Source organism: Veillonella parvula (genome assembly GCF_002005185.1).
Lineage (GTDB): Bacteria > Bacillota > Negativicutes > Veillonellales > Veillonellaceae > Veillonella > Veillonella parvula_M.
Genome location: NZ_CP019721.1, coordinates 1,921,714 through 2,152,399, shown reverse-complemented (window position 1 = coordinate 2,152,399; position 230,686 = coordinate 1,921,714). Strand labels below are relative to the sequence as shown.

Annotated in this window: 201 protein-coding genes, 3 tRNA genes, 2 other RNA genes, 1 pseudogene, 1 riboswitch and 1 other annotated feature (1 of these 209 cut by a window edge); of the genes and pseudogenes, 191 read left to right on the top strand and 16 right to left on the bottom strand. The window is 38.5% G+C overall.

Features of this window, described 5'->3' with window-relative positions:
- The 16 genes from B1A77_RS09960 to darG all read left to right on the top strand — a co-directional run.
- Window positions 1–66 carry the 3' portion of a helix-turn-helix transcriptional regulator gene (locus tag B1A77_RS09960; protein ID WP_077708623.1) on the top strand. The gene continues 825 nt to the left of window position 1, outside the view, so the window shows 66 of its 891 coding nt (coding positions 826–891); its start codon lies beyond the left edge, outside the window; the stop codon is at window positions 64–66.
- 232 nt (window positions 67–298) lie between these two features.
- Window positions 299–5,320 (top strand): TonB-dependent receptor plug domain-containing protein, encoded by a 5,022-nt coding sequence (locus B1A77_RS09955; protein ID WP_187658823.1) that lies wholly within the window; start codon window positions 299–301, stop codon window positions 5,318–5,320.
- Window positions 5,321–5,506: 186 nt separating this feature from the next.
- Window positions 5,507–10,585, top strand: coding sequence for a TonB-dependent receptor plug domain-containing protein (locus B1A77_RS09950; RefSeq protein ID WP_077708621.1), 5,079 nt, complete (start codon window positions 5,507–5,509; stop codon window positions 10,583–10,585).
- A 35-nt stretch (window positions 10,586–10,620) separates the two neighbouring features.
- Window positions 10,621–11,238, top strand: coding sequence for a MotA/TolQ/ExbB proton channel family protein (locus tag B1A77_RS09945; protein WP_004696674.1), 618 nt, complete (start codon window positions 10,621–10,623; stop codon window positions 11,236–11,238).
- Between the two features lie 2 nt (window positions 11,239–11,240).
- Entirely contained in the window at window positions 11,241–11,648 is a 408-nt protein-coding gene (locus tag B1A77_RS09940) for an ExbD/TolR family protein (protein ID WP_004698605.1), read from the top strand.
- A gap of 2 nt (window positions 11,649–11,650) precedes the next feature.
- Window positions 11,651–12,454 carry an energy transducer TonB gene (locus B1A77_RS09935; RefSeq protein WP_012864670.1) on the top strand — a complete coding sequence of 268 codons (804 nt, stop codon included), beginning with the start codon at window positions 11,651–11,653 and terminating at the stop codon, window positions 12,452–12,454.
- Between the two features lie 28 nt (window positions 12,455–12,482).
- Complete coding sequence (locus B1A77_RS09930; protein WP_008601576.1) at window positions 12,483–13,001, top strand: flavodoxin family protein; 519 nt, start codon at window positions 12,483–12,485, stop codon at window positions 12,999–13,001.
- A 21-nt stretch (window positions 13,002–13,022) separates the two neighbouring features.
- A complete protein-coding gene (gene hutW, locus B1A77_RS09925; RefSeq protein ID WP_008714421.1) occupies window positions 13,023–14,663 on the top strand; it encodes a heme anaerobic degradation radical SAM methyltransferase ChuW/HutW in 1,641 nt (546 codons plus the stop codon).
- A gap of 339 nt (window positions 14,664–15,002) precedes the next feature.
- Window positions 15,003–16,007 (top strand): carbohydrate kinase family protein, encoded by a 1,005-nt coding sequence (locus B1A77_RS09920; protein ID WP_008714419.1) that lies wholly within the window; start codon window positions 15,003–15,005, stop codon window positions 16,005–16,007.
- A gap of 6 nt (window positions 16,008–16,013) precedes the next feature.
- A complete protein-coding gene (locus B1A77_RS09915) occupies window positions 16,014–17,375 on the top strand; it encodes a TrkH family potassium uptake protein (protein WP_008601570.1) in 1,362 nt (453 codons plus the stop codon).
- Window positions 17,376–17,410: 35 nt separating this feature from the next.
- Complete coding sequence (locus B1A77_RS09910; protein WP_008714417.1) at window positions 17,411–18,061, top strand: potassium channel family protein; 651 nt, start codon at window positions 17,411–17,413, stop codon at window positions 18,059–18,061.
- Window positions 18,062–18,173: 112 nt separating this feature from the next.
- Window positions 18,174–18,980, top strand: a complete 807-nt coding sequence (locus B1A77_RS09905; protein ID WP_008714415.1) for a hypothetical protein — start codon at window positions 18,174–18,176, stop codon at window positions 18,978–18,980.
- Window positions 18,981–18,992: 12 nt separating this feature from the next.
- Window positions 18,993–20,093, top strand: coding sequence for an AAA family ATPase (locus B1A77_RS09900; protein ID WP_077708620.1), 1,101 nt, complete (start codon window positions 18,993–18,995; stop codon window positions 20,091–20,093).
- A 135-nt stretch (window positions 20,094–20,228) separates the two neighbouring features.
- Complete coding sequence (locus B1A77_RS09895) at window positions 20,229–21,872, top strand: vWA domain-containing protein (RefSeq protein WP_077708619.1); 1,644 nt, start codon at window positions 20,229–20,231, stop codon at window positions 21,870–21,872.
- 119 nt (window positions 21,873–21,991) lie between these two features.
- Window positions 21,992–22,579, top strand: a complete 588-nt coding sequence (locus B1A77_RS09890) for a DarT ssDNA thymidine ADP-ribosyltransferase family protein (protein ID WP_024062849.1) — start codon at window positions 21,992–21,994, stop codon at window positions 22,577–22,579.
- A 30-nt stretch (window positions 22,580–22,609) separates the two neighbouring features.
- Window positions 22,610–23,638, top strand: a complete 1,029-nt coding sequence (darG, locus tag B1A77_RS09885; protein ID WP_024062848.1) for a type II toxin-antitoxin system antitoxin DNA ADP-ribosyl glycohydrolase DarG — start codon at window positions 22,610–22,612, stop codon at window positions 23,636–23,638.
- 73 nt (window positions 23,639–23,711) lie between these two features.
- Here darG and B1A77_RS09880 read toward each other — a convergent pair whose 3' ends face one another.
- Window positions 23,712–24,389 carry a metal-dependent hydrolase gene (locus tag B1A77_RS09880; protein ID WP_077708618.1) on the bottom strand — a complete coding sequence of 226 codons (678 nt, stop codon included), beginning with the start codon at window positions 24,387–24,389 and terminating at the stop codon, window positions 23,712–23,714.
- A gap of 108 nt (window positions 24,390–24,497) precedes the next feature.
- Between B1A77_RS09880 and moaC the strand changes: the two genes are divergently transcribed.
- From moaC to B1A77_RS09815, 13 genes are all read left to right on the top strand, one after another.
- On the top strand, window positions 24,498–25,010 hold the full coding sequence (gene moaC / locus B1A77_RS09875; protein WP_012864663.1) for a cyclic pyranopterin monophosphate synthase MoaC: 513 nt from the start codon (window positions 24,498–24,500) through the stop codon (window positions 25,008–25,010).
- 28 nt (window positions 25,011–25,038) lie between these two features.
- Window positions 25,039–25,524, top strand: a complete 486-nt coding sequence (gene trmL / locus B1A77_RS09870; protein WP_077708617.1) for a tRNA (uridine(34)/cytosine(34)/5-carboxymethylaminomethyluridine(34)-2'-O)-methyltransferase TrmL — start codon at window positions 25,039–25,041, stop codon at window positions 25,522–25,524.
- A 105-nt stretch (window positions 25,525–25,629) separates the two neighbouring features.
- Complete coding sequence (locus tag B1A77_RS09865) at window positions 25,630–25,995, top strand: YlbF/YmcA family competence regulator (RefSeq protein WP_008714407.1); 366 nt, start codon at window positions 25,630–25,632, stop codon at window positions 25,993–25,995.
- Window positions 25,970–26,899 (top strand): UDP-N-acetylmuramate dehydrogenase, encoded by a 930-nt coding sequence (gene murB / locus B1A77_RS09860; RefSeq protein WP_077708616.1) that lies wholly within the window; start codon window positions 25,970–25,972, stop codon window positions 26,897–26,899. Before B1A77_RS09865 ends, murB begins: the two co-directional genes overlap by 26 nt.
- A gap of 138 nt (window positions 26,900–27,037) precedes the next feature.
- Window positions 27,038–27,985, top strand: a complete 948-nt coding sequence (locus tag B1A77_RS09855; RefSeq protein ID WP_024062568.1) for an epoxyqueuosine reductase — start codon at window positions 27,038–27,040, stop codon at window positions 27,983–27,985.
- Between the two features lie 197 nt (window positions 27,986–28,182).
- The gene (gene typA / locus B1A77_RS09850; RefSeq protein ID WP_004698751.1) at window positions 28,183–29,994 is read left to right on the top strand and encodes a translational GTPase TypA; all 1,812 of its coding nucleotides are present in this window, start codon (window positions 28,183–28,185) and stop codon (window positions 29,992–29,994) included.
- A gap of 265 nt (window positions 29,995–30,259) precedes the next feature.
- Window positions 30,260–30,979 (top strand): DUF4198 domain-containing protein, encoded by a 720-nt coding sequence (locus tag B1A77_RS09845; RefSeq protein WP_004696641.1) that lies wholly within the window; start codon window positions 30,260–30,262, stop codon window positions 30,977–30,979.
- 145 nt (window positions 30,980–31,124) lie between these two features.
- Window positions 31,125–33,368 (top strand): autotransporter family protein, encoded by a 2,244-nt coding sequence (locus B1A77_RS09840; RefSeq protein ID WP_077708615.1) that lies wholly within the window; start codon window positions 31,125–31,127, stop codon window positions 33,366–33,368.
- Between the two features lie 98 nt (window positions 33,369–33,466).
- Entirely contained in the window at window positions 33,467–33,925 is a 459-nt protein-coding gene (locus tag B1A77_RS09835; protein ID WP_021148410.1) for a low molecular weight protein-tyrosine-phosphatase, read from the top strand.
- Between the two features lie 140 nt (window positions 33,926–34,065).
- Window positions 34,066–34,140, top strand: a tRNA-Arg gene (locus tag B1A77_RS09830).
- Between the two features lie 371 nt (window positions 34,141–34,511).
- Window positions 34,512–35,327 (top strand): class I SAM-dependent methyltransferase, encoded by an 816-nt coding sequence (locus tag B1A77_RS09825; protein ID WP_021148409.1) that lies wholly within the window; start codon window positions 34,512–34,514, stop codon window positions 35,325–35,327.
- A gap of 9 nt (window positions 35,328–35,336) precedes the next feature.
- Entirely contained in the window at window positions 35,337–35,684 is a 348-nt protein-coding gene (locus B1A77_RS09820) for a nitrous oxide-stimulated promoter family protein (RefSeq protein ID WP_008601536.1), read from the top strand.
- Window positions 35,674–36,174, top strand: coding sequence for a folate family ECF transporter S component (locus B1A77_RS09815; protein ID WP_021148408.1), 501 nt, complete (start codon window positions 35,674–35,676; stop codon window positions 36,172–36,174). The genes B1A77_RS09820 and B1A77_RS09815 overlap by 11 nt, the downstream gene beginning before the upstream one ends.
- Before the next feature lie 77 nt (window positions 36,175–36,251).
- Here B1A77_RS09815 and B1A77_RS09810 read toward each other — a convergent pair whose 3' ends face one another.
- Window positions 36,252–36,530, bottom strand: a complete 279-nt coding sequence (locus B1A77_RS09810; protein ID WP_008601532.1) for a hypothetical protein — start codon at window positions 36,528–36,530, stop codon at window positions 36,252–36,254.
- 192 nt (window positions 36,531–36,722) lie between these two features.
- Between B1A77_RS09810 and ilvB the strand changes: the two genes are divergently transcribed.
- The 15 genes from ilvB (at window position 36,723) to B1A77_RS09735 (ending at window position 52,859) form a co-directional block, all read left to right on the top strand.
- The gene (ilvB, locus tag B1A77_RS09805) at window positions 36,723–38,450 is read left to right on the top strand and encodes a biosynthetic-type acetolactate synthase large subunit (protein ID WP_077708614.1); all 1,728 of its coding nucleotides are present in this window, start codon (window positions 36,723–36,725) and stop codon (window positions 38,448–38,450) included.
- Window positions 38,451–38,458: 8 nt separating this feature from the next.
- Entirely contained in the window at window positions 38,459–38,971 is a 513-nt protein-coding gene (gene ilvN / locus B1A77_RS09800; RefSeq protein WP_042986452.1) for an acetolactate synthase small subunit, read from the top strand.
- Between the two features lie 187 nt (window positions 38,972–39,158).
- Complete coding sequence (locus B1A77_RS09795) at window positions 39,159–39,746, top strand: beta-class carbonic anhydrase (RefSeq protein ID WP_021148405.1); 588 nt, start codon at window positions 39,159–39,161, stop codon at window positions 39,744–39,746.
- 31 nt (window positions 39,747–39,777) lie between these two features.
- A complete protein-coding gene (locus B1A77_RS09790) occupies window positions 39,778–40,236 on the top strand; it encodes a hypothetical protein (RefSeq protein WP_021148404.1) in 459 nt (152 codons plus the stop codon).
- Window positions 40,237–40,328: 92 nt separating this feature from the next.
- Window positions 40,329–41,651, top strand: a complete 1,323-nt coding sequence (locus B1A77_RS09785) for a metallophosphoesterase (protein WP_004696616.1) — start codon at window positions 40,329–40,331, stop codon at window positions 41,649–41,651.
- A 217-nt stretch (window positions 41,652–41,868) separates the two neighbouring features.
- On the top strand, window positions 41,869–43,053 hold the full coding sequence (locus B1A77_RS09780; protein WP_004696614.1) for a M20 metallopeptidase family protein: 1,185 nt from the start codon (window positions 41,869–41,871) through the stop codon (window positions 43,051–43,053).
- Between the two features lie 31 nt (window positions 43,054–43,084).
- A complete protein-coding gene (gene argF, locus B1A77_RS09775) occupies window positions 43,085–44,095 on the top strand; it encodes an ornithine carbamoyltransferase (protein WP_077708613.1) in 1,011 nt (336 codons plus the stop codon).
- 110 nt (window positions 44,096–44,205) lie between these two features.
- Window positions 44,206–45,156, top strand: coding sequence for an N-acetyl-gamma-glutamyl-phosphate reductase (argC, locus tag B1A77_RS09770; protein WP_077708612.1), 951 nt, complete (start codon window positions 44,206–44,208; stop codon window positions 45,154–45,156).
- Window positions 45,157–45,166: 10 nt separating this feature from the next.
- Window positions 45,167–46,024, top strand: coding sequence for an acetylglutamate kinase (argB, locus tag B1A77_RS09765; RefSeq protein ID WP_077708611.1), 858 nt, complete (start codon window positions 45,167–45,169; stop codon window positions 46,022–46,024).
- 85 nt (window positions 46,025–46,109) lie between these two features.
- Complete coding sequence (locus tag B1A77_RS09760; protein WP_077708610.1) at window positions 46,110–47,297, top strand: aspartate aminotransferase family protein; 1,188 nt, start codon at window positions 46,110–46,112, stop codon at window positions 47,295–47,297.
- 137 nt (window positions 47,298–47,434) lie between these two features.
- On the top strand, window positions 47,435–47,617 hold the full coding sequence (locus B1A77_RS09755; RefSeq protein WP_004696604.1) for a hypothetical protein: 183 nt from the start codon (window positions 47,435–47,437) through the stop codon (window positions 47,615–47,617).
- Between the two features lie 190 nt (window positions 47,618–47,807).
- Entirely contained in the window at window positions 47,808–48,986 is a 1,179-nt protein-coding gene (locus B1A77_RS09750) for a M20 metallopeptidase family protein (RefSeq protein WP_077708609.1), read from the top strand.
- Between the two features lie 21 nt (window positions 48,987–49,007).
- The gene (gene dcuC / locus B1A77_RS09745; protein WP_077708608.1) at window positions 49,008–50,363 is read left to right on the top strand and encodes a C4-dicarboxylate transporter DcuC; all 1,356 of its coding nucleotides are present in this window, start codon (window positions 49,008–49,010) and stop codon (window positions 50,361–50,363) included.
- 94 nt (window positions 50,364–50,457) lie between these two features.
- Window positions 50,458–51,486, top strand: a complete 1,029-nt coding sequence (locus B1A77_RS09740; RefSeq protein WP_187658822.1) for a DUF805 domain-containing protein — start codon at window positions 50,458–50,460, stop codon at window positions 51,484–51,486.
- 179 nt (window positions 51,487–51,665) lie between these two features.
- A complete protein-coding gene (locus B1A77_RS09735; RefSeq protein ID WP_077708606.1) occupies window positions 51,666–52,859 on the top strand; it encodes an MFS transporter in 1,194 nt (397 codons plus the stop codon).
- Window positions 52,860–52,996: 137 nt separating this feature from the next.
- Here the strand turns inward: B1A77_RS09735 and B1A77_RS09730 are convergent, their stop codons facing one another.
- The gene (locus B1A77_RS09730) at window positions 52,997–53,983 is read right to left on the bottom strand and encodes a GMP reductase (RefSeq protein WP_004696596.1); all 987 of its coding nucleotides are present in this window, start codon (window positions 53,981–53,983) and stop codon (window positions 52,997–52,999) included.
- Window positions 53,984–54,166: 183 nt separating this feature from the next.
- On the opposite strand from B1A77_RS09730, the pseudogene thiT reads away from it, so the two are divergent.
- The 66 genes and pseudogenes from thiT (at window position 54,167) to pyrR (ending at window position 126,054) form a co-directional block, all read left to right on the top strand.
- Window positions 54,167–54,696 (top strand): annotated as a pseudogene (gene thiT, locus B1A77_RS09725) (energy-coupled thiamine transporter ThiT).
- The gene (gene mobB, locus B1A77_RS09720) at window positions 54,689–55,813 is read left to right on the top strand and encodes a molybdopterin-guanine dinucleotide biosynthesis protein B (RefSeq protein WP_077708605.1); all 1,125 of its coding nucleotides are present in this window, start codon (window positions 54,689–54,691) and stop codon (window positions 55,811–55,813) included. The pseudogene thiT and the gene mobB overlap by 8 nt, the downstream one beginning before the upstream one ends.
- Window positions 55,794–57,029, top strand: coding sequence for a molybdopterin molybdotransferase MoeA (locus B1A77_RS09715; RefSeq protein WP_077708604.1), 1,236 nt, complete (start codon window positions 55,794–55,796; stop codon window positions 57,027–57,029). Before mobB ends, B1A77_RS09715 begins: the two co-directional genes overlap by 20 nt.
- A 356-nt stretch (window positions 57,030–57,385) precedes the next feature.
- Entirely contained in the window at window positions 57,386–57,721 is a 336-nt protein-coding gene (locus tag B1A77_RS09710) for a cupin domain-containing protein (RefSeq protein WP_008714361.1), read from the top strand.
- Between the two features lie 102 nt (window positions 57,722–57,823).
- Window positions 57,824–58,852: an AraC family transcriptional regulator gene (locus B1A77_RS09705; RefSeq protein WP_077708603.1), complete on the top strand. Its 1,029-nt coding sequence runs from the start codon at window positions 57,824–57,826 to the stop codon at window positions 58,850–58,852.
- Window positions 58,853–59,234: 382 nt separating this feature from the next.
- Window positions 59,235–60,137: a L(+)-tartrate dehydratase subunit alpha gene (gene ttdA, locus B1A77_RS09700; RefSeq protein ID WP_077708602.1), complete on the top strand. Its 903-nt coding sequence runs from the start codon at window positions 59,235–59,237 to the stop codon at window positions 60,135–60,137.
- Entirely contained in the window at window positions 60,137–60,748 is a 612-nt protein-coding gene (gene ttdB, locus B1A77_RS09695; RefSeq protein WP_077708601.1) for a L(+)-tartrate dehydratase subunit beta, read from the top strand. The genes ttdA and ttdB overlap by 1 nt, the downstream gene beginning before the upstream one ends.
- A 157-nt stretch (window positions 60,749–60,905) precedes the next feature.
- Window positions 60,906–62,180 carry an SLC13 family permease gene (locus B1A77_RS09690; RefSeq protein ID WP_077708600.1) on the top strand — a complete coding sequence of 425 codons (1,275 nt, stop codon included), beginning with the start codon at window positions 60,906–60,908 and terminating at the stop codon, window positions 62,178–62,180.
- Window positions 62,181–62,572: 392 nt separating this feature from the next.
- Window positions 62,573–64,243 carry a formate--tetrahydrofolate ligase gene (locus tag B1A77_RS09685; protein WP_077708599.1) on the top strand — a complete coding sequence of 557 codons (1,671 nt, stop codon included), beginning with the start codon at window positions 62,573–62,575 and terminating at the stop codon, window positions 64,241–64,243.
- A 158-nt stretch (window positions 64,244–64,401) separates the two neighbouring features.
- On the top strand, window positions 64,402–65,019 hold the full coding sequence (locus tag B1A77_RS09680; protein ID WP_077708598.1) for a cyclodeaminase/cyclohydrolase family protein: 618 nt from the start codon (window positions 64,402–64,404) through the stop codon (window positions 65,017–65,019).
- Window positions 65,020–65,199: 180 nt separating this feature from the next.
- The gene (locus tag B1A77_RS09675) at window positions 65,200–66,528 is read left to right on the top strand and encodes a nucleobase:cation symporter-2 family protein (RefSeq protein WP_077708597.1); all 1,329 of its coding nucleotides are present in this window, start codon (window positions 65,200–65,202) and stop codon (window positions 66,526–66,528) included.
- A 214-nt stretch (window positions 66,529–66,742) separates the two neighbouring features.
- Window positions 66,743–67,183: an MOSC domain-containing protein gene (locus B1A77_RS09670; protein WP_024062021.1), complete on the top strand. Its 441-nt coding sequence runs from the start codon at window positions 66,743–66,745 to the stop codon at window positions 67,181–67,183.
- Window positions 67,184–67,209: 26 nt separating this feature from the next.
- Window positions 67,210–68,175, top strand: coding sequence for a GTP 3',8-cyclase MoaA (gene moaA, locus B1A77_RS09665; RefSeq protein ID WP_077708596.1), 966 nt, complete (start codon window positions 67,210–67,212; stop codon window positions 68,173–68,175).
- A 1-nt stretch (window position 68,176) separates the two neighbouring features.
- The gene (locus tag B1A77_RS09660; protein WP_008601476.1) at window positions 68,177–68,479 is read left to right on the top strand and encodes a hypothetical protein; all 303 of its coding nucleotides are present in this window, start codon (window positions 68,177–68,179) and stop codon (window positions 68,477–68,479) included.
- Between the two features lie 83 nt (window positions 68,480–68,562).
- Window positions 68,563–68,638 (top strand) — tRNA-Lys (locus B1A77_RS09655).
- 282 nt (window positions 68,639–68,920) lie between these two features.
- A complete protein-coding gene (locus B1A77_RS09650; RefSeq protein WP_008601474.1) occupies window positions 68,921–69,862 on the top strand; it encodes a Dyp-type peroxidase in 942 nt (313 codons plus the stop codon).
- 184 nt (window positions 69,863–70,046) lie between these two features.
- The gene (gene thrC, locus B1A77_RS09645; RefSeq protein ID WP_012864628.1) at window positions 70,047–71,546 is read left to right on the top strand and encodes a threonine synthase; all 1,500 of its coding nucleotides are present in this window, start codon (window positions 70,047–70,049) and stop codon (window positions 71,544–71,546) included.
- Window positions 71,547–71,758: 212 nt separating this feature from the next.
- Window positions 71,759–72,646, top strand: a complete 888-nt coding sequence (locus B1A77_RS09640) for a DMT family transporter (protein WP_008601469.1) — start codon at window positions 71,759–71,761, stop codon at window positions 72,644–72,646.
- A 172-nt stretch (window positions 72,647–72,818) separates the two neighbouring features.
- On the top strand, window positions 72,819–74,486 hold the full coding sequence (locus tag B1A77_RS09635) for an ATP-dependent nuclease (protein WP_077708595.1): 1,668 nt from the start codon (window positions 72,819–72,821) through the stop codon (window positions 74,484–74,486).
- A gap of 284 nt (window positions 74,487–74,770) precedes the next feature.
- On the top strand, window positions 74,771–75,238 hold the full coding sequence (gene mscL, locus B1A77_RS09630) for a large conductance mechanosensitive channel protein MscL (RefSeq protein WP_012864626.1): 468 nt from the start codon (window positions 74,771–74,773) through the stop codon (window positions 75,236–75,238).
- Between the two features lie 123 nt (window positions 75,239–75,361).
- Entirely contained in the window at window positions 75,362–76,411 is a 1,050-nt protein-coding gene (locus B1A77_RS09625) for a 2-hydroxyacid dehydrogenase (protein WP_077708594.1), read from the top strand.
- 82 nt (window positions 76,412–76,493) lie between these two features.
- Window positions 76,494–78,182: a glutamine--tRNA ligase/YqeY domain fusion protein gene (locus B1A77_RS09620; RefSeq protein WP_077708593.1), complete on the top strand. Its 1,689-nt coding sequence runs from the start codon at window positions 76,494–76,496 to the stop codon at window positions 78,180–78,182.
- A gap of 37 nt (window positions 78,183–78,219) precedes the next feature.
- Window positions 78,220–78,852, top strand: a complete 633-nt coding sequence (locus B1A77_RS09615; protein WP_077708592.1) for a hypothetical protein — start codon at window positions 78,220–78,222, stop codon at window positions 78,850–78,852.
- A 104-nt stretch (window positions 78,853–78,956) separates the two neighbouring features.
- Window positions 78,957–79,544, top strand: a complete 588-nt coding sequence (locus B1A77_RS09610) for a DUF3793 family protein (protein ID WP_008714331.1) — start codon at window positions 78,957–78,959, stop codon at window positions 79,542–79,544.
- A gap of 10 nt (window positions 79,545–79,554) precedes the next feature.
- Window positions 79,555–79,974 carry a flavodoxin gene (locus B1A77_RS09605; protein WP_004696544.1) on the top strand — a complete coding sequence of 140 codons (420 nt, stop codon included), beginning with the start codon at window positions 79,555–79,557 and terminating at the stop codon, window positions 79,972–79,974.
- Between the two features lie 398 nt (window positions 79,975–80,372).
- Complete coding sequence (locus tag B1A77_RS09600) at window positions 80,373–81,005, top strand: helix-turn-helix transcriptional regulator (RefSeq protein WP_077708591.1); 633 nt, start codon at window positions 80,373–80,375, stop codon at window positions 81,003–81,005.
- A 9-nt stretch (window positions 81,006–81,014) separates the two neighbouring features.
- Window positions 81,015–82,226, top strand: coding sequence for a diaminopropionate ammonia-lyase (gene dpaL, locus B1A77_RS10110; protein WP_004698734.1), 1,212 nt, complete (start codon window positions 81,015–81,017; stop codon window positions 82,224–82,226).
- Window positions 82,227–82,238: 12 nt separating this feature from the next.
- Window positions 82,239–83,549: a YgeY family selenium metabolism-linked hydrolase gene (locus B1A77_RS10105; protein WP_004698551.1), complete on the top strand. Its 1,311-nt coding sequence runs from the start codon at window positions 82,239–82,241 to the stop codon at window positions 83,547–83,549.
- Window positions 83,550–83,701: 152 nt separating this feature from the next.
- The gene (gene ygeW, locus B1A77_RS09590; RefSeq protein WP_004698646.1) at window positions 83,702–84,895 is read left to right on the top strand and encodes a knotted carbamoyltransferase YgeW; all 1,194 of its coding nucleotides are present in this window, start codon (window positions 83,702–83,704) and stop codon (window positions 84,893–84,895) included.
- Between the two features lie 68 nt (window positions 84,896–84,963).
- Window positions 84,964–85,899, top strand: coding sequence for a carbamate kinase (gene arcC, locus B1A77_RS09585; RefSeq protein ID WP_004696535.1), 936 nt, complete (start codon window positions 84,964–84,966; stop codon window positions 85,897–85,899).
- 54 nt (window positions 85,900–85,953) lie between these two features.
- Window positions 85,954–87,282 (top strand): putative aminohydrolase SsnA, encoded by a 1,329-nt coding sequence (gene ssnA / locus B1A77_RS09580; RefSeq protein WP_077708590.1) that lies wholly within the window; start codon window positions 85,954–85,956, stop codon window positions 87,280–87,282.
- 28 nt (window positions 87,283–87,310) lie between these two features.
- Window positions 87,311–89,002: a selenate reductase gene (locus B1A77_RS09575; protein WP_077708589.1), complete on the top strand. Its 1,692-nt coding sequence runs from the start codon at window positions 87,311–87,313 to the stop codon at window positions 89,000–89,002.
- Window positions 88,999–90,348, top strand: coding sequence for a dihydropyrimidinase (gene hydA / locus B1A77_RS09570; RefSeq protein WP_077708588.1), 1,350 nt, complete (start codon window positions 88,999–89,001; stop codon window positions 90,346–90,348). The genes B1A77_RS09575 and hydA overlap by 4 nt, the downstream gene beginning before the upstream one ends.
- Before the next feature lie 17 nt (window positions 90,349–90,365).
- Complete coding sequence (gene xdh, locus B1A77_RS09565; RefSeq protein ID WP_004696528.1) at window positions 90,366–92,915, top strand: selenium-dependent xanthine dehydrogenase; 2,550 nt, start codon at window positions 90,366–90,368, stop codon at window positions 92,913–92,915.
- A gap of 145 nt (window positions 92,916–93,060) precedes the next feature.
- A complete protein-coding gene (locus B1A77_RS09560; protein ID WP_021148373.1) occupies window positions 93,061–94,446 on the top strand; it encodes a nucleobase:cation symporter-2 family protein in 1,386 nt (461 codons plus the stop codon).
- Between the two features lie 204 nt (window positions 94,447–94,650).
- Window positions 94,651–95,838 (top strand): RuBisCO large subunit C-terminal-like domain-containing protein, encoded by a 1,188-nt coding sequence (locus B1A77_RS09555; protein WP_077708587.1) that lies wholly within the window; start codon window positions 94,651–94,653, stop codon window positions 95,836–95,838.
- Between the two features lie 105 nt (window positions 95,839–95,943).
- On the top strand, window positions 95,944–96,750 hold the full coding sequence (locus B1A77_RS09550) for an MBL fold metallo-hydrolase (RefSeq protein ID WP_008714316.1): 807 nt from the start codon (window positions 95,944–95,946) through the stop codon (window positions 96,748–96,750).
- Window positions 96,751–96,752: 2 nt separating this feature from the next.
- Complete coding sequence (rlmH, locus tag B1A77_RS09545) at window positions 96,753–97,232, top strand: 23S rRNA (pseudouridine(1915)-N(3))-methyltransferase RlmH (protein WP_077708586.1); 480 nt, start codon at window positions 96,753–96,755, stop codon at window positions 97,230–97,232.
- A gap of 111 nt (window positions 97,233–97,343) precedes the next feature.
- Window positions 97,344–97,799, top strand: a complete 456-nt coding sequence (locus tag B1A77_RS09540) for a CBS domain-containing protein (RefSeq protein ID WP_004696521.1) — start codon at window positions 97,344–97,346, stop codon at window positions 97,797–97,799.
- A 163-nt stretch (window positions 97,800–97,962) separates the two neighbouring features.
- Entirely contained in the window at window positions 97,963–99,267 is a 1,305-nt protein-coding gene (tig, locus tag B1A77_RS09535; protein ID WP_008601449.1) for a trigger factor, read from the top strand.
- 36 nt (window positions 99,268–99,303) lie between these two features.
- Entirely contained in the window at window positions 99,304–99,897 is a 594-nt protein-coding gene (clpP, locus tag B1A77_RS09530) for an ATP-dependent Clp endopeptidase proteolytic subunit ClpP (protein WP_004696517.1), read from the top strand.
- Window positions 99,898–99,909: 12 nt separating this feature from the next.
- Complete coding sequence (clpX, locus tag B1A77_RS09525; RefSeq protein WP_008601448.1) at window positions 99,910–101,163, top strand: ATP-dependent protease ATP-binding subunit ClpX; 1,254 nt, start codon at window positions 99,910–99,912, stop codon at window positions 101,161–101,163.
- 65 nt (window positions 101,164–101,228) lie between these two features.
- Window positions 101,229–103,538, top strand: a complete 2,310-nt coding sequence (gene lon, locus B1A77_RS09520; protein ID WP_004696511.1) for an endopeptidase La — start codon at window positions 101,229–101,231, stop codon at window positions 103,536–103,538.
- A complete protein-coding gene (gene yihA / locus B1A77_RS09515) occupies window positions 103,538–104,236 on the top strand; it encodes a ribosome biogenesis GTP-binding protein YihA/YsxC (protein WP_008601447.1) in 699 nt (232 codons plus the stop codon). Before lon ends, yihA begins: the two co-directional genes overlap by 1 nt.
- Window positions 104,233–105,204 carry a polyprenyl synthetase family protein gene (locus B1A77_RS09510; protein WP_021148372.1) on the top strand — a complete coding sequence of 324 codons (972 nt, stop codon included), beginning with the start codon at window positions 104,233–104,235 and terminating at the stop codon, window positions 105,202–105,204. The genes yihA and B1A77_RS09510 overlap by 4 nt, the downstream gene beginning before the upstream one ends.
- Window position 105,205: 1 nt before the next feature.
- Window positions 105,206–106,096 carry a twin-arginine translocase subunit TatC gene (gene tatC / locus B1A77_RS09505; protein ID WP_021148371.1) on the top strand — a complete coding sequence of 297 codons (891 nt, stop codon included), beginning with the start codon at window positions 105,206–105,208 and terminating at the stop codon, window positions 106,094–106,096.
- Between the two features lie 20 nt (window positions 106,097–106,116).
- Window positions 106,117–108,774, top strand: a complete 2,658-nt coding sequence (locus B1A77_RS09500) for a valine--tRNA ligase (RefSeq protein WP_077708585.1) — start codon at window positions 106,117–106,119, stop codon at window positions 108,772–108,774.
- 12 nt (window positions 108,775–108,786) lie between these two features.
- A complete protein-coding gene (locus tag B1A77_RS09495; RefSeq protein ID WP_077708584.1) occupies window positions 108,787–110,094 on the top strand; it encodes a bifunctional folylpolyglutamate synthase/dihydrofolate synthase in 1,308 nt (435 codons plus the stop codon).
- Window positions 110,095–110,103: 9 nt separating this feature from the next.
- Complete coding sequence (locus B1A77_RS09490) at window positions 110,104–111,342, top strand: O-antigen ligase family protein (protein WP_077708583.1); 1,239 nt, start codon at window positions 110,104–110,106, stop codon at window positions 111,340–111,342.
- Window positions 111,343–111,866: 524 nt separating this feature from the next.
- Complete coding sequence (locus B1A77_RS09485; RefSeq protein WP_004696497.1) at window positions 111,867–113,372, top strand: acetyl-CoA hydrolase/transferase family protein; 1,506 nt, start codon at window positions 111,867–111,869, stop codon at window positions 113,370–113,372.
- A 28-nt stretch (window positions 113,373–113,400) separates the two neighbouring features.
- The gene (locus B1A77_RS09480) at window positions 113,401–115,047 is read left to right on the top strand and encodes an acyl-CoA mutase large subunit family protein (protein ID WP_004696495.1); all 1,647 of its coding nucleotides are present in this window, start codon (window positions 113,401–113,403) and stop codon (window positions 115,045–115,047) included.
- Window positions 115,048–115,075: 28 nt separating this feature from the next.
- Entirely contained in the window at window positions 115,076–115,471 is a 396-nt protein-coding gene (locus B1A77_RS09475) for a cobalamin B12-binding domain-containing protein (RefSeq protein WP_004696492.1), read from the top strand.
- A gap of 79 nt (window positions 115,472–115,550) precedes the next feature.
- Complete coding sequence (meaB, locus tag B1A77_RS09470) at window positions 115,551–116,489, top strand: methylmalonyl Co-A mutase-associated GTPase MeaB (RefSeq protein WP_077708582.1); 939 nt, start codon at window positions 115,551–115,553, stop codon at window positions 116,487–116,489.
- 52 nt (window positions 116,490–116,541) lie between these two features.
- Window positions 116,542–116,964, top strand: a complete 423-nt coding sequence (gene mce, locus B1A77_RS09465) for a methylmalonyl-CoA epimerase (protein ID WP_060923997.1) — start codon at window positions 116,542–116,544, stop codon at window positions 116,962–116,964.
- Between the two features lie 150 nt (window positions 116,965–117,114).
- Window positions 117,115–118,644 (top strand): methylmalonyl-CoA decarboxylase subunit alpha, encoded by a 1,530-nt coding sequence (gene mmdA, locus B1A77_RS09460; RefSeq protein ID WP_004696486.1) that lies wholly within the window; start codon window positions 117,115–117,117, stop codon window positions 118,642–118,644.
- A 73-nt stretch (window positions 118,645–118,717) separates the two neighbouring features.
- Window positions 118,718–119,062: a methylmalonyl-CoA decarboxylase subunit delta gene (gene mmdD, locus B1A77_RS09455; RefSeq protein WP_021148364.1), complete on the top strand. Its 345-nt coding sequence runs from the start codon at window positions 118,718–118,720 to the stop codon at window positions 119,060–119,062.
- Window positions 119,063–119,085: 23 nt separating this feature from the next.
- Window positions 119,086–119,253, top strand: coding sequence for a methylmalonyl-CoA decarboxylase subunit epsilon (gene mmdE, locus B1A77_RS10175; RefSeq protein ID WP_004696483.1), 168 nt, complete (start codon window positions 119,086–119,088; stop codon window positions 119,251–119,253).
- Window positions 119,254–119,354: 101 nt separating this feature from the next.
- Window positions 119,355–119,738 carry a methylmalonyl-CoA decarboxylase subunit gamma gene (gene mmdC, locus B1A77_RS09450; RefSeq protein ID WP_008601436.1) on the top strand — a complete coding sequence of 128 codons (384 nt, stop codon included), beginning with the start codon at window positions 119,355–119,357 and terminating at the stop codon, window positions 119,736–119,738.
- Between the two features lie 70 nt (window positions 119,739–119,808).
- A complete protein-coding gene (gene mmdB / locus B1A77_RS09445) occupies window positions 119,809–120,930 on the top strand; it encodes a methylmalonyl-CoA decarboxylase subunit beta (RefSeq protein ID WP_008601435.1) in 1,122 nt (373 codons plus the stop codon).
- Between the two features lie 194 nt (window positions 120,931–121,124).
- Window positions 121,125–121,382, top strand: coding sequence for a hypothetical protein (locus B1A77_RS09440; protein ID WP_008601433.1), 258 nt, complete (start codon window positions 121,125–121,127; stop codon window positions 121,380–121,382).
- Window positions 121,383–121,420: 38 nt separating this feature from the next.
- On the top strand, window positions 121,421–122,722 hold the full coding sequence (locus tag B1A77_RS09435; protein ID WP_021148363.1) for an SLC13 family permease: 1,302 nt from the start codon (window positions 121,421–121,423) through the stop codon (window positions 122,720–122,722).
- A 239-nt stretch (window positions 122,723–122,961) separates the two neighbouring features.
- Window positions 122,962–123,225 carry a SemiSWEET family transporter gene (locus B1A77_RS09430; RefSeq protein ID WP_004696474.1) on the top strand — a complete coding sequence of 88 codons (264 nt, stop codon included), beginning with the start codon at window positions 122,962–122,964 and terminating at the stop codon, window positions 123,223–123,225.
- A 490-nt stretch (window positions 123,226–123,715) separates the two neighbouring features.
- Complete coding sequence (locus B1A77_RS09425; protein ID WP_004696472.1) at window positions 123,716–123,880, top strand: DUF362 domain-containing protein; 165 nt, start codon at window positions 123,716–123,718, stop codon at window positions 123,878–123,880.
- A 108-nt stretch (window positions 123,881–123,988) separates the two neighbouring features.
- Complete coding sequence (lspA, locus tag B1A77_RS09420) at window positions 123,989–124,429, top strand: signal peptidase II (protein WP_077708581.1); 441 nt, start codon at window positions 123,989–123,991, stop codon at window positions 124,427–124,429.
- Between the two features lie 86 nt (window positions 124,430–124,515).
- Window positions 124,516–125,439: an RluA family pseudouridine synthase gene (locus B1A77_RS09415; RefSeq protein WP_077708580.1), complete on the top strand. Its 924-nt coding sequence runs from the start codon at window positions 124,516–124,518 to the stop codon at window positions 125,437–125,439.
- Between the two features lie 93 nt (window positions 125,440–125,532).
- Window positions 125,533–126,054: a bifunctional pyr operon transcriptional regulator/uracil phosphoribosyltransferase PyrR gene (gene pyrR / locus B1A77_RS09410; RefSeq protein ID WP_004696466.1), complete on the top strand. Its 522-nt coding sequence runs from the start codon at window positions 125,533–125,535 to the stop codon at window positions 126,052–126,054.
- A gap of 122 nt (window positions 126,055–126,176) precedes the next feature.
- Here the strand turns inward: pyrR and B1A77_RS09405 are convergent, their stop codons facing one another.
- Window positions 126,177–127,490 (bottom strand): tRNA(Met) cytidine acetate ligase, encoded by a 1,314-nt coding sequence (locus B1A77_RS09405; RefSeq protein ID WP_077708579.1) that lies wholly within the window; start codon window positions 127,488–127,490, stop codon window positions 126,177–126,179.
- A 186-nt stretch (window positions 127,491–127,676) separates the two neighbouring features.
- Between B1A77_RS09405 and B1A77_RS09400 the strand changes: the two genes are divergently transcribed.
- From B1A77_RS09400 to B1A77_RS09075, 65 genes are all read left to right on the top strand, one after another.
- On the top strand, window positions 127,677–128,240 hold the full coding sequence (locus B1A77_RS09400) for a hypothetical protein (protein ID WP_077708578.1): 564 nt from the start codon (window positions 127,677–127,679) through the stop codon (window positions 128,238–128,240).
- A 3-nt stretch (window positions 128,241–128,243) separates the two neighbouring features.
- On the top strand, window positions 128,244–129,449 hold the full coding sequence (locus B1A77_RS09395) for an acetate/propionate family kinase (protein ID WP_004696461.1): 1,206 nt from the start codon (window positions 128,244–128,246) through the stop codon (window positions 129,447–129,449).
- Window positions 129,450–129,601: 152 nt separating this feature from the next.
- Window positions 129,602–130,222 (top strand): hypothetical protein, encoded by a 621-nt coding sequence (locus B1A77_RS09390; protein WP_004696459.1) that lies wholly within the window; start codon window positions 129,602–129,604, stop codon window positions 130,220–130,222.
- Between the two features lie 86 nt (window positions 130,223–130,308).
- On the top strand, window positions 130,309–130,875 hold the full coding sequence (locus B1A77_RS09385) for a Maf family protein (RefSeq protein ID WP_077708577.1): 567 nt from the start codon (window positions 130,309–130,311) through the stop codon (window positions 130,873–130,875).
- Between the two features lie 202 nt (window positions 130,876–131,077).
- Entirely contained in the window at window positions 131,078–131,776 is a 699-nt protein-coding gene (gene radC / locus B1A77_RS09375) for a RadC family protein (protein WP_004696456.1), read from the top strand.
- Window positions 131,777–132,055: 279 nt separating this feature from the next.
- Window positions 132,056–133,093, top strand: a complete 1,038-nt coding sequence (mreB, locus tag B1A77_RS09370) for a rod shape-determining protein (RefSeq protein WP_004698656.1) — start codon at window positions 132,056–132,058, stop codon at window positions 133,091–133,093.
- Window position 133,094: 1 nt separating this feature from the next.
- On the top strand, window positions 133,095–134,012 hold the full coding sequence (gene mreC, locus B1A77_RS09365) for a rod shape-determining protein MreC (protein WP_004698531.1): 918 nt from the start codon (window positions 133,095–133,097) through the stop codon (window positions 134,010–134,012).
- Window positions 134,009–134,503, top strand: a complete 495-nt coding sequence (gene mreD, locus B1A77_RS09360) for a rod shape-determining protein MreD (protein WP_008714280.1) — start codon at window positions 134,009–134,011, stop codon at window positions 134,501–134,503. The genes mreC and mreD overlap by 4 nt, the downstream gene beginning before the upstream one ends.
- 19 nt (window positions 134,504–134,522) lie before the next feature.
- Complete coding sequence (gene mrdA, locus B1A77_RS09355) at window positions 134,523–136,445, top strand: penicillin-binding protein 2 (protein WP_008714278.1); 1,923 nt, start codon at window positions 134,523–134,525, stop codon at window positions 136,443–136,445.
- 1 nt (window position 136,446) lies between these two features.
- Window positions 136,447–137,370, top strand: a complete 924-nt coding sequence (locus B1A77_RS09350) for a P-loop NTPase (RefSeq protein WP_077708576.1) — start codon at window positions 136,447–136,449, stop codon at window positions 137,368–137,370.
- A gap of 8 nt (window positions 137,371–137,378) precedes the next feature.
- Window positions 137,379–138,482, top strand: coding sequence for a rod shape-determining protein RodA (gene rodA / locus B1A77_RS09345; RefSeq protein ID WP_077708575.1), 1,104 nt, complete (start codon window positions 137,379–137,381; stop codon window positions 138,480–138,482).
- A 55-nt stretch (window positions 138,483–138,537) separates the two neighbouring features.
- Window positions 138,538–140,421, top strand: coding sequence for a TIGR03960 family B12-binding radical SAM protein (locus tag B1A77_RS09340; protein ID WP_077708574.1), 1,884 nt, complete (start codon window positions 138,538–138,540; stop codon window positions 140,419–140,421).
- Window positions 140,393–141,088, top strand: a complete 696-nt coding sequence (locus tag B1A77_RS09335) for a TIGR03936 family radical SAM-associated protein (protein WP_077708573.1) — start codon at window positions 140,393–140,395, stop codon at window positions 141,086–141,088. The genes B1A77_RS09340 and B1A77_RS09335 overlap by 29 nt, the downstream gene beginning before the upstream one ends.
- A 32-nt stretch (window positions 141,089–141,120) precedes the next feature.
- Window positions 141,121–142,548 carry an Rne/Rng family ribonuclease gene (locus tag B1A77_RS09330; protein WP_077708572.1) on the top strand — a complete coding sequence of 476 codons (1,428 nt, stop codon included), beginning with the start codon at window positions 141,121–141,123 and terminating at the stop codon, window positions 142,546–142,548.
- A 27-nt stretch (window positions 142,549–142,575) separates the two neighbouring features.
- Window positions 142,576–143,151, top strand: coding sequence for a manganese efflux pump MntP (locus B1A77_RS09325; RefSeq protein WP_077708571.1), 576 nt, complete (start codon window positions 142,576–142,578; stop codon window positions 143,149–143,151).
- A 202-nt stretch (window positions 143,152–143,353) separates the two neighbouring features.
- Window positions 143,354–143,665, top strand: a complete 312-nt coding sequence (rplU, locus tag B1A77_RS09320; RefSeq protein ID WP_004696434.1) for a 50S ribosomal protein L21 — start codon at window positions 143,354–143,356, stop codon at window positions 143,663–143,665.
- 2 nt (window positions 143,666–143,667) lie between these two features.
- Window positions 143,668–143,982, top strand: a complete 315-nt coding sequence (locus tag B1A77_RS09315; RefSeq protein WP_008601403.1) for a ribosomal-processing cysteine protease Prp — start codon at window positions 143,668–143,670, stop codon at window positions 143,980–143,982.
- 12 nt (window positions 143,983–143,994) lie between these two features.
- On the top strand, window positions 143,995–144,279 hold the full coding sequence (gene rpmA / locus B1A77_RS09310) for a 50S ribosomal protein L27 (protein WP_004696430.1): 285 nt from the start codon (window positions 143,995–143,997) through the stop codon (window positions 144,277–144,279).
- Between the two features lie 325 nt (window positions 144,280–144,604).
- Window positions 144,605–146,023 (top strand): [FeFe] hydrogenase H-cluster radical SAM maturase HydG, encoded by a 1,419-nt coding sequence (gene hydG, locus B1A77_RS09305; protein WP_077708570.1) that lies wholly within the window; start codon window positions 144,605–144,607, stop codon window positions 146,021–146,023.
- A 194-nt stretch (window positions 146,024–146,217) separates the two neighbouring features.
- Complete coding sequence (gene recJ / locus B1A77_RS09300) at window positions 146,218–148,200, top strand: single-stranded-DNA-specific exonuclease RecJ (protein ID WP_077708569.1); 1,983 nt, start codon at window positions 146,218–146,220, stop codon at window positions 148,198–148,200.
- Between the two features lie 11 nt (window positions 148,201–148,211).
- Window positions 148,212–150,452: a RelA/SpoT family protein gene (locus B1A77_RS09295; protein ID WP_004696424.1), complete on the top strand. Its 2,241-nt coding sequence runs from the start codon at window positions 148,212–148,214 to the stop codon at window positions 150,450–150,452.
- Window positions 150,452–151,087 (top strand): MBL fold metallo-hydrolase, encoded by a 636-nt coding sequence (locus B1A77_RS09290; protein ID WP_004696422.1) that lies wholly within the window; start codon window positions 150,452–150,454, stop codon window positions 151,085–151,087. The genes B1A77_RS09295 and B1A77_RS09290 overlap by 1 nt, the downstream gene beginning before the upstream one ends.
- Window positions 151,088–151,128: 41 nt before the next feature.
- Window positions 151,129–151,617, top strand: a complete 489-nt coding sequence (locus tag B1A77_RS09285; RefSeq protein WP_004696420.1) for a Fur family transcriptional regulator — start codon at window positions 151,129–151,131, stop codon at window positions 151,615–151,617.
- On the top strand, window positions 151,610–153,037 hold the full coding sequence (gene hemZ, locus B1A77_RS09280) for a coproporphyrinogen dehydrogenase HemZ (protein WP_077708568.1): 1,428 nt from the start codon (window positions 151,610–151,612) through the stop codon (window positions 153,035–153,037). The genes B1A77_RS09285 and hemZ overlap by 8 nt, the downstream gene beginning before the upstream one ends.
- A complete protein-coding gene (hisS, locus tag B1A77_RS09275) occupies window positions 153,037–154,308 on the top strand; it encodes a histidine--tRNA ligase (protein ID WP_004696417.1) in 1,272 nt (423 codons plus the stop codon). Before hemZ ends, hisS begins: the two co-directional genes overlap by 1 nt.
- An 8-nt stretch (window positions 154,309–154,316) precedes the next feature.
- On the top strand, window positions 154,317–156,122 hold the full coding sequence (gene aspS / locus B1A77_RS09270; protein WP_077708567.1) for an aspartate--tRNA ligase: 1,806 nt from the start codon (window positions 154,317–154,319) through the stop codon (window positions 156,120–156,122).
- An 80-nt stretch (window positions 156,123–156,202) separates the two neighbouring features.
- Window positions 156,203–156,374, top strand: a non-coding RNA gene (gene ssrS / locus B1A77_RS09265) — 6S RNA.
- A gap of 244 nt (window positions 156,375–156,618) precedes the next feature.
- Window positions 156,619–157,920, top strand: a complete 1,302-nt coding sequence (locus B1A77_RS09260) for a replication-associated recombination protein A (protein ID WP_077708566.1) — start codon at window positions 156,619–156,621, stop codon at window positions 157,918–157,920.
- Window positions 157,921–158,002: 82 nt separating this feature from the next.
- Entirely contained in the window at window positions 158,003–160,747 is a 2,745-nt protein-coding gene (locus B1A77_RS09255) for an FtsK/SpoIIIE family DNA translocase (RefSeq protein ID WP_077708565.1), read from the top strand.
- A 48-nt stretch (window positions 160,748–160,795) separates the two neighbouring features.
- Window positions 160,796–161,248, top strand: coding sequence for a helix-turn-helix domain-containing protein (locus B1A77_RS09250; protein ID WP_004698676.1), 453 nt, complete (start codon window positions 160,796–160,798; stop codon window positions 161,246–161,248).
- Window positions 161,249–161,287: 39 nt separating this feature from the next.
- Entirely contained in the window at window positions 161,288–163,228 is a 1,941-nt protein-coding gene (locus B1A77_RS09245) for a YgiQ family radical SAM protein (RefSeq protein WP_077708564.1), read from the top strand.
- 62 nt (window positions 163,229–163,290) lie between these two features.
- A complete protein-coding gene (locus B1A77_RS09240) occupies window positions 163,291–164,328 on the top strand; it encodes an ABC transporter substrate-binding protein (protein WP_077708563.1) in 1,038 nt (345 codons plus the stop codon).
- A 56-nt stretch (window positions 164,329–164,384) separates the two neighbouring features.
- Window positions 164,385–165,731 carry a 30S ribosomal protein S12 methylthiotransferase RimO gene (rimO, locus tag B1A77_RS09235; RefSeq protein ID WP_077708562.1) on the top strand — a complete coding sequence of 449 codons (1,347 nt, stop codon included), beginning with the start codon at window positions 164,385–164,387 and terminating at the stop codon, window positions 165,729–165,731.
- A 37-nt stretch (window positions 165,732–165,768) separates the two neighbouring features.
- Window positions 165,769–167,016 carry a competence/damage-inducible protein A gene (locus tag B1A77_RS09230; protein ID WP_077708561.1) on the top strand — a complete coding sequence of 416 codons (1,248 nt, stop codon included), beginning with the start codon at window positions 165,769–165,771 and terminating at the stop codon, window positions 167,014–167,016.
- Between the two features lie 4 nt (window positions 167,017–167,020).
- Window positions 167,021–168,061 carry a recombinase RecA gene (recA, locus tag B1A77_RS09225; RefSeq protein ID WP_008601363.1) on the top strand — a complete coding sequence of 347 codons (1,041 nt, stop codon included), beginning with the start codon at window positions 167,021–167,023 and terminating at the stop codon, window positions 168,059–168,061.
- A 2-nt stretch (window positions 168,062–168,063) separates the two neighbouring features.
- Window positions 168,064–168,507: a regulatory protein RecX gene (locus tag B1A77_RS09220; RefSeq protein ID WP_039965037.1), complete on the top strand. Its 444-nt coding sequence runs from the start codon at window positions 168,064–168,066 to the stop codon at window positions 168,505–168,507.
- Window positions 168,508–168,720: 213 nt separating this feature from the next.
- Entirely contained in the window at window positions 168,721–170,226 is a 1,506-nt protein-coding gene (rny, locus tag B1A77_RS09215) for a ribonuclease Y (RefSeq protein ID WP_038125528.1), read from the top strand.
- A 256-nt stretch (window positions 170,227–170,482) separates the two neighbouring features.
- Window positions 170,483–172,255: a DNA primase gene (dnaG, locus tag B1A77_RS09210; RefSeq protein ID WP_077708560.1), complete on the top strand. Its 1,773-nt coding sequence runs from the start codon at window positions 170,483–170,485 to the stop codon at window positions 172,253–172,255.
- 28 nt (window positions 172,256–172,283) lie between these two features.
- Entirely contained in the window at window positions 172,284–173,444 is a 1,161-nt protein-coding gene (rpoD, locus tag B1A77_RS09205; protein WP_077708559.1) for an RNA polymerase sigma factor RpoD, read from the top strand.
- Between the two features lie 205 nt (window positions 173,445–173,649).
- Window positions 173,650–173,988 carry a 6-carboxytetrahydropterin synthase QueD gene (gene queD / locus B1A77_RS09200; RefSeq protein WP_021148329.1) on the top strand — a complete coding sequence of 113 codons (339 nt, stop codon included), beginning with the start codon at window positions 173,650–173,652 and terminating at the stop codon, window positions 173,986–173,988.
- A complete protein-coding gene (locus B1A77_RS09195) occupies window positions 173,975–174,718 on the top strand; it encodes a 4Fe-4S cluster-binding domain-containing protein (protein ID WP_042986446.1) in 744 nt (247 codons plus the stop codon). The genes queD and B1A77_RS09195 overlap by 14 nt, the downstream gene beginning before the upstream one ends.
- 86 nt (window positions 174,719–174,804) lie before the next feature.
- Window positions 174,805–175,368 carry a GTP cyclohydrolase I gene (gene folE / locus B1A77_RS09190; RefSeq protein WP_021148327.1) on the top strand — a complete coding sequence of 188 codons (564 nt, stop codon included), beginning with the start codon at window positions 174,805–174,807 and terminating at the stop codon, window positions 175,366–175,368.
- A gap of 65 nt (window positions 175,369–175,433) precedes the next feature.
- A tRNA-Ile gene (locus tag B1A77_RS09185) sits at window positions 175,434–175,508 on the top strand.
- A 192-nt stretch (window positions 175,509–175,700) separates the two neighbouring features.
- Window positions 175,701–176,432: a tRNA (adenine(22)-N(1))-methyltransferase gene (locus B1A77_RS09180; RefSeq protein ID WP_077708558.1), complete on the top strand. Its 732-nt coding sequence runs from the start codon at window positions 175,701–175,703 to the stop codon at window positions 176,430–176,432.
- Between the two features lie 15 nt (window positions 176,433–176,447).
- Window positions 176,448–177,551, top strand: coding sequence for a Nif3-like dinuclear metal center hexameric protein (locus B1A77_RS09175; RefSeq protein ID WP_077708557.1), 1,104 nt, complete (start codon window positions 176,448–176,450; stop codon window positions 177,549–177,551).
- Between the two features lie 49 nt (window positions 177,552–177,600).
- An RNA gene (gene rnpB, locus B1A77_RS09170) (RNase P RNA component class A) lies at window positions 177,601–177,951 on the top strand.
- A 57-nt stretch (window positions 177,952–178,008) separates the two neighbouring features.
- The gene (locus B1A77_RS09165) at window positions 178,009–178,338 is read left to right on the top strand and encodes a thioredoxin family protein (RefSeq protein WP_004698670.1); all 330 of its coding nucleotides are present in this window, start codon (window positions 178,009–178,011) and stop codon (window positions 178,336–178,338) included.
- 273 nt (window positions 178,339–178,611) lie between these two features.
- Complete coding sequence (locus B1A77_RS09160) at window positions 178,612–179,751, top strand: hydrogenase small subunit (RefSeq protein WP_004696383.1); 1,140 nt, start codon at window positions 178,612–178,614, stop codon at window positions 179,749–179,751.
- Window positions 179,751–181,652: a nickel-dependent hydrogenase large subunit gene (locus B1A77_RS09155; protein WP_077708556.1), complete on the top strand. Its 1,902-nt coding sequence runs from the start codon at window positions 179,751–179,753 to the stop codon at window positions 181,650–181,652. The genes B1A77_RS09160 and B1A77_RS09155 overlap by 1 nt, the downstream gene beginning before the upstream one ends.
- A 14-nt stretch (window positions 181,653–181,666) precedes the next feature.
- Complete coding sequence (cybH, locus tag B1A77_RS09150; protein WP_077708555.1) at window positions 181,667–182,476, top strand: Ni/Fe-hydrogenase, b-type cytochrome subunit; 810 nt, start codon at window positions 181,667–181,669, stop codon at window positions 182,474–182,476.
- Complete coding sequence (locus B1A77_RS09145; protein WP_077708554.1) at window positions 182,469–183,065, top strand: HyaD/HybD family hydrogenase maturation endopeptidase; 597 nt, start codon at window positions 182,469–182,471, stop codon at window positions 183,063–183,065. Before cybH ends, B1A77_RS09145 begins: the two co-directional genes overlap by 8 nt.
- Before the next feature lie 50 nt (window positions 183,066–183,115).
- Window positions 183,116–183,493: a hydrogenase expression/formation C-terminal domain-containing protein gene (locus B1A77_RS09140; RefSeq protein ID WP_008714244.1), complete on the top strand. Its 378-nt coding sequence runs from the start codon at window positions 183,116–183,118 to the stop codon at window positions 183,491–183,493.
- Window positions 183,494–183,869: 376 nt separating this feature from the next.
- A complete protein-coding gene (locus B1A77_RS09135) occupies window positions 183,870–184,880 on the top strand; it encodes a glycosyltransferase family 2 protein (RefSeq protein WP_004696372.1) in 1,011 nt (336 codons plus the stop codon).
- 84 nt (window positions 184,881–184,964) lie between these two features.
- On the top strand, window positions 184,965–185,777 hold the full coding sequence (locus tag B1A77_RS09130) for a C40 family peptidase (protein ID WP_008714242.1): 813 nt from the start codon (window positions 184,965–184,967) through the stop codon (window positions 185,775–185,777).
- Window positions 185,778–186,054: 277 nt separating this feature from the next.
- Complete coding sequence (gene alaS / locus B1A77_RS09125) at window positions 186,055–188,670, top strand: alanine--tRNA ligase (RefSeq protein WP_077708553.1); 2,616 nt, start codon at window positions 186,055–186,057, stop codon at window positions 188,668–188,670.
- Window positions 188,671–188,824: 154 nt separating this feature from the next.
- Window positions 188,825–189,085: an IreB family regulatory phosphoprotein gene (locus B1A77_RS09120; RefSeq protein WP_004696366.1), complete on the top strand. Its 261-nt coding sequence runs from the start codon at window positions 188,825–188,827 to the stop codon at window positions 189,083–189,085.
- Window positions 189,085–189,504: a Holliday junction resolvase RuvX gene (gene ruvX / locus B1A77_RS09115; protein ID WP_004696363.1), complete on the top strand. Its 420-nt coding sequence runs from the start codon at window positions 189,085–189,087 to the stop codon at window positions 189,502–189,504. Before B1A77_RS09120 ends, ruvX begins: the two co-directional genes overlap by 1 nt.
- Window positions 189,505–189,529: 25 nt before the next feature.
- A complete protein-coding gene (locus B1A77_RS09110; RefSeq protein WP_008601328.1) occupies window positions 189,530–189,826 on the top strand; it encodes a DUF1292 domain-containing protein in 297 nt (98 codons plus the stop codon).
- 243 nt (window positions 189,827–190,069) lie between these two features.
- The gene (gene mltG, locus B1A77_RS09105) at window positions 190,070–191,503 is read left to right on the top strand and encodes an endolytic transglycosylase MltG (RefSeq protein WP_021148317.1); all 1,434 of its coding nucleotides are present in this window, start codon (window positions 190,070–190,072) and stop codon (window positions 191,501–191,503) included.
- 23 nt (window positions 191,504–191,526) lie between these two features.
- Entirely contained in the window at window positions 191,527–192,135 is a 609-nt protein-coding gene (locus tag B1A77_RS09100; protein WP_077708552.1) for an O-methyltransferase, read from the top strand.
- Window positions 192,135–193,379, top strand: coding sequence for a peptidase U32 family protein (locus B1A77_RS09095; RefSeq protein ID WP_077708551.1), 1,245 nt, complete (start codon window positions 192,135–192,137; stop codon window positions 193,377–193,379). Before B1A77_RS09100 ends, B1A77_RS09095 begins: the two co-directional genes overlap by 1 nt.
- A gap of 3 nt (window positions 193,380–193,382) precedes the next feature.
- A complete protein-coding gene (locus tag B1A77_RS09090) occupies window positions 193,383–193,658 on the top strand; it encodes a DUF4911 domain-containing protein (RefSeq protein WP_077708550.1) in 276 nt (91 codons plus the stop codon).
- A 101-nt stretch (window positions 193,659–193,759) separates the two neighbouring features.
- A complete protein-coding gene (locus B1A77_RS09085) occupies window positions 193,760–194,749 on the top strand; it encodes a hypothetical protein (protein ID WP_077708549.1) in 990 nt (329 codons plus the stop codon).
- A gap of 239 nt (window positions 194,750–194,988) precedes the next feature.
- Window positions 194,989–195,221, top strand: a binding site (T-box leader).
- Window positions 195,222–195,362: 141 nt separating this feature from the next.
- Window positions 195,363–197,273, top strand: a complete 1,911-nt coding sequence (gene thrS / locus B1A77_RS09080) for a threonine--tRNA ligase (protein ID WP_077708548.1) — start codon at window positions 195,363–195,365, stop codon at window positions 197,271–197,273.
- 155 nt (window positions 197,274–197,428) lie between these two features.
- On the top strand, window positions 197,429–198,634 hold the full coding sequence (locus tag B1A77_RS09075) for an MFS transporter (RefSeq protein WP_118091340.1): 1,206 nt from the start codon (window positions 197,429–197,431) through the stop codon (window positions 198,632–198,634).
- 164 nt (window positions 198,635–198,798) lie between these two features.
- Here the strand turns inward: B1A77_RS09075 and B1A77_RS09070 are convergent, their stop codons facing one another.
- Window positions 198,799–200,292 carry a DASS family sodium-coupled anion symporter gene (locus tag B1A77_RS09070; protein ID WP_077708546.1) on the bottom strand — a complete coding sequence of 498 codons (1,494 nt, stop codon included), beginning with the start codon at window positions 200,290–200,292 and terminating at the stop codon, window positions 198,799–198,801.
- Between the two features lie 494 nt (window positions 200,293–200,786).
- On the opposite strand from B1A77_RS09070, the gene infC reads away from it, so the two are divergent.
- From infC to B1A77_RS09045, 5 genes are all read left to right on the top strand, one after another.
- Entirely contained in the window at window positions 200,787–201,305 is a 519-nt protein-coding gene (infC, locus tag B1A77_RS09065; RefSeq protein ID WP_077708658.1) for a translation initiation factor IF-3, read from the top strand.
- 20 nt (window positions 201,306–201,325) lie between these two features.
- Window positions 201,326–201,523 carry a 50S ribosomal protein L35 gene (rpmI, locus tag B1A77_RS09060; protein WP_004696338.1) on the top strand — a complete coding sequence of 66 codons (198 nt, stop codon included), beginning with the start codon at window positions 201,326–201,328 and terminating at the stop codon, window positions 201,521–201,523.
- Between the two features lie 46 nt (window positions 201,524–201,569).
- A complete protein-coding gene (gene rplT, locus B1A77_RS09055) occupies window positions 201,570–201,920 on the top strand; it encodes a 50S ribosomal protein L20 (protein ID WP_004696335.1) in 351 nt (116 codons plus the stop codon).
- Window positions 201,921–202,067: 147 nt separating this feature from the next.
- Entirely contained in the window at window positions 202,068–202,622 is a 555-nt protein-coding gene (locus B1A77_RS09050; protein ID WP_077708545.1) for a hypothetical protein, read from the top strand.
- Window positions 202,623–202,889: 267 nt separating this feature from the next.
- Window positions 202,890–203,531 carry a PdaC/SigV domain-containing protein gene (locus tag B1A77_RS09045; RefSeq protein WP_077708544.1) on the top strand — a complete coding sequence of 214 codons (642 nt, stop codon included), beginning with the start codon at window positions 202,890–202,892 and terminating at the stop codon, window positions 203,529–203,531.
- Between the two features lie 125 nt (window positions 203,532–203,656).
- On the opposite strand, the gene B1A77_RS09040 is transcribed toward B1A77_RS09045, so the two are convergent.
- Window positions 203,657–203,926: a hypothetical protein gene (locus B1A77_RS09040; protein WP_024061940.1), complete on the bottom strand. Its 270-nt coding sequence runs from the start codon at window positions 203,924–203,926 to the stop codon at window positions 203,657–203,659.
- 116 nt (window positions 203,927–204,042) lie between these two features.
- On the opposite strand from B1A77_RS09040, the gene B1A77_RS09035 reads away from it, so the two are divergent.
- Entirely contained in the window at window positions 204,043–205,374 is a 1,332-nt protein-coding gene (locus B1A77_RS09035; protein ID WP_077708543.1) for a hypothetical protein, read from the top strand.
- A 98-nt stretch (window positions 205,375–205,472) separates the two neighbouring features.
- Here B1A77_RS09035 and B1A77_RS09030 read toward each other — a convergent pair whose 3' ends face one another.
- Window positions 205,473–207,431, bottom strand: coding sequence for a DUF2075 domain-containing protein (locus B1A77_RS09030; RefSeq protein ID WP_077708542.1), 1,959 nt, complete (start codon window positions 207,429–207,431; stop codon window positions 205,473–205,475).
- Window positions 207,432–207,691: 260 nt separating this feature from the next.
- On the opposite strand from B1A77_RS09030, the gene B1A77_RS09025 reads away from it, so the two are divergent.
- The 6 genes from B1A77_RS09025 to B1A77_RS09000 all read left to right on the top strand — a co-directional run bounded on the left by B1A77_RS09025 (window position 207,692) and on the right by B1A77_RS09000 (window position 216,387).
- A complete protein-coding gene (locus tag B1A77_RS09025; RefSeq protein ID WP_077708541.1) occupies window positions 207,692–208,747 on the top strand; it encodes a DNA cytosine methyltransferase in 1,056 nt (351 codons plus the stop codon).
- Window positions 208,747–209,799 (top strand): DNA cytosine methyltransferase, encoded by a 1,053-nt coding sequence (locus B1A77_RS09020; protein WP_077708540.1) that lies wholly within the window; start codon window positions 208,747–208,749, stop codon window positions 209,797–209,799. The genes B1A77_RS09025 and B1A77_RS09020 overlap by 1 nt, the downstream gene beginning before the upstream one ends.
- Window positions 209,800–209,807: 8 nt before the next feature.
- Window positions 209,808–211,382 carry an McrB family protein gene (locus B1A77_RS09015; RefSeq protein WP_077708539.1) on the top strand — a complete coding sequence of 525 codons (1,575 nt, stop codon included), beginning with the start codon at window positions 209,808–209,810 and terminating at the stop codon, window positions 211,380–211,382.
- Window positions 211,372–212,784: an LlaJI family restriction endonuclease gene (locus B1A77_RS09010; protein ID WP_077708538.1), complete on the top strand. Its 1,413-nt coding sequence runs from the start codon at window positions 211,372–211,374 to the stop codon at window positions 212,782–212,784. Before B1A77_RS09015 ends, B1A77_RS09010 begins: the two co-directional genes overlap by 11 nt.
- Window positions 212,785–213,329: 545 nt before the next feature.
- Window positions 213,330–215,144 (top strand): AAA family ATPase, encoded by a 1,815-nt coding sequence (locus tag B1A77_RS09005; RefSeq protein WP_077708537.1) that lies wholly within the window; start codon window positions 213,330–213,332, stop codon window positions 215,142–215,144.
- Window position 215,145: 1 nt separating this feature from the next.
- The gene (locus B1A77_RS09000; RefSeq protein ID WP_187658821.1) at window positions 215,146–216,387 is read left to right on the top strand and encodes an LlaJI family restriction endonuclease; all 1,242 of its coding nucleotides are present in this window, start codon (window positions 215,146–215,148) and stop codon (window positions 216,385–216,387) included.
- Between the two features lie 92 nt (window positions 216,388–216,479).
- On the opposite strand, the gene B1A77_RS08995 is transcribed toward B1A77_RS09000, so the two are convergent.
- Both B1A77_RS08995 and B1A77_RS10315 read right to left on the bottom strand, forming a co-directional pair.
- On the bottom strand, window positions 216,480–217,691 hold the full coding sequence (locus B1A77_RS08995; protein WP_077708535.1) for an L-lactate MFS transporter: 1,212 nt from the start codon (window positions 217,689–217,691) through the stop codon (window positions 216,480–216,482).
- An 88-nt stretch (window positions 217,692–217,779) separates the two neighbouring features.
- A riboswitch (ZMP/ZTP riboswitch) is annotated at window positions 217,780–217,867 on the bottom strand.
- A 259-nt stretch (window positions 217,868–218,126) separates the two neighbouring features.
- Window positions 218,127–218,261 (bottom strand): hypothetical protein, encoded by a 135-nt coding sequence (locus B1A77_RS10315; protein WP_021148298.1) that lies wholly within the window; start codon window positions 218,259–218,261, stop codon window positions 218,127–218,129.
- 176 nt (window positions 218,262–218,437) lie between these two features.
- Here B1A77_RS10315 and B1A77_RS08990 point away from each other — a divergent pair, with 176 nt between their 5' ends.
- Window positions 218,438–219,034: a hypothetical protein gene (locus tag B1A77_RS08990; RefSeq protein WP_077708534.1), complete on the top strand. Its 597-nt coding sequence runs from the start codon at window positions 218,438–218,440 to the stop codon at window positions 219,032–219,034.
- Between the two features lie 171 nt (window positions 219,035–219,205).
- Here the strand turns inward: B1A77_RS08990 and B1A77_RS08985 are convergent, their stop codons facing one another.
- Together B1A77_RS08985 and B1A77_RS08980 are read right to left on the bottom strand one after the other, a co-directional pair.
- The gene (locus B1A77_RS08985; RefSeq protein WP_077708533.1) at window positions 219,206–219,817 is read right to left on the bottom strand and encodes an acetate uptake transporter; all 612 of its coding nucleotides are present in this window, start codon (window positions 219,815–219,817) and stop codon (window positions 219,206–219,208) included.
- Between the two features lie 429 nt (window positions 219,818–220,246).
- Window positions 220,247–220,906 (bottom strand): HAD family hydrolase, encoded by a 660-nt coding sequence (locus B1A77_RS08980; protein WP_077708532.1) that lies wholly within the window; start codon window positions 220,904–220,906, stop codon window positions 220,247–220,249.
- A 124-nt stretch (window positions 220,907–221,030) separates the two neighbouring features.
- On the opposite strand from B1A77_RS08980, the gene B1A77_RS08975 reads away from it, so the two are divergent.
- Window positions 221,031–222,374, top strand: coding sequence for a hypothetical protein (locus B1A77_RS08975; RefSeq protein ID WP_077708531.1), 1,344 nt, complete (start codon window positions 221,031–221,033; stop codon window positions 222,372–222,374).
- 1 nt (window position 222,375) lies between these two features.
- Entirely contained in the window at window positions 222,376–223,215 is an 840-nt protein-coding gene (locus B1A77_RS08970; RefSeq protein ID WP_077708530.1) for a hypothetical protein, read from the top strand.
- Between the two features lie 150 nt (window positions 223,216–223,365).
- Here the strand turns inward: B1A77_RS08970 and B1A77_RS08965 are convergent, their stop codons facing one another.
- Both B1A77_RS08965 and B1A77_RS08960 read right to left on the bottom strand, forming a co-directional pair.
- Window positions 223,366–224,673 (bottom strand): APC family permease, encoded by a 1,308-nt coding sequence (locus B1A77_RS08965; RefSeq protein WP_077708529.1) that lies wholly within the window; start codon window positions 224,671–224,673, stop codon window positions 223,366–223,368.
- Between the two features lie 15 nt (window positions 224,674–224,688).
- Entirely contained in the window at window positions 224,689–225,429 is a 741-nt protein-coding gene (locus B1A77_RS08960) for a gamma-glutamyl-gamma-aminobutyrate hydrolase family protein (protein WP_077708528.1), read from the bottom strand.
- Between the two features lie 221 nt (window positions 225,430–225,650).
- Between B1A77_RS08960 and B1A77_RS08955 the strand changes: the two genes are divergently transcribed.
- Complete coding sequence (locus tag B1A77_RS08955) at window positions 225,651–226,694, top strand: AEC family transporter (protein WP_060918796.1); 1,044 nt, start codon at window positions 225,651–225,653, stop codon at window positions 226,692–226,694.
- Between the two features lie 96 nt (window positions 226,695–226,790).
- Here B1A77_RS08955 and B1A77_RS08950 read toward each other — a convergent pair whose 3' ends face one another.
- From B1A77_RS08950 to B1A77_RS08940, 3 genes are all read right to left on the bottom strand, one after another.
- Entirely contained in the window at window positions 226,791–228,347 is a 1,557-nt protein-coding gene (locus B1A77_RS08950) for a putative polysaccharide biosynthesis protein (protein ID WP_077708527.1), read from the bottom strand.
- A 3-nt stretch (window positions 228,348–228,350) separates the two neighbouring features.
- Window positions 228,351–229,280, bottom strand: a complete 930-nt coding sequence (gene fba / locus B1A77_RS08945) for a class II fructose-1,6-bisphosphate aldolase (protein WP_077708526.1) — start codon at window positions 229,278–229,280, stop codon at window positions 228,351–228,353.
- 248 nt (window positions 229,281–229,528) lie between these two features.
- Window positions 229,529–230,494, bottom strand: coding sequence for an RluA family pseudouridine synthase (locus B1A77_RS08940; protein ID WP_077708525.1), 966 nt, complete (start codon window positions 230,492–230,494; stop codon window positions 229,529–229,531).
- Between the last annotated feature and the right edge of the window lie 192 nt (window positions 230,495–230,686).

Below are 230,686 nucleotides of genomic sequence, written 5' to 3'. Positions count from 1 at the left end.
AGTAAATTTACTAGTGCATTCAAAGAGGCTACTGGTGTAACGCCAAGTGCTTATCGTAAGGTCTAAATAATTTGGACCTTATATTATCCTAGCTAAAAATTTTTGTGCTTTAGGCTAAGTTTGATAGTCTATGAAAATTAAATATTGTCCTAAACGTATATTTTTGGTCTATTCGGAGTAGATATGTATAATACACTTTGCTACTATTAAACCTGTAAATGATTTTCAATGTCATTTGGTTATAGTGGTAAAGTGTATTTTTATATGCATGGTTAAATATATGTGTGGAGGAAATTTAATGAATAGGAGTTGGGTGCGGGCAAGGAGATATGTCATACTATCCTGCGCAGTAGCGTGCTGGTTGCAAATGCCGGTGGTTATGGCGGACAATGCGACTGTAACAACCGATGTGGTTCATGTTCGCGGTACATGGGCTGAAGAGCAGGCAAAACAAGAGTCTCAACAGACGACGATTATCACGAAGAAGGATATTGTCAAAAAGCAGGCAAAATCCGTAGAAGATATTGTATTTTCCGAAACTGGCGTATCTAGAACCGTCGATTCGATGGGGCGCGTCGGCGTATCTATCCGTGGAGCGGATCCTCGTCATACCTTGATTCTTGTGGATGGACAGCCTGTGATGGGCGACCTTGCCAAATATCAAGGTGCTGGTGATGAATTACAACGTCTCGGTACAGAAAATGTGGAACGTATAGAAATTATCCAAGGTGCAGCCAGTGCTAAATACGGATCCGATGCCATCGGTGGTGTTATCAATGTTATTACCAATAAACCGCGTAAGACCGCTGGCCTTCAGTTTAATGGGGAAGGTCGTAGAACTAAAGGCGACGGTGATATCGTACCGTTTTCCAATTTCTTTATGCGCGCTGATTCCGGCTCATTAGGTAAGTTAAAAGTTAATATTCACGGTAGTAAACGTGATATTATGCCTATTTATGCTAGCGAGCGGCGTCGTATCAGCGCTATGACCAATGATGAAGATCACGGGTTTTTAAAGAATTCCCTACGATATTACGGTACAAATTCCAATATAGGTTTGGCCGCTACGTATGATATTAATGATAAACAGTCTTTGGGAGTCCGTATCGATAGGTATAATGAAGACTTGGAACGATATGTAAAGCGCAGTACTTCTTATTTGGAACCTCAGGTTCATTACAAACGGGATTTAGATAGGAACAATCTTAATTTGACGTATACTGGTCAGGACAATAAGAGTTCGTGGAAAGCGGAGCTGAATTATACTCGGACCAAAGAAGATGATGTAACATTAACCAGTGACTACGGGAACAGTACCTATGAAGGGAAAAATACATTAAACTATGTGGATAATGTAGATCATCGTCAATGGAGCGTAACACTCGGGGCAGATACGCAAGTCAATAAGAAACATCTCTTGTCTTATGGTATTGGGTTTATACGGGAGACAGGCGAAGGTAGCAGACTTAAAAATGCGCCTCATACCTATAAACGGCATATCGACCCCTGGGATTATGATAAAAGTCTGGCAGTAAAAAACGGTGTTCCCTCATCCACAATTTATGACCATTCTTTCAGAAAAAACGAGGCCGGTGTAGAGCAGTGGAATAAGGAGAAAGAATGGTATAACGGAGATAAAAGCAAGCCAAATACATTGCCGGAATTTACTTATGAAGAATATCTTCAATATTTGGATCCCCAGGCGGGGATTGATTCAGCGGCCGCAATGGGGCTTGTGGACGGCCCCGTGACGGAGCGTACGCTGAAAAAACGGAATCCTGAAGCTTATGCGCGATATCAGCAGTTTGCTAAACGTTTATTAGCGGAGAATAAAGAATTTATTGAAGACTATCATTTTAATAAGGAGGGCCGAAAAGATGAAAACGGTAAGTATTATCCAGCACTTTATGATGCCTATTTACCGAGCTTTTACTATGGCGCCGTACCGGATTTTGATTCTACGAAGTTGAAATTAAACGGAGCTTATTTTAAAGAAGAGTATTTAAAACGCGTTAATCAACAGACCGCAGGACGTGCAGAGATCAAGAAACAGAATTTCTTTATTCAGGATACGTGGCAGGTTAATAAAAATACTACTTTATCACCAATTATAAGACTGGATCATAGTGATTTATTTGGCTCCAACTGGTCGTTTAATTTCGGTATGACTCATAATGTACATGGAAATGTACACCGCAGATTAAAGGCTAATGTGGGTACCAGTTATACGGAACCTGGTATGGGCGAGCTGTATTATAACTGGGAAATGTATGGCCCAAATATTACAAATGCCACAATCGGTGGCGGTGAAGCCCGATTAGGTTGGTATTGGGTCGGAAATCCGAACCTTAAACCAGAGAAATCCATGAATTTCGACCTCTCTTTGGAAGGGGAAAATAAAAATACCTATGGTAAAGTAACCGTATTCCATAATAATATTCGGAATTATATGTCGATTTACAATACGGGATATTTGATGGATTTTTATCCTCAGTATGATGAATCTACCACATATGGAGCGGCGAAATTTGCTCATGCACCAGATATGATTTACAGTTTCCGTAATATCGGCAAGGCCCAAATTACGGGACTTCAATTTGAAGTTAAACAAACTTTGAATAAACACTGGAAGGCCCGTTTGGGATATACGTATTTACGAGCGCTTAATAAGAGCGATAAAGATATGCCTCGTGAATTACTGGATAAACCTCGTCATAAAGTGGATATCGGTGTGGATTTTGAGGATAAGGCTAGCGGATGGAGCGGTAGTCTGTGGGGAGATTATTATATTCATATGCTGGATAGTAACTCCTTGTCTGGTGGCGGTAATTATATGGTATCTTATATTGATCCTAATAATTCCGATCGTTCCGTTATCAGATATAATTTGAATAATAGAAAAACCGCCGATATGTATGAACATAAAACTTATGGCATATGGAATTTGATGATTCAAAAGAAGATTGATAAGGATTCACGAATCTATTTCGGTATTGATAATCTCTTTAATCATCGTGATGATGATCGGGCTTTATCGGCTCGAGTATATCGTATCGGATTAAATATGAAATTCGGTTTCGGTTCAGGTGAAAGTAAAACGAAACTTACGAAGGAGCAGTTTGAATCGTTACCTCCGGTTATGCTGCAGGATTTTATTACGCGTCCTTTCGATACAGACAGAAAACGAGGTATGGAACTTGTAGGTGATTATCGTGTACGTAATGACAGTCATCTTGGATCTGATCGTCCTGCTACGCGGGTGACTGCTACAAGTTACGTATCCGACGAGGCCGCAAAGAATCTGGCGGACCGCAAGGAACATGGCTTGAATCAACGTATACGTGTCGGTGTCGATGCTCGTATTAACGATAATACGAATGTACGTGTTGTGGGTAGTGCTTCTGGCCAAGCTGGTGTAGATAGCAGTCATGAAACAGAAGGCTCTAAAGGTTTTAATCATCAACGTCTCGAAGAACTAGATGTAACACATCACGGTTCTAAATGGGATCATAGTGTTGGTCGTATTACTGAATCTATGGGGGTTACAGGTTATTGGTTTAATAAAGAATATGACGGCCTTCGTAGTGTTTGGACGAATAAGAATACTCAAGTCCGTATCGGTGTGGGGACCTTTAAACATAGTACGGGAATTAGCGACAGTGCTTATACTCATGCTATTTATACGCATTTTAAACGGGTTCCAACGGTAGAGGAATTCTTAGGTGTTACTATGGATTCGGACGGTGCCAATAAGGAACTCATCGTACCAAACGCAGGGAATACTATTAATTTCTACCAGCAATTAAAAGCCTTGCGCGATAAGGAAGGCATCTTAGATGCGGAGGTAGGTACATTAAAGAAGAAAATCGACGATATGACTTCCGATATCTGGTCTAAAGAATTTATTGACGGCATGTCCGCGGATCAACTGGCTCCATTAAAAGCGGAGTTGGCAAAGTTGGAAGCATCTTTGCCGGATGTGGAAGCTCGTGTGGCGAAAGAACGGGAACCGTTGCGAGCTGCGCAGTTTGATGTGTTGCGCCGGATGCAGGAGATCGCGGTGAAAGCTTATGGTGTGGATGCGGCTAAACAGACTGTATCGATTAAGATGCCTGATGTGTCAGTAACGTATTCTTATAAATCGCGATACTATGATGAAGATGATGAACAATGGTATGAAGACGAACGTACTTTCACTCAGAAAATAGCACCGGGAACGATTGGGCTTGATAAGAAAAACCCATTGTTTGAAATGAAGTTGAGTGATACCACTGTTCTTTCCAATGGTGGAAAAACGTTTATTTCAAATTGGTACAATCAGAATAAGGCGGCTATCGTGGAGGCGTATCGTGCCAAGGCGAAAGATATAGCAACCTATAGCTTTGGCAATAATCCGTACATGATGAAATTTGAAGATAATGCCTTTGACGGGCTGGACAAGTCTATTTATAAGGCGAATGTCGTTGATATTAACGACTCCGGCACGTCTGGTCTTATTAACGTAAAAGGAAGTGCCTATTATCCTTCTATGATAGCTTCGTACTTTAATAGCTTGGCCCGAATGCTTGAAAAAGCGGACGGCAACAGTCGTTTGCCGAGAGAGGCGCTAGGCAAATATACAGGTGCTGTTATTCCTTCAATAGGTGTCGTATTGGAGCGGGATACAATTCCACCAATTGAAAAGGCTACCTATGTTCAAGTTAAACATATGGTAACACCTAGACTTGGCTTAGCTGCGTGGTACTTACGCTCCTTTGGCGGTAGTGACTATCGCTTCTATACGGCGAATGGTAATGCTACAGAAGCGCATGAATTCAACAATATGGCTAATGTTTTCGGCGTTGGAGCTAAGTATCAATTAAATCATAATGTAAGTGTTTCCTTCGACTATGGACAAAACCGTAGTGACTTTGGTCGCTTCATGAATGGCAATACTCATTATGACCATAAGGCTGGATCCTCTCAATTCGATATCAAGGGCCGTGACGTAGGTGGTGTACCTCATTTTTGGGCATTGCGCTTTGATGTTGGTCGTGCCGATATGAATAAACCTGGTTCTTGGAATGCCTATGTAGACTATAAATACTTTGCCCATGGTTCCTTCTTTGGTGGCAATGGTACAGAGGCTGTTCCTGACCGTTACTTAGATGGTATTAAGAGCTTTACCTTTGGTGGTGGCTATGTGCCAACTAAAGATCTTCTTTTACAAGCATTCTATACATTTGATGCAAAAGGGATCAATAAACGAGATACCTTATATGGATCTGAAAACTTTAAACTTGGGAATTATACTCGTTTCCAAATGACGTATAAATTCTAAAAATTTATATCCGATTTGTCCGAAACGTATATTTTTGGTCTATTCGGAGTAGATATGCAAGATACACTTTGCTAACATTAAAATGTGAATGATATTCAATGTCATTAATGTTGGTGAAGTGTATCTTTTTAATTTTTGTGTGGGAGATACAAGACATATGTTTAGTTATAAGTTTAGGAGGGCATAATGAACCGGTGGGGACATACAAAGCGTACCATAATCCTGTCTAGTGCAGTTGCCTTGTGGCTTAGCGCACCTCTAGTGGTTTGGGCAGATAATGCGACTGTCACTACAGATGTTGTTAATGTGAAAGGCACATGGGCAGAAGAAGAAGCAAAATTGAACTCACAGCAAGTGCAAATCATTACCAAGAAAGAGATTGAAAAGAAACAGGCGAAGTCCGTTGAAGACATTATTTTTACGCAAACAGGCGTATCTAGAACAGTTGATGCTATGGGGCGTGTGGGCGTGTCCATTCGCGGTGCAGAAGCGCGTCACACTCTTATCCTCGTAGATGGTCAACCAGTGCTAGGTGATTTTGATAAGTACTCTGGTGCGGCCGATGAAGTACAACGTTTGGGTACAGAGAACGTAGAGAGAATTGAAGTTATTCAAGGTGCGGCTAGTGCTAAATACGGATCTGATGCAGTAGGTGGTGTAGTTAATATCATCACTAAAAAAGCACAAAAGAAACCATCCGTACAATTTAATGCTGAAGGCTTGCGTCGCAAGAGCGATGGCGATGTATTTCCGTTCCAAAACTTCTTCATTCGTGCCGATTCTGGTCAAATGGGCAAGTTAAAGGTTGGTTTATCAGGTAGTAAACGAGATCTTATGCCTGTTCTAGCATCTGTTAAACGTCGTGCCTCTGGGATGGCCTTTGATTACGCAAAACATAACTTCAAGCCAAATGTACTTCGTTACTATGGTGATGCGGCAGATATCGGTCTTGTAGCGACCTACGAGGCAAATGATAAAAATAAGGTGGAATTGCGACTTAATCGTTACACGGAAGATCTTGTGCGCGATGTTAAGCACTCCGACTCCGACTTAGAGCCACAGCAACACTTCAAACGTACCGCAGATCGTAATACAGCTAATCTGCAATGGTCCTCTAGAGCTGGAAAGAGTGACTGGACTGTAGAAACTAATTACTCTCGTATTAAAGAAAATGACGTAGCGCTCATTAACTATACAGGTCGTTCCGCTTATGAAGGCTCTAATGAGTTGCGTTATATTGATAACATCGATCATCGTCAATTAGATATTCGAGTAAATGCTAATACGCAAGTCAATAAAAATCATTTGCTAAGCTATGGTGTTAGCTATGCTCGTGAAGAAGGTTCTGGTAGTCGCTTAAAGAGTTCTCCTAATACAAGTACGATGTACATTGATCCATGGGATTACGATAAAAGCTTGTTAGTAGACCGCCTTGATCGTCTCGTGCGACGTAAAGGCGATAATAGTGTTAAAGTTTACTCTCACATCCATGACTATAAATTCATTAATTCCGGTGGCGGCATGCCGCAATGGGATATGGATTATGAATACTATGGGGCTGAAACAAAGGCACAAAAGCCGGGCATTACGTACGATGATTATGTGAATTATGGTTTATCGGAAAGCAGACTCAGTGAATGGTCAAGCACATCACCGAATAATCAGCCCGTAACGGATGAATTTAAGAAGCGATATTATGCTTTAGAAAATCGGTTGAAATCGGAAAATCCTGAAATGGCGGCGCATCGTGCAAATATCGTAGGCGACTATTTTAAATATGGTGAGTCTAACGATCCAGAAATGCGTAAGAAAGCGCCTAAGCTAAATGGTAAGGCTTTCTTGGAAGAGTACCGTAATCGCGACCAACGCTTGACTACTGGTAGTGGTACGATTCGTAAAATAAACGCTTACATTTCTGATACATGGCAAGTCAATAAGAATTTAACATTGTCTCCAATTGTGCGTTTTGATAATAGTAGCTTGTTTGGTTCTAACGTATCTGCATCCTTGGGTATGACATATAACGTTAACGGTAATACACATCGCAGATTTAAAGCCAATGTAGGTACTGGTTATACAGAACCTGGTATGGGCGAATTGTGGTATAACTGGGAAATGTATGCTTCTAACCCTGTAGGGATTGGGGTAGCAAAACTCGGTTGGTATTGGGCTGGCAATCCTAATTTGAAACCAGAAAAATCAGTCAATTTCGACATGAGCTTGGAAGGTGAAAATAAAAATACATATGCACGCGTAGGTGTATTCCATAACCGTATTAAGAACTATATGTCTGTATACTTCACTGGTGATTTTATGGACTTCGCACCATATCTCAAAGGTGATGCGAAATACCAACGTGCACCGGATATGATTTATAGCTTTAAAAATATTGGTAAAGCTGAAATTACAGGGTTGCAAGCGGAAGTACAACAAAAATTCGGCAAATATTGGTCTGGTAAATTAGGTTATACATATTTACACGCCATCAACAAAAGCGATCCATCCATGCCACGTCAATTATTGGATAAACCAATGCACAAAGTTGATATTGGCATTACTTATGATAACCCTAAATCCGGTTGGAATGGCTCCATCTGGGGTGATTACTATATCAATATGCTTGATAGTAATACTCTTAATAATGGTGGTAACTACTGGCCAGATATCTTGTCTGGTGATGCAGGCGTTTATAAGAAACAAATGTATGAAAAGAAAACATTTGGCATTTGGAATGTAATGATTCAAAAACGTTTCAATAAAAATGCCATGATGTATTTCGGTATCAACAATATCTTTAACCATCGCGATGATGATCGTGCCACACAAGAACGCGTATACCGCATGGGTGTTAACCTTAAATTTGGTGGTGGCGATGGTAGTAAAACTACGGCCATCGGCAAAACTAAGAATGGTGCAAACGTTAATGCTACAGGTGCTAATATAGCTAATGGTGAAGTGGTAAATTCTGAATCTGGTGTACAAAATGTAGCTGATGTAGTTCGTTTAACTGACTTTATTCGTTCTGATTTTGATACTACTAAAGAACGTGGTATTACAATGGTTGGCGACTATAGAGCGCGTTGGATGGCACATGATGGTTCTAATAGACCGCAATCTCCATTTAGAGCAAACTCTGCCATCGGTTCTGCAAAAGCCAATATGTACGATGCTAATCGTCATAGTTTTGAACAACGCTTACGCCTTGGCTTTGATGCTCGACTCAATGAGTTCACTAACCTCAAAGTTATCGGTAGCATGAGTGGCATGAGTGGAGTAGATACAAGCTGGACAAAATCTGATTCCAAAGGTCTCAACCATCAACGACTCGATACAGTTGATCTTACAAGACGCGTTAAGAAATGGGACGTATCCGTAGGGCGTTTAACTGAGCCTATGGGCGTTAGTGGCTACTGGTTTGGTCAATCATATGATGGCGTTCGTGCTGTTTGGAATGGCCATGATTCTCAAGTTCGTATTGGTGTTGGTACTTTCAAACATAGTACAGGTATCACTGATTCTGCATATACACATGCAGTGCATAAAGTTATCTTTAGACCACCAACAGCAGCTGAATTGATTGGTATCAATCGCGATGATTATCCATACGATATTGAGAGTGCTACTAAAACCGGTTCTGATGGTGAGAAGAAGACCTCAACAGATCCGGCAGCTCCAGATAGTCCAACTGGTATTTATAACTCCACTTACAAAGGTAAGACAGATAGCCTCTATTTCTATCAACAGCTCAAAGACTTGCAAGCTGAATACGAAGCTTATAAAGAAAGCTTAGACTTAAGATGGAGTAATCCGAACCGTGATCAAGAAATTGAAAAGGCTAATGCTAAATTAGCTGAAACTCAGAAAAAACAAGCTCAAATTATGGGTCGATTACAAGATATTCTTACAAAAGCATATCCTACAGATATGGCAGGGACTAAATTCTCCCTTGATATCCCATCTGGTGGGTATGCAATGTATGAAATCACCAATAAGAAAACAGGGGAAAAACTGTATAAAACAGGCGACATTATGTATAACGTAAATTCCCCATTGTACCCTGAATCTATGAAAGAAAAGGCAAAAGGTCTTATCGTATCCTCTGATAATAAAGAAGCCTTGCTAAATCCTAAAGAGTATGTTGATAAACATGCAGCTGAGATTAATCAATCGATTACAGAAATTGCCAAATATAATGCAAAAGATAACTGGAGTAATTATAACAATAGTGGGCTTGACGAAGTTTGGGTGAAACAAGCTGATGGTACATTTAAGAGATCTTATGATTACTATGGTCAACCGTCAAGTGATTATGAATTCACTGGCTTCTTAGGTGCAAAGACTTACAAATACGATAGTGGTAAATACGTATTTAGTGATTATGATGCTAAAGATGCCATTTACAAAAAGAACTTCACCATGTCCTCTGGTGATTATGGCGAAGGTGGTTCTTACTATGGTTGGGGTATGCCTAATGCATTGTTTAACTATATGTATAATCTTGAAAAAGTTGTACATGACGCAGAGTCTGAAAATAAATTACCACGCGAAGCAATCGGTAAGGTCATTGGCAACTTGATCAGAACAGAAGGTGTAGTTCTTGAAAAAGATACTGTACCAGCCATCGATAAGGCCGCATTTATTCAATACAAGAAACAAATTGGTGCTCGTCTTGGTTTACAAGCTTGGTACTTACGTTCCTTTGGCGGTAAAACACATACATATTTAAATGCTAATGGAAACAGTAATGATGAATACAGCTTCTCCAATGTAGCTCATGTATTTGGTATCGGTGCTAAGTATCAACTTGGTGCTAATGCAGCTGTTACGGTTGATTACGGTCAAAATCGTTCTAACTTAGGACGTTACCTCAATGGTAATACCGTATATCAACATGAACGTGGCACAGCAGACTTTACTCTAAAAGGTCATCAAATGGGCGGCACACCACACTTCTGGATGGCTCGTCTAGATATTGGGCGTGCTGATTTAGATGTTCCGAAATCTTGGAATGCGTTCATCGATTACAAATACTTTGAACATGGCTCCTTCTTCGGTGGTAATGGTACGGGTGCAGTACCTGATCGTTACTTAGATGGTGTTCGTAGCTTTACATTTGGTGCCGGCTATGTACCGCGCAAGGATTTGCTCCTTGAAGCATTCTATACATTTGATGCGAAGGGCACTAATAAACGAGACACTTTATATGGTAGTGAAAGCTTTAAGTTAGGCGATTATACAAGAATTCAAGGGACCTACAGGTTCTAATGTTCAGTCTGTAAACAGGCAGAAAGGTTACAAATATGGAAAATTTAAATTATGTCATTCACTTATTTCATAGTGGCGGGTATGTAATGTATCCATTGTTACTCTTGTCTTTCATGGTTATCGCTATAGCTGCAGAACGTGCTTTCTTCTATCGTAAGTATGCAGGTAAAACATTTGTTGTAACTCATGCCGTAAATGAATTCGCAAAATTACAACGTTGGGATGAAATTGATAAAGTAATTAAAGAGAACCCTTCTATTGCAAGTCGTATTGCGGAAGCAGGTTTAAAAAATGATTCTAGCGAAGAAGCAATGAAGACAGCCTTTGCTGATCAAATGGGGGTTGATGCAGTTGGTTTCCGAAAATATATGGACTACTTAAGTGCAACAGTTACAATTTCTCCATTATTGGGCTTGCTTGGTACAGTAACAGGTATGATTGGCTCTTTCAGTATCCTTGACTCCGGTGCGGGTGCATCTGCCATTACTGGTGGTGTAGGTGAGGCTCTTATCGCGACAGCATCTGGCTTATGTGTGGCCATAATGGCATTTATCGTTTACACAATTTTTAGTCATCGTTTGGACTCCATTATTAACCAAATTGAAAATATGTGTGTAAATATAGTTACAGCTAAACGAGAAGGGTGGAAATAGTTATGAACTTGCAAAGCTTTCGTATGAAAACTAAGCCGGAATTCATGATCATTCCAATGATTGATATCATTTTCTTCTTGTTGGTATTCTTCATGATGAACAGCTTGCAAACAGTGGCTCAAAAAGCCTTGTCTGTACAATTACCACAGGCTACTAGTGCTTCTGCACCAGCTCAATTACCAGTGGTTTTAACATTAGATGCGGAGGGTCATATTACGATTGATAACAAGCCAATGAGCATTGACGATGCTGAGGCAATGGTAAAACAACGTATCCAAGAAAACCCTAATGCTAGTGTTATCTTACAAGCCGATAAACGAGCGGCTCATGGTCAAGTAGTAGCGATTATGGACATGTTAAAACAATCTGGCGTTAAACGCTTAGCTATTGCAGCTGAACAGAAAGGATAACTATGGGACTAGGCATATCATGGAAAAAAGCAGCCATTATATCCGCCGTAGTTCATCTTATTGCTCTCTTTATTGCTGTAATCTTTTTTGTAGTGGTTCCAGCCATTCAAGAAATGGATACCTATGAAATCGACCTCACACAAAGTGTGCTCGATGATGGTGGCAGTGGACATGCTGGTGGTGGCGGAGGTAACAGAGCAGATCTGTTCCCAAAACCATTGTCAGCAGATGAAGTAGCGGCAAGAACAAAGGCTGTTGTAGCAAATGTTGAACCATCTACAGCAACAGATATCCCTGATGCAGTAGATGTGGCAGCTAAAGCAAGTGAAAATAAAGGCAATACATCCGGTGATAATTCCGCTGTTGGTGGCACAGGCCCTGGATCAGGTGGTGGTTCTGGCGGTGGTCATGGTACTGGTGAAGGCACTGGAATTGGTGATGGTAGAGGCCATGGTACTGGTACAGGTGATGGTACCGGTGAAGGTGATGGTCACGGTACAGGTAAAGCCGCGTTCAATGTAGAGGGCTTTTATGCAGCCGTAGATAGCCAAAAACAAATTCCTTATGCGGCTATTAAACGTAAAATGAACGTAGATGTTACAATTAATGTAATGGCTAAATTAGATACTAATGGTAATTTAATAGACGTATATCCAACTAGTGGTGGCGATGAGATATTTGTAGAAGCGGCTCTTGATGCAGTGCGACGAGCGACTCCGTATCCAAACGAAACAGGGGATATACAACCAGTAGAAGTTCCTGTACACTTTGTAGTACAGGCCGATGGCGAAGATGAAGAAGAATAAATATATCTAAGTAATAAAGGAGATAAATATGAAATCTATTATTTTATATTCTTCCCTTACGGGAAATACTAAAAGTGTAGCGGAAGCAATGGCTTCCGTTATGCCTGAAGGTACACCTTGCGTTCCTGTAAAAGATGCACCTGAAAATTTAGCTGATTATGATACAGTATTCGTAGGTTTCTGGGTGGATCGAGGTACAGCGAATAAAGAAGCGGCAAAATTGATTGAAACTTTAAAGAATCCTAATGTGGTATTCTTTGCCACACTAGGGATGTATGCTGATTCTGATCATGCTCGTGAAAGTATCGAAAAAGCATCTGAATTATTGCCTAACAAAGAAGCTCTTGTAGACGGCTTCGTATGCCAAGGTAAAATCGATCCTAAAGTAATCGAAATGATGTATAAAATGTTCCCCCCTGGATCAGCACATGGGCAAAGCCCAGAACGCGATGCATTACATAAAGCGGCGGAAACTCATCCAGATGAACAAGACTTTGCAAATGCAAAAGAATTTACAAAATCTGTACTTGCAAAGTTGCAAGCCTAATTTCTGAAAGGGGATTGGAGTATGAGTTTAGCAAGTTTCTTTGAATCCATTCCGGAGAAACAACGCAATCTACAACTAGGTTTAGAATGCGATAATCCGATGAGTGGTGCATTTCCTCATAAACGTGTTGTACATGCAGGTCTCAATGGTACGCTCGTTTCTCCAAAAGAAACACAAGCCGTTTGGGATTCGTTAATGAATGGCACTCCTAAAAAGGGCGAAATGCAATGCGCTTACATTCATATTCCGTTTTGTAAGACAAAATGCACATATTGTGGCTTCTTCCAAAACGGTACGAGTCAAAGTGTTGAAGACCAATATATTGATGGTCTTATCAGTGAATTAAAGCTCGCTAGTGAGCGTTCGAGATTAAAAGATGGTTTGATCCATGCCGTATTTATCGGCGGTGGCACACCAACATCTTTATCACCTACAAATTCTGAAAGATTGCTCAAAGCAATTAAAGCGTACTTGCCGTTGGCAAACGATTATGAGCTTACCTTAGAAGGTCGTATTCACGATTTGATTCCTGAAAATCTTGAAGTTTGGATGGCAAACGGCGTCAATCGTATGTCCATTGGCGTGCAATCTTTCAATACAGAAGTACGTCAAATGGTAGGCCGTTTAGATACGAAAGAAACCGTATTAGAACGACTAGCTGCTTTGAAAGCTTATGGTCAATGTTCTGTTGTTATTGACTTGATCTATGGTTTACCTGGTCAAACTATGGAGGTGTGGGAACAAGATTTAGCAGATTTGGTAAGCTCTGGCGTAGATGGTGCGGACTTATATCAATTAAATGTATTTGATGGTAGTGATCTCAATAAAGACATTACAAACGGCAAAGTTCCAGCTGCAGCCACAACAGCGATGCAAGGGGATATGTTTGAATTTGGTCGTAAATACCTTGATGAACGTTCCTATCGTCGATTGAGTGCCGCTCACTGGAGTGCTAATAACCGTGAACGTAGCTTGTATAACACTTTAGCTAAATCGGGCGTTCCAATGTTCCCATTTGGTAGTGGTGCAGGTGGTAACGTCGACGGTTATGGGATGATGTTACATCGTGCATTAAAACCATACGAAGATATGGTTACCCGCGGTGAAAAACCATTTATGGCCCTTATGAAACAAAGTGATTTACAACCTATCGTAAACCGAGTAGTAAGTCAATTAGAACAAGGATTCCTCAATATTATGAGCTTAGTAAAAATGGATTCCAGATTAGATGAATTGAACTGGCTCTATAAATTATGGGAAAAACGAGGTCTTGTTGCCTATAATGGATTGCTTTATAAATTGACTGATGCAGGTGAATTCTGGACTGTAAACCTTACGCAAAGTACATTAGAAGCTGTTGAATATATCATGACTGGTAAGAATTCCTTCGCTATAGAAGCAGTAGCAGCACAAGATACAAAAACAACTTCTAAAGAAAATCCTAACCAAGAGGTACGTGGCATTGGCCAGGGTAAAGCCAATATCTCTGTACCAACTGACGAAGATTCCGAAGCACAACGTAAAGAGGCTCTTATTACTAAGGCTAAAGCTGAAATTGCTAAGAGCGGTGCTTCTGGCGAAGCAGCAGAACGAATGGTACAAGCTATGTACAATTTAAGTGCTGATGAGATTGAATATATGATGGAACGTATGATGTCTTAAACTGTTATGTTACACCTTAATTCTAACAACCTCTCCCAATAACCAACATATAATATACAAGACATATTACGTGACATATACGTGCTCTCTGTAGTACAAAGTAGCCCCAGACTGTAGTCTGGGGTTTACTTTTTATAGAGCGAAAGGTATTCTGTAGGTATAAGACTTAAATGACTTTAAAAAGCATAGCAATAGATGTATAGGAATAGATGTATAAGTCTATAAGGACAATAAAAATCTAATTGCTGTTAAAATCATAAAACAATAAGTGAGATAGTAAATCTATAAGATGTGAAGTGATATTGCTTGTATAGCTGATAAAAGGCTTAGGAGGTTAGTATGAGTACATGTCCTCAAAAAGAAATAGATATATTAGGTATTGGGGCTAGCACATTAGACCGCTTCATCGTTGTGGATCATTACCCAACGGGACGTGAGGTACAACAAGTTGTATCTTCTACCACCGATGGTGGAGGACCTGTAGCTACAGCATTAGCCGTTGCAGGTAAATATGGTGCACGTACGGCCATGATTGACAGTATCGGTGACGATATGGTGGGGCGTCATATTTTAGATGATTTCAAAAAATATAATGTTAATACTGATGCTATCCACATTGAAAAGGGGGAAAAGAGTGGCGTTGCTACAATCCTAGTAAAGCATAGCACTGGCGAGCGTGCCGTATTTTTTGAACGCTCTACTGCGCCAGAGCCAGTATTTTTAGATACTCATAAGCAATTAATTAAAGAAGCTTTCATTTTACATGTTAACGGACGGCATCGACAATTCATGTGTTCTGCCATGGCGTTAGCACAAAAGGCAGGTACTATTATCTCCCTCGATGGAGGTGCACAGCGCTACGATGAAGAGATGAAATCTATTACAGAGTCAAGTCATATTACTATTGTTGCTCGTGATTATGCTGAAAAATATACGGGCACTACTAATTTAGAAGAAGCTTGTCGTATCATTCATGACCGTGGTGCTCTTATTGCGGGGGTTACGGATGGCGCTAATGGTAGTTATTTTGTATGGCCTGATGGAACTTTCTATCGTTGTCAGGCATTCCCTCAAGAATATGTAGTTGATACAACGGGGGCCGGAGATAGTTTTCATGGTGCATTTCTTTCAAAGCTTGTTACATTATTGAGAGAGTTAGCCCCAGTAGAAGGGTTAAAGACCTCTACATATGGTATAGATTTATTACAATATTGTGGACATTCTGATCTAGAAAGGGCTGCTATTTTTGCGTCCGCTGTAGCAGCTTTAAATACGCAAGGGATTGGTGGCCGTAGCCCTTTACCAAGTTTACAAGTTGTACATAAATTAATGGGATTGGAGTAAATCAGTATGTGGCACGATATTTCCCATTCTCATGTACAACGGTACATGCAACAAAATCCCTATCGATTATTAGCGTTTAGCTTTCTAGGCGTCATGATTATAGGTACCATATTGCTTATGTTACCGATGGCGAGTGCTCAGGGGCAAACGACGGCTCTTGTAGATGCCGCTTTTACAGCCGTATCTTGTGTTTCGGTAACAGGGCTGGCCACTGTAGATACTTATTATCATTGGTCTTTATTTGGTAAGATTGTAATGGTTATCCTTATTCAGTTAGGTGGGTTAGGAATTGTATCTTTCACAACCATAATTGCTTTGCTTCTAGGTAAACGAGTAGGCCTTAAAAATCGTGTGCTTTTGTCCGAGGATGTCGGACAGGATGGTATGACTGGATTACTACATATTACGAAAAAGTTAACGCTTTATACCTTTGCTATTGAAATTGTAGGAGGCATAATCTATACGATTCAGCTATATCCTTATATTGGACAGGCTGCATTATATACAGGTATCATGCAAGCTATTTCCACCTTTTGTAACGCTGGATTTGTATTTTTTGATAATGATCTACCGTATGCCATGGTAGGGGACATATTATTTAATATCAATACGGCCGTGCTAATTGTGATCGGTGGTTTTGGCTATTTAGCGGCCTTTGACATATGGTCACACCGTAAGGTGAGACGATTTGTTGACTTAAAACTTCACACTAAGATTATGTTAGTAGGCACAGCGATTCTTATCTTATTAGGAACTATCATTTTTTTAGGTGTGGAATGGTCAAATCCAAAAACCTTTGGGTCATTACCGATTTGGAATAAAATAATGGCCTCTTTATTTCAAGCGATTACGCCGCGTACAGCGGGGATTGCAACGGTTGACTATAATGCATTACATCCAATTACCTTGTTTGTTACTATTATTCTCATGTTTATTGGTGCTGGCCCAAACTCTACCGGTGGAGGCGTTAAAATTAGCACCGTAGCAGTAACCATACTTGCATCGCGTACCTTGTTTAATAACCGTCCAGATACAGAGATTTTTGAACGTCGTATTTCATTAGTAACCGTGCTTAAAGCCAATGGGATTATATTTTTATCGCTTCTTCTCATTTTAATAGCCACATGTTATCTGGCTTGGGATGAGCCTTATGATTTTATTCGATTGCTATTTGAGGTTACGTCTGCCTTTGGGACTGTAGGCCTTACAACGGGAATTACGCCCGATTTATCTGAAAGCAGTAAATGGGTGCTGATGCTTGTTATGTTTACAGGTCGTGTGGGTGTTATGACCGTTATTGGTACATGGGCTCTTAGGACGTCACCAACGAAGCCAATTGGGTATGCAGAAGAGAATGTATTGTTGTAATTGAGTAGAATAGTTAGCCTATCAGGAGATATAGCATGAAATATAAAACAATAGCTGTCATTGGTCTTGGACAATTTGGTACGACCATCGCCAAGATGTTAGCCTCTATGAATCATGAGGTTTTGGGTGTAGATATTAATCCAGAAATTGTACAAAAGGTTTCCCCCTATGTCACACATGCTATCGTAGCAGATACTACTGATGAAGAGGCTATTAAAGCCTTAGCTTTGAGCCAATTTGATATAGTTATTGTTGCTATTGGGGATAATATCCAGGCAAATCTTATGACTTCGATGTTATTGAAAGAAATGAAAATGCCTCATGTGGTTTCGAAAGCTGAAAATGCACTCCAAGGTAAGATGCTCAAGAAGATGGGGGTAGATATGGTTATCTATCCAGAATACGATGTGGCACAACGATTAGCTCAATCGTTGACACGAGAACATGTAATGGATTACCTACAGCTATCTAAAAGTATTAGCCTTATTGAAGTAGATATGCCAAAATTTTTGGTAGGCACTTGCTTGAAAGATTCTAATCTGCGTGAGAAATATAATCTTAATGCTGTAGGAATCAGGCGTGGGGAGGATTTAGAAGTCCCTCCTAATCCGTTTACGATTCTTTCAGCAGAGGATAAACTATTAATCATAGGAAATAATTCTGATTTAGATGCATTAACAGTGTAGTAAGTATACGAAAGAGATATAAATATATCGAAAAAATATGATATAATAAGATAGAATTCAGTATAGGCCATACGTATTCGTATGGCCTTTTAATATAGAAATGAAGGTTATTATGACAGAGGAACAATATATAACGGCGCTGACCAATAACCCACATGGGATTCGAAATATTCCAAATCCTACAGAAGCTATGCAACTTACATGTGTGGGACAAAACGGCATGTTGTTACAATATATTAAAGAACCTACTCAAAAGGTTATTGAAACGGCGCTTTCACAAGCACCACGAGCTATACAATTCGTTGAAAATCCTACAGAAGAATTGTTAAAAGCCTTAGTGGAAAAAGATTGGGCGGTTTTAGAATATATCGACAATCCGTCTGATACATTAATTCAAAGTGCATTAGCTCAATCAGGCTGGGCTATTCGCTATATTGCAAACCCATCTGAAGAATTGCAATTAGAAGCGGTGAAGGCGAATTATGATGCCCTACAATATATTAATACTCCAAGTGAGGCGGTGCAGTTACAAGCCGTGCAAGAAAGTTACTTAGCCTTGCGCTACATTGATGAGCCTAGCGTAACTGTTCTAGAAGCAGCAGTAAAGCAAGATCCACAGGCAATGCGTCAGATTACAAACCTCACTAAGGACTTGGCCTTGCATCTATTTAAGGTAAGTGCGGCTATTGTCGGTTATATACCTAATACATTGGGTGTTACAGTAGACGAAATCAAAGCTATAATTGTAGATGCTATTTCCGGCGATACAGTTGATGAAGACTATATACGCGAGTTAATCAACAATAAAGCTATCGGTGGACGTCAATCTAAATGGCCCATCGATTTGTTGTCACTTATAGATGCTTATGGCACCAAAATAGTTAAGAAAATTGCAGTAGGCGAATATTTGAAATATTAGAACGGAGATACGATGAACTTTATAGATACAATGGCAAGCGTTGAATTAGTGCTTGCTGCAAATCAAGTGCCTTTGCTCGTTGGTGAGACTGGCATTGGTAAAACCTCTCTTGCAGCGCGCGTTGCAGAGGTACATAATTGGGAATTAGTAACTATCGATGGAAACCTTTTAAAAGAAGGTGAAATCGGTGGTTTGCCTACCGTAGAAACGGTGACTCATACGGATGGTCATGGCAATACACGAGATGTGAAAACTACAGTATACGCTGTGCATCATACATTGGAACATGTGGCACAAGCCGTAGATAAAGGGCGTCAAGTATTGTTGTTTATCGACGAAATTAACCGCGCAGAACATGCAGTTCAACAAGAGTTGATGAACCTTATTCTAAACCGTGAAATTAATGGCTTTTCTTTAAGTGATCAAGTGCGCATCATCGCCGCTATGAACCCTGAAGATTCCTTTGATTACCAAACCATCGATATGGATCCGGCACAACAAAACCGTTTTGTATGGCTTTATATGAATGCTGATTATATGCAATGGATTGACTGGGCTATTGGTGCTGGTATTGAAGAAAAGGTTATTGAATTTATTTCTTCCTATCCAGAATATTTAAATCAACGTCACGAAGACGATATCGATGCCACACCTCGTTCCTTTGAACGCGTGTCCGGTCTATATAGAATTTATAAGAATCAAGAGGGCACAAGTTATAGTCGCGACGTATTTATGAATGTTATTCGTGGTAACGTAGGTAAACTCATTGCGGAGGCTTTTGTAAACTTTATCGAGTCCGATCAAGAACCTCTTATTACCTTTGATGATGTATTGGCAGCGGTTCAAAAACCAGGTGCTATTATGTCTATGGCTGAGCAGGTTAAAGGTGAAAGCCCAACTCGCCTTTATGTAGCAGCAAAAAATATGTTGCATCGTTTAAATCGCAATAGCAATGCGCAGGAAGTACATCACTTTGTGGAGTTTTTAACCTTGTATCCAGGGGATTTGCGCGTAGCGGTTATGAAAGATCTTCGTAACACGTATGAGCGCGTTTATGCTTATGCTATTGAAGATGACCTCTTTGTAGATACTTTCTTTGAAGCGCAAAAATAATTCTATGTGTGTAGTTAACCAAATCAAAGCTATATATAGATAATCGACTTTAGTAAATTATTAATTATTATGCTAATTGATATATGGCATATGACATATATTAAATTTGTTTTCTAAAGAAAAGGAGGTGTAAATATGCAACGAAACTTAGATAAGGACGATATACGTGATGCGTCGGATTTACTGACTCATATCGATGGCTGGGAAAAAACGGGTTCTTATGATGCGAAGGCTATCGAGGCTCTTGATCGATGGCATGCGAAACGAGAGCGCATACATCGCGAAGCAGAGGCTTTGTATACGCAAATATACGCATCTTATGAGGCCTATGTAGATAGCTATGAAGAACAACATCATAGCATGGCGCCTGAACGTATAGCGGCTGATCTTATGAACCATAATATGTCGGATAGCCATATAGGTACTATCGGTCGTGCTCTTGAAGACGTACAAGTGGAGGGGACAGACCTTTCCGTTATGCAGCAAGCGGTAATGACACCTGCCTATGAGCAACGGTTGTGGAATATATTGCATGACGTAAACAGCTTGCTCCTTGAAGAGGACCAATTCTTTGGTTACTTTTACTTACAAATGACTCATCGCATTCGCTTTGATATGTCCAGTGCTTTTGGTATTAATCTTAAACAGGGCGGATATGTATTATATGTAAATCCCTTTATCTTGTTACGCCAATCGCCTGATGTGATGAAGGATGGTATTAAGCGTGAAGTTCTTCATATCATTTCTGCTCATTTGATGCGGGTAAAAGCACTGAGCCAAGGCTTTCACAAAACAGCAGTCCATATGGCTATGGACATGGTCGTAAATGATTACCTTGAACATGTAGACCGTGATGCCGTAACGGTAGCCAATGTAAATGCGCGCTTTGGTTTGTTATTAAAGCGTTTTCGTACCATTGAATACTATGCGAAGGCTATTGATAAGGTCATGAAAGAAAAACCAGATCTCTTTGTGCCCATCGATAATGCAGATACAGCGGTTGCTATGGAGTTTGATCCTCAAACTAGCCATGATATTTGGGATGAATCTGATTCTATTGATACAGATACGATGGACCAAATCACGGAGCGCTATATCAACGAAGCATCAAAGGGGGATATGGAAGGCTATGTGAAAAGTCTTATCGATACATTCCAAAAAACGCGACGCGCTTTGCCGTGGTATTTTTATCTCAAAAAGCTGATGGGCAAGGTAGCGAGTGGATACAAAAAAACGACGATGCGTCGTAATCGTCGTCAGCCTGAGCGTTTGGAATTGTCTGGTACATTGCGCCAACATAAGGCAAATGTATGGGTAGCTCTCGACATGAGTGGTAGTATAACTGATGTAGAGTTTACGAATGCCTTAGAGCAAGTGTTACAAATCGTGCATGCTTATAACCATCGCATTACCGTTGTAGAATGTGATAATGAGGTGCGCCGCACCTATTCGATGGAATCCGTGAAGGATGTGAAGCCGCGCCTTGATGTGCGTGGTGCAACAGCCTTTACCCCTGTATTCTCTCTGGCTAATCAAAACCGTGTAGATTTACTTGTATACTTTACAGATGGCAAAGGGGAAGAGCGACTACGAGAGGCGCCAAGAGGCTATAAGGTGCTGTGGGTGTTGACCGGTGAGAACCCACAACTATCTTTGCATACCCCATACGGCCTGGTTCGTGAACTCGGCTATGTTGGTGTTGATGAAACTCAAGATATTGATGAGTTTGTACGCATGGCTAACCGTGGGGGCTTTTCTATGGCAAACCAGGAGTTTTAGAGCATAGCATTCTTTTGATAATTACATGATAACTATTAATGGTTATTTCTTATGATATAATTAATTTATGGTTGTGTAAGGTGTTTTAGCTGATATTCATTTGTAATGGGAGAAGAATAATGACAGCTATAAGAAAACGAAAATGTATTTACCACTTGACTGCTTTAGAAAACTTAGAAAGTATTATTGAGAATGGTTTGTTATCAAGAAAAACTTTAGCGGAGTTAGGTCCAAAATTTATTGATGTAGCAGATCCTGAAATAATAGAGAAACGTAATACTCTAAATATAGCTGATTGTGTGCCGTTTCATTTTCATACATATACGGATTTTGATGTCTGTGTTCAGCATAGTCATGATAAAATATTTATTTATCTTGCTATTTACAGAAATATAGCTAGAGATAAAAAATTTTTAATTATACCGAAACATCCATTATCGTGTGAATCAAATCAAATTTTTGATTATGATAAAGGGCTTGAGCAAATTAATTGGGATATAATGGAGCTAACAAGCTCTCAAACAGGATATGACTCTAGTATAAGAATGGCAGAATGTTTATCCAATCATTGTGATTTATGTATTACGGATATAGATGTAATTTTTGTTTCTAGATCTGACGTTGAACAATCTGTAAATGATACTTTAAAGCGCTATGATATTAACAGTATAAAAGTAATCAAAAATGAAAAACTATTTGTTCAGTAAGTGCCTTTAAGGCGAAAGGAGATTTTTGAAATGATTCATTTTGTAACTGATGATATCTTTTTGTCTCCTGCAGAAGCGTTGGTAAATACAGTTAATTGTGAAGGGTACATGGGAAAAGGACTAGCTTATCAATTTAAATTAAAATACCCTGATAATAATATTGACTATATTAAGGCCTGTAAAACTGGAGAGCTGACTATTGGGCATCTACATTTTTATAAAGAATCTGAAAAGTTGATTATCAATTTTCCAACAAAAGATAAGTGGAGAGAACCCTCAAAATTAGAATATATTAATAAAGGATTAGATGATTTAAGACGCATTATTATTGATCAACGTATAAATTCTATTGCAATACCTCCGTTAGGTAGTGGTAATGGAGGCTTGAATTGGTTAGAAGTTAAAGCTATTGTTGTGGAGAAATTATCATCATTAACTAATGTAGATATTTATATCCATGAACCAGGGGTAACTTCAAAGCTAGCTCCAAAATCTAAACCTAAATTATCATTAGCTGCTTTAATTTTGGTATATATAAAAATGTATTTAAACAGTAAAATTTTTAATCCCTTAGTACTACAAAAAACTGCTTTTTTTATGGATGTTAAATTATCAAATCCATATTTTAGATTTAAAGCTTATAAAAATGGACCATATGATAATTCAATTCGTATTATTTCAAGGAATATACTTGAGTACAAAAACTTTTATAATATTAAGTCAACTAAAAAACTATATGATAGTATATATTTTGAAATAACAAGTGAAAAAACTACAAAAAAATATGAAGAATTAAAACCAGCATTAGATAAAGCCATATTTTTTATGAATAACTTATCTGATACGCATCAAATAGAATGTGTGTCTACAATTTTATATATTGTACAAAATCAACCTAATGTTACAGAAAGAGAAATAATTGAAGGTTTTGCAAAGTGGTCTGTTGCTAAGAGCAACAGATTCTCAGTTACAGATATTTTAGAGGGGATTGAGAATTTAATTGAGGCAGACTATCTTGAAGAAACTTTATGGGGATACTCTTGCAAAGGTGTTTTTTAGTAATTAAATATTAAAAGTAGCAGTAATTTGTCAAAGTTTAAATTACTGCTACTTTTTTAATAAATATATTAGATTAGCTATTGAGCTCGATAGAGGAACCGGGCTCGATAATGAGAGCAGTTTGGTTGTATTTGCCTTCAACTAAACTTGTGAATACACCCGGTTCACGGTCGATAACAGGCCATGTTTTGTAGTGGATTGGAATGGAGATGCGCGCTCTTACATAGGAAGCGGCAAGGGCTGCATCTTCAACACCCATCGTGAAATTATCACCGATAGGAAGAAGGGCGTAATCGATTTCGCCAAAGCGATTTAATAATTTCATATCACTAAAGAGTGCAGTATCGCCAGCGAAGTAAATAATGTCGCCATAGAAGTCTACAAGACATCCTGCGGCATGACCGCCAGGGATGCCAGCGCCATGGAAGGCAGGAACCATTCGAACAGAACCGAATTCAAAGTCGAACTTGCCACCTAAATGCATGGCGTGTGTACGACAACCGGCAGCTGCTGCTTTACCCGCTACCTCAGCCGTAGAGATAACGAGGGCGTCATTTGCTTTGGCAATAAAATCTGTGTCTCCATAGTGATCATCATGGCCATGACTGACAAAGATATATTGGCATTTGATATCTTCTTTTTTAGCGATATCCCATGTATTACCGGTCAAGAATGGGTCGAAAATCATGGATACATCGCCACGTGTGAGCATAAAGCAAGCGTGACCAAAATAAGTTAGTTTTGTTTTCATAGGAACACTTCCTTCCTTGTACATACAATTCTTAATTCTATTGTATAATATAATAAATGAAAATAAAACTATTGGTGATAATTTATACATAATTAGTAAGGATATATTATGGATTTAACACATTTTGATCAAGATGGTAATGCTTGGATGGTAGATGTATCAGATAAGGATATTACAACTCGTACTGCTGTGGCAGAAGGCTTTATTACTATTAATGATGCAATTTATGAACGCATTGCAGCGGGAACAATAAAAAAAGGGGATGTTCTTAGTGTGGCTCAATTGGCAGCTATTATGGGGGCGAAACAGACGAGTAATCTCATTCCCCTTTGTCATCCGTTAGCATTAACTAAGGTTGAGGTGCATTGTACTCTTGTTGATGGTGAAAGTCCAGCCTGTACGGATTCTACACATAATAGAGCTGTTAAAGTTCATGCTACCGTAAAAACGACAGGAAAGACAGGTGTTGAAATGGAGGCACTTACGGCGGTTCAAGTAGGACTTTTAACAGTCTACGATATGTGTAAAGCTATTGATAAGGGGATGATTATAGGCCCTACATATCTTGTAGAAAAAGAAGGCGGGAAAAGTGGACATTTTGTCCGTTCCTTTGTAGAATAATATAGATATAAAGAATAGGGGATTGAAAATGGAAATAGTACTTTATGAGCCTGAAATTCCAGGCAATACAGGAAATATAGCGCGTTTATGCGCCGCCAATCATATGACCTTACATCTCATCAAACCCCTTGGCTTTTCTATTGATGACAAGCACGTAAAACGTGCTGGCCTTGATTACTGGCACTTGGTAGATGTACAGGTACATGAAAATATTCAAGAATTATATGAGAAATATCCTGATCGTAGATATTTCTATGCCACTACCAAAGCAAAGCATACTCATTCCGAGGTGAAATATGAAATCGGTGATATGCTCGTTTTTGGCCCTGAAACAAGAGGATTGCCTGAAAGTTTATTAGAGGGGAAAGAGGATACATGCATTCGTATACCCATGGTAGATGAAGCACGCTCTCTAAACTTATCTAATGCGGTGGCAATCATAGCTTATGAAGGTATGCGTCAACTTGATTATCCAGACCTTAAGGCTGAAGGCAATTGGATTCAATCAAAATAAATAGACTTTTACAATTGAGGAATATATTATACGTATGTGTTAGAAGATCTACCAAATCTATATGACCGGTAGCGATTTTAACGGTGTTGTTTGGAGGAGGATATTATGAACTACGATAAAGCTCATGATTTAGCTCACGCAATGCGTGAATCTGAAGAGTACAAAGAGTTAATGGCTGCTCAGGAAGCAGTGAAAGCAGATGCAGTAGCAACGGGTTTGGTTCGCACATTTATGGCTCAACAAATGCAATGGGAATATGCTAAGTTGTCTGGTGCTCCAGAAGCGGATGAGTTGCAAAAGAAACAAGAGGAATTGATGCCTCAAATTCAAGAAAATGCTGCAGCGGCTGCTTATTTGCAAGCGCAAATGCGTTGGAGCCAGATTTCTAATGATATTTATAAAATCATTAGCGAACCAATCACTGAGGGGATGAAAGTGTTAGATCATGGCGAACAACAACCAAAACATTAAGGTATTACAAACAGCTTTATTAGAAAAATTACCAAGTACACGTGTACGAGAGCAGGAGCTTCTTTGTCATCATACGACATTCAAAATTGGAGGACCTGCGGACTTATTTATTGAACCTACTACGATGGCAGAACTTAGTTTTACACTTCGTACTATTCACGAATTAGATGTGCCTGTAACTATTATTGGTTGTGGATCTAATATTTTAGTGAAAGACGGAGGTATCCGTGGCGCTGTCGTATCAGTTCGACATATGACCCAAATCATGGATTGTAACGAAAATACATTGTGTATTGGTTCCGGGTATATGTTAAAGGATGCTTCTGAATTTGCTTGGGAGAATAGTTTATCTGGTCTTGAATTTGCCATTGGTATTCCAGGCACACTTGGTGGTGCCGTATTTATGAATGCAGGTGCTTATGATGGGGAAATGAGCCATGTAGTTACTGCAGTGAGAGCCGTAGATTTCCAAGGAAATATTAAAGAGTATGATGGATCTCACTTGGACTTTGCTTATCGTCATAGTGTATTCCACGATAATCATGAAGTTATTGGGGAAGTCATTATGACACTCAAACCAGGCGACAAGGATGTCATCAAGGCGCGTATGGATGAGTTAACAGAAAAACGTGAATCAAAGCAACCTTTGGAATATGCCAGTGCAGGTTCAACCTTTAAGCGCCCACCAGGGTACTTTGCAGGTACATTGATTGAACAAACAGGCCTAAAAGGTTTGTCTGTAGGTGATGCGCAAGTATCTCATAAGCATGCTGGCTTCGTAATCAATACAGGTAGTGCAAGTGCGAAGGATGTACTTGACCTGATTAGTGAGGTACAACGTCGTGTGTATGATCAACATGGTGTACATCTCGAACCAGAAGTACGCATGATTGGTGAAGATTAATACAAATTAAATACTAATATAAGATTTCTTATGTAATGTTACTCTTTTAAGGATGACGGATTCATAAGAAATCTTTTTTTATAGTTTTTAAAAGAGTATGATAGGTTTATAGTTAGTTCATATTTGGGAGGCGATGATATGAATACTTTGTTGGCCCAGGAGATTTATGATAAAGCGCTAGCGTGTGGGTATGACAGTTGTGGTATAGTGCCTCTTGATGCACTTGATTTTTATAAAGAACGGTTGATAAAGCGTTTAGAAGATGTACCTGAAAGTAAAGAGGTATATGCGCATAGTAAAGATTTTTTAGCATTAAAAGAAAAGTATCCTTGGGCACAATCCATAGTGGTTTGTACTGAATATTTTGGTGATTATAAGTTTCCTGTATCTCTTCGAAACCGATATGCAAAAGGGTTGTTATTATCTTTGTCAAATATTCCTCACAGTGATGAGTTTAAACGACGGCAATCTTTTGAAGTCTGGCTTGGTGAAAATGGAATACGATATATTGGCGGTGAAACGGCGAAACCTGCCGGAATTATTCCTTTGCGGCCAGCTTCGGTAGCAGCTGGTTTAGGCATTTATCGAAAAAATAATTTTTTTTATGGACCTAAAGGTTCTAGCTATGAACTGGTAGGCTATTTAATTGATGAGTCCTGTGAGTATATTCAACAGTTAGAGATACCACCATGTCTGGATTCTTGTAATTTATGTCAGCAAGGGTGTAGGACAAAATCCTTATCTGCACCGTTTACTATGAATCCGTTAACCTGTGTATCTTTTATTAATACATTCGGTGATGGTAAGTTACCGGATGGTGTCGCAGACGATATGCTGGAGGCGTGGATATTAGGTTGTGATAACTGCCAGGATGCATGCCCTTTTAATGCAGATCATGACTGGAGCATAGGGCTGGATTATCCCGGACTTGATGAATTAGAGCCGTTGCTACAGCCAGAATATATTTTGAAAGCCTCTGATGAGGAGATTATAAAAAAGCTGATTCCTAAATTCTGTTTCCATTTAACAGATAAACAAATTCCGTTGTTGCGTAAATCTGCTAAGCGGGCGATAGCGCGTAAATAGGTTTTTGTCCTAAGATGAGTCAAAAGTATAATCGAATGTTGAAATTGCCATGATTAGAATAGGTGTACTATTTTGACTTTTTTCTATAGACTGCGTTATAATTAACTGTTGCCATTTTTGGAAAATATACCTACATAGCTACTTTCACAGAGGCTATGTGATATAGAATATACTGAAAGAATTAAAGGGAGGATCTTATGATTCGCGAAAATCTTCGTAATGTAGCGATTATCGCCCACGTTGACCATGGTAAAACTACTTTGGTGGACGCATTATTAAAACAAAGCCATGTGTTCCGTGAGAATGAAAAGGTAGCAGAACGCGTAATGGACTCAAACGACTTGGAACGTGAACGCGGTATTACTATTTTGTCTAAAAACACTGCTGTTATGCATGATGGCATCAAAATCAACATCGTTGATACTCCAGGCCATGCTGATTTCGGCGGCGAAGTGGAACGCGTACTTAACATGGTTGACGGCGTATTGCTTCTCGTAGATGCTTACGAAGGTCCAATGCCTCAAACTAAATACGTTTTGCGTAAAGCATTAGAGCAAAAATTGAAACCAATCGTAGTTATCAATAAAATCGACCGTCCTGACCAACGTGTTAAAGAGGTTGAGGATGAAGTCCTTGAATTGTTTATGGAACTTGAAGCTGACGATGATCAACTCGATTTCCCTGTAGTTTACGCATCTGCCCGTTCCGGTGTTTCCAAAACCAATTGGGATGACGAAGCTGTAAATATGGAACCGTTATTCAAGACATTGATCGACGAAATTCCTGCACCACAAGGTGATATGGAAGGCCCTCTTCAATTCATGGTAACTACACTTGATTACGATAACTTCATCGGTAAAATCGCCGTAGGTCGTATCGTACGTGGTAAAATGAAAACTAACCAACAGGTTGCCATCATGAACGGTGAAAGCACTCGTAAAGCGAAAATCGGTCGCGTATATACATATAATGGTTTGAACCGTGTTGAAACTGACGAAGCTGAAATGGGTGATATCATCGCCTTTGCAGGTATCGATGATATCAATATCGGTGAAACAGTAGCGGATGCTGAAAATCCTGAAGCATTGCCATCCATTTCCATCGACGAACCGACATTGTCCATGGTGTTCTCCGTAAATAACTCTCCATTCGCAGGCCGCGAAGGTGAATTTGTTACATCCCGTCACTTGCGTGATCGTTTGTTCCGCGAAGTAGAAACTAACGTATCCATGAAAGTGGAAGAAACTGATTCTGCAGATGCGTTCAAAGTATCCGGCCGTGGCGAATTGCATTTGGCTGTATTGATTGAAACTATGCGTCGTGAAGGCTATGAATTACAAGTGGGAAAACCTCGTGTAATTTTCAGAACTATTAACGATCAATTGTGTGAACCGCTCGAAGCGTTGACCATCGATGTACCTCAGGAGTTTATGGGGACTGTAATGGAAAATCTTGGTCAACGTAAAGCTGAGTTGACTAACATGGTTGAATTGGCCGGTTATCTTCGCATGGAATTCGTAGTTCCGGCTCGTGGCCTGATCGGTTTCCGTGCACAATTCTTAACAGCTACAAAAGGTAATGGTATCATGAACCATGTATTTCATGGCTATGCACCATATAAAGGTGAAATTCCTTCCCGTACACGTGGTGCTTTGGTAGCATTCGAAAATGGTGAAACCACACCATATGGTTTGAACTCCGTTCAAGATCGTGGTACATTGTTCGTTGGCCCTAACCAAGACGTGTATGCAGGCCAAGTTATCGGTGAAAATACACGTGAACTTGATATGGATGTTAACCCATGTAAGAAAAAACATGTTACCAACATGCGTTCCAGTTCCTCTGATGAAGCGGTACGCTTGACTCCACCTCGTATCTTCTCCTTGGAACAAGCTCTTGAGTGGATTAACGATGATGAACTTGTTGAAGTAACACCAGAAAGCATTCGTATGCGTAAAACAATCCTTGATCGTAACGCACGTGCGAAAGCAGCGAAGAATAAAAAATAATATCTCATGCGGATATAATGGCGCTCCTTAAGGAGCGCCTTTTTTATCTAATCTATAAGTATTTATCTAACATATTCTTACAAGTCATATCTTCATGAAAATAGGTGATAATTTTATCATTTATGATTATTGGGTATAAAAATAAGTTAATATACTAAATGCGCATAATAACTTGCTGATAGGGGTATTGGTATATACGAAATATTTGTAACGCTGTATAATAATAACAAGTTTATTGAAAAAGTTATTGATTATGGAGGTTCTTATGAATAAGAAAATCTTAGCTTCTTTATTTGCAGTAGGTTTAGCTGCAGGTTGTGTGTGCTCTTCCGTTGATGCGCATGGCGTATTCTTTGCTAACCGCTTAGATGAAAAAGCGCTAGTACTTGGCGAAGGCCCTGTTGATGATGCGTATAGCCCAGAAATGGTAAAAAGCATCATTGGCTTAGATAACAATGGCATGGTAATTCCTGTACAAGTTATTAAACATGAAAAAAATGTAGTGGTTGTACCAAATGATAAATTGGGTATTACAGTAACTGACTTTGACTATGGTTATTGGACAAAAGACAAAGATGGTAAAACTGTTCATAAACCAATCTCTGAAGTACCAGGTGCTCAAAAAAGTACACATGCCATTAAATATGACGTTCACTACTGGAATGCAGAAGCAAAACCTTTCAATAATAAAGATGCTTTCATTCAAATCATTCCATCTGTTAATCCATTAACTCTTAGAAAAGGTGATACATATGAAATCCAAGTCTTGAAAGACGGTAAACCATATGCAAATGCACCTCTTATTAAAGACGTAATTAATGATCTTACTAATGAAAGCCAAGCAGATGCTAATGGTAAAGCAACTGTTACTGTAAGTGCTAACGGCCTTAACGTAGTAGGCGTTGAAGTGGGCTTCCCAACTCAAACTAAAGGTGAGCAAAATAAATACTTCAGTGCATTGTCCTTCATCATCAATCCTGAATAATATAGGATATACTATTTACTAAGTGTGTGAAATAAACAAGACCTCCTAAGTTGGATTTAGGGGGTCTTTTTATAATTTTAGGGTGTACGTATAAATGCGTTCTGTGAGAGCCTCGTATTAAGCGAGGTAAGAAAGAGAGATTTTTATGAAATTACAACGAAATGTATCAGCTGTGATGGCTGCATTGGTATTAACTGGAATGACCTGCTCTGCATTTGCTACAGAAATTAATGCCACAAGCGATAAAGCGGAGGAATTGCTTGGCTTAACAATGGGGTCACCGGTACAAACACAACCAGAAGTTAAGCATATAGAAGATACCTTGACGGTTAATGTGCATGGTAAAAGCTTAACAGATACAGGTAAAACTAAAAATGTATCAGGTATTTATAATGGATTTGGATCACAATTGACGGTGGATAAAGATTTGATTGTACGCCTTAAAAATGATGCACCAGCCTCAAAAAGGGAACTCGGTCATTACTATATGAGCGCTGTGTATGCTGGTTACGGTGGTAAAGTGCCAAGACTCAGCAAGGACAATCCTGATAGAGATTATGGAGATACTAATATTCACGTCAAAGGCAATGTAGATATCGATGCTATCGGTGTCGGTTTACAAGCTAATCAACGTGGTCATATTATTGTTGATGGTGGTGGACGTATCATCACGCATCCTTTAGAAACTTCTGATACTTACTCTGTGGTGGCAGAAGAGGGTGATGTATATGTTAATACTGGCTCTGATGGTAAACATCCGGGGTCTAAAGAATTGGTCGCTGTTGGGAATGTAGGGTTAATTAATAAGGATTATGGACGTGATCCAAATCATAACGAAATGCCAACGAATATAGCATTAGCTTTTACAACACCTAATTCTAAACTTACGGGCGCTGTATTAAATGAATATGCTGAAAGCAATAAGAACCCTCATAATTCTGGTGCTGATATTTACTTACAAAATGGAGGGACTTGGAATAATGAATGGATTGGTATGGAGCGGCCTACCCCTAAAAGAGAACGTCCATCTGGGGATAATGCAGCATATCTATACAAGGGCAGTAAGGTTCGTAATCTCGTAGGTGGATCAAATCCAGCGGCAGCCGGTATCCTTCATCCTATCGATGCACGGCCTATTACAATTCAAAATTATAGCGGCTATGTGAATGCTGTTTATAAGGCCGGTGTTCCAGCTAGTGAAAAAGGAAAGGGGAATATTGTTGTTGAACATGCTGCAGATAATAGCCATATTACCTTGCAAGGCGATGGAGCTAATTTGACTAATGATGATAGCTACCGAAAGGAAATACAAGCCTTAGCTGATAAATTACAATATACTGGCAATGATAAAAAACTGAGCACAACAGTTCAAATCAATGAAGGGATTACTCGTCCAGGTGCTGTTGCAGAACTAGGTGCAGATCATTTTGACTCGCAGGGGCGTCTTGTTGTAAATGATACAACAAAGATTAATCGTGCTAATGAATCATCCTTAGTGAGTGATTCAAAATCTGCTCTTACATCGACTGCTATGGCATGGAAGAGTAATACCAATGATTTACAACGCCGTTTAGGAGATCTTCGTTTAGCTAATACAAACCAAGGTGTATGGGCAAAATATATAGGCGGTAAATCTAAAATCACAGACGGTGCTGATGCACATATGACGTATAATGGGGTACAAGTCGGCTACGATCATAAGGCTTCTAATGGTTGGATTTTTGGCGGCGCTATTGATTACAGTACATCTAGTAATTCATATGCCAACGGTAGTGGTGATGGCAAACTTGGCGGCATCGCCTTGTATGGCACAAAACAACATGATGATGGTCGTTATTTAGATATCATTGCACGTGGTAATAGATTATCCAATGATTATAAGCTCTACTCCGTAGGTGGACAACGTGTGAACGGTGATTACCATACATATGGCACATCCTTAAGCGCTGAATATGGTAAACGTATTAAGAAGGAAAATGGCTTCTACATCGATCCTAGTGTAGAATTTATTGTAGGCCGTTTGAATGGTGTATCCTATGATGCTTCTGTTGTCGGTGGTGGTTCTATGCATGTGAAAGCTGATGCTGTGAACTCTGCTGTAGGCAGACTTGGTATTGGCATTGGGAAAGAAACAGAAAAATCCAATATCTTCGCTAAATTAGCATTAGCGCATGAATTCTCTGGTAAGGTAAATACAACATATTCCGCACCAGGCAATCCAACAGTACAAACAACAGTAGATTTGAAGGATACATGGCTCGATGCTGAAATTGGTGGGTCTTGGAGTGTCCGTCCTAGTACATATCTATATGGTACATTCACTAAAAACTTTGGTGCTACTGTAGAAAATACATGGCGCATTGACGCTGGGATACGGCATAATTTTTAATTGAATATTGCATTAATGGTCCTTATAGCGTATGCTGTAAGGACCATTAGTATATAAGGAGTTTTTTATGATTAAGTTTCTATTCATTAGGAGTTATAATGGTTAATATTTTATTCATCTGTCATGGCAATATTTGCCGTTCTACGATGGCAGAATTTTATATGAAGCATATCGTTGAGCAGGCTGGACTAAGTGATTCTATTTATATTGAGTCTGCAGCTACATCTCGTGAGGAGATAGGGAACGACACTCATTATGGGACTAAAGATAAATTAGATGAAATGGGTATTCCCTATACTCGTCGCAAGGCACGACAAGTGACGATGGAAGATTATTACAACTTTGATTATCTCATCATTATGGATGAAAATAATGCGCGTAATTTAAAGCGTATTATTGGGGATGACGTAGATTTTAAGGTTTACAAGGCAATGTCGTTCATTGGTGAAAGCCGTGATGTAAAGGATCCTTGGTATACGGGAAACTTTGACGAAACCTATGATGATGTCAGTCGTAGCTGTGATGCTCTACTAGCAGTGCTTAAAGAGAAATTTTAAGCGGAAGATATATACTGATGGGTCCTCAATGGTAGCTGAAATTTTAATCTACATTGAGGGCTTTTCTATAAGCCTATCTGCCTCATATACTTTATACTATCGAACCATAGCGTAATATGGTATAATTTTTAGGTATTCATGTGCCTATAGCTCAGGGGATAGAGCGCCGGTCTCCGGAACCGGGTGCGCAGGTTCGAATCCTGCTAGGCGCACCAAATAAAAGGCTTCTCGAAATTTCGAGAGGCCTTTTTTGTATGTATTAATGGGAGAGAAATACATGGCGATATATGCATGAATTAGTTAGAGATAGATAAATACATGAGCTGAGGTGCTGATAAGATTTCGATATAGAGTTTTATATTTAATAATATCGAAATAACATAATAAATGTGATTTGGGTAACACATTTTGTTTTGAGAATGATGTACAATAAGGATAGCTATATGAAAATCTGAACATCCTAGCCGGAACACTAGGACATATAGGGGAGCGTTAAATTACGTAGTGAATTTAACTAAGTGAATATTACTTATATATGTATCAATAGCCCATCCATTTAGGTATGGGGCTATTTAGAGGGGATAATATGACAAATAAAATACAAGAGCTTACCGTCAACGAAGTTTGGCGTGATGAGCAAGACGCATGGAACCATCGTTCCGAGTACTTTGTAGAAATGCACAATCGCGAGGATCGCAAGGCTCAGGTCACTGATTTTTTAGCCTTCTTAAAGGATGAAAATTTATTACCTGCAGCGAATGGTCGTACACTTGATGTAGGCTGTGGTGTTTGTGATTATGCATTGGGCTTAGCTCGTGAAGGCTATAAAGCGACTGGTATTGATTTATCTGATGGTATGATTCGTGGTGCTAAACAATTGGCAGAGGCAGAAGGTTTAGATCTTAGCTTATATATTGGACCTTGGTCTGATGAAACTCGTCGAGAACTCGGTTGGGATAAAAGCTTTGACCTGGCATATAGTATCTTCTGCCCAATTATGTTTGATGTAGAAAATATTCGCGCTATGCATGATGCAAGTAAGGATAAATGCTTGTGGATTGCTTTCAGCGAACGCAGTGACGAAATGGTAGATATGCTATCTGAACATTTCTTTGGTCGTGATTCTTTCCCATGGGATGGCAAGATGAAAGAGTGTTTAGATGCAATCTATGAGATGGGGCATAATGTGAAAGTAACTTATAAAACAGTTCCTGAAACAGAGGTTATGTCTCTTGAAAAGGCAGTTAATTATTTTACCATGCGACTTCATAATAATGGATGGGGAGACATGGAAGACATGAAAGAAGAGATTAGAAATCTCATTGAACCACTAGCTATTGATGGAGAAATTCATAATAAGACTGTTGATAAGGTGGCATGGGTTTCATGGTCTGTGAAATAGGAGAGAACCATGACAGTTGATGAAAAACGTAAGTTAGAACTAAAAACTATGTACCAAATTATTGGCATCTATTGTCATAATAAGCACCACACTCCTAAAGGGCAACTTTGTGAGGAGTGTCAGAAAGTTTGGCAATATGCAGAACATCGTATAGATGTATGTCCTCATATGGAAAGCAAAACCTTCTGTAGCGTATGTAAAACGCATTGCTATGCTCCTACGTATCGTGAGAAAATACGTGAAATCATGCGCTATGGTGGACCTAGAATGTTATTTGTATCACCCATTCAAGTTGTTCGTCATATGTATTTAGAGTGGAAGGATAGAAAAAGGAACCGTACATCTTATGAAAACTGATATGATTGTAAAGACAGGAATATTTGTAGCCTTGACGGTCTTACTATCTTATATATTTGCTATTCATACTACATTTATACATATTACCTTTGGATTCTTATCAACCGCTATATTTGGCATTCTTTATGGGCCTATGGCAGCAGGTATAATGGCTGCTATTGCCTGTTTTATAGGTATGTCCCTATTTGGGCAAGGGGTATTCTTTCCCGGCTTTATCGTATCTGAATTTCTTGTAGGCTATGTGTATGGATATTTTTTACACGGTCGTAATGTTACATTTAAACAATTACTTTTACCGGAAACGATTGTTACTGTATGCATACATCTGATATTGAATACAATGTGGCTTACAATATTTTATAACAAAGCAGTATCTGCTATATTTATTGGACGTCTTATTAAAAATATCATTTGTTTCCCTTTAGAAATTGCACTGATTTTAATAGTGTATAAGGCAGTCAGCAAGTTTATGGTACAAAAAAAGCTATAATCTTACAGTATACTAAAATGCACCCCTAACATTAGATTATATGTTAGGGGTGCATTTTTATTTGTAAATATAGCCTTTTACGCGAGTGCTTTGTCCAATACAGCTTTGATTAAAGATTTTGTTTGGTCATAGCTTTCACCAGGTTGCGCCTCGTATTGTTTGTCGAGGTCGAACCACAAGTTTGGATAGTATTCATATGGGTGAGTTTTGAAGAGCTCATGAGCATCTTGATCTTCAACCCAGTTGATGTGAATATCTGCGTATGCAGGATTTTCTGCAACGAGTTCATCGATAGCACGGAATGCATTGGCGCAATAAGGGCAACCGTTTAAATGGAAACCTAAGATTTCTTTCATGATATTCAGTCCTTTCAAAATAGAATCTACATATATTTCTATAATTTGAGATTTTATACATATTCATGTACCACAACATATGGTACACTACTGAGTATAACATATCTAGATAAGATATTCAATTTTTTAGATATATCTGATGTGAATATTGAGAATTCGATATGCATGCATTATATAAATAAGGAGATACCTATGATTTCAGGCGCACAGTATTTGGTAAAAGCCCTTCAAGAGGAGCAGGTAGAGTTTTTATTTAACTATCCTGGGGCCGCAACCATCGATATCATGGATGAATTATATAAGCAAGATAAGGTAAAAGTGATTTTGCCTCGTCATGAACAAGCCTTAGCTCATGCTGCAGATGGCTATGCTCGGAGTACTGGTAAAGTAGGGGTGTGTATGGTAACCTCCGGTCCAGGTGCTACAAATCTTGTGACTGGTATTGCCACAGCGTATGCAGATAGTGTGCCCCTCGTTTGTATTACTGGACAAGTTGATTTAGGCCTCATGGGCAATGATGCTTTTCAAGAGGTAGATACTGTTGGTATCGTCCGCAATATTTGTAAATATGCCGTTACTGTTCGCGACCGTAAAGATTTAGGTCGTATTTTGAAAGAGGCCTTTTACATTGCTCGCACAGGTCGTCCAGGCCCTGTTGTAGTAGATATTCCTAAGAATATTCAGAAGGCTATGGGGTCAGATGAATATCCAACAGAGATTAATATTCGCGGTTACAAACCAAATACCACTGTTCACGTAGGTCAAGTTAAAAAGGCCTGTTCTATTATTAGTAAAGCTAAAAGGCCTCTATTCCTATTAGGCGGTGGGGTAAGTATTAGTGGGGCCAACGACCTTATGATGGAGTTGGTTGAAAAAACAGGGATTCCTGTTGTAACAACCTTGATGGGAAAAGGTGCTATTGATAGCCGTCATCCATTGTATCTTGGTAATGTAGGGATTCACGGTGGCTATGCCCCTAATGTGGCTATAACTGACTGTGACGTGATGATTTCTATTGGTACGCGCTTTAATGATCGTATTACCGGTAAACTAAGTACCTTTGCACAAAATTGTAAGATTATCCATATTGATGTAGATGCGGCATCTATTTCTAAAAATATTAAGGTTGATATTCCAATCGTAGCAGATGCTAAATTGGCTATTGAAAAAATCTTAGAATATATTGAACCTCACGACCTTGGCGAATGGCCAAAACAATTACAGCAACTTAAGGCAGATCGTCCTGTCACTCAAGCTGACGAAGAGGGGTTAACACCTCAAACTGTTATCGAGTACATCAATCATCATTATGAACATCCTATCGTTACAACCGATGTGGGTCAAAATCAATTGTGGACTACCCAGTTCCTTGATGTGAAAGGTCAATATCAAATGTTGACGTCTGGTGGCTTAGGGACTATGGGCTATGGTTTCCCTGCTGCATTAGGGGCGCAAATGGGAAATCCAGATAAGCGTGTATTTGCCATCTGTGGTGATGGTGGCGTGCAAATGAATATCCAAGAGTTTGCCACTGCTATGCACTACCGTTTGCCTGTGACGTTAATTATTTTAAATAATGGCTTCCTCGGAAATGTACGCCAATGGCAGCAATTATTTTACGATAAACGTTACGCTTGTACGAACTTGATGATGGATGAAAGTGCCATTGTTACGCGAGACATAATCGACAATGATGAGTTTGAGTATGTACCGGATTTTGTGAAATTGGCGGAAGCTTATGGCGCAAAGGCAATGCGTATTACTAAGGTAGAGGACATCGAAAAAGGGTTCCAATTGGCAGATACTTTCAAAAATGGTCCAACCCTACTCGAGTTCATCATTCCAACGGAGCTCAATGTGTTGCCAATGGTACCAGCAGGTAAGTCTTTAAGTGATATGTTGTTGAAGGATAAAAAATAGGAGGGGCTATGGAAGTACAAATGAAAAAACGCTGTATTTCAGCGTATGTAGAAAACCAAATCGGTGTACTAGCTAAGATTTCAGGCCTCTTTGCAGGCAAAAATTATAATCTTGATACATTGACGGTAGGGGAAACTGAAGACCCTACCATGTCTCGCATGACTATTGATCTTACTTGTGATGATTTGACGTACGAACAAATTATTAAGCAACTAAATCGCAGTGTGGAGATTATTAAAGTTATCGACTTTACTGACATGCGAATTACGAAAAAAGAATTACTATTTATCAAGGTCAATAGCTGTAAAGAAGCGGACAAACAAGAAATTTTCCGCATTGCCCAAACCTTTGATTTGTTAGTTGTGGATTATAATCGTAAATCTGTACTTGTTCAATGTGTAAAAACTGTATCTAAAAATAATGATATGATTGCCTTATTTAAAGATATGTTTGTGAACCGTATTGAAGTCGTGCGCGGTGGTAGCGTTGCCATTGAAGCCTTATCCACACCTGATAGATAAGGTGTGTATTTTAAGTGTACTTTAAAAGTGTTTTAGGTCTATTCAAATATATAATATATGTATTTGAATAGGCCTATTTTTTGTAGTTAAAAGCGTGTACAACTTAATATGATATAATATGTATATCGACCATTATTGATATAGAGAGCTTGGTTGTATGCCGAGACCTTTAACTATAGGAGGTATCATGAGTTTATTAGATGATATTTTAGCCCACAATAGAGAATATGTAGAAGATCAAAATACAGGTTATGTAGATACAGATACAAAGTGTAGTAAAATGCCAAGTCGCGAGATGGCCATTGTTACATGTATGGATACACGTCTTGTTAACTTCTTAGAAGATTCCATGGATATTGGACGCGGTGAAGCGAAAATCGTAAAGACTGCAGGTAACTGTATTACAGGTCCCTTTGATGGCGTTGTACGTAGTTTACTTGTTTGTATTTATGAGCTAGGCGTTAACGAAATCTTTATCATTGGTCATCACGAATGTGGTATGGCAAAAACTACAGCAAAAGATCTAACAGAAAAAATGTTGGCTCGTGGTATTGCACCAGAAGCGATTCATATGGTCCGTAAAGAAATGGAACGCTGGGCTGATGGCTTTACACATCCTGCAGAGAATGTGGAAGAAACAGTGGACGAATTGCGTATGAACCCTTTAATTCCTAAAGACGTGCCAATTCATGGTCTTATCTTTCATCCTAGAACGGGTGAAATCGAAGTCATTGTTAATGGCTATACACAAATGAAACAATATTACGAAAAATAATAGGTAAATTCTTTAATAGAGGTATTGTGAATTGAGCAATATAGATAGATTAGATACATTTGAGGTAGCATGTAAACATTTTCTTACGGATCTTTCAAATTTTAAAAATCTCATTTCCACTCAAGTTCAATCATTAGATAGTCTAGAATGGGCTTTTGATAAAGGTTCCACTAAGGTTTGTAGTGCTGACGAAACGGGCTTAAAAAAACGCTGTAAGGTTGGCGTAAAATATAGATTACAGGTTGAGTTATCTCAAGTTGATGCGGAAACTATATGGGAGGAATTTAGTCGGTTTTGGGGTGACACTACTTTAAATCAAATTGAAAGAGTAGGTAGCAATGAGGAACTAGGTCGCTATCAATTTATAGCCAATAACTCTTTAGGGGATGAGCTTACCTGTGATATCTATTTACCTAATGAATGGAATATACCGCAATTAAATATGTTGGGATTTATTTCTGCTAGATATAGAAACGTAGATGTTGAATAAGTATAGAAAAATCTTATTTGATTTAAAGTTAAGTTTAAGTTTTATAATGTGTTCATATTAGTACTTAATAGATATTTACATAAAGGAACTATATGAATAAAAGTAAACTGTTAAAAACAATTATAGCCATTTTTGTTTTGGCTGTATTAATTATAGGTGGATATGTCCATAAGGATGCCATACAGAGTCGCATAGCTAGAACTGCCGCCGTTGTAAGTGGACAAGAAATTAAGCCACTCCTCGATTCCGAAAGTCGTTATATTCGGCAAATTGTAGCTCAAGATAATAGCATGAGTCGTACTATTATGTGGCAATCAGATAGCAGCGAAGCTGATGCGGTAATAGAGTATCGTCTTGTTGGATCCGATACGACTCAAACGATAAGAGCTACAGACAAAGCTTTTACCGATGATGGCAGTACCACCTATATCCATGAGGGTACAGTAACTGGTTTGACGCCTAATACTAAATACGAATATCGCGTTGGTTATGGCAATGATCGTCGCAGTGATTGGTATTCGTTGGAAACTGCTGGCTCCAGTGTGTATGATGTTCTTATCTATCCAGATTCTCAATCTGGTGATTATTCTGCGTGGGAGCAGATTGTTAAGGATTCCGCACATCGCAATCCAAGGACAGCCCTGTATATTAGCATGGGGGACCTTGTAGATAATGGGGAACAAGACTATCAATGGCGCACTTGGTTGAATTCCATCAGACCATTGAGTGCTAATGTGCCGTTAGCAACGACCTTAGGCAATCATGAGATGTATACATTAGATTGGAAAATGCGCGAGCCTTATGCATATTTGAATTACTTCGCAGTACCGCCTAATGGGAATGAAATATTTAATCGCCGTTATTATTCCTATGATTTTGGCGATGTGCATTACGTTGTATTAGATACGATGTTGTATGAAAGTAATCATGAGGATAATCATGATACTCATCATCCTGATTTGTACGATGTAGAGGTTCAGTGGCTACGTCAAGATTTAGCAGCTAATACTAAAAAGTGGACTGTAGTCCTCATGCATCGTGATCCATTCCGATATGCCTTTGACCGACCAGGTGCAAGTCGCGATGTAGGTTTCGATGATGAGGGCGTATTATTTATGCCTATCTTCGATGAGTTTAATGTAGACTTAGTTTTATCTGCTCATTTACATACATACCGCAACCGTGGCCATGTACGAAACTTTGATCGAGACCCATCTGGTCCACTATATATCCTTACAGGTATAGCTGGTGATGCACGACGTCCTAAGTGGAAGCAACATCCCTTAGATGTATATGTAGCACCTCAGCCTGAAACGAATAATTATATGTCTATGACCGTAACACCAAATAAGCTGATTGTAAAATCATTTTTACCTGATGGTACTCAGCTTGACGAATCAGTCATTGAAAAATAAGAGAAAGACACCTCCTTTGGGAGGTGTCTTTTTTGTCTAATAAAAAGCATTAAGCATTTATGAGTAAAGTTAATGTACAATATAACAAATAAAAATACGAAAAATACGTATAAAAACTTGCTTATTATAAAATGTAGTATTATAATACGTACATAGATTATAAAAATACGCTAAATATGTATAAATTATGCATATAGTGTATAAAGGAGATAGAGTAATGAATGCATTACAAGACTTAATAAAAACTTATGCCTCCCAATATAAAGAACAAGTTGTGGAATGGCGTCGACATATTCACAGTCATCCAGAATTGTCGGGTGAAGAAAAAAATACATCTTTATTTATTCAAAAGGTGCTTGGTGAACTAGAAATTCCCTTTGTAAACGATGTTTCCGATTATGCTGTTATCGGTAAGATAGAAGGTGCTCATACAGGCCCTGTTATTGCATTGCGTGCCGATATGGATGCATTACCCATACATGAAATAACAGGCTTGCCCTTTGCTTCACAAAATGAAGGCGTTATGCATGCTTGTGGTCATGATAGCCACATGGCAATCTTGCTTGGTGCAGCAGCGATTTTACAGTCTATTAAAGATCAATTGCACGGCACTGTAAAACTTGTATTCCAGCCTTCCGAAGAGGAAGCATTATTCCCAGGAGCACAAGGTATTGTAGATAGCGGTATCCTTGATGACGTAGATGAAATATATGGACTTCATGTATGGCCACAATTACCCGTTGGCACTGTAGGTCTAAAAAAAGGTAATTTGATGGCTGCATCAGATCACTTCCTTGTACATATTAAGGGCAAATCAACCCATGGTGCGGAGCCTCACAATGGGGTTGATGCTATTGTAGCCGCAGCGAACTGGATTGTAAATGTGGAGTCTATGGTAGCTCGTGAAACGAATCCTATGGAAAATCTTGTATGTACCATAGGTGTTATAAATGGCGGTGATCGATACAATGTAGGCTGTGGCGATGTATATCTAGAAGGTACATGTCGTACCTATGAACCAGAGAAACGTGATTATATTGAGCGACGATTAGGTGAAAGTTTACAGGCCCTCGATGTGATGTTTAAAACGGAAAGCACTTTGGATTATAAAAGGGGACATGGTGCAACTATCAATAATCCAGAGGCCATTGATTATGCCACATCCATTGTAGAGAAATATCTTGGTAAAGACGCAGTGGTACATCCTGAGTTCCCATCTATGGCAGCAGAAGACTTCTCCGCCTATCTTCATAAAATCAAAGGTGCGTTCCTTTGGTTAGGCACTGGCTTTGAAGGCAATCCGGCTTTGCATAATGCAGCTTTCACCATCGATGAAAGCATCCTCGAACCTAGTATAACAATGATGGCAGCTATTGCCGCCGAATATTTACAAGAAAAGTAGTTAAACACATAGTTTGAAATAAGAGGTTATCATGAAAAGTTTACAACATACATCATTTAAAACAATGCTTCAATATACACCAGAGGAAATTAAATACTTTTTAGATTTAGCAGCTAAATTAAAAGCAGATAAAAAAGCGGGTAAGGAAATTAAAACATTAGAAGGTAAAAACTTTGTTCTAATTTTTGAAAAAGACTCAACGCGGACCCGCTGTGCTTTTGAGGTAGGGGCAGCTGACCAAGGTGCTTTTACAACATATCTTGGTCCTACAGGTTCTCAAATGAATAAGAAAGAATCCTTAAAAGATACAGCTCGTGTTCTAGGATCTATGTATGATGCTATCGAGTTTAGAGGTTTTGATCAAGCCGATGTAGATACATTAGCTGATTATTCTGGCGTACCTGTTTGGAATGGGCTTACCGATATGGATCATCCTACACAAACATTAGCAAATTTCTTAACCATACAAGAAAATATCGATAAACCGTTGAATAAAATTTCCTTTGCTTATGTTGGACACGGTCAATCAAATATGTGCAATGCCTTGATGAGTGGTGCCGTTAAAATGGGGATGGATTTCAGACTCATTGGCCCTAAACAATACTGGCCAGCTGGTCCATTCTACGAAGAGTGCTTAAAAGTGGCTAAAGAAACGGGTGCTACTATTACTTGCACAGATGATGTAGCTGAAGGCGTTAAAGGCTTAGATGTTATTTACACTGGTGTGTGGGTAACGATGGGTGATACTTACGATATGTGGGAGGAACGTATCAATACCTTTAAACCATTCCAAGTAAATGCAGAAATGATGGCATTAACTGGCAATCCAAATACTAAGTTCTGCCATTGTTTACCTGCGTTCCACAACACAGAAACACAAGTGGGTAAAGATATTTATGAACGGTTTGGCATGAATGGCATTGAGGTAACCGAAGAGGTATTCGAAGGTTCAAACTCTTTAGCGTTTCAAGAAGCAGAAAATCGTCTCCACACGATTAAGGCAGTTATGGTTGCCACCTTTGGAGATTATCCATTGAAATAAATTCATCCTCCTAAATGGTGATGAATCGTATAGTTTGTTTTCTATTTATATTGGATAAAGGGCTATATAAATAGGTGTGAGTCACCAATAGGTGAGAATTGAGGTTTATTATGACACCCCATAGAGTATTTATTGTTGGTCATGAAGGCACAACTGGTCTTAGAATTCATGAACGATTATCCGATCGAAAAGATATAGAACTCTTAGCGACTGCTGATGAGGATCGCAAAAATGTAGAGGCCATTAAAGTGGTTGCAAAAAAAGCGGATCTTGTATTTCTATGTTTACCTGATGTGGCATCTAAGGAAATTATGGCCGCTATTGGTGATTTTTCATGTAAGGTTATTGATACTTCTACAGCGTTTAGAACTACAGCTGGTTGGGCATATGGGTTCCCAGAACTTGGTGAAAGCTACAAAACAGATATTGCAACTAAAAAACATATTGCAAATCCTGGCTGTCATGCGAGCGGTATGATTGCTTGTATAGCGCCTCTTGTAAAAGCAGGGCTCGTGCCAGCGGATTATCCTTTCATCATTACATCCTTAACAGGCTATAGCGGTGGTGGTAAAAAGATGATTGGCCAATATGAAAGCAATCCAAAAGACTATTTCCTTTATGCTCCTCGTCAATATGGGCTTGGTCAAGAACATAAACATTTACCTGAAGTACAACATGTATGCGGCATTAGTGAAGCGCCAATTTTTATACCAATCGTTGATGACTACTACTCTGGAATGGAGGTTACCGTAGGTATTCATAGTCGTTTGTGTCATAAACCTGTTTGCATTGATAAGGTGCAACAAGTATTAGAAGACTTTTATAAATATAGTACGATTATTACGGTTGCACCATTTACTGAAAATAGTAATAGCGGTATGTTAAACGCTAATCAATTGAGCAATACGGACAGCATGAAAATCTATGTCACTGGTAACGATGAACGCATCATGGTTCATGCCATTTTCGATAATTTAGGTAAAGGTGCATCGGGTGCCGCCGTTCAATGTATGAATATTGCATTGGGTTTACCAGAGGATACTGGTTTAGTATTAGGTTAGAGAGGAATCTATGAAGAATGTAACAAATGCAATGCGGGCGCATATCTTAACGGCGGCCGTTCCATATATAAAACAATACACAGATCAGTACGTTGTCGTTAAATACGGTGGCAATGCCATGGTGGATGAAGAGTTAAAGAAATCTGTTATGAAGGATTTACTATTACTTCAATTAGTGGGGGTCAAAGTAGTCCTTGTTCATGGTGGTGGTCCAGCTATTAATAGCACCTTAGAGGCGATGCAAATTAAATCACATTTTGCTAATGGTCTACGAGTTACCGATGAAGCAACAATGGATGTTGTACAAATGGTGCTAGCCGGCAAGGTGAATAAAGGGCTCGTGGCGGATTTAACGGATCTTGGTGGCAAAGCTGTTGGCCTCTGTGGCGTAGATGGCAACATGATTCAAGTTCATAAACAAAACGAAGAACTTGGTTATGTAGGTTATATTGATACTATTGATACGAGCATTATCCATGACGTAATTAGCCGTGGCTATATTCCGGTTATTTCTTCTATCGGTATGGGTGCCGATGGTAATACTTACAATATTAATGCTGATACCGTAGCCGCAAAGATTGCAGGCGCTCTCAAGGCGGAAACAATGGTGGCTATGACCAATATTGATGGTGTATTACGAGATGTACATAATCCTAAATCTTTAATCTCTAAAATCACTATGGCAGAGGCGAATCAATTAAAAGTAGATGGTATTATCGCCGGTGGTATGATCCCAAAAGTGGATTGCTGCTTAGAGGCTATTAAGTCAGGGGCTCAAAAAGTATTTATCATTAATGGTGAAATCCCACATGCTATTCTTATCGAGTTATTAACCGATGAAGGTCTTGGCACAATGTTTGTTGCGTAATATAGTAGATATAATGCTGGTAATCATCTATAGGTTATCTTTTATATAGATAGACGACGGCAAGGCCGTACGTTTGGAGGGTATAATGAATAATACAATCGATTTCGAACAACAAGATAAAGAATATATAGCCAATACGTATGGTCGGTTCAACGTATGCTTTCAAAAAGGGAAGGGTTCTCTCTTGTGGGATGTAGAGGGTAAAGAATACATTGACCTTGGCTCTGGTATTGGTGTAACGGCTTTTGGTGTTGACGATGATGAGTGGACTGACGCTGTTACTAAGCAGTCTCATGCGTTGAATCATATTTCTAATTTATACTATTCTTTGCCACAAATTGAACTAGCGAAACAGCTCTGCGCGAAAACGGGGATGAAAAAGGTGTTTTTCTCTAACTCTGGTGCGGAGTCTAACGAATGTGCTATTAAGGCAGCGCGTAAATACAGTCATGACAAATACGGCGAAGGTCGTCATGTAATCGTTACCTTGGTCAATAGTTTCCACGGTCGTACTATTACCACCTTGTCTGCTACAGGACAAGATGTATTCCATCAACATTTCTTCCCATTTACTGAGGGCTTTATTCACACCCCGGCCAATGATATTGATGCGGCGTTGAAAGTCCTTGCTAATCCAGCTGTTTGTGCCATCATGATGGAGCCTATCCAAGGTGAAGGTGGTGTTATGCCCTTAGATAAGGAGTTTGTCCAAGCGGTAACAAAATATGCGCATGAACACGATCAACTGGTACTCATCGATGAGGTACAAACTGGTAATGGTCGGACTGGTAGTCTATATGCATACCAACAATTTGGCATCGAACCAGATGTGGTATCTACTGCAAAAGGCTTGGCCGGAGGTCTACCAATGGGGGCTACTTTGTTTAATGAAAAGATGCAGTACGTTTTAAATGCTGGTGCCCACGCTACTACCTTTGGGGGAAATCCAATCTGTGCGGCTGCAGGGAACACTATTATTAGTCGGTTAACTCCTGAATTTCTCGATTCTGTAAAAGTAAAAGGGGAATACGTAAAATCTACCTTAACTGGTAAACATGGTGTCATTGGTGTTAGTGGTATGGGGCTCATGCTCGGTATTGAGACTACAGTAGATGCAAAAGCTGTCATTGCAAAATGTTTAGAAAAGGGTGTAGTATGCTTATCTGCTAAAAATAAGGTACGACTTTTACCAGCCCTTAATATTCCACAAGAACAATTAGAAAAGGCGATACGTATTTTGGCTGAAGTGATTGAAGAATTAGCTGCAAAATAAGAATTCGTCTAGCTTTCATAAATATCGTTTACTATAGTTATGTAACATTGAACTATGGAAATAAACCGATGATTATATAGACTTTAGTCCGTATTCGTGTTACCCTAGAAGAAACAGTCTATATTGGAGGAGTAAATATGAATACAGAATCCTTACGTAATGAAGTATTGGTTCCGGCGGTAGCAAAAACGTTGGACATTGCTGCAAAAGCAAAACCTACAAAAGAAGAAATTATCACAACGGCGAAAATCACCGCTGCTGTGACAGTTGCAACAGCTGTTGTATCCTTAGCGGTACAAGCAGTATTGCGCAACCGATAAGAAACTGGGAAAACGACATGGCGCTGCATGTCGTTTTCTTTTACATTTATCCTGTTATTCCCCTAAATAAGGGGCTTTTCTTGGTACAAGTAGGTTGTGTATTTATAAATTCGTAGACTGTATAATCGTTATATATTAGCGATGCATATTGATATGTAAGTGATATACTGATATTAGAGGAGGCGATACGATGCATAGTCGCGATTTAATAGAGCAATATAAAGGCTACGTTCAAGATTGGCGTAGATATTTTCATAAACATCCAGAGCTCAGCAACGAAGAGTTTGAAACGACAAAGACACTCGCTAAAGAATTAGGATCGATGGGCGTAGAGGTTCATGTAGACACAGAACGTGGTATAGGCTTAATCGGTATTATCCATGGTGCTAAGCCTGGAAAGGCTATTGCATTGCGCGCCGACATCGATGCACTGCCTGTTCATGAACATAATACAGTGGACTATAAATCTGAAGTAGAGGGTAAAATGCATGCTTGCGGTCATGATGGACATATGGCTATTTTATTAGGTGCGGCTAAGATGCTAATGTCTATGAAAGACCGTATTGAAGGCGATGTGTATTTAGCATTCCAACCTGCGGAAGAAACTGGCGCAGGGGCTCCGGATTTCATTAAGTTTGGCGATTGGTATGATAAGGTAGATGCTATCTTTGGAGGGCATGTGTGGATCGATTTGCCAGCGGGTCTTGTGTCTGTTGAGGAAGGTCCTCGTATGGCTGCAAGTAGCCAAATTACTATTAACGTAAAAGGCAAACAAGGTCATGGTGCGCAGCCACACCAAGCGGTCGATGCTATCGTGGTGGCTAGTGCCATCGTTATGAATTTGCAAACTGTGGTTTCTCGTAATGTGAGTGCCCTTGATTCCGTCGTTGTTACGATTGGCAATATTCACTCTGGCTCAGAATGGAATGTCATTCCTGGGGAAGCTTCCATGGGCGGTACGGTTCGTTTCTTTGATCCAAACCAAGAACAATACATTGTCGATACTATTCGCCGCATTGTGAAACACACTGCAGAAGCCTATGGAGCGACTGCTACATTAGAATATATAAAAAAAGTGCCTCCTACTATTAATGATCCTGAATCCAGTGAACTTGCAGAACGTGTCGTTATTGATACATTAGGTGAGGACAAGCTTTTTAAGATGCGTAAAGTAATGCCTGGAGAAGATTTTGCATGGTATTTACAAGATAAACCGGGATGCTTTGCCTTTATTGGTATTCAAAATCCAGAAGTAGAGGCTACCTACGATCATCATAATAATAGATTTAATATGGATGATACCGTACTATCTGCAGCATCTGCGGTGTATACTGAATATGCAATTCAGTGGTTAAAAGAACATAACTAAAATTCTATGTAAGAGGTTCTTATGAATATAGTTATATGTCTCATTATTATTGCTATAACAGGCATATTATTGATGAAGCGCTATCAACCACAGCCTATTTTGATTGGCATGGGAATCCTCATGATGTTCATCGCTTATGAGGGAAAATGGATTGATGCCATATTAGTTGATGGTCAATCTACAGGGGTTCTTATATTTGATGCCATGGATATCGTAAGGATAACGACATCTAATAATATAGTTAATCTGGGCCTTATGATTATGACTTGTGCAGGCTATGCAAAATATATGGAATATATTGGGGCAGGAACGCGACTCGCAGATACTTTTATCCGCCCTTTATATCGCCTTAATCGACCATATATTGTGTTAGCCCTTATGTTTTTACTCAATATGGGATTAGCTATTTGTGTTCCCAATCCTTTGAGTCTTGCTCTCCTCATGATGGTCACAATGTATCCTGTTTTAGTTCGATTAGGTGTAAGTCCTGTAGGGGCGGCTGCAGTTATTGCTACGGGACACCTTATGGATGTAGGACCTGGGGCGGTGTCTACTTTATTGATTGCAAAGGTATTAAATATTCCTGTGCCAAACTATTTTGTAGGCTATCAGTTGAGGATTTATTTCTTAGTTGCTATTGTGACTGCCATAGCGCACTTCTGGTGGCAGAGATATCGAGATCGAATTGATGGCCCTATGGATGTAAATGATCTTGAAAGCATTCCTAAAGCGCCTATTGGTCCCAAGCTATATATGATATTCCCATTATTACCATTGTGTTTTATCTTAGGCTTTAGCCAGTATGGTTTTTCTGGTGTAAAGATGAATGTTACTCTTGCCATGATGCTTGCCTTTGGCATTGCTCTAATGACAGAATTAATTCGTCATCGAAATCTGAGAACTGTACTTAAGAGCACCACAGTTTTCTTTGAAGGTATGGGGAATCAGTTCTCTTATGCAGTGACTCTTATTATAGGGGGGCAAATCTTTGCACAAGGTTTGGTTAGCCTAGGCCTTATTGATTCGTTAGTTAGTACACTTCAAACACTATCCTTAAACTCTATTGGACTTACCTCTGTTCTTGGAGGGGGTATGCTAGGACTTAGTATGGTTACAGGTAGTAACGTAGCACCATTATTCACATTAGTTCCACTAGTACCTGATATTGTATCTAATCTTAGCCTAGATCCAATTACAACCATGTTAGGGATGCAAAATGGTGCAAGCTTAGGTTTGTTCCTTAGCCCTATTAGTCCAGTAATGGTTGGCGTAGCTGGTGTAGCTCATATTAAATCGGTAGATTTACTCAGACGCACGGCTGTGCCAGTTTTTGTGGCATTACTTACAAGCTGTGTAGGGATATGGATACTGTATTAAATTTAGATATATACTAAAGTCTGTTTAATATGGCATGGTACTAGTTAGTATTGTTGTTAATACTTTATTTAGATATATGAAATACGGAGTTTTAATGATTAACTTTAACTTCCTTGATGAATGGCTATTGTTAAAGTCTAATGTTAAGAATCTTTTTCTTAACCAAAGGCTAACTAGATTTCCATACTTAGTAGGTGTAGCATTTCTTTTTTTAGAAGTCTATTTTGGTAATTTAATTAACTTTCTTGGGATTATAGGATCCCTAAAATTTAATTTTAATGAAGCCTTTCAAGAGTATTTTGATAATGTAATTTTCACTTCTAATTACATGATTGATAAACCAATTTTTTTTATTATGACAATTATCATTAATATTTTAGGGGCTTTTATTCTATCGGAATTAGTTAAAAGACGACTAAATGATTTTAGTGGTGGTACTCTTGGAAGGTATATACAATATGTTATCTTAATTCTTAATATATTACTTCTAGGCTATTGGGGATATAATCAAAGTATTACTAATATAGATGTTAAAGTGACTTTAGACTTTTATATTTATCTTTTCTATGAGTATATAGTGCTCTTATTGCTAATATTTATGCCTTCTAATAAAGTTGCTAATCAATATGGTTTGCCAAATGGAAAGCAGCGGAGTGGAGAATATATTATCACATATGAACCGATATATAGTTCTAGCGATGATAAAAAGAGGGAAGATTATTGGGATAGAATTGGTTTATCTCATTCCATAGATTCCTTTAGAAGCATGTTTATCAATAAGCTGTTTGATTATCGAACTAGAGCTAAAAGGCAAGAGTTATACTGGGGTGTATTTATGTTCCAGATTATGACGAGTGCGCTTAATTCTGTTTTATTTTTCTTCTATGAAAATATATTTAACCTAGAAATTGCTATTGTTGCTAGTATAGTTATCTATTGGATCTTTTGGTTATGGTATATATTAGCTAATATCAGTTGTACTGTTAGAAGATTACATGATACAGGTCTTAGCGGTTATTGGTTAGTGACAATGTTTATTCCTATTATTAATATCTACACTTTGTATATGACTGTATTTAAACCATCCATACATAGTGTTGAACTAAATTCCCTTAACGAATAAAACTGACATTGAATTCTACTAAATAAACCCCTTTACTTTTTTCGTAAAGGAGTTTATTATATTCCAATAATAAATCATATGTAATTAAAATGGTTTCCTGTAATGACGCATATTTTAGCGCTTTGCGGATAAAAAGGACCTTTCTTCGCCGGACGGTTCTAGAAGCCAGAAAGGATGTAATGAACGATCAAGTTTCTATTTCAACAGCAAATATTCGTGGTGCTTTTGGGGCATTTTTTATCCCCGGTATGTACACAGCTTTATGGGCTGGTTTCGTGCCATATTTAAAAGCAAAGCTTAGTATTGGTGAAGATGTATTAGGTTCCATGATTTTGTTGCTCGGTGTAGGTTCTTGTTTATCCATGGCTATAGCAGGTAAGCTTGTAGAAAGCTTTGGGTGTAAGAGAGTCGTTTTGTTAGCTAGCTTTATTGGTATGGTATCTCTTGCCATCGTTACTATGTGTCCTACTATTGCTACAACAACAGTAGCCCTGTTCTTTTTTGGTATTGGTGTAGGCCTTAGTGGTGCTTCTGCTAATTTACAAGCTATCCTAACAGAAAAGGTGAGCAAAAAACATTTAATGGGCGCCTATCACGGTGGCTGGAGCTTAGGTGGTTTTGCTGGTGCCGGTGTTTTGCTCGTGCTTTTAAAAATCTTATCGCTGCCTGTTAATCAAAGTATTTGGGGACTTCTCATCGTACTATTTATTGCGATGGTCATAGTTAGCCAATTTATGTTGACCTTTGGTAGTGATCCAAATGCAAAGGTTACTAAAAAATCTAAAAGCCCATTGTCCTTTCATCCAATCGCTCTTATTTTTGGTTTATTGTCCTTTGTTTCTTACTTGGTAGAAGGTGCTGTAGGGGATTGGAGTGCATTATATTTATTTGAAGATAAAGGGATTGTTATCGAAGAGGCTGTCATGGGTGTAATGCTCTTTAATGGTACTATGTGTATAGGCCGTTTGCTTGGTAATAGATTAGGTAAACACTTAACATCAAAGCAAGTTGTTGTTGGTGGCTACTTACTTGGCTCTATTGCGATGGGGCTTATCGTGTTCTTGCCAGGTCATGCATCCATGTATATTTACTTATTATTGGGTATTTCATTAGCTATGATAGTACCAAACCTATTCTCTGCAATGGGGGAACAAAATGTCATTCCTATGACACAAGCGGTCGCAACATCCACAATGCTCGGTTATATGGGTATTTTGATGGGACCTGCCTTAATTGGTTTCATTGCGCACGGTACAAGTCTTACAGTAGCATTTATCGTATTGACTACATTGCTTGTTGTAAGTGCAGGTATTGGTAAATACGCATACCATTTAATGAGTAAAGACTGTGGTCTTAGTGAAGAACAAATTTAATAGCCTATAATTAAGGAGCTACGATTCTCGTATCGTAGCTCCTTTTTCATATTTTTATATTTTATGTATTTCACGCATTAAAAAGCCACAGGTCTAGAACCTGTGGCTTTTAGAACTATCATTATATATTGATTAGATTAGCGATCGCCATTGAAGATGGAGTTTTTAACAAGTACATAGTCTACTTTGCGAATGGCTTGTAGAGTCGTACCGCCAGCGTAAGAAATAGCGGATTGTAAATCTTGTTCCATTTCAGTTAATGTATCGAAGATAGAACCTTTGGAATCGATGAAAATCTTTTTGCCTTCTACGTTTTTGCGTTCCCCTTTTTGGAACTCAGAAGCAGAACCAAAGTATTCTTTTACAGCTTTACCGTCAACGATTTTTTCTTCCCCTGGAGATTCTTCATGACCAGCAAATAGGGAGCCAATCATAACCATGGTAGCACCAAAGCGAATGGATTTTGCGATGTCACCATGGTCACGAATACCGCCGTCAGCGATGATAGGTTTAGTAGCTGCTTTTGCGCACCAGCGAACAGCAGCCAATTGCCAACCACCAGTACCAAAGCCGGTTTTCAATTTTGTGATACATACTTTACCAGGACCGATGCCTACTTTAGTCGCATCAGCACCAGCATTTTCTAGTTCACGAACTGCTTCTGGAGTGCCTACATTACCAGCGATAATGAAGGTTTCAGGTAAGTTCTTTTTTATGTATTGGATCATTTCGATGACCGCATTGGAATGACCATGTGCAATATCAATAGTGATATATTCTGGGGTTAAGTTTGCTTTCTTAAATTCATCAACTAAAGCAAATTCTTCAGCTTTTACGCCGATAGAAATAGAAGAATATAGGTTAAGGTCGTGCATGCGTTTTACAAAGTCCATACGACGTTCTGGTTGGAAACGATGCATGATATAGAAATACCCTTCACGAGCTAATTTTTCAGCCAACTCTTCGTCGATAATAGTTTGCATATTAGCAGGTACTACTGGCAAGCGGAATGTGCGTTTACCTAATTTTACATGTGTATCACATTCGCTACGACTGGAGACAATACATTTGTTAGGAATCAATTGCACGTCTTCATAATCAAAGATGTTAGTTGTATTAATCATAGTTTCTATATCTCCTTCGAGTATTACATATTGAACCTGTACCATTATACAAGAGACTCATAAAATTTTCAATACGTTCCGAATATTTTGTTTGGTGTAAGGGATAAACTGTAGTACAATACAAGTAGATTGTATAAATAATATATTCATTTATAGATATATGGTAAAAGGAGGTTGATTAATGTGGAACAGTCTAAAACCCGTATGCTTGCTGAAGCTGGCGTAGCAATTGCCATTGCTCAAGTGTTGTCATTTATTACGATTTTTCATATGCCACAGGGGGCTCTATTAAGGCGGCAGCTTTGGTACCACTCATGATTTACGCATATCGTTGGGGCGGAACACGAGGTATTTTCGCAGGTGTTGTATATGGTATATTACACTTTATTTTAGGCTTTAAATCATCTGTTCATTATTTAAGTATTATATTAGACTACCTGGTTGCTTACGGTGCTATTGGCGTTTGTGGTTATTTTAAAGATTCTCTTTCTGGACTTATCACTGGATCCATCGTAGGTATTGTATTGCGTTGGGGAGCATCTGTTACGAGCGGTGCTGTAGTCTTTGCTAGCTATGCTCCACAAGGGCAGAATCCTTGGGTTTATTCCATGATTTATAATGCATCCTATATGGTACCAGATGGCCTTTTAAATATTGCAGTTTTACTATTCATCTACCAAGGTGTCAAACGAGGTTTACAACGTCGTGGATAAATTAGGTTTAATTATTTTGGCTGGAGGACTCAGTACTAGAATGGGGCAACCTAAAGCTTTGTTGCCTTGGATTAATGGTGAAAGTCTTATATCTCATGCCCTTCGTAAGGGATTAGATGCAGATGTTCAAGATATTCTTATCTCTATAGGTGATGACGAGCAATTAGGACTTGCTATCCAGACTCATATTATAGATACATTGTCGAACGATGAGAAAAATAAGGTTTCTATTGTTCGAGATTCTGTTGGGCGATGCGGACCTTTAGGAGGGCTGTATAGTACTCTAGCGGTTGGTACTAGTTCTGCTTATGCGGTAATGGCAGTAGATATGCCATTCATGGAAATGGATTTGTATTATGATTGGCTCTATCAAGTAGAGCATAATGATTGGAATGCCATTGTCCCATATAGTGAAAGTGGAAAATCTGAGCCGATGGCCGGTATTTATAGGCCATATATTGCGTCCTTAATTCAATCTATTCTTGTTGGCGAAAATGTATCCTTGCATCATGCTCTTGACGTCATTGGGCATATTGAGTCCATTGATGCTACTGACTATAGCTGGGAATTAAGTAATATTAATCGCTTTGAAGATTATCAATGGGCGCGAGCTTTGGCGGAAAATGAATTTCGCCGTGTACCTTTAATTAGTGTGGTCGCATCAAAACGTAAAACAGGTAAGACAACTGTTGTAACGCGTCTTGTGTCTGAGTTACAAAATATCGGTTTATCGGTTGGTGTAGTAAAAAGCGATAAGCATGGCTTTCAGATGGATCATGAAGGAACAGATACAGACCTTGTCTATAAAGCTGGAGCTGATGCGGTTGCAATTGCAGGGCCTACTGAAACAGCGATTCGTATACGCACGAAAGAACAATCCAACTTGTATGAAATATCACAGTTTATGCCTGTAGATATAGTTATACTAGAAACGAGATCCCAAGGGATTGCCCCAATTATAGAGGTTACTCAAGAGGGATATACGGAAGAGCTAATCTCGGATCCGATGGACCGAGTGGCGACGATAGAAATTGGCAAATTGGATCAAGACGTACCTGAATTGGTACGTCACATACAGGAAATGATGAGGAGTTTAAATGGCCGTCGTTACTGTTGAGAAGGCGCTCCAATTGTGGGATGAAGCCTTACAAACGCAAGTTCATAAAGTTGAAACAATAGATGTTAAGGCTGCGAAGGGGTACGTGTTAGCAGAGGACATTATTGCACCCACAGACGTACCTGCATTCCCAAAATCAGCTATGGATGGTTATGCCATCGCCTACGAAGAAGGTCGTAATGAATATATCGTTGACGGTATTATTGGTGCTGGTGTTGTATGGGAACATCCCGTAGACGTTGGTCATGCGGTGCGTATTATGACTGGTGCACCGGTACCAGACACATGTGATACTGTCATTATGCAAGAACAAGTGGTTGGCACTGGTGAACCACAAACTACAATTACGATTCAAGGCAAATATCATTGTGGTGATCATATTATTCCACAAGGTGAGGAGTGTGTTGCCGGCACCATTGTGATTCCACGTGGTACAGAGGTAACATCTACAGTACAAACCATTTTGACGGGACTTGGCATTATTGAGATCTCTGTTAATGCCATGCCTCGTGTATTAGTTCTTACCTCTGGTCATGAGGTTATTGAACCTGGTGAAAGTTTAAAACCTGGTAAAATTTACAACTCTAATCGAGCTATGATTTGTGGGCTCTTGGAGGATTTAGGGTTTCACAAGATAACACACTATCATGTAAGTGATGCTCCGGAGGAGCTAGATTCTGAAATCAATCATGTTTTGAAACTTAGTGAAGAAGCAGATATTATTATCAGTTCTGGTGGTGTATCGGTAGGTCTTTTTGATACGATGCCTCTTATTTATGAAAAACTAGGAGCAAAATCTATCTATGCCCGTATTCAAATGCGACCGGGTGCAGCATCTTATGGTGCGGTTACCCCAAAAGGTCAGATTATCTTTGGTTTGTCCGGTAATCCAGGGGCTGCCTTTAATGGATGGCATTTAATTGTAGCGCCTACCTTGAAGCGTTACAAAGGGTTGGCTAATTGGACGACTCCAGTGGTGGCTTGCGTAATGGATACAGAAATCTTCAAACGTAATGTTTTTGATCGCTATGTACAAGGAAAAGTGGTGTTCGGCGGTGGTGTGCCACGGTTTGTGGCTAATCGTCACTTTAATAGTAGTAGCATGTTAGGGCTATATACTGTGAATGCGTTGGCATGTATTCCACGAGGAACTCATGAAGTACATCCTGGTGATACATTTAATGTGTATCTATTAGGCTTGCTGCCTGCAGTTTAGACCCTTTTGATTTTTAGATTCTTACTTTAAGGCGTTAGATTTTTTAGAGTTATAGAGTTTTAGAGTTATAGATACAAATATACTAGTTAAGAAACTATAATATTTATAGCTAATCATAATGTAAAAAGACGAGGTTTCTTAGGAGGCCTCGTCTTTGCGTTTATTCAAAACATTTCGTTTATCCAAAAATTATTTTAATTTTGTTACCAAAAATACTGAAATTAAATCTCAATTAAATTATAATAAAATTAAGGGAAGGATATTTTTTTAGTTATATCAATTGGTTTTGATAAAATTGTTTTAATCTACTTTTTATTTACTTTTACTATTATATAGCTATATAAGGAGTGATTTCTATGAGTAAGACTTTCACAAAAAATATCCCAGTAAACGAAATTTTACATCTAGGTGAGCACCTAGAGTATAAAGAGGGACAAGTGATTAGTATTACAATTGCTCAAAATGAGCGACTCAGCATTACACTATTTGCGCTGCCTAAGGGGGAAGAAATCTCTACGCATGTAACAGTAGGCGATGCGATTGTGCAAATCCTTGATGGTGAGGCGCACATCGTTGTTGGTGATGTGGAACATACTGTGAAAGCTGGTGAAACCTTGATTATGCCATCGGAAGTACCTCATAGCCTAGATGCAAGAGAAAGCTTTAAGATGCTGTTGACCGTAGTTAAATAAATATATCATAATAAATGCATCCCTTTGATTAATAAGGGGTGCATTTTTTATGTAAATAATTGAGAGGTATTTGTTTGATTTTATGAGGGGTGTTACGTTATTATGGATTACTTTCACTATACCTATAAACACAATCATATAGATTTCAATAGTGATATATATAAGGTTAGTACATATCATTACAACTGGCACAGTGGCGTTGAAGTCTTGATCTTGTTAAAGGGCAGAATCGACATGAGTTGTAATAGTGAGGTTTTTACAATGGAACCTCTTGATACCATTATTATTTCCCCTCAAGTAGGTCATGCTACGTTGGCCTTAGAGGAGGATACAACAGCTCTTGTTATTCATGTGAGTAAAGAGTTTTTTCAATACTTTGATCCTAACTTCGGTATGTATCAATTTGTATTGCGCTCAGATAAAACTAACCGGGATAATGAATTCTTTATGTCCTTACGTCATCGTGCCGCACAAATGATGTTATTAATGGTAAATAGTGAAAGTCCTAATCGTCAATTATGCTTGGAGAGTTACTTTTTAGCCATGACTAGTGATATAAATCGTGAAATTGATGCGGTTAAGACTATCCCTGTACATACAAAGCCTGCTGATATGACTGTAGCTACCTTTGATAAAATGATTGCCTATATTGATGAAAACTATAAGCAGAAGATAGAGTTAGAAGATATTGCTAAAATAGGCGGTTATAATGTGAACTATACATCTCAATTTTTTAAACGCCAATTAGGGGTTTCCTTTTTAGAGTATTTGTTGCGGTTGAGATTACGAGAGGCTACAGTTCGTTTAGCTAACTCTGAAGATGGAGTAGCACATATTGCGAGTAGTTGTGGCTTTGCAGATATTAAAGCCTTTAATGTGGCCTTCAAGAAACATTTCCATACAACACCATCTGAATATAGAAAGCAAGCAAAAGAGATGGGGCGTAAGACAAAATTACATGATTGGAAGGAAATTATTTCTACTCAGGAAGAAGATATTATAGACATTTTACAAACTTACTTACCATATCAAGATGTCTCTATCGATAAGAATAGATTAGATGAGGCTAATCAAAAGTTACAGGATGTTAGAGACCAACTTGAGATGGTTGTAAAAAGATTACAATCATAATTTTCATTCTTATAATAACTTGTAATTAGCTATAATTTCATGATTTTGAAAATTAAATTAGGTGGATATACAATCATTAGGTATAGGTGATTTTGTATATTTGTTAATCCTATTAAAATATATGGTGAAAGAGCATTACGTTCTGATGGTAGTGCTCTTTTTTTATAATCATATAGGTGAAATTGTATATTTTTAATGGATTAAAAGAAAATAATTAAGGAAATTTTGTATGTGTTTGACAGACTTTCACCAATAAAAATCAACTTGTAAATTGGATAGTTATATACTGAAAAAAGAGTAGAATAGAATCATCGAAAGGAGCTAAGGTTCCGAAACAGAAATAATCACGTCTTAAATATTGAAGTCTTTTTGGAGGTTTGCGATGAGTACGAAGGAACAACAAGTACAAGAAATGACAGATAAGATAGCTAATTTCATTTCTTATATGGCAAAGGTATTGCCTGATGATGTACAAGAAAAAATTCATGAATTGGCACAGGATGAAAAAAATCCTATGGCCAAATCTATTTATGAAACAATGCAACATAATATGGATTTAGCAGCTCAGCTTAATCGTCCTTCTTGTCAAGATACTGGTGTATTACAATTTTGGGTAAAGGTTGGATCTAATTATCCCTTACTAGGAGAATTAGAAGATATTCTAAGAGAAGCAACTTATAAGGCTACACAAGAGGCTCCATTACGATTGAACTGTGTAGAAACTTTTGATGAGTTTAATACTGGTAAAAATATTGGCCTCACTGCACCTTATATTCACTGGGATATCATTCCTGGTTGCGATGATGTAGAAATCTTCCCTTATATGGCTGGTGGCGGGTGTTCCTTGCCAGGGTCAGGTAAAACATTGATGCCAGGCGAAGGCTATGAAGGTGTTGCTAAGTTTGTTCTTGATTTGATGACAAGCTATGGATTGAATGCGTGTCCTCCACTATTGGTAGGTGTAGGGATTGCTACAACTATTGATACCGCTGCTGGATTATCTAAAAAAGCATTAATGCGCCCTGTATCTTCAAAAGCACCTAATGAAAAAGCGGCTTATATGGAACAATTGTTAGAAGATGGAATTAATAAGATTGGTATTGGACCTCAAGGTATGGGTGGGGATAAAACTGTTTTAGGTGTGAACATTGAACATGGTACACGTCATCCATCTGTTATTTCTTGTGCTGTTAGTGTAGGTTGTTGGAATCATCGTCGCGGCGATCTCGTATTTGACAAGGATGGTAATTGCACAGTTAAATCTCATAAAGGAGTGACATTATAATGGCTAAGAAAATATTAACTACACCTATTCAACAATCTGATTTAGCAGGCATTAAGCCAGGCGATGTGATTTATTTGACTGGGCATATTACAACCTGTCGTGATATGGGGCATCGTCGTGTGGTAGAAGAAGGTAAAACGTTACCGGTTGATGTTAAAGATGGGGCTATACTTCATGCAGGTCCAATTATTCGTACTATAAGCGATAATGAATTTGAAGTTGTATCTGTAGGACCTACTACATCTATGAGGATGGAAAAATTCGAATATGAATTTGTTAAAAAGACAGGTGTACGTCTCATTGTAGGTAAAGGTGGCATGGGTCCTGAAACAGCACGTGCCTGCAAAGACTTTGGTGCACTACACTGTGTGTTCCCTGCAGGTAATGCGGTTCTTGCTGCTACAGAAGTCGAAAAAGTAGAATCTGCTAATTGGCGTGAATTAGGTATGTGTGAGACTTTGTGGACTTTTAAGGTTAAAGAATTTGGTCCGCTTATCGTATCCATTGATGCAGACGGTAATAACTACTTTGAAGAAAAGAAAATAGAATATAATAAGAAAAAAGATGAAATATTAGACGAAATATATAAACACGTAGGTTTCATCAAATAATAAGATAAGAATAGCGATTTCTTTATATTATGAATAACTTCATAACTTGTAAATATATCTATATGAGAAATAATTATTAATAATATTGTTTTGTGATTTACAGCGTATCTTCATATAGATATACTATAAGAGTATGACTACCATGAAAGGAATTCTCATGGATTATAGTATTGCTATTACACTGGGATTTCTTGTATTTGCAATCGTAATGTTTGCATTGGAGAAAATTCCATTGTCTATTACGGCTATGATTGTGGCCGTTGGATTACATCTTTCTGGTGTATTAACTGCAGCGGAAGCTTTTAAAGGTTTCGTTGACTCTAATGTTATTTTGTTTATTGCTATGTTTATTATCGGCGCTGCTTTCTTTGAAACAGGTGTAGCTGTTGATGTTGGTAACGTTGTTAATAAATTTGCTAAAAATGAAACTATCCTTATTATTGCTATTATGATGCTTACAGGTATTATGTCTGGCTTCTTATCTAATACAGGTACTGCAGCGGTTATGATTCCTGTTGTTATTGGTATTTGCAAAAAGGGTGGTTTTAACCAAACTAAATTCTTAATGCCAATCGTATTTGCCGCTGCTATGGGGGGAAATATTTCTATGATTGGCTCTCCTGGTAATATGATTGCAAATTCTAATTTGCAAGAAGCCGGCCTTGGATCCTTTAGTTTCTTTGCTTATGGTGAAGTAGGTTTACCTATGCTTATCGTAGGTACTTTATTCTATGCATTCATTGGTAAAAGATTCTTACCTGAGGTTCCAACACGTGAACCTGATCCAAACTATCAAAAAAATGCTGATTTTAGTCATGTTCCAGTTTGGAAAAAATGGGTAGCTGGTTTGGTATTGGTGTTGACTATCGCTGCTATGATTTTTGAAAAACAAATTGGCGTATCCTTAGCGGTTAGTGCTTGGGTAGGTGCACTTGTTATCGTAGCGACAGGAGTTATTACCGAAAACGAAGCAGTTAAGTCTATCGATATGAAGACAATTCTACTATTTGTAGGTTCCTTAGCTCTTGGTACAGCAATGGTAAAATCTGGGGCAGGTGCATATATTGCAAATCTTATTGTTGATGCTTTGGGGGATACACCTAATCCATTGGCATTATTAGCGGTACTTTTCTTCCTATCTGTATTTATGACAAACTTTATGTCCAATACAGCAGATGTTGCATTGCTAGCTCCAATCGGATTGTCTTTAGCATCTCAATTAGGTTTTGATCCTAAGGCAATTCTTGTTGCAATCGTAATTTCTAGCTCTCTTGCGTATGGTACACCTATAGGGATGCCTGCGAATACTATGGTATATAATGTAGCTGGGTATAGTTTTAAGGACTATGTGAAAGCCGGCGTACCGTTGATTGTAGTATCTGCAATTGTATCTTTAGTATTGTTACCGATTTTGTTCCCATTTAACCCATAATTATATTAAGGTTAGTCATACAAGGGGCTGTAACAGGATGTGGTTGTACCACATTCTAGTTGCAGTCCCTTTATAATATAAAAAATACCAAGAAAATTAAGTTTGTAACATCCTAGGTTTTCTTGGTATTTTTTGTTTTTAGACGCACTTAGAGTTGTTTTGTTACAGCCCCTTATTTCTTATTTGGAGAAAATATTTTGGTAATAAGTTAATATAATATAGAGATAGGCAAGAATTGATTAGACATATGGTCTACTTTCATATATAATAGATTACTGTAGTTGCACAAATATACACCTACAGTAGACAGTTAATATTAAATATTGAATATTAGAGAGTAAGGTTATAGTTGTTATATAGTTTATAGATGGCCTTAGTGCCGAGGAGGCTTTATGTTAAGCGATATTGAGATTGCCCAACAGAATAGAATGGAGAAGATTCAGGTTATTGCCAATAAATGTGGTTTAACACCTGATGACATTGAACAATATGGTCATTATAAAGCTAAAATTTCTTTTGATGCTATTCGTCGTTTAGAATCTAAGCCAGATGGTAAGTTAGTGCTAGTCACAGCGATTACGCCAACACCAGCAGGGGAAGGTAAGTCTACAACGAGCATTGGTCTCGTACAAGGGCTACAAAAAATCGGTAAAGATGCAATTGCTACATTACGTGAGCCATCCTTAGGACCTGTTTTTGGGATTAAAGGTGGTGCAGCAGGTGGTGGTTATGCTCAAGTTGTACCTATGGATGACATCAATCTTCACTTTACAGGTGATATGCATGCTATTACAGCGGCTAACAATTTATTATCCGCTATGATCGATAACCATATCCATCAAGGAAATGAATTGCAAATCGATTTGCGTCAACTATCTTGGACACGTGTTCTAGATATGAATGATCGTGCTCTTCGCAATGTGACAGTTGCACTTGGTGGCAAAGTATGTGGATTTCCTCGGGAAGATCATTTTATGATTACCGTTGCTTCTGAAATCATGGCTATTCTTTGCTTAGCTAAGGATTTAGAAGATTTGAAAGAACGTTTTGGTCGCATCGTTATCGGTTGTAACTTAGCAGGTGATCCTGTTTATGTTCATCAACTTGGTTGCCAAGGGGCAATGGCGCTTCTCATGAAAGATGCTATCAAGCCAAATCTCGTACAAACATTGGAACATACACCAGCTATTGTTCACGGTGGTCCCTTTGCAAATATCGCTCATGGTTGTAACTCCATTGTAGCTACAAAACTAGGACTTAAGCTTGGTGATATCGTAGTTACGGAAGCCGGCTTTGGTGCTGACTTGGGTGCTGAAAAGTTCCTTGATATCAAATGCCGATACGGCGATATTTTCCCAGATACAATCGTCATCGTAGCTACATTACGAGCTCTTAAAATGCATGGTGGTGTACCGAAACAAGAGTTGAATACAGAAAATATTGAAGCCATAACTAAAGGTTTCAGTAACTTGCAAAAAGCGATTGAAAACATGCGTTACTTTAATGTGCCTGTATTAGTGGCAATCAATAAATTTGCTAGCGATACTGACGCAGAAGTTGCAGAGTTGACTCGCTTGTGTGATGAGTTTGGCGTGCCTGTAGAGCTTAATGAATGCTGGGAAAAGGGCGGCGAAGGCGGCACTGATATGGCGAAAAAAGTCGTAGAGTTACTTGAAGGTCCTAAGCCAACACCTAAATTCGTATATGATTTGGAAGATAGTTTAGAGGATAAAGTTAATAAAATCGTTAAAACTATTTATGGTGGCGATGGAGTTATTTTTACGGACAAAGCCAAAAAGCAAATTAAACAATTAGCAGATTGGGGACTGGATCGTTTGCCTGTATGTATGGCGAAAACGCAATATTCCTTATCTGATAATCCAGCATTATTAGGGGCTCCAACAGGATTCACTATTACTGTATCCGATATTCGCGTTGCCAATGGGGCAGGCTTTATTGTATGTCGTACAGGTGATGTAATGGTAATGCCAGGCCTTCCTAAACGTCCTACTGCTCTTAATATGGATATTGAAGCAGACGGCACAATTAAAGGCTTATTTTAATAGATATTGTTTATAGTAGAACGTTTCTTAACTGGAGATTTATAATGTCTGCTATAATTAGTTATATTTTTATTGTGTTTAATATTTGTAGATTTTTATAGTAATTACAAAGCGATAACAAGGGATATCTTGTTATCGCTTTTACATGAGGCCTTGTTATGAAATTAGTGGAACAACGAGTGATAGATTTTGTGGCTGCTACTGCATCGAAAGAGCCAACACCAGGTGGTGGTGCTATTGCAGCACTAACTGCCGCAACAGGTGCGGCTTTAGCAGAAATGGTAGCAAACCTTACATTTGGTAAAAAAGATTATGAAGCGGTTCAGACCGAAATGGAGGAGCTTCAAGCTAAAGCAGAAGAGATTCGCAATCGTATGCTCGAATTATCTCAAGCTGATGCGGATGTGTTTAACATCTTTATGAAGGCATTAGGTTTGCCAAAGAACACAAATGAGGAAAAAGCTATACGTACAGCGGCTATTCAGCAAGCTTACAAAGATGCGGCTATGGTACCTTTTGAGATTGGAGAATTAGCGAATCAAATATTTGATTTAGCAGAACTAGCCTCTCGTAAGGGTAATCAAAATCTTATTACAGATGGTATTATTGCTGCTATTAATGCGCGTGCTGCGGTGAAATCGGCTTTTTTGAATGTGCGTATTAATTTATCTGGTATTAAAGATGAAAGTTTTGTAGCAGAACTAACATCTAAGATGTATGCCATTGAAAAAGATCTTGATGTTAAAGAGTCGTCTATCATAGGGTTATATGAATAATAAGAGATTATAATATAAATCGAATAATATAACCAAGCAAACTATAAAAGTTCGGGAAATAATATAAAGAGAGCCTATTAATACATATAAAATAATAGACTCTCTTTTTTGTATTGTTAAAATCCGAACGATAGTGTAAAATAAACGGGGGATATTTCGAGATTTTATGTAGGAGACATTATGACAGATCAAAAACAAATGAATACGGTCGATAGCATGCTGCCCATACCACAGCTCTTTGCCTTTGGTTTACAGCATGTACTTGCTATGTATGCTGGAGCTGTTGCGGTACCGATTATTGTGGCACAGGCGATGAATTTACCGGTAGAGGATTTGATTCGCCTTATTACAGCCGACTTGTTTACCTGTGGCATTGCGACCTTAATCCAAACATTAGGCTTTGGTAATATAGGTGGGCGTATCCCTATGATTCAAGGTGTTACCTTTGCATCTGTCGGACCTATGATTATGATTGGGGCACAGCATGGTATGACTGCCATTTACGGTGCCATTATTGTAGCAGGTCTATTTACTTTTATAGTAGCTCCATTCTTTAGCCGTCTAATTCGACTGTTCCCACCGGTTGTAACGGGAACAATAATTACTCTTATTGGGATTAATTTGATGCCAGTTGCCATTAATTGGATGGGGGGCGGTGTAGGAAATCCAGAATTTGGAAGCTATACAAACATAGGACTTGGGTTTCTTACGTTCTTAATTGTTGTATTTGTATACAAGTTTGCTAAAGGTTTCTTAAGTAATCTTTCTGTATTAATCGGTTTGATCGCAGGCACAGCAATTGCCTTTGCAATGGGGGTTGCTAATTTTGATGAAGTTGGTCGATCTCAATGGGTTGCTTTCATTGAACCATTCTATTTTGGTTTGCCAACCTTTGACTGGGCTTCTGTACTATCTATGATTATCGTCATGCTCGTTGTCATGGTAGAGACGACAGGTGATAGTATTGCTATTGGTGAAATTGTGGATAAGCCAATAGGTCGAAAAGAATTGGCTTCTGTTATTCGTGCCGATGGTATTTCTACTTTAATAGGGGGAATTCTTAATAGTTTCCCATATACAGCCTTTGCTCAAAATGTAGGACTTATTGCGGTTACAGGTGTTAAAAGTCGCTTTGTAGTAGCTGCATCTGGAGTAATCTTAATTTTGTTAGGTTTATTCCCTAAATTAGCCGCTATTGTTGCTAGTATACCAAATGCAGTACTCGGTGGTGCTGGCATTGCTATGTTTGGCATGATTGTTGCTAGCGGTATTCGCTCTCTTGGCAAGGTTAGCTTTGATGGTAATCATAACTTGATGCTTGTGGCGATTAGTATTGGTGTGGCTATGATCCCTATTGCGGCGCCGAACTTTTATGCTAATTTCCCTGATTGGGCACAAATTATATTAAAATCTGGCATTACCTTTGGTAGTATTACGGCAATCTTGCTTAACTTATTACTCAATGGTGTTAATCATGGCGATGAAATTCAAGAAATGGGTCGTCGCTAAATAATACATACGAGAACTCTATTCCTATAGAATAGAGTTCTTTTTAGTGATTAAATTCACAGGGAAAATGTATGAATACTATGCTATAATATATAGATAATTGTAGAACTATTTTGTGATACTTTCATAAAATAGGAATACAGTCTGGATTTACAATTAAGTGTTTATAAAAAGTTATGTATATGGAATGTTCCCATAAGAAGGGAAGGGGCACGTGGCAGACGGAAAGATTATTGCTATCTCCATTAGTGAGAAAAAAGGGCAAAAAAAACATAATATTGAATCCGCCAATCTCATTGTAGATCATGGGATGGAAGGCGATGCACATGCAGGCAATTGGCACCGCCAAATCAGCTTACTTGGTATCGCTAGTATTGAACATATGCGGGCGCAAGGTGCAGATGTTAAACCTGGTGATTTCGCTGAAAACATTACAGTAGAAGGTATGATTCTTTATGAATTAGCTGTAGGGACTCACTTACAAGTAGGTGATGATGTGATTCTTGAAATTACTCAAATTGGCAAGGAATGCCATCATGGTTGCGAAATCATGAAACAAGTTGGTTCTTGCATTATGCCTACACAAGGTATCTTTGGTAAGGTTCTTAAAAACGGTACGATTCGCGTAGGTGATGAAGTATCTATTATTAAATAATTTTGAGTTGGTAAACGAGGTGTATTATGAAAGACGCATGGGGCCGTACAATTGAATATGTACGTCTGTCGCTGACAGATGCGTGTAATTTTTGTTGTCCCTACTGCCGGCCTGCAGAAATTACGCCTCAAAGTCAAACGCAACTATTGTCTGTTGATGAATGGATGACCATTTTAGGAGCTTTCCATCATATTGGTGTGAAAGCAGTACGCCTCACAGGTGGTGAGCCTTTGCTCTATCCACATATTGAAGAACTACTAGGTCGCATTAAAGAATCAGGTTGGTTTGAAGATATCTCTATGACTACCAATGGTAGTTTATTAGCTTCACGAGCGCAACGGTTAAAAAAATTTGGCTTGAATCGTGTGAATATTAGTTTGGACTCTCTTGAAACTGAAGCTTTTGCTACCTGTGTTGGTAAAACGGGACAGTTGGAGTCTGTTCTCGACGGTATACGTAGTGCTATTAATGCTAACTTTAAATCCGTTAAGATTAATACGGTTTTATCTCGTTATTGGTCCGATGATGAAGTTAAATCTTTATTACAATATGTTGAAAAATGGCCTGTTGTTTGGCGGTTTATTGAATACATGCCGTTCCAAGGTGATGCCTTTCATGGGCCTACCTTTGATGAATGGAAGGAACAATTAGAACGCGCTAGTGGCGGATCTCTCACAGAGGTTCATTCTGTTTATGGCTTTGGTCCAGCTACATATTTGGCACTGCCTAGTGGTAAGGCAGTAGGCTTTATATTCTCTATGTCTCATAGCTATTGTGATACCTGCAATCGTGTGCGCCTTACATCTGATGGTCAAATGCGATTGTGCTTGTTGCGAGATGATGAGGCTGACCTTGTATCGCTCGTGCGCAATGGTGCCTCAGAAGAGGCTTTAGCCAAGCATATCGAACGTGCTTTGCAACGAAAACAAGAACGACATGATGGTATAGGCATGGAGCAACCAGAACGACCAATGTGGCGAATCGGAGGGTAGTATGGGATTTTTTGATTTTTTAAAGCCTAGATCAAAGGAAAATATTGAATCATGCTGGCCTGGAGGCAAGATGCTTCAAGTCCATATAGAATACGATACACAAGAGTCTGTTTTTACCTATTTTGGTCGTTATGGGTTACAGTTTAGCGTTCCTAAGTCTAATTTAACGAATATTATTGTTAAAGAAGTAAGCCGCACTCATAGTGTGCTTCAACTATATAGTGGTGAAAACTGCGTAGGGACTAGTGATTTACTCCCTACTGAGGCCTGTAATATTATGAAGGATTGGGTATTACAATATTAATAATATGAATGTTGATATTTTATAGGAGTGTAATAAATTTTCTTTACATTCCTATAAAATAAGCATATAATTATTCATGTCATGGACCACTAGCTCAGCTGGCAGAGCACCTGACTCTTAATCAGGGTGTCCAGGGTTCGAACCCCTGGTGGTCCACCAGAGTAAAGAACTCACATTTTGTGTGAGTTCTTTTTTTGTGTAAATATTTTTCTTTTAGCTTTTTAGATATCTTTTTAGCCTTTATATAGTTATTTACATGGTTAAAATACGTTGTGGTTTAATCCTATTTTTCTCAAACAAGTAGTCATTGATTCAATTAAGTTTATAAACTTTAACATTAATGGAATATAGTATTGATACAATATAATATATTTTATAGACAGTAAAACTATAATAGCTTATGATGGTTTTATAATAGTTTTTCTCATTAGGAGGTACCAAATGGCAGTAGATGTTTCTAGAACACAAGATGTGTATAAAGATGCTGGCCAAAGTGTCAACTTCACCACTTTGTTATTAAACCGTAAAGATCATGAGGCAGAGCTTGAAGTGATTCAAGATATGGCAGATCGTATTCAAGCCATTAAACGTTCTGTTAGTATTCGCGCTAATGGGGAAGGTTTGGGCATTGCCTTTGGCTTTAGCCGTAAGGCATGGGATTATTTGTTCCCTAATGCACCGGTACCAAAAGAGTTAGAAGACTTCCAAGGCATAAAAGGTGATAAACAAGATGTACCAGCTGTAGCAGCTGACTTATTTTTGCATGTCCGCTCTAATGATGAATCTGTTACGTATACTGTAGTAGATCAAATTATGGAGTTCTTACGCCCTATTACATCTGTTGTAGATGAAACCCATGGCTTCCACTACGAACAAGGTCGTGCGATTATTGATTTCGTTGATGGTACGGAAAACCCTGTTGGCCAAGAGGCTGTAGAGTGGGGCGTTATTGGAGATGAAGATCCTGAATTTACTAATGGCTCTTATGCATTTGCACAGAAATATGAACATGATCTTGATGCATGGCGTGCACTTCCTACAGAAATGCAAGAAAAATTCATTGGTCGTCGCAAATTTAGTGATATCGAATTGGAGGATGATGAAAAAGATCCGGCAGCTCACAATGTAGTGGCTCAAGATAATCGTGATGATGAAGAACACAAAATCGTTCGTATGAATGTTCCATTTGCCCAACCAGGACATGGCGTACGTGGTACATATTTCATCGGTTATGCTCGTTACTGGGATGTAACTAAAACTATGCTTACCAATATGTTTACGCAAAACGATAAATTGCTTGATTACTCCAAACCTATTACTGGCATGTTATTCTTCATCCCATCTCTTGATACATTGGATGCTATTGCGGAAGGTGAACTATAACCGAATTCTGATTAATATTGGAAAGCTGTATATTCACTTAATTAGTTAGTAATATTTGGTTTTATTTACTAGATTAAAAATTTATTATATAATTCTATAGAAAGCGCCCCAAGTGGGCGCTTTTATGCTATAATAAATCTATTAAACTCGTAAAAATCCATTGTAGTTATGAATGAGGTATTCCATGAATTATACTAGCACCCGAGGTACCGTTGCGGTAAATGAAACATATGCATTGTTGCACGGCTTAGCAGAGGATGGTGGCCTATATGTACCATCTTTATTTCCTACAAACTGCTTAACTTACAATGATGTGAAAGATAAAAACTACCAAGAAGTAGCAGCCGTTGTTTTAGCAAAGTTGTTTCCATGCTTTTCCGAAGCTCATTTAAATGAAATGATTAATTCTGCTTACTGCGATGCTAATTTCAGCACCCGCGATATTGCACCATTACACTCTTTATTGGAAAAGGTTTCCGTATTGGAACTATTCCATGGCCGCACACAAGCTTTCAAAGATATGGCATTATCCTTATTTCCATACCTTTTAGTAGCTGCTAAGGAGGCTGAGGGCGAGAAAAAAGAAGTACTTATCTTAACTGCTACCTCTGGTGATACTGGTAAAGCGGCTCTTGAAGGCTTCAAGGATGTACCGGGAACTCATATTCAAGTATTCTATCCAACTGATGGCGTTAGTCCTATGCAAGCGGAACAAATGCAAAAACAAGAAGGGGAGAATGTTAATGTTACGGCTATTCATGGTAACTTTGACGATGCTCAGCAATTCTTGAAGCGCCTCTTTGTTGATAAAGCGACTGCTGAAGAGGTTGCTGAAAAAGGGGTTATGTTCTCCAGTGCGAACTCTATCAATATTGGTCGTTTAGCTCCACAAGTAGTTTACTATGTAAATGCCTATGCTGAACTGGTTGCACAAGGTGCGATCCATGAAGATGAAGCTTTCAACGTTGTAGTTCCAACAGGTAACTTCGGTAATATCTTGGCTGCTTACTATGCTAAAAAAATGGGGATTCCTATTGGCAAATTGATTTGTGCATCTAATCAAAATAACGTACTTACTGACTTCTTTGAAAACGGTACCTACGATATGAACCGCCCATTCTATACGACGATTTCTCCATCTATGGATATTCTTGAATCCTCTAACTTTGAACGATTCTTATATTATATTTCTGGTGAAGATAGCGAACGTACAGTAGGATGGATGAAAGATCTTAAAACAACAGGCAAATTAACTGTTAATGAAGAAGAGTTCAAACGTGTTAAGACTGATTTTGCTGGTGCCTATGTAGATGATGAAGAAACGAAAGCAATCATTGAACAAGTATACAATTCTTACGGTTATGTAATGGATCCTCACACGGCAGTTGCTATGGGGGCGTATATGAAGGAGTTGGAGAAGCATCCTGAAGATGGCGCTCGTCATACAGTAATTGCATCTACAGCACATCCATTTAAATTTCCTACACCAATCTGTGAGGCATTGGATATCAAGGTGGGCGAGACTCCTTATGAAAGCTTAGATAATATCTCTGCTGTAACGGGTGTTGCCTTCCCTAAACAATTGGAAGCCTTACAATCCAAACCATTGCGCTTTACAAAAGCAATCGACAAAGAGAATATGAAACAAGAAATCTTAGATTTTGTAGATACATTCTCTAAATAATACAATGCCGCCTTTCCTTAGAAGGGCGGCATATCTATATGTTTTTTATTGAGTAATCATTTTTTATTGATTAACCAATTAAATTCATTTTCTCATTAAATTAACATTCATCATATATGATATGGAATTTTGTTAGTATGTATTGATGTATTCATTATTTATAGAAATATGGGTTTATAATTATATAGAGAAATATAATTATAGGAGGGGCTATGGCTAAAAAGGGCCTTATATATGCATTGTTATCCGCACTTTTATTTAGTACGATGAATGTATTTGTAAAACTGTTAGGGACAAATATTCCACCTGGGGAGATCGCTTTTGCCCGTGGGTTCTTTGGGACTGTTGCGGTGCTCATTATTATGTATGTGAAGGGCATCCGTTTTTCAAAAGAGGATCGGGGGCTCCTCGTCATGCGTGGCTTATACGGCGGTTTTGGTATGGTATGTAATTTCATAGCATTGGTACACATAAAATTATCTGATGCAACAATTCTATTTCAGACGACAGGAATATTTGTTTTTATCTTTAGTGCTCTGTTTCTGAAGGAATCGATACCTAAAGGGGCTGGCAAATGGCTTGGAGTCATTTTGATTGCTGTCTTAGTAATGGTAAATCCTTTTAGTTATGAATCATTTTCTTGGTATGCATTGGTAGCAATTTTAGGTGCTGCTTTAGCTGCAGCGGCCTATACGACGATACGAACTATTAGTAAACGCGGAAAACATAGTAATTTTGAAATCATGGCCTATTTCATGATTACTGGCATGATTGCGGGCCTCGTCACTACTGATAAGCTCGTTATGCCTCAAGGTACAGATTGGCTTATTATCTTCGCTATCGGTGGTATTAGTGTAGTGGCTCAGTTTTTCTTGACTGGCGCCTTTGTTACGACCAATGCTGTAGTGGCTCAATTCTTGCAATACGTTGGCGTATTTATTAGTTCCTTCTATGGGTTCTTAATCTTTGGTGAAAGCTTATCCATAGCAACAGTAGGAGCTGGTATTGCTATGTTTATATCCTCTGTCATGTTGGCGCGTCTTAAAGAACAGAGTGGTCCATTAAGAGAGGGCAAGGTTATAGAGGATAAAATTAAATAAATGTCGAATATATACAGTATCAGACTGTATATGACAGTGGGGGTGCTGATTACATTCGTGATTGGCACCTTTTTACATAAAAGATAAAATACAGGGGTATTAGTTAGTGATTTATTGTAATGAAATATACTAGAGCTTTTTCATTTTGAAAGTAGCTACAGACGGAGGAGCTATGTATATAAAATGGATGCATATTGAAAACTATAGGAACTTAGCGGATGTAACGCTAAGCTTTCACAATGATATTAATTATTTTGTCGGTGAAAATGCGGTAGGTAAGTCTAATTTTTTAGATCTCTTAGAAATTATCATGGAGTGCCATGGTTTTATTGAAAGTGATTTTACGGATGTAAATAAGCCTATCCGCATTGATTTTAAAATATCTTTAGGTGAGTTAAATTATAAAAGCATGTATACTGCTGATGAAGGCCCCACCTACCGTTTACGACTTGAACAAGTTGTACAAGAGGTATATCCACGATTATACAGAGTCACTGATGCAGGGATTGAACCTATGGCGTTATCTATGATTCGTCATGCCTTATATGTGTGTCATCGCGATACATCAGAGCAAGAGCTATTTTCTATACCCTCTGCTGTATATGTTGAATTAGGACATCTCTTACAAGCTTATGTATCTCGATTAGAAATGGCGACTGATGATTTGCAGCGTGAAATTGTCAGTTTACGCAAGGATTTAGATCCCTATTGTATGCTCAATATTCAACACCTTATAGAGGTGTTGTCTACATCTTCTGCTATAGAACGCAAGTATTCTGCTGATAATGTGCGTTTAATAATGGCTGTGGCTCTTAAAATTTTAGCTCAAATTTATATGAAGGTGAGTAGTGCGACTACAAATCTAGAAGCTTTACTTGTATATGATGGAAAAGGTCGCAAGTTTTTACCAATCTTTATCAGTGTGGATGAGCCAGAGTTACATTTAAGCCCTTATTTGCAACGCGCTGTGCTCAATTATTACCGCCAAATTGCAACTAATGAAAATGAAGAGTTTTTAGCGTTGTTGCGAGATGTATTTAAAATTGATGGATTGTTAGGACAACTTTTTGTAGTTACACATAGTACAGATGCGCTTGTTGATGATTATCGGCACATTATTCGCCTTTATCGGGATGAAAATAATATGGTCTGTGCTGCCTGTGGGGTCACGTTTAACTTCCCTAAAGAGGTAGAGAAACATTTGATTATGCATTTTCCAGAGGCTAAGGAGGCGCTCTACGCTCGGTGTATTATCATTGTAGAAGGAGAGACAGAGTACGGTAGCTTTGCAGGTTTTGGTAAACGATTGGGTGTAGATTTTGATTACTTTGGCATCTGTCTTATCAATGCCCGAGGAGAGTCTTCTATCAGTAAATTGCAAAAATTGTTTAATAGATTCTCTATTCCTACAGTAGCTCTCTATGATCGCGATGTAGAGGGAAAATATGCAAAAGCACATAGCAATATATTCTATACGGAGGAAATTTGTTTTGAAATGGATTTTGTATCGTATCTACTTGCGATGCACAAGCGTTCCATAATGGATGCCATCATCAAGGACATTATTGATGACGCTCGTCCAATGGTAACAAAGGATATGGCGCGGCGTGGTTATGCTAAATTAGGTATTACTAAAAGCCAAATTGTACAACGTTGTTTACCGAATATTTCGGATCGTAAGTTAGATGATTTACATATCTATTACTTCTCTTGGTTCTTTGCTAATAAAGGAGTAATTGTAGGGCGACGTATTAGTCAATTTTTAGATGCTTCTATGATACCACCTGCATTTATAGCAGTAATAGAGCGTGCTAAACTTCTTTCGCTAGGTTTAGGTTAATGGAGTAATACATTACTACTTCTAATTAATAGAGTCTGACCAAAGTTTGGTTAGACTCTATTTTTTCGAAGATAACATAGCGTTTTAGAGTGTAGGCATAGGAAATATGGTGTAAAAAATACGCATAATAAGCGATTTATTACAATAATAGATAGAATTATGAAAAACTATATTAACTAAATTTTAAAAACTACATCGAAATTTCTTGACATCTTTTTATCTTTATTTTATGATTAGTACTGTTATTAATGCATTCTCAATTAAACGTATCTAGGAGTATGAAAATGAAAGACTTTTTAAACGACTTTAAAGCATTTGCTTTCAAAGGCAATATGATGGACCTAGCTATTGGTATGATTATTGGTGCTGCTTTCACAGCATTGGTTAATTCTGTTGTAAACAACCTATTCATGCCTGTTCTCAGTGTATTCACAGGTGGTATTGATTTTAGTAATTTGTACTTGCCATTGAGCACAGGTTCTAAAGATGCATTCATGGCTGGTGCTGATATTGCTACAGCTCGTGCAGCTGGATCTGTATTGCCATATGGTACATTTATTACTGATTTGATTCAATTCTTGATTTTGGCATTTGTTGTATTCTTGATGGTTCGTGGTTTGGCTAAAATGATGAAATCTGCGAAAGAAGAGGAAGTTGCAGAAGCACCTGCAACGAAAGAATGTCAATTCTGTAAATCTGAAATCAATATCAATGCAGTTAAATGTCCTAACTGTACTGCAGATTTGAACTAGTTCAAATTTAAATTATACATAAAAGGAGTGAGGTTTTGACCTTACTCCTTTTTGTTGTATTACGTTAGCTTTCTAGTATAAAATATAATTATAATATATAGAATTTTTTAGGGAGGGATATACATGGAAAAGAAACCTCTAGTAGTAGTAAATGGACTGGTTCGCAAAGATGCGATTGCATATTTAAAAGAGCATGTAGATGTGCGCCAATGGACTGAAAAAACAGTGATGCCTCGTGAGGTACTGAAGGAATGGCTCATTGATGCGGATGGTTTGTGGTGTGTACGACCTTTAGATGTAGATGGTGATCTTGTAAAGAATGCGCCAAATTTAAAGGTTATAGCACAAGCGGCCGTAGGTTATGATAATGTAAATATTGATGAACTAACAGCGGCAGGTATTCCTTATGGCAATACGCCAGGTGTTCTCAATGAAACGGTAGCAGAACTTGCATTTACGTTGATTGCCACGGCTAGTCGTCGTATTATAGAAAATGCTAACTTTGTAAAAGACGGTCGTTGGGCTCAAAGACCTTCTAATATTAAAGGTTTTGATTTAAGTCGTCGCACTCTTGGTATCATTGGCATGGGGGCTATCGGCGTATCCATTTCTCGACGTGCCCGTGCGTTTGGTATGACTGTTGTGTATCATAATCGTAATCAACGTTTGGATGATAAGATTCATAAGACTACTTATATGGAGTTAGATGATTTATTAGCCATTAGTGATGTAGTATGCGTTATGGCTCCATTGACAGATGAAACATATCATATGTGTGACGAGGCATTTTTCAAGAAAATGAAGAATACCGCTTTATTTGTTAATGTTGGTCGTGGACCTATAGTAGATACTGATGCACTTATCAATGCCCTTAAAACGGGTGAAATCGATTATGCTGCACTTGATGTAACGGATCCGGAACCATTACCAGCGGATCATCCATTGTTAGATGTAGAAAATTGCCTTATTGTACCGCATATTGGTTCTTACACAGATAGAACTCGTTATGACATGTCTATTTTGACAGCGGATAATATTATTGCCGGCGTTCATAAGAAACCTTTAAAAACATGTGTAAATGAAGAAGTAAATTATAAGAAACCTCAAATGGATGTAGAGTCTGCGCTAGAAGAGCTTAAAAAGGCTGGCGTTGATTTAACTGATTTCGACTAAAAGTGGAAGACATTAAAAGATATGCGGTTTTATACAAAATCTGGTAAAATAAAAGAATATTTTTCCTATGGAGGTAAGAACGTTGGAACATAAAGACATTGAAAAAGATGTAGCTCCTGAAGAAGTTGTATCTGTTAACTTTATTGAAGCTATTATCAACAAAGATAACGAAACTGGCAAATACGGTGGGCGTGTATTGACTCGTTTTCCACCAGAACCAAATGGTTACTTGCATATTGGACATGCTAAATCTATTTGCCTAAACTTTGGTATTGGTAAACAATACAATGGTTTAACAAATCTTCGCTTTGATGATACAAATCCTGTAAAAGAAGATGTCGAATATGTAAACTCCATCATGGAAGACGTTAAATGGCTTGGATTTGAATGGAATGAACAACCACGCTATGCATCTGATTATTTTGGCCAAATGTATGAGTATGCTAAGAAATTAATCACGCTTGGCAAGGCTTATGTAGATGATCAAACTGCAGATGAAATTAAACAAAATCGTGGCGATTTCTCTACTCCTGGTGTCAATAGTCCATACCGTGATCGTAGTGTAGAAGAAAATTTGATGCTCTTCGAAGAAATGAAAGCTGGTAAATATAAAGATGGGGAAAAGGTATTGCGTGCAAAAATCGATATGGCGCATCCTAATATCGTAATGCGTGACCCTGTTATTTATCGTATTGTAAATACAGAGCATCATAATACGGGTGATGAGTGGAAAATTTATCCTATGTATGATTTTGCCCATCCTATTGAAGATGCTATTGAACGTATTACGCATTCTATTTGTACATTAGAATTTGAAGTTCACCGACCATTATATGATTGGGTGTTAGAGGAATGGGATGATACTGAAATTCCACAACAAATTGAGTTTGCTCGCTTGAATGTAACTAAAATGGTTATGTCCAAACGTAAATTGCGTGCTCTTGTTGAAGCTGGACTTGTATCTGGTTGGGATGATCCTCGTATGCCGACAATCTCAGGTTTACGCCGCCGTGGTTATACACCGGAATCTATTCGCGATTTCTGTGAGCGCATTGGTGTAGCGAAGGCGGATAGCATTGTAGATATTGCGTTGCTTGAGTTCTGTATTCGAGAGGACTTGAAACTTAAAGCTAAACGCCCTATGGTTGTGGTAGATCCTGTAAAGGTTATTATTACAAATTATCCAGAAGGCAAAACAGAACTTTGTACAGTTGAAAATAATCCTGAAAATGAAGAACTTGGTAATCGTGAAGTTGTATTTGGCCGTGAAATCTATATCGAACGCAGTGACTTTATGGAAGAACCAGTTAAGAAATTTTTCCGCTTAGCACCAGGCAAAGAAGTACGCTTGAAAGGAGCTTATTTCATTACATGCACTGATGTTATTAAAGATGAAAATGGTAATATTACAGAAATTCACTGTACATATGATCCTGAAACTAAGAGCGGTAGCGGTTGTACACGTAAGGTTAAGGGCACATTACATTGGGTTGAAGCGTCTACTGCAGTAGATATTGAATCCCGCTTGTACGATTACTTGCTAAAAGAAGATTCTGATGGTAAGGACTTCTTAGGTGATTTTAATCATGAGTCCTTACAAGTATTCAAGAGTAAAGGGGAAGCATGCCTTGCTACAACTGTACCAGGGGATCGTTTCCAATTCTTGCGTCAAGGTTACTTTGTTACTGATAAAGATAGTACTTCAGACCATATTGTAGTGAACCGTATTGTTGGTTTACGCGATAGTTGGGCTAAGGCACAAAAAAAATAGCATAACGCATTATATTAATGCTTTCATGAGGAGAAAAATGAAAAAAATAGTACTACTTGCTACGGTAGCGGCTGTGTTGGTATCTATGCCTGCTATGGGTTCCGCAGCGAACATAAAGTCCATTTTAAATAGAAGTCAAACTGTAACATATCAAGGTGTTAAATTGCCTGAAGGCGTTACTATGTATCAAAATAATCCTAAAGCGTTGTTTGCTGGGGAGGGCAAAAAAGATATTAAGTCTGTACTTCTTGAGGCGGGCGCGTCTTCTGCAGATGTATATACATTAAATATTAAAAACGAGAATGAAATGCAATATGCTGTTTATGCTAATGTTGTGTTAGGAAAACAATTATCTAGTCGTATGAGTGAAGCAAAGCATATGAATACAGATTCTTCATCTCTTGGAGCATTAGCAGCTGCTATTAACAATGGCGATAGCCCTGTACTTGGTACTTTCACGGTAATAAATCCATTAGCAAAACAAGGCAATGCCTATAAAGGCACATTGAAATATAAAAGTATAGCTAATAATAATTCTTATAATGAGATATTACATATTAGTATTTCTGAAGATAAATATACAGGACCAAATGCTCATTTAATTGCTGTTGACGAAGCTAATGATAGTGTTGTATTCCCTAAAGTTAAAGGTTTATTACATACCAAATAATTAATAATTATTGAAAATATATATCAATTATTCTTGACAATTTTTCTCATCAAGAGTACTATGAGCCTATAGGAATTATTCTCATTAGAGGAAATTCTAACGATGTGCAACAGGCAGGTACTATTATGATGAATTCAATTGACCATATCATTGGATATCATTGTGCACCGGCAATTCGAGGTATTAAGCTATCGAACTTGGTTTCTATTCCACGGGACATGAATGAACAAATCCAATTTGTATTGATAGAGTATAATAAAGCGTTCAATGAAAAAGGATTGTTCTTCTTTGAATTATGTCGTTGTAAAGCGCGAAGACTATTATTGGTATTCCGTGAGAAGCAATTAAGAGACTATGTACGGCAACCTGCGGTGATGTTATTTTTGAAAGCCTACGGTTATCATGATCGAATGAGCATTATGGAGATGCTCGAACATCTTAGATATCGTATGGAAGTAAGCATTGAGTTTCCACATGAAATCGGCATTTTTCTAGGTTACCCATTAAAGGATGTGAAATGTTTTATTTCTTATCGTGGTGGGGGATACCGAATGTGCGGAGAGTGGAAGGTTTACCATGATGTGGTAAATGCGCAACGCTCTTTCTTGTGTTACAAAGCATGTCGTGAATTTTGTCAAACTCAATTGATGTTGGGAAAAACATTTAGTTCATTGGTCGCAAGAACGGCCTAGGAGGTACAAGATGATTGGTGTAATTTTTTGGTCCGGTACAGGCAATACAGAACGCATGGCTTATGAAGTAGCTGAAGGTATTAAAGCTGCAGGTCAAGAAGTTGAAGTAAAATCCGTTTCTGAAGTATCTGTTGATGAAGCAGCCGCTTATGAAAAATTAGCTCTTGGCTGTGCTGATATGGGTGCAGAACAATTAGAAGAAGGCGAATTTGAACCATTCTACACTGAACTAGAAGGCAAGTTGAGTGGTAAAAAAATAGCGATCTTTGGCTCCTATGGTTGGGGTGGTACTTGGTTGGAAGACTGGGGCACTCGAATTAAAGATGCTGGTGGCGAATTAGTGGCTGATGGCGTAGCAATCTTGGGCGAACCTGATGATGATGGTAATGCACAATGCCAAGAATTAGGTAAAACATTAGCAAACGCTTAATTTGATTTTAATTACTAACATAAATACTAATAGTTAATAATAAAAGGTTGTAATGACGATAATTCGTTATTACAGCCTTTTTTGTATGTACTTATGATTGATATGATGGAGCAAAGGTCATTAAAAATTTTGATATCGATAAGTAAATGTGATGAAAATCATAATGTTTATTTATCTTTATCTCTATTTGTGTATATAAGCGCATAATTATAAATAACTTTAATACATAATTATATTGCGTTTTTGTACACATAGTCCTATAATTTAGTTAAAGAACCTAACAAAAATTTAGGTTAATACAAAAATAGTTAGGGTTAATTCTATATTAGCTATTAACCGGGCTAGCGTAATTTAAACTGGAAAGGTTAATCTATGACATTGAAAGAGGGGTTATTTCAATGAGTACATTAGAGCGAATAAAAGTCATAGCCCATGGATTAGCGGTACAATTTGGCCCATCCTGTGAAGTATTGATTCATGATTTACAAGGGGATATTAATTCGTCTCTTGTATATATTGAGAATGGAACTATAACTAATAGACATGTTGGTGATGGTCCATCGCATGTGGTTTTAGATGTGCTGAGCCATGACGATGGTAGCGAGGGCAGATTTGGTTATCTCACAAAGACTAAAGATGGTCGAATATTAAAATCTTCTACCATGTATATTCGTGATGATACAGGTCGTATAGCATACTTGTTGGGGATTAACCAAGATATAACAGAGTTTGTTATGATGTATCGACTTTTGGATAGTTTGGTCAATACAGGTCAGGAAGATGCAGGATCTGTTGAAAAAATTACGACGAGTGTATCGGAACTTTTAGATGATTTATTACTAGACGTAGAACGTTTAGTTGGTAAACCAGGACCATTGATGAATAAGGTGGAACGCTTAAAAGCTATTTCCTATTTAAACGAAAAAGGGGCTTTTCTTATCTCGAAGTCTTCTGAGAAGATAGCAGAGTATTTTAATATTTCTAAGTTTACTCTTTATAGTGATTTAAATACTGTAAAGGAAGAATCCTAGGAGGCAAATATGGAACGAATTCAGTGGAAACGTAATACAATGGCACCATCAAGTGACAAGTTTTTGTCCGTTATGGATGTTAGAGAGGTTAAGAAAGCTAAAGCGTTTCATGAAAGTTTTCCACAATATAGCGTTACTCCACTTGTATCGCTTAAGAATTTAGCGTCTTATATCGGTGTTGATGCACTCTTTGTAAAAGATGAATCCTACCGATTTGGCCTTAATGCATTTAAGGTATTAGGCGGCTCCTATGCGATGGCAAAATATGTGGCGCAACAAACTGGTAAAGCTGTTGAGGATGTACCATATGATGTATTAACATCAGCAAAATTAAAAGAAGAGTTTGGTCAAGCTACATTCTTTACTGCCACTGATGGTAACCACGGTCGAGGTGTAGCATGGGCAGCCAATAAATTAGGTCAAAAATCTGTAGTATTTATGCCAAAGGGCTCTACAGAATATCGTAGAAAACAAATCGAAAACGAAGGAGCTACCGTAACAATCGAAGACTTCAACTACGATGAGTGTGTACGCTTAGCAACCAAAAAGTCTAAAGAAGTTCCTAACGGTGTTGTAGTTCAAGATACTGCCTGGGAAGGTTATGAAGAAATTCCAAACTGGATTATGCAAGGCTATGGCACCATGGCTATGGAAACAGCCAATCAATTAGAAGCTGATAATTGTAAAGTTCCTACACATGTATTTGTACAAGCTGGTGTAGGTTCCCTTGCCGGTTCTGTAGTGGGTTACTTCACTAATCTATACAGCAATGTGGCTAAAAAACCTAAATTAGTTGTTGTAGAAGCGGCAGCTGCAGCTTGTTTATACAAAGGTGCTGTAGCTGATGATGGTAAACCTCGTATCGTAGAGGGTGATTTAGAAACAATCATGGCAGGCTTAGCTTGTGGTGAACCGAACACAGTTTCTTGGGATATTTTGAGAAATCATGCAGATGTATTCGTTTCTGCGCCTGACTGGGTGGCACGTTTAGGCATGCGCGTTGGCGGTGCACCGATTAAAGGCGATACTCCAATTACTACTGGAGAGTCTGGTGCAGTTCCATTAGGTCTTGTAATGGCAATTATGACAATGCCGGAATATGAAGACTTACGGAAAGAGTTAGAACTAGATGCGTCTTCAAAGGTACTCTGTTTCTCCACTGAAGGTGATACGGACCCTGAAAGATATAAAAATATTATGTGGTATGGTGAAGATCGTTAGGAGGCATTAATTATGGATTTACAAGCAATTAAACAAGCAGCGGCAACTTATGGCCCAGCGATGACAAAGTTTTTACGTGAGATCGTAGCATTCCCAGGTGAAAGTGCTGAAGAAAAAGATCATGTAAAACGTATAGAACAAGAGATGAAAGATCTAGGATTTGATGAAGTTGAAGTAGATCCTATGGGGAATATTCTTGGATATATGGGTACAGGAAAAACCCTCATTGCCTTTGATGGACATATTGATACAGTTGGTATTGGCAATCGTGATAATTGGGATTTTGATCCATACGATGGTTTCGAAGACGAAACTAAAATTGGTGGTCGTGGCGTATCTGACCAATTGGGTGGTATCGTATCCGCTGTATACGGCGCTAAGATTATGAAAGATTTAGGACTTCTAAGTGATAAATATCGTGTACTTGTTGTAGGCACCGTACAAGAAGAGGACTGCGATGGCCTTTGCTGGGAATACATGATTAAAGAACGTAATATCCGTCCTGAATTTGTAGTATCTACAGAACCAACTGATGGCGGTATCTATCGTGGGCAACGTGGTCGTATGGAAATTCGTGTAGATGTACAAGGTGTATCTTGCCATGGTTCTGCTCCTGAACGCGGTGACAACGCAATTTATAAAATGGCAGATATACTTCAAGACATCCGTGAATTGAATGCTAACTCTGCTGATGAAAGCACAAAAATTAAGGGCCTTGTTAAAATGCTTGATCCAAAATTTAACCCTGACCACTATGAAGAAGCTCGCTTCTTAGGTCGCGGTACAGTAACTACTTCCCAAATTTTCTATACTTCTCCAAGCCGTTGTGCAGTAGCTGACTCCTGCGCTATTTCCTTGGACCGTCGTATGACTGCTGGTGAAACTTGGCAAAGTTGCTTGGCAGAAATCGAAGAATTACCACATGTTAAAGAATATGGTGCGAAAGTATCCATGTACGAATATGCTCGTCCATCTTGGACTGGTTTAACCTATCCAATTGAATGCTACTTCCCAACATGGGTAATTCCTAAAGATCACAAAGTAACAGAAGCTTTGGAAGAAGCATACACTAGCTTATATGGCAACGAACGTATTGGTGCAGAAGATACAGTTGAAATGCGTAAAGCTCGCCCATTAACTGATAAATGGACATTCTCCACAAATGGTGTATCTATCATGGGTCGTAATGGTATTCCTTGCATCGGCTTCGGTCCTGGCGCAGAAGCACAAGCACATGCTCCTAACGAAATTACATGGAAACAAGATCTTGTAACATGTGCCGCTGTATATGCATTGTTACCATCCGTATACTGCAAAGACTAATATCACATATATTGAATTAGATCTATTTTAACGAAAATAACTGAAAATAGTTGATATTAAGAATTTCATATGGTACCTCAACATTTGATGAGGCATCGTATAAAGTTAGATCCTAAGTAGCCCTTTAGGGAATTGAAAGAGAGGACTTACAGATGACAGACTTCAATAAAAGTATTGAAACACTACAAGGCTTAGATGTTAGTAAAATGTACGGCGAAGATTTCTTCCTAACTTGGGAAAAATCTGATGACGAATTAAAAGGTGTTTGGGCAGTAGCTGATGCATTGCGTGCTCTTAGAGAACGCAATATCTCCACTAAAGTATTTGACAGCGGTCTTGGCATTTCTTTATTCCGCGATAACTCTACAAGAACTCGTTTCTCTTTTGCTTCCGCTTGTAATTTGCTAGGCCTTGAAGTTCAAGATTTAGATGAAGGCAAATCTCAAATCGCTCACGGTGAAACAGTTCGTGAAACAGCTAATATGATTTCCTTTATGGCAGATGTTATCGGTATTCGTGATGATATGTATATCGGTAAAGGTAATGCTTATATGCATCAAGTATCCGATGCAGTTAAAGAAGGTCACGAAGATGGTGTACTAGAGCAACGCCCAACACTTGTAAACCTACAATGTGATATTGACCATCCTACACAAATCATGGCTGATACAGCTCATATCATCAAAGAATTCGGCGGTGTAGAAAACCTTAAAGGCAAAAAGATTGCTATGACTTGGGCATACTCCCCATCTTATGGTAAACCTTTATCCGTACCTCAAGGTGCTATTGGTTTATTTACTCGTCTCGGTATGGAAGTTGTATTAGCCCATCCAGAAGGGTATGAAGTAATGCCGGAAGTTGAAGAAATCGCTAAGAAACAAGCTGAAGCTAGCGGCGGTTCATTCCGTAGAACTAACGACATGAAGGATGCTTTCAAAGATGCAGACATCGTATATCCTAAGAGCTGGGCTCCATTCGGTGCAATGGAAAAACGTACAAAACTGTATGGTGAAAATGATCATGAAGGTATTAAAGCATTAGAAAAAGTTCTTCTTGAAGAAAATGGTAAACATAAAGATTGGGCATGTACGGAAGAGATGATGAGTCTCACAAAGGACGGCAAAGCTCTTTACTTACATTGCTTACCAGCAGATATTACAGGTGTAAGTTGTGAAGAAGGCGAAGTAGATGCAACAGTATTTGATCGCTACCGCATACCTCTTTATAAGGAAGCAAGCTACAAACCATATGTTATTGCAGCTATGATTTTCCTTAGCAAATTTAAAAATCCTGTAGAAACCTTAAAAGAATTAGAACGGAAGGGAACCGAACGAGTTCAACCGTAAAGTAAAGTTTAGGGGCCATCCGTATTGATGGCTCCTTTTATTCTTAATAGTTTGTTATGAGGCATAACATGAAAAAGAGAGTTGTAGTAGCACTGGGGGGGAATGCATTAGGCAATTCCTTACCAGAACAGAAAATTGCAGTAAAAAGTACAGCTAAAACGATTATTGATTTAGTAGAAGCTGATTGTGACGTAGTGGTAACACATGGTAATGGACCTCAAATTGGTATGATCAACAATGCGATGGCTGCATTGACTCGTGAAGTAGAAGGTCAACCAAACACTCCATTATCTGTATGTGTAGCAATGAGCCAAGCTTATATTGGTTATGACTTACAAAATGCTCTTCACGAAGAGCTCTTAAATCGTGGTATAAAAGATTTGCCAACAATGACTATGGTTACACAAGTACTTGTTGATCAAAATGACCCAGCTTTTCAAAATCCTACAAAACCAATTGGACACTTTATGACTCAGGAAGAAGCTGAATACGCAGAAAAGAATTACGATTATGTGGTAAAAGAAGATGCGGGACGTGGTTATCGTCGTGTGGTGGCATCTCCAGCACCAAAAGAAATTATTGAACTAGAAGCAATTAAAGGTTTAGTAGGTAAACAATTAATTGTTGCTTGTGGCGGGGGAGGTATCCCAGTAACTAAAGAAGGTAATGAACTTCATGGTGCAGCTGCTGTTATTGATAAAGATTGGACTAGTAGTTTATTGGCCCAAGAAATTGATGCTGATGTTCTCGTTATTTTAACAGCTGTTGAAAAGGTTGCCATTAACTTTGGTAAAGAAAATGAAAAATGGCTTGATGAAATAACCGTTACACAAGCTAAAGAATATGTATCAGCTGGTGAGTTTGCAGAAGGCTCGATGAAACCAAAGGTAGAAGCCGCTATAGCATTTGCAGAATCTAAAAAAGGCCGTGTTTCAATTATCACATTATTAGAGAAATCTAAAGATGGTATAGCAGGAAAAACAGGAACACGTATCGTATTATAATAATATATAAGTTTATAAGTATGCATTTCAACGAATCGTTGAGGAGGTGCCCACATGATTATATTAGGAAAAGGTACTGTTATTACTCGCGACGCTGATAGACCTATCATTTATGATGGTGCTGTTGCTATCGACGGGACTCAAATTGTTGATATTGGTATATATGATGAATTATGTAAAACGTATGTAAATGCAGAAATCATTGATGCTCATGGTGGCCTAATTATGCCAGGTTTCATTAATGCACATCACCATATTTATTCCGCTCTTGCACGAGGTTTATCATTGCCAGGTCCGGCACCGACTAACTTCGGTGAAATCTTGGAAGGACTTTGGTTCTACTTAGATAATAAATTGACCGCTCCTGATGTAAAAGCAAGTGCATTACTTACGTATTTAGGCTGTATCGAAAATGGTGTAACTACTATTTTTGACCATCACGCAAGTTATGGTGAAGTTCCTAACAGCTTATCCATCATTGCAGATGTAGCTAAGCAATTTGGCGTTCGCTCTTGCTTGTGCTACGAAGTGTCTGACCGTAACGGTGTTGATCAGATGAAAGCCGCTGTTGCAGAAAACGTACGCTTTGGTAAAGAAGCCAAGCAAGATTCATCTAGACTTGCTGCTATGATGGGCTTGCATGCATCTTTCACACTAAGCTCTGATACATTAGACTATGTGAAAGCTCACAATGAAGATCAATTAGGTTATCATGTTCATGTTGCAGAAGGGCCTGAAGATGTGGCCGATAGTAAAGAAAAGTATGGCATGACACCTGTTAGACGCCTCGTAGAGGCAGGTATTTTAGGCCCTAAGAGCATCGCTGGTCACTGTGTACACGTAACTGACGAAGATGTGGCATTATTGAAAAAATCTCAAGCTAAGGTCGTACATAACCCAGAAAGTAACATGGGTAATGCAGTAGGCACGACAGATATCTTAAAACTATTAGATGCAGGGATCACTGTTGGGCTTGGCACAGATGGTTATACAAATGATATGCTCGAATCTTATAAAGTAGCGAATTGTCTCGTGAAACATGAGCAACATAAACCATATGTAGGCTGGGGCGAAGTACCTCATATGCTATTTGAAAACAACCGCAAAATGGCTAATGAATTCTTCGATACTACGGTAGGCATCCTTAAAAAAGGTGCCGCAGCTGACGTAATTGTTCTTGATTACGCAGCACCAACACCACTTGATGAAAACAACATCAATGGTCACTTACTATTCGGTGCTAATGGTATGTATGTGGTAACAACTATTAGTGATGGTGTACCACGCATGATTGATCGTAAATTACAAGGCATTGATAAAGCTGAAGTAATGGACGAAGTTTTAGCAACATCTAAAGGTTTATGGAAACGACTAAACCCATAACGCAAACGCTTTAAAGGAGTGTGACATTATGAGTGACATTATGTATCCGGTAAGTTTCGGAAATTTGATGAACCACATTATGACTGAGTACAAGATGTACAATCGTATTTACAATGTAAATAAAATTCATCGTACGAATCATGATCAACGCTTATCTATCTTTGGTAAATCTATTGAAAATCCTGTAGGTCCAGCAGCTGGCCCTAATACACAGTTGGCACAAAACATTGTGGCATCTTATGTAGCTGGTGCTCGTTGCATCGAATTAAAAACCGTACAAATTATGTATGGTGAAGAACTAGGTATTCCTAGACCTTGTATCTACTCTGTAGACGAAGCCTACAACGTAGAGTGGTCTTCTGAATATAGCTGTGATGAAGCTGCTGATGAATACATCAAAGCTTGGTTCGCATTGAAATTAATCTCTAAAGAATTAGATTTAGGGGATCCAGATGGCTTCTTATTCATCATGAGTGTTGGCTACAACTTGGCTGGTATCAAGAGCCCTATGGTTGATAAATTCATTAACACAATGCGCAGTGCATCTCAATCCCAAATGTGGGATACTTGTAAACAATGGTGTCTTGACCATGTAGATGAATTTGAGCATATTGATGCTGATTATATCAACTCTATTAGTGATGAACTTTGCCAAGCAATTACATTGTCCACAATGCACGGTTGCCCAGCAGAAGAAATCGAATCCATTTGTTCGTACCTTATCAGTGAAAAAGGTCTTCACCTATACTTAAAATGCAACCCTACATTGTTAGGTCCAAAACGCATTAGAGAATTATTGGATAACGCTGGTTTTGAGTACATTGACTTTGAAGATCATCAATTTGAAGTTGACCTTCAATTCGATAAAGCTGTTCCAATGTTAGAGCGTCTTATCGCTCTTGGTGAAAAACACAATAAGATTTTCGGTGTTAAATTGACAAATACATTCCCTGTACAAATTCACAACAATGAATTGCCAGGCGAGCAAATGTATATGTCTGGTAAATCCTTGTTACCTGTAACAATTGGTGTAGCTGAGCTCTTAAGTGCTCAATTCGGCGAACGTTTACCTATGTCTTATAGCGGTGGTGCTGTAAAACAAAATATCAAAGCTATCTTTGATTGTGGTATTTGGCCTGTAACAGTATGTACAATTCTTCTACAAGGTGAAGGTTATAATACTTTCAAAGGCTTAGCAGACGAAGTAGAATCTACTGATTACAATGCTGCTTTAAAAGTTCATAAAGAACTTATCGCTGAACTTGCTAAAGATATCGCTGAGAACAAAATTTTCAAAAAGAGCGATGCTATGAAGAAAAAACGTGAAGCAATGCCATCTTTCCCAGGTACACGTAGCTCTGACTACCACTGCCGCGTAGTTTGTGGCGCTTGTGTTCGCGTATGTCCTAATAGATGTAATGAAGTCGTTACTGTAAATGATGCTAAATTGATCGTCCATGTTGATCAAAGCTGTAATGAGTGTGGTAACTGTGCATGTCATTGCGTAGAACCTTGTCAACCATACAAGGATCGCATTACATTCTTCCACAATGCTGAAGCTTTAGCAGATAGTACAAATGATGGTTTCTACATCAAAGGCACTAGCTGTGGTTATCGCTTCAAAGGTGAAGAAGCCGTATGTGACATTGATGCATTACCTAAAGAATTGAAAGGAGTTGTACATGCCTTCTGTAAAGAGCATGTGTACTATGTATCATGATTATCATACAACAAGGGGAATTGGTCTTAGCTGATCGAATCCTTACCGGAGATTTATTAATTGATGGCGACAAAATTGTCGCCATCGATGAACACGTTCCTGTTCCAGAAGGGGCTAAAGTAATTGATGCAAAAGGTTGCTACGTATTCCCAGGATTTATAGATCCTCATACGCACTTTCAAATGACCAATACTTTAGCATCGACTGCGGATGATTTTGATAGTGGTACGAAGGCTGCTATACTTGGTGGGACTACTTCAATCATCAATTTTGCTTCTCCCGAGGATGGCTCCCTTTGTAAAGGTTTAGAAGTTCACAAGGAGCGTGCCGCAGGGCGCTGCTCCTGTGACTACAAATTCCATATGGAGCTTGTAGAAATGAATGAAGAGGTATCTCATGAAATACCAAAGGTTGTAGAAGCTGGTGTATCGTCCTTTAAAGTGTACTTAGCGTATGGCTTCCGTTTAACAGATCGAGAAATTTATGATGCTATTGAAGCTATAAAACCAACGGGTGCGCTTGTAGGGGCTCACTGTGAAAACGGTGATCTTATCGATGCCTTTGTAGCAGATAAACGTAAACGTGGTGAATTAGATGTAGACAATCATCCACTCACAAGACCGGCCATGATTGAATCGGAAGCGATTAAGCGATTTAGTACAATTGGTGCTGCATTAGAGTATCCCGTGCATATTGTGCATGTAAGTTCTAAAGAAGGCGTAGATGAAGTTCTACGTGAGCGGGCATTAGGACATCAAGTGACTTGTGAAACATGTCCACAGTATTTGGTGCTTGATGAATCACGATATAAATTACCTGATTTTGAAGGGGTTAAATTTGTGATGAGTCCTCCACTTAGAACGATACAAGACCAAATGGCATTGAAGCATGCACTAGTAAATGGTGTATTCCAAACCATTGGTTCCGACCATTGTAGCTTTACCTTTAATGATCAAAAATTAAAGAGTCGGTATGACTTTACCCGAATTCCTGGAGGTATTCCTGGAGCCGAAGAACGGGGCATCATTGCTTATGATGTGTTGGTTAACCAATGCAATATGAGTGCTGTAGATTTTATGAAATTAGTTAGTGAAAACCCAGCAAAGCTATATGGCATGTATCCCAAGAAGGGTACATTAGCTGTAGGTAGTGATGGGGATATAACAATTGTAGATAAGCATATAGAACATATGCTTTCAAAAGAGTCCGCCCATACAAAGGCTGACTATATACCTTACGAAGGAATATCTGTAACTGGCAAGGTTCGAGATGTTATCCTTAGAGGTCACCATGTGGTACAAGATGGATCCTTAACAGAATCGTATCTTGGTGAATGTATTCCTTAATGAGAGGAGGGCTATATATGTACCGCTTTCAAGTGAATGGCACCCAATATGAGGTTCAAGAGGATCAACGTTTAATTGATTTCTTGCGAGCTGATTTAAAGTTGACGGGCACTAAAGAAGGTTGTAGTGCTGGTGCATGTGGTACGTGTACAGTAATTATAGACGGAAAAAAAGCAAAGGCTTGTGTAAGCAAACTATCTCAATTAGACGGTAAATCAATTGTCACGATTGAAGGTTTATCTGAACGAGAAAAAGCAGTATACACCTATGCTTTTGGTGAATGCGGAGCGGTGCAGTGTGGTTTCTGTATACCAGGTATGATTATTAGTGCAAAAGTATTGATTGACGAAAATAATGACCCTACACCTGACGATGTTAAAAAGGCGATATTAGGTAATATTTGCCGTTGTACAGGCTATGTAAAAATTGAAGAGGGCATTATGCTAGCTGCAAAAATGTTCCGTGAGAACTTACCAGTTCCAGAAAAGGATACAAATGGTAATGTAGGCGCTCGTTTACACCGTGTAGATGCTGAGGAAAAAGCATTAGGTACTGGACAATACTCTGATGATATCTATATGGATGGCATGATTTATGCCAAAGCATTGCGTTCTAAATACCCACGAGCTAGAGTTGATCGTGTTGATGTGTCTAAAGCTCTTGAACATCCAGCATGTGTAACGGCATTGACTGCTAAGGATGTACCATTCAATAAGACTGGTCATTTAGTACCGGATTGGGATGTACTTATCGCCGAAGGTGATATTACACGTTATGTAGGCGATGCAATTGCACTTGTTGCAACTACAGAAAAGAAATACTTAGACGAAGTATTGGCTCTAGTTGAAGTTGATTATACTGAATTAGAACCCGTACTAGATCCATTGGAAGCACTAAAACCAGATGCTCCTCAGTTACATCCAGAGGGAAATGTATTATCTCGTCAAACATTATCTCGTGGCGATGTAGATAAGGCTATTGCAGAGGCTGCTTTTGTAGTAACAAATCATTATTCCACACCTCAAACCGACCATGCATTTATGGAACCAGAATGTGCCGTTGCATATCGTGAGGGTGATGAAATTCATCTGCATTCAGGTAGCCAAAATGTTTATGATGATCGTCGTGAAGTTGCTCGTATGCTTGGTATTCCGAATGAGGCTGTAAAGGTTCACAGTATGCTCGTAGGTGGTGGCTTTGGTGGTAAAGAAGATATGACCGTACAACATCATGCATCACTCGTAGCTTGGCTTACAGGAAAACCAACTAAGGTACTTTTCTCCCGTCAAGAAAGTCTCAATATTCATACTAAACGTCATGCGATGGAAATGGATATTACAACAGCTTGTGATGCGGAAGGTAATTTGGTAGCAAGTAAGGTAAATATCGTTTCTAATTGTGGCGCGTATGCATCTTTAGGTGGTCCTGTACTTCAACGTGCTGGTACTCATTCTTGTGGCCCTTATCACTTTGATAATTTTGCCTTTGATGGTGTATGTGTTTATACAAATACTGTTCCTGGTGGTGCATTCCGTGGGTTTGGCGTAACACAAACTATCTTTGGTCAAGAGCAAAATATTGATGAATTAGCTGCGTTGGTAGGCATGGATCCTTGGGAATTCCGCTACAAAAATGTTGTACGCCCTGGTGACTCATTACCAAACGGCCAAATTTGTTCCAAAGAAACCGCTTTAGTAGAATGTTTGGAAGCTGTAAAAGATGCATATTATGCCTCTGATCGTACTGGCCTTGCGGTATGTTTGAAAAATAGTGGTATTGGTGTAGGACTACCTGATACGGGTCGCGTTATTTTAGAAGTACGTGATGGTAAAGTTCGTATTCGTACGGGTGCCGCTTGTATTGGTCAAGGCATGGCTACTATGGCAACACAAGTACTTTGTGAAACGACAGGCTTAACGGCGGATAAAGTATTTGTAGAACGACCTGATACAGTACGTACACCAGATTCTGGTACAACTACTGCATCTCGCCAAACGCTCTTTACCGGTGAAGCAACGCGTAAAGCAAGTCTTCGCTTAAAAGAAATGTTAGATACTAAAACATTAGAAGAACTGAATGGCGTAGAGATTTATGAAGAGTTTCTCGGTGAAACAGATCCATTTAATTCTGATAAATCGCATCCAAAAAATCACGTTGCCTATGGTTATGGTGCATGTGTAGCAACAATTGGTGAAGACAATAAGGTTGCTAATTTACATGTAGCATACGATGTAGGTCGTGTAGTGAACCCTCAATCCTGTACAGGTCAGGCCGAAGGTGGTGCCATTATGGGAATGGGGTATGCCGTTACAGAAGACTTCCCTTATAAAGAAGGGTATGTAACATCTAAATACGGTACGCTAGGACTTCTTAGAGCTACCCAATGTCCTCCAATTCATGTAAGTCTTATCGAAAAAGGGACACCAGAACAATATGCATACGGTGCTAAAGGTATTGGCGAAATCTCTAGCATTCCGATTGCACCGGCTATTGCAAATGCGTATCGTCGTATCGACGGAGAACCACGTAGGTCCTTGCCGATTAAACATACAGGTTATAAAAAATAGAATATTTGCTTAATGGTAGGGGCTTTTGCCCCTAGCCATCAAGGTTCCCACGTGAAGTCGATGAGATTTCTAAACTCTATCATGTACGATAGTATGACTATATTGTTTAACTAGTAACTAAAACGTAAGATATGAGGTGATTCTTATGAGTAAAGGTGCATCTGGTGTCGACCATGTAGATGGTATGCTGCCAATCCCGCAGTTATTCGCTTATGGTTTACAGCACGTTCTGGCTATGTATGCTGGGGCAGTAGCTGTACCAATTATTATTGCACAAGCTATGCATTTGCCAATTGAAGATTTAATTCGTTTGATTACAGCTGACTTATTTACATGTGGTGTAGCTACATTGATTCAAACATTAGGATTCGGATCAGTTGGCGGGCGTATTCCTCTTATTCAAGGTGTTACATTTGCTTCTGTAGGCCCTATGATTATGATTGGTCAACAGCATGATATCAATACGATTTACGGTGCGATTATCGTAGCTGGTCTCTTTACATTCCTTGTGGCACCATTTTTCAGTCGTTTGATTCGGCTATTCCCACCTGTAGTAACAGGTACTATCATTACTATTATTGGTATCAACTTGATGCCAGTAGCTGTTAACTGGATGGGGGGTGGCGTAGGCAATAAAAACTTTGGCGATCCACTATACATAGCTCTTGGTGTAGCTACATTTGTTCTCGTTATATTAACTTATCGATTTGGTAAAGGTTTCCTTGGTAATTTGGCAATCTTAGTTGGCCTTATTCTCGGTACAGCCTTAGCTATGATTGTTGGTATTACAGATTTTTCAGAGGTAGGACGTTCTCAATGGATTTCTGTTGTAACACCATTCTATTTTGGTCTTCCAACCTTTGACTTTGCTTCTATTGTATCTATGATTATTGTAATGCTCGTAGTTATGGTAGAAACAACTGGTGATAGTATTGCGGTAGGTGAAATTGTAGATAAACCTATTGGTCAAAATGAATTGGCTGCGGTACTTCGCGCGGATGGCTTGTCTACTATTATTGGTGGTATCCTTAATAGTTTTCCGTATACAGCATTTGCTCAAAACGTAGGTCTTATTGCTGTAACACGTGTTAAGAGTCGTTTCGTTGTAGCAGCATCTGGTGTAATTTTAATTTTATTAGGCCTTTTCCCTAAATTAGCCGCTATCGTAGCTTGTATTCCAAATGCTGTACTAGGGGGCGCAGGGATTGCTATGTTCGGCATGATTATCGCCAGTGGGATTCGTTCTCTTGGTAAAGTTAGTTTCGATGGTAACTATAACCTGATGCTAGTTGCCATTAGTATTGGGGTATCCATGATTCCTCTTGCAGCACCTCAATTCTATACACACTTTCCAGCATGGGCTCAAATTCTGTTGAAATCTGGTATCACAGCTGGTAGTATAGTAGCTGTTATTTTAAATGTAATGTTTAATGGTTTTGGTTATAAAACTGTTAACGAACCTAATCGTGCGACTCGTAAATATCGCCACTTCACACGATTCAAAGGTTATCCTAAACATTTCTACCAATAAGATATAGTTAGACGAGTTTACTCTCATGCGATTATATGTATTGTCTCTCACAGTAGAAACCTTGTTAGTATAGGTAAAACATCAATATATATGGTTTCGTTTGTTAAAAAGATCTCACTCTGATTTGGAGTGAGGTCTTTTTTTATGGAATCGTATACTACTTTGGTATATAATTAAATAATATTATTGCAAAGGAGACGCATTATGAAAGACGAGCGATTTATAGTTACATATAGAATAGAAGCGAGTACATATGAAGAAGCAAAATCAATTGCTTGGGCTGTTCAAGTGGAGCAAACTATAGAATTTCCTTATGAGTTTGTAACGGATCCATACATTAAAGAAACTATTACTGGTCGACTAGAATCTCTTGAACCTATAGTAGAAGACTCTCCTTATATCAATGTAGGTGTGATGCCAAATGCTGTAATTGACACCTCTCGTTACTATTTGGCTCGTATTTCATATCACGTAGATACCACGGCCTTAGAGGCTACACAATTTTTAAATGTTGTCTTTGGTAATTCTTCGTTACAGCCACATATTTGGGTAGTAGATATTGAACTATGTCCAACACTTTACGATGTGTTTAAGGGACCACAATTTGGCTTACAAGGAATTCGTCGATTAGTGGAAACCCCGACGCGTCCAATGATTCAAGCCGTTGTAAAGCCGATGGGCACACCGAATGTAGAATTGGCTCGTATGTGTGGCGCTTACACACGTGGTGGTGCAGATGTCATAAAGGATGATCATGGTATTTCTAATCAGTCCTTCTCTCAATATAAAGATCGTGTAAAACGATGTGCTGCTATGGTACAGGAAATGAATGCTGTACATGGTACACATACTTTATATGCTGCAAACGTATCAGGTGATGGTACAGATGTGTTAGAACGCGCTTATTTTGCCAAAGAGGCTGGTGCTACAGCTCTCATGGTGGCTGCAGGTCTCGTTGGTTTCGGTTGGTTACACAAATTAGCTACTGATGAAAACTTACGATTGCCCATTATTCATCATCCAGCTTATTCTGGTGGATTTGTAAGCCCTGGTGTATCTGGAGTAGCTGACTATTTACAACTAGGTTTATTACCTCGTATCTTTGGGGCTGATATGCCAATTTTCGTATCTTATGGTGGACGCTTTACTTTTACAGAGGAACAATGCAAGAGGATTTCCTCTTACATTAAACAGCCATTAGGTTTGATGAAAGCAGCTTGCCCGGCACCGGGTGGTGGTGTTACAGATGCTCGTCTTAATGAACTCGTTGAGCTGTACGGAAATGATACTATGTTCCTCGTTGGCGGTGACATGTTCCGTCGAGGATCAGATATTGAGGCTAATATGTCGTACTTTGTAGAGCGTTTGACTAAATTATCTGAAAGAACGTAATAATAGCTTGAATTTAAATGAGTTAATACAATATTTAACTAAATAACTAAGCTATTGACTTTTACAGAAATAATAGATTTATGATTAAGTATATGGAGTGTTTTGATGAGTGAATCCTCACCGTTGGAGGTCCATGTCCTTGCCAGTGGTAGTAAGGGCAATTGTACAGTGATAAAAAAAGGGAACTCCGTCATATTACATGATGTAGGCATCAGTTGTCGACGCATTGTCAATGGGTTAAAAGAATTACAAATTGATATGGCACAGGTAGAGGGTATATTTGTCAGTCATGAACATAGTGATCACATTGCGGGACTACAACAATTACTAAAACGATTTGATATTCCTGTGTATACGAAGCAAGGCACCTGGCGTGAAATCCAAGATAAGTTAATCGTGCCAAAGAATCGATTAATCGAGCTTACAAAGGGCAGTTTGACGTTGGGGAGTCTAATTGTGGAACCTTTTTCGGTAAGTCATGATGCGGCTGATCCAATTGGTATAAATGTGTTTGCTGGGAACGATAAGGCAACTATTGTCACTGATACAGGCGTGATTTCAGATGATATTTTACGTAGAATTGATGATACGACTCTGTTAGTGCTAGAGGCGAATTATGATCCTCATATGTTGCGATTCGGACCATATCAGCCGTTTTTGAAACAAAGGGTGGCTAGTGATGAAGGTCATTTGAGTAATGAAATGGCTGCGCAAGCACTACTCATGATGAAACGTCCTGATTTTATGCAAGTTATATTGGCCCATCGTTCTGAAAATAATAATAACTCTGTCCTTGTTACCCAAACTATTGGCAAAATGCTTGTTGATGGTGGTGTTCGTATTGGACCTGAAATGAAGTTACAACATGGTCAGCCTAATGAAATTGTGTCCATCCAATCTGTGAAGAGGTAAAAATGAGATTTTATGTAGTCTGTATCGGCAAATTGAAGGATGTTTATTTACGTGAGGGCGTAGCAGAGTTTGTGAAACGCATGCGCCCCTATGGTGGCATTACAATTACAGAGCTGAATGAAAGTAAAATTGGAGATAAGCCGAGTAATGCGGATCGCAAACAAGTCGTTGCAGAAGAAGGAGACCGTTTATTAAAAGCGGTCCCTAAAAATGCGTATACCGTATTACTTGACGTGTATGGCAAACCAATGTCCTCTGAAGAACTCGCTAAGACGGTATCTAAGCTTGAGGTGGATGGTGTTAGCGATATGGCTTTCATTATTGGTGGTGCCTTTGGGGTGAGTGATATATTACGTCAGGCTGTAAATTATAAATTATCTTTTAGCCCTATGACTTTTACTCATCAAATGGTTCGATTGCTACTTGTAGAACAAATTTATCGAGCATCAAAAATCAATCGTAATGAACCTTATCATTGGTAAAAGACGTAGACTTAAAAATTATTTGTATAATACTTTCAGAAAAAAGGAGTTTTATTATATTGTGGCGAATAGTATAATAAAGCAAGATGTATTTGTAAGGAGGAATTCACTATGAAAATCCAAGAAGTAATGAATAAATACCCTGTTACTGTTGGCAAAGATGCGCCGATTTCTGATGTAGCTGATTTATTGGTTAAATATAATTTAACAGCTGTGTCCGTAGTGGATGATGATAATAAGTTGTTAGGTATTATCTCTGAAGGTGATTTACTTTATAAAAAAGTACGTCCTCATGTGCCTCATTATGTTAATGTATTAGGCGCTAGCATCTATTACAATGGCATCGGTGAATACAATGCTCAATTTAAAAAATTATTGGCATCTCACGTTCATGAGTTGATGACTGATGAAGTAATTACAACCACACCGGATAAAGATGTAGAAGAAATTGTATCTGTTATGCTTGACCAACATTTGAAAAATGTGCCAGTTGTAGATAAAGAGTACCGTTTGATTGGAATTTTGTCTCGTCGGGACATTATCAAATTGATTGCTAAAGATAACTAATTGGCATAATTATGTTAAATATGTAAAGACCACCCGTTTTGGGGTGGTCTTTTAGTGTATATTGAGAAGAATTGCATTGACCTTGCATTTATGTTATTATTAGGAGTGCATAATATACTACAGAAATTTGGGCATATTGCCCTTCGAGGAGGACATATTTTAAATGAAAGCAACTGTAAATCCTGTTGATCAACACGTAGTAACGTTAACTATTGAAGTACCTGCAGCAGAAGTAGATAAGGGCATTAAACAAGCTGTAAAACGCATTGCAGGTCAAGTGAACATCCCTGGCTTCCGCAAAGGACATGCGCCTCGCCGTATTTTGGAAATGAACTTCGGTAAAGAAGCTATCTTGGAAGAAGCGTTTGAAGTATTGGCTAGCCAAAACTATAGTGCTGCACTTCGTGAAAATGATATCGTGCCTGTATCTGAACCTGAAATCGAACGCGAACAATTCGAAGAAGGCAAAGATTTGATTTTCAAAGCTACTGTAACTAAACGCCCTGAAGTTAAACTTGGCGATTACAAAGGCTTAGAAGCAGATAAACAAGATGCTACAGTATCTGATGAACAAATCGAAGAACAGTTGAACAATATTCGTGAACAACAAGCAAAAATGGTTGTTGCTGAAGAAGGCGCTACAATTCAAAAAGATGACTTCGCAGTAATCGACTTTGCTGGTTCCGTTGATGGTAAACCTTTTGATGGTGGTGAAGGTAAATCCTACCCATTACAAATCGGTTCTGGTAGCTTCATTCCTGGCTTCGAAGATCAATTAATTGGCGCTAAAGCTGGTGATGATGTAACTGTAAAAGTAACATTCCCTGAAGACTACTTCGTAGCAGAACTTGCTGGTAAAGAAGCAGAATTCAAAACTCATATCCATGATATTAAACGTAAAGAATTGCCTGAATTGAATGATGAATTTGCAAAAGAAGCAAGCTCTTACGAAACTATTGAAGAATTGAAAAAAGATCTTCGCACTAAAATGGAGGAAGAAGCTTCCCGTCGTGCAATCGATACTTACAATGCTGACTTGATTCAAACAGCTGTTAAAAATGCAACTGTAGAAATCCCAGAAGTAATGATTAAAGATCGCGTAGAACAAATGATTCAAGAATTGGCTATGAATATGGAAGGCCGTGGCTTGAAACTTGATGACTACTTGAAATTCTCCAATAAAACTATCGAAGATTTACGCTCTGAATACAAAGATTCCGCAGCTGAAAACGTACGCGCTGATTTAGTATTGGATGCTATTGCAACTGCTGAAGGTATCGAAGTAACTCCAGATGATATGAACCGTGAAATCTTCATTATGGCTCAAAACTTTGGGGCAGATCCTAAAGAAGTTTGGGATATTATTGCAAAAGAAGGTCGTGTAGCTATGTTGGCAGGCTCTGTAGCTCGCAAAAAAGCAGCTCGATTCATTATTGATAATGCAAAAGGCGCTGAAGCGGCTGAATAATAGTTTGCTCAACTAGGTACATGAAAAGGTGATTACATGTATGTACCAATCGTAGTTGAACAAGGTGAACGCGGAGAGCGTTCCTATGATATTTACTCTCGCTTGTTAAAGGATCGCATTATTTTCCTTGGTGGCCCCATCGATGATAATGTGGCAAATGCGGTTATTGCGCAAATGTTATTCCTGGAAGCAGAGGATCCTGATAAGGATATCCATTTGTACATCAATAGCCCTGGTGGTGTTGTAACCGCAGGTATGGCTATTTATGATACGATGCAATATATTAAACCAGATGTGTCTACTATTTGTGTAGGCTCTGCAGCGAGCATGGGTGCTGTGCTTTTAACAGCTGGCACTAAAGGTAAACGATATGCGTTACCTCATGCGCGCATCATGATTCACCAACCATTAGGTGGTGTACAAGGACAAGCATCTGAAATTGAAATCCATGCCCGTGAGATTCTTCGCATGCGTGAAGAGTTAAATGGTATCTTAGCTTCTCGCAGTGGACAAGATATTGAAGTAGTAGCTCGCGATACAGATCGCGATAACTTCATGAGTGCTCAGGATGCCGTTGAATACGGCTTAATTGATGAGGTGCTCACAAGAGAACCTGTAGAAAGCAAGTAATGGAGGCGCCCCTTGGCAAAAGATAAAGACACTATGCGCTGCAGTTTTTGTGGACGCACAAGCGAAGAAGTCCGCAAATTAGTGGCGGGGCCTAACGTGTATATTTGTGATGAATGCGTTGAAGTTTGTGAACGCATCATTGCAGATGAGTTGGGTGCGGTTGAGACGGACGACTTCAATTTAAAAGAATTGCCAACGCCTAGAGAAATTAAAGCTCATCTTGACGAATATGTCATTGGTCAAGATGATGCTAAAATCTCTTTAGCCGTGGCTGTATATAATCACTACAAACGTTTACAAACAGATAATGTAGTTGATGATGTAGAATTACAAAAGGCTAATGTTTTATTCATTGGTCCTACTGGTAGTGGTAAAACACTATTGGCTCAAACCTTAGCGAAAATGCTAGAAGTACCATTTGCTATTGCAGATGCTACAAGCTTAACTGAGGCTGGGTATGTAGGGGAAGATGTAGAAAACATCTTACTCAAAATTATCCAAGCTGCAGATTATGATATAGCTCGGGCTGAACGTGGCATTATCTATATCGATGAAATTGATAAGATTGCTCGTAAGTCTGAGAACCCTTCCATTACACGTGATGTGTCTGGTGAAGGCGTACAACAAGCATTGCTTAAAATCTTAGAAGGTACTGTCGCTTCTGTTCCCCCACAAGGTGGTAGGAAGCATCCTAATCAAGAAATGCTTCAAATTGACACTACGAATATTCTCTTTATTTGTGGTGGTGCATTTGATGGTATGGATAAGGTTATTACTAAGCGTACCGCTAAGAAAACACTTGGCTTTGGTGCAGATGTACAGCGTAAAGAAGAACGCAATGTATCGGCTATCTTAAAAGATGTTGTACCTGAAGATTTATTAAAATTTGGCTTGATTCCTGAGTTTATTGGACGTTTGCCAGTAATGGTGACATTAGATCAATTAGACAGAGATGCGTTAATTCAAATTTTGACAAAGCCTAAAAATGCATTAACAAAACAATATGAAAAAATTCTATCCCTTGATGGTGTAGAATTAACTTTCACTGAAGATGCATTAGAAGAAATCGCTGATGAAGCATTACAGCGAAAAACAGGTGCTCGTGGTTTGCGTGCTATCATTGAAAAGGTGATGAAACGCGTAATGTTTGAGGTTCCTTCCATGCCGGAAGTAACTAAGTGCATTGTGAATCGTGAATCCGTATTAAGCACAGGTGAACCTATACTCAAAAATGAGGCAGACCAAGACATCCAGTTGAAATCGTAATTCGAAGAAACTCATTTCTGTGTAGGAATGAGTTTCTTTTCATAATATATATACCTGGAGGAAGTATGAATTTACTCGAAGTTGGGATCCCTACCGTACCTCTCAGAGGCATGGTAGTATACCCGAATATCGTGATTCACCTCGATATCGGTCGAGACAAATCCATTAAGGCGGTGGAAGCCGCAATGAATGAGGACCGCATTTTAGCTGTCGTAACTCAAAAAGATGATGCTGTAGATGCGCCAACAGTTCATGATTTAGCCCAAATGGGTACATTAGTAAAAATTAAACAAATGTTGCGCTTACCAGGTGGTATAGTACGTGTTCTTGTAGAGGGCATCACTCGTATTCGTCTTATGAATATTACTAGCATGGACCCTTATTATATAGGAGACTATGAACGAGTGGCGTCTGAATTTGAAGACGATGTAGAGCTTGAAGCTTATCGTCGTTTGGTTCAAGCTAAATTTGGCGAATGGGCAGAAGAAGCTAAATCAGTTACTGATGAAGGTGTAACGCGCGTTATGGAATTACGCAATCCTTGTGAATTAGCTGACCAAGTTGCATTTCTATTGCCTATTAATAATTTGAAACGTCAAGAGTTACTTGAAGAATTATCTGTGGCTCGTCGTCTTAACATGATTGTAGGCATTTTAAATATGGAATTACAAATCTCTGATTTGGAAAATTCCATCAATAATCAAGTGCGTCAATCTATGGAAAAAGCGCAGAAGGAATATTTCTTGCGCGAAAAAATCCGCGTTATCCACGATGAGTTGGGTGATAAAGGGGATCCCGAGGAGGAGGCAGAAGAACTACGAGTTAAGTTAAAAGCACTTAATCTAAGTGAAGACGTACATACGCGTATTGATAAAGAAATTTCTCGTTACAGCCGCATGCCTCAATTGATGCCGGAAGCAACAATTTTGCGCAATTACCTAGATTGGGTATTGGCATTACCGTGGAACGAATTAACGGAAGACCGTTTAGATATTAAGGGCGCTCATGCTATGCTCGAGGCCGATCATTATGGCCTTGAAAAGGTTAAGAAACGCATTTTAGAATTTTTAGCGGTTCGTAAATTAACTGGTAAAAATAGTGGCTCTATTCTTTGTTTAGTAGGCCCACCAGGCGTTGGTAAAACCTCTTTGGCTACCTCTATTGCTAAAGCAATGAATCGTAAGTTTATCCGTGCATCCTTAGGTGGTGTTCGTGATGAAGCTGAAATTCGTGGACATCGACGTACTTATATTGGTGCTTTACCTGGTCGTATGATTCAGGGGTTAAAAAATGTAGGTACTAAGAATCCTGTATTTTTATTGGATGAAATTGATAAATTAGCATCTGATTATAAAGGTGATCCATCTTCAGCGTTATTAGAAGTATTGGATCCAGAACAAAATAGCACATTTAGTGATCACTTTATCGAAGTACCGTTCGACTTCTCTGAAGTTTTCTGGATTACTACGGCTAATGTAGCATCTAATATTCCTGGTCCATTGTTAGATCGTATGGAAATTATTGAGTTGTCCAGCTATATGGAAGAAGAAAAACTAGAAATTGCTAAGCGTTACTTAACACCTAAGCAAATTAAGAAAAATGGCCTTGAAGATTACAAGGTTAAATTATCTGATGCTGTGTTAAGAAAGGTAATTTCCGAATATACTCGCGAAGCAGGTGTTCGTACTTTAGAGAAAACAATTGCTAAGATTTGCCGTAAGATTGCTTTCAAAGTAGTTGAAGAAGGCGGAGACGCACCAAAAGTCACTACTAAGAATCTTCACGAATTCTTAGGCGCACCAATCTTTGTTGACCAAGAGCGAGAAAAGAAAGCACAAGTTGGCTATGTAAATGGATTAGCTTGGACATCTGTTGGTGGTGTAGTATTACCATGTGAAGCTACAACTATGAATGGTACCGGTAAATTGGCTTTAACTGGTAGTCTCGGCAAGGTTATGCAAGAGTCTGGTCAAGCGGCTATGAGTTATATTCGCCATAATGCAAAAGCTTTAAAGATTGAAGAAGATTTTTATAAAAAGCTTGATATTCACGTTCACTTGCCAGAAGGGGCAACCCCTAAAGATGGTCCTTCAGCAGGTATTACAATGACATTAGCTATGGTATCTATTTTGACTAACCGCAAGGTTCGTTCTGATATTGCCATGACTGGTGAAATCACATTGCGTGGCCGCGTATTACCAATAGGCGGCTTAAAAGAAAAATTATTAGCAGCCTTGTCTCATGGTATTAAAGAGGTGTTGATTCCAAAAGGCAATGAAAAGGATATTGCAGAATTACCTGACATTGTGAAAGAAGGACTCATCATTACGCCAGTTAAGACAATGGATGAAGTATTAGCAAAGGCACTTGTGTAATGCAAAAGAAGAAAAAATCCACTAAACCAATGGGCCCAAAACCACAATATACACGAAAAGAACCAAAGGGGCCTCGTATTATAGCTGCAAAATATAATACTTCCTGTGTGAAGGCGGATCAATATCCTGAAGGGGATACCGTAGAAATCGCCTTCCTTGGACGCTCTAATGTGGGCAAGTCTTCGTTGATTAATTCTTTATGTAACTATCGTGGGTTAGCCCTCGTTAGTGGTCAGCCAGGTAAGACTAAGACGATAAACTACTTTGATATTGAATCAAAAGAGGATATTTCTGACACCGAGGAACGCAGATATAACTGGTTTCTCGTGGACCTTCCTGGTTATGGTTTTGCAAAGACAAATAAAGGAAACCGCAATCTGTGGTCTTCCTTTATTGCCGATTATATTTTACATTCTGAACGATTGATGTTGTTGTGTTTACTTATCGATGGTCGCCATCCTGAAATGGCCATTGATAAGGTGGCCTTTGATTGGCTCGTCGAAGCCGGTGTTCCGTTACAAATTGTAGTGACCAAGGCCGATAAATTGACGGCTAAAGAAAAGTCTGCAAACTTGTCTATTATTAAAGAGCTATATCCAACGGCTACCCCGCCGATTTTGTACAGCTCTTTAAAGCATACTGGACGTGAGCTTTTACAACAACGAATCAATAAAATTTTGGTAGGAGATGAAGCATGAGTCAAACGAACGAATTAGAGATTATGGAACGCATTGCTCTAGATTTAGAGCGTGTCGAAGAGTCTCTTGCATCATCTTTTAATACCGGTGCAGAGGACTTCAATGCACTGATTCGACCGTTATCAGCAGCAGGTGGTAAGCGTTTGCGCGCTCAATTGTGTCTATTGATTGCTAATGCAGGTACATCTATAGAGCGTCAACGCATTAAAATTGCTGAGGCTGTTGAAATGCTTCATTTAGCAACACTTATCCATGACGATGTTTTAGATCAAGCTGAAATTCGCCGTGGGGAGGATACAATTCACATGCATAAAGGCAATAAGGTAGCTATCCTTAGTGGTGATTATTTATTTGCTAAAGCATTTAAAATCGTATCTGAAATGACGAATATGAAGTATCTTCAAGTATTCTCTCATATTATTACATGCCTCGTAGAAGGTGAGTTCATGCAAATGGAAGATGTATATCGCATCGATCAAGGCATAGAGCGTTATATGACAAAGACGCAAAAGAAAACAGCAGACTTCATGGAAGGCTGTATGGAGCTTGGTGGTCTCTTAGGAGATTGGCAAGAGGATGAAATCATAGAGTTGAAAAAATATGGTCATGCATTAGGCATGGCATTCCAAATTACAGACGATATTATGGATTATCGTGAAACAGCGGAAACAACGGGAAAGCCTGTAGGGAATGATCTTCGAGAGGGACTATTGACGTATCCGTTATTAAGCATCGTTAACGATGGTAATAAAGATAAATTGCTTGAAGAGATTAAAGGCTTAAATAATGGTGGTAATGAGCAAGACATTATTGATTATGTTATTGCTCAAGGTGGAATTGATAATACATTAGCTGTAGCTGATAAATATTGTAAAGATGCTCTAGCGGCACTCGCTGCAGTGCGTGATTTCCCAGGGAAGGAATTTCTTGTGATGGCTGTAGAAAATCTGGCTGATAGAAAGGTATAATATGGAACCATTCGAACCAAAATCGGATTTCGAATATCCCATGCAAAAACCTTCTTTTGATAGTGTAGTTCGTCAAAAAAGGCGTGAAGCAGAACAAAAGTCTGAGCAAGAACGATATAAGGTGGCAACTCAACACATTTCTGAGGATGTGGAAGATGAACCAGTTTATACGGCTATAGAGCAGAAGATGATGGATGAAGCAAGGGAATTGTCCCTTGTAGGACATCTTTCAGAGCTGCGAAAACGATTGATTATAATAGCTGTAGCGGTTATTGTGGGAACTTGTATTTCTTATTATTATGTAGACTTATTATTGGAAATACTCCTAAAACCGGCTGGCAAGCTCTATTATATGAGACCTACTGAAGCATTTTTTACATATATGAAGGTGTCTGTTGTAGGTGGCTTAGTCATAGCCGCTCCCATTATATTGCATCAGATTTGGCTATTTGTTAAGCCTGCACTAACTGTGCGAGAAAAGCAGCTATCTAACTGGATCTTACCAGTAGCAATTGGTCTATTCGGGATAGGTATTGTATTTTCTTATTTTCTCGTATTGCCTGCAGCAGTGAAGTTCTTTATGGGCTTTGCTACAGATGAATTACAGCCGATGTTTTCTATTGGTCAGTATATGGACTTTGTATTATCCTTTGTACTGCCCTTTGGATTTATCTTTGAGTTGCCGTTGATCTTAATTATTTTGGGATATTTCAACTTAATTACATCACGCTTTTTAAAAACGAAGCGAAAGATATTTATTCTTATATCCTTTATCATAGGTGCTGTCATTTCACCTACACCGGATATGTTCTCGCAAACGATGATTGCATTACCTATGATATTGCTATATGAAACAAGCCTATTTGTATTGGCTAAAATTATGAAGCGCTAAGGAGTCTTTTAGGAGGAACGATGAAAACCTACGAAAATTTAACCACATATAATCCTGGTGAAATAGAAGGCAAATGGTATTCTTATTGGGAAAATCAAGGATACTTTCACGAAGAAGTAGACACGAATAAAGAGCCATTTAGTATCGTATTACCACCTCCTAATGTAACTGGTATGTTGCATATGGGGCATGCCCTTGATAACACATTACAAGACATCCTCATCCGTTTCAAACGCATGCAAGGCTACAATGTATTGTGGATGCCAGGTACAGACCACGCTGGTATTGCTACACAAATCAAAGTAGAAGAGATGCTTGCTAAAGAAGAAGGAAAATCTCGCTATGATTTGGGCCGTGAAAAATTCGTAGAGCGCGTGTGGGAATGGAAAAAAGAATATGGTGATACTATTGTAAAACAAATCCGTAGCCTTGGCGCATCCTGTGATTGGAACCGTGAGCGATTTACTTTGGATGAAGGGTATTACCATGCAGTGCGCGAAGTATTTGTAAGCCTTTATGAAAAAGGTTTGATCTATCGCGGTGAACGCATCATCAACTGGTGTCCTCGTTGTGCCACTGCGTTATCTGATGTTGAAGTTGAGCATGAAGACGAACATGGCCATTTATGGCATATTAAATATCCTGTAAAAGGTGATGATAATCGTTTTGTTGTTGTTGCTACAACTCGTCCAGAAACAATGTTTGGTGACGTAGCAGTAGCAGTAAATCCTGATGATGATCGTTATAAAGATCTCATTGGTAAAACATTGATCTTGCCATTTGTTAATCGAGAAATTCCTGTAATTGCCGATGACTATGTAGATGCTAGCTTCGGTACAGGCTGTGTAAAAATTACACCTGCTCATGACCCTAATGACTTTGAAATGGGCCAACGTCATAATTTGGAATCCATCGTTGTTATGAACAATGATGCAACAATGAATGAAGGTGCTGGCAAATTTAATGGCTTACCTCGTGAAGAAGCGCGTAAACAAGTAGTAGCAGAACTCAAAGAATTAGGCCTACTTGAAAAAATTGATGATCATGACCATGCAGTAGGTCATTGCTCCCGTTGTAATACAATCATCGAACCAATGGTATCTAAACAATGGTTCGTAGATATGAAACCATTGGCAGAGCCAGCTCTTAAGGTTGTTAAAGACCACGAAGTAGAGTTCGTTCCTGAACGTTTTACAAAAACATATGTGAACTGGCTTGAAAATATCCGCGATTGGACGATTTCTCGTCAATTGTGGTGGGGCCATCGCATTCCTGCATGGTATTGTGATGACTGTGGTGAAACTATCGTTAGCCGTGAAGATATTACAGAATGTCCTCATTGCCACGGTCATGTTACACAAGATCCAGATGTTCTTGATACATGGTTTAGCTCTGGTTTATGGCCGTTTGCCACAATGGGTTGGCCTAAGCAAACTCCAGAACTTAAACAATGGTATCCAACAAGTGTGCTTGTAACTGGTTACGATATCATCTTCTTTTGGGTTGCTCGTATGATCTTTATGGCTCTAGAGTTTGAACATGAAATTCCATTTAAACATGTATTTATTCATGGCCTTGTTCGCGACAGCCAGGGCCGTAAAATGAGTAAATCCTTGGGTAATGGTATCAATCCTCTTGATGTAATTGATCAATATGGTGCTGATGCATTACGTTTTACCCTTGTAACAGGCAATACACCTGGTAACGATATGCGTTTCTACATGGAACGTGTTGAGGCTAACCGTAACTTCGCCAATAAGATTTGGAATGCATCAAAATTTGTATTGATGAACCTTACAAATTATGATGAAAGTTTCGTTCCAACAGCAGATGATTTGACATTAGCAGACCAATGGATTGTTCAGAAATACAATGAAACAGTACAAAGCGTAACATCTAATCTCGATAAATTCGAACTTGGTGAAGCTGCAAGTTCCGTATATGATTTCATTTGGAATACGTACTGCGATTGGTACATTGAATTAGCGAAACCTCGTTTGTATAGTGAAAGCGACGAACGTGATCGTCATACAGTTCAATATTTACTTGTAACAATCTTACGTCATATGCTCGAATTATTACATCCATTCATGCCGTTCGTAACTGAACATATTTGGCAACATTTGCCACATGAAGGGGACAGCATCGTTGTTACTAAATGGCCTGAAGCATTGAAATTCGATAATCTTGAAGGGGCAGCACGTCAAATGGAAGTTATGATGGATGCTATCAAAGGTATTCGTAACATGCGTGCTGAAATGAATGTGCCTTTAGGTAAAAAAGCTGAGGTTATCGTAGCGCCAACAGATGAAGCATTAGCTAAAACTGTAGCAGAACATAGTGACTACTTCGTAACATTGGCTTGGGCTGAGAAAGTAACAATTCTTAGTACCGATGATCCAAAACCAGAAAATGCGACTGTAACCGTTGTCAATGGTATGGAAGTATATCTCTTACTTAAAGACTTGATTGACGGTGAAAAAGAAAGAGAGCGTATTGCAAAGGAAAAAATCCAAATGGAAAAAGAAATTTCTCGTTTGGAAGGTAAATTGTCTAACCAAGGCTTCTTAGCAAAAGCTCCTGAAGCTGTAGTAGCAAAAGAAAAAGAAAAGTTAGAAGAATATAAACAAAAACAACAAGCGTTATTGGAACGTGAAGCGTTCCTTGAAACCTTATAATAGGAGGTTTATATGACATATCAGGAGGCCTTAGCCTATTTGGAGCAGGCATCTTCATTTGGTATTAAACCTGGCCTTGAACGAATTACGGCTCTTATGGATGTGTTAGGGAATCCACAAGAAGATTATAAAATTGTTCATGTTACAGGTACAAATGGTAAGGGCTCGGTTACCTCATATATTTCCTACGCACTGTTTACAAGTGGATTACGGGTGGGGCGATTTACATCGCCTCACCTTCAATCCTATACGGAGCGTATTCAAATTAATGATGGAAATATAACAGAGGAAGCCTTTGGAAAATTAATTAGTCGCGTAAAGATTGCAGTAGATACTATTATTAGTAATGGAATAGAAGCGCCAACACAATTTGAAATATTAACAGCTGCCGCATTTTTATTCTTTAAGGATCAAGGTGTCGACTATGCTGTAGTAGAAGTTGGTTTAGGTGGCTTACTAGATTCTACTAATATCGTGACTCCAAAAGTATCTGTTATTACTAATGTAACAATAGATCATCAAGCATATTGTGGTGATACTGTCGAGGAAATTGCACGCCATAAAGCGGGGATTATCAAATCTAAAGTGCCTGTAGTGACAGCTGCACAAGATACACCTCTTAATGTTATTGAGGACGTAGCTAAAAAACAACATGCTAAGCTTTATGTTTTTAATAAAGATTTTGGTATCGATAGCCGCAGCGCTGTAACGGGTGGTCAAATGATTACGGTTAGTTCTAACGATGCTGTACCTGCTATGCTGTTTACGACGATGGCTGGCATTCACCAATCTGTAAATCTTGCTTGTGCATTGATGGCCGTACGCCTGTTGATGAAAGAGGATACGAACATCAGTGAAGAAACGATGCGTGAAGGATTTGCCCGCACTACGTGGGCGGGGCGCTTTGAAGTTAAACGAGGCTTAGATTGTACCTTTATATTTGACGGTGCTCACAATGCGGCAGGGGCTGAGTCTTTTGCCATGACGTACAATGAACTATTTAAGGACACACCGAAAACGGTGGTAGTGGCTATCCTTAAAGATAAAGACCAAGAGGCTATTATTCGTGAAGTGGTTAAATCTGGCGACACAGTCCTCGTTGTACCTGCACCAACAGATAGAACAGAGGTACCTGAAAACTTGGTTGAAGTGATTCGCCGTACTGTACCTAAGGTGACGGCTCAAACTGCAGAATCTGTTGAGGCTGCATTAGCATTGGCATACAAACATACAAAGACTGGTGATATCATTGCTGTATGTGGTTCTTTATATATTCTAGGGGATGCTCGTCAGTGGTTTTTCCATGAGATGAGTCATTGAGGTGAGAATATGGAACTCTCACTTATTCCTAATCAGAAACGACTTACCTTTTATATTGAACGATTAATCTATGGTGTCGTTATTGCGATGCCTCTTCAACCAATGGTAGGAGATGTACTTCTCTGGTTGGCTATAGGTTTGGCATTATATGATTTAATTTCTAGTAAATCATTGAGTTTGCCGACAGGTTATTTATCTTGGACTGTTATGATCTTTGTTATCTGGACAGGTATATCGTCGTTAATGTCCCCAAACTGGGATTGGTCTATTCAGAGCTGGTTCTACCAAATTGTAGCGGGTGGGGGCATGTACTATTTAGTTCGTACCTATATTCGAACACCTAAACAGTGGAACTATTTTCTTCGTGCCTTTTTAGGTACAGCCGTTCTTGTATGCATTATTGGGGCCTATCAGTATATATTTGTTCCTAATATACATATAAAAGAATGGGTAGATGCAGCACAATTCCCTAAATTGATGCGTCGAATGGCGTCTACATTGCAAAATCCTAATTTGCTAGGGGCTTATCTGTTGATGGTACTAAGTGTATGTATTAGCTATATTCTTGTTTATATGAAAGAGAATCGTACTCGTGAAGTTGTTACAATGCTGATCATTGGTGTTGTACTATTTTTAACGATGTTATTAACCTATTCGCGTGGTATTTGGATTAGTTTTGCGGCCATGATTCTGTATTGGGCTATTTTCGTAGAACGAAGACTATTCTTATCCTTGTTAGTGGTACCGTTAATTCTATACTTCTATGAAGGGGAAGTTGCTTCACGACTTTGGTCTATATTCCAAGGTCATGATACGTCATCAGATCTTCGCTGGGCTCTATGGGATAGCACAATGTATATCGTACGAGAAAATCCAATCTTTGGTATTGGGTGGAATACATTCTACTTAGTTTATCCAGAGTATAACTATTACATTCAAGGTCCTAATGTGTTAATGTATCATGCCCATAATTTATATTTAAATATATTGGCTGAAACAGGTATTCCTGGCTTGCTATCATTCCTAGCAGTTATCGTCGGTCATGTTATTACATCTGTTCGTTTGAAAGGGGATATGTTCCGACAAGCTGCACAGATAGGTATAGGTGCTTTAGCTATCGGAGTTCTTTTTAGTGGATTGTCTGATTTTGAGCTCTATAGCCATCAAGTTACTATTGTTTTTTGGCAACTCCTTGGCTGGGTTGGGGCCTTTGTGAAAGTACAACTTTCCACAAAGACCCATATGTAAAAGGTATATTTTGTATAATTAGTAAGTTTTATGGTAGCGATACAATTTCATAGTATGGTATAATTTATACATACCTTAGCAGGGTAAGCTTAAGTATATTTAACCGGTTTTCTAATGTTAGAATAATTGAACATTATTGCTTGCATTTGAAAACCGGTTTTTTGTATATCTATATTTTTATAGGAGGTGTAGCGGTCAGTTTCTGTATATATTATTTTTTTATTATATTGATAAGGCTCTATATGTTGTATTGAGATAGTTCGATATACATAAAAAACAACAATATATACTATTAAATTGATAATTCCTGTGAGTTATATCGGTGTGAATAAAACTTATGTGAAAATGTAAAAACCTATGCGTTTTGGTCATAATGCACAGTCGGAGTGTGATAAAAAATACATTTTAGTCATATAAGTTGACAATACATTGGATGTGGACTACGATGAAGTCGGTTTAAGGAACGTATTAGACCAAAGAGATTCAATTGTCGTTTAACAATGTTACTCTTAAAGGAGATGGTTATGGTGATAGACATCAAAGACCGCGTAAAAAATGTGGACCTGCAAGGTAAAATTGTCACTGCTTATGATGCAGCTCAGTTGATTAACCCTAATGACAAAGTTGGTATTTCTGGCTTTACACCATCGGGTTATGCAAAAGTTGTACCATTGGCTTTGGCAGAACGAATGGAAAAAGAACCATTCAAAATCGATTTGTGGACAGGTGCTTCCGTAGGTGATGAAGCTGATGGTGCGTTAACTCGTGCTAATGGTATTAATCGCCGCTTTCCATATCAAACCAATAAAGATATGAGAAAGGCTTTAAATAGTGGAGATGTTAAATACATCGATATGCATTTAAGCACAATGGCACAAAATATTCGTTATGGATTTTTCGGAGATTTAGATGTAGCAATAATTGAAGTATGTCAAATCAACGAAGATGGTTCTTTAGTACCGACTACCTCTGTTGGTAATTCTCCAACATTTGTTAGTCAAGCTAAAAAGGTTATCGTAGAGGTAAATGTATCTCAACCATTATCCTTAGTTGGTATGCATGATATCTATGAACCGTTGGATCCGCCACATCGTAAACCAATTCCGTTGGAACAGGCCGGCGATCGCATCGGTACAGAAGCAATACCTTGTGATCCTAGCAAAATTATTGCTGTGGTTCCAAGTGATGTACCTGATACAACAAGACCTTTAGCTGCTATTGATGATGATGCAAAGGCAATGAGTCAACATCTTATCAAATTCTTTGAACAAGAAATTGCAGAAGGTCGTTTGCCTAAAAACTTGCTTCCATTGCAATCCGGCGTAGGTTCTGTAGCAAATGCGGTAATTAGTGGCTTGGCTCAAGGGCCTTTCACAGATTTATCTATTTATACAGAAGTAATTCAAGACGGTATGTTTGACTTGATTGATGCTGGTAAAGTAACTGTATGTTCCGGTACTGCATTGAGTCCTTCTCCAGATGGATTGAAACGTTTCTATGCGAATATTGATGAATATCGTAAAAAAATTATTCTTCGTCCGCAAGAAATCTCCAATAACCCTGGTATTGCTCGTCGTATTGGTGTCATTGCCATGAATACCGCTATCGAATTTGATATTTTTGGCAATGTAAACTCTACTCATATTATGGGTAGCAAAATGATGAATGGTGTTGGTGGTTCTGGTGACTTTGCACGTAGTGCATATCTCACTATCTTCTGTACCAATTCCGTTGCTAAAAATGGCGACATCAGTTCTATCGTTCCATATGTATCCCATGTGGATCATCCAGAACATGACACTATGATTTTCTGTACAGAACAAGGTGTTGCTGACTGTCGTGGTTTGAGCCCAGTGGAAAGAGCTCGTTTGATTATTGAAAAATGTGCTCACCCAGACTACAAACCTATGTTAACTGAATACCTAGAAAAAGCATTAGCTGCAACAAAGAATGCCCATACACCAATGTTGCTTGATGAAGCTCTTTCTTGGCATAAACGCTTCACAGAAACTGGAAGCATGAAAAAATAACCTGTTTTTTTAGGAGGATGATGAAAACATGGCTTACGAAAACTTAAAAGCCCAAATTGCTGAGTACAACAAACTTTGTGACGAAAAATGCGCAAAAACTCCAGAACGTCAAAACTTAAAATACAACCGTGTGTATACACCAGTTGATATTGAAGGCTTTGATTATGAACGCGATTTGGGAATGCCTGGCGAATTCCCTTATACTCGTGGCGTACAACCTACTATGTACCGTGGTCGTTTCTGGACAATGCGTATGTATGCAGGCTTCGCTACAGCTGAAGAATCTAACAAACGTTACCGCTACCTAATCGAATCTGGTGCAACAGGTCTTTCCTGTGCATTCGACTTGCCAACTCAAATCGGTTATGACTCTGATGATGTTATGGCTGAAGGCGAAGTTGGTAAAGTAGGTGTAGCGATTGACTCTTTGGCAGATATGGAAATCTTGTTCGATGGCATCGACCTTGGCAAAGTATCCACTTCCATGACAATCAACGCTCCAGCATCCGTTTTGTTGGCAATGTATATCGCAGTAGCTGAAAAACAAGGTGTACCTTCCACAGAATTGAAAGGTACTATTCAAAATGATATTTTGAAAGAATATGCAGCTCGTGGTACTTACATTTTCCCTCCAAAACCATCTATGCGTTTGATCACTAATATCTTCGAATATTGTTCTCAATACGTTCCAAAATGGAATACAATTTCTATCTCCGGTTACCACATCCGTGAAGCAGGTTCCACAGCAGCACAAGAAATCGCATTTACAATTGCTGATGGTATCGCATACGTAGAAGCAGCTTTGAAAGCTGGTCTTGATGTTGATACATTTGCTGGTCGTCTTTCCTTCTTCTGGAATGCTCATAATAATGTACTTGAAGAAGTTGCTAAATTCCGCGCATCTCGTCGCTTATGGGCAACAATCATGAAAGAACGTTTTGGTGCAAAAAAACCAAAATCCATGATGCTTCGTGTACATACTCAAACAGCTGGTTCCATGTTGACTGCACAACAAGTTGATAACAACATCGTTCGTGTTGCTCTTCAAACTGCAGCTGCTGTAATGGGCGGTACTCAATCCTTACATACAAACTCTCGTGACGAAGCTTTGGCTCTTCCTACAGAAGCATCTGTACAAGTAGCTCTTCGTACTCAACAAATCGTGGCTTACGAATCTGGCTTGGCTGACGTAGTTGACCCATTGGGCGGTTCCTACTATGTTGAAGCTATGACTAACGCTATCTATGACGAAGCTATGGCATACATCAAGAAAATTGATGAAATGGGCGGCGCTGTAGTAGCAATCGAAAAAGGCTACATCCAAAAAGAAATTCAAGAATCCGCTTACAAATGGCAAATGGAAGTTGAATCTGGCTTGCGCACAATCGTTGGTGTAAACAAATTCCAAGTTGAAGAAGAAGCTCCAAAAGACTTGCTTCGCGTAGACGCTTCCGTAGGTGCTAACCAATCTAAGAAAACTCAAGCAGTTCGTGCTAACCGCGATCAAGCCGCAGTTGATAAAGCCTTAGCTGATTTGAAAGCTGGCGCAGCTGACGAATCTGTTAACTTGATGCCATTAATTCTTGCAGCAGTTAAAACATATGCTACTTTGGGTGAAATTTGTAATGTATTGCGCGAAGTATTCGGTGAATACGAAGCTCATTCCACATTATAATATCGGCTGATTTCGGAGGTAATATATCATGGCAGAAAAACGTATTAGAGTAATTGTAGCAAAACCAGGTCTTGATGGTCATGACCGTGGTGCAAAAGTAGTAGCACGCGCACTTCGCGATGCTGGTTTCGAAGTAATCTACACTGGTCTTCGTCAAACACCAGAACAAATCGTTGAAGCAGCACTTTCTGAAGACGTTAATGTAGTTGCATTATCTCTTCTTTCCGGTGCTCACAATACATTGTTCCCTAAAATTGTTGAACTTTTGAAAGAAAAAGGCATGGGGGATGTTCTTGTAATCGGTGGTGGCGTTATTCCTGACGCTGATATCCCTGGCTTGAAAAAAGCTGGCGTAGCGGCAGTATTCACACCTGGCACACCAACTAGCGATATCGTTAACTTTATTAAAGAAAACGTAAAATAATTGCTTGGGGCAGAGAGGGGTGCAACTCGAATAGTTGGCTCCCCTCTATTCCCATATTCGAAGATAGGTGGTGAGGCGAATGGATTTAGTTAAAGGCCTTTTTGAAGGTTCTAGACTAGCCTTAGCACGGTCCATAACAGCTGTAGAAAACGAGTATGATAATGCCATCGATATTATGAAGGCAATTTACCCTAAAACGGGGAACGCACGTATTCTCGGTATTACAGGGGCCCCTGGTGCTGGTAAAAGTACTTTGACCGATAAGGTAGTTAAACATTATTTAGATCAAGGTAAAAAAATCGGCATCGTTGCCATCGACCCAACTAGCCCATTCTCTGGCGGTGCTATCTTGGGGGACCGTATTCGAATGAATGATTTAACATTAAATGAAAATGTATTCATTCGAAGCATGGGCACGCGTGGTAGTCTTGGTGGGTTATCTAAAAAGACTGCAGACGTTGTAAAACTCATGGATGCCTTTGGCATGGATTTAGTAATTATTGAAACTGTAGGCGTAGGTCAATCTGAAGTAGATATTGTAAAAAATGCTGATACTACATTGGTTGTACTGGTTCCTGGTCTCGGTGATGATATCCAAGCTATCAAAGCGGGTATTCTTGAAATTGGCGATGTATTTGCTATCAACAAAGCTGACCGAGATGGTTGCGATCGTTTGAATGTTGAAATCGAGATGATGCTTGACCTAGATTCTCGCGAAGTCAAATGGAGACCTCCGATTAAGCGTACTGTTGCCAGCAAAGATCAAGGTGTAGATGAACTCATCGAAGCCTTGGATGAACATTTTGAGTATCTTGAAGACTCTGGTGAGTTGGATGCTCGCCGGGCAGAACGTACGCGTGATGAAATCATCGCGATGATTAATGAGCAAATTGGTCGTTATGTGGCGGAAAAAATAGTCACTAGCGATGAATTTAATAGCCAAGTGGCAGCTGTAAATGAACGCACGAGCGATCCATATACAGTTGTTAACGGCGTTATGTCAAATGTGCTAAAGTAGACGGCGACTACATAGCATGAGAGATTTAGCCTTATAAAAGGAGATAATCAAAATGGCTTTTAAAGTATTACAAGTGGACCACATCGGTATTGGTGTTAATGATTTAGCAGCAACAAAAGAATTTTATAAAAATGCATTGGGTATTCAACATCTTCCTGAAGATGAAGTTGTTGAAGAACAAAAGGTAAAAGTATCCTTCTTCCCTTGTGGTGATGCTGAACTTGAATTCTTAGAAACTACAACTCCAGATGGCCCTATCGGTAAATTTATCGAAAAAAATGGCGGTCGTGATGGTATCCAACACGTTGCATTGCGCGTTGATAATATTGAAAATGCTATTGCTGATTTGATGGCTAAAGGCGTTCGTATGATTGACGAAAAACCTCGTTATGGTGCAGGCGGCTCCTCAATTGCATTCTTACATCCAAAAGCAACTGGCGGTGTTTTGCTTGAATTATGTCAACGTATGAAATAATACAGTATCCAATTCACATCATTATATATGAGTTGTAGATATACATATACATATAATCCTACGTTATATATTAAATATGTATGCTTCTTGAACTTTATTCATTTATGAAATAAAATGATACTGTAACAAGTTTTATTTGGAGGTGCTATAATGGCAACAGTGCAGGAAAAAATCGAGTTATTGCACGAAAAACTAGCTAAAGTTAAAGCTGGTGGCGGTGAAAAACGCGTTGAGAAACAACATGCTCAAGGTAAAATGACTGCTCGCGAACGCTTGGCTAAATTGTTCGATGATAATTCCTTCGTTGAACTTGATCAATTCGTTAAACATCGTTGTGTTAACTTCGGTCAAGAAAAGAAAGAATTACCAGGCGAAGGTGTAGTAACAGGTTATGGTACTATCGACGGTCGTTTAGTATATGCATTCGCACAAGATTTCACTGTAGAAGGTGGTTCTCTTGGTGAAATGCATGCTGCTAAAATCGTTAAAGTACAACGTTTAGCAATGAAAATGGGTGCTCCTATTGTTGGTATCAACGATTCCGGCGGTGCTCGTATTCAAGAAGCAGTAGATGCCCTTGCTGGTTACGGTAAAATTTTCTTTGAAAATACAAATGCATCTGGTGTTATTCCACAAATTTCCGTAATCATGGGCCCATGTGCGGGCGGTGCTGTATATTCTCCAGCATTGACTGACTTCATCTACATGGTTAAAAATACTTCTCAAATGTTCATCACTGGTCCTGCAGTAATCAAATCTGTAACTGGTGAAGAAGTAACCGCTGAAGATCTTGGTGGTGCAATGGCTCACAACTCCGTGTCTGGTGTTGCTCACTTTGCAGCTGAAAATGAAGATGATTGTATCGCTCAAATTCGTTACTTATTAGGCTTCTTGCCATCCAACAATATGGAAGATGCTCCATTGGTAGATACTGGTGACGATCCAACTCGTGAGGATGAAAGCTTGAATAGCTTGTTGCCAGATAACAGTAACATGCCTTACGACATGAAAGATGTTATCGCAGCTACTGTAGATAATGGCGAATATTATGAAGTACAACCATTCTATGCTACTAATATCATTACTTGCTTCGCTCGTTTTGATGGTCAATCCGTTGGTATCATTGCTAACCAACCAAAAGTAATGGCTGGTTGCTTGGACATTAACGCTTCTGACAAATCTTCCCGTTTCATCCGTTTCTGTGATGCTTTCAATATTCCAATCGTTAACTTCGTTGACGTTCCTGGTTTCTTGCCTGGCACAAATCAAGAATGGGGCGGTATCATTCGTCATGGTGCTAAAATGTTATATGCTTACTCTGAAGCTACAGTACCAAAAATTACTGTCATCACTCGTAAAGCATATGGCGGTTCCTACCTCGCTATGTGTTCCCAAGATTTAGGCGCAGACCAAGTATATGCTTGGCCTACATCCGAAATCGCTGTAATGGGTCCTGCTGGTGCAGCTAATATTATCTTCAAGAAAGACGAAGATAAAGATGCTAAAACAGCTAAATATGTAGAAGAGTTTGCGACTCCTTACAAAGCTGCAGAACGTGGCTTCGTAGATGTTGTAATCGAACCTAAACAAACTCGTCCAGCAGTTATCAACGCTTTGGCTATGCTTGCAAGCAAACGCGAAAACCGTGCTCCAAAGAAACATGGTAATATTCCATTATAATTCGATTCGGTAAACATATCATCGAATTTGGGAGATACCTTTCTTTACTACTTTTTTAGAAAGGGGAATGATTATGGAAGGACAAGCAGTTACTACCAATCCTTGGTTAATCATGGCCATTAATATGACAGTTGTATTTGTTGTGTTGATTCTTTTAGGTATTTTGATGACAATCGTTCATTTGATTGACCCTACTAAGAAGAAAAAAGACGTACCACCAAGTGCACCTGTTGTGGCTCCCGCAGCTACACCGGTGGCTGCACCAAATGCATCTGCTCAAAATGAAGGTGAAGTAGTAGCAGCTATCGTAGGTGCCATTGTGGCGATGGGGTACTCATCTGAACAAATTGCATCTATTCGACCTACAGCAACCAGTGCTAAATGGCGCTTGGAAGGTCGCTTAAGCGGTAGAGGTTAAAATATTTTTAGGAGGCATTTGTAATGAGCAATGCTACAACAACTAACGGTAAAGCTCCATCTCAAGATGTAGTAGCAGTAATCGTTGGTGCATTAGCGGCAATGGGTTATTCCGCTGATCAAATCGCGCATATCCGTCCAATCGTAAGCTACAATTGGAAAATGGAAGGCCGTTTGCGTGGTAATCGATAAGATAATTGGCTAATTTGATAATCCATGGGATTATTCAATTTATATGTGTAAAAATATTTATAAGTTTTGTGTAGAAACTACACATTTTGGAGGAATTTAAGATGAAAAAATTCAACGTTACAGTAAATGGTACAGCATATGATGTAGAAGTTAATGAAGTGAAAGCAGCGGCTCCTGCAGCAGCTCCTAAAGCAGCTCCAGCAGCAGCTCCAGCTCCTAAAGCAGCTCCTGCACCAGCTCCTGCTGCAGCAGCAGCTCCAGTTCCAGCAGGTGCTGAAACTGTAAAAGCTCCAATGCCTGGTAAAATCTTATCTGTAGCAGTATCTGCTGGTCAAGCAGTTAAAAAAGGCGAAACTTTGTTGATCCTTGAAGCTATGAAAATGCAAAATGAAATCGCAGCTCCACATGATGCTGTAGTTTCCGAAGTTCGCGTATCTGCTAACCAAACTGTATCCACTGGTGACGACATGGTTGTTCTTGGCTAATACCAAGTGTTGTATGACGTGGCTGCGCCACGTCATCTAACAATTTTATATTTGTGAAAGGGGAACGCATATGGAGGCTTTTGCTGTTGCGATTCAATCCGTTATTACAGATAGCGGGTTCCTCGCATTTACAACAGGCAATGCTATTATGATTCTTGTAGGTTTGATCCTATTGTATTTGGCATTTGCTAAAGAGTTTGAACCTTTATTGTTGGGTCCGATTGCGTTTGGTTGTATACTTGCTAATATTCCTCGTAATGGTTTCGAAGAAGGCGTTATGGCACTTATTAGCGCAGGTATCTCCCAAGAAATCTTCCCACCTTTAATTTTCCTAGGTGTAGGTGCAATGACTGACTTTGGTCCACTCATTGCTAATCCTAAAACATTGCTTTTAGGCGCTGCCGCTCAAATCGGCGTATTCGTTGCTTTAGGTGGCGCAATGATGCTTGGCTTCACAGCTCAAGAAGCAGCTGCTATCGGTATCATCGGTGGTGCTGACGGCCCTACATCCATTTACTTAGCTACTAAACTAGCTCCTCATTTATTAGGTGCTATCGCGGTTGCCGCATATTCCTATATGTCCTTGGTACCATTGATTCAACCGCCTGTAATGAAATTATTCACTACGCAAAAAGAACGCGAAATTGTTATGGAGCAATTGCGTGAAGTTACACGTTTTGAAAAAATCGTGTTCCCAATTGTTGCAACGATCTTCATTTCCTTATTGCTTCCTTCCATTACATCTCTTTTAGGTATGTTGATGTTAGGTAACTTGTTCCGTGAATCTGGCGTAACTGAACGTTTGTCCGATACTTCTCAAAATGCGTTAATCAATACTGTTACAATCTTCTTGGCAACTGGTACTGGTTTAACAATGAGTGCGGAACATTTCTTAAGCGTACAAACAATTCTTATTATCTGCTTAGGCTTAGTTGCATTTATCGGTGGTACTGCTGGTGGCGTATTATTCGGTAAATTGATGAGCTTAGTAGATGGTGGTAAAACAAATCCACTTATTGGTTCTGCCGGTGTATCCGCGGTTCCAATGGCGGCTCGCGTATCTCAAGTAGTAGGTGCGAAAGCTAACCCAGCTAACTTCTTGCTCATGCATGCTATGGGTCCTAACGTAGCTGGCGTTATCGGTACAGCAGTAGCTGCAGGTACAATGCTTGCTATGTTGTCTAACCACTAATAATTTAATAATTATTCACCCAGGTGTACCTAAATAGGTACACCTATTGGTGAATCAAAAAGCCCTTGGTCATTATGTAATCATACATAAAAAGGGAATATTTGCAATAAATGCTTTTCAGATCGGTCATTAGGTGATTAGCAAGATTTCACAGAATAACCTTCTAGTGCTTTATATATAGTAGAGGTGGTCACTTGTTATCAATTGAATTAAAAATACTGATTTGTTTTATATGGGCATTTATTGTTTTTTTTATTACAGCGCTGATTATCGGTAATAAAGGCAAAGCTAAGTGGTTTCAACAAAGAACAAAATATTCTTGGTTTAATCGTCGAGGATTTTTAGGTGAAACTTTATTATTTGGGTATCCTAAAACAAGAGAGGGATATGGGATTACTTTTTTGATGGCTTCTGCCATTGGTATCGTAGGTTATATTTTATACCTATTATAACTATATCAGTGCATTTCTCTGAAGGGAGATGATGATGTATGGGTACTGCAGAACAAACCTTAATCGTCCTTGCAGTCATGGCTGTTTTATTCGTTACGGAAATTATTCCTCTAGCTATTACTTCTTTAGGCGGCGCAATTACATTAGGCCTTATGGGTATTATTACTCCTAAGGTTGTATTCTCTGGTTTATCTGATAGTACAGTTGTGTTGTTTGCAGGCATGTTCGTTGTTGGTGCTGCATTATTCTACACTGGTTTGGCTCAAAAAATTGGGGAAACCGTAGTATCTCATGCAGGGACTAGCGAAAATGGCTTGATGCTTGCGATTATGCTCGTAACAGCTACCATGTCCGCATTCTTATCTAATACTGGTACAACAGCTGCGTTACTTCCTGTGGTTGTTGGTATCTGTGCTGTTGCTAAGATTCCTGCATCTCGCCAATTAATGCCTTTAGCATTTGCTGCAGGTATCGGTGGTATCATTACAATGGTTGGTACACCACCTAATATCATTGTAAGTGGTACATTATCTAAATTTGGCATTGAACCATTTGGTTTCTTTGAATTTGCTTGGATTGGTATTCCTTTGACTGTTGCTACTATCGTATTCATGATGCTCGTTGGTAAACATCTATTACCTAAACATGAAATTACTGATGCTGGTGATGTTGAACAAGAAGTAGCTGCTGAAGATATTTCTAACGATCCTAAGAAACAATTATACTCTGGTCTTATTCTTTTAGGTGTAATCATTGCTATGATTTTAGGGGATCCTCTAAAAACATATTTTGGTATTAATTTACCATTGAGCATGGTTGCAGTTATTGGCGCAATGCTTTGCGTATTAACTGGTTGCTTGAACGAAAAACAAGCTTACACATCTATTGACTGGGTAACAATCTTCTTATTCGCTGGTATGATGCCAGTGGCAACTGCACTTGACCAATCTGGTGCAGGTAAAATGATTGCTGATGCAGTAATCGGTGTTATGGGGTCTGATCCTAGCCCTTACTTTGCAACAGCAGTATTATTTGCATTGTCTTGTATCATGACTCAATTCATGTCTAACACTGCATCTTGTGCATTATTGGCACCTATCGGTATCTCCATTGCTCAAGGTATGGGCGCTGACCCTCATGCAGTATTGATGGCTATCGGCGTTGCTGCATCTTGTGCATTCGGTACACCTGTAGGTACACCTCCAAATACACTAGTACTTGGTCCTGGTCAATACAAATTTACAGATTATGTAAAAGCCGGCGTTCCATTGATTTTAGTTTGCTTCGTAGTAAGCTTAATTATCATTCCAATGGTATGGCCATTCTTCCCTGGTAAATAATAGGGAATAGGTTACTCTACTATACAAGCACACACGAGGTCGAATCGTAAGATTCGGCCTCGTTTTTTATGATTTTAGTCTATATGATTTTAATATAGATTACATATAAGTGTAATCAAAAGCAATATGAATTAAACTAATTTGCATGATTAATTTTACACAATTGACTACATCGAAAAAATATGATATAGTATATTGTGTAAGATATAATAATGTAATGTTGAATAAGGAGGTCATCTATGACAAAAGAAAGATTTAACATGTTAGTTGGTTCTATTGGTGCATTTATTGGTGTATTTGTATTTTTAGCCTATATCCCACAAATAATTGCTAATCTTCATGGTCAACCTAGTCAACCATGGCAACCATTATTTGCAGCAGTATCCTGTTTGATCTGGGTATTATATGGTTGGACAAAATCACCTAAACGTGATTATATTTTAATCGTACCAAACCTTGCAGGCGTTATTTTAGGTACACTAACATTCTTAACATCTTTCTAAGTGCTATAAGAAAAAATAGTATTATTGTTATATAGTGAATAATAGTAAAGATATTACTTTACTTTATAAATATAAATGAGGTCGAATCGTATGATTCGGCCTTTTTTAGAGTGAAGTTTATATGTTAGATTAAAATATAGATAAGCGTTAAATCTGTTGTAATAAAAAAATAGTTTTTATGATAATAAATATTGATAATTGAATTCCTAGTATAATAGTACGTATTTTAATTGAAATGATAATTAGTGCATTCTCAATTATTGATTATTAAACTCAATTACATAAATGAAAAGAAATATCAAAATACATATAAATATAGGCTTTTTATGATAAAAAGGAACAATTATTATGCAAAATATTATATAATTTTTTATCATTTTCATTTGACTTTCAATTTGAACTGTGTGATAATGAGAACATAAGTTGAGGCAAGTGCCTTTCTAAATGATAATAAAAAGTTCTGATTTATATTTTGATGGAGGTCCTAATTATGAGAGTTATTGCTGATGGTTGCATTAAATGTGGTTCTTGCGCATCTGTTTGCCCAGTTTCCTGCATTACTGAAGGCGAAACTAAATACGAAATTGGCGATGCTTGCATCGATTGCGGTTCTTGCGAATCCGTTTGCCCAGTTTCTGTAATTTCCGCTGAGTAATCACAAATAAAACACGCCCCTCATTGAGGGGCTTTTTATTTTGCCTAAATTTGCGTAACTTAGTATAATAGGACTATTAAGAATTATATTATAGTAAGGGAGTTAATCTTGTTTTATACAGTACTTATCATTTGGTTATTATTGGACCAATTAACTAAATATTATGTAATGAATCATTTTTTGTTAGGTGAATCTTTACCTGTTATTCCTAATGTATTTCATTTTACCTATATTATTAATCGCGGTGCAGCCTTTGGCATGTTAGCGAATCAACGATGGTTTTTCTTACTAGTAGCTTTTATTCTATTAGCTGTTTGTGCTTTTTATTGGAAGCTATTAGCTAAGGGCCATTGGACTTTGCAAATCGGGTCAGCCTTATTAGTCGCAGGTGCTATTGGTAATGGCATTGACCGATACATGATTCATGGGGTAGTGGACTTTTTTGATTTTCGTGTATGGCCTATTTTTAATGTGGCAGATATTGGTATTTGTATAGGTGTAGCTTTTGTTGTATTTTATTTGTTTTCATTGAAAGAGGACCATGAATAGCTTTCATTATCAAAGCCCTTTATAAATCATTGACTTGATTCGTCAATAAATATATATCTTATACTTGACTCAAAGAGGAATAGAGGATGAATGAATATATTGTAAATGCTGAGCAAGAAGGCATTAGACTAGATGTGTTTTTAACTGAACAGATGGAAGGATCTCGTAGCTATATTCAAAGTTTAATTAAAGGTGGTCATGTTACAGTAGGTGGTAAAGTAGGGAAAGCTAATCTTCGGCTTACACCTGATACTGTCATTCATGTAGAAATCCCAGAGCCTGAATCGATTGAGGTTAAACCTGAGGATATCCCTTTAGATTATTTATACGAAGATCACGATATTGTTATTGTTAATAAACCTCGTGGCATGGTGGTGCATCCTGCAGTAGGGAATTATTCTGGAACCCTTGTAAATGCTCTATTATTCCATTGTAAGGACCTATCAGGCATTAATGGTGAAATTAGGCCAGGTATTGTGCATCGCTTAGATAAAGATACGTCTGGTGTTATGATGGTGGCAAAAAATGATGCAGCACACATTGGCCTAGCAGAGCAAGTAAAAGCACATTCTGCAAGACGTACGTACTGGGCGCTAGTACAAGGCAATATTGTAGAAGAAAAGGGGACTATAAAGGCGCCTATTGGACGCCATCCTAAGGACCGTATGAAAATGGCTGTTGTCTTTGAAAACAGTAAAGATGCAGTAACACATTTTAAAGTATTGGAGCGTTATGGTCATCAAACATTGGTTGAATGTAATTTGGAGACTGGCAGAACCCATCAAATTCGTGTTCACTTTGCTCATATTGGACATCCTGTTGTTAATGACCCATTTTATGGATATAGACGTATGGATTTTCCTATAGAAGGGCAAGCATTACATTCTAAATCGTTAGATGTTAAACACCCTATTACAGGTGAAGAAATGCACTTTGAAGCACCGGTACCAGCTGACTTTGAGGCGTGCTTAGAATTTGCTAAGACCTACCGTGAAGATAAACGAAAATAGTCTAAATGTTTACATTGATTGTTTAAGTACTTATTTTTACTACTTATTTGGATATAGGGGCATAGAACAATCCTATGCTGTAAGGGCGTATATATGGAAAAGAAACGCTTACTAATGGATCAAGACGCTATAATGCGTGCGATTCGTCGTATTAGTCATGAAATTTTAGAACGCAATAAAGGTTTATCTAATGCGTTAATTGTAGGTATTGAACGGCGTGGTGTCATTTTGGCAAAACGTTTACAAGCGGAAATTGAGCGTATAGAAGGTATTCATATTGATTGTGAGTCTTTGAATGTTGCAGTGTATCGTGATGATCGTGATGCTCGTCCTAAAGAGGGGGAACCGTGTACGATTGATACAACGGAAAAGACAATTATTCTTGTAGATGATGTTTTGTATACGGGCCGTACCATCCGTGCTGCTTTAAATGCATTAATGACGGCTGGCAGACCAAGATCTATTCAATTGGCCGTCCTCGTCGATCGTGGTCATCGTGAATTGCCTATACGAGCGGACTATGTAGGTAAAAATATTCCTACATCACATCTTGAAAGTGTACGCGTTGCCGTCGCTGATCTGGATGGTGAAGAAGGGGTTACAATACAGGAATAATCTGTATTGTAACCCCTTATTTTTTGAGTATTATCATATAATAAGATGATTATCTTAATAAAATTAAATTATTTGACTCTTATATTTATGTGCAGAATGTTTCTACCAGATCGTAGTTCTGCTTATTTTATGTATTGTGGCGTATAGGTGTAGTCCATATGACCTATTCGTTTAACTTCATTATGTAAGCATAAGGCCTGTATATCTGTAGCTAATGTATCGATTTGATGCATCGTTTGTCCCAACGTATTTAATTCATTAGGTGCTTTGGCCCATTTTTGAATAAGTGGTATTTCAAAATCATTTCGAAGCCATTGACGACCTCTATCGTTGAAGGCTAGCAAGCGAGCATATTGTGGCGCTTCCTGTATAGCACTTTGTAGTAAATCTTTTTGTATTCCTAAGGTGAGATAGGCTCCCATTCGTTGTAAACGGGCATAGGTATAGCGCTTTGATTTTATTTGCTTCATAGCCAAGTTCCACGTAGGTTGTTGGGCCGCTTTGGACCATAAGTGTTCAATGCCTTCGTTGAACTCTCCAAAGCTTTCTAGCTCCTTAGTTGAAGTACGACGACTTAAGGTATGGACCATATCATAGTAGCGGTTATAGTTTACATAAGCACCATTAGAAATTATATTAGTCATATCGTCTGCAATAGTTTTAGGAACGATTGACTGAAGTTGTAATTTTATTTTACTATTTAGTGCATTTAATTTTGTTAATGTAGTTGCAGTTGCAGTTGAATTTGAATTTGTACTTGTCGTTGTATCTATATCTGTAAAAGTGTAGATACTATTTTTATTACAATTGTTACTACCTGTAGCCATTTCTGTTATGAGTTTACGCAATGCTGTACCAGAAGGAAAATCTTTTGTAATATTCGCGTCGTGATGATCTGATGTGCGTAAGATTGGTATATATTTTAAGGAAGGATAATAGGTAAGTCCTGCCCGAATATATTCAAGTCCTAACAGTGCATTAGGGGTGTTGAGCATCTCTGTATTAAGGGCTTTACGGAAGGCAGAGCCATAGGACATGCCTTCGTTAATATAGGTCCGTAATACTATTTGAGTACTTTCACAATCCATACGTTTAGTTATATCAACGAGTGTATCTAGATCAGCCGTTTCAGAACCAAAGGAGAGTGCATCGATATGTAAAGCTTTTACCATGCGAATAGCGCCTGTTCCAAACAGTTGTGCACTACCCAAAGAATAGAGTGTAGGTAGCTCGATAACGATGTCTGCACCACCGAGAATAGCCCAACGAGCACGGTCAAATTTAGAAAAAATAGCAGGTTCTCCTCGTTGTACAAAGGAACCACTCATGATACAAATGCGCAGCGCTTCAGGATGCTCTTGTGCTAAGGTATGTAATTGATGCGCATGTCCATTGTGAAATGGATTATATTCACAGATGATACCGATTGTTTTCATAGTGACTCCTTTCATTATTGTTAGTGTAACAAAGCGAAGAAATGCTGTAAACTACATTTCATGATATCCATATAAAAGGCTTGTTTATAGAAATGATGTTATGTGTAAATATTAAGTTTAGTATAGATTTTCTTGACACTATAGGCTATAATTAACTGTAAATGCTGAATTGATGTGAGGTATATGATGAAACAAAATTGGAAACGTACATTACAAGGGACTCTGCTCGGTGCTGTGCTGCTAGCAATGGCGGGATGTGGCTCTACAAATGTAATGGATACATATAGTTTTGGCCATCAAGTTATCCGTGTTGGTCAATCTGAAATTACCATTGCCTTGCCTTATGAAATGGGTAAAAGTACAAAAAATATGACTGATGATGGGTATCCAATTGATATTTATGGTTCCGTTACAGAACATATGGTGATTGAAGTTGAAGCATTGCGTGCTGGTGACAATAAACCATTGCCTACGGTTGATGAGTTTTTAAATCGCAGCAAGTCTGAATTCACGAAGATGGGCGCAACCATCAAGGAAGAATCTGTAGCTTTACAAGGTACATCTGCAAAGAAGCTTGATGTGACGTATACAACACAAGGGCAAACATTTAGCTTTTCTCAATACGTATTCTTAGATCATGGCGTATTGTGGAATATAATCTACCAATATCCTGAAAAGGATCAGGTAGGTGCTGATATCAGCAAAGAAATTCAAAACAAGATTCAAGTTACACAACAGAAAGAGGGTTAATCGATGAACGTATTAGTAGTTAACTGCGGTAGTTCTTCTTTGAAATATCAATTACTTGATATGACAACTGAAACAGAATTGGCAAAAGGCCTTTTTGAAAAGATTGGTGATCAAGATGCTATCTTCACTCACAAACGTCCTAATGCAGATAAATTAGAACGCGTTGAACCAATTTTGAACCATAAAGAAGCGCTTCGTATTTTGCTAGATATTTTAGTTGATGCTGAATTTGGTGTTATCTCTTCGATGGATGAAATTGATGCTGTAGGTCACCGTGTAGTACACGGCGGTGAAAAATTTGCTGATTCCGTATTGATTACACCAGCAGTTATGGAAGCGTTGGAAGAATGTGCTTCTCTTGCACCATTACATAACCCACCAAACATTCAAGGTATTGAAGCTTGTGAAGCTATTATGCCGAGTGTACCTCAAGTTGCTGTATTTGATACTGCATTCCATCAAACTATGCCAAAAGAAGCATATATGTATGCGCTTCCTTACTCTTATTATGAAGATTATGGTATTCGTCGTTACGGCTTCCATGGTACGTCCCATAAATATGTAGCACAACGTTGTGCAGAATTAATGGGTAAACATATGACTGATCTTCGTATCATCACATGCCACTTGGGTAATGGTTCCTCTGTGGCTGCTATTAAAGGTGGTCGCTCCATCGATACTACAATGGGCTTTACTCCATTGTCCGGTTTGATCATGGGTACGCGTACAGGTGATATTGACCCTGCTATCGTTCCATTCTTGATGGAAAAAACAGGTATGACCTATGAAGAAATCGATAGAGTTATGAATAAAGAATCCGGTGTATTAGGGATTTCTGGTGTATCCAATGACTTCCGTGTGATTGAAGAAGCTGCTGCTAACGGCAATAAACGCGCACAATTGGCATTGAATATGTTCCATTACAAAGTTCGCCGTGTAATCGGTGCCTTTGCTGCTGTTATGGGCGGTGTAGATGCTATCATCTTTACTGCTGGTATTGGTGAAAACGGTATTGGTAACCGTGATGCAATCTGTAACGGTTTGGAATATTTAGGTACTCGTATTGATTCTGAACGCAATAATGTTCGTGGTAAAGAACAAGAAATCAGTGCTGAAGGCTCTAAGGTTAAAATCTTTGTAATTCCTACAAACGAAGAAATCATGATTGCTCGTGATACTCAACGTATTACAGCAGCGTTGAAAAAATAATATAGTTCGCATCTGAACTGAGTGACTAATAGAGTCATAAAACCCCGTCTATATCTCGGATATGGACGGGGTTTTTGTAGTTTTTATGCATAGAATATCTTATAATAGGATGTATAGTTATTAATTAGTGATTTCTTTAAAAGGGGTAAAGCATGACAGTATTATATGAAGAAAAATCTCAGCGCACCAGAAGTGCAGAGTTATTGGTAGTATTTTTTGTGATTTTATTGTTGTGTGCAGCAGCTTATACAACGTATCGCAGTATTCAATTACATACGGTTTTATTAGCTGAGTATTTTATTGAAATCATGGCCATCATTGTTATGGTTAAACAGGCTGTTAGTAGATATACATATATTTTGACAGATACAAAGCTTGTGATTGAAGAGCACTCTATCTTTAGAAATCGTCATTTTGAAGTAGATTATAACATGATTGATGGGGTGTTCAAGTTTGAACGTGAGTTGTTGACAAATATTAAATACCGCTATAAATATAGAAAATGTTCTACCTCTGACCCGCGCCCGATTTGGTCTCTTGTGTATTCTATTGTAGATGGAAATAAAGTTAAAAATGGCCGTTTGTTGTTGAAAGCCGACGATAGATTCTTTGAAATATTAGAAGAGCATGTGCCTGGCCGTATTCGTGTGCCTCAAGCGGATATCGTATTTTATGCGGCGGTGCGAGCTGATGCGGTAAAACATGGGGAAGATGTACAAGAATATTATGAAAGATTAATTTCTTCTGAAGAAGATAAAGGAACAACTATGTAAAGGATGGTAAGTTCTGGGGGATAGGCAGGATAGTTTGGTTATACCAAGAATTTTATGTACAAGTTTTTTAATACGAAGGAGCGTATATGGCTGGATTATATTTGGCGAGTCAATCACCACGTAGAACTGAATTATTAACACAGGTTGGGATTGATCATACTGTTGTATCCAGTACTTATGAGGAATCTAATGAGGGTTACGACAACCCTATTGAAATGGTGAAAGCCCAAGCATTAGGTAAGGCTCGTTGTGCTGAAGGTGTTCCTGACAGAAGTATTGTGTTAGGCGCAGATACTATTGTTGTCCTTGATAATAAAGTATTAGGAAAGCCATATGATGAATCCGATGCACGCCATATGTTGGAGCATTTATCGGGTAGAGCACATTCTGTAATCACTGGAGTCGCGTTACTCATCAAAGGGGAGGAGATAGTTTTTCACAATGAAACAAAAGTATATTTTAAACAATTAGCACCCTTTGAAATCGAGTCTTATATTGCTAGTGGGGAACCGATGGATAAGGCTGGAGCTTATGGCATCCAAGGAAAAGGTGCATTATGGGTAGATAAAATAGAGGGCTCTTATACTAATGTGGTAGGGTTACCAGTTGAACATGTATACGAGGAACTGTGCAAGGCGTTAGGGGCAAAATAGTACTAGCGTATTAGACAGATAGTGATATAATTGGCTGTGCTGTGCTGTGCTGTGCTGTGCTGTGCTGTGCTGTGCTGTGCTGTGCTGTGCTGTGCTGTGCTGTGCTGTGCTGTGCTGTGCTGTGCTAAATAATTTTTAAGAGAGTAGATGTGTTTATTGTTTGATTTACAAATGGTGTTATCTATTTGAATGGAGAGATTCTATGGAAGTACCAACAGTAAGTGTAAAAGATATGCTACCATTCCAGCGCCCGCGAGAAAAATTTCTCGCCTTAGGCCCTTCACATATGGCAATGGAGGAGTTGTTGGCTATTTTATTGCGTACAGGGGTAAAGGGGCAATCTGCGATTTCTTTGGCAAGTGATATCGTACAATCCTTTGATGATGGTGTATATGGTCTTAACCGAATGACCGTAGATAATCTAACCAAAATCAAGGGTATTGGTAGAGATAAAGCAGTGACGCTATGCGCAGCACTTGAAATGGGTAGGCGTCTAGGGGAGCTTAAGATTAAAGAGACTTATGAAGATTTTTCGCAACCTTTTGTAATAGCTCAATATGTGATGGAACGACTGCGGCATGAAGATGTGGAACATGTGTGGGCTGCCATGCTAACATCTCGAAATAAGCTTATTCAGTTGGAACATATCTCTAATGGTGGATTGGTATCAAGCCTTGTAGAGCAAAGAGCAGTATTTAAAAAAGCTATAGCATGCAATGCGGCGGCGATTATTCTAATCCATAACCACCCGTCAGGTGATAGTAGACCAAGTGATGAAGATATACGGCTAACGAAAATGTTTGTTAGTGCTGGTCAATTTATGGGGATTCCTGTACTCGATCATATTGTTATAGGGGATAATGAATTTACGAGCCTCAGCGAAATTGGTAAATTGAGCTGAGCCTAAATAAACTGAACAAAGCCAAGTAAGATTATTAAAAGCACTCATTTTGAACTATACCTAATTTTGACGCATGGGTAAGTTCCTATAAATGAGTGCTTTTCCTTATTGTGTATGAGATTATATGTATGAAGTTATGTAATTTTTATGTATGACTTATGAGTACAAGGATTATGCGTTATCTGTGCTTTTAACAAAAGGAAAGGTACTGATATCAATGGAAAAAGTCGCGTTATATATGGTAAAATGGAATGATGATGTAATGAAGGAGAAATTACTATGAGTTCCATTTTACCTACTCTAGGAAAAGATGTAAGTATAGATATTGGTTCCATACAAACGCGCCTCATGGGGGGGACGCGAGGGACTGTTATAAGCGAACCATCGATTATAGCAACTGATACAAAACAAGAAAAAGTAGTAGCCGTTGGTGATGAAGCGGCGCGCCTCGTATTGCGCATGCCCGATATGTGGCGTCCGTTAACGCCTTTAAAGGATGGATTTATCGTTGACTATCGTGTTATGCATACTATGCTTAGCTACTTTCTTAATAAGGTGTCTAATGCGTTGCGTCGAGCCCGCGTTGTCGTAGGGGTTCCTTGTGGCATGACCGATGTTGAGCAACGAGCTATGATGGATGCTGTTATTCAAGCTGGTGCTCGAGAGGTATTCCTCATTGAACGACCTGTGGCAGCTGCTATTGGTTGTGGTGTGCCTATCTTTGAAGCGCAAGGATCTATGGTTATTGACATCGGTGGTGGCACTATTGATATGGGGATTGTTTCTTTAGGTGGTATCGTAGATAGCAAAACAATTCGTTTTGGTGGTTCTGATATTAATAATGCCTTATTGCGCTATGTGCGTGAGTGTTTTGGCGTTATCGTATCTGATGAGACCATATTAGATATTAAGCATACATTAGGTACAGCTATCGCTCCTTTAGAGGATGCAGAGTATGCCTTTCAGGGGCGCGATATGATGAACGGCTTAGGTAGACGTTGTGTGATTCATCAATCTGAAGTGTACCAAGTTGTAAATGAATGTTTGATAGGACTCTTGGATGAGGTTAAGCAAATGATTCGTGCTACGGCACCAGAAATCGTGGCTGATATTATGCAACATGGCATATGGCTTACTGGCGGTACGGCAAGACTATCTGGCTTAGCGGATCGGATTGGTACTGAAGTAGGTGTACCTGTTCACGTTCCTGAAGCACCTGAAACAAAAGTTGTGGTAGGCCTTAATGGGGCCTCATCTGATTTGGTGAGCTTATCGCGTTTTATTGTAAATTCTAAGAATAGAAAGGGCCGAGACTAGCATGATACAGTCAGATAAAAAGTTAATTATCATCGTTGTCATTGGTTGTATCCTAATGGCATTGCTCGGCTTTGCGTGGAAGCAACGGACTAGTATTCCCTTTGTTACGGTTACCCTTGAAGGAATTACAACGCCTTTCTCTTATGGGTCAGCTCGTTTATTAGAGGGCGTCCAAACTAGCTTTACAGTACTTAATAATGCTATTTTCTCTACTATCGAACGTGAAGAGGAAGCATCTCGTAAAGCTACATTGGAACAAAAGGTAGTTAACTACGATGAAGTAGTAGCAGAGAATATTCGCCTTCGTCAGCTTTTAAACTATAAGAGTAGCCATCCAGAATTCTCCATGACCCTAGCAGGTATCATTACAAAGGATTACGGTACTTGGACAAATACTTTCACCATTGATAAAGGGAGTGAAGAAGGTATGGCAGTTAATATGGCTGTTGTTGTACCTAGTGGTGTCGTTGGTTTTATTACAGATGTATATCCGCATTCTGCTCGCGTTCAAACCATTCTTGATCCGCGTAGCGCAATAGGTATCCTTGTACAACGACCTGAATCTCGTTTGTCTGGCGTTGTAAAAGGTAATGGCAATACACCTCGTACACCATCTATGGTAAATATTGCTCGCGATGGTGATGTATTGGTAGGTGATAAGTTGATTACCTCTGGATATGGAGGCATTTATCCGAAAGGTCTACCTGTTGGCAACGTGCAATCTATCGAAAATGATTCGGAAGGATTTGTTAAAAATGCGGTAGTCACACCGAGTGTAGATTTTCATCGTTTAGAAGAAGTTTTTGTGCTTACCTCGTCTTCTCTAAGTGCACCACAAAAACCAGAACTTGAACCTAAACTTGTGCCTCAAACACAACGAGATCAAGTAGAGGGTGCAAAGGGGGCCGTTAAACAATGATGCGTCTAGCTTTAGTTCTCTCTGGATTTTTAATATATTTTATACAAGCGCAATTATTGCCTACTATTTTTCATACAAATTGGTTACCAAACTTAATTTTGACGATAATTGTTATGATTACTTTATTTAAAGGTCGTCGTATGGGGCTGATATCCGCTGTTGTTGGGGGTATCGTACATGATGTATTGATATCTAACTTTTTTGGGCTCCATCTATTCCCTTACGTAATTGTGGTATACCTACTATCTGCCGTAAAGCATCGTATCTATGAAGAACGCTGGTATTGGTCTAGCGGTATAGTAGCTATTTGTACGCTACTAGATGGCGTTATTCGTAGCTTTATGATATTAGCTAGTGGTGGCGATTTGCACTTTGGACTATACTTGTGGCATATGGTATTACCCGTGATGTTCTGGAATGGCTTGTTAGGCGCTATTGTGCATGGTTTGTTATGGCGTAAAGATGATGAACAACAAGGTTATATTTGGTAAGGATTAAGGGGGTGAAAGAGTGCTTGAAGGCCTCTATAAACGAAGAAAAACGAATCGCTTTGATGTACTCTTTTACATTGTAGCCGGCATATTTATAGTCTTGGCATTACGCCTGATGTCGTTGCAAATCTTGTCTGGTGGTTATTACCAAGCTAAGGCAGAAGGCAACCGTTTGCGCATGGTATCCATGACAGCTGCTCGTGGTATTATGTACGATCGAAATGGTCAGATCTTAGTAGGTTCTAGACCGGCATACACTATCTCCATTTTGCCTACGGGGAAGGCTCTAGACGAAGGTGAAGTTGCTAAGTTGGCAACTTTGCTGAAAATTAAACCAGAAGATATTACAAAAAAGGTAAATGATCATAAATATGGTTATGAGCCAATTCGTATTGCTAATGATATTTCTATGGATGTAGTTACAAGCATCGAAGAGCATCGTCATGAATTACCAGGTGTTACCATAGATGTAGAACCACTTCGCTATTATCCATATGAAACGATGGCTTCTCAGCTCTTTGGTTATGTGGGTGAAGTGAGCGAAGAAGAATTAGAAGAGCTAAAACAGCAAGATCCAAATACCCTTATTAGTGGTGGTACTATTTTAGGCCGTTCTGGTCTTGAAAAACTATATGATTCCATCTTGCGTGGTACTGATGGTGGTAAACAGGTAGAGGTTGATGCTACAGGCCGACCGGTTGCGGAGGTAGATAGAAAGCATACAGTGCCTGGATCTAATATCCATTTGACAATAGATGCAAATCTACAAAAGGCTGCTGAAGAAGCTGTTAAGAACCAATTAGAACAGTTGCGTGCCCAAGGCATTCCAGCTCAAGGAGCTGCTGTAGTAGCAATGGATCCAAATACGGGTGCCATTTTGGCCATGGTCAGCGCCCCTGAGTTTAATCCTAACTGGTTTGCGAAAGGGATTACAACGGCACAGTGGAATCAATTGAATAACGATAAGAATCATCCATTTGATAATAAGGTTATTTCTGGTGAATATCCACCAGGTTCTCCGTTCAAGATTATTACAGGTACGGCGGCTTTAGACCTGAAAAAGGTTACCCCTGAAGAAATGATTTTTGATAGTGGTAAACATTGGCTTATCGATAAACGAAATGCAGAAGGTGAAGCATTAGGGTGGCTTAACTTTAATAAAGCTCTTGCAAAATCAGATAATGTTTACTTCTATGAAATGGGCAATCGCGTTGGCATAGAAGGACTTGTAAAATATGCTGGCTACTTTGGTATTGGCGAAAAGACAGGCATCAATCTTGTTGGTGAGGCCTCTGGTAATATGGCAAGTCCTGCTTATAAACGCAAAGTGTATGATGAAGATTGGTATTTAGGTGAAACCTTTGATGCGGCCATAGGTCAGTCTTTTACCTTGGTGACGCCATTACAAATGGCTGTTATGCTCAGTGAAGTAGCAAATGGTGGCATTAAATACCGCCCATATGTGGTGAGCCGTATTGATAATAAGGATGGCACGCCAAAAGAAATCTTTGGCCCAGACAAGCTCGGTATTTTACCTGTACCAAAAAATATTATGGATCTTGTTCGCGAAGGCTTGCGTGACGTTACTAATGAAGGTGGTACAGCAGGGGAGTTGTTTAAAGGATTCCCTATTGATGTAGCTGGTAAAACGGGTACTTCAGAGAATGCACATGGCAGAGATCACGGCTGGTTTGTAGCCTATGCACCATATGATAAGCCACAAATTGTAGTGGTTGCACTTGTTGAGCAAGGTAGCTTTGGTGCTGGGTCGGCAGGGCCTATCGTACGAGATATATTGGCTGCGTACTTCAATGTACCAGTGAATAAGAAATCTAATGATACAAATAGTAAGAGCAATAAGGAAACTGCTACGGGGACAAGTATTAATAAAGGGCAAAAACCTCAGAATGCGGTAACTAGTGGACAACCAAGAAAGGATTAGTATGGGCGAGATAATCGGCGTTGTATCCGGTAAGGGGGGCGTAGGTAAGACTACGATTACCGCTTGCTTGGGTTCAGCCTTAAGCAATGCAGGGCATCACGTATTGCTCTGTGATGGAGATTTTGGATTGCGCGATTTAGACCTTGTGTTAGGAGTGGCAAATGAAATTATTTACGACGCATTAGATGCGAGCGAAGATAAAGACTATATGGATGATGCCATCGTATCAATTGCTGAAAACTTAGATTTTCTACCAGCTAGCCAAAGTGCTCGTTGGGAAGATATAGGTCGTAAAAAATATAAAAAATTAGTTCGTCGCCTCTCTGAGACATATGACTATATTTTAATTGATGCTCCTGCTGGTATCGGTAAGGGCATAGAGTCTATTTTAGAATTAGTAAATCGCTGCATCGTGGTGACGCATCCTTTATGGGTGTCCTTACGTAATGGGGCGCGCATGATTCAAGTATGTCAAGAACATAATATTCGTGATTATGCTATTGCTTTTAATGCAGTACCTATCAATGGAGAGAATATCAATTTATATGATATGTTAGAAGTCCTTCGCGCTGAATATGTAGGGGCTATAATCCCTTATGATGAGGATATTTTGACCTATACACAAGATGGTCGTTTGTTAGAATTTGTTTCTAGCGAACTAAAAGCTATGTTAGCACCTCTTGTTGATTATGTAACTACCGGTGAGTGTTGGGAAGACTACGATGTACAAAAGCACTTCGATGCTTATGTAACTAAGAAAAAAACATCGAAGGAGCAAGATAGTACACCAAGTCTTGCAACAGTAGGTGAGTCTATTTTTGAGGATTCTAACAATGTTCATTACATTAATCGTGGCGGTTGGACCACGCAACGCTTATTGGTGCAAGGGAAACAAAGCTTGTGGCGCCGTAGCAAGTTGAAATAGGTGATATGATGTGGCGTAAAATATGGACAGATAGCGATTGGACTATCATCATATGTACTATATTACTTGTCGGAATTGGTCTTACAGCTATTGGTAGTGCTACCCATGTGAATCACGAGGCTATTGGTTTTGGTAGTCTAGTGATAAAACAACTCGTATTCTTTTTAGCAAATATAGCTGTCGTTATAGGTATGCAATTTCTAGATTATCATCGCCTTAAAGGGTGGGGGAATATGATTTATGTGATTACCATGCTTATGTTAATCGCAGTCATGGTAGTTGGTACCTCCGCACTAGGTGCACAGCGTTGGATTCAATTGGGGCCAATTACTATTCAGCCTTCAGAGTTTTCTAAACTATTGATGATTATCTGTATGGCTAAAATGCTAGAACCGCACATTGGCAAGTTAGATACCTTTAAATCTCTATTAATGCCAGTGTTATATGTAGGGATTCCTATCCTACTCGTATTTTTACAACCTGACTTGGGGACATCCCTGGTATATATTGCTATATTTGTAGGGATGCTCTTTATATCTGGTATCAAAACAAAGCTTATAAAAATCATTGCGAGTGTGGCTTTATTCTTGATGCCTTTGGGTTGGTTTGTGCTAAAAGAATATCAAAAACAACGTATTCTAGTATTTTTAAATCCAGATATTGATCCTTTCGGTTCTGGCTATCATATCATTCAGTCTAAGATTGCTATCGGGTCGGGTATGATTTTTGGTAAAGGTATCTTTAATGGCACTCAAAGTCAGTTGAACTTTTTACCAGAAAATCATACGGACTTTATCTTCTCTGTAATTGGCGAAGAATTTGGTTTTGTGGGATGCATTGTAGTATTGCTATTATTGTTTATGCTTATTTATCGCAGTATTCAAATAGCATATACCTGCAATGATAATTTTGGTATGTTATTAGCAACGGGTATCGGTACGATGTTTGCCTTCGAGGTGCTCGTAAACGTAGGCATGACGATTGGTATCATGCCTGTAACGGGGATACCATTGCCATTCCTTAGCTATGGCGTTAGTGCGCTAACAACTAATATGCTGAGCATTGGTATTTTATTAAATATCGCTAGACAGCGGACAAAATATATATTTTAATATCCTTTCATAGGATTGATTGTGAAAGAAGTCTTTCATTAAAGACGGAGGATGTATGATTCAATTAGATACGTCATGGTTACAACATGTCCAAAAGCCAGCTCGTTATACGGGCGGCGAATACAATAGTATCGTGAAAGATCACAGTACTGTTGATGTAACTATGGCTTTAGGTTTTCCCGATGTGTACGAAGTGGCCATGAGTCATTTGGGCATCAAGATTTTGTATGGTCTCGTAAACCGTCGTGAAGATGCGGTAGCAGAGCGTGTATTTGCACCGTGGCATGATATGGAAGAGGAGATGCGGAAGCGTAATATTCCATTATTTTCCTTAGAAACACGTACGCCTATTAAAGACTTTGATGTGTTAGCATTTACGCTTCAATATGAAATGAGCTTTACAAATATCTTGAATATGCTCGACTTAGCAGGTATTCCAATGTATGCTAAGGACCGCGATATGGACTTCCCATTGCTCGTATGCGGCGGCCCTTGTGCGTATAACGTAGAGCCTATTGCAGATTTCTTTGATATCGTATCCCTCGGGGAATCTGAAGAGTGGGGTGATGAGTTTATCGACCTATTCAAAGCAGAAAAAGCGAAAGGCTTCCCAGGTGGTAAAGAAGGCTTCTTGCGCAAAGTAGCTCAAATTCCTGGTACCTATTGTCCAGCTTTATACGATGTTGAATATACAGAACAAGGCGATTTTAAATCGATTATGCCGCGTTTTGAAGACGTACCAGCAGCCGTTGAGAAACGTATTATAGAGGATGTAGAGAATGTATTCTATCCAACAAAGCCTGTTGTACCATTCCTTGATATAGTGCATGATCGTGCTGTATTGGAGCTATTCCGTGGTTGTACTCGTGGTTGTCGTTTCTGTCAGGCTGGTATGTTATATCGTCCTGTCCGTGAAAAGACACCAGAACGTTTGTTGCAAATTGCTAAAGATACGATTGCCAATACTGGGTACAATGAAATATCCTTGATGAGTTTAAGCTCTGCAGACTACTCCAAATTACCTGAGCTTGTAGATATGCTCATGGAAGAGTTTAAAGATAAACAAGTTAGTGTTAGCTTACCGTCCTTGCGTATCGACAGCTTCTCTATTGATATTGCGAAAAAGGTACAGCAAGTGCGCAAGAGCGGGCTTACCTTTGCTCCTGAAGCAGGTACGCAACGAATGCGTGACGTTATCAATAAAGGCGTTAGTGAAGAAGACTTATTGGCGGCCTGTACTAATGCTTTCAAATCTGGCTGGAATACAGTTAAATTATACTTTATGATGGGCCTTCCTACAGAAACAGACGAAGATTTGGCTGGTATTGCGGATCTTGCTTACAAGGTGCTCGATTTACACCGTGAAATTACAGGGAAACGAAATGGTTCTGTAACGGTGAGCGTATCCTTTTTCGTACCAAAAACACATTCTCCATATCAATGGTATGGTCAACAAGATGTGGAGGAAATTCATCGCAAACAACGTTACTTGAAGTCTCTTATCAATAATCGTAACATTTCCTACCACTACCATGATGGTTATACTGGTTACATGGAAGCCGCTTTTGCTCGTGGGGACCGCAGATTGTCTAAAGTTCTCGTAGAGGCTTGGAAGGCAGGTTGTAAATTCGATGGTTGGACCGAGTTCTTTAACTATGAAACTTGGTTGAAAGCATTTGCTGACTGCGGATTGGATCCTGCATACTATGCACGTCGCACCCGTGATTTTGATGAGCCTTTGCCTTGGGATCATTTAGATTGCACTGTAAGTAAAGCTTTCTTAAAACGCGAGTGGGAGCAAGCGGTAGCAGCTAATCTTACAGGCGATTGTCGTCGAGCTCCATGTAAGGGCTGTAATGTATGTCCAGAGCTCAATACAGCTATTATTGACTATAAGGAGGGTGGCAGAGTTGAAAAAGTTACGTTTGGCCTTAAATAAGGGCGAAGAATTACGATTCCTGTCACACCTTGATTATGCTCAAGCTGTAGAGCGGATGATACGTCGAGCAGAAATTAAAATGGCGTATTCTGAAGGGTTTAACCCTCACATGAAAATTAGCTTCTCCTCTGCACTCGCCTTAGGCGTAACCGCAGCGGCTGAATATATCGATATGGATGTGCTTGAAGAGGACAGTTTAGAGTCCATTATGGACCGTTTAAACCGTGTAGCGCCTTCTGGTCTTGAGGTTCTAGATGGTAAAGAAATGCCTGAAAAGGTGAAAAAGATGATGGCCATCTGTAACTTTGCTATCTATGAGGTAACAGGCCCTGTGACAGATGAAAATGCTGATTGGGCTGCGTTACTCAAACCTTTTAATGAAGCAATGGAAATTTCTTATGAAAAGGTAACACCTAAGAAAACTCGTACCATTGATGTAAAAGAGTTTGTAAAAGAACCGATCGTAGCCTCTGTTAAAGAGGGTATGGTGACCCTTACAATGGGCATCGGCATTTATCCGCAAGGTACTATTAAACCTAGCGAAGTGTGGAATTTAGGCAAGGATCAATATAATTGGCCTATTACTTCTGGCTACGAAATTCATCGTAAAGCAATTATGGTAGAAAACGAAAAAGGCCTCTATACGCCTTTAGAGATTAATTACTAATTAATTTAGATGACAAAGAAGGGAGGGATAGGATGCATAAAATTTTGGTCAATGTTATGCGTGAAGAAATTCGTATGGCTGTTATCGACGAAGAAGGCCAGCTAGTGGACTTTGTCTTGGAGCGTACTGATGAGTCTCATATGGCAAATCATATGTACAAAGGCACAGTAAAGAACGTATTAAATGGTATGCAAGCGGCCTTTGTTGATATTGGGGGCTCTCAAAATGCGTACTTGAACCTACAACAAGGGAAGGAACAGAAAATTTTGCCACGCCTATCTGTGGGGCAACAAATTCTCGTTCAAGTAGTGAAAGAAGAAATGCTCGGTAAAGGTGCCCGCGTGACTGCAGACGTCAGTTTGGCTGGTCGTTTTATGGTACTATTACCATATTCTGAAGGCATGCATATTTCCAAGAAAATTACAGACGAAACCATGCGCAGTAAACTACAAGAATTGGCAACCCCTTATGTACAAGAAGGTTGCGGTTTTATCATTCGCACTGCAGCAGCTAAGGCCAGTGCCGATGAAATCGGTCGCGATATGGAGTATCTGTGGCGGACCTGGCAACATGTGTTGAAGCGTTTTAAGGTTGCTAAGAGTGGTACTGACCTTTATAGTGATGCGGATTTTTGGTTCCGCCTTGTTCGGGACTATGCGCATCGCAATGTAGAGGAAATCATCGTTGATTCCGATATGGGTGAAGGTCGATTGATGGATCTTTTAGGTCATGGACCTACGTCGCAACAAATTAAAGTAACACGTCATCGCGATAGTACACCTATCTTTAAGGCAAACCACATTGAACCGCAATTAGAAGATCTTATCTCTCGCGATATTAATCTTCCTTCTGGTGGTTCAATCCGTATCGATCATACTGAAGCTCTTACCGTGTTTGATGTAAACTCTGCTCACTATACTGGTAAGTCTAATAAGCTGGAAGATTTAGCTTTCACAGTCAATAAAGAGGCGGCAAAAGAAATCTGTCGTCAATTGCGTTTGCGCGATATTGGCGGTATCATTGTGGTCGATTTCATCGATATGAAAGATAAAGAGCATCAACAAGAATTGTTAAAATTGTTGGGGGTACAAGCTAAGTTAGATAAAATGAAAACTGTTGTATGCGGCATTAGTTCGCTTGGCCTCGTAGAGATGACCAGAAAGCGAGCTCGCCAAGGCTTGCAAACCTTGATGTTTGATACATGCCCTCAATGCGGTGGTACGGGCTATATGTTGTCAGGCCGCACCGTGTATATGCAGATTGTGCGTCGTATCCGCGAGTTATTTAAGTCGGGACGTATTAAAACGAATCTAGAAATCGAAGTTCATCCAGAGGTAGCTCAATATTTAACAAAGGCTGTTCTCGTGGATTTGGGTGAGTCTATAGGGCGCAAGATTTCTATTGTGGTAAATCCACAAATTAGCCGTGAAGGGTATTCCCTGATGGCTGTCACTGAATAATATGTAGTTTGTTTATAGAGGAGTACCGTGTCTGTATTTGAAATTATATTAATTAGTATAGGCCTAGCGAGGGATGCCTTTGGTGTATCTATCGGTAAGGGGCTGACAATGCCTGTAGGTGAGAATGGTCGTAAGGTAACCTTGGCATTTCTTTTTGGTTTGTTCCAGTTTCTTATGCCTCTTATTGGTTGGCTCATCGGTCGTCAATTTATCGATGTGATTGCTGATTGGGACCACTGGATTATCTTTGGACTTCTTGGCTATTTAGGTATCGCTATGATCAGAGAGGGACTTAGTGATGATGATGAAGAGGACGATGATAAGCAATTCTTGGGTGTTTGGGAAATGATGATGCTCTCCGTAGCGACTAGCCTTGATGCGATGGCTGTAGGGTTGACCTTTGCATTCTTACCTATCAATGTATGGGAAGCATCTACGATGATTGGTGTTATTACCTTTGGTATATCTTTAGTGGGTGTTTACTTAGGTAAATTTATGGGCCGATTTGTTGGAAAATATGCAGATATAGTAGGTGGAGGTGTATTGATCCTCATTGGTACAAAGATACTTTTACAACATCTTGGGATTATTGGAGAATTTTAAAGTTCTGTGTATATATAAGTGTTAAAAACTAGGCGAGTTCTGTCGTTTTTTGTTTGACATGATAATGTAAATAGTATATACTATATCAGTATTAGTTCGGTTTTCTGAACTTTGCAATCCGCGTGAAGCAGGTTTAAACGCCCGACCGAAGTTCGGGTCGGGATACCGAATTCAGCGAGTTCGATAACAAGGAGGTGTTCTCATGTACGCAATTATTAAAACTGGTGGTAAACAATATCGCGTTGCTGAAGGCGATGTAATTACTATCGAAAAATTGGAAGCAGCTGCTGACGAGTCCGTTACATTCGAAGAAGTTTTGACTGTAGTGAATGACGGCGACGTTAAAGTTGGCGCTCCTCTTGTAAACGGTGCAAAAGTTACAGGTACAGTTCTTGAGCATGGTAAAGGTAAAAAAATCTTAGTATTCAAATACAAAGCTAAATCCAACTACCGTCGTCGTCAAGGCCATCGTCAACCGTTCACAAAAGTTCGTATTGAATCTATCCAAGCTTAATTATGGTTTCCATTGGAATCCAGCGGAATAGTGATGGTCAAGTAGTTGGTTGTCATATGTCCGGTCATGCAGGATATGATGAACATGGCTTCGATATCGTATGTGCCGCAGTGTCTGCCTTATCGGCAACGGCAATGTTAGGACTCACCCAAATTGCTCGACAAGAAGGGGAGTATACGAATAGCGAAGGTCAATGTGATATAGTTCTCTCTGGTACGATTAATCAGAGTGGACAGGATATTCTGGGGACTATGCTTCTTGGTTTGGAGGAAATTAGCCGTCAATATCCAGAGTTTGTCCAAATTCACGAAATATAGGAGGTGAACTTAATGTTTACTTTTGATTTGCAATTGTTCGCACATAAAAAAGGTGTGTCCAGTACTCGTAACGGTCGTGACAGTGAATCTAAACGTCTTGGTGTTAAATGCCATGATGGTTCCATCGTAAAGAGCGGTAACATCATCGTTCGTCAACGTGGTACTCACTTCCACCCTGGTACTAACGTAGGTATCGGTAAAGATGACACTTTATTCGCACTTGTGCCTGGTAAAGTAGCATTTGAACGTGCTGGTCGTTATAACCGTAAAGTTAGCGTATACCCTGTAGAAGCTTAATTTTACAAGACTATTAATCCCTAGTGGTTTCCACTAGGGATTTTTTATTGTTTACAGGTGATCGTAATTGAATGAATAAACCATATACATTTTAGTCATATTCGATATAGATAATCGATATAGATTAGAAACTCCCATGATATAAAGGTTGCTTCCTCTTATGAGGTGGCAACCTTTTTGCATGTATCAAATTCCTGTGCTTTTTAGTAGGAATAGTGGTATACTATGTACAGTATCAGTGAAATACCAGAAGACTGGTTGTCATATACTTTCATAAACCTAAAGAGGGGTGGCATTGCCACTAGAAAGATTTGAGGTAAGTACTATGTATGATGTAAAATCTCCAAAGGCGGAGGAATTTATTTCCCATCAGGAAATCCTTGACACACTTGCCTATGCAGAGGAAAACAAGGAAAATCGGGAGTTGTTAGATGCTATTTTAGCGAAAGCTGCTACTTTTAAGGGATTAAACCACCGAGAAGCAGCAGTTCTCTTAGAATGTCCGTTACCTGAATATAAGGAAAAGCTTTTTGCTTTAGCAAAGGAAATCAAGAAGGCTATCTACGGCGATCGTATTGTTCTATTTGCACCGTTATACTTGTCTAACTATTGTATCAATGGATGTGTGTATTGTCCGTACCACTCCAAAAACCGCGATATTAAACGTAAAAAATTAACGCAAGACCAAATCAGAGAAGAGGTTATTGCGTTAGAAGCGATGGGCCATAAGCGTATTGTAATTGAGTCTGGTGAAGATCCTCTTAATAATCCACTGGAATATATTTTGGAATCCATCAAGACGATTTACAGTATCAAAAATAAAAATGGTGAAATCCGCCGTGTAAACGTAAATATTGCAGCTTGTTCCGTTGAGGACTACAAAAAATTACATGAAGCTGGTATTGGCACGTATACATTATTCCAAGAAACATATAATAAAGAAAACTATGAAGCCTTACATCCTACAGGCCCTAAGAGCGACTACGCCTACCATACAGAGGCGATGGACCGCGCTATGCAAGGTGGTATTGATGATGTAGGCATCGGAGTTCTTTATGGTTTGGAACATTATAAATACGATTTCGTTGGTTTGTTGATGCACGCAGAACATTTAGAGGCTGTGTATGGGGTAGGTCCACATACTATTTCTGTACCTCGTATTTGTCCAGCGGATGATATCGATGTAGATGATTTCAGTAATGCTGTACCTGATGATGTATTTGAAAAAATTGTTGCTCTTATCCGCGTCTCCACACCGTATACAGGTATGATTATGTCCACTCGTGAAAGTCAATCCATGCGTGAACGTGGCTTGGCATTAGGTATCTCCCAAATTAGTGGTGGATCTCGTACTAGTGTAGGTGGTTACAAAGAAGAAGAAAAGCCAGAAGATAATACGGCACAATTCGATCGTAGTGATACGCGTACATTAGATGAAATCGTTAACTGGTTGCTAGACCTTGGGTATGTTCCAAGCTTCTGTACTGCTTGTTATCGTGCAGGTAGAACTGGGGATCGATTTATGGCTCTTGCAAAATCCGGTCAAATTCACAACTGTTGTCAACCAAATGCGTTGATGACATTGAACGAATATATCATGGATTACGGCAATGATGAAACTAAGGCTCATGGTTCTAAGGTTATTGAACAACAGTTAGAAAATATCAAAAATGATTTAGTTAAAGATAAAGCTAAAGCTTATATTGCACAGATGAAAGACGGCGAACGGGACTTCCGGTTCTAAGGAATTCACTGATATGGAGCCTCCTATTGATAATAGGAGGCTCTTTCTTGTTGAGAAAATAGCAAGCTTTAAATGAGAATAAAATATATAAAATAGTTTATTTTATTTGCATTTTAAGGTATAATAAATAAAAATGATAATGATAATACGTTGAATTCAAGAATAATATTGATTATAAACTACTGAGGGATATGATGATTAAGAAAAAACGTTGGCGCCTTTGTAAAGGTGATCAAGAGAAAGAGAATATCTTAATCCGTGAACTTGGTGTAAACCCTATTGTGGCTAAATTAATGGTGAATCGTCACATTGATGTAGACGAAGGTCGTCAGTTTTTACAAGGTACTTTGTCAGATTTGTTAGATCCATTTACATTAAAAGATATGGATGTGGCTGTTTCACTAGTTCTGGAAACAATTGAAAGTCACAAACCAATCGTCATTTATGGTGATTATGATGTAGATGGTATTACTGCAACATCAGTACTTTATCGATTTTTAAAGAAATTAGGTGCCGATGTTACCTATTACATACCAGAACGTCAAAGTGAAGGGTATGGCCTCAATTTAGAGGCTTTAGAGCACCTTATTGAACGGGGAACGGCTTTAGTCATTACTGTAGACTGCGGCATTAGTTCTTACGATATTGTAGAGGCTGTACGAGACCGCATCGATATGATTATTACGGATCACCATACGGCTCCTGATATGATTCCACGAGCCAAGGCCGTTATAAATCATAAGCAAAAGGACTGTCCATATAAGGATAAAAACTTATCTGGAGTAGGTGTTGCTTTTAAGTTATGCCAAGCCTTGTGGCTTACAAAGCACGGAGAATGGTACTTAGATGATTTAGATATCGTTGCACTTGGCACTGTGGCAGATGTAGTGCCTTTGGTCGGTGAGAACCGTATCATTGTAAAATCAGGCCTTGAGAAGATGAATAGGGAACCTAACTTGGGGATTAAAAAGCTTATTGATGTAGCTGGGCTTCATGAACGAACTATTACATCTGGACATATTGGTTTTACCTTAGCACCTCGTCTTAATGCAGCGGGTCGCGTAACGCATGCAACGCGTGCAGTTGAATTACTTGTGACCGATGACGAGGATATAGTAGAGGCAATTGCGGAGGAACTAAATGAAACGAACCGTGAACGACAAGAGTTAGAACGAAATATTCATGAGTTGGCTCGTGTTGATGTAGCTAATCAAGGACATAAAGCTGATTATGTAACTATTGTGGCCGGCGAAGAGTGGCATCCAGGAGTCATTGGTATTGTTGCTTCTCGTCTAGTAGAGGAGTTTTACAAGCCAACCTTAGTCATCAGTATTCATGATGGCGTTGGTAAAGGCTCGTGCCGTAGTATAGATGGCTTTAACATATATGATGCATTAAAATCTTGTGAGGATATCTTGCTACAGTTTGGCGGGCATGCTGCGGCAGCAGGCTTTAGCATCGATGCAAATCGTATTGATGAGTTACGAGAACGGTTAACCAAGTATTGCAAAGCAGTTATTACAGATGAGGAATATATTCCTGTGGTTGCTATTGATGCGGAACTACCTGTTGATGATATCGATGTCGATATCATTGACCGCGTATCAGACCTTGAACCTTATGGAATGGCCAATAGCACGCCAGTCTTTGCTATTATGGAAGCTACCGTGCAAGATATTATGCTCATGGGCCAATTAAAAAATCATTGTAAGATAATATTTGAAACTTCGAATGGTACATTAGATGCTATAGCTTGGAATCGTCCAGACTTATTTAAATTTATCTTTGTGGGAACTGTGGTAAAAGTGGCATTTTCTTTGCAAAAGAATGAATGGCAAGGCATGGTTTCTCCGCAACTCATGATTCAAGCTATTGAACCATTGACTGAAGAGCCGATTAAGCTTTCTACAGAAGGGCTTAGACAAATGTATGTCATAATAAAACAGTCCATGCGAGGTCGTAGTCAATCGGTTTATAATGTAGAACAAGATATATTGCGCCGTAAGCCGGCAGATCAGAATAATCGCAGTGCTCTAACATCTATTGATGTATTTAAAGAATTGGGCATTGTTGAAGAATATACAAGTGATGATGGTCAATTAATGCTTAGATGGAACGCCATTGAAGGAAAATTAGATCTTGTCACATCCGTAACATTCCTTACTTATAGTGTATAGGAGGTGACATCATGACAACTGTAAATGAAGAAGGCAAAGCTTTGGTAGAACAAAGTACATTTGATAAAAGTAAAGCCTTAGCTGAGTTTATGGAGTATATCCATACGTATTTAACAGATGATGAGTGTGACCAAGTATTGAAAGCTTTTGAGCTTGCTGATAAGGCTCATGAAGGTCAGTTTAGAGCTTCCGGTGAACCGTATATCATGCATCCTCTAGCTGTAGCTGATATTTTGGCACATTTACAAATCGACCATATTACACTCATGGCAGCTCTAATGCATGATGTGGTTGAAGATACATCTTACTCGAAGGAAGACCTAGAGGAGATGTTTGGCTCTGAAGTAGCATTCCTCGTTGATGGGGTAACAAAATTAAACCAATTCCAGTATGAAACCAAAGAAGATCGCCAAATGGAAAACTATCGAAAGATGATTTTAGCTATGGCGAAGGACGTACGTGTCGTAGTTATTAAATTGGGTGATCGCTTACATAATATGCGCACCTTAAAGCATATGCGTAGTGACAAACAAAAGCGTATTGCTAAGGAAACCCTAGAAATCTTTGCACCTTTGGCACATCGTCTTGGTATCTTCAATGTGAAATGGGAGTTGGAAGATTTATCCTTCCGTTATTTAGAGCCGGAAAAATACTATGATCTAGTCGATCAAATGAAACAAAAACGCCAAGTCCGGGAAGACATCGTTAATGATACGATGAGGCAACTTACAAAGGCCTTAAGTGAAGCCCATATCAAGGCGGATATCAAAGGTCGTCCAAAACACTTCTACAGTATTTATAAGAAGATGAAAAAGGATAATCGTGATTTATCCCAAATTTATGATTTGCTTGCCGTTCGTGTGATCGTTGATAGCATCCCTGATTGTTATGCAGTACTTGGCATTGCACATAGCTTGTGGAAGCCATTGCCTTATCGCTTCAAAGATTATATTTCCATGCCGAAGTCTAATATGTATCAATCCTTGCATACAACCGTTATCGGCACGATGGGGCAACCGGTAGAGATTCAAATCCGTACTTGGGAAATGCACCGTGTATCTGAATATGGTGTGGCCGCTCACTGGCGATATAAAGAAGGAAATAAAAACGGCGATAAAGAATTTGATCAAAAGGTTGCATGGCTGCGCCAGGTTCTTGAATGGCAAGATACTAGTAATCCAACGGAACTCGTTAATGCTTTGAAATTAGACGTTTTCTCTGGTGAGGTATTTGTATTTACGCCAAAGGGTGACGTTGTTAAGTTGCCAATAGGCTCTGTACCTCTTGATTTTGCCTATCGAGTTCATACCGATGTAGGTCATCATTGTGTAGGTGCTAAGGTAAACGGTAAAATTGTACCGCTGGATTACACCTTGCAAAATGGTGATATTGTTGATATCATCACATCCAAAACAGGTCGTCCTAGCCTTGATTGGTTGAATATCGTAGGTTCTTCTGAAAGTAAGAGCAAAATTCGCAATTGGTTCAAGCGTGAAAATAAAGCTGAAAATATTGAAAAAGGCTTAGAAGCTCTTGAAAAAGAAGCAAAACGATTGAATCATAATTGGAAAGAATTATGTGCAGACAACCGTTTACAACATGTAACGAAACAACTTAAAGCCGGTACAGAAGAGGAAATGTTTGCAGCCTGTGGCTATGGCGGCATTCCTGTAAGCACTGTTCTCTTGCGTTTAATTGAACTTTATAAAAAGTCTAAAGAGGTAGAGGAATCTAAGCGCAGTACAGAGCAAATTATTGAGAAATTAAAATCTCAAGGACAAAAGAAAACTAAAAATGGCACTGGTGTTCTCGTAAAAGGTGAAGCTGGTGTGATGGTGCGTATGGCAAAATGCTGTAATCCTGTACCTGGTGATGATATTATAGGTTACATAACCCGTGGTCGTGGTGTTTCTATTCACCGCTGTGATTGCCCTAGCATGGGACATTCTCCTGAAGACTTAGAGCGGATGATAGAAGTCTCTTGGGACGGTTCTTCTGGAGAATCTTTCCATGTAGGCATTGATATTCAGGCTTATGATCGAGCTGGCATTCTCATGGAGGTTATGGCGGTGCTTTCAGAATTGAAAATCACCATTACTAACATCAATGCTAAGGTTCAAGAAGATACAAAAAATGTAAGCATCAATTTGGTGGTTGATATTCGGGATATTTCGCAACTAGATTTCGTAATGACTAAATTGCGTCGTATTCGTGAAGTGTATACTGTTCAACGTAGTAAAGGAGGGGCTTAATGAGCGAACAACAATTAGTGCTTATGCGCATGCCTTTAGGTCCATTAGGAACAAATTGCTATGTTATCGGTGATAAAGCGATAGGTGAAGCTTTCATTATCGATCCTGCAACAGCTGAAGTACTAGATGCGCTAAAAAAACATGACTTAAAGCCGAAGGCGGTTGTACTGACACATGGACATGGAGATCATATTGGTGGCATTCAAGAAATTGTAAACACCTATCATGTGCCTGTATATATTCATAAAGGCGATGTACCGTATTTATCTGATCCTGAACTTAATCTTAGTGCTTATAGCAATCCAACGCCAATTAAGGTAAAAGCGGAAATAATCGAGGTTAAACAAGGTGATCATATTACATGTGGTGATATCGATCTTGAGGTGCTTGAAACACCAGGTCATACGCCAGGAGGGGTGTGTTATTACATGGAAGGTCTTGTATTTGTAGGGGATACTCTATTCAGAGATTCCGTAGGCCGTACAGATTTTCCAAATGGTTCTTATGAGATCCTGATATCATCGATTAAGACTCAGCTATATAGATTGCCTGATAATACAATGGTTTATCCTGGTCATGGACCGGAAACAAATATAGGGTATGAAAAACAATACAACCCATTCGTTGGTCAGTAGTTTTAAACGAATTATTTTTTACAGTCGAGGGGAAATTTATTATGAACACAACATTAGAAAAATTAAAAGAACGCATTAAAGACAAAAAGTACAAATTGACAACTCAACGTCAAACAATCTTACAAGCATTCATTGATGCTGATGAAAATCACTTGAGTGCTGAAGATGTATATGTTCTTGTAAAAGAAGTAGCACCTGATATCGGGTTAGCAACAATTTACAGAACTCTTGATCTCTTCACAGAACTTGATTTGTTAAAACGTCTTGATTTTGGTGATGGCCGTAATCGCTATGAATTAAATGACGAAGAGTTCGCTCATTTCCATCATCATTTGATTTGCGTAAAATGTGGTAAAGTATCCGAGTTTGAAGACGACATGCTTGAAACATTGGAGTCTATTATCGCTAAGAAATTAAACTTCCGTACCATTGATCATCAATTGAAAGTATATGGTTACTGTAGTGATTGCCAAAATCATATGACTGAAGCAGAATTAGAAAAGCTTGAGCGTATGTCCCATCATGGTTAATGGATATCTATATACGGGTCCATTACCACTTGGCTCCGTAGTAGCTCATAACTGTGGCGCGGCGGGACTCTTTTCTGATAAGATAAATCCAGAGGTTATCCTTGAAGCACATGAAGTGGAAGGGCTCTACACATTAACTGTTACCATTGGTGATTCGGTTCAAATTTTTGAAGGCCCTGTTTCCTCTATGGGGCGTCGCCAAATTGGACAAGCCTTGTTGCGCTATTTGCGTGAATATCAAGGCTTACCTGCTGAGGCTCCGTGGGGAACTATGGTAGGTGTGCGCCCTACAAAGCTACTACATAAATATATAGATACATATGGCTCTGTCCACGCAGCAACTCGTCACATTCGGGACGGGTTTTCTGTGTCTATGGAAAAGCTTGCTACTTTGGGGGACATTGGCGAGTATCAACGTCCATTTCTATCTGATACAGATGATAAAAAGGTGAGTCTCTATTGTGGTATTCCTTTCTGTGACACGCGTTGTGTATATTGCTCGTTTCCATATGGTCTCTATCAGGATTATGCTGGTAAAAGTCAATTCCTAAAGGCTTTAACCCGTGATATAGAAGATATGAAAGCTATTGTCCAATCTTATAATTTAACCGTAAATACCCTCTATATGGGCGGTGGTACTCCGACAGTGCTAAAGGATGAAGACTTTCACCAGGTTCTAAAACAGTTGTCTCTACTCGTACCAGAAGGTCATGAATTTACTGTAGAGGCAGGACGACCTGATTCTGTTAATCCTACAAAGCTACGTTCCATGCTTGCGCTAGGTGTGAATCGTATTAGCATTAACCCGCAAACAATGCAAGATGATATTTTGCGTCGTATTGGACGCGGCCATAGTGTACGGGATATTGATGAACTTTTACAATATGTAAAAAACAATACATCATTAGCCGTAAATATGGATTTTATTGCAGGCTTGCCTAATCAAACGATGTTAAACATGATAGAGAATATGGATTATGTATGTCAAAATCTGCCGGAAAATGTTACAATTCATACGTTAGCATTAAAACGTGGTAGCCCGTTGTACGATTTACATATGGAAGATGATATTCCTGAAGAACATCTTGTGGCGGAAATGGTACAATATGGTAAAGAGCGTCTTGAAGCAGCTGGTTATGTGCCATATTATTTATATCGCCAACAATATATGAGAGGGCAGTTAGAGAATATTGGCTATACCTTGCCTGGCAAAGCGTGTGAATATAATATTCAGATCATGGAAGAACGGCAGAGTATTCTATCTATGGGGCCTGGCAGTTCATCCAAGTGGATGCGAGCCCCTGAATACCGTCAACTTAAACAGCATATGCCAAAAGACGTAGATGTTTATCACGAAACGATAGATGCACTTTTAGAGAAACGACATAGAATTTGTGAAAGATTTTGGGAGGTTGTGTAATGGCTATAAGAAAACCAAGAGGTACACAAGACTTTTTGCCAGAACAGATGATACATTGGCATTATATTGAACAACGTATGCGCGAAATTTGTAAAGTATATGGGTTCAATGAAATTCGCACACCTGCCTTTGAAGAAACTAAATTATTCTTACGCGGTATCGGTGAGACTACAGATGTAGTACAAAAAGAGATGTACACCTTTACCACTGGTGATGACGGTGGTTCTAGCTTTACCTTACGCCCTGAAAATACGGCGTCTGCTGTGCGCGCATACTTAGAAAATAAAGTATATGGTAAAGAAGGTCTCACAAAATGGTATTACATGGGCCCTATGTTCCGTCATGATAAACCGCAAGCGGGTCGTTATCGTCAATTCCACCAATTTGGTGCAGAGGTACTAGGTTCGCAATCTCCAGTGGTAGATAGTGAAGTTATCTGCATGGTTGTACAGTTATTAAAAGACTTTGGTCTTAAAGATCTCAATGTAGAGGTGAACTCCGTAGGTTGTCCAACATGTCGCCCTGTATACCGCGAAAAATTAATCGCCTTCTTTGAACCAAAAAAGGAACAATTATGTAGCGATTGCCAAGAACGGTTGTACAAAAATCCTTTGCGTATACTGGATTGTAAAAATGAAACATGCAAATCCTTGTCCGTAGGTGCTCCTGAAATTCACGAACATTTATGTGAAGAGTGTCATGATCATTTTGAAGAATTGAAAACCTATTTAACTGCAGCTAATGTGCAATATACTTTAAATCCTCGTCTCGTACGTGGCCTTGATTACTATACAAAGACAGCCTTTGAGGTACAATATACTCCTTTAGGTGCTCAAAGTGCTGTAGCTGGTGGTGGCCGTTACGATGGTCTCGTAGAAGAACTCGATGGACCTCATACTCCAGCTATCGGTTTTGCTATGGGCATGGAGCGTTTACTATTAGCTCTTGAAAAACAAAACTTATTGCCTGAGCCAACTGTAGAACCATCTGTATTCGTAGTCGCTCTTGGTGATGCGGCTAAGGTAGAGGCTTTCAAAATTTGCCAAGCCTTACATGATGAATATATTACCGTTGAAATGGACGGGCAGGGCAAGAGTATGAAGGCACAATTAAAATACGCTAACAAAATTAATGCGAAATATGTTATTATATTGGGTGATGATGAATTGGTTCGTAAAGAAGCCATAATTCGATTCATGGATACTAGTGAACAAGAGACTGTATCTCTCAATATAGTGGCTGAACGTATAACTTCTTTGGTGAAAGGATGACAATTAGAATGGAAACAATGCAAGGCTTACACCGTACGCACGGTTGTGGCACCATCTCTGAACAAGAGGTAGGTAAAGAGGTCGTATTATGTGGATGGGTTGAACGCCGTCGTGACCATGGTGGTTTGATTTTCTTGGATTTACGCGATCGTTCTGGTGTAGTACAAGTAGTGGCATCCCCAGATCATAACGTAGAATCGTTCCACAAAGCAGAGGATGTTCGTAATGAATATGTGCTTTGTGTACGTGGTAAGATTACAAAACGTGATGAGGCTGCTATTAATCCAAACCTTCCTACAGGTGCATACGAAATGTTCTGTGAAGAGTTGCGCGTATTGAACTCTGCTAAAACTCCTCCTTTCTATATCCAAGATGATATCGATGTAGATGAAAATATTCGCTTGAAATATCGTTACCTTGACTTACGTCGTCCAGAAATGCAACGCAACTTGATTTTGCGGCACAAAGTGACGAAAGCAATGCGCGATTTCTTCGATAGTCGCGATTTCTTGGAAATTGAAACGCCAATGCTTACTAAATCTACACCAGAAGGCGCTCGTGACTATCTAGTGCCGTCCCGTGTAAATGCTGGTACATTCTATGCGTTGCCACAATCTCCACAAATTTTCAAACAAATCCTGATGGTTGCTGGTTACGAAAAATATTTCCAAATCGTTCGTTGCTTCCGCGATGAAGATTTGCGCGCAGACCGTCAACCTGAGTTCACTCAGCTCGACTTAGAAATGTCCTTCGTTGATGAAGAAGATATTTATGCATTGCTTGAAGAGATGATTGCTCATGTATTTAAAACTGCATTAGGTAAAGAAATTTCTTTGCCTATGCCTCGTATTACATGGGACGAAGCCATGGATAAATACGGTTCTGATAAGCCTGACCTTCGTTTTGATATGGCCTTTACTGATGTAACTGATCTTGTAAAAGATACAGAATTCAAAGTATTCCGTTCTGTTATCGATAATGGTGGTGTAGTTAAAGGTATCGTTGTACCTGGTGACGCTGGCATTCCTCGCCGTGAACTTGACGACCTTGTTGAATATGTAAATCGTTACGGCGCCAAAGGCCTTGCGTGGGCTTGCTTCAACGAAGATGGTTCTATCAAGTCTCAAATCATGAAGTTCTTAGGTGAAGATACAATTCGCAATATCGGTGAAAAAATGGGCGCTAAAGGTGGCGACCTTGTATTGATGATTGCTGATAAACCTGCAACTGTGGCACGTGCATTAGGTGAATTACGCCTTGAAATGGCACGTCGTATGAACATGATTGACCAAGATAAATTGGCATTCACATGGGTAACTGATTTCCCTATGTTCGAATATAACGAAGATGAAAAACGTTATGTAGCAATGCACCATCCATTCACAATGCCACGCCATGCGGATCTTGATAAATTAGAATCCGATCCTGGTAATGTAAAAGCGATTGCTTACGACATGGTATTGAATGGCGTAGAAATCGGTGGCGGTTCCTTGCGTATCTATCAAGCTGACGTACAAGAAAAAGTATTCAAAGCAATTGGCTTGTCCATTGAAGAAGCAAGATCTAAATTCGGCTTCATGCTTGATGCATTCCAATATGGTGCACCTCCTCATGCAGGTTGTGCATTTGGTCTTGATCGTCTTGTTATGTTGATGGCAAAACGTCAATCTATCCGCGACGTAATCGCATTCCCTAAAACTCAATCTGCTTCTGATATCATGAGTCAAGCTCCATCTGAAGTAGAACCAAAGCAATTAAAAGAGTTGCATATTAAATCCGATGTAGAAGAAGAACAAGAGCAATCTTTAGTGTAAAAACATAGGCAAGAATTGATTAAAATCGAAATGTCAAGACTTGTTAATTGCTAATCTTTCTGATACTATTTAAGTATAAGATATCCCTGCCATGTGCGTGTGATATCGCAGTTTTGAGCCAACACATTTACTTTGGGAGTCTGAACTCTCGTCTGAACGTTACGCCCTTACGGGACAACTGCAGGATGAGGAGGACACCCACCTGCCCTTGCAGGATCAAAACGCGGTACATTACGGCATGGTGGGGCTTTTTTGCGTGTAAAAATAGACTGAAATATCATATACTATAGATATATCTTTGGTAAGAATTTAAACTTTTCAAAATCTTAAGAGTCCTAAATGTAATAAACGTTATAAATGTCTTGCCAATATTATCAGTGTTACCAAGTTACTGATGTTATTAGGCTTTTATGACGGAGAAGTAATTGTTTTTTGATTGAAGAGTTATAGATATGAAAATACGACAGTTAAACTGAGTGCGAATTGAGGTGATAGAATGGATAGTTTGTTTGATATGACACCTACAAATACATACGAGCCGCTTCCTGTACGAATGCGTCCTACTAAACTAGATCATTTATATGGTCAAGAGAAGGCCGTAGGTAAGGGAACTTTCTTGAGAGCTATGGTAGAGAAGGATACAATACCATCTATGCTTTTTTATGGTCCTTGTGGAACGGGTAAGACTACATTAGCTGGCATTATAGCTAAGGTGAGTAATAGCCATTTTGTAAACCTGAATGCTACTAACGCCGGTATTGGTGAGTTGCGCACCATCATTGAAGACGCGCGCAAACGAGTTCGTTCTTTACAGCAACGCACAATTCTATTCCTTGATGAAATTCATCGTTTTAATAAAAGCCAACAAGATGTGTTGTTACCTTGTGTAGAGGATGGCACTATTATCCTTATTGGTGCTACTACAGAAAATCCATTCTTTGAGGTTAATAGACCGCTATTATCTCGTTTGCGTCTTATTACATTAGAAGCACTTACACCAAAGGCTATTGGTCAAATTTTACGTCGCGCCATTACCGATGAAGAAGTGGGATTAGGCAAACGCCATCTACAGGTAACGGATGAAGTTCTAGAAGATGTGGGGATTTTCGTCAATGGTGATGGCCGCATGGCCCTTAATATTCTTGAACAAGCCGCAGCTATGGTTCCCGATGAGGGAACGATTACTATTGAGGTTCTTGAAAAGGTCGTAGGTCGTCGTATATATACATATGATAAAAAAGGAGACAGTCATTACGATACAATCTCAGCCTTTATAAAAAGTATGCGTGGTTCTGACGTGCAGGCAACGGTGCATTATTTAGCACGCATGATTGAAGCTGGAGAGGATCCTAATTTCATTGCTCGTCGTATTGTTATTTGTGCAGCAGAGGATGTAGGACTTGCGGACCCACAAGCTCTTATACTTGCCAATGCAGCGGCTCAAGCGGCTCATATGGTAGGTTTTCCGGAGGCGCGCATTATATTATCTGAGGCTGCGTGTTATGTTGCTCTCGCACCTAAAAGTAATTCTGCTTATGTAGCTATTGATGCCGCGATATCTGATGTGCGACATAAGGATTGTGGACAAGTACCTGATCATTTGAAAGATAGTCACTATAGCGGGGCTAGTAAATTAGGTCATGGCAAAGCTTATAAGTATGCCCATAACTATCCTAATGGATATGTAAAACAGCAGTATTTACCAACGCCTCTAGTTGATGCAACCTACTATAAGGGCATAAAGAGAGGGACTGAGGAACAGTTACTTCACGACTGGGAGAAACGTTGTAAAAATTAACTTAATATTATGATATATGCTATAATATAATGATAAGTTAATTTACTGTAATGTTATATAAGTAAGGGGTTTTTATAGATTTATGGCAGAAGAAAATACTTCCACCAAAAGACGCAACACACGCCGTAAGAGAACAAGTACAAAACAGCAATCAAAGTCTCAAAGCTTTTCTTTGCGCAGCGAAGTGAAAGGCCTTATTGTCATTGCCTTTGCTGTGATTTCCTTTCTGGGCTTTTTTGGCTTTGAACTCGGCCTTGTAGGACAGATTTTAACAGGTATATTCCGTTATGGCTTTGGCCTAGGGGGTATTATTCCTTGTTTATGCGTTTTCTGGTTAGGTTGGAGATTATTATATAAGGATACATTTATTTCCATTACAAAACGAGGGGTTGTAATGACCTTGTTTTTCCTATTTTTGTTAGCTCTTGTTCCCTTGTGGCGCGTTCCTGAGGGGCAGGAACTCATTACTACACAACTAGCTAATCAAGGTGGTTTCGTAGGTGGTGCAATTGCTACATTCCTTCGTACACTGTTAGGTAATCTAGGGGCTATTATTCTTGATGTATTCTTACTCATAGCTTTTGGATTACTGGTGACACGTTTGTCTTTGCGCAGTGGATTACAGAAGGCCGCGGACAAAACACAGGTTGGCCTTGATGTTGCAAAAGAGGTAGCTGCTGAGAAGGTTGCTGTTGCAAAAGAAGTCTTTGAAGATTGGAATGAACAACGTAAAGAAGCAGCAGAACAGCGTAAAGCTTATAACAGGGAAAAAGATACACGTTTTGCTGATGCGGCAGATCAAGCATTAGATGCATTGGAAAAACAAGGCATTGCTACAGGAAGAGACCTCTTTGACTCTACTACAGCTGTAGATGTTGATCCTATTGAAGATACAGTTACTACTATGGAGTCACAAAAAACTCCTACATCTTGGAAGGAATTGGCTGAGATAGAAGCACGTAATCGTGCGGCTGAGCAATTGGCTAATATATCTGGAGCATTTGGTGATACGAAGTCTTATGAAGCTGATGATTTTGAACAATTCTCCGATATACATAGATCTACGAGTGATGATTATGTATATGTTCCAGATGAGGACTATTCATATACACCAGATGAAGAGTATTCAGATGAGGTTGAAACTGTAGAAAATTCTGATGATGAAGAACCAAAATTCTCTTATCAAAATACAACAATAGGCCCATTAGAAACGAATCACGGTGCTATTGCCTCCGCTGTGCCAGGAACGGGTGCAGCTGCAAGCTCTGTAAGTGCTGGAGCTGGTATGGCAGGTATGGGTTTACAAGTACCGTCCATTATTAGTACTACAGAAGATACGGCGCAAGTAGCTGTATCTAAAGATGGACAGATTCATCGGTCCTATGATAGACCTTACCATTTCCCAAGCCTAGATATTTTGGCGAAAGGGAAGGGGAGTCAAAACAATGGTGAAGAAGTAGCACAAAATGCGATGATGCTTGAACATGTATTGAGTGACTTTGGTATTACTGCAAAGGTTGTTAATGCTACACAAGGCCCAACTGTTACACGTTATGAAATTGAACCTGCACCAGGCGTGAAAGTGAGTCGTATCGTTAATTTAACAGATGATATTGCCCTCAATTTGGCAGCACAACATATTCGTATGGAGGCTCCGATTCCAGGGAAATCTGCCATCGGTATTGAGGTCCCTAATAAAACGACAGAAGCCGTTCATTTACGCGATGTACTTGATTGCAGTGACTTTAAAGATGCTCGTGGAGGTATTCCTGTCGGTCTTGGTAAGGATATTGCAGGAAAGCCTGTTATTACAGACCTTGCGAAGATGCCTCACTTGCTCGTAGCTGGTACAACTGGTTCTGGTAAATCCGTATGTGTAAATACATTAATTTCTAGTATTCTCTTTAGCCGCAAACCGGAAGAGGTTAAGTTATTATTAATCGACCCTAAGATGGTTGAATTGTCTATTTACAATGGAATTCCGCACTTGATGGCTCCAGTTGTAACGGATATGAAAAAAGCAGCAGCTGTATTGCGTTGGGCCGTTCGTGAAATGGAGGCTCGTTATAAGGCGTTTGCTGCATCTGGTAAACGTGATATCAAGAGCTATAATGAAGCGCATCCTAAGGCTGCTATGCCGCTAATCGTGTTGATTATCGACGAGTTAGCTGACCTTATGATGACGGCTCCTGATGATATTGAAGAATCTATTAGTCGTTTAGCACAAATGGCTCGTGCCGCAGGTATTCACATGGTTCTTGCTACACAGCGGCCATCTGTTAACGTTATTACCGGTTCTATCAAGGCCAATGTACCAAGCCGTATTTCCTTTGCTGTAGGCTCTCAAATTGACTCCCGTACCATTCTTGATATGGCAGGAGCAGAGAAACTATTGGGTAAAGGGGATATGTTATTTGCTCCGATTGGTGCAAATAAACCTATTCGTGTACAAGGAGCCTTCATTTCTGATGATGAGGTAGAAAAACTTGTAGAGTTTGTGAAAGCTCAACGAGAACCAGAATATGATAATACGGTAACTCAAGAAGTGGAAAAGGAAGCTGAAAAAGAATCTTCTGATGCTAATGATGTTTACCGCGATGAATTATTAGAGCGAGCTGTCAATCTCGTTATGGAATCTGGTCAAGCTTCCGTATCGATGTTGCAACGTCGTTTCCGCATAGGTTACACCCGTGCGGCACGTCTTGTAGATACAATGGAAGACCTTAAAATCGTTGGCCCTAGCATGGGCAGTAAGGCTCGAGAAATTTTAATGAGCCCTGAACAAGCTAAGGCTAGATATTTCTCCGATTCCAATGATGAGCAATAATTAGCTAATTACTATATGAATATTACGTAGATTTAGAAAGGAACGAAAATGGCTGAATTAGGCGAAGAATTACGACGTGAACGGGTAAGACGTAATCTAACCTTTAAAGATGTGGAGCAAGTGCTGCACATTAAAACAACCTATTTAGAGGCTATCGAAGATGGTAACTATGATATCATTCCTGGTCAAGTCTACGTAAAAGGTTTTATTCGAAACTATGGTAACTACTTAGATCTTGATGGGGATCGCTTGGTAAAAGTATATCAGGGCCAAGTAGGGGACATAGATACCTTTTCTTTACGTTCTGTTACAAGACGGAAGGCTCAAGCAACTCCTAATTTGGTACAAAGTGAGTTTGTTGAATACCAAACATCTAAAAAGCGTATGTCCTTAGAAACGCGTCAACGAAAACGTCAACGCTCTATTGTACAAGAACGCATTATTTTAGGGATTATTTTAGTTTGTATGGCATTATTTTTACTATGGTTATTCCTGTTCTAGTATCTGATTAGGCATGATAGAAAGGCATTTACACAATCAATGGATAGATTTTTAGTAACAGAACCTTCGGATATGAAGGAACGTGGTTGGGCTGAATTAGATTTCGTTCTCATCAGTGGGGACGCTTATGTGGACCATCCATCCTTTGCGCCTGCGGTTATCGGTAGATACTTGGAATCCAAAGGTTATCGTGTAGGCATTATAGATCAACCAGATTGGAATGATGTAGAGGCTTTCAAAAAACTAGGTAAACCACGTCTAGCATCCCTTGTTACGGCAGGAAATCTAGATTCAATGCTCAATAAATTTACGGCAGCAAAGAAAATTCGCCGTCAAGATGATTATTCTCCAGGTGGTGAATCAGGTCATCGTCCAGATCGTGCTACCTTGGTATATGCTAACCGCATGAAGGAGGCTTACAGTGATGTACCTCTTATCATTGGCGGTATAGAAGCGTCCTTGCGCCGCTTTGGTCATTATGATTATTGGTCAGATACGGTACGTCGCTCCATCTTAGTAGATTCTAAGGCAGATGTACTCGTCTATGGTATGGGAGAGCTTCAAATCATTGAACTAGCCGATGCCTTAGATCAAGGACGATTTAAAGAGTCCTTGCCGTCTATACGCGGTATTTGCTACATGGCAAAGGAAATTTCTACTATTGACTATGTAGAGTGCCCATCCTATGAAGCTATTAAGGCGGATAAGATGAACTTTGCCGATGCATTTCGCATTCAATACGATGAACAAGACCCGTTCTATGGTCGTATTGTAGTCCAAAAACATGGGGATAGATATCTCATTCAGAACACACCTGCTTTACCATTGACGCAGGACGAAATGGATGGTGTCTATAACCTGCCATATACTCGAAAGTGGCATCCTAAATACGATGATAAGGGTGGTGTACCAGCGTTAAGCGAGGTTCAGTTTAGCCTTGTAAGCCAACGTGGCTGTTTTGGCAGTTGTTCTTTCTGTGCCATCACGAATCACCAAGGTCGTATTATTCAAAATCGTAGCCATGAGTCTTTGATTGACGAAGCACACAAGATGATCAACATGGATAACTTCAAGGGATATATCCACGATGTAGGTGGTCCTACGGCAAATTTCCGCCATCTGGCTTGTGATAAACAGGCTGTTTATGGTGCTTGTAAAGGGCGTACTTGTGCGGCTCCAGAGCCTTGTGAAAACTTGAATACAAATCACGATGATTATATTGCTTTACTGCGTAAACTACGTAAGCTAAAAGGTGTAAAAAAGGTTTTTGTTCGTTCCGGTTTGCGCTATGATTATGTACTAGCCGATAACAATAAAGACTTTGTGCGGGAGCTTTGTGAGTTTCACGTAAGTGGTCAGTTAAAGGTAGCCCCAGAACATGTATCTAAACGCGTTACCAATATGATGGGAAAAGCTGGTAAGGAAGAATTTCTAACCTTTAAGTCTTGGTTTGAAGAGGCGAATAAAAAGCTTGGTAAGAAGCAATATTTAGTTCCGTACTTTATGAGCTCTCATCCAGGTTGTGCGTTAGAGGATGCTATTGAATTGGCGGAATTTTTACGAGACCACCATATGTACCCTGAGCAAGTACAGGATTTTATCCCTACACCGGGTAGTCTTTCTACTTGCATGTATTATACGGGCATAAATCCACTAGATGGAAAGCCTGTTTATGTTGCTAAAAAGGGGCGAGATAAAGCAAAACAACGCGCTTTGATGCAGTTTAAAAATATTGAAAACTATGATCTTGTTAAAGAGGCTCTCATAGAAGCCAATCGACGTGATTTAATTGGCTTTGGCCTGGAATGCTTAATTCCACCGCGCCCAATTAGTGGAAATTCTAAGCGTATTAGCCAATCTAGTAAATTCCGTAATGGCAAACGAGATTGCGAACCTAGGAATCAATGCCGGACTGCCAAAAGGCGTAGTAGAGATGTGACTAAAGTTCGTACATCTAATAAAAGTTTTGGTGGTCGTTAAACCTAGAGAGTAGCTCTAGCTACTCTCATTTTAAGATACTTTATGTCTTATGGGAGGCATATATGAAACGATGGATTGCTCCGAGCATCTTAGCATTATTTGTGGTAGGAATGTTGATTTATGGTATAAACTTTTACCAACAAGAACAAATAGAACAGGCCAAAGAGCCTATTCGTGGTGAAATTATAGTCTATACGGACTTACCTAATACTTTGACAGCTATGCTTGCTGAGCGTTATGAAGAGGAACAAAAGGTAAAAGTTACTGTAATGCCTCTTACAGAGGAACAAATGTCGCAACGGTCGGCTTCTACCGTGGCTGATACTTCTGGTGATTTGGTGCTAACTTCTGAAGATAATCTCGTAGTTGGTGCCAATGCAGGTAAATATATGCCCATCGTCAATGAACGTATTGACGAGGTACGTGATAATCTAAAGGATCCAAATGGCTATTGGGTTGGTCTCTGGTACGATCCAATCGTATTTGTTCAGAATGATACCTTCCATAATGGCATTGGTAAATATATTACTACATGGGAAACATTGGGAAAACAAGGTGATTGGTCTATCGTTATGACTGATTTTGTAGCATCTCAGAATGCGGCCAATTTGCTATACAATATGGTAGAGTACAAAGGGGAACCAGAGGCTCTTGAATACTTGTATAGTTTGAAGCCTCATGTGGTTCAACATGCTAAATTTTTGTCTACTCCAATACGCTTAACTGCGCTAGGGGAGACAAATATTGGTATTGGTAACTTGTCTGATGCGGCGCAATATAGTCATCATGGGTATCCAATTAAGATCATTTATCCTAAAGATGGTACGTCTTATTATGTGACTGGTGCTGCTGTTTTAAAAAATTCAAAACATAAAGCAGATAGTGTAGAGTTTATTAATTGGTTACTATCTTCTAAAACGGCGAAATATATGGTAGAAAAGAATTTTACCTATATATTTACTAATCCTGAGATGGATGAGCCAAAAGATTCTATAGGGCATGATTTAGTGTTATGGCCTGTGAATGGTGGCTATACCCTAGAAGGTAAAAAGTTATTGTTAAATCATTGGGTTAGCCAGGTACGATTCCGTAAGGACTAAGTCAGCTGTATAAATCCAAGAAATAAAAAAAGAATCTAGTGACGAAAGGATATGGAATGGGGAAAAAATTAGGATATGTTAGCCTAGGTTGTGCTAAAAATTTAGTAGATACAGAGGTAATGTTAGGATTATTGAGAGATAATGGCTATTCAATTACAGAAGACTTAAGCGAAGCAGATCTTATCGTTGTAAATACCTGTACTTTTATTGAAAAAGCTAAGGCTGAGTCTATTAATACCATCCTTGAGGTTGCTCAATATAAGGAAGATGGTGCTTGTAAGGGCCTTATCGTAGCAGGTTGTCTTAGCCAACAATATCAGGATGAATTATTCCAAGAAATTCCTGAAATTGATGCATTAATCGGTACCGGTGCATGGGATCAAGTTATGGTAGCCGTTGATGCTATTGAGCACGGCAATCGTAGTTGTATAATGGAAAATATTACGAATATCTATGATGAGCGCATGCCTCGTATTCAAACAACACCTCGTTATAGTGCATATGTTAAAATTGCGGAAGGCTGTAATAACGGGTGTACATTCTGTATTATTCCAAAGGTACGCGGTGCATTCCGTAGTCGGACTATCGAGTCTATCAAGGCTGAAGTGGAACGATTGGCAGCGACAGGGGTTAAGGAAGTTGTCCTTATCGCTCAAGATACCACAAGTTATGGCATCGACCTTAATAATGGTAAACCATTGTTGACTACATTGTTAAAAGAATTAACAACTGTAGAGGGCATAGAATGGATTCGCATGCTATACCTATATCCGACATTCTTCTCTGATGAATTGTTAGATATTATAGTTAATGAGCCAAAGCTTTGTAAATATGTAGATATTCCATTGCAACATGTTAATAACGATATCTTGAAACAAATGAATCGTCGAGACGATCGCAATGATATTGAGCGTTTGCTTAAGAAAATTAGAAATGCGCCGACTCATATTACATTGCGCACCTCTATCATCGTTGGATTTCCTGGTGAAACAGATGAACAATTTGAGGAACTTTGTGACTTTGTAAAAGAAATCAAATTTGATAACATGGGCGTATTTACATATTCTCAAGAGGCTGGCACACCAGCTGGTGCTCGTGAAGACCAAATACCAGAAGCGGTCAAAGAAGAGCGTTATCACGTTCTTATGTCCATCCAAGCTGCTATCTCTGAAGAGAACAATCGCGATTTAGAAGGTACCATTGATTATGCGATGGTAGAGGAAATCGAAGAAGGCGAGAATAACACATTGCTTGCAAAAGGTCGATTGAAATCTCAAGCACCTGATGTAGATGGTAATATGTACATTGAAGACTGCGGTGAAGACATTCAACCTGGTGATATTCTTAAGGTACAAGTAGAGCAAGGCTTTGCTTATGATGTAGTAGCTACAGTTGTAGAATAATACACAGTTCGATATATTCGATTGTGGAGGTGATCTGATGATTGTAGAACTTATCTCTACAGGTTCAGAATTATTGCTAGGTGATACAGTAAATACGAATGTATCATGGCTGGCACAAGAGTTGAATAAACTAGGATATACCATTGCCCATCAATCAGTGGTAGGTGATAATCCGAAACGAATGGCTGAAGTCTTTCAGCTCGCTAGTACAAGGGCTGATATCGTTATTAGTACTGGTGGGTTAGGACCTACGCAGGGCGATATTACACGTAATGTACTTGCCGATTCAATTGGTAGACCTATTGTGTTTAATCAAGAGGCCATGAATGAGCTTGAAAGGTTCTTTAAAAGTGTAAACCGTACTATACCTGATGCGAGTCGGCGAGAGGCACAATTACCAGAAGGGGCGAAGGTATTATATAACCCTGTTGGAGTTGCACCAGGTGTCGTCGTTGAAGATGGTGACACTACATACATACTTCTACCTGGACCTCCTGGAGAAATGAAGGGAATGTTTCAAGAGAGCGTAGTTCCTTATTTAAATGGTCGATTTGGTTCTCAAGGGGTTGTTACATCTTATCGTTATGGTGTATATGATATTCGTGAAATCGATTTAGAAAGCACCTTGATGGATCTCATTAAGAAGCAATCTAATCCGACGATCGCTTTGCTTATTAAAAAGGGCTACATTGAGGTTCGTATCACTGCTAAGGCTGAAACATTAGAAGCGGCGCAAGAACTATTAAATCCTTGGGATGCTATCATACGAGAGCGTTTAGGTTCTCGCATAGGACGCGACTTAACAATTTCTATGGAGGAAACACTAGGTCGTACCTTGCTAGAGGAACACAGCACTATTAGTACTGCTGAATCTTGTACATCAGGATTGGTTGGCAAGCTTCTTACTAATGTCAGTGGTAGTAGTGAGTACTATATGGGCGGTGTCATCTCGTATAGTAATGATGTGAAACATCGTGTTTTAGGTGTACCACAAGATATGCTAGATGCGTATGGTGCTGTTAGTGAGCAAGTGGCTAAGGCTATGGCAGAGGGGGCACGAATTGTTGGTCAAACAACATATGCTGTTTCTACGACAGGCATAGCTGGTCCTGGAGGCGGTACGCTAGAAAAGCCTGTTGGTCTTGTTTGGTTTGGTGTTACTGGTCCACATGGTACGGTAGCCCATAAAGCTAATTTAATTGGCAATCGAGAAGATATTAGACAAAGTGCAGCAGAGCTAGCACTTTACTATGTTTATACTTATATAACAGAAAAGGGGAAATAAAATAATGGCTGTAGATGGTAGACAAGCAGCGTTGGATAACGCATTAAAACAAATTGAAAAAGATTTTGGTAAAGGTGCTATTATGCGTCTTGGTGAGGCGGCAGATCGCATGAATGTAGAGGTGATTTCCTCTGGTTCTCTAGCTATCGATATTGCTGTTGGTGTAGGTGGTTTCCCTCGTGGTCGTGTAATTGAAATCTATGGTCCAGAATCTTCTGGTAAAACAACAGTAGCTCTTCACGCGGTAGCAGAAGCTCAAAAACAAGGTGGCATTGCAGCATTTATTGATGCGGAGCATGCGATGGATCCTGTATATGCTCGCAATTTGGGTGTAGATATCAATAATTTGTTGATTTCTCAACCAGATAATGGAGAACAAGCTCTTGAAATTACAGAAGCCCTTGTTCGCAGTGGTGCAGTAGATATTGTTGTAGTTGACTCCGTAGCAGCATTGGTACCTAAAGCGGAAATTGATGGTGAAATGGGTGACGCTCATGTAGGTTTACAAGCTCGTTTGATGAGTAAAGCCTTGCGTAAATTGACTGGTATCATCAGTAAATCCAAAACAGTTGTTATCTTCATCAACCAATTGCGTGAAAAAGTAGGTGTTATGTTTGGTAATCCTGAAACAACAACTGGTGGTCGTGCGTTGAAATTCTATTCTTCTGTGCGTCTTGATGTTCGTAAAGGGGAATTGATCAAAGCAAATAATGAAAATGTTGGTGCTCGCACAAAAGTCAAAGTTGTTAAAAATAAGGTGGCACCTCCATTTAAGACCGCTGAATTTGATTTGATGTATGGCGAAGGTATTTCTAAAACTGGCACACTTATTGATATTGGTACAAATATGGAAATTATTAATAAATCTGGTGCTTGGTATTCTTATAATGGGGAACGTATGGGCCAAGGTAAAGAAGCGGCTAAACAATACTTGCTAGACAATCCACAAATAGCTGATGAAATCGATCGCATTATTCGTGATACATTAGCTGTTGGTACTGAAGAAATCGATGTAATCGGTGAAGAAGTAACTGAAGAAGTATAATCATGAGTGACGAAACGATGCAAGCTGCTATGGATCAAGCGTATCGCTTCTTAGCTCAACGCTTTCTTAGTTCTTATGAACTGACACAAAAAATGAGACGTAAACAATTCGAGGACCCTATCATTGAGAGGGTCCTTGAGCGCCTTAGAGATTATGATTACATCAATGATGAACGTTTATCGGAGCAAGTATTAACCTATTTGATGAAAGAACAAAAATACGGTGCTTATATGATTAAGCAAAAAATGAAACTTCGAGGACTTGCGATTCCTCAAGAAATTTCTGCTTATGATGAGGTAAAAGCTGCTTATCGGGTGGTAGAGAAAAAGTTTGGATCTATTCTCAATGAAGAAAAGACTCCTCGGGTAAAGGTTTTCAGTTTTCTCAAATACAGGGGGTTCTCAACAAGCACAATTCAAGTTGTATGCAATGATTTTTATGAATAAATTATGCTTTTTGAGAGGCCTTACTAAGCTTGTAAAATCTTGACAGAAAGGGCTTTGAAGTCTAAAATTAATAATAGCCTTATTTATTTATATGATGATATGGCTAATTGATAATTTAATGCATAAAGGGCATAAAAAGGAGCATGAAAGCTCAATTTTGAGAAATAGAAGGAGGTGAAAGAAATTTTAGAGTATAGTCTAATTGCAGTGGTAATGGTACTGATTGGACTAGGGGTAGGCTATTTTTTAAGAAAAAATATTGCTGAAGGAAAACTGAATCAAGCTGAACAAGAGGCTGCACGCATCATTGCAAATGGTGAACGCACAGCTGAGTCTAAAAAGAAAGAAGCTTTATTAGAAGCGAAAGAAGAAATTCATAAGCTCCGTTCTGATGTGGAACGAGAAAATAAAGATCGTCGTTCTGAACTTCAACGTATGGAACGTCGTATTCTTCAAAAAGAAGAATCTTTGGATAAAAAATTAGACAATATTGAGCACAAAGAGGAAGCTTTACATCGCAAAGAAGCTGACTTAGCCCAAAGCCGTGAAAAGGTAGAAGCTTTGTATGAAAAACAAATGGCAGAATTAGAACGTATTTCTGGCATGACGTTTGAAGAAGCAAAAAATATCTTGTTAACGAATGTGGAACAAGAAATCCGTCATGAAACGGCGATTATGGTTAAGGAAATGGAGCAGCAAGCTAAGGATGAAGCGGAGAAAAAAGCGAAAGAAATTATCTCCTCTGCTATCCAACGTTGTGCAGCTGACCATGTAGCGGAAACTACCGTATCCGTAGTGGCATTGCCTAATGATGAAATGAAGGGTCGCATTATCGGTCGTGAGGGCCGTAACATTCGTGCACTCGAAACATTAACAGGTATTGATTTGATTATCGATGACACGCCAGAAGCAGTTATTCTTTCCGGCTTCGATCCAATTCGTCGTGAAGTGGCTCGTATTGCGCTGGAAAAATTGATTGTAGATGGTCGTATCCATCCAGCTCGTATTGAAGAAATGGTTGGTAAAGCTCGTAAAGAGGTGGACCAAACTATTAAAGAGGCTGGTGAACAAGCGACATTTGAAGCTGATGTTCACGGCTTACATCCTGAAATTGTTAAGATTTTAGGCCGTTTGAAATATCGTACTAGTTATGGTCAAAACGTATTGAAACATTCCATTGAAGTATCTCATTTAGCAGGTTTAATGGCAGCTGAACTAGGCTGTGATGTAACTTTGGCTAAACGAGGTGGTTTGATTCATGATATTGGTAAAGCATTAGACCGTGAACTTGAAGGTTCTCATGTTCAAATCGGTGTTGATGTGGCTCGTAAATATCGTGAAAGTGCAGCAGTAATTAACTGTATTGGTGCTCATCATGGTGATGAAGAGTTCCAAACAGTAGAAGCTGTATTAGTAGCTGCCGCTGATGCTATCTCCGCTGCCCGTCCAGGAGCACGTCGAGAAACATTAGAAAACTACTTAAAACGTTTATCTAAATTGGAAGAAATCGCTGAATCCTTCGAAGGCGTTGAAAAATGTTTTGCTATTCAAGCCGGTCGTGAGATTCGCGTTGTAGTAAAGCCGGATAAGATTGATGAAGCTGAGTCTACATTACTTGTTCGGAATATCGTAAAACGCATCGAGTCAGAACTTGAATATCCAGGCCAAATTAAGGTCGTAATTATTCGTGAAACTCGCGTTGTGGATTACGCAAAATAATATGCTATAAGCGATAAGTATAGGCTGCAATGTTTTCATTGCAGCCTATTGTTATCAAAGTTTCGGTAATTACATATTGCTATATACGGCGTATAGAAATCATCATGTACATTACATTGTAGATGATGATTCCTATGATTCGTATCAAGCTTTTTTATATTATTTTTATAATTTAATTGATTAAAATGCTTTACAAATAGAGGATTTTTTATTTGTATATAGAATTAATATATATATGGGGAAGGAGGCGTTGGCTATGAGCCGATATTTTGAAAATGAGTTGATTGAACAAATCAAAGATGCTAATGATATCGTGTCAGTTGTATCCGAGCATGTAGCTTTAAAGAAACGCGGCAAGAACTATTGGGGTTGTTGTCCATTTCATAATGAAAAAACGCCATCCTTTAGCGTAGCTCCTGAAAAGGGTTTTTATTATTGTTTTGGTTGCCATGCATCAGGAAATGCTATTAAATTTCTTATGGAATTAGAGCATTTAACCTTTGTAGAAGCCCTAGAACGGCTAGCTAATCGAGCTAATATTCCATTGCCAGAGGCGAAACTTTCACCTGAGCAAAGAGCTAGAGATGAAAGACGTAAAAAACTGTATGAAGCTTCTGATTTAGCAACCACCTTTTTCCATAACTGTCTCACTCAAACGTCTATTGGTAAAGTGGGATTAGATTATTTGAAAAAGAGGGGGCTCACACAAGAAACCATAGAACAATTTAAACTTGGTTTTGCTCCTGATGGTTGGGATAAGTTATATCGTGCCTTTCATGACCGTGGTATTGATGATTCCATTCTCTTGGAGTTGAATCTTGTCCGAAAGAATCAAAAGGGTCAATTTTATGACTTCTTCAGAAATAGAATTATGTTCCCCATTATGGATGGTAAAGGGCGAGTAGTTGCTTTTGGTGGGCGCGTTATGGATGATAGTACACCAAAATATTTAAACTCTCCAGAGTCATCAATCTTTGAAAAAGGTAAACTTCTATTTGCTTTTGATAAGGCTTATAAATCTATTCGTGAGGAAAAACAAGCTATTCTTGTAGAAGGCTATATGGATGTTATATCTGCTCATAATCATGGTGTTACTAATGTAGTCGCATCATTGGGGACTGCTTATACAAGAGATCATGGACATATCTTGATGAGGCAGGCTGAAGAAATCGTGTTAGCTTATGATATGGATGGTGCTGGTCGTCAAGCGGCTGCTAGAGCTATTGAATTATTGCAAAATACGGATTTTAAGGTGCGTGTCCTTGCTATGCCAGACGGCAAAGATCCAGATGATTATGTGCGTAATCATGGGGGGCAGGCATTTAAGGAGTTAGTTGCTAAAGCTGTTAAGCCTCTTGATTATCTATTAAGTGAGTCTTTAATTAAACACGATACAAATGATACAGAAGGAAAGCAGGCTGTTATGGCAGATGTTTTCCCATATATTGCAAATATAGATAGTCAAACGCAGAGAGATGATGCTTTAAAAACATTGGCATTGCCATTATGGCTTGATAATAGTACTATTTTTAGATACTTTAGAGATTATGTGAAAAAAGGACAAATTGAATTAGTGGATACGGCATCGACACCTTTGCCAACACAGGATTTACCAAGGGGTGATGCGGAAAAATTATTATCCTTAGCTTTCACAAATGGCGAAGTATTACAACATATGATGAGCTATTTGCCATTAGAGGACTTTGAAAAAATTGAATATCGAGGTATAATAGAAAAGCTATTCACCTTGTATAAGTCCGAAGGTCGTCTAGATGAAACTGCAATTCAATCTGTTTTATCTTCTCAAGAATACGATATTTACTCTAGGTTGGTCGTCATGAGTGACGATGAATATAAGGTACAAGTGCCTGCATTAATCCGCAAGATAAGGCTCCATTCATTGCGTGAACAGTATAAAGCGCATTCGATTATGGCGGATCAATTAAAACGAGCAGGAGATTCGACGTTTATTAGCGAATTACATAAGTGTCAGGAAATACAGAATTTAATTAGAGAATGGTCTAAGTAAATCATTAATGGTTAAAAAGGAGAGCGCTGTGGCTAAGAAAGTACAAAAAAGTCAAATAGAGGAGATTGTTGAGCAACTTCTTGAAAAAGGCCGTAAGAGCGGTGTGTTGACACAATCCGAGATTTCAGATGCTCTTCATGAGCAGACGGAAATTACTGCGGAACAATTAGATGATATTTATACGACTTTGGGTAAATTGAATGTTGAGATTGTGGCAGATATTGATGCTGATGATACAGATAATCATACAATTGAAACGGATGAAGATGAAGACGAAGTTTCTAGCGAGAAAAAAATTGCTATCGATTTAAGTGTTGATTCTGGTGTTAATATCGATGACCCTGTACGAATGTACCTAAAAGAGATTGGTCGAGTGCCATTGCTTTCAGCTGATGAAGAAATCGTATTAGCTAAGCAAATTGAAGCTGGTGCTCAAGAGGATGCTACATATAAAGATATTCAACTTAGCAAAAAGGCAAAGAAAAAATTGGTAGATGCTAACTTGCGACTAGTTGTAAGTATCGCAAAACGTTATGTAGGTCGCGGTATGTTGTTCTTGGATCTAATCCAAGAAGGTAACTTAGGTCTAATCAAAGCGGTAGATAAATTCGATTATACTAAAGGTTATAAATTTTCTACGTATGCTACATGGTGGATTCGTCAAGCAATTACGCGTGCTATTGCAGACCAAGCTCGTACGATTCGTATTCCTGTACATATGGTAGAAACAATTAATAAATTGATTCGTATTTCTAGACAATTGTTGCAAGACAAGGGTCGTGAGCCATTGCCAGAAGAAATTGCTGAAGGTATGGGAATTACTGTAGAGCGGGTGCGTGAAATTCAGAAAATCGCTCAAGAGCCAGTATCCTTGGAAACTCCGATTGGTGAAGAGGAAGATTCCCATTTAGGGGACTTCATCGAGGACCAAGATGCAATTGCTCCAGACGATGCAGCTAGCTACATTTTATTGCAAGAGCAGATTGAAGATGTATTTACATGCTTGACTGATCGTGAGCAACAAGTCTTGATTTTACGTTTTGGTTTGAAGGATGGTAAGCCTCGTACATTGGAAGAAGTTGGTCAACATTTCAATGTAACAAGAGAACGTATTCGTCAGATTGAAGGTAAAGCGCTTACTAAATTGCGCAATCGCGGTAAACGTGATAAAATCAAAGACTTCTTATAATATTTTGAAACTCTTAAGGGTTGTAATGCAGTGTTGTATAGCACTGTATTACAACCCTTTTGTGTTATAATAAAAAATAATAATATCTTACAATAAAAAATATTTTGTGATAAGACTTATGTAATAGACAAGGGTTTCATGTAATAGCGATAAGTCTTATGTAATAGATATAAGTTGAAAGCTTATGTAATAGATAGGAGATATAATGTTTACAGTTACTAAACGGTTAGAGGTGAGTGCATCTCATCAATTAAAACTAGATTATCCGAGTAAATGTCAAAATCTTCATGGGCATAACTGGATTATTACAGTTCATGCACGCTCTGAAGAGTTAGATCATAACGGGATGGTCATCGACTTTACGATTATTAAAGAAAAAATTCATGGTCGCTTGGATCATCGCCATATCAACGATGTACTAGGTGACATTAATCCCACTGCGGAGAATATGGCAAAATGGATTGCTGATGAATTGGGCCCAAAATGCTTTAAAGTAGAGGTTCAAGAATCTGAAGGGAACACAGCTGTTTATGAACGTGATTGAGATTTTTGCCTCTATTGATGGGGAAGGTAGTCGGCAAGGCTTGCTGACTACATTTTTACGTCTTCATGATTGCAATATTCGCTGTTCCTATTGCGATACGACTTATAGTTACGGCATTGATAGTATTTTCACAGAGATGACTGTAGCTGAGGTGGCTGATGTTATTGAAAGCTTAGGTAATCATCGCATTACTATTACTGGTGGGGAGCCCTTATTGCAAGAAGCCGCTGTAGTAGAGCTAATCGATGAGTTAAATCGTCGGAAGGCTGAAACAATGCAGGATAATACATCAGGTCAAGCTGGTTCAACTTGTATTATTGATATAGATAAATTTGATAAACGAGAGATGCTTAATAATAGCCTTTATGATTTCAATATTGAAACAAATGGCACGATTATACCGAGTTTTCATAGAGATAATGTGTGGTTTACCTACGATTATAAAACACCGTCTTCTTTAGCCGAAGAGTCTATGAATATAGACATATTCAAGGTGGCTACAGAACGAGATCTTATCAAGTTTGTCGTTGGTTCTCCAGAAGATTTGGATTGTATGCGTCGCATAATTGACCAATATCCTACAGCGGCTCAAATATATGTATCGCCTGTATGGGGACAGATTGAAGCGGTATTGATTATCGATTATATGAAAGCATATAATTTGCAAAATGTACGATTTCAACTGCAAATCCATAAATTTGTCTGGGATCCAGATACAAAGGGTGTATAGTATTATTAGGATGTGTAGTGTCAGTATCTTTTTTTATGCATAGTATGATATGGGATCTGATGGAATCTTGATATAAAGGGGTAAATATGGATACAAAAAAAATAGAATCGCTTATATATCAGTTGTTAGAAGCACTAGGTGAGGATCCTAATCGGGACGGTTTGTTAGAAACACCGAAACGGGTAGCTCAAATGATGGAAGAGGTATATGAAGGCATTCAGTATACAAATGCTGAAATTGCAGAAATGTATGGTAAAACCTTCGCTGTAGATACAAATCAAATGGTAGTAGTAAAGGATATTACTTGCTTCTCTCATTGTGAACATCATATGGCATTGATGTATGATATGAGTATCAGTATTGGGTATATACCAAAAGGTCGTGTCATAGGTTTATCTAAGATTCCTCGCATAGCTGAAATGTGTTGCAAGCGTTTACAATTGCAAGAAAAAATTGGTGAAGATATTGCGGAAGTAATTTCTTTAGCGACAGGGTCTAATGATGTTATTGTGCACATTATATCGTCGCACAGCTGCATGAGTGCACGAGGCATTAAATCTACAGATAGCCAAACGACTACACTAACTACTAAAGGCGTATTTAACGAAGATCATATGATTCACCGTTTTATGCTAATGAAACAGTCTTAAGATTTGAGTTTCCTTGACTAAATGATAGTCTATTCGGTATAATTAATAAGCTAGAAACTAACTGAGGGCCTATAGCTCAGGGGTAGAGCAACCGGCTCATAACCGGTCGGTCCCTGGTTCGAACCCAGGTGGGCCCACCATTATGTTGATATCTACCGTCCTTGAGATTTCAAGGACGGTTATTTTTATATGTAGCTCATTTTGAGGTAACATAATAGAGATTATTTCAGAATAGTATTGTGTTTAGAGCTATATAAACGAGAACAAATAAGTAAGAAAATAATCAAGAATTAGTAATTAAGAATAAATGATTAGTAATAGTAGAGGAAGTTATGGAACCTAGACCTATGATGGACCGCCTAGAAGCGGTATTCTCAATCGTACCTAAGGCTCATGCCATTGCCGATATCGGTACCGATCATGGCTATTTAGCGGTAGAGCTCATCAACCGTCAACGCGCTGAATATGTCATTGCCGGTGATGTACATAAAGGTCCGTTAGAGTCTGCAAGATCATATGTTGAGTCTTGTGGACTAGCCGATAAAGTAGATTGTCGTTTAGGCGATGGTCTTAAAGTGACAGAAAAGGGCGAGTTGAACGGCGCCATTTGTTGTGGTATGGGTGGATTTTTAATGCGAGATATTGTAGATGCAGGCCCAGAACCATTAGAGTTCTATGTACTCCAACCACAGAATGGACAAAAAGAATTACGTCAATATATGGTTCAAAAGGGATATGTTATTGTTCTAGAAATTATCGTAGAAGATGCTGGTAAGCTCTATACAGCATTTTTAGCCGTGCGCAATGACTGCGTGGAAGCTTATACAGGTATGACTGAATATGTAGATGTTTATCAATCGTTACCGGAAGACTCCTTGTTGTGGTCTGTAGGGGCTTTATTGGAACAAGATAGACCACCACTTTGGATGAAATATATAGAGTATTTAATATATCAACGACAATGTGCATTAGATGATATGACAGAGAAATTAAATCATACTGATAAATATCAGGATTTAGAGCAGGAAGTTAATTTTCTTCGTAATCTTTTAGAGAATAAATAGAAAGAAGTGAGTTGTATGATAACGGTTCAACAAGTTATTACCTTGATGGAGCAATTAGCACCGCGTTCTTATGCAGAGTCTTGGGATAATGTAGGTTTAATGGTGGGCGATCGGAATGTAGTTGTTACAGGTGTAGTGACTACGTTAGACGTAACAGAAGAAACCGTAGAATATGCTATTGAACAAAATTGTAATTTAATTGTTAGCCACCACCCATTAATCTTTAAAGGGTTGAAACAGATATCATGTGATACTGCTCATGGGCGTACGATTAATAAGCTGATTCAACATAAGATTGCCGTATATAGTGCTCATACAAATCTTGATATCGCACCAGGCGGTCTAAATGATATGTTGGCGAAGCAATTGGGACTTATAGATATTAAGGGCTTCATTAAAACTGGTGAAGAGGCGCTTTATAAGGTGACCACTTTTGTACCTGAAAGCTCGGCTGATGCGGTTCGATTGGCGATGGGTGATGCAGGGGCAGGCCGAATTGGTAATTACGAGCATTGCAGTTTCAGTATCCATGGGGAAGGACGCTTTGTTGGTAATGAAGATTCTCATCCTGTCATTGGGGCAGCTGGTGCTTTGACAGTGGTTCCTGAGGTACAAGTGAATGCTATCGTTGATGGTACGCATTTAAGCAAAGTCGTAGCGGCTATGAAAGCTGCTCATCCATATGAAGAAGTTGCTTATGAGGTTTTGAATATAGTCGAGCCTACTAGTTCAACTCAATATCTAGGACGGGTAGGTCGCTTGCCTAATGCATTAAACTTAGATTCTTTCCGTGAGTGGGTACAAGAAGCGTTGCCTGATGCTAACATTCGTTTTGCTGGTATTGTGCCGAAAGCGATTCAATCCATTGCTTTATGCTCTGGTGCAGGTGCAGAATTTATTAAGGATGCTGCCCGGTTACATGTAGATGCCTATATTACAGGTGATGTGAAGTATCATGAGGCGCAAATGGCTAAGGAATTAGGCTTACTCGTAGTTGATGCGGGGCATTTTGGAACTGAGTCTATAGTGGCACATGGTTTACGTGACTATTTAATCTCTGCAGGGCTTGCTGTTCCTGTGAAAGCTTTCACAGAACAAAATGATTTCTTCTTTGTGTAATGATGCATTTTCTTGCAACAAATTGTTAGCTATGATAAACTGAATTGAAGCAAGTATGAAAGACGGTTGCGAGTCTATAAGACTCGAGGAAAGTCCGAGCTCCATAGGGCAGGATGCCAGATAACGTCTGGCGAGGGTAACCTTAGGGAAAGTGCCATAGAAAAGGAAACCGCCACGTAAGTGGTAAGGGTGGAAAGGTGAGGTAAGAGCTCACCAGCAGTCTGGTAACAGGCTGGCTCGGTAAACCCCATCCGGAGCAAGACCGAATAGGGAAGGGTTAAGGGTGGTCCCGCCTACCTTCCGGGTTGTGTCGCTCGAGCGTGCAGGCGACTGTACGCCTAGAAAGATAATCGTCACCGCGCAAGTGGAACAGAACTCGGCTTATTGATTGCTTGCTTCTATATTTAACATATAATTGATAGTATATAAGATTGTAGATCTTTGTTAGGAGAACTTCATGGCAATTACAGCAATTACTAGTGTACAAGAATTTGATGAGAAAGTGCTTGGCGCTAAAGGTTTAGCTATTGTTGATTTTTGGGCTGGTTGGTGCGAACCATGCACTGTTATGCGCCCAGAGATTGAAGATGTAGCAGAGCGTTTAAAAGGTCAAGTAGAATTCTTTAGTGTTAATGCAGAAGATAAAAATCTTCGCGGTATTTTGTTAAAAGAAGATGTTGATGGTATTCCATCCTTAGTATTCTTCCGCGATGGCAAAATGCTCGATTCCCTTGTGGGCTATAAAAAAGCAGATATGCTTGAGTCTCTAATAAAGGAAGTTATCTGATTAATTAATAACTAGGAATTCTTAGGAAATGAATAACATGAGGCTGTATATAAGGAAAGTTAATTTCTTATATACAGCTTTTTTGTTAAATTTCATAGTTTTCAAAAATGTTAAGTGATATAATAAAATAGTAGAAATATGATTGTCATCATGTTGGTTGAACTTCTTCAAAGTGATAGAGGACGCTAATAAAATGATTTCCGTCATAAACGTTGTAGTTTATTAAGTAATATAATTATATTGCGCAAAGTTGTTGTAAGGAGGCTATATTCCATGAAGAATCGTATAAATAGTTTGTGGACACTCTTCCAAGAACGCCGTTTGAGTCGACGAACATTTATGAAATCCTGTGTAGCACTCACTGCTATTTTAGGACTACCTCCAACGATGTTAGACACCGTTGTTAAGGCTGCCGAAACAACTGAATTACCTACAGTGATTTGGTTGCATGGTCATGAATGTACTGGTTGTAGTGAATCTTTTATCCGTTCATCCTCTCCCTTTACTTCTGATGTTATTTTAAACATGATCTCTTTAGAATATGATGATACTTTGGCGGCAGCGTCTGGTGCACCATTAGAGGAACATTTAGAAAAAATCATCAAAGAAAAAGCCGGTAAATATATCTTGGCTGTTGAAGGTGGCGTACCACTTGATGAAGATGGTGTTTATTGCACAGTAGGTGGACGTACATTTAAAGAATCCCTATTAGAAGCAGCTAAAGGAGCTGCAGCAATCATAGAATATGGTTCTTGTGCTTCTTGGGGCGGTATACAGGCGGCAAAACCAAATCCAACAAATACAGTTTCTGTATCTTCCGTTGTATCTGGCAAGCCAATTATTAAGGTCCCTGGTTGTCCTCCAATTCCAGAGGTTATGACTGGCGTAATCATGCACTATGCATTATTCGGTCAAATTCCACCTCTTGATTCTCAAGGCCGTCCTAAACAATTTTATGGCAATCGTATTCACGACACATGCTACCGTCGTGCCTTCTTTGACTCTGGACTTTTTGTTGAAAAATTCGACGACGATGCATCCAAATCTGGTTGGTGTTTGTATAAAGTAGGTTGTCGTGGACCTCAAACATATAATTCTTGTGGTAACTTACGTTGGTGGAATGGTTTATCCTATCCAATTCAATCCGGTCACGGTTGTATTGGTTGCTCTGAAAAGGGCTTCTGGGATAATGACGTATTCTACAAACGTTTACCAGATATTCCATTGGCTAATACCATCACGACTGCTGATACAATCGGTACAGTAGCTGCTGTTGGTGCCACTGCAGCAGTTATCGTTCATGGCGCTGCAACTCTTACGCGTAATAAAATTCTTGATATGAAAGAAGAAAAACGCTTAAAAGAACAAGGCTTGTGGGATGAAAAGAAACATAATAATGGAGGAGGTCACTAATGAAACGCGTAGTAGTAGATCCGATTTCCCGTATTGAAGGTCATTTACGGGTTGAAATAAAAGTTGATGAAGCGAGTGGTAAAGTAGAGGATGCATTGTCTTCTGGTACTGCTTGGCGCGGTATCGAACTTGTTGCTAAAGACCGCGATCCTCGTGACCTTTGGGCGTTCGTACAACGTATTTGTGGTGTATGTACTACAACACATGCCTTGGCTTCGTTAAGAGCTGTTGAAGATGCGCTTGGTATTACAATTCCTAAAAATGCAAACTATATACGTAATATTATGCATAGTAGTCTTGATGTGCATGATCATATCGTGCATTTCTATCATTTACATGCCCTTGACTGGGTTAGCCCGGTAGCAGCTCTTAGTGCCGACCCTGCTAAAACCGCTCAATTACAAAATGATGTATTAGCAACTTATAATGTGAGCGGTTTAGCACCTGCGGAAACGGCATCAAAAGACTCAGCCTATCCTAAAGAGTTTCCTAAGGCTACTACAGCATACTTTACGGCTGTACAACAAAAGGTTAAGAAAATAGTTGAATCAGGCCAATTGGGGATTTTCTCCGCTCAATGGTGGGATCATCCTGATTATAACTTGTTACCTCCAGAAGTTCATTTGATGGCCGTATCTCATTATTTGAACATTCTTGATCGTCAACGGGATATTGTAATTCCTCATGTTGTATTTGGTGGCAAAAACCCTCATCCTCATTACATTGTAGGTGGCATGCCATGCTCTATTTCTATGAATGATATGAATGCCCCTATTAATACGCAACGCCTTGCTGCTGTAGAGCAATCTATTGCATTGACTAAAGACTTAGTTGATAATTTCTACGTGCCAGATCTATTAGCTATCGGTAAAATATATGTAGAAAAAGGTATGATCGATGGTGGTGGCCTTGTGAAGAAACGCGTTATGTCCTATGGCGATTATCCTGATGATACGTACACCGGTATTTCTAATGGTGACTATCATAAGAAATGTATTGTTCGTTCCAATGGTGTTGTTGAGAACTTTGCATTAGGTGTAGATAAAGCAACATTCATCCCATTAGAAGGTAAAGATTTCATGGATCCTCAATACCTTAGTGAAGAGGTTGATCATTCCTGGTTTACATATCCAGATGGAACAAAAACACTTCATCCTATTGAAGGTGTTACTGATCCTAAATTTACAGGTCCTAAATCTGGTACAAAAGAAAAATGGGAATTCCTTGATGAAGATAAAAAATATTCTTGGATTAAATCTCCAACTTTCAAAGGGAAAACTGCAGAGGTTGGTCCATTAGCAAAATATATTGTTGTGTATACAAAGGTAAAACAAGGCATAATCAAAGACCCAACTTGGGCTGAATCTATGATTGTTCGTCAAATTGATACAGTATCACAAGTATTGGGTGTACCAGCTCATGTATGGATGACTACTATGGTAGGACGTACAGCATGTCGTGGCCTTGATGCACAGGTAGCGGCAAATATTAGCCAATACTTCTTTAACAAGCTTGTATCTAATATTAAAAATGGTGATACTACAGTAGCGGATATGACTAAGTTTGAACCAAATACATGGGATAAAGATGCTAAAGGTGTTGGTCTTGTAGATGCGCCTCGTGGTGGTTTGGGGCACTGGATACATATTAAAGATGGACGCTCTGCAAACTATCAATGTATCGTACCATCTACATGGAATGCGTGCCCTAAAACTGCAGCTAATGAACATGGTGCCTATGAAGATTCTATGATTGATACACATGTAAAAATTGCGGATAAACCACTTGAAATTTTGAAGGTAATTCACTCCTTTGATCCATGCCTAGCATGTGCAACCCATTTATACAATAAAAAAGGCGAAAAAATTGTTTCCGTCAATACAGATGCATTGTGTAAATAAAGGGTGGTGGACTTATGTTAATACATACTGACAAAAAGGCGTATGTCGTATTTAGTCTATGGTTGCGTATATTCCACTGGACTATGGTACTCAGTGTAACTGCATTGTTCTGGACTGGCCTATATATTGGTGATCCAGGCTTTGCTGCGATTACGGGTAACCCTGAACCAACTTTTGCTATTGATGGCTGGTTCTCTATGGAAACTATGCGGCGTATTCATTTCATTGCAGGTGTTATCTTAACATTCTCCTTTATCTTCCGTTTTGCAGGTGCTCTTTGGAACAGAGGGGATAGATTATTACCTAAATTCCGTCAAAAACGGTATTGGTACGGTCTTAAAGAAACAACATTGCACTATTTAATGATTCCTCAAAAACATGAACATCATTGGCTTCGTAATTCTTTAGCTAGAACTGCGTATATGATGGTATACATTATGTTCTTCTTTGAAATTTTAACGGGTTTTGCAATGTATTCGATGGTTAACCCTAATGGTATTCTAGGAACTTTATTTGCACCAGTGGTTACATTATTTGGTGGTGAATACAAGGTCCATATTATCCATCACTACATTGCGTGGGGATTCTTGTTCTTTACTATTGTTCACGTGTATATGGCATTCCGAGAAGATGTTATGGAGGAATCCGGCGAAGTATCAGCTATGGTTTCCGGTATGAAATATTACGCTCATGATCCAATTGATATTGAAGACCTCAATGGTAAACGTCGTCGTGGGGAACGTATTGATAAACCATCTGGTACTACATACCGTCCAAGTGATCCTAATGATCCTAGAGAAAGAGAATTACAAGAAAATGACTAATACAAGTACTGATATTATTAGTGGCTTGGAACAATACGCGGACTCAGAGGGTCCGCGTATTGATTTAAATAGCCTTTATGATGATGGAGATAATGAAATTGTTCTACTCGGAGTCGGCAATATTTTACTTACCGATGAGGGATTAGGTGTTCATGTAGTAAAAGAATTGAAAGAGTCTTTCACATTTACGCCTGCGATTTCCATTATTGATGGTGGCACTATGGGAATGGAATTACTTACGTATATGCGTGGTATGAAGAAAATCCTTCTTGTAGACGCTATTAATGGCGGAGATGCTCCAGGAACTATATATGAATTTCCTCATAAGGAATTAGAACAATATTTTACGGAACATATTTCTGTACATGAAGTAGGAATGCAAGATATTTTGCGCATCCGTGCTATTCAAGAGGATCCATTAGAAGATGCAGTGGTTATCGGTGTAGAACCGGAATCATTGGAGATTGGTTTTGAACCTAGCGAGCCGGTACAATGTGCCTTGCCTGAGGTTAAAAAACGTGTTTTGAATGTACTACGAGAATGGGGCGTAACAGCTGAGCCTAAAGCACAAAGTGAAAATTTCATATAGTATATAGATAGCTTATAGAGTGTAAAGATAGTCTCTGTATAGGAGTATTTATGATTGAAAATTATGGTAATGTTCGCGCCGTTTTAAATGAGCTGCGTTTGGCTCTAAAGAATTTGCGTGAAACTGGTGAGACATATTCGATTTATATTGAAAAAACGGGTTTAACAGAGGAAGAACAAGTTGAAGTATTAGAAACACTTGGACGCGGTCATATTACGATTAACTTTAATGAAACTGATCAACCTGTAGAATGGTATGAATCACAATTTTCTGGAATCTGGATTGGGACTTATAAAAATGGTCGTGATGACTCAATTTTACATACCGTAGAGGTCGCTAAGTATCCAGTTGTAGCTGGTGCTTATATAGAGGATATGGAACTGGCGGAGGAAGATTTACAATCTTGGATTGATGCTGCTGGATTATAGTAAAGGAGACCCTTAACGGGTCTCCTTTTTATGAAAAATAGATGAAAATAGATATTTCCGGTAAATTTGTGATAAAAATACATATAAATTTTTGATTAATATTTAATAAAGTCAGAAATAATCATATTTATTTCCATATCATTAAAATAAATATTTTTTATAAATCGCTTTATTAATTAGATTTACAAATAAATAGATATTATATTGATTTACTGTATTTATATAAAAGATAAATGAAGTGTTTTGTTGGTGTTTTATAGATAAATGGCTTATTTACTGGCTTTATAAACATTATTAGGCTTATTGTTAACCTTTAGCATTTGCCTTAATTTACTAATTAACATAAAATATGTGAGTAAAATACTTTGGAGGATTTATGTTACTTTCTATTGTAGTGCCTGTATATAACGAAGAGGAAAATATAGCGAACTTTTATAAAGCTGTAACTGATGTTATGTCAGGTCTCACATATGATTATGAACTAATCTTCGTGGATGATGGATCTAGTGATTCGTCAGCTATGATACTGCGTGAAATTGCATTCAATGATAAACATGTTAAAGTGTTATTGCTGGCTCGTAACTTTGGGCATCAAACGGCACTTACATGTGGGCTTGATTATGCTCATGGCGATGCAGTCATTACAATGGACGGTGATATGCAGCATCCACCAGCATTGATTCCTGAACTAGTTCGATTATGGGAATCAGGGTATGATGTGGTGCGTACCATACGCGATTCAACTGATGACGCTAGTTGGGCTAAATCTTTCACGTCTAAGTATTATTACAAACTGATGAACAAAATGGCCGATGTTCCTATTGTTGAAGGCGGGTCCGATTTCCGCCTCATGAATAGTAAAGCATTGGGCACGTTGAAACGATTCAGAGAACATGGTCGATTTTTACGCGGTATTGTCGGCGCCTTAGGGTACAGACAAGCAGAGTTGCACTTTGTGGCACCACCTCGATTTGCAGGTGTCTCAAAGTTTAGTGTGCGTAAAATGATTCGATTTGCTCTGGATGGTGTAACCGCTTTTTCAAGGGTGCCTTTACGGGCCGCCTTGTATGTAGGTGTACTTTGTGGTGGAATGAGCTTTTTGCTCATTTTACATCTTTTGTATGTATATCTTACAGGACAAGCTTTGAATGGGTGGACAACCTTGGGCGTATCAATCTTGTTTATTGGTGGAATTCAACTCGTCGGACTGGGAATTATTGGCGAGTATGTAGGTCGTATTTTTGAAGAGGTGAAGCAACGGCCTTTGTATTGGGTTAAGTCAGCTATAAATTTTGAAGAGCATGAAGAGGCTCCGTTACTCGGACCAAGTAGTGCAGATGTTTTTATGGCACCAGAGGCTTATACCAACAAGAGCAAAGAAGACTAGCTGTATTTGTGAATGCAAATAAATAGACGGTTAGTATATTTTGAATAAATAACTTACTTTAAAAGTTTTTTGGAAAGGAAGCATATGAAGTCAAAATATAGTAAGGTTAAAATAACGGCATTAACATTAACTTTTGTGTGTGCCACAACAGCCATGGTTGGCGCAACAACATTACAATATGGTGATAAGGGCAAAAGTGTTACAGCGGTTCAACAACAACTAATTAAACACGGCTATAATGCTACAGATAAAAATGGTGTATATGGTAAGGAAACGAAGTGGGCAGTTCGTTTGTTCCAACAAGATCGTGGCCTTCCAGTGGATGGTATCGTAGGTCCTGCTACGTATAACGCATTGATGGGTGCTCCTCGTTCTACGAAGGCAGTATTGACTCAAAATGCAGCGACTAAAGCAGTAGCAACGAAATCCGCTTTTACAAACAGCAACGCGACATCCCGTCGTATCGCTGGTCAATCCATTAATGGCAAGAACGTTAAATTAAACAATATTACGAAAAATGAAACACCTAGCAGTATTCACGCAATCTTGGCAGAAGCTGACAAATACCGCGGTGTACCATATGTATTTGGCGGTACTACTCCAAGTGGCTTTGACTGCTCTGGTTATGTTAAATATGTATTTGAAAAACAAGGTATTTCCTTACCACGTTTGGCAGATGAACAGTATAACGTAGGTGTTGAAGTTTCTCGTGCGAACTTGAAAGCAGGGGATTTGGTATTCTTCGAAACATATGAACCAGGTCCATCTCACTCTGGCATTTATATTGGCGATGGCAAGTTCATTAGCGCCACTTCCAGTCGTGGTGTTGCAGTAGCAGATCTTGATACTGGCTATTGGGGTGAACGTTACATCGGCGCAAAACGCGTTGTACGCTAATTTAATAACTAGCTATAAAAGAGGCTATACGAATCAATTTTGTTTTGTTGATTTGTATAACCTCTTTTTATGTTTATTATTTACGATTTAACTAGCATTGACTAAATTTGACCTTTTCTTTTATTGTAAAAAATATGGATTAAAATTTATATCTTTCACGGTCTGATTGGATTGGTGTGAAAGTGCGGGAATTCCGCATAATCTCAATGTTTTTGATAGATTTTATATCGTTTTTGAGTTATAATGAAGAGTAAATAATTTTAGGAGGAATATACACATGAAGGGTAATGAACTGCGTCAAGCATACTTGCAGTTTTTTGAAAGTAAAGGACATTTAAAATTAGATAGTTTTTCTCTTATACCAGAAAATGATCCGTCTTTGTTATTGATCGGGGCAGGTATGGCGCCATTGAAGCCTTTCTTTACAGGTAAATTGGTACCTCCTTGTCGTCGTATTACAACATGCCAAAAAAGTATGCGTACCGGTGACCTTGAAAACGTAGGGCGCACAGCACGGCATCATACATTCTTTGAAATGTTGGGGAATTTCTCTTTCGGGGACTACTTTAAAAAAGAAGCTATTCATTGGGCGTGGGAGTTTTTAACTGAGGTTATTAAACTCGATAAAAATAGATTATATGTTACTGTATATCCAGATGACCAAGAGGCATATGATACATGGCATAATGATTGTGGTGTAGAAGAGAGCCATATCACGCGTCTCGAAGATAACTTCTGGGAAATTGGCGAAGGCCCATGTGGTCCAGATAGCGAAATCTTTTTTGATCAAGGTCCTGAACATGGTTGTGATGACCCTAATTGTGCGCCAGGCTGTGATTGCGATCGCTATCTTGAAATTTGGAACTTAGTGTTTACTCAATTCAATAAAATGCCAGATGGATCTTATGAACCATTACAACATAAAAACATCGATACAGGCGCCGGTCTTGAACGATTGGCTTCCGTATTACAAGGCTGTAAAACAAACTTTGAAACCGATTTGATTTTCCCAATCATCGAAGCCACTGCAAAACGCGCTGGTGTTACATATAACGAAGATCCAAATACAGATGTTTCTTTAAAAGTTATCGCTGACCACGCTCGTGCTGTCACTGCATTGATCTCCGATGGCGTATTGCCATCCAACGAAGGTCGCGGCTACGTATTGCGTCGTATTTTACGCCGTGCTGTACGTCATGGCCGTTTACTTGGTATTGAAGGTATCTTCTTAACACCACTTATTGATGTAGTCGTAGACATTCTTGGCCCTGGTATTACATCTATTGCTGAGAAACAAGACTTCGTTAAACGCGTGGTTCAAAACGAAGAAGAACGCTTTAACCAAAACTTGGAGCAAGGTCTTGAGCTATTAAACTCCTTGATCGATACATTAGCTGCTGAAAAGGCAACTGTAGTTCCTGGTTCTGAAGTATTCAAACTATATGATACCTATGGATTCCCTTGGGAATTAACAGAGGAAATTGCTTCTGAACGTGGTTTTACAATCGACCATGAAGGCTTTGAAGCTGCTATGAAAGAGCAACGTGAACGCGCTCGTGAAGCCCGTGTTAAAGAAGATGCAAAGGTAGCAACACCGGATATTACATTCTTGAAAGACGAAGAACTTCTTGAGGACGAGGCTGTAGAAGCATCTTCTGTATTGATGATAGGTAAAGGTGCTGAACGTTTACAAACAGCTGCTGACGGTGATGAAATTACTATCATCGTACGTACGACTCCATTCCATGCAGAAGGGGGCGGTCAATTAGGCGATACAGGTTTTATTGTGGGCCCAATGGGTAAGGTAGAGGTTCATAACACTAAACGTTTACCAGAAGGCACTGTATACCATATCGGTACTGTTATAGAAGGCTCCATCTCTGAAGGCGATGATGTCACTCTTGAAGTGGATACAAATCGCCGTGCAGCAATGGCTCGCAATCATACAGCGACCCATTTGTTACATGCAGCTTTGAAACAAATCTTAGGTGAGCATGTAAACCAAGCAGGTTCTTTAGTAACTCCAGATTACTTGCGTTTCGACTTCACCCATTTCTCTCCTGTAACGCAAGAGGAACTTGATCAAATCGAAGCTCTTGTAAACGAAGAAATTTTAAAAGCTACGGACCTAGCTATTGCTGAAATGTCCATGGATGAAGCAAAAGCAAAAGGTGCTATGGCACTCTTCGGAGATAAATATGGCGATGTGGTTCGCGTTGTTGAGGTCCCAGGATTCTCCGTTGAATTGTGTGGTGGGTCCCACGTAGGAAATACCGCATTCATTGGCTCTTTCCACTTAACTTCAGAAGCTGGTATCGGTTCTGGTGTACGTCGTATCGAAGCGATTACTGGTCGCGCAGCTCTTGATGCAGCAAAACAAGATCGTTTGACTATTGAACGCATGGCAAGCGAGCTTAAAACTAAAGCTCCTCAAATAGAAGAACGCTTACACCAAGTATTAGCAGAAGCTAAAGAAACTGCTAAAGAACTAGAACAAATTCGTAAAGAGGTTTCTGCTGCAGGTGCAGCTGATATCATTGCGGGTAAAGTCATGATAGGTGATGTAGAGTTTGTTGGCGCAGCTGTAAAAGCATCCTCTATTGATGAATTACGCGACTTAGCTGATATGGGACTTGATAAATTGAATGGATCTGGTGTGGTTCTTGTAGGCGCTGCTATGGGCGATGATAAGGTAAACTTTGTATGTAAAGTATCTAAAGATGTCGTTGCTAAAGGTGCAAAAGCAGGTAATATTGTTAAAGCAGCAGCTCAAGTAGCTGGAGGTAATGGCGGTGGCCGTCCGGATATGGCACAAGCAGGTGGCAAAGAGCCAGCTAAATTAATGGAAGCCTTAAAAGCTGGTGGTGAAGCCTTAAAATCTATGTTACAATAGGCATATAATTTTATAATTATACTTGTATCTGTTATAGAAATTTTTCATAATGCATAAAAAGTTACTGACTTTGTAGCTTTAATTCAAGTATAATAGTAGGTGAGATTTCACTTTTATGGTGAAATCTACCGATGTAATAAAAAGGAGGGATACGATGAACGTTTCAGATGAAACCATGTTATTCCGTAAAGTAGACGATGAACCGATGACCGCTGAAGAGGTGCTTACGCGTGTTTATCAATCTATTCAAGAAAAAGGTTACAATCCAATTAATCAAATCTTAGGGTATCTAATCTCTGGAGACCCTGCGTACATAACAAGTTATAATAATGCGCGTTCCGATATCCGTCGTTTAGAGCGTGATGACTTGATTGAAGAATTGTTGAAAGAATACGCAAAGGCTAAACAACTATAATGAGAATTATGTCATTAGATGTAGGCAGCCGTACTATTGGTATTGCCTGTAGCGATGCACTGCTCATGACAGCACAAGGTATTGAAACCATTCGTAGAACATCTCTAGAAAAAGACTTTAATCGCTTACAAGAACTCATTTCTGAATATGAAGTACATGAACTTGTGGTAGGTATGCCGAAAAATATGAATGGTACAAAAGGTGAACGGGCTGAAAAGACTGAAGAATTCGTTGCAAAGATGAAGGAAGTCATCGATTTACCTGTTACATATTGGGATGAGCGGTTATCTACTGTTATGGCTGAACGTCAACTCATTGCGGCTGACGTGAGCCGTAAAAAGCGTAAATCCGTTATCGATAAAATGGCAGCGGTTGTAATTTTGCAAGGATATTTAGATCGCTTGCAGTTTAATAAATAAGTATTTTCTTTAAGGAGGGTTTCCAATGGTTGACCAAAATTTTGAGGGTGAAGTGTATTATTTGGAATTCGAAGACGAACATGGTAATAAACAATACTTCACAGAAGATGTTATCTTGAGTCATGAAGGTCAAGAGTATGCCGTTCTTGTGCATGTACAAGATGAAGATGCTGATCATGAAGGTCAAGATGACACATACATGATCTTGGCTCGCATCGAAACAAACGAAGAAGGCGTAGAAGAATACGTACCTTTGGATGAAGAAGATGAAAACTTTGAAACTCTAGTAAAATTGTATGAAGACATGGATGAAGACGAATAATCGTTTTTAGCATAAATTTAGCGTATTGTCAGTGGACAATGCGCTATTTTTATTTTGTTATACATTATCATTGTTGTACAAAGACGAGACTTCATTTATGCTAAAGGCATAACAAATTCACAAAATTAATATATTGCATAAAATGTAATAAGTGTAATCATTGCCCTTTTATATAGGGGAAATATAGAGTTTATGGTATAATGAATTGATATACTGTTATGTTACAGAAAGGAACTCAACAACGTGAGAAAAGCCTTAAGATATATTTTGATCCTAGTTATTGTAGGTATATTAATTATTGGTGGAGGCCTTGGTGCATTGTACTTTGTACCGAATACCTTTGCTCAAGATGATGGAACACAAGTAGTCGTTATAGAAAAAGGTCAAACGGGTACTGAAATTGCAGATATGCTTTTTGAAAGGGGGCTTATTCGCTCAACTCAAGGCTTTAAGCTTTGGTTATACTTGAGTGGTACCAATGATAAGCTTCAAACTGGCCATTATCAAATACCTAATAAGGTAACTGTGCACGAACTCATTTCTTTGTTACAAGAAGGTCATGTAGAATCTATTCGTGTTACAATTCCTGAAGGCTATACAGTTGGGGATATCGCTATCGTTCTTGAAAAGAATCAAATCATGAAGGCGAAGGACTTCTTGGCTGAAGCTAAAACTTATGTACCATACCCATACATGAAAGGTACAAAACCTGCTACATATCCTGTAGAAGGCTTCTTGTTCCCAAGTACGTATGAAATCCCCGTAGGGGCTACACCTCGTGATGTTATTCAAATGATGGCTGATGAAATGAATCGTTATCTCACACCAGCTGTGAAGAAACAAATTCAAGCTCAACATATGAGTATTCATGACTTTGTAACTTTGGCGTCTATCGTTGAACGAGAGTCGTTATTTGATGCAGACCGTCCAACCATTGCAGGGGTGTTTAAAAAGCGTCTAGCTCATGGTATTCCATTGCAATCTGATGCGACTATTTCCTATGTACTTGGTTATGCAAAGGAAAATGTAACGATTGGTGATACACAATTACAAAGCCCATATAATACATATGTATCTAAAGGTTTACCACCAGGACCAATTGCAAACCCTGGTAAAAAAGCTTTAGATGCAGTATTACACTCTGAAAATACAGATTATTTATACTTCGTAGCAGATAAAGAGGGGCATAATCACTTCTCTAAATCATACGAAGAACATTTAGCAGAGGTTAATAAAATTTATGGCGCTGACACAGTAAAAAATTCTTCTGCTAATACTGAAGTAGCTGCACAAGCTGGTCCTAACTATGACGTAGCAGTAGCGACTACAGAGCCTAATTATAATTATAGTTCTGCAGAAGCAGTGGAAGCAGATTCTCAATATGTTGATGTAGAACCTAGTTATAAATACACACCAACTACAGTTCCAGCGGCTGAGGTCCCAGATCCTGTACCAGGTTCAACACAAAATCAATCATCGACGCAAGTTACGCCAACTGCTCCATCCTATGGAAATAATACAAATACCAATACGTATGTACCAACGACGACACCTGTACCTGAATCGATGCAGAACGTTATTCCTAATGCACAACAAGTACCACAAATTCAGGTAGAATCTGCAAATCCGGCTGAACGCTCTACGTTGGTAGTTCCTAGTGGTACTAACAATAGATAATGTAGGAGATTTAATCTACTTTCATGATATTAAATGATATTTTAAATGAACAGCGTATTTACGCGATGATTAATGATGTGCCGATTTTACGAGAATCTGAGGTTCATCTATTTGAAGAATTAATAGGTTTATACCGGCCCACCTCTGTGTTAGAGGTGGGCACAGCCATTGGTTACTCCGCTTTGTTGATGGCACCATTACTCGACGAAGAGGAAGGGCATATTACCTCCATTGAATTGGATGATGTGCGCTATGAAATGGCGAAATACTATATTAACCAATCCGATTATGCCGATAATATTACATTGCTAAAAGGCGATGCGTCTCAAGTCTTAACGGAACTCACAGGCGAATACGATCTAGTGTTTTTAGATGGACCAAAGGGGCAATATTTAAAACAACTTGAACTTATTCTGCCACATGTGAAAGAAGGGGGCGTCATTCTTGCAGATAATGTACTCTTTAGAGGCTATGTAAGGGGCGATAAGGAACCGCCAAAACGGTTCAAAACTATCGTAAAACGGTTACAAGAATACTTAACATATGTTGAAAATAAAGAATTGTTTAACACCACCATTTATCCCATGGGTGATGGTATGAGTGTGAGTGTGTGGAAAGGGCACAACAAATAATGGCAGAACATTTTATGGAATTGCTTTGTCCTGCAGGTAATATGGACAAGCTTAAAATGGCTATCCGCTATGGTGCGGATGCTGTATATTGCGCAGGTAAACGCTTTGGCTTGCGCGCAGGTAACTCTAATTTCTCCGATGAGGAATTAAAGGAAGCTGTAGAATTTGTACATGCGCATGGCAAAAAGATTCATGTTACATGTAATATCATTCCTCACAACGAGGACTTCGAAGGTTTAGAGGATTATTTGAAATTCCTTGAAAGCATCGGTGTTGATGCAATCATCGTTGCAGACATGGGGATTTTTAGCCTTGCTAAGCGCGTAGCTCCAGGTTTAGAGCTTCACGTAAGTACACAAGCTTCTACTACAAACTGGCATACAGTTCAAATGTGGAAAGAACTTGGTGCTACACGTGTTGTAGCGGCTCGCGAAGTGTCCTTAGCAGACCTTAAAGAAATGAAGGATCATGTAGATATTGAAATTGAGTCCTTCGTACATGGTTCTATGTGTATTTCTTACTCTGGTCGCTGCTTATTGTCTAACTATATGACAGGTAATCGCGATGCTAACCGTGGTCAATGTTCTCAATCTTGTCGATGGAAATATTCTCTTGTGGAATCTAATCGACCTGGTGAATATTACCCAATCGAAGAAGATGAACATGGCACGTATATCTTTAACTCTAAAGACTTGTGCTTGATTCACCGCATTCCAGATCTTTATGAAGCTGGTATTGATAGCCTTAAAATCGAAGGGCGTATGAAATCAGTTCACTATTGTGCCACAGTGGCAAAAGTATATCGTACAGCGATTGATACATATCTTAAAGAAGGTAAAGATTGGTATGTTCGTCCAGAATGGATTGCAGAATTAGAGAAGATTTCCCATCGTCCTTATACAGATGGCTTTGCAGAAGGTCGTCCTGATGAAACGGCTCAAAACTATGGTAAATCTACGAATACGCAGAGCCATGACTTCATCGGTTTAGTTATAGGCTACAACGAAGAAGAAAAATACGTTGATCTTGAACAACGTAATAACTTCAAGGTGGGCGATAAGGTAGAATTCTGCCAACCAAAAGGTGAACTTGTTGAAACAGTAATCGAAAAAATGACAGATGAAGATGGCAATCCTATCGATGTAGCACCTCACGCACAAATGAAAGTACGCATCTATATGGATACACCACTTGAACCGTACTCCATGATGCGCCGTGAGTGCAAACCTAAAGAGGATGAATAGTTTATGAGTGGTACAGCCTTAGAGCCGAGTAAATCAATCGGTGCATTTCCAGATGTACCCGACTTAACCACCTCTGGAGAAGAAGCGTATGTGTACTTTCACATTGATCCTAAGCATACGAATTTTATCAATCGCATCATTGAAGGCTATGAATATTTAGGTGTTATGACCTCTGTAGATACGAATGGGCGGTGCATGTTGCGCTGCACACCATCTACAAGGCCTTTGGCGCTTGAAGTATTGAGTAGCTTATCCGACTATGTCACTATAGAAGTTTAAGTATAATTTTTATTGTAAATCGTATGAGGGAATTTTATGACTATACTAGATTTACAATTACATCAAATGTATACAAATTGTAGAGAAATGAGAGTATATCTATGAAACAATCTATTTTGAAACGCACATTATTAACAGCTTGCCTTGGAGTATCTATGGCAGGTGTAGCTATGGCGGGTCCTGTAGGCCCTGTAATCATTCCTCAAGCAGGGGATGTAGTTGTTATCAACCATGGTCCTGATATGACGTTTACAGGGAATATCAATTTTGATGTGGAAAGCCAAACTAACAACAATTTACAAATTGGCTCTACTGTGATTCCTAATGTAGTATATGGTGCGGCATTCAATAAATCTGGTGCACCAGATACCATCATCCCGGCTCAAACCTATGTATATGTAGGCACAAAAGACGGGGCGAATGCTTTCACAGAAGCTAGCGATGCAGATAAAAAAGGTGCAAGCTGGAATGTGGAAACATTGAAGAAAACTAAATCTGGCGATGTACAATTGGCGAGCCGTGGCGTTCCTGAAAAACCGTTGGCTAACCAAGTGGCGACCATTAAAGACTCCATTATGCTTAGCGCTGTAGACCTCAGTACAACAGAGGTGGGCCGCAATAGCAAGGGTGTTTTATACATGACCGTGCCTAAGGAATTGAAATTGACTGCTGACACAGGTATTCCTGATGACGTGCGCGAAACGATGCCAGCCATGTTCCGCGGCAAGATGGGTGATTCCCTCATGGTAAACCTCATGCCTCTAAATGAAGAAGAGAAGCAACAATTAGCGGCAAATCCTCATAATGCAAATGCAATCGTATTTAACCGTGGTATGAACATGGCAAAAATGATCGGTTCCTCTGCGCGTACAAGCAAGGTGTATACATACATGAAGGACCATTATTTGAACCTTGTTATCGTAGCGAAAGATTACGATGATAACGGTGCTCGCGGTAGCGGTGTTATGATGGTATCTAAACAAGATAACTCTAATGATGTACTTTTAACACTTTACAAAGGCCCAGACCTTTCCACTAGCAAATTGGAAAAAGTAATTGGTGCTATGCTGTCTACAAACTTCAAACGTTAATTTGTAAATAATGTATATAAAATGGCTCGAGATTCTGATATGTTCTGCCTTCACTGGTTGTCTAGTAAAGGGGCCATATCATTCTCGGGCTGTTTTCTTTTAAAAATAAATGTATATAGGTAAAAATAAAGGTGAAGTTTATAGTATATTGCTCTAACAACAATTACAATTTATTGTTCTTATTAAATTTCCAGTTACACTGTATTGAATTTTTTAATTCTCTATGATACTATAATCTAGTAAAAGTGATGCAAAGGACATGATTCTTTTATCCCTGTGTACCAGAGAGAGGCAGATGCTGGAAATGCCTTACACATATATTAGAATTACCCCCTTTAAACTGATTTGTCGAACCTAAGTAGGCAAATACGGCCGCCACCGTTATCGGGCTTAATGAAGTGAATTAACTATACACATATATTCGTATAGGTAGTTAACTAGGGTGGAACCGCGAATGATCTTCGTCCCTTGTTTGTAGGGATAGAAGGTCTTTTTTTATTACCCAATTTCTACAAGCTATTTACACAATGCTTATGTATTGTGTGGTATGTGAGCATGTTGGGGACAATGAAAAATCAAAGCTATCCTAGTTTATAAATTGGAGGAAAGAAAAATGGCAGATGTAAAAATCATTTTACCTGATGGTAGTGCGAAGGAATATGCTGCTGGCACTACTCTTGGGGAAGCAGTAAAACAACTATCTAACAGCTTGGCTAAAAAAGTACTAGCTGCTAACGTAAATGGCGAATTAACAGACCTTCGCGAAGAACTTGTAGATGGTTCTGAAGTAGCATTCTTAACATTCGAAGAAGATGGTGGTAAACATACATTGCGCCACACAGCTTCTCATATCTTGGCACAAGCTGTTAAACGTTTATGGCCTGAAGCTAAATTGGCTATTGGACCAGCTATCGATAAGGGGTTCTACTATGATATCGATATGGAACATACTTTGACTCCTGAAGATTTAGGTAAAATCGAAAAGGAAATGAGCCGCATCGTAAAAGAAAATTTACCGATTACTAAATCCGTTATGCCTCGTCAAGAAGCTATCGAGTTCTTCAAATCTAAAAACGAAGACTACAAGGTAGAATTGATTCAAGACCTTCCTGAAGATGCAATCATCTCTTGCTACTCTCAAGGGGATTTCATCGATCTTTGCGCAGGACCTCACGTGGCATCCACTGGCAAGGTGAAAGCTTTCAAATTACAAAGCATTGCAGGTGCATACTGGCGCGGCGATGAAAAGAACAAAATGTTGCAACGTATTTACGGTACTGCATTTGAAAAGAAAGAAGAACTTGATGCATATCTTCACTTGCTTGAAGAAGCGGCTAAACGGGATCATCGTAAACTTGGTAAAGAACTTGGCTTGTTTGTTATCAAAGAAGAAGGTCCTGGTTTCCCATTCTTCTTACCAAAAGGTATGGCTCTTCGCAACGAATTAGAAAACTTCTGGCGTGAAGTTCACCATGATTTTGACTATGAAGAAATTCGTACACCTATCATCTTGAGTAAACATTTGTGGGAAACTTCTGGTCACTGGGATCATTACCGTGAAAACATGTACACTACAATCATCGATGATGAAGAATATGCAATTAAACCAATGAACTGCCCAGGTGGTATCTTGGTTTACCAAAACGAAATGCATTCCTATCGTGACTTCCCATTGCGTTACGCTGAACTCGGTCTAGTTCACCGTCATGAATTGTCCGGTGCATTACACGGCTTATTCCGTGTACGTGCGTTCACACAAGACGATGCTCATGTATTCATGTTGCCAGATCAAATGCAAACTGAGTTGATGAAAGTTATCGAATTGTTCGACCGTATCTATAGTCAATTCGGCTTGAAATATCATGTAGAACTGTCCACTAAACCTGATAATGCTATGGGTGATGACGCAATTTGGGAGGCAGCGACAGAAGCATTGCGTAATGCTATCGAAGCGAAAGGTATTCCATACGTAATCAACCCTGGCGACGGCGCATTCTACGGTCCTAAACTTGACTACCATATCGAAGACTCCTTAGGTCGTACATGGCAATGTGGTACTATTCAATTAGATATGAACTTGCCTGAACGTTTCCAAATTGAATACATTGGTGAAGATGGTCAAAAACATCGTCCTATCATGATTCACCGTGCATGCTTCGGCTCTATGGAACGTTTCATTGGTATCTTAACTGAACACTATGCAGGCGCATTCCCAACATGGATGGCTCCTGTACAAGTTAAAATCTTGCCTATTTCTGAAAAACATGTTGAATATGCTAAGGAATTGGCAAAACAAATGCACCGCGACTATGTACGCGTAGAAGTAGACGATCGTAGTGAAAAAATCGGCTATAAAATCCGCCAAGCACAAATGGCAAAAGTTCCTTACATGCTTGTTGTGGGTGATAAAGAAGTTGAAGAAGGCACAGTTAACGTTCGTAAACACGGTGGTGATGAATTAGGTTCCGTACCATTTGAAGAATTCTTTAATTCTATTAAGATTGAAATTAAAGAACGTAATTAATTAAATATCTATTGTTTATATTGATAAAAATCCCCCTCACATCTTGCACAATTATGATTAGTCTGTATAATTTATTAGTGGTGAGATTATATGAGGGGGATTTTATTATTATATTCTCTTTAATTGTTACCTGTGAGTAGCGAAAGGAAATGACTATGAAAGAAGTAAATTCATACGGTTGGAAAGCTGTTATTGGTTCATCTATAGGTTATGCCATGGATGGGTTTGATCTCTTGATTCTTGGCTTTATGCTAACCTTGATTTCAGGGGACTTAGGCTTGACTACTGGTCAAGCAGGTTCACTTGTGACGTGGACCTTGGTAGGTGCCGTAATCGGTGGCTTTATCTTTGGTACCTTGTCAGATAAGTTTGGTCGTGTTCGTGTGTTGACATGGACTATTGTGTTATTTGCTGTATTTACTGGTCTATGTGCTTTTGCACAAGGGTATTGGGATCTTCTCATATATCGGACAATTGCCGGTATCGGCTTAGGCGGTGAATTTGGTATTGGTATGGCCTTAGCAGCTGAAGCATGGCCTGCACAGCATCGTGCAAAGGCAACAAGCTATGTTGCCATCGGCTGGCAGTTAGGCGTATTGGCTGCAGCACTGTTAACACCCGTATTACTTCCTTATATTGGATGGCGTGGTATGTTCATGGTTGGCATTATTCCTGCCTTTGTGGCCTGGATCTTCCGTGCGAAATTACATGAACCAGAAATCTTTGTTCAAAGTAAAGACACTAAGGAACATTCCCATACGAACTCATTCAAGTTATTAGTAAAAGATGTAAGAACTACAAAGACCTCCATAGGTGTTGCTATTTTAACATCTGTTCAAAACTTTGGTTACTACGGTATTATGATTTGGTTGCCTAATTTCTTGAGTAAGCAATTAGGGTTTTCCCTTACAAAATCTGGTTTGTGGACTGCTGTTACTGTATGTGGTATGATGGTCGGCATTTGGTTATTCGGACGATTGGCTGATAAAATTGGCCGTAAACCAACATTTATCTTGTTCCAAGTATGTGCTGTGGCATCTATTTTGATTTATTCTCAACTATCTGATCCAACAGCTATGCTATTTGCCGGCGCTATTCTAGGGGCCTCTGTAAATGGTATGATGGGTGGGTATGGTGCCTTAATGGCAGAAGCCTATCCAACAAGTGCTCGCGCAACGGCTCAAAACGTGTTATTTAACATCGGTCGCGCCGTAGGTGGCTTTAGCCCAATGGTAGTAGGTATGATTATCTCAATGTACTCGTACCAAGTGGCAATTGCATTCTTGGCTATTATCTATGTAATCGATATATTGGCAACCGTATTCTTGATTCCGGAACTTAAAGGTAAGGAATTAGAATAAATAATTGTTTGTGAAAGCTTTACATCGAAAAGAATATAGACGTTTTATATTGAAACTCATATAAAAATCAAGAGGCTCTGTCTTAAGACAGAGCCTCTTATAGTATGTTTAATTTAAAATATTAGAATTATTTAGAGTGTTTGGTCTATTTAGAATATTTAGACTTACGCAATTCCAATCCAGTGCCAGTATGTAAGTGCAAATACAAGCATCATGATATAGCCGATGATGGTTAATGGAATTCCTGTAGTCATAAATGTTTTTACGTCGAATGTATCTGTACCATAAGCTACCATGCCTTGTGGTGAGTTTACTGGCAATACCAGACCAAAGCAGATTGCATATTGCATGAGCATTGTTACGCCAAGTGGATTAAGTCCTTCTGCGGAATGTCCCATAACGATGGATATTACGATAGGAATCATGGCAGAAGAGAGAGCTGTAGCTGATGCAAATCCAAGATGGATTAAAATCAGGAAGGCAGCCATAATAGCAATCAAAAGGAACACGCTTGCCGTTTCAAGGGAGAAGGCATTTACGAATACTTGTGCGAGCCAAGTAGCAGCTTTCGTTTTAAGTAATACAGATCCAAGACCGATACCAGCCCCAAACATGACAATCGACCCCCAATCGATGTTTGGCTGTGCAAACTTCCAGTCCATAATACCAATTTTAGGGAAGAAGAATAAGGCAATTGCTATGATTGTAGTTGTCGTAGTATCGATGGAGTGTAGTTTACCTCCTGTTGCCCACAATGCTAATAAACCAATGGAGATGCATAATAGTTTCTTTTCATCAAATGACATGGGACCGATTTCTTTACGCATTTTAGCGAGTTGGACATCACCGCCAACGAGCTCTTTAAACTCTGGTTTGATAAAAGCTTGCGTTACAAAGTAGGTAATGATAGCCATAATTATGGAGAACGGTGCAGCTGCTGTGAGCCAATCAATCCAACTTACAGATGTATTCATCTGTGTTTGCATAAATCCAACAGCTACGAGGTTTTGAGCAGCAGCTGTTTGAATCATAATATTCCAAAATGTATCTGCTTGTACGGCACCTACCATGAGTAGGGCTGCTACACGGCTTTTACGTTCAATACCTAAGTTTTCGACGATACCGATAATAATTGGAGCTAAACAAGCGATACGAGCCGTTGCACTTGGTACAAAGAATGCGAGAATAAGGCCTGTAATAATAACACCTAAATAAATGCGGCTAACCTTTGTACCTACACTAGATAATACGAGCATGGCTATGCGACGATCGAGACCTGTTTTACGCATGGCTACGGAAATGAACATAGCTGCACCTACGAGAATCATCGCAGGGGAAGAATAACCTGAAATAATCAGCTTTAAGGCATTGGCTGTGCCCATAGCTTTCGCTGGCGCTTCTGGATTTGGAGAGAAACCTAGTAATAAGGCAGTGAGCGCTGTAATCATGGTCGCACTTACCGGATAGGATACAGCCGATGTCATCCACAAGATGATAGCAAAGGCGAGGACACCAATCATGCGATGACCACCGGTAGATAATGTTTCTGGTGTAGGTAATAATAAAATGCTACCTAAAACAATAAAGGCAAGAATAAGACCTATATTTTGAATTGTTGTACGAGCCTTTTGAGGAGGCAAGCTAGTTGTTACACTCATGATAAAACCCCTTTCAGTTTGTGTAATACCTATTACTGTATAATACTTAGTTAGATAATGTTTAGTTAGATAATAATCAGTTAAATAATATCTAGTTAGATAATACATAGCTAGATAATACTCACTTAAATAATACCCAGTTAGATAATACCTTGCTAGGTAGAATATATTATATATATTATTGTATCGTATTTTTCTATAGAATTAATAATCATATTATAGAAATATTGTATACATAAAGGGGGATAGGTGTCAGTAAGTATGCCTATATACAGAACTTATAATCTCTGTTATACTAAAAGAGTTGTAATAATAAATTGCTGAGAGCAACTTAAGATTGTTGTTGACTTTCATTATCTAATTTGTTATTATAATTAAGTAATTTATGAAGCAGAGGCCATCCGCCACTCACCTAATACCAAGAAGTATGAGGTTAATATAGAGAATTCTATTCGGATGGTGCTTGCCGTCCGTTTTTTTTTATTCTCTTGGAGGTGAACGCTATTAGCAAGGATACACCACGCATTAATGAAGAGATTCGTGCTCGTGAACTTCGTGTCGTAGGTCCTGAAAACGAACAAATCGGTATTATGTCTGGCCGTGAGGCGTTGGCATTGGCTGAAGAACAGCATCTTGATCTTGTGGAAATTGCGCCTAACGCTAAACCACCAGTAGTTCGCATTATGAACTACGGTAAATATCGTTATGAACAACAAAAACGCGAGAAAGAAGCGAAGAAAAAACAAAAAATCGTAACTTTGAAAGAAGTCAAATTACGTCCACATATTGAAGACCATGACTTTTACGTAAAAATGAAAAACGCATCCAAATTCTTGGCTGAAGGTAACAAAGTAAAAGTAACTATCATGTTCCGCGGTCGTGAACTTTCACATCCAGAACTAGGCATGGCAGTGTTGACACGTTTTGCTGAAGAACTCAAAGAAACGGCGTCTATTGAAAAAGCAGCTAAATTAGAAGGTCGTAACATGACCATGATTTTAGTAAGTAAATAAGGTATTGGGAGGATTATATTATGCCAAAAATTAAAACTCGTCGCGCAGCGGCTAAACGTTTCGCAGTAACTGGTACTGGTGAATTCAAGCGTGCGAAAGCTTTCAAAAGCCACATTCTTGAGAAAAAATCTCCAGCTCGTAAACGTAATTTACGTAAAGCTACATTGGTTGCAAAAGCTGACCACAAACGCGTAGCTAAATGCTTACCATACGCTTAATCGTTAACTATTAGATCGATACATCGTAATTTAGGAGGAATATACAATGGCAAGAGTGAAAAAGGGCGTTACAGCTCATGCACGTCATAAAAAGATTTTAAAATTAGCTAAAGGTTACCGCGGTACACGTTCCCGTTTGTTCAAAAAAGCTAACGAAACAGTAATGAAAGCGTTGTACTACGCTCGTCGTGACCGTCGTGCGAAAAAACGCGAATTCCGTCAATTGTGGATCGCTCGTATCAACGCAGCGGCTCGCATCAACGGTACAACTTACAGCCGTTTCATCGCTGGTTTAGCTAAAGCAGGCGTTGAAGTAAACCGTAAAATGTTGGCTGACTTGGCAGTTAACGATGCAGCAGCATTCGCTAAACTTGTTGAAGTAGCTAAAAACGCTTAATAGCATAACAATATACATTGAGGACTCTCTTTGGAGGGTCCTTTTTTATTTGGTGAAAGTAATAGATTATCAATACTTTTATAATATGATATGATATCCTATAGATATCATGTGTGTAATAAATATTGAAAGAGGGGAATTAAAATAATGAAAAAATTATTTTCTATGTTATTGTTAGTATGTATAGTAATACCATTACAGATCCAAGCTATATCGATGGAAGCTATTAAAAATGATAAGAATAATGTTCCTATTCTTACAGGAGAAAATGCTATTACGTATTTTGTAGATAAAAGTTCCATTAAAAGAGTAGAAGAGAATGAGTTTATTTATAAAGCACAGGCCGTTGTATATGAGGTTGAAAATAATAATAGTCGTAGAACTAACTCATATATTCATAAGGTTTTAGTTACTTATCGTTATGATATAAACCATTCTGTAGCCAGCGTATTACGTACTCCACAGTATGCACAAGACTATTCACTCCTCATATATGCTAAACAAGCTAGCTCTGGTATGAAATTAACGATAAATAGTGTGGAAGATTTTAATTATGAAGGTGTGGCTTTGGGAAATTTCGGTAATATTCAACAAGAATACGTTGATGTAGCTTTGCGTGATCCTAAATATGTTGTAGGTAACTATATCTTTAAAGAAGCTTATGGTACAGCTTTTGAAAATATGACTCTTCATAAGAAATAAGATAAATGAGTTTATGGAAGTAGCTAAAAACGCTTAATAGCATAATAATACAGATTAAGGACTCTCTTTGGAGGGTCCTTTTTGTATGGTGAAAGTATGATATAGCTACATTTATATTTTAGTGTAAAATACTAAATCATTTTAGCTGTTTTATAAAGTGAAATAAACTATCAAAAAAGTAAAATATAAAAGAGGAGTTTTATTATAGCTTGTAGAACTAACATAGTAATAAACCTATTTAAGGTGCTTGTAAAAGGAGACATTATTATGGGAATCTTTAAAAAGCTATGTATGACCTCTATGTTAGGTGTTATGTTAACTGTACCAACGTATGCAACTGTTGTTACAGGCAGTCAATCAGATGTAAATTTAGATTTAAAGTATCCTTTAGTTTATACAGATCATGCTTATGCTCAAAGAGTTATTAATACAGATATTGCAAATTATGTACTCGAAGCAAAGGATATGTATTACAACCAACATATTTATCAAGTTTCTCAAAACTATAAGGTTACCTATGAGGATAGTCAAGTTGTTTCAATCCTACTAACTACCTATTATTACTACGCCGGAGCTGCTCATGGTATGTATAATACAAGAGGTCTTGTATATAATAAAGTAACAGGTCAACGCATTCCATTATATAACTATATAAAAATTGCGAATGAAGCACAATTGGATAACGGCTTACGATCCCATGTATTAAGTTATTATACAGGTAATCATACAAAGAGCTATATTCCAAGTGGATGGAGTGTAAAATATGTAACCGATAACTATTGCTTACGTGGTAAGGGGAACATTGATTTAGTTTACCAACCATATGAACTAGGACCGTACGCAGCTGGTAATACCTATATTGGTTTTACACCAAAAGCCATTGAATACTTTAACCGCATGAACTCCTAATACAAGTGTAGCTTTAAATTGTGTCTTATCAGTACATTGATGCATTAAATAGTATTCTTGTTATAAACTCTATAAAAGCCTATAGTACATATACTGTACTATAGGCTTTTAGTGTACTTATCATATTATCTTCTATATCCGCCACATCCTCTAGTATTAGAGTTTTGACCACAGTAACTTTGGCTAGTATTGTTACAAACTGTATTGTTATTATTACAGTTGTATTGAGCGTTTGTATTACAATTGTATTGAGTATCTGCATTACATTTATACTGAGCATTGGTATTGCAATTTGCTTGTGATCCATTGCATACATAATCATAAGCAAATCCTGTAGATACAGCCGCTGTCACGGCTAAAAGCGTCATGACAATCATACGTTTTGTAAACTTCATAGGTATCACCTCCTCATTTCTATACTTATATTGTACTACTAAATGTCAACTAAAATATGATATTCTATACATATATACTATTTGAGAGGCATTATGTGAAAGGATGAGAGTCTATTATGAAACGTATATTGATGGCTACACTATGTTTTAGCTGTGTTACGTTAGGAAGTCATGCGATTGATATTAATATACCAGGTGCGGATCCTACAATATCAAAGGATGCATATCAAAATTATCGCAAGACTGATTTAGATGTACACAAGATGGAACGTGAGGTTGAAGCAGAAATAAAAGATTATATGCCCAAAGCTGTGGTAGGTAATGGTGATATAGATTTAGATAAGGTAATTTATTCAAATCGTGAGTTAAACCATTCGTTAAATTTTTCTTCAACAGTATTTATTTTAAAGGAGGATGGAGCAAATATAAAATTTACTATGCCATATCCAAGTAGGTATGGTAATACTGAAAAAATTTCAGATGGCACCTCTGCTTTCAAACAGGCAATAATTATGAGTCCTAATGGAATTATGGCCTATGAATTACGACATCAACCAGCTGGAAATAATTGGGAAGATAGTAAGATTTCATATAACAAGTTGACTATTGATGATATGAAAGCTATTGCAGAGAAAACAGCTGGAGTGTATAAAGCGCCTAATCCTTCTTTATATGCTGATAAATTTATGTATCCTACTATAGAAAAAGCCACATGGGATGTAACATATGCTAAGGGGACTCCGATGGTAGGGAGTATCAATTTTACAATGAAGGATACACCTACAATTTCCTATCATATCGGTTACAATTTGACACCTAAAAAACAGTTGAATTCATTGGAGAAACAAGGTGTAGATAAGACTAAAGAAATTATAATGTCACCTTTGGTAAACTATGTTCTACCATCTATTGAACCCGCTAAGGATATCTTTTCTAAAAGTAAGACATTGAAAATTAATGATTTTACATTTTTAATACTAAAAACAAGTAAAATGGTACGGGTAGATAAAAGCGATTCGTATATGTACATACATAATAGCAATCATTATAAAGAAGGGATTATGGTGATGCCAATAGCAGATACTGATATGCAACATCTAGAGAATATATTCCCAAAAGTTGTACGAAGTATCATTATGTCTGACAAATATTCGATGCGACAACCAATTCAATTTGCTACTGTATGGAATGATGCTATGCCATCTGTATACTTGCAAATTAAGCGCCCTAATACAACTTTGTATATGTTAATATCTCATGACAAACAATTTGTATATACGCACTTTATTATGTCTAATAATAGTAATCTATTGGTAAAAGACTATCGTGATATTGTGCAATATGTAGATACTAATAACAATAAGGACTACTATCATACATTCCAAAGTGGACTGGGGGCTAAGATGCCAAAAGAAATGGTTACTTATGATATTAAGAATACTAAGTAGTCGTTATTTATGAGTTGAATAATAATTAAAAATGAGCCTGTAGCACTATATTATTATAGTGCCACAGGCTCATTTTACTATATCAAGTCTTTAAGACTCTATTTTGTTGTATTAGAACTCGTTTTATCGGCGGCCATTGGTTGTGTCGCTAGAACAACTTGAGATTCATCGTAAGTATAGCTTAACTGATGATTATAGGCTAATTTAAAGTAATTGGCTAAGTCTTTATTTGTACAGTAGATGTAGCAACCTTTTTGGCCACGTGTCATTAATGTACGGTATGTATTTTTTACAATTTCATTTGCAATACGATGTCCTTCTTCAGGGTTTTCTTTTAAAAGTTTTTTGATACCTTTGATAGACTGATCTGTTTTAGCACGTTTATTAATATCTACGATGAGTTTGTCATTTTCATAACGTAGATCATCACCGATAATAACACCTACGTATTCAAATTCAAGGCCTTGAGTGGTATGAATACAGCCTGCTTCATTAATAGAATCTGGATCTATTGCATATGTGGTAGAATTTTCTAAGTTCCAGCTGATTCCAAAATTATGTTCCAGTATTTGGATATCTTTTACAAGAGAAGTTGTTCGACCTTCCTTAGGCCAATCCCAACAATAGCCTGCTAAAACTCGAGACTTATTGTTTATCTCATTTTTTGCTTTTATAGCAGCATACATAGCATTAGGATCATCAAAAATCCTAAAGTCATAATCACCTTCAAAACCATCATAGTTTGCTGTTTCTGCAATTTGAAGAACGTTGTCTAACCAAGCTAAATAGCCGTCAGAGCCATTACAACGGAACTGGGATTCTAGTGCGCCCTCATAAACAAGAGCCTTTTGCTCAGTACTAAACTTTAATATTTTATCGATAGTACCTGCATCTTTAAAAGTAACACGTTGATTTCGATCAATAAAGAAGACACTAAAGAGGGAGGCATTAATAATTTCTTTGATTTGGTCTTCCCCTTCATTTTGGTACATTCCAGATTTTTCACGTAATCTATGTGCTTCATCAACAATTGCAATTTGAAGTGCATTTTTAGAACGTGTATGGAATGTGCCACTACCTTGGAATAATGCTTTAATCTCTGTTTTCTTGAATCCTTTTTGTAACATGGTACTATATACATTTCGTGGTGCTGCATTAGATGTAATATACTGCGCTATATAGCCGTTATGGATACATTCAGCTAATAAGTTTATTGCTACAACACTTTTACCAGTGCCGGGCCCGCCACGAACTATATATACCGTTTTTTGATTATTCTTAATAGCATCTAGGGCAGCTTTTTTTATACGTTCGAACTCAACCTTTTGGTCATCAATAAGAACAAATTCTTTATTGCCCTTCAACATACTTAGAATCGAATCCTGAAGTGCTTTAGATGGTCTGAGCCTACCATGCTCGATAGACTCTATGATATTTGTTGTGTCAGGTTTTGGAATATAGGTCTTGATAAAGTTACGTAAGTTATTCATTTGGCCTAATGTAAACATAGGGGATATGTCTAATATAGCGCTATAGATTGAATCTCGTAATTCAGTTGAGATGCTTTCATCAAAGTTATGTAAAAATGCACATGGATGTAATTCAATAGGTCTCGTCTGTACATCTTCATTGAAGTTTTCAATGAGGCTACAGTAGGACCAGGCTTGGTAGGATGGGTGCGTAACTTCATGGAGTCCTCCACGGAGATAGGTAGATACAATATTATCCTTATCTGCTACTTTGAAAGCTTCGCCCCATTGTTTTAATTCAACGATAATAACATGTTCTTTATTATGTTGATCAAGACCGGTAATTATAAAATCGACACGCTTTTGGGTGTTTGGAACAATATATTCAATGGCAACACCGGCCAAGTCTGGTATTGCTATATCACGCATGACATTAGCCATATAAGATAATGAAGTTTGCCATGAATGAATTTCAGATTCGCCTACACGACGATATTTTTCTGTTAACGTTTGATGTAGCTTTTTTACCAAGACACCTTGTTCGAAATCTTGGATGAAGGATTGTTTTGTGGAAGAGTAGATAATCATAGTGTTAATATTTTCTAGTTTTACTTACTTAAAATTAAAAGTATGAATTTTTTATTGAACATAATATAATTATAAGTTGTATTATATTACTAATATAATACAATTAGAAGGTAAAATGATATATAGATAAATTAAAGTTAATTTTGTATAATAGAATATATGTTCCCTTTGGAGTATACATTAAATATCTATTTTGCTATATAACTATTATTTAATACTATATTTTTGTATATAGTTTTTTAGTATCTTATGGAGTTTATATGAATAAAATAGTAGCCATTAGTTTATTTTCTGGTGCTGGTGGATTAGATATAGCTAGTCATATGGCAGATGTACCAGTTATTTTTAGTACTGATATAGAAAAAGATTGCATTGAGACACTTCAGTCTAATAAAAAGTATTTCAAGAATACTACTATTATTCAAGGTGATTTGAGTAAAATTTCGAGTAATATTATTAGAGATAAAATAATGCAATATGAGTTTGATAAATTCATAGTGATAGGCGGAGCACCTTGTCAACCATTTTCTAAAGCAGGATATTGGGTTGGACATGAAACTAGAAAAGGCATTAATGATCCTAGAGCCTTTTTAGTTGATGAATATTTACGTGTAGTTCTTGAATTATCTCCTGATGGTTTTGTTTTTGAAAATGTTGAAAGCTTACTCCACCCAACTAATAAAGTTATTGTTGATTCTTTTATTAAATTGATTCAAGAGGCAGGATATAATTATAAAATTATAAGGGCAAACGCTTTAGATTATGGAGTTCCACAAAAACGAAAACGGTTATTTATAGTTGGTATAAAAGGAGATTTTATATCTGAAGCACCAAGGAAAACACATGGAAATCCGGATTCTTTACAAGAGGGGGTATTACCATATGTATCTGTTGGTAATGTATTGGCACCATATTCTGGAGATGAATATTTCGAACCTTATGAGGTAACAAAAGGAGGAACATATTATGATGATCTATGTGAAGTTCCTCCTGGGCAGAATTATAAGGCTTTAACAGCGTGGGCAGGTTATCCTAATCCTAAATTTATAGCGGATAAAAGATTTTGGAGTTTTCTATTAAAGTTATCACCAGATAAGCCATCTTGGACTATAACTGCGCAACCAGGCCCATGGGTGGGGCCTTTTCATTGGGAGAATCGACGTTTACGTGTTCCAGAAATAGCTGCATTGCAAACATTTCCTGAGGATTATATATTTAAAGGAAGTAGACGAAGTGTACAAAAACAAATTGGCAATGCAGTACCTTGTTTAATGGGGGCAGCAATGATTGAGTATGTAAAGGAGAGTTTAATGTAATGCCTAATGTCGTAAGTATATTTTCTGGGGGTGGAGGAATCGATATAGGTTTTAAATCTGTAGGATTTAATATTTTGATGTCTACGGATTATTGGCCTCCAGCATGTGAAACATTAAAAAATAATCATTTATCTTCTTTGGTAGTTTGTGATGATATTAGAAAAATAAATTATACAGAACTTTTATCATCAATAAATTATACTGTTGATGATATTGATGTTTTAGTTGGTGGACCACCTTGTCCGGCTTATTCAAAGTCAAGATTTTATCGTACTGAAAAAAAACGTGCATTAGAAGATGAGAATGCATTTACTTTGTATGAGTATTTTAGAGCTTTAGAAATTTTAAAGCCTAAGGTGTTTTTCTTTGAAAATGTATTTGGTTTTGTATATAAACCGCATAAAGCTGCGTTTGATTTGCTAATTAGTGAATCAACAAAATTGGGCTATAAGTTAACTTATAAAGTAGTGAATACTGCAGATTATGGGGTACCTCAAATGAGAGAACGCTTTATATGTGTTGGCGTTAGAGAGGACTTTGGTGAAAGATTTTTATTTCCAGAACCGACACATTATAATCCAGATAAAGAAGTTGAATTATTTGAAAGAAAACCTTGGGTCACATGTGGAGAAGCAATAGGTGATTTGGATTATGATTTACCTATTGATAGTGAAATGCAGGCTGGATCAAAACATAAAGAATTATTGAAATTGGTACCTCCTGGTGATAATTATTTATATTTTACTGAAAAGCGAGGTTATCCAAATCCGATATTTAAATGGCGATCTAGATATTGGTCTTTTTTGCTAAAGTTATCACCTAAAAAACCATCTTGGACTATCCAAGCTAGTTTTTCTAATAATATGGGGCCGTTTCATTGGAAAAATAGATTTTTACGAATAAATGAGATTAAACGACTTCAAACGTTTCCAGATGAATATGAGTTTAGTGGGGATTTTCGTGAACAATGGAGACAAATTGGAAATGCTGTACCAGTTAAAATGGTAGAAGTAGTTGCAAATGCAATAATGAATCAGTATTTTAAAAAATGAGGTAAAATATGTCTGAATACCAGTGGGCTACTAATTGCGGAGAAATTATTTCAGGAGAATATAATTATTCGTTAACTAATATAGATGTTAAAAATCTTTTAGAAGAAGTGTTAATGGTTAATGGTAACACAATAAATAGTATTGAAGCGGTAGAAGATTATCCTGAGATTTATAAAATTAATGTATCAAATTTCCGTAAAAATTATACATTCTATGTATGTATAAAAAATTGTACACCGGGAGGTAGAAATAGCTTAAAGAATGAACAAAGAATACAGCAATATTCTAAATATATTAATTATGCATACCATCTTTTAACAAATGGAGCGTGTGTATTACATTTAGGTATCTATAATTATAATGATAACCTTGTTATTTGTGCTTGGAAATTAAAATATTCAGATGCTAATGGTACTATTTCTAAACAAATTAAAATTGAAACAATTGCCGATGCAATTACGTCTGGATTTGCAAGACAAAGAAAAGGTAATGAATATGTCTATGCATTTACTAAGGAACTTTTTTATTTTTATTTAGATAATTATAAAAACTTACATGAATATTCTTTTTTTAGTACACCTACTATAGTTGAGCCGTTAAATATTCCTCATCAGCGGATTTTTTTTGGTGCTCCTGGAACTGGCAAAAGTTATAAGTTAAATCAAGAGTCAAAACAGTATTTTGGAGAGAATTTTATGCGTGTTACTTTCCATCCTAACTATATGTATGGTAATTTTGTGGGGCAGTATAAACCATATCCTACAGGAGATAATTCTGAAAAAATTACTTATAAATTTGTCCCTGGTATATTGATTAATCAACTAGTTGAGGCATTGAAGAATCCAGATAAAAACTACTTAGTTATTATTGAGGAAATCAACCGAGCAAATGTTGCAGCTGTATTTGGTGACTTATTTCAATTATTAGACCGGAATAGTAATGGTGAGAGTGAATATAGTATTGCTGTTACAAAAGAGTTACAAGACTACTTTAAAAATGAAGCCTTTATAGATGAATTATTAAATGAAAATATTCAGGAGAAATTAGGAGAAAATTTTTCTACTCTTTATTTACCTAATAATTTATATATTTGGGCTACAATGAATAGTGCTGATCAAGGTGTTATGCCTATGGATACTGCTTTTAAGAGACGTTGGGAATTTACCTATTTAGGTGTAAATGATGCTGTTGATAACAATTCTGATGAGTTTGAATCCTATATATTTAAATGTGGTGATGAAGAATATAAATGGAATGATTATCGTGAACAGATTAATGAGAGACTTTCTAAGTTAAATATTCCAGAGGATAAATTACTTGGTCCATATTTCGTATCTAAAAATGTATTGAACGATAATGACAAATTATATATTTCAAAAGTATTAAAAGATAAAGTACTAATGTATTTATATGAGGATGCAGCACGTGCCTTTAGAGGTAAATTGTTTAAAGAGGGGATTTATGGAACCTATTCACAATTGTGTATGGCTTTTGATGATAACCCGCTTACTATATTTAGAGAAGAAATAGATATTAATCCTATTAGTACTAACAATAATCAGGATTCGACAGATGAAAATTAAATTAGTTCAAGAATGGAAAGCTTATACTCGCGACGAATTGGCAGATTTACTAAATCTAGAAGGTAAAAAATTAAGTTATGTAGCTCGTGAACTTAGGAGATTAAATATATTAAAATGTACTTCAATATCAAAAGTTAAAGACCTATCAATACTTATGGATGAATCATCTCTAATTTCTTTATGTAAAAATAATAAGGATATTTATTACTTTCAATATGTAGGGATATTAAAATTAGGAGATAGCTACTTATTTGTTTATCCAAAGTATCTTAATGAAAGTACCTATATTAATGATAGTCAATTGGGATACCCACTCATTAAATTAATCTTACAAGTAATAGAAAAATATAATTATAAGGAGCAGAAACAAGTTAGTGATGATAGTGAAAAATCAGATTTTATTAATATGTTATCTATTGCTATTCAACTATTAAAGGATTATATGCAAAACGGATTATATAAATCTGAGCAGAGTATTATTGAAGTTAATGGTGATGGGCAAATACTGTGGAATCAGACTGTTTCTATGAGTGATGCTTATATTATCGAAGATACACCAATTTATTTTGATTGGTTTACACTAAATCAAGAGAATAATATTAATAACTTCTTTTATCGTTTGCATCGAATTGTATTAACTTTAATTTGTATGGAGTTTCAAGAGATATTTTCTATATTAAATATGACCTCTGTATTTTTTACTGAAGAAAGTCTTAGTACATTAGGTGATCTTGATTATATTATTAATCGTATAAATCAAGAGATATCTGTTCAATTTCGCTCTGATAGACAAAATATACTAAAACTTTTAAAAAACTATTTATTAGAGAGTAAATCGAATAATCTTTCTGATGAAATATCCTTTATTGGGACTAATAGTTTTAATCTAGTATGGCAAGATGTCTGTGCAGTTATTAAGAATAATAGCTTAGATAAAAAGCTGTCTGAATTAGGATATACCTATAAACATATGGTAGAAAAACGGACATACTTAAAGAATATTATAGATAAACCTAAATGGAGGCAAAAGGGGTCAGATCAGTATGATACTACTAATACTTTAATGCCAGATATTGTTACTTTTGAAAATGATAATTTAGTTATTTATGATGCTAAGTATTATAATACATCCTTTGATGAAAATGGGAATATAAGTAATGTACCTGGCATTGAGTCGTTGACAAAACAGATTCTATATGAATTAGCCTATCGTGATTTTGCTACTGAGAATCATCTGATAATTACTAAAAATAGCTTCTTAATGCCTACTGAGGGGGATGAAGATTATATATTGGGAACAGGATCTTTAGGGTTACTTAAAAATCATACTAATGGTGATATCAATGATATTACCATTGAAATGATTGCAGCAGAAAGAGCTTTTCATCAATATTTGAAGTGATATTCTGATGTTAAATTAATAAGGTATGAAGAAATTGGAATTGGAAGTCTTATGAATGACTACTAATGTAGTCATTCATAACCTTTGCAACCTGTCTATTAGGTGTAAAAAGAACAGAGAAGGAAACCATTAGATTTCTCTCCTTGGTTTAATATGATATAATTTATATCAAAGTGAGGCATAAATGGTTTGGTCGCCAGACTTCGCTTCTAGATTTATTGAATTGAAGAAACGGTCTGACTTCTATGTCGGGCCTTTTTTCATATAATCTCTCATTGTCAATTTCTAGAAGATTAGTAACGGTTGGGTCATTTAGCGGGATTAAGCTCAATATAGTGTTAGTAATAATAAAAGTAAAAATATGAAAGGTTCCTAATTGTCATTAATTTGTCTATTAGGACCTTTTCTATTTTCAGTACTAAATATTTATATTTTTGTGGTTCATGAAATATTCATAATTTGATTTATCTATGATAAAATATAAGTAATATAGCTAGATTAAAAGATTTGGTATACTTTTTTATTGGAAAAATGTAGGGGAAAATATGGGGTATATTGATAATTTAACAACAGAGGAAAGAGTTTCTTATTTAATAAAACCTATTTTAACGATACTTAGTCAATCGAGTAGTCCATTAACGGCAGCAGAATTACGCTCTCAAATAATTAAGATGGATCCATATATTGCTGAATATGCTGAAGCTGTATATACTTCAGAGAAAACAGGAATCCCTTATAAGGATTTTACTAAAAGATTTAGTCTTGCAATTAAAGAGCTAGAAGTTTTAGGTATTTTAAGTCGTGAGGGTAAAGGTCAAAATAGTAGTATTTTATTAACACCAAAAGGTCAAGAACTAGATATATCAACATTAAATGTGGAAAAAGAAATTAGGGCTAAAGCGCAAGTTTATTGGAAAGCGAGACGAAAAAAGATAACTAAGAAAAAAACAAAGGCAGCTAATGTAGCAAAAAATGAAAAGAGATTGTTATGGAGAGCAACTGCAAACTTTAAAGAATCTGGTTTCTCTTGGTATCAACTTGAAGTTGGTGATGTTGTTACGTACAACTATGCAACTGAAAAGAACATAGAAATCGGAAGATTTGGCTTAGGGTATAATAAAGATTCTGGAGCGGGCTCTAATCAACCTGCGGGTTCCATAGTTTGTGTTTTTCAAATTGTTGATTATTTAATTTTACCTGATTTACAAACTAACAAAGCCGTATTACGTTGTGTACATAAATTTGATAACCCAATAAGTCTTTATGAGATTAATAGTTGGTTTAATGATGGAAGTTCATTAAATCTTCAAGGTGGGCTTGCCTCAATTTCAGATACTCAAGCAGATATTATTATTAATAAATTTGAAAGTATTATACCTAAATTATCACCCTTTATAAAAAGTAGTAAAATATTTTTACCAATAGATCAAAGAGAACATCCACTACAGATAATGTTGTATGGTGCACCTGGTACTGGCAAAAGTTATAGTATAAGCTTTTTAATAAGACAAAGTTATCCAAGCTTCAATGAATGTGATGATAACCCTTATGTTTTCCGTACCACTATTTATCGTGATTACTCTTACTTTGATTTTGTAGGTAATATTATGCCTGTAACAAAAGATGGGAAAATTTCTTATGAATTTGTACCAGGAATTTTTACAACTGCTCTATTTGCTGCGTTAAGAAATCAAGATAGTGGTATAGATGTATATCTTATTTTAGAGGAAATGTCTCGTGGTGATATTGCTAGTATTTTTGGTGACATATTCCAGCTATTGGATAGAGATGATACAGGTAAAAGCATGTATGGTATTAACAATAAATCCATTTATGAATACCTTATTTTAAATGGAGCTATAAAGCCAGGATATAAGATTGTTATTCCAAAGAATTTACATATCATAGGTACCGTTAATACAAGTGATCAAAATGTTAATGTTATTGATACTGCGTTTAAACGAAGATTCGATTTTAAATATGTCGGAGTTGAACCTGTTAAGTCAAATAATAATGGCTACGTCAATAATTTTAGTATTAATTTTACAAGTGACAATCAGTATGAGTGGGTAAAACTATATCAAGCAATCAATCATGTTATAATAAATGATTTAGGATTAGCAGAAGACAAACAGCTAGGGCCTTTCTTCTTAAAGGATAAAGGTAATGATGACTTAAATAGAGATCAAGTTGCTAATAAATTATTACATTACTTATGGCAGGATGTAGAGCGTGTTTCGTATACTAGTGGAAGCCTTTTTGCTGACGGTATAACATCTTTTAGTCAATTATATTATGCATTTGAGAAGCGAGAAAATATTTTAAGTAAATCTGTAATCGAGCAATATGGGAAGTTATGATATGGAAAAGGATGTATTGGACTATCACTTTGAAATTATTAATGATGGTGATAATTTGACAGAGTCTTTTTGCGACGATTGGGATATTTATCCATATTGTGATCGATATAATGAGAGGTTGAGCTGCTCGTTTGTAGGGATGGTAGTGAAAGAAGGTAATATTCTACTATCCTTTCCTAAGCACTATAATGTTGGTAAAGTCACTTCACGAGATGAGAAGTTATGGATATTACAATCGATGAAAGATATATTACATATTATAGAGCAAGATAGACAATTGTATGGGGTTGAGCCTGGACAATTAACTGACACGATTCCTGTAGATGCATATCATTATATTCTTAGATATTATTTAGAGCTTGGATTATATCATCGTCAAATAAGGGATACCTCTAAAGGTTATAAAGGGCACATCAATTGGCATCAAACAATAAATTCAATTCGTCCTTTATTAAGTGATGGAAATTTTATATATTCTCCATTTATAGTTAACTGTGAATATGATGAGTCAATTTTTATAACTGAGTGTATGGATTATGTCTTATATGATTTTTATAAATCATTTCAATCTTTATTAGATGATATCCATCCTTATAAACGTAAATTTTATAATCCTATTTTTGACGAGTACAATTTTTGCATCTCTAAATTACAAACATTAATTGGTCGTCTTTTCAAGGATCATGAACGGTTGTTGTTGAACTCTTTGATAAGATACTTTCAATGGAAAAGTAATCATAGTAAGTCCTCTAAGTTTCTAACTCTGTATTTTGAATGGTTTTGGGAACGTATGGTACATTCGTATTTGTCTAATCATGTACTAATCTCGGGTGATGATTATGAAATTACAACGGAGCTACAACCTACCAAGCTAAATATAATAAAACCAGATAACATGGATATCGAGCAACGTAAAAATGGTGAACGTAGTCGATTTTCAATACAGTTTGATCATTACTTAAAAATTGTAACTAGTAGAACTCAACCATTAATCTTATTGTTTGATTCCAAGTATTTTTCTAATGATGTGAATGCATTTAATTATAAGCAAGCATTTTATTACTATTATTTGCGTGGTAAATATAAAGATGCCATTATTAGAAATGCTTTAATCATACCTACATCAGGTGAAAGGAGAACTGTAGTACACGTTGATAGACAACACATTGATGGTCTATATATTCGTGAGGAATATATAAACCTTAAGGATGTAATCGACTATTATAATTCGATCATATCTTAATAGTAATTGTAAAAGATATATACATAAGTAAAAAATCTCCCTAGTTGTAATATGATAGCAACTAGGGAGATTTCCTTATTTGGCAGTACGTATTAGTTATGCAGTCTTCGTTTACTGTATATTTTTAAGATTATAGCAATAATTGTATTTAACACAAATAGAGCGGCAAAACATTCTAAAGCAGTAGTATAGCCATATCCTGCTTCGTGAAAGTATGATACGAGCATAGGGCCTGCGATGCCCGCTAATCCCCAAGCAGTTAGAATACGGCCATGAATAGTCGATAGTTGACGTATACCATAGAGGTCAGCTAGATATGCTGGCATACAGGAGAATCCGCCGCCATAGCATGTGATAATGAGAAGAATTAAAATTTGGAATGTTAGCGCACTATTGGTTTGGGCGAGTAGATAGAATGCGACGATTTCTATAATAAAGAATAGTATGTAAGTTTGTGCTCGTCCAAGGTAATCGGAGATAGTAGACCATGCAATGCGCCCTCCGCCATTGAAGATACCGATGATACCAACCAGTGATGCAGCTGCTGTAGGTGTCATACCAATGGCTTCTTGCGCCATAGGGGACGCTAAGGATAGTAGGCCTATACCACAGGTAATATTAATAAAGAACACCCACCAAAGGGCCCCGAATTGCCAAGTTTTCATGGCATCATTGGCTAGCATGCCATGGGTATGAACGTACATGGCGGATTTATCTTTCGTAGTTCGAGTTGGGTGTTTTGGTTGAGGTGCTTTCAAATAGAGCGAAGAGGCGCCCATAATTACGAGATAGATTACACCGAGGATAATGAAAGTATCTACCAATCCAACCTGAGCTACAAGGTATTGCATAAGAGGCCCTGCAATGAGAGAAGCAAACCCAAAACCCATAATAGCTAAACCAGTAGCAAATCCTGGGCGATTTGGAAAGTATTTCACGAGTGTAGAAACTGGTGTTATATAACCAATGCCTAGTCCAATGCCACCGATGATGCCGTAGAAGAGATAGAGTAAGGTAAGATTGTGTATGCTAAGTGCATAGGCCGTACCCAATAATCCCGTTACCCAGAATAACATAGCGAGAAGTCCACTTTTCTTAGGGCCAATTTTTTCTGCAAAGGATCCAAGAAAGCCCGCAGATAGTCCGAGCATTAAAATGGCTAATGAGAATGTCCATGTTGTTTGCGATAAAGTAAAACCCATATCTGCCATAATAGGACGTGTGAGTACACTCCACGCATATACACTACCAATGGATATGTGCAAACCAATGGCTGCCAATGCAATAAACCAACGATTTCTCATAAGAAAACTCCTTTCATATAGGTGAATATTCAGATATAGATAAAGAAGCATTTGTTACGGGAAGGCAATAAAAAAGACCATCTGAACAAAAGCTTGCCCAGACGGTCGGCTATTACACGATGTGTGCTACTGTGCATGTAGTTAATTCTACGTATCCGTCAGCCCAGTAGGAATATATTACAAATATAGCAATTGAAAGGACATCTTGTCGGTGATATAAGTCACTATCGTATGCACTATAAGGCTTTATAAAAGAAAAGAAGGAAAGAAACAATTCGATTCCTTTCTGTGTTTAGATATGATATAATTTATATAAAAGTGAGGCATAAATGGTTTCGACGCCAGACTTCGCTTCTAGAATTTAATGTTGAAGAAACGGTCTGACTCTCAATGTCGGGCCTTTTTTCATACCACGATTAGAAAGCTAGCTTTTAGCTAGAGGTCAATCACTTTGCTGCCATGATAATGGTCGCCACAAGTATGCCAAAGGAAATCATGAGCGATAACACTTTGAATGTACTCATATTGATCACCGCCAATCTCTAGAAGATTAGCAAAGGCTGGACCCATTTAGAGGCCTCAAGTTCAATATAGTGTTGTGAATAATAAAAGTAAATAGATTAGAGGTTCCTAATAGTCACCTAGGTGACCAATAGGAACCTCTTTCGTTTTGTAATTACTATCATAAAAACGAATTAACTATGTTACAATACAATTAATATTAGTGTTTAGTGGGGGAGATATTTATGAAACGTTGTATTACATTACTAAGTTTAGGTTTGTGTTTAGCGGCACCAATGCTTTCAAACGCTAACGATATTAGACCTCTAATACATGTTACGAATATACATAATGGTCAATATGATGAGGGTTTAGATGCTATTACAGAAACCAAGTTTTTTGGTCCGTATCAGTTCCGTGTATTGAAGGGCTCTGTGGAGACTAAAGGGGAAACTAAAGATATAGATGGCAGAGCCTTTAGAACCTCTGATGGTGTCTTCATGCATGTGAAGGCTAGATCTATCGATAATACAAGTATTTCTTTAGATAAAGAGATTGAAAAAATTGTTAAAGATAGAACGGTTCCTGAACCTACTGCAAAGATGGTATTGCCTATTAAGTATGATGTAACAGAGGTCGATAATGATGGTGTGCGTAGTTTACTAGCCGAATTTATGTATGGCTGGCCATTACATAATAGGACGGATATGGTATTAGTTACTGATTATGAAGATACTCGTTACTATTATAAGTTGCAGTTTTATAGAGACAAGCTACCAAATGGTGTTCGCATTGAGCAGTTGCGCCAGATGATTATGGATGCGCGGTTTAGTTATAAATAAGGTGTATTTGATCAGACGCCCATATTTGTTTATCCTAATGTATTTAGTCAGTCTGTAATATTTAGCTGAACGGGTATAGTAAAAGTAAATTAAAAAGAGGTTCCTATGAGTCAACTTGTGACCATTAGGAACCTCTTTTATTGTGCAAGAGTTTATATAGTTTTCAAACTATTATAATATGCTTTTACCTAAAGGAAATATAGTTTTACCGAATACTTTGTTAACAAGTACAGCACCAGAACCGTAGAAGCCCAAGAGGGATATGAATAGTTCAGACCATGCTGCAAGAGCGAAGAAGCCTGTTTTGCCGCCTAAGAATAGGTCTGTTGCTAGACCGAAGAATAGGAAGCAGATAAGTAGCATTATAGCGAATACAACTTTGTTTGTTTTCAAAGATGCAATAGTACCAAAGATAGAGAAGATTAAAAAGCCTACAAAAGCGAATGCTAATTGTGTTACATCGAAACCTTTTTGAATTTCAGGACCGAAAGACCCCATTTGGATTAACCAAACACCAGCCATTGCAGACCAAAATAAACCGTACGCACCAAATACAACGGATCCAAATGGATTGTTTTTCTTGAAATCAAAATAGCTTGCCATTAATTGGGCCAATGAACCTAATAAAACAGCCCAAGGTATAATAACGGATGTTGTTGGGCCAGACCAGCCTACGCGGGACGTGGATACCACAAAACATACAATAGCTAAACCTAGTAGACCAAGACCTGTAGGATCTGCTACATTTTCACTCATTTCAACTTTTCTTACTTCCTTTTCCATTTGTTCCTCATTTCTCTGTCAACTAACTACAACCATACAGTAGAATATTCACATGGTATTGTGCGGTCATATCCTGTTTAATATACTCTCTATTGAATTGACGGCGTATCTATGTGAAAGCACTGCCCCATAAATGTAACATATATCACATTTTTGAGGCAATAGATTTGAAATAGGAGCTATGCGTAAAATGTATAATGTGAAAAATGAAATAAAATTGAGCAAATAAAAGAAAAACCGTACAAAATGAGAATTTTAAGATTTTAATTCCCAATTTTGTACGATTTTAAATTATAAATCTCTTATTTATATGAATTTGCTATAGATTATTGACAAGAATTTAGAATATGTCAATGACTATACTCAATATATGAGTAGTATCTTGAATATGGCTAATCCTATCATAAGGTCCATGAGTAGGTGTATATATTATTTATTCAAGGTTTCAACAATGCTTAGAATATCTTCTGCTTTACGAGCAATATGTGTTACGCCTAGTTCTTGATGGAGCGATTCCTCTCTAAAGCCCCATGTAACACCAATGCAAAGTAGGCCGGAGTTTTCTGCAGTAGCTACGTCAACTTCAGAGTCACCTACATAAATAGATTCGTCCGATGTAGAGTTTAGTTCTTTTAACGCTTGTAACACCATGTCTGGAGCAGGTTTACGTTGTAATCCTGGCCGTTCACCAATGGCAACAGGCAAACGATCGCCAAAGTACTCTTTATTAAGTGGTGTTACACCTTCTTGGATTTTGTTAGATACGATAGCTAATTTATAACCTTGTTCACGCAATACATCAAGCATATCTAGGATGCCTGGGTAGGGAGCTGTTGTATCTTTTAGATGCTCACCATAGTAAGCTTTGAATTCCTCAATGTATGGCTCTAATTCGTTATCTGCTACAGAACTTGGTAAACATTGACGCATCAAATAGGTTACTGCATTACCCAGAGCTGCCTTTATCTCTGCTAGAGATTTTTCAGGGAAGTTATGTGTACGTAGAACATGATTTACGGCGTTGGCTAAATCTGTAGCTGTATTGAGCAATGTGCCGTCGCAATCAAAAACGATGGTAGTATATTTCATAGGGACCTCCAAATGTAATTATTAACTATTCTATTATATGACAGGCGGAGAAAATTTTCATAAAAAATTGGACTATGTTACAATTAACGTACTATAGTTGGGAATTTTAAAATTGGAGAGATAAATGATTCGTAAAACAATAGTATTTTCAGTATATATCAGCTTAATTACTGGTTTAGTAGGGGCTGTTGATGTTAATATTCCCGGTGCGGATAATAGAATTTCTGCAAATGCTTATGAAAGTTATATACATCATGATTCCTTAATTAGAAATATACAAGAGGAAGCCTTGAGAGACTTTCAAAAGAGTAAACAGTATGATAAAACTAAGCAGCTATATAGAGATAATGGCCTATCTGAAAAAGAGGCTGAAACAGTCATTCGAGAAAGTTATGTAGGTCCCCTTAATCTGTATGAGGGGCAAACAGAGGTTATTGATCATAGTGGAAAAGGGATTCGTTTCCTTGTACCTTATATGAGTTATTATAAAGTGCAGAAACATAATATAACTGATAAATATATAGGGTATGAACTTTTCTCTCATAATATGACAACAGGCTTAATAGTTGAAAATAAGCAGAATTGGCAAAGTTCTGATTATATGGGAAAGCCATTTAATTCGATCACGGAAGAGGATTTACGTAAAGATTATAAACGACCTACAAACATAAAAGAGTTTGAATCGATTTCTTATAAACCAGAAGATATTCACGGAGCGAGTTTTTCTTATGCTGGTTTAATGGATAGCTATTGGGATTCTTTGTATGGCAAAATTAAGAAAAATAATAAAGCTCAATTTTACTCTAATTTAAACTTTGCTTTTGATAATGATTCGACTATTCGATATCATGTAGGTATAACTGAAGCTAAGCGGGATATGGGGCAGGTAATTAGTCCCATACTGGTTAATTATGTGTTACCATCTATTAAACCTTTAACAGATAGCAATGTATATTCTCATACAACAAAAATAGACGGTGAAAATTTTATTTATCGTATTCTTAATGATGCAAAAGTTAGTGCTACTTTAGCAGATTTTAAAAGTGGTTTATTTTATAAAAGTCCTTCTGGTATAACACAAACTATCTTTATAGATTCCATAGCTAAGGAGCGTGGAACTGATTCTATTGCGCTAGCTAGCTTTATGGATGAGGTGATTATGAATGCAGTCCAATCGCCTGAAGACTTTGTCCATTTCTCTAAACGCATTGTATGGAATGATGGTGTACCAGGTATTTTAGTGGAACAAGAGAAAGCTAATAAAGAGGGTATAATGGTATTTTATATTCAGGATGGAACGACAGCTTTAACTAGTATATTGAGTTATAATAGAAATATGTCTTATACTAAAGAACAACTTCGTAATATGATAACTGATGTTAAGTTAGTTACTATTCCTGAGAAGTTCAAGGGTAATATTGATATTGCTGATATTGAAGATATAGTTAAAAAACATTTGGAGAAGTAGAATGACTGAAATACAAGCTCTTTTATTGATAAAATCTATTCTCGAATCCGCAGATATTCACGGTATTGAACATATGTTAAGTGAAGATTGTGAGTATCTGTCTACAGGCCGTGGCATCATTGGACGAAACCGCAATGAAACTGTTGAGTTTTTGTCCTCTATGACTGAGTCCATCAAGGCTGATAATGTACCTGTTACGTGCAAGGTCATGCATATTACCGATGTGTATGAGGAGGATGCGCTATTTCACGAGGGGCGTCATGGTTTAACCGTTTCCTATGAAAGTAACGATAATTACGTGTACATGATTTTTGTAGACGTAAATGATGAAGGACTTGTAGATCGTATCGTTTCAAGCCAAGAAAATTATAGTATCGAGTATGATGATCTTCGTTTTGGCACTGATGAAAGCGAATATGCCTTTATTTCTGCGCCTACTACTGTGAAAGACTGGACTACAGCCCTTAGTATATGGCTTGAAACCGCGAATGTTGATGTAGACGATTTCTATCAATATATCGATGAAGACACACGCGTTGTATTCCAAAAAGGCGATGCTGAATCTATAACCCTTGAAAGCGGCCTAGATGTAGAGGATTACTTTGATCAATTAATGAACCAACACTTTGATGCGGTGCCTCATATCATTCGCGATGAAGAAGATGGTCTTATTTTAACCTATGGGCCTATGAGTACCATTGCAACCCTCAATGAAGAAGGCGCATTAGCCCTTATTAGTATCTATATTGATACACGTGACGAAGACGAAGCTACCGATGAAGTTGGTTATATCGAAGAGGACTTAACGAAGGACACTATTATAGAAGAGGATCTATATTAGTCGATACGACTCTTTTGATAGAGCTAATTTAATTACGATTAATAGATAAAATAAAAACTACCAGTTAAACATATATCTTTTAAACAGACCTTCTACTATGAAAGGATAAGTCACTAGATATTGTGAATAACTGGTAGTTTTTTGTATTATTTACATTTCATCATGGTCTTTAATGAGACCAGCTTTTTTCTTTTTCCAATAGGAGTAGTAGAATGGCAAGATTACGATACAGCCACCTAGACCCCATAATAATTGGTTAGTTTGAGCTTGTGCTAACATCCATAGGGATGTGCCGATAGCGATGACTGGGATTAAGTAGCCACCAGGGATTGTGTAGGAACGAGCTTTGTCTGCCCATTTACGACGGAAGATAATAACAGCCAAACACGTTGGTAGGTATTGTGTAAAACGAGATACCGCACTAATGGCTGCTAGTGTTGTAAAGGAACCAGACCAGGCAAGTAATACACTGGCAATGGCAGTAACGATAGCTGCTATATATGGTGCATTATAACGATTACGTTTTGCCAAAGCACTTGGTAGCATACCATCTTCCGCCATGGATGTTGCCACACGAGGCGCATAGTAAGCTTCAGCAAAGTTGATACCACCCATAGAGATTAAGGTACCTACTAATACGATATACATACCAATAGGTCCAACAATTACGTTGAATGCATCTTGTACTGGAGCCTTGGTATTTGCCAAGTCAGTACCAAGTACGCCAATAGATACGGCGAGGATTGCCATATACAGGATGGATACAAGTAGCATACACATGATAATAGCACGTGGTAAATTCTTTTTAGGATTTTTCATATCCTCTGCAGCAATGGCAATAACTTCAAACCCTGTATAGGCAAAGAATAGAAGAACCGCAGCTTGAGCAAATGATCCATCTACATAGACGTCTTGAGGAAAGACTGGTGTAAAGTTAGCTCCATTTATAAAGAAAATACCAATTGCAATAAATAGGGCAAGAGGGACTAGCTTAGAAATAGTGATTAAGTTGTTAACGAATTTGGATACGTTAACACCAAATATATTTACAATGGTAAGTCCTACAATTAAGATAAATGAAATGACATCCTTTGCAAAATCACCACTTAAAGCTGGTAATGCAGCACCTAATGCGGTAGCAAAGCCAACGGCCATAGCCGCCCAGGCAATAACGGTGACGATCCATTTTAGAACGCCTACTTCAAAGGCCCAGAAATCACCTAATGCATGTTTTGCATAAAGGTAAGGACCACCATTGCGTGTAAATAAACTGGCTGCTTCAGCAAAGCAAAGGGCGATACAACCTGCGATAACGGCGTCAAATAAGAGTACACCTAGGCTAGCGGAACCAATTATGGAATATGCTTTATTAGGCAGTAGGAAAATACCTGTCCCTACAATACCATTGATGCCAAGGAGTACAATACTCCAAAAGCCAAATTTTCCTGTTTCTTTCATGATACAATCTTCCTACTATTTAGTTATATTTTCTTGAGCTGCTTTTACGAATGCAGTAAATAAACATTTTGCATTTTCATCATTTGTAGACATCATTTCTGGGTGGAACTGACAGGCTACTAACCAAGGATAGGCTGGATCCTCTAAACCTTCTACAGTACCATCCTTAGCTCTTGCTACAACTTGTAATCCTTTACCAACATTTTTTACTGTTTGGTGATGATGGGAGTTCGTAATCCAAGTATTGCAACCTATAGCACCAGCTAGTTTTGATTTGGAATCAATTTTTACAGTATGGGTGCCAAGAGAAGGTGTTTGATTCTGAGAGTGTTTTATTGTACAGTTTTGATCATATTTTAAGTCTTGGAATAAAGAACCACCACGATAAACATTTAAGATTTGTAAGCCACGACAGATACAAAAGATAGGAATTTGTTTTTCTTCTGCTGCTTTAATTAAAGCAAAGTCGAATTGATCGCGCTCCGGAAATACATCACCAAGACCTTGCAGAGGTTCTTCTCCATAGTGAAGGGGATATACATCATGACCGCCGGATAATAGTAAGCCGTCAAGCTTTGCTACCGTTTCGCGAGCTACATCAAGATTTTCGGTAAATGGAATTATAACAGGAATGCCACCAGTTTCCTCAATAGAACGAGGATAGTCTTGGTTTACGTAAGAACGCAATAAATCTACGTAAGGACCACCATTATCTCGTAAGATATTGCCAGATATGCCAATAAATGGTTTCGTCATAATATCACCTCATATGTGTAAAAATCTGTACAACCTGATGTTAGTGTATCAGATTTTTATGGATAAAAACACTACTAATAGATATAATTATAAGACTTATAATAGAGAAAATATGTTAAAGTTGATACATTTTACTATATTTTCTTTCAAGATATAGTTGTATAAGTTTATTGCGAAACATGATATGATAAACTACGAATGAACTGTACGGGAGGTTTACTATGGTTTTTCTAACATCTTTGCAAAGTATCATACCTATTGTGCTACTTATTTTGTTAGGATATATATTAAAAGGGAGGGGTATGTTTAATCCCACATTTAGTGGTAATTTATCGCGATTTATCATGTCGGTTGCATTACCAGCGGGAGTATTTGTATCTGTATTACATCACCTACATACTTCAGATATATGGAATTTACGATATGGCATGTTAGTGGTTGTCCTAACATATGTTATTGCATATATCGTAGCGTTCATTATGATGAAAATGCTGAAAGTTCCTAGAGGACGACGTGGTATTTTTATCAATATGGTAGTAAATGATAACTGCTTGTTTATTGGGTTACCAGTGCAAATCGCACTCTTTGGGCAAGATGCGCTGCCGTATTTCCTGTTATATTACATCGGTAACACTATTTCCGTATGGATGGTAGGGGTATTCCTTATAGAACTAGATCCACTGCCAAATTCTGAAGCAGATTTTAATAATGGCCTCCATAAGATTGATAGTTTAAATAGTAGTTCAGTATCTACTGAAGGCAAAAGCAAGAAGCCTAAATTTAATTGGAAGAAGTTATTACCCCCACCATTGATAGGTTTTTTTGTGGCATTAATTTTCTTGTTCTTTGAAATTCCTTTACTTCCAATTTTGCATACTACCTTGAATTACTTAGGCGATATGGTAACCCCATTATCCTTGATTTATATTGGTATTGTACTTCATGATGCGGGCTTAAAAAGCATGCGTTTAAATAAAGACTCCATTGGTGGGATTATAGGACGATTTGTTATTTCCCCGATTATCATGTTCTGTTTGATTACGGCTTTACAATATGGAGCAGGCATTGTTCTAGAACCAATTGCAATTATTACCTTTGTTGTACAATCAGCAGGACCTGTTATTGCAGTATTGCCAATTGTAGCTAATGAATCAAAAGCTGATTTACCATTTGCTACAGGTCTAGTCATGATTAGTACCATACTATTTGTTGTAGTAATTCCAATTATAATGGAAATTTTAACAATGATAGGTATACAGGCTTAAAATAAGGAGAAGATTAAAATAAGTAAATAAAAAATAGGTTCCCAATGGTCATATCGGTGACTATTAGGAACCTATTTTTATGTAAGTATATATAGCTTATCTAAAGAATCTGCCCACTAGAGGCATGCTAGCACCATCGTTTTTATTAAGGCCTTTTAAAAGAACCATGATAATTACGTACAATAGTAATCCTTCAATACCAGTGAGTATAAAGTTAGCCCACATTGGTAAGATATCTGTTAAATAGTGGTAACTCATGAAAATGAGTACGCCCATAACACCGGCACTGACCACGTTTTTCCAAAGTAGAGAAATATCAAGGAAGTAGCCTGTGTATTTTTTGATATAAATCAAGTTAAGTAATGCCGCAAAGCCTATATCAGCAACAGTTGCCCAAGCGGCACCGCCGATGCCAAGCCAAGGAATAGCAGTCAGTGTCCAGTTAAGGATGACTTTGATTATGAGGGAAATCCCCATATTAATGACTGGAATACGTGGCCTGTTGAGACCTTGTAAGATACCTGTTGTTACTTGATGTACACCTAGGAAGAATATAGAGAACGCCGTGATTTGCGTTGCTAGTTCTGCCTTAGGCGCATTGTAAATCAGTGTAACGGTGGGGGCAGCCAGTACATACAATAGCACTGTAAATGGTACGGTTGCCATAAATGTTAGTCGCATAGAGCCTGCAGTGCGATCATATATACCTTGATGATCGCGTTTTGCAAAGGCATGAGAGATAGCTGGTACAATGCTTGTTGCAAGGGCTGCGGTAATGATGGTAGCCAAGTTGATGAGTGGCACCGCCATCCCAGTAAGGTAACCGAAGAGCTCTGTTACTTCGTTCATTGGGAACCCAGCATCTAATAAGCGACGTGGTACGATAAGCAAGTCGAGATTCGCCGTCAACGGTAACATGATACTTGCTAAGGAAATTGGTATGGACAATGTTAAGAGTCGTGACAAAATTTCTTTAGCTGATTCACGAGGGCCATCATAGCTTTCACCAGTACTACTAGCCTTAGGTAATTTGTAGTAATAATACAACAGCACCAGGAAGGCTCCAAAAGCACCTACACCTGCACCCAAGCTAGCACCACCTGCTGCGGCTGGTAAACCGTAAGGTAATAAAATAGCAGCAGCACCGAGCATAACGATAACCCGTAGCAATTGTTCTACAATTTGGCTAATCGCTGTGGGCGTCATCATTTCATAGCCTTGGATATACCCGCGGAAACAGGAAATCCATGTTACAAAGAATACTGCCGGAGCGAGCGCGATGATAGAGTAGTAGGCACGGCTTTCAGCAATGAGACCACTAGAGATTAACCAATCTGCACCAAAGTACATGGCAAGACTGGCGATAAAACCTGTTATAGTCAACATTGTAAAAGAAATATTGAATACTCTCTTAGCACCACCAAAGTCGTGTAAAGCTAATCGTTCTGCCGTCAAAATAGAGATGGCAATCGGCACACCTGCGCTCGAAATTTGTAATAGTAACAAATAGATAGGAAAGGCCATCTGGTAGATACCGATGCCTTCACCACCCAAGATACGGGATAGAAGAATCCAGTTGATACTACCGATGGCTTTCACTACGAAACCGGCAATTGTTAAAATTAAGGTTCCTTTTAAAAATCCACTAGCCATTGATTATAGTTTGTTAGAAGAACCTAATACATTTTTGATTTTGTGAGCTACCATGCCTTTAATAGCATCACGAGCAGGTCCTAAATATTTACGTGGGTCAAACTCAGATGGGTTTTGAGCCAAGTATTCACGTACAGATGCAGTCATAGCAAGGCGAAGGTCTGTATCAATATTGATTTTGCAAACCGCCATTTGAGCTGCTTTGCGAAGCATTTCTTCAGGTACGCCTTGTGCACCAGGGATGTTGCCACCAAATTCATTACATTTTGCTACGAATTCAGGCAATACGGAGGATGCCCCATGCAATACGATTGGGAAGTTAGGCAATAATTCGCCCACTTTTTTCAAACGATCGAAATCGAGGTAAGGGTCGCCTTTGAATTTGTATGCACCATGGCTAGTACCAATAGCGATTGCTAAGGAATCTACACCTGTAAGATGGACAAACTCAGCAGCTTGTTCTGGATCAGTAAAGCGAGCATCTGCATCAGATACGTTTACATCATCTTCAACGCCTGCTAAACGGCCCAATTCTGCTTCTACTACAACGCCGTGAGCGTGAGCATATTCAACAACTTGTTTTGTGATTTTTACGTTTTCATCGAAATCATGATGAGATGCATCAATCATAACAGATGTAAAACCACCATCTACACAGTCTTTACAAATTTCAAAGGAATCGCCGTGGTCAAGGTGAAGAGCGATTGGTAGATTGCTGTCTTCAAGAGCGGCTTCCACAAGTTTTACAAGGTAAATATGTTTTGCATATTTACGTGCGCCTGCAGATACTTGCAAGATAAGAGGAGATTGTTCCTCTTTTGCTGCATCTACAATACCTTGTACGATTTCCATGTTGTTTACATTGAAAGCGCCAACAGCATAGCCGCCTTCATAGGCTTTTTTGAACATTTCTGTAGTAGTAACTAATGGCATGTTGTCCTCCTTGGCCATAGGGCCTGTTATATCATGTTATTAATACCGTGACTGCTAATATTTCTAGCTTGTAAGAACTAGATGCATTTCTGTTATTGCAATCATATATCAATTCAAGTTAAGTATATCAAGAAACACTATAAAGGGCCAATATTTTTTGTATAACTTATGCATAAATTTCGTCTTATTTTGTGACCCATGTGGGTTATTTCTGTGTGTTAGCATTTATTTAGTGGCTTTAAATTTGCTCAATCGTTTAGCAAGACTTTCATATCTTCTGGCATTTTTGCATGCAGTTCAAGCCATTCATTTGTTATGGGATGGTAAAAGCTTACGCGCGATGCATGCAGTGCTTGGCGCTGAATAGATTCTAGATGACCACCGTATAAGTCATCACCAGCTAGTGGATACCCTAGTTGAGATAAATGAACTCGAATCTGATGAGTGCGCCCTGTGTGTAATAAGCATTGCACATGAGTAAAGTGATTATAAGCTATTAGAGAGCTGTTAGCTGGACAAATATTACTATTATTAACCGTATCTGTAGGGTTATTGTTACAATAGCTAATTTTACTTGTATGTTTACTAATTACTGCTATATCCGTACGAGCTGGCTTTCCTTGGTTTGTACAACAACGCTCAATGATGCTCCCTGGTTTACGTCCTATTGGCCAGTTAATGCTTATACGCATAGAAGGGAGATATCCTTCTACAATGGCGTCGTAGCTTTTATAAAAATGAGTGTGTTTTTTATCAAAAGCATGTTGGACCACTGATGTTTTAGCAATGATGACAATACCTGAGGTATCCTTATCTAATCGGTGTACGGGATGGAAATCATAATGCTGATTTGTTTCTTGGTAGTAATGAAGTACACCATTTGCCAGCGTATGATCTCGTATGGTAGAAGTAGGGTGCATAAGAATACCAGCCACCTTATTAATGACCAAAATATATTCGTCCTCATATATGATATCTAGTTCCATAGGGCTTAAACTAAACTCTTGCACTGGTGTTAATTTCATAATGAGATGATCACCACCGTGAATAAGCGTATTCCAGGTAGCAGGTTTATCATTAACTGTTATGATGCCATCACTTCGTAAACGTCGTCTCATGCGCTGGGAGATATGCTGTTGTTTTATAACATGATTTATAGATTGTGTGTGTACACCAGAATCTACAATTAAGTCGATTATTGTTGCTGTTTTCATACGTATTATTATAACAAATAAAATATAAATGAAGAATTTTTCATAATTCGTTGTTTTTATGAAGGTCCATATAGTATAATTTGAATTATTAAATTTTATACATTATTTATGTGTGAACTTTTTTTACTGTAAAACTGTGTGTTTAGTTATAACAGTATATTTTATGAACTATATATGTATGTTAACGACTGT

Excerpts from the sequence above, each read along its gene's own strand:
- B1A77_RS09295 (WP_004696424.1), top strand. The coding sequence starts at position 148,212 with ATGACAACTGTAAATGAAGAAGGCAAAGCTTTGGTAGAACAAAGTACA.
- B1A77_RS09550 (WP_008714316.1), top strand. The coding sequence starts at position 95,944 with ATGAGTGAATCCTCACCGTTGGAGGTCCATGTCCTTGCCAGTGGTAGT.
- B1A77_RS09690 (WP_077708600.1), top strand. The coding sequence starts at position 60,906 with ATGGATTATAGTATTGCTATTACACTGGGATTTCTTGTATTTGCAATC.
- clpP (WP_004696517.1), top strand. The coding sequence starts at position 99,304 with ATGTATGTACCAATCGTAGTTGAACAAGGTGAACGCGGAGAGCGTTCC.
- B1A77_RS09350 (WP_077708576.1), top strand. The coding sequence starts at position 136,447 with ATGGGCGAGATAATCGGCGTTGTATCCGGTAAGGGGGGCGTAGGTAAG.
- ygeW (WP_004698646.1), top strand. The coding sequence starts at position 83,702 with ATGACAGACTTCAATAAAAGTATTGAAACACTACAAGGCTTAGATGTT.
- mreB (WP_004698656.1), top strand. The coding sequence starts at position 132,056 with ATGAGTTCCATTTTACCTACTCTAGGAAAAGATGTAAGTATAGATATT.
- cybH (WP_077708555.1), top strand. The coding sequence starts at position 181,667 with ATGTTAATACATACTGACAAAAAGGCGTATGTCGTATTTAGTCTATGG.
- B1A77_RS09430 (WP_004696474.1), top strand. The coding sequence starts at position 122,962 with ATGACAAAAGAAAGATTTAACATGTTAGTTGGTTCTATTGGTGCATTT.
- yihA (WP_008601447.1), top strand. The coding sequence starts at position 103,538 with ATGCAAAAGAAGAAAAAATCCACTAAACCAATGGGCCCAAAACCACAA.
- B1A77_RS09795 (WP_021148405.1), top strand. The coding sequence starts at position 39,159 with ATGAGTTTATTAGATGATATTTTAGCCCACAATAGAGAATATGTAGAA.
- B1A77_RS09180 (WP_077708558.1), top strand. The coding sequence starts at position 175,701 with ATGGAACCTAGACCTATGATGGACCGCCTAGAAGCGGTATTCTCAATC.
- B1A77_RS09615 (WP_077708592.1), top strand. The coding sequence starts at position 78,220 with ATGAAAAAAATAGTACTACTTGCTACGGTAGCGGCTGTGTTGGTATCT.
- mmdE (WP_004696483.1), top strand. The coding sequence starts at position 119,086 with ATGAGCAATGCTACAACAACTAACGGTAAAGCTCCATCTCAAGATGTA.
- thrS (WP_077708548.1), top strand. The coding sequence starts at position 195,363 with ATGGCAGATGTAAAAATCATTTTACCTGATGGTAGTGCGAAGGAATAT.
- B1A77_RS09090 (WP_077708550.1), top strand. The coding sequence starts at position 193,383 with ATGAGTGGTACAGCCTTAGAGCCGAGTAAATCAATCGGTGCATTTCCA.
- B1A77_RS08950 (WP_077708527.1), bottom strand. The coding sequence starts at position 228,347 with ATGGCTAGTGGATTTTTAAAAGGAACCTTAATTTTAACAATTGCCGGT.
- B1A77_RS09340 (WP_077708574.1), top strand. The coding sequence starts at position 138,538 with ATGATTCAATTAGATACGTCATGGTTACAACATGTCCAAAAGCCAGCT.
- tatC (WP_021148371.1), top strand. The coding sequence starts at position 105,206 with ATGGAACCATTCGAACCAAAATCGGATTTCGAATATCCCATGCAAAAA.
- B1A77_RS09915 (WP_008601570.1), top strand. The coding sequence starts at position 16,014 with ATGTGGCACGATATTTCCCATTCTCATGTACAACGGTACATGCAACAA.
- B1A77_RS09675 (WP_077708597.1), top strand. The coding sequence starts at position 65,200 with ATGACAGATCAAAAACAAATGAATACGGTCGATAGCATGCTGCCCATA.
- B1A77_RS09785 (WP_004696616.1), top strand. The coding sequence starts at position 40,329 with ATGAATAAAAGTAAACTGTTAAAAACAATTATAGCCATTTTTGTTTTG.
- B1A77_RS09120 (WP_004696366.1), top strand. The coding sequence starts at position 188,825 with ATGAACGTTTCAGATGAAACCATGTTATTCCGTAAAGTAGACGATGAA.
- B1A77_RS09710 (WP_008714361.1), top strand. The coding sequence starts at position 57,386 with ATGAGTAAGACTTTCACAAAAAATATCCCAGTAAACGAAATTTTACAT.
- aspS (WP_077708567.1), top strand. The coding sequence starts at position 154,317 with ATGGAAACAATGCAAGGCTTACACCGTACGCACGGTTGTGGCACCATC.
- ttdB (WP_077708601.1), top strand. The coding sequence starts at position 60,137 with ATGGCTAAGAAAATATTAACTACACCTATTCAACAATCTGATTTAGCA.
- B1A77_RS09555 (WP_077708587.1), top strand. The coding sequence starts at position 94,651 with ATGAAAGACGAGCGATTTATAGTTACATATAGAATAGAAGCGAGTACA.
- B1A77_RS10105 (WP_004698551.1), top strand. The coding sequence starts at position 82,239 with ATGGATTTACAAGCAATTAAACAAGCAGCGGCAACTTATGGCCCAGCG.
- B1A77_RS09845 (WP_004696641.1), top strand. The coding sequence starts at position 30,260 with ATGAATAAGAAAATCTTAGCTTCTTTATTTGCAGTAGGTTTAGCTGCA.
- B1A77_RS09510 (WP_021148372.1), top strand. The coding sequence starts at position 104,233 with ATGAGTCAAACGAACGAATTAGAGATTATGGAACGCATTGCTCTAGAT.
- trmL (WP_077708617.1), top strand. The coding sequence starts at position 25,039 with ATGGAAATAGTACTTTATGAGCCTGAAATTCCAGGCAATACAGGAAAT.
- B1A77_RS09895 (WP_077708619.1), top strand. The coding sequence starts at position 20,229 with ATGCAACGAAACTTAGATAAGGACGATATACGTGATGCGTCGGATTTA.
- B1A77_RS09220 (WP_039965037.1), top strand. The coding sequence starts at position 168,064 with ATGAGTGACGAAACGATGCAAGCTGCTATGGATCAAGCGTATCGCTTC.
- B1A77_RS09070 (WP_077708546.1), bottom strand. The coding sequence starts at position 200,292 with ATGAGTGTAACAACTAGCTTGCCTCCTCAAAAGGCTCGTACAACAATT.
- B1A77_RS08955 (WP_060918796.1), top strand. The coding sequence starts at position 225,651 with ATGGTTTTTCTAACATCTTTGCAAAGTATCATACCTATTGTGCTACTT.
- B1A77_RS09705 (WP_077708603.1), top strand. The coding sequence starts at position 57,824 with ATGGATTACTTTCACTATACCTATAAACACAATCATATAGATTTCAAT.
- rpmI (WP_004696338.1), top strand. The coding sequence starts at position 201,326 with ATGCCAAAAATTAAAACTCGTCGCGCAGCGGCTAAACGTTTCGCAGTA.
- B1A77_RS09755 (WP_004696604.1), top strand. The coding sequence starts at position 47,435 with ATGAATACAGAATCCTTACGTAATGAAGTATTGGTTCCGGCGGTAGCA.
- B1A77_RS09195 (WP_042986446.1), top strand. The coding sequence starts at position 173,975 with ATGAACGTGATTGAGATTTTTGCCTCTATTGATGGGGAAGGTAGTCGG.
- mreD (WP_008714280.1), top strand. The coding sequence starts at position 134,009 with ATGATGCGTCTAGCTTTAGTTCTCTCTGGATTTTTAATATATTTTATA.
- mreC (WP_004698531.1), top strand. The coding sequence starts at position 133,095 with ATGATACAGTCAGATAAAAAGTTAATTATCATCGTTGTCATTGGTTGT.
- thrC (WP_012864628.1), top strand. The coding sequence starts at position 70,047 with ATGAATTATACTAGCACCCGAGGTACCGTTGCGGTAAATGAAACATAT.
- B1A77_RS09940 (WP_004698605.1), top strand. The coding sequence starts at position 11,241 with ATGAACTTGCAAAGCTTTCGTATGAAAACTAAGCCGGAATTCATGATC.
- dpaL (WP_004698734.1), top strand. The coding sequence starts at position 81,015 with ATGGAACGAATTCAGTGGAAACGTAATACAATGGCACCATCAAGTGAC.
- radC (WP_004696456.1), top strand. The coding sequence starts at position 131,078 with ATGGAAGTACCAACAGTAAGTGTAAAAGATATGCTACCATTCCAGCGC.
- B1A77_RS09500 (WP_077708585.1), top strand. The coding sequence starts at position 106,117 with ATGAAAACCTACGAAAATTTAACCACATATAATCCTGGTGAAATAGAA.
- B1A77_RS09395 (WP_004696461.1), top strand. The coding sequence starts at position 128,244 with ATGAACGTATTAGTAGTTAACTGCGGTAGTTCTTCTTTGAAATATCAA.
- B1A77_RS09135 (WP_004696372.1), top strand. The coding sequence starts at position 183,870 with ATGTTACTTTCTATTGTAGTGCCTGTATATAACGAAGAGGAAAATATA.
- B1A77_RS09250 (WP_004698676.1), top strand. The coding sequence starts at position 160,796 with ATGGCTGAATTAGGCGAAGAATTACGACGTGAACGGGTAAGACGTAAT.
- B1A77_RS09815 (WP_021148408.1), top strand. The coding sequence starts at position 35,674 with ATGAAAACTGATATGATTGTAAAGACAGGAATATTTGTAGCCTTGACG.
- B1A77_RS09825 (WP_021148409.1), top strand. The coding sequence starts at position 34,512 with ATGACAAATAAAATACAAGAGCTTACCGTCAACGAAGTTTGGCGTGAT.
- B1A77_RS09020 (WP_077708540.1), top strand. The coding sequence starts at position 208,747 with ATGCCTAATGTCGTAAGTATATTTTCTGGGGGTGGAGGAATCGATATA.
- ssnA (WP_077708590.1), top strand. The coding sequence starts at position 85,954 with ATGATTATATTAGGAAAAGGTACTGTTATTACTCGCGACGCTGATAGA.
- B1A77_RS09490 (WP_077708583.1), top strand. The coding sequence starts at position 110,104 with ATGGAACTCTCACTTATTCCTAATCAGAAACGACTTACCTTTTATATT.
- B1A77_RS09650 (WP_008601474.1), top strand. The coding sequence starts at position 68,921 with ATGGCAGTAGATGTTTCTAGAACACAAGATGTGTATAAAGATGCTGGC.
- B1A77_RS09025 (WP_077708541.1), top strand. The coding sequence starts at position 207,692 with ATGAATAAAATAGTAGCCATTAGTTTATTTTCTGGTGCTGGTGGATTA.
- B1A77_RS08960 (WP_077708528.1), bottom strand. The coding sequence starts at position 225,429 with ATGACGAAACCATTTATTGGCATATCTGGCAATATCTTACGAGATAAT.
- mmdD (WP_021148364.1), top strand. The coding sequence starts at position 118,718 with ATGGAAGGACAAGCAGTTACTACCAATCCTTGGTTAATCATGGCCATT.
- B1A77_RS09945 (WP_004696674.1), top strand. The coding sequence starts at position 10,621 with ATGGAAAATTTAAATTATGTCATTCACTTATTTCATAGTGGCGGGTAT.
- B1A77_RS09015 (WP_077708539.1), top strand. The coding sequence starts at position 209,808 with ATGTCTGAATACCAGTGGGCTACTAATTGCGGAGAAATTATTTCAGGA.
- moaA (WP_077708596.1), top strand. The coding sequence starts at position 67,210 with ATGAAAGACGCATGGGGCCGTACAATTGAATATGTACGTCTGTCGCTG.
- B1A77_RS09240 (WP_077708563.1), top strand. The coding sequence starts at position 163,291 with ATGAAACGATGGATTGCTCCGAGCATCTTAGCATTATTTGTGGTAGGA.
- B1A77_RS08995 (WP_077708535.1), bottom strand. The coding sequence starts at position 217,691 with ATGAGAAATCGTTGGTTTATTGCATTGGCAGCCATTGGTTTGCACATA.
- hemZ (WP_077708568.1), top strand. The coding sequence starts at position 151,610 with ATGGTTAATGGATATCTATATACGGGTCCATTACCACTTGGCTCCGTA.
- B1A77_RS09005 (WP_077708537.1), top strand. The coding sequence starts at position 213,330 with ATGGGGTATATTGATAATTTAACAACAGAGGAAAGAGTTTCTTATTTA.
- dcuC (WP_077708608.1), top strand. The coding sequence starts at position 49,008 with ATGAATATAGTTATATGTCTCATTATTATTGCTATAACAGGCATATTA.
- fba (WP_077708526.1), bottom strand. The coding sequence starts at position 229,280 with ATGCCATTAGTTACTACTACAGAAATGTTCAAAAAAGCCTATGAAGGC.
- B1A77_RS09575 (WP_077708589.1), top strand. The coding sequence starts at position 87,311 with ATGAGTGACATTATGTATCCGGTAAGTTTCGGAAATTTGATGAACCAC.
- argF (WP_077708613.1), top strand. The coding sequence starts at position 43,085 with ATGAAAAGTTTACAACATACATCATTTAAAACAATGCTTCAATATACA.
- B1A77_RS10315 (WP_021148298.1), bottom strand. The coding sequence starts at position 218,261 with ATGGGTCCAGCCTTTGCTAATCTTCTAGAGATTGGCGGTGATCAATAT.
- B1A77_RS09935 (WP_012864670.1), top strand. The coding sequence starts at position 11,651 with ATGGGACTAGGCATATCATGGAAAAAAGCAGCCATTATATCCGCCGTA.
- B1A77_RS09390 (WP_004696459.1), top strand. The coding sequence starts at position 129,602 with ATGACAGTATTATATGAAGAAAAATCTCAGCGCACCAGAAGTGCAGAG.
- rplT (WP_004696335.1), top strand. The coding sequence starts at position 201,570 with ATGGCAAGAGTGAAAAAGGGCGTTACAGCTCATGCACGTCATAAAAAG.
- lon (WP_004696511.1), top strand. The coding sequence starts at position 101,229 with ATGAATTTACTCGAAGTTGGGATCCCTACCGTACCTCTCAGAGGCATG.
- B1A77_RS09835 (WP_021148410.1), top strand. The coding sequence starts at position 33,467 with ATGGTTAATATTTTATTCATCTGTCATGGCAATATTTGCCGTTCTACG.
- B1A77_RS09155 (WP_077708556.1), top strand. The coding sequence starts at position 179,751 with ATGAAACGCGTAGTAGTAGATCCGATTTCCCGTATTGAAGGTCATTTA.
- B1A77_RS09130 (WP_008714242.1), top strand. The coding sequence starts at position 184,965 with ATGAAGTCAAAATATAGTAAGGTTAAAATAACGGCATTAACATTAACT.
- B1A77_RS09040 (WP_024061940.1), bottom strand. The coding sequence starts at position 203,926 with ATGAAGTTTACAAAACGTATGATTGTCATGACGCTTTTAGCCGTGACA.
- recJ (WP_077708569.1), top strand. The coding sequence starts at position 146,218 with ATGATTAAGAAAAAACGTTGGCGCCTTTGTAAAGGTGATCAAGAGAAA.
- B1A77_RS09315 (WP_008601403.1), top strand. The coding sequence starts at position 143,668 with ATGGTTTCCATTGGAATCCAGCGGAATAGTGATGGTCAAGTAGTTGGT.
- moaC (WP_012864663.1), top strand. The coding sequence starts at position 24,498 with ATGGATTTAACACATTTTGATCAAGATGGTAATGCTTGGATGGTAGAT.
- mce (WP_060923997.1), top strand. The coding sequence starts at position 116,542 with ATGGCTTTTAAAGTATTACAAGTGGACCACATCGGTATTGGTGTTAAT.
- B1A77_RS09640 (WP_008601469.1), top strand. The coding sequence starts at position 71,759 with ATGGCTAAAAAGGGCCTTATATATGCATTGTTATCCGCACTTTTATTT.
- B1A77_RS09045 (WP_077708544.1), top strand. The coding sequence starts at position 202,890 with ATGGGAATCTTTAAAAAGCTATGTATGACCTCTATGTTAGGTGTTATG.
- B1A77_RS09475 (WP_004696492.1), top strand. The coding sequence starts at position 115,076 with ATGGCAGAAAAACGTATTAGAGTAATTGTAGCAAAACCAGGTCTTGAT.
- B1A77_RS09245 (WP_077708564.1), top strand. The coding sequence starts at position 161,288 with ATGGATAGATTTTTAGTAACAGAACCTTCGGATATGAAGGAACGTGGT.
- B1A77_RS09405 (WP_077708579.1), bottom strand. The coding sequence starts at position 127,490 with ATGAAAACAATCGGTATCATCTGTGAATATAATCCATTTCACAATGGA.
- mmdA (WP_004696486.1), top strand. The coding sequence starts at position 117,115 with ATGGCAACAGTGCAGGAAAAAATCGAGTTATTGCACGAAAAACTAGCT.
- B1A77_RS09560 (WP_021148373.1), top strand. The coding sequence starts at position 93,061 with ATGAGTAAAGGTGCATCTGGTGTCGACCATGTAGATGGTATGCTGCCA.
- B1A77_RS09145 (WP_077708554.1), top strand. The coding sequence starts at position 182,469 with ATGACTAATACAAGTACTGATATTATTAGTGGCTTGGAACAATACGCG.
- B1A77_RS09050 (WP_077708545.1), top strand. The coding sequence starts at position 202,068 with ATGAAAAAATTATTTTCTATGTTATTGTTAGTATGTATAGTAATACCA.
- B1A77_RS09730 (WP_004696596.1), bottom strand. The coding sequence starts at position 53,983 with ATGATTAATACAACTAACATCTTTGATTATGAAGACGTGCAATTGATT.
- ilvN (WP_042986452.1), top strand. The coding sequence starts at position 38,459 with ATGGAAGTACAAATGAAAAAACGCTGTATTTCAGCGTATGTAGAAAAC.
- darG (WP_024062848.1), top strand. The coding sequence starts at position 22,610 with ATGATTCATTTTGTAACTGATGATATCTTTTTGTCTCCTGCAGAAGCG.
- B1A77_RS09715 (WP_077708604.1), top strand. The coding sequence starts at position 55,794 with ATGGCCGTCGTTACTGTTGAGAAGGCGCTCCAATTGTGGGATGAAGCC.
- B1A77_RS09685 (WP_077708599.1), top strand. The coding sequence starts at position 62,573 with ATGTTAAGCGATATTGAGATTGCCCAACAGAATAGAATGGAGAAGATT.
- argC (WP_077708612.1), top strand. The coding sequence starts at position 44,206 with ATGACACCCCATAGAGTATTTATTGTTGGTCATGAAGGCACAACTGGT.
- pyrR (WP_004696466.1), top strand. The coding sequence starts at position 125,533 with ATGGAAAAGAAACGCTTACTAATGGATCAAGACGCTATAATGCGTGCG.
- meaB (WP_077708582.1), top strand. The coding sequence starts at position 115,551 with ATGGATTTAGTTAAAGGCCTTTTTGAAGGTTCTAGACTAGCCTTAGCA.
- B1A77_RS08965 (WP_077708529.1), bottom strand. The coding sequence starts at position 224,673 with ATGAAAGAAACAGGAAAATTTGGCTTTTGGAGTATTGTACTCCTTGGC.
- mmdB (WP_008601435.1), top strand. The coding sequence starts at position 119,809 with ATGGAGGCTTTTGCTGTTGCGATTCAATCCGTTATTACAGATAGCGGG.
- B1A77_RS09095 (WP_077708551.1), top strand. The coding sequence starts at position 192,135 with ATGGCAGAACATTTTATGGAATTGCTTTGTCCTGCAGGTAATATGGAC.
- B1A77_RS09760 (WP_077708610.1), top strand. The coding sequence starts at position 46,110 with ATGAATAATACAATCGATTTCGAACAACAAGATAAAGAATATATAGCC.
- B1A77_RS08980 (WP_077708532.1), bottom strand. The coding sequence starts at position 220,906 with ATGAAATATACTACCATCGTTTTTGATTGCGACGGCACATTGCTCAAT.
- B1A77_RS09485 (WP_004696497.1), top strand. The coding sequence starts at position 111,867 with ATGGTGATAGACATCAAAGACCGCGTAAAAAATGTGGACCTGCAAGGT.
- rplU (WP_004696434.1), top strand. The coding sequence starts at position 143,354 with ATGTACGCAATTATTAAAACTGGTGGTAAACAATATCGCGTTGCTGAA.
- B1A77_RS09030 (WP_077708542.1), bottom strand. The coding sequence starts at position 207,431 with ATGATTATCTACTCTTCCACAAAACAATCCTTCATCCAAGATTTCGAA.
- B1A77_RS09890 (WP_024062849.1), top strand. The coding sequence starts at position 21,992 with ATGACAGCTATAAGAAAACGAAAATGTATTTACCACTTGACTGCTTTA.
- hydG (WP_077708570.1), top strand. The coding sequence starts at position 144,605 with ATGTATGATGTAAAATCTCCAAAGGCGGAGGAATTTATTTCCCATCAG.
- hydA (WP_077708588.1), top strand. The coding sequence starts at position 88,999 with ATGATTATCATACAACAAGGGGAATTGGTCTTAGCTGATCGAATCCTT.
- B1A77_RS09905 (WP_008714415.1), top strand. The coding sequence starts at position 18,174 with ATGACAGAGGAACAATATATAACGGCGCTGACCAATAACCCACATGGG.
- B1A77_RS09425 (WP_004696472.1), top strand. The coding sequence starts at position 123,716 with ATGAGAGTTATTGCTGATGGTTGCATTAAATGTGGTTCTTGCGCATCT.
- B1A77_RS09635 (WP_077708595.1), top strand. The coding sequence starts at position 72,819 with ATGTATATAAAATGGATGCATATTGAAAACTATAGGAACTTAGCGGAT.
- queD (WP_021148329.1), top strand. The coding sequence starts at position 173,650 with ATGTTTACAGTTACTAAACGGTTAGAGGTGAGTGCATCTCATCAATTA.
- B1A77_RS09865 (WP_008714407.1), top strand. The coding sequence starts at position 25,630 with ATGAACTACGATAAAGCTCATGATTTAGCTCACGCAATGCGTGAATCT.
- B1A77_RS09880 (WP_077708618.1), bottom strand. The coding sequence starts at position 24,389 with ATGAAAACAAAACTAACTTATTTTGGTCACGCTTGCTTTATGCTCACA.
- B1A77_RS09735 (WP_077708606.1), top strand. The coding sequence starts at position 51,666 with ATGAACGATCAAGTTTCTATTTCAACAGCAAATATTCGTGGTGCTTTT.
- B1A77_RS08985 (WP_077708533.1), bottom strand. The coding sequence starts at position 219,817 with ATGGAAAAGGAAGTAAGAAAAGTTGAAATGAGTGAAAATGTAGCAGAT.
- xdh (WP_004696528.1), top strand. The coding sequence starts at position 90,366 with ATGTACCGCTTTCAAGTGAATGGCACCCAATATGAGGTTCAAGAGGAT.
- typA (WP_004698751.1), top strand. The coding sequence starts at position 28,183 with ATGATTCGCGAAAATCTTCGTAATGTAGCGATTATCGCCCACGTTGAC.
- murB (WP_077708616.1), top strand. The coding sequence starts at position 25,970 with ATGGCGAACAACAACCAAAACATTAAGGTATTACAAACAGCTTTATTA.
- B1A77_RS09255 (WP_077708565.1), top strand. The coding sequence starts at position 158,003 with ATGGCAGAAGAAAATACTTCCACCAAAAGACGCAACACACGCCGTAAG.
- dnaG (WP_077708560.1), top strand. The coding sequence starts at position 170,483 with ATGAGCCGATATTTTGAAAATGAGTTGATTGAACAAATCAAAGATGCT.
- B1A77_RS09260 (WP_077708566.1), top strand. The coding sequence starts at position 156,619 with ATGGATAGTTTGTTTGATATGACACCTACAAATACATACGAGCCGCTT.
- rny (WP_038125528.1), top strand. The coding sequence starts at position 168,721 with ATGGTACTGATTGGACTAGGGGTAGGCTATTTTTTAAGAAAAAATATT.
- B1A77_RS09740 (WP_187658822.1), top strand. The coding sequence starts at position 50,458 with ATGATTAACTTTAACTTCCTTGATGAATGGCTATTGTTAAAGTCTAAT.
- mmdC (WP_008601436.1), top strand. The coding sequence starts at position 119,355 with ATGAAAAAATTCAACGTTACAGTAAATGGTACAGCATATGATGTAGAA.
- B1A77_RS09010 (WP_077708538.1), top strand. The coding sequence starts at position 211,372 with ATGAAAATTAAATTAGTTCAAGAATGGAAAGCTTATACTCGCGACGAA.
- B1A77_RS09100 (WP_077708552.1), top strand. The coding sequence starts at position 191,527 with ATGATATTAAATGATATTTTAAATGAACAGCGTATTTACGCGATGATT.
- rpmA (WP_004696430.1), top strand. The coding sequence starts at position 143,995 with ATGTTTACTTTTGATTTGCAATTGTTCGCACATAAAAAAGGTGTGTCC.
- B1A77_RS09285 (WP_004696420.1), top strand. The coding sequence starts at position 151,129 with ATGAACACAACATTAGAAAAATTAAAAGAACGCATTAAAGACAAAAAG.
- B1A77_RS09480 (WP_004696495.1), top strand. The coding sequence starts at position 113,401 with ATGGCTTACGAAAACTTAAAAGCCCAAATTGCTGAGTACAACAAACTT.
- B1A77_RS09540 (WP_004696521.1), top strand. The coding sequence starts at position 97,344 with ATGAAAATCCAAGAAGTAATGAATAAATACCCTGTTACTGTTGGCAAA.
- arcC (WP_004696535.1), top strand. The coding sequence starts at position 84,964 with ATGAAAAAGAGAGTTGTAGTAGCACTGGGGGGGAATGCATTAGGCAAT.
- alaS (WP_077708553.1), top strand. The coding sequence starts at position 186,055 with ATGAAGGGTAATGAACTGCGTCAAGCATACTTGCAGTTTTTTGAAAGT.
- B1A77_RS09165 (WP_004698670.1), top strand. The coding sequence starts at position 178,009 with ATGGCAATTACAGCAATTACTAGTGTACAAGAATTTGATGAGAAAGTG.
- B1A77_RS09600 (WP_077708591.1), top strand. The coding sequence starts at position 80,373 with ATGAGTACATTAGAGCGAATAAAAGTCATAGCCCATGGATTAGCGGTA.
- rimO (WP_077708562.1), top strand. The coding sequence starts at position 164,385 with ATGGGGAAAAAATTAGGATATGTTAGCCTAGGTTGTGCTAAAAATTTA.
- B1A77_RS09435 (WP_021148363.1), top strand. The coding sequence starts at position 121,421 with ATGGGTACTGCAGAACAAACCTTAATCGTCCTTGCAGTCATGGCTGTT.
- B1A77_RS08940 (WP_077708525.1), bottom strand. The coding sequence starts at position 230,494 with ATGAAAACAGCAACAATAATCGACTTAATTGTAGATTCTGGTGTACAC.
- B1A77_RS09110 (WP_008601328.1), top strand. The coding sequence starts at position 189,530 with ATGGTTGACCAAAATTTTGAGGGTGAAGTGTATTATTTGGAATTCGAA.
- tig (WP_008601449.1), top strand. The coding sequence starts at position 97,963 with ATGAAAGCAACTGTAAATCCTGTTGATCAACACGTAGTAACGTTAACT.
- B1A77_RS09330 (WP_077708572.1), top strand. The coding sequence starts at position 141,121 with ATGCATAAAATTTTGGTCAATGTTATGCGTGAAGAAATTCGTATGGCT.
- B1A77_RS09810 (WP_008601532.1), bottom strand. The coding sequence starts at position 36,530 with ATGAAAGAAATCTTAGGTTTCCATTTAAACGGTTGCCCTTATTGCGCC.
- B1A77_RS09950 (WP_077708621.1), top strand. The coding sequence starts at position 5,507 with ATGAACCGGTGGGGACATACAAAGCGTACCATAATCCTGTCTAGTGCA.
- B1A77_RS09920 (WP_008714419.1), top strand. The coding sequence starts at position 15,003 with ATGAGTACATGTCCTCAAAAAGAAATAGATATATTAGGTATTGGGGCT.
- B1A77_RS09750 (WP_077708609.1), top strand. The coding sequence starts at position 47,808 with ATGCATAGTCGCGATTTAATAGAGCAATATAAAGGCTACGTTCAAGAT.
- B1A77_RS09385 (WP_077708577.1), top strand. The coding sequence starts at position 130,309 with ATGGCTGGATTATATTTGGCGAGTCAATCACCACGTAGAACTGAATTA.
- B1A77_RS09400 (WP_077708578.1), top strand. The coding sequence starts at position 127,677 with ATGAAACAAAATTGGAAACGTACATTACAAGGGACTCTGCTCGGTGCT.
- B1A77_RS09035 (WP_077708543.1), top strand. The coding sequence starts at position 204,043 with ATGAAACGTATATTGATGGCTACACTATGTTTTAGCTGTGTTACGTTA.
- B1A77_RS09160 (WP_004696383.1), top strand. The coding sequence starts at position 178,612 with ATGAAGAATCGTATAAATAGTTTGTGGACACTCTTCCAAGAACGCCGT.
- recA (WP_008601363.1), top strand. The coding sequence starts at position 167,021 with ATGGCTGTAGATGGTAGACAAGCAGCGTTGGATAACGCATTAAAACAA.
- B1A77_RS09780 (WP_004696614.1), top strand. The coding sequence starts at position 41,869 with ATGAATGCATTACAAGACTTAATAAAAACTTATGCCTCCCAATATAAA.
- folE (WP_021148327.1), top strand. The coding sequence starts at position 174,805 with ATGGATACAAAAAAAATAGAATCGCTTATATATCAGTTGTTAGAAGCA.
- B1A77_RS09075 (WP_118091340.1), top strand. The coding sequence starts at position 197,429 with ATGAAAGAAGTAAATTCATACGGTTGGAAAGCTGTTATTGGTTCATCT.
- B1A77_RS09000 (WP_187658821.1), top strand. The coding sequence starts at position 215,146 with ATGGAAAAGGATGTATTGGACTATCACTTTGAAATTATTAATGATGGT.
- B1A77_RS09955 (WP_187658823.1), top strand. The coding sequence starts at position 299 with ATGAATAGGAGTTGGGTGCGGGCAAGGAGATATGTCATACTATCCTGC.
- B1A77_RS09605 (WP_004696544.1), top strand. The coding sequence starts at position 79,555 with ATGATTGGTGTAATTTTTTGGTCCGGTACAGGCAATACAGAACGCATG.
- B1A77_RS09415 (WP_077708580.1), top strand. The coding sequence starts at position 124,516 with ATGAATGAATATATTGTAAATGCTGAGCAAGAAGGCATTAGACTAGAT.
- B1A77_RS09140 (WP_008714244.1), top strand. The coding sequence starts at position 183,116 with ATGATTGAAAATTATGGTAATGTTCGCGCCGTTTTAAATGAGCTGCGT.
- B1A77_RS08970 (WP_077708530.1), top strand. The coding sequence starts at position 222,376 with ATGACTGAAATACAAGCTCTTTTATTGATAAAATCTATTCTCGAATCC.
- B1A77_RS09840 (WP_077708615.1), top strand. The coding sequence starts at position 31,125 with ATGAAATTACAACGAAATGTATCAGCTGTGATGGCTGCATTGGTATTA.
- hisS (WP_004696417.1), top strand. The coding sequence starts at position 153,037 with ATGGCTATAAGAAAACCAAGAGGTACACAAGACTTTTTGCCAGAACAG.
- B1A77_RS09175 (WP_077708557.1), top strand. The coding sequence starts at position 176,448 with ATGATAACGGTTCAACAAGTTATTACCTTGATGGAGCAATTAGCACCG.
- B1A77_RS09930 (WP_008601576.1), top strand. The coding sequence starts at position 12,483 with ATGAAATCTATTATTTTATATTCTTCCCTTACGGGAAATACTAAAAGT.
- ruvX (WP_004696363.1), top strand. The coding sequence starts at position 189,085 with ATGAGAATTATGTCATTAGATGTAGGCAGCCGTACTATTGGTATTGCC.
- B1A77_RS09660 (WP_008601476.1), top strand. The coding sequence starts at position 68,177 with ATGGGATTTTTTGATTTTTTAAAGCCTAGATCAAAGGAAAATATTGAA.
- B1A77_RS09085 (WP_077708549.1), top strand. The coding sequence starts at position 193,760 with ATGAAACAATCTATTTTGAAACGCACATTATTAACAGCTTGCCTTGGA.
- B1A77_RS08990 (WP_077708534.1), top strand. The coding sequence starts at position 218,438 with ATGAAACGTTGTATTACATTACTAAGTTTAGGTTTGTGTTTAGCGGCA.
- B1A77_RS08975 (WP_077708531.1), top strand. The coding sequence starts at position 221,031 with ATGATTCGTAAAACAATAGTATTTTCAGTATATATCAGCTTAATTACT.
- ttdA (WP_077708602.1), top strand. The coding sequence starts at position 59,235 with ATGAGTACGAAGGAACAACAAGTACAAGAAATGACAGATAAGATAGCT.
- B1A77_RS09855 (WP_024062568.1), top strand. The coding sequence starts at position 27,038 with ATGAATACTTTGTTGGCCCAGGAGATTTATGATAAAGCGCTAGCGTGT.
- B1A77_RS09680 (WP_077708598.1), top strand. The coding sequence starts at position 64,402 with ATGAAATTAGTGGAACAACGAGTGATAGATTTTGTGGCTGCTACTGCA.
- B1A77_RS09290 (WP_004696422.1), top strand. The coding sequence starts at position 150,452 with ATGAGCGAACAACAATTAGTGCTTATGCGCATGCCTTTAGGTCCATTA.
- hutW (WP_008714421.1), top strand. The coding sequence starts at position 13,023 with ATGAGTTTAGCAAGTTTCTTTGAATCCATTCCGGAGAAACAACGCAAT.
- B1A77_RS09900 (WP_077708620.1), top strand. The coding sequence starts at position 18,993 with ATGAACTTTATAGATACAATGGCAAGCGTTGAATTAGTGCTTGCTGCA.
- B1A77_RS09820 (WP_008601536.1), top strand. The coding sequence starts at position 35,337 with ATGACAGTTGATGAAAAACGTAAGTTAGAACTAAAAACTATGTACCAA.
- ilvB (WP_077708614.1), top strand. The coding sequence starts at position 36,723 with ATGATTTCAGGCGCACAGTATTTGGTAAAAGCCCTTCAAGAGGAGCAG.
- B1A77_RS09230 (WP_077708561.1), top strand. The coding sequence starts at position 165,769 with ATGATTGTAGAACTTATCTCTACAGGTTCAGAATTATTGCTAGGTGAT.
- rlmH (WP_077708586.1), top strand. The coding sequence starts at position 96,753 with ATGAGATTTTATGTAGTCTGTATCGGCAAATTGAAGGATGTTTATTTA.
- B1A77_RS09495 (WP_077708584.1), top strand. The coding sequence starts at position 108,787 with ATGACATATCAGGAGGCCTTAGCCTATTTGGAGCAGGCATCTTCATTT.
- B1A77_RS09625 (WP_077708594.1), top strand. The coding sequence starts at position 75,362 with ATGGAAAAGAAACCTCTAGTAGTAGTAAATGGACTGGTTCGCAAAGAT.
- argB (WP_077708611.1), top strand. The coding sequence starts at position 45,167 with ATGAAGAATGTAACAAATGCAATGCGGGCGCATATCTTAACGGCGGCC.
- rodA (WP_077708575.1), top strand. The coding sequence starts at position 137,379 with ATGTGGCGTAAAATATGGACAGATAGCGATTGGACTATCATCATATGT.
- mscL (WP_012864626.1), top strand. The coding sequence starts at position 74,771 with ATGAAAGACTTTTTAAACGACTTTAAAGCATTTGCTTTCAAAGGCAAT.
- B1A77_RS09910 (WP_008714417.1), top strand. The coding sequence starts at position 17,411 with ATGAAATATAAAACAATAGCTGTCATTGGTCTTGGACAATTTGGTACG.